Consider the following 176,972-nt stretch of genomic DNA (forward strand, 5'->3'; position numbering starts at 1 on the left):
TAGGATCATGCCGGTAATGGATAAAGCCATTTGTTTTGGGGTTAAACAATTCAAGCCCCTGGCCAAGTGTGCCAAACCATATTTTATGATCGGGAGCAGCAGCAACGGCATAAACATTGTTTCCGCTTAAACTGGTCGAGTCATTGGGATTGTTCCTGTACGATTTGAATTTATGGGTTTGAAGATCCATTACGCTTACCCCATCTCCCCAGGTGCCTATCCATAAATTGTTTCGGTCATCTTCTTTTAATGCCAAAACATAATTGCCGCCGATGGTTGTTTTGTCTTTATCACTATACCGGTAAGCTTTAAAACTGCCTGTTTGGGGATTAAATTGGTTCAGCCCGCCGCCATCGGTACCAAGCCATATATTGTTTTCTTTATCTTCAGCAATACTCAGCACAAAGTTGTTTGATAAGCTATTGGCCAACGAATTATGATTGTAGTGAATGAAATTTTCTTTTACTTTTTTGTATAAACTGATACCAGCGGCAAAGCCGCTTATCCACATATTACCTACTTTATCCTTCAAAATCACATCAACAGAATTGCTGGATATGCTGCTGTTATCCACCTCGTCCTGGGAATGGTTGCTAAATGTTGCTTTCTCGTAATTAAATATGCTAAGGCCTCCATTTTCTGTACCTATCCATAAATTATGATTGCTGTCTTCGCCAAGGCACTGTATGTTGTTATGTGATAGCGAATTGCTATTGTTGGGATTGTTTTTGAAATGCTTAAAAGTTAAAGTATTGGCATCGTAAAGGTTTAAGCCGCCCTCGGTAACACCAATCCACAAACGGTGGCTGCTATCTTCAAAAATGGAAGTTATTTTATTGGCAGATATTGTTTTGCCGTCTTTTTCATCGTGCTTAAAACTGGTGAAGCTTTTGGTTTTCGGATCAAAAAGATTAAGGCCGCCATTTGATGTTCCTATCCATACATTATTTTGAGTATCAACATATATTACCCTCGCGTTATCGTCACTTAAACTACGCGGATCATTCTTGTTGTACTTGTAGTGAATGAATTTGTTTTCATTGACGATGTATTCATCAACCCCATCCTTTAATGTGGCTATCCATAAATTACCATTCTTATCCAAAGCAATATTTACCGTGAAATTATTGGTAAGGCTGTTTTGTAATTTGTCGTTATGCAGGTAGTGGTAAAAGCGATTTTTTTTACGGTCGTATTTATTAACCCCTCCGCTTGTAGCTATCCACAGATCGCCGTTTTTATCTTCAATAATATGGTTTACATAATTGTTGCTGATGCTGGTGTTGTCATTAATGTCATTCCGGAAGATCTTGAATTTACTGCCATCGAACCTGTTAAGCCCGTCACGGGTACCTACCCATATAAATCCGCGGTGGTCTTGGATCAGGGAGTTGACATTAAGTTCGGAAAGGTTTTCCTTACTGCCAATACGCTGGAAATGTATGGGCCGGTCCTGGGCAATTACAAACAATGATATAGCTTGAAAAAGTAAGATCAGATAAAGCTTATAGCCATTCATTGATATCAGGATGTTATAAAATTGGATGTATTGTATAAATAACCCAGATCTTGGAAATTAAGTAATTAACTGGAACGCCGGGGTATACCTGTTTAAACGTGGAACAACCTGATTTAGTTATGCCTAAGCTAAAGTTAAATTAATAGATACCTTGTAATTTTGCACAATGTGCCGAATAAACGAACTTAAAAACTTCCCGTTTCCTTTGGCAGCTATACGCGTTGCCTTAAAAACAATATAGAGCTATTTTTTTACCTTTGCATATGCCTCAACAAGTAAATAACCCGCTACACGGTAAAACATTAGAGATGATATTGAACGAGCTGGTGGCCCGTTTCGGCTGGCCGGAGCTTGGCTACCAGATACGGATAAATTGCTTTTTGGAGGATCCAAGCATATCGTCAAGCCTTAAATTTTTGCGCAAAACGCCCTGGGCCCGCAAAAAGGTTGAGGACATGTATATTCATTACTTTACAAAAAAGAATTAGTGCTTGCGCTTATTGTTCATTTTGGCCTTTTGCCCCGAACTAAAGTTGTAAGTTTTTGAGTTGGCTGCTTTTTTTTCATGAAAGGCAGCACCTGCAACAGGAGCATCTGGATTTGGTTTAGTTGCTTTCTCCTCTTTTTTAACTTTCAGTTCTTTTTCAATAATTAGCTCTGCAGGCAATTCAGCAATTGATATTTTTTTGCCAATAGCCTGCTCAATCTTCTTAACCTGGCTAAGCTCAAGATCGGTAGCAAAGGTTAGGGCCATTGTTTCGTTTTCGCTATCGGGCAGGTGATTAGTGATACGCTCAATAAACATATCCTTTTCTGCTGGCAAATCAAAATGGATCAGGAAGGGGATATCTGTAAGGTTGATGGTTTCCTCGTTTTCATTGGCAACCAATAGTACTCTCGAACTTTCATCGGCCTTAAAATCTTCGATGCTTTTAAACCCTGGGCTATCAAAAAACTGTGGGTTTAAATAGGCAACTGCTGTACGTAAGCGTGTTTGAAGGCTTTTATATACTTTTTCGGCTGTAGCGCGGGTGTTTACAAACACAACGGTTTTGGTAAACAACTCCTCATCGTACATGAATAAATTAAGCAGGTTTAGTTTGGTGCCAAAGTTTGGTACATTATATAATAACTGCGGATAGGTTTCTATTGGTTTTTCTGCTAATGCTTCTACCTCGATGATAGTGGGCTCATGCATAAAAGGAGCTAACATTTTTTCCAACTTGCTGTGCATCACCTCGGTAAATACCAGTTTTTGACTTTTACCAATGCTGTTGGCCAGTTCAACTACAGGTAGTTGCATGCCTTTTTTAATCATCTCATCAGCATCATCAACCACAAACAGAACAACCTTGTTAAGGTTAAGAGCAAGTTTCAGGTAGATAGCTCTTGCCCTGTCAGGAGTGGCAACAACAATATCGGCACCATCAGCAAGTGCATCCATTTGTGCTTCTATACCTGGCGCTACATACAGGCCAACAATTTTAATGGATTTATTTTTATTAAGAAGATCAAATTGTTCAATTACACTTAATACATCTTCTTTCTCGGGTACCAGGATCAATACATGCGGAACGCCTTCCGGTGCATAATTAAAGCGGTTTAACACACCTAAAACGTAAGTGGTAGTTTTGCCGCTGCCTTCATGCCCTATGGCGATAATATCCTGGCCGCCAACTATTCTTGACAAGGTTTTTAGTTGCAGTTCTTTAGGGTTTGTAAAACCAGCTTCATTTACCGACCGAACAAGTTGCTTTTTTAGCTTTAATTTTTCAAACCACACCATCTGAGAACCTTATTAAATTATATTTAAGAGGGCGAATTTACCTAAAATACTGCTCATATCCATTATGAGAGTCAATAAATTAGAATCGGTAGACAAGATAGCCGTAATTTATCAGCATTAAAGTGATTGCCAAACCGTATCATCGTCCCTTTGCAGCAGGCCCGAAAATGTTGGCCTGGCCGGGATATCAAGGTAAGGATAAGTTATTTTTGAGAGGTATAAACCTTGCGGATAGGCGGGTATAATGATTTTTGGTGTTTGCCCGCTGATGAGGTGACCCTCAAATTCATCAACAGTCATCTGGCCGCGGCCAATCTCCAACAGGCGGCCAACAATTATCCTGATCATCTTACTTAAAAACCGGTTAGCAGAAATATGGAAACGCAGCCTGTCGCCGGTTTTATCAACGTATAGCGCAGCCGAGCTCACATGGCAAATGGTATGATCAATTCTGTTGGGCATTTTGCAGAAAGCACGGTAATCATTGTAAAGCGGTAACAGTGCAACCGCCTTTTTCATTTCATCGATGTGCAGGCTTGTTTCGGGATATAAAGCGCTGAAACCACTCAAAAAAGGATCCTTATAGGTGTGGATGAAATAATCATAGGAGCGCTGTATGGCATCGAAACGGGCGTGGGGCAGACCCTGCATTGGTATAATATCAAATACCGCGATATCATCAGGCAATATTTTATTCAGCCTAAAGAAGAGGTCGAAATTCCATTCCTGCTCAATATCAACATGGAAAAAAAATTGGCTGGCATGCACCTGGGCATCTGTACGACCACAACCGTTAACCGCAACCACGGTTTTTAAAAGCTGGCTTAATGCAGTTTCAAAAATATCCTGTACGCTTGCAACGCCTGCATGTTTTTGCCAGCCGCTGTACCGTGTGCCATGATAACCTATATGAAAAAAATACCGCATCTTCTTTTGCCAAAAATCCACAAAAAATGTGGTAAAAATATTCTAAAAGTAAAGGCCCGCGGTATTTAACTGCGGGCCTTTATAAATATGGTAATAAACCGTTATTTAAACTTTTTTAGGAGGAAGGTCAAATGCAATTGCATTATGCTCAAAATGACCTTTGTGCGATCCATCACAAAACGGTTTGTTTGCTGATAGGCCGCAACGACAAACAGAAAGCACAGTTCTGCCTTGTAAGCCGTAGTTATTACCCTGCATATCTACAATTTCAAAATCGCCTTCAATTTTTACAGATCCGTTGTTATTAATAGTAAGTTTAGTTGTTGCCATTCGTTAAAATTTTGGTGCAAAGGTAACCAATGAAAGGGCGTATATGAAGCCTATTTGCTATTTAGAAGTGTTCCTGATTGCGTATAAATATCCACTCACCGGCATAAATGACAAATAGATGATTAGTAAAAAACAACCTTAAAAACATTAAGTTTTAGCTTTGTTATGTACCTACATCATGTAATTACTTACATTAAAAAATACCACAATGGAATACAGACAATTAGGAGCATCGGGTTTGAGAGTGCCCGTGTTAAGTTTTGGCACTGCCACTTTTGGCGGTGGAAATGAGTTTTTTAAAGCCTGGGGTAATACGCAGGTTGATGAAGCTAAAAAGCTCATCAATTTATGCCTTGATGCCGGCGTTAACTTTTTTGATACCGCGAATGTGTACTCAAGGGGCACCTCTGAAGAAATATTGGGTAAAGCTTTAGATGGATTGCGCAAGGATGTGCTTATTAGTACCAAAGCAACCTTTAGCATGGGCGATGGCGCTAATGACTATGGCTCATCTCGTTTTCATTTGATCAGGCAAGCCGAGGATAGTTTACGCCGCCTGCAAACAGATCATATTGACATATACCATATGCACGGCTTTGATGCCACAACGCCGGTTCAGGAAACCCTGCGTGCGCTGGACGACCTGATAACCAGCGGCAAAGTAAGGTACATTGCCTGTTCCAATTTTTCGGGCTGGCATTTAATGAAGTCGCTGTCTGTATCTGAGCGTTATGGCTGGAGCAGGTACGTGGCTAACCAGGCCTATTATTCGCTGTTGAACCGCGAATTTGAATGGGAGCTGATGCCTTTAGCTATTGATCAAAATGTTAGTACCATAGTTTGGAGTCCTTTAGCATCTGGTCAGTTGAGCGGCAAGTTCAGGAGAGGTCAGCCGATACCTGAAAATTCAAGAACGGTACAAGGCGGTGCGCATGGCCCGGCCACCAACTTTGATCATTTATACAACATTGTTGATGCTTTGGACGAGGTAGCCGAGGAAACAGGTAAATCTGTTGCACAGGTGTCAATCAATTGGTTATTACAAAGGCCAACTGTTGCCAACATCATTATAGGCGCCCGCAACGAGGAGCAGCTTAAACAAAACCTTGATGCCGTTGGCTGGAATTTAACTATAGACCAGGTTAAAAAACTGGATGCTGCCAGTGAGGTTGCACCAGTTTATCCATATTGGCATCAGCGCCAGGACACCAAATTGGTACCGCTGCCAATACAATATTAAACCATATTAAGTGAAATACCTTAGCGATAGGTTTTAAATCTATCGCTAAGGTATCTATCGGGGTTCATTATTGTTTACGTAAAATTACGTCTCATCAATCCCCAAATTCCGTATTAATACTATTTTTTTGGTAGTGGAAATTAACTACTTTTATAATGAAAACGGTTAGTATTAAGGTCTGCTTAAATTCCTAAACCTTATCATTTTAAACAAGCCCACTTGCTGAGGCTTGTTTTTTAGAAATAAACATTCGCGATAATTATACTCCATAATTAAAGTAACAGTTAAATTACAATGGCTGTTAAAAAAAAACTCCCATTTTTTTTCAGGCTTTACAAAACTTAGCTAATTTGCCGCCCCTGCCCGCCGGGCAATGTGTTATAAACCAATTAACCCATTTTAGCTATGCTTAACCGTAGACAGTTCATTCAAACTACATCAGTTGCCGGAACCAGTTTCCTGCTTGGAACCCAGGTATCAAAGGCCGCCTCATTTTTTAAGGGATCGCCTAATGAAAAAGTAGTTTTAGGTATGATGGGAACCAATAGTCGTGGCCTTTACCTAGCCCAGAACTATGCTAAAATCCCCAATGTAGAGATAGGATATATTTGTGATGTAGATTCAAAGGTGGTGGATAAAACTATCGACGAGATCTTTAAAATAACAGGTAAAAGACCTAAAGGTATTACTGACATCCGCAAGATGCTCGAGATAAAAGCCATTGACGCCGTGGTTGTTGCCCCGCCCGATCACTGGCATGCGCCGGCAACTATTATGGCCTGCCAGGCCGGTAAGCATGTATATGTAGAAAAGCCCTGCAGTCATAATCCACATGAAGGCGAAATGGCTGTTGAAGCAGCAAAAAAGTATAATCGTTTGGTGCAAATGGGCAGTCAAAGACGCTCATTCTCAAACGTGCAGGCCATGGTTAAGGAACTGCATGATGGCGTTATCGGCAGAACTTATTATGCAAAAGGATGGTATACCAACCATCGTTTAAGCATTGGTCATGGCAAGCAGGTGCCTGTGCCCGCTAATCTTAATTATGATTTATGGCAGGGCCCGGCACCGAGAAAGCCATACCAGGATAACCTTATTCACTACAACTGGCACTGGTTCTGGAACTGGGGAACCGGCGAGGCCCTCAACAACGGTACCCATGAGCTCGACGTGATTCGTTGGGGTTTGGGTGTTGATTATCCTAATAAGGTAGTATCAACCGGTGGCCGCTTTCACTTTAATGATGACTGGCAAACGCCGGATACCCAAAATATCCTTTATAACTTCCCCAATAATACTGCCGCCGAATGGGAAAGTCGCAGCAGCAACGGCTTTAATATTGAACAATTGGGTCGTGGCGTAATATTTTATGGCGATAAAGGAACCTTATTTTATGGTAGCGGCAATGGTTACCAGGTTTATGACGGCGATAACAAATTGGTAAAGGAAATTAAAGATGATACCAAAGTGGATGCCACCAACAAAGTAAGCCCTACCGAAGCGCTGGATGGCTTCCATATGAAAAACTTTATTGATGGGGTTAGGGGAGTAGCACCACTGAATTGCCCTATCGAAATCGGCTTTAAATCAACCCTGCTGCCGCAATTAGGGAATATATCCTACCGCGTGGACAGGGTACTGCACATTGACCCTACCAATGGCCATATCCTGAATGATCCCGAAGCTGAAAAACTTTGGAGCAGGGAGTATGAAAAGGGCTGGGAAGTGAAGGTGTAAAGAATAAATTCTTTGTCATCCTGAGCGATAGCGAAGGATCTAATCGCAGACTTTACAGGGCGAAGAAGCATGGCGAATAATAGATCCTTCACTATGTTCAGGATGACAAAACGTTCCTCTACACCATGTGATTGCGAGGAACGAAGCAATCGCGAACTTGAAAGGTTCCCGATTTTCACGTTGCACACGCAATTACATAATTATGAATTTTGAACAATAAAACCATACTATGAAAAAATACATCTATCCAATAATTCTTTTATTAACCACAGCCTCTTTGACCCAGGCTCAAACAAAAATATTTGATGGTAAAACGCTTAAAGGCTGGAAACGCCTTGCCGGTACCGCCGACTATAATGTAGAAGATGGTGCCATTGTAGGTACCACAGTTTTAAACTCTGGCAACACCTTTTTAGTTACCGAAAAGGAATATGGCAATTTCATTTTAGAGCTTGACGCGAAAATTGAAAGCAAGCTAAGTAATTCGGGAGTGCAAACCCGCAGTCACTACAATCCTGCCGGGCATGATGGTAAAGGCCTGGTTTATGGCCGCCAGTTTGAAATTGATCCGTCTGATCGTAAATGGACGGGCGGTATTTATGATGAGGGCAGGCGTGACTGGTTATATCCACTGGATTTAAACGCAGCCGCAAAAGATGCCTTTAAAGTAGGAGAATACAATCATATCCGTATAGAATGTATTGGCAACGAAATGAAAACATGGGTAAACGGCATCCCAACAGCCGATGTGGTAGATACCATTGATACAAAAGGTTTTATTGCCTTACAGGTACATGCTGTTACTGATCAGAAACAGGCAGGCAAAAAAGTATACTTCAAAAACTTTAACCTGCAAACTGTCAATTTAAAATCAAAACCCTTCCCTAAAGATGTTTACGTGGTAAACCTGCAGCCAAACAGTATCACGCCCGCCGAGAAGGCCGCCGGTTGGAAGTTGCTTTACGATGGAAAAAACAATACAGGCTGGCATGGAGCAACCCTTAAAAGCTTTCCTGATCATGGTTGGGAGGTAGCTAATGGCACCATGCATGTGCTGCCTTCTGCAGGTAAGGAAGAATCTGGTGGTGGTGATATAGTTACCAATGATAATTACAGTGCTTTTGATCTGTCGTTTGAGTTTAAGCTGACACCTGGCGCCAACAGTGGTGTTAAATATTTTGTTACGCTTAGCGAAGTTACCACAGGATCGGCCATAGGTCTGGAATACCAGGTGCTGGATGATAAACTGCACCCCGATGCCAAACTTGGCCGGGATGGCGACAGAACTTTAGCCTCGCTATATGACCTCATAAAGGCCAACAAACAGGACCGTTTTGTTCATCCTATCGGTGCCTGGAATACCGGCAGGGTAGTTGTTTATCCAAACAACCATGTAGAACATTACCTGAATGGTGTTAAAGTACTGGAATATGAACGCGGCTCCAAAGCTTACAAAGACCTGGTAGCCATGAGTAAATATACCATCTGGAAAAACTTTGGCGAAGCCCCTCAAGGGCACCTGTTATTACAGGATCATGGTAACGAGGTGTTTTTTAGAAGTATAAAGGTTAAAGAGTTGAAATAGGAGCCACGCACAGTCCTTTCCAAGAGAGGTGGTGTGTGGATACATCTTTTAATAAAAAAAATTGCCATTTAGACAAACAGTGGGGTGGCACGAGCAATGGGGTGAGGAGAAATCTTATATAAGCGACAAGCGAACATGCAAGTCGTAGAAGATTTCTCCTCGTGCCTCGTTCGAAATAACGAAGTTTTTAATACAAGAGGGGGCTTCTACAATGAACTCCTCAGCGTTACATTAAATGGCACTGCAAAGTGCTCATGACAATTGCTTAATGCATACTCTGCGGTTTTGCTGCCCATGAGCTTAAAATCGGTAGATATGGTGGTGATACCATCAAGTATGATCTCCTTAAGTGCAGTTTCATTATAAGATATTACACCTACATCCCTGGCTACCTTGAGGTCAGCCGCAATGATCTTTTTGATCAGGACAACCAGGTCATCTTCCATTAAACTGATATAAACGGTATTTATTTTAATAGTTTCAGAAGCTAAAGAATCAACCACTTCATAATCAAAAGCATATTGCCGGCAAAAATTAAGAAAGCCTTTCAGGATCTCTTTGGAATGATATGTTTTGCCAGGGAATATGAGTTTAATGGTTTGGTACTTGGTAAGCTTATCCAGCAGTTTTTTTAGCGCTTCATAAACATCCGATGCGAAATTCTCATAAATGGCCGCGAATTTTCCGCCTACACCAGGTACCAGGTTATCAAGCAATATCAGTTTATCTTTTGGAATGGTATTGATAATTTCGTGAGCCTTGGTTTCATTATCCAAAAAGTGTGGTATAATGATGTATTTGGCATAGTCGCTTTGGAAACTCTCGGCAATTATCTTTTTAAAAAAGTAGAAGTCGTTGTTATAAATATAAAAATCAATTGTTGCCAGCTCACCGATGGTAGCAACAAAAGCATCGTATATTATCTTCTTGTGAGCGCTTAATTTATTGAAAAGTAAAAATATTTTTAACGGTTTCTGAAAATCGGTATTTGAGATAAAGAACCCTTTTCCCGGTACCGAGCTTACAATGCCCTTGTCTTTCAATTCCCTGTAAACCCGCTCAATGGTATTGCGTGAAGTATCCAGTGCAAAGCTGAGATCATTGATAGATGGCAGCATATCGTCTTTTACAATATCACCATTTTCAATTGCCCTGATAATAGCATTTGATAACTGAAGGTATTTTGGGGTAATGGAATACTCATCAATGGATAATATTTTAAGATAATTTTTCACACTTATATAATTGGGCCTGGCACAAATGTAATATTCCGCATTTATATTTTTAATTTAAAAAGATAGTAAAGGATGGTTGATGACGGCGTGTTTTTATGTTGAAGGAACCAATTATTTCTTTGCCTGGTTTTCTCTTCCGGTTCAAGCAATTTTACCTGTCCTTCCGCTGAAAACTGTAATATAAATACCCCAATGCAGGTAGTATAAACATACTCCCAATCAGCAAACCTATGGCAAGGTCATCAATAGTATTATTAGTGGCGTGATCGGCTAACAGCGACATGGAGCTGCCGCCTTTAAAGATCACAAAGCGGGGGAAACGGCTTGCCCCAACCGAGATCAGGATCATGCTTACCTGGAATGCTGCCAACACCCTGATCCATTGACGGTTCTTTTTGTCGGATATAATAAACCAAAGTAATATCAATGACAGGATAGCTGCTATTACAGCTGTCAGGCCTATGGGGTTGCCAAAAATCCATTTTGATAAGCCCACATGCTCAATATCCGAGGCTATGAAAACCAGTCCGCCGCAAATGGCAGCAACAATGTTTGATACTTTTGCCTTTTTGATATAGCGTTTAATGTCATCAACATTATCTGTTTCGCCTACTATATAAATAGCTGCAAGGAAACCGCAAAGTGCTACAGTAAAAAATCCAACGGCTACAGAAAACCAGTTAAACCAACTGAAAATATAAGCATGTACAAAATCTTTTGCTGTAGGATCAATTTGGCCTGATAGCGCGCTGCCGGCAATAATGCCCAAAAACAAGGGCGTAACAAAACTGGAATAAACAAACATGTGGTTATAAAAACCCTGTGTTTTCTCGTCCTTAATAGCATCGTAATTACGGAAGGTAAACGCGGTGCCGCGGGCAATGATCCCCAATAGCAAAATCAACAATGGAATATGCAGATAAGTGCACATTTCACTGTAAATATCCGGGAATCCCACAAAAAGAATCACCACGGTAATAATAAGCCACATATGATTAGCCTCCCATATGGGGCCAATGGCCTGGTACATGGTTTTACGGGTTCGGTGTTTATTATCGGTTGATGTAAAAAGCTCGATAATGCCCGCGCCAAAATCTGCTCCTCCTAACAGGAAGTACAGGGTAATTGAGGCAAATAAAAAAAGGATAACAACGTATAACATAATATCGGCGGGTTAACGGTCGTACAATTCAGGTACCATTTGGATCTGTCTTTTCAGTAGGAAAATAACAAATACGCTTAGGGTAAAGTAAATAAAGGTGAACAGGTAAAAAGTATACTGGATGCCCGGCATTTTGGTTATTGCATCACTGGTGCGCATTACACCCTGGATGATCCATGGCTGTCTGCCAACTTCTGTAACTGTCCATCCGGCCTCAAGTGCAATAAAACCCAATGGTGTAGCAACAATAAATAGTTTAAGGAACCAACCTTTGTTGAACCAATCTCTTTTTTTCCAAAGGGCAATAAAATATAGTATACCGATAAACATCATCAGCGTACCAATACCAACCATGATTTGAAAAGCATAATGCATAATGGCAACGGGAGGCTGATCTTTTACCGGGATCTTATCCAGCGCATTTACGGATGTTTTAAAATTATCATGAACCAAAAAGCTCAGCAAACCCGGAATCTCCAGGCCATAATTTACTTTTTTAGCTGCGGTATCGGGTATGCCGCCAATAACAAGGGGGGCATATTCCTGGGTATGAAAGTATGCCTCCATTGCGGCAAGTTTGGCGGGTTGCCTTTTTGCTGCCCCTTTTGCAGATATATCGCCGCTAAACGGTTGTAAAATAGCTGCTGCTGCGCCAAATATGATGGCTATCTTAAATGATTTGGTATGAAAAGCAACGTTTCTTTTCCTGTAGATCATCAGCGCGTGGATACCCGCTACCGCGAAACCAGTGGCCGAAAACGCGGCAATGGTCATGTGCAATGATTCAGAAAACCAGGCTTCGTTAAACATAGCCTTTAATGGATCAATGTTGAGGTATTTACCGTTCACATAATCAAAACCTGATGGACTGTTCATCCACGCGTTGGCCGATACCACTAAAATTCCCGATGCTATCCCGCTTATACCTACCACCACTCCGGTAACCCAATGGAACCAGGTGTTAAGTCTGTTCCACCCGTATAGGAAAAATCCAAGGGCAATTGCCTCAATAAAAAAAGCAGTCCCTTCCAAAGAAAATGGCATCCCAAAAATAGGACCTGCATGCTTCATAAACGAAGGCCACAGCAAACCAAGTTCAAATGAAAGCATAGTGCCGGATACTGCACCCGTAGCAAAAAATATGGCTACACCCTTACTCCAGGCAATGGTAACGTTTTTGTAAACAGGGTCTTTAGTTTTTATCCACTTGTAATGCGATATAGCCATAAAAACAGGCATAACCATACCAATGCAGGAGTAGATGATATGAAAACCTAATGATAAGGCCATTTGCGACCTTGCTGCGATAAAATCATCCATAGTCGTGATATAAATTATGGTTGAAAGTTAAAAGCTATATCGCACAAATGTAACAGAAATGTTAATTGATATTGAATATGAATTAGCGGTTTTTTATTGTAACGTCTTGTATTAGTGGATAGAATTTAGTAAAAGTGACAGAGGAAAGCGGGGCATTCTTCCCTTGAGGGGGCTGTGGAACTTGTTATTTGGCGGATATAGTGGAGAACATATCCCGCCATATGGCAATGCAATGCGCCCTTTCCCGGGCTATTGTGTGGACACCCAAAAAGTGCAGCTTGCACCGTTAGGTGCTACCTGTTATTTGGCGGATATAGTGGAGAACAGATCCCGCCGTATGGCAATGCAATGCGCCCTTTCCCGGGCTATTGTGTGGATACCAAAAAAGTGCAGCTTGCACCGTTAGGTGCTACCTGTTTGTAGAAAAATATGCCATAAACCTTTGCCTCGTAGAGGCTACCTTTTAAAAAGGTTATTTACTTTGTCGATTTAGGGTAGCACCTACGGCGCACGTTCTCCTTTGTTAATTATTTTCTACAAACAGGTAGCACCTAACGGTGCATATACACGGCGCACGTCCGTCTTTTTTTATTTATTTCTACAAAGAGGTAACTCTTGACGGAGTATATATACTTGTGTATACACGGTTCAAACTTGGCAAGAGAACAAAAATGCACTCAAATAGCCTAAACTTTAGCATTCCTCGCAGTTGATCCCCTAATGATCAATTCTGGTTTTATACTGATGATCTTTGGTTTAGCTGTGGTATCGGTATTGCCCTTTTCCTGGAAGTACAGGTTGGCAACGGTATTGCCCATATAAACGCTAAACTGATCTATGGTGGTAATGGACGGACTGGTGATCTCAGAAAAACTTTCATTGGCATAGCCGCAAACACCCAATTCAGCTGGTACTTTAATTTTCATATCATTAGCTACTTCCAACACACCCAGGGCCGAGAAATCAGATGTGGAGGCAAATATGGCATCAGGAGGCTGTGGGAGTGTCAATAGTTTGCGGGTTCCCTCGGCACCAAGTTCTTTTGTCCAGGCGTTTTCAACTATCAGCTCATCAATAACGGGGATATTATAATCTTTTAAGGCCCGTAAATAACCCACCTTACGTTGTTTAAAAATGCTCAGGTTTTGTGGGCCTTCCAGCAGCGCTATACGTTTATAGCCACTTTCAATCAGGTGTGATACAGCTTCGTACGATGCCTGCTCATTATCGTTGATGACCTTAAGCGTTTCCAGTTCTTCGGCCACACGGTCAAACTGGATAAGCTGGATACCGTGGTCTATTACATTTTGAAGGTGCTGGTAATCATTTCCATCGGCCGATACGGATATCACAATACAATCCACATCCTGGTTTATTAAAGTGTTTACGCATTGGATCTCCTTATCATGCAACTCGCCGGATTGGCAGATAATTAAGTTATAACCCTTTTGATAAGTAGCTTCTTCAATACCTGCTATCACATTCGCGAAAAAATTCTGATTAATTCGTGGTACCACTACACCAATGGTTTTGGAATGTCCTTTACGCAGGTTGGAGGCCAGTATATTGCGCTTGTAGTTTAACTCATCGGCAGTTTTGATGATGAGCTCTTTGGTTTTTTCGTTCACCTGGTTGCTGTTGTTCAGCGCTCTTGATACCGAAGAAGCAGTTATGCCCAGCTTGGCGGCAATGTCATAAATGGTGGTGCGTTTTACTTTTTTCATTATAAAGTGCAAGTTGGAAAAAAAAATTTACGCAATCGATTGCAATTTCAAATATTTCTTTAATTTCGTGGCGTTAAGTTACCAAAAAATAAACCTGTTTTAATGTTCATGTTAATAACCCAGAAAAAGCTATGTTGTTATTAGGGATCGATATAGGTACCTCGTCTGTTAAAGTTAGCGTTGTTGATGCTGCTACGCAACAAACTGTTGCCTCGGCACAATACCCGGATGAGGAATCGCCAATAAAAGCTGTACACCCCGGTTGGGCCGAGCAATCGCCGCTTATGTGGTGGGAGCAAGCTCAAAAAGCTTTGGAAATATGCCATGCTAAAAATACTTACCATTCGCAGGATATCGCCGCCATAGGTATTGCTTACCAAATGCACGGTTTGGTTTTGGTTGATAAAGACCAGAACGTTTTGCGCGATAGTATTATTTGGTGCGATAGCCGCGCCGTAGAAATTGGCGATAAAGCGTTTGCATCCATTGGCGAAGAAAAATGTTTGTCGCACCTGTTAAATTCTCCCGGGAACTTTACAGCCTCTAAACTGGCCTGGGTAAAGGAAAACGAGCCCGCTATTTATGAAAAAATAGATAAGATCATGCTGCCTGGTGATTATATAGCCATGAAACTAACCGGCGAGATCACTACGTCTGTTTCGGCATTGTCCGAAGGGGTTTTCTTTGATTTTGTAACCAACAGCATATCTAAAGATGTTATCAATTACTTTGGCTTTGATGAAAGTTTGTTCCCGGTAATAAACCCGGTATTTTCATCACACGGAACCTTACTTGCTTCGGTTGCCGAAAGCCTGAAATTAAAAGCGGGCATCCCGGTAACTTACAAATCGGGCGATCAACCCAATAATGCCCTTTCCTTAAACGTACTGAACCCCGGTGAAGTAGCAGCTACTGCTGGCACATCGGGAGTGATATATGGGGTGAGTGATCAATTGGCTTATGATCAGCAGTCGCGCATCAATACTTTTGCGCACGTAAATTACGCCGAAGAAGAAAAACGTTTGGGTGTATTATTATGTATCAATGGTACCGGCAGCCTATACCGTTGGGCAAAATATAATTTCGGTGCGGGCTTAAGCTATACCCAGTTAAACAACGAAGCTAAAAAAGCACCCTTAGGCAGCGATGGCTTGCGTGTGCTGCCTTTTGGTAATGGAGCCGAGCGAATGCTAAACAACAAGCAGGTGGGTGCCCATTTTCAAAATATCGACCTTAACCTGCATACCCAGGCTCATATTTTTAGGGCGGTACAGGAAGGCATTGCTTGCGCATTCCGTTATGGGTTTGATATTATGCGCAGTAACGGCATGAATCCTACAGTTATCCGTGCGGGTAAAAGCAATTTGTTTTTAAGCGAACTATTTACCGAAACTTTTGTAAACGCCACAGGTGTACCCGTTGAGTTATATAATAACGATGGCAGCGTAGGTGCGGCATTAGGCGCGGGAATAGGAGCAGGCATTTTTAAATCGCCGGCAGAGGCTTTCAGTAATACAAAAGCCATACAGTTAATAGAGCCCCATGCAACCCAGCAGTTTGAACCGGTTTACCAGGAATGGAAAGAACTTTTGGACGTTAGGTTAAAGGCGGTGAGAGGTTAAAGGGGCAAAGGCGAAAGGCAAAAGGTCAAAGGTTAGAGGTGAAAGGTCAAAGGCAAAAGGTTAGAGGCGAAAGGTCAAAGGCAAAAGGTTAGAGGTCAAAGGCAAAAGGTTAGAGGTCAAAGGCAAAAGGTTAGAGGTGAAAGGTCAAAGGCAAAAGATTAAAAAAGGGAAATTCTATAATTCATTAAATCAGTAAATCAATAATTAAAAATATGAGTATTATCACCGGAGAAAAGGAATTCTTTAAAGGAATAGGCGAGGTTAAATTTGAAGGCCTCGAATCAGACAATCCATTAGCGTTTCGTTGGTACGATGCTAACAGGGTAGTAGCAGGCAAAACTATGGCCGAGCATTTACGCTTTGCATGTTCTTACTGGCATTCATTTAACGGTAATGGTGCCGATCCGTTTGGCGGCCCCACCCACATTTTTGCATGGGACGAAAAAGCCGATGCTGTTGAACGTGCCAAAGACAAAATGGACGCGGCATTTGAGTTCATTACCAAAATGAACATGCCTTATTACTGTTTCCATGATGTGGATGTTGTTGATTATACCAATGATGTTAACGAAAACGACAGGCGTTTACAGGCATTGGTTGAATACGCTAAACAAAAACAAGCCGAAAGTGGCGTAAAATTGCTTTGGGGAACGTCAAATCTGTTCAGTCACCGCAGGTATATGAACGGTGCTGCTACCAATCCCGATTTTCATGTACTGGCCCATGCAGGTGCCCAGGTGAAAGCGGCTATTGATGCTACCATTGCTTTGGGTGGCGAAAACTATGTATTCTGGGGAGGCCGTGAGGGTTACATGAGCCTGCTGAATACCGATATGAAACGCGAGCAGGAGCATTTAGCAAAATTTTTACATACAGCTAAAGATTATGCCCGCAAACAAGGCTTTAAAGGTAATTTCTTCATCGAGCCAAAACCTTGCGAACCTACCAAGCACCAGTATGATTATGATGCAGCTACTGTATTTGGCTTTTTGCAGAAGTACGACCTGTTGAACGACTTTAAACTTAACCTGGAAGTGAACCACGCTACTTTAGCTGGCCATACTTTCCAGCATGAGTTGCAGGTTGCAGCCGATTCTGGTTTATTAGGTTCGATAGATGCCAACAGAGGCGATACGCAGAACGGCTGGGATACAGATCAGTTCCCGAATGATATAAATGAGATCACCGAATCGATGATGATCATATTGGAGGCAGGCGGCTTACAGGGTGGTGGTATTAATTTTGATGCCAAAATCCGTCGTAACTCAACCGATCCGGCCGACTTGTTCTACGCTCACGTTGGTGGTATGGATATTTTTGCCCGTGCTTTAGTTATTGCTGATAGCATCCTGCAGAAATCAGATTACAAAAAGATCCGTACTGACAGATATGCATCATTTGATGCCGGTTCTGGAAAAGATTTTGAAGAAGGTAAGCTTTCATTAGAAGATTTGCGTACCTATGCAATTACCAATGGCGAACCTAAAACGCTAAGTGGTAAACAAGAATATTTAGAAAATTTGATAAATCGCTATATATAGCTTATAATTGTCAATCTAACATTATTAAAACCAATTTAACCAACCAATGAACCTGAAAACCCTCTCAATCGGCGATTATGCTGTATTTTTAATCTACTTTGTTATAGTTTCCAGCTATGGCTGGTGGGTATACAAGCGTAAGCATAACGCAGACGCGACCTCCAAAGACTACTTTTTGGCCGAAGGGTCGCTTACGTGGTGGGCAATCGGTGCTTCATTGATCGCATCCAATATATCTGCAGAACAGTTTATTGGTACCAGCGGATCGGCATTTAAGATGGGCTTAGCCATATCAACTTACGAGTGGATGGCGGCCATTACATTGATCATTGTGGCTGTATTTTTTATCCCGGTGTATCTTAAAAACAAGATCTTCACCATGCCGCAATTTTTGCACCAGCGCTATAATGGCACGGTAGCTATGATCATGGCCATCTTTTGGCTGTTGTTGTACATTGTGGTTAATTTAATGTCAATCCTTTACCTTGGCGCATTGGCTATCAGCGGTATATCAGGATTGGATATTCACTTGTGTATCTGGTTATTGGCTGCATTCTCTGTTTTTATAACCCTGGGTGGGATGAAGGTAATCGGTTATACCGATGTTATACAGGTTGCTGTGCTTATATTAGGTGGTTTAATGGCGACTTACCTTGCATTAACGCTATTAAGTGAAAAAGAAGGCACTACAGGCTTATTGAATGGTTTCAAAATCCTGCATACCGAAGCTAAAGATCACTTCCACATGATATTCAAGAAAGATAATCCAAACTATATGGATCTTCCGGGTTTATCGGTACTAATAGGTGGTATGTGGATCACAAACCTTAACTACTGGGGTTGTAACCAGTACATTACGCAAAGGGCTTTGGGTGCAAACCTTAAAACTGCCCGTGGTGGTATCCTGTTCGCGGCTTTCCTTAAATTGCTGATGCCGGTTATTGTAGTACTTCCGGGTATTGCTGCATACTTGCTTTATCAAAAAGGTATGTTCCACCAGGAAATGATGAGTTCATCGGGTGTTATGGATCCTAATAAGGCCTATCCATCGTTATTGAACTTGTTGCCAACCGGGTTGAAAGGACTTTCATTTGCTGCTTTAACAGCTGCAATTGTAGCTTCACTGGCAGGTAAGGCAAATAGTATCGCTACTATTTTTACACTGGATATCTACAAAAAAGCCATTAACCCAGGTGCTACTGATAAAAAATTGGTGAATTTAGGTAAATGGTCTGTTGTGGTAGCTATGGTATTGGGTATCATTTTATCCGAGCTTATTGGCAAGGCATTAATGGGCGAGGGTAAGCAAGGTTTTCAATATATACAGGAATATACAGGTTTTGTATCTCCAGGTATATTTGCCATGTTCATCCTTGGTTTCTTCTGGAAAAAAGCAACTTCAAACGCGGCCATGTTTGCTACCATCGGTGGTTTCATCATGTCGTGCTTCTTTAAATTGTTACCTCGCTTTGCCGATCTAAGCTTCCTGTCGCCATATGGTTTCTCGAAACTGGCTTTACAGGATGATAAGGTAACCCAGCTTTATGAGATACCTTTCCTTGATCGTATGGGCTTTGTATTCATCATTTGCGTTGTTGGTATGTATATAATATCAAAAATTGACCAGGCAAGAGGTATTACCACTAACGGATTGGAAATTGATGCATCTATGTTTAAAACCTCAAAAGGATTTTTGGCTGGCGCGTTAATTATAACAGGAATAGTTGTAGCGCTTTATTCTGTTTTCTGGTAGCAGATAGGATTGTTTAAATATTAAAAGAGCGGCGGGTTAATTTCCTGCCGCTCTTTTTTTATGAATGAAAATTTCTCTGATGCTCGTTATGATATGTGCCGCCAGTTTATCACCGCTGCTACTTTCGCATTTCACGCAATCGTTATCGTAGATTGTTTCAAATAAGGCTTCCATCCTAAAATAATGATGTGTAATTTGCCCCTTACAAACTACAATACCATTAACCTATAGTGAATAATTTAGAACAAACATTTAGATGGTTTGGCCCAGCCGATCCGGTTACACTTACAGCAATCTCCCAATGCGGAGCTACAGGCATCGTTACTGCACTTTATCATATTCCGGTAGGTGAGGTGTGGGAATTGGATGAAATCATCCAACGCAAAAAATTGATTGAAGAGGCCGGACTGCGCTGGTCGGTTGTGGAGAGTGTAAACATCCATGAGAGCATTAAAACTGCCGGTGCAGACCGAGACAAGTACATTGAAAACTACATCAGTACGCTTCAAAATTTGGCAAAGGCTGGTATTGAAATCGTATGTTACAACTTTATGCCTGTTTTGGATTGGACCCGTACCGATCTTGATTACCTGCTACCTAACCAGGCAACTGCTTTAAGGTATGATGCAAAAGCACTTGCCGCCTTTGATCTGTACATATTGGAGCGCAATGGCGCCCGGGATGATTATAGCAGCGCACAGCAGCAGATTGCCAAACAGTACCTTGATAGCATTACAGCTGATGAAAAAGCACAGCTCATCAATAACCTGATGGCCGGCCTTCCGGGTACCAATAAAACATTATCCATTGCCGAATTTAAGGAGCATTTGCAACGTTATGCCAATGTTGATGCAGCGGGATTAAAGGAAAATCTCGCCTATTTTTTAAGAGGCATTATCCCGGCTGCAGAACAGGCTGGAGTTAAAATGTGTATCCATCCCGATGATCCTCCTTTCCCGATATTAGGTTTGCCGAGGGTGGTCTCTACCGAACAGGATCTGGCGGATGTTGTAAACTTTTGCCCATCACCAAGCAATGGTTTAACTTTTTGCAGCGGCTCGTTGGGAGCCCGGGCTGATAATGATTTGCCCGGTATTGTGGAAAGGTTAGGAGAACACATTCATTTTCTGCACCTGCGCAATGTACAGCGCGAGGCCGACGGTAGCTTTTATGAGGCTGAACATTTGGGAGGAAGCACTGATATGTATGCAGTAATGAAGAACATTGTTCTGGAGCAACAAAAAAGAGAAAAGGACGGTCGCCAGGATATTGCTATACCTATGCGCCCTGATCATGGGCATAAATTGCTGGATGATTTTAATTACAAAACCTACCACGGATATTCTGCCATAGGCAGGTTGAAGGGTTTGGCCGAATTACGAGGTTTGGAAATGGGTGTTAAACGGTCTTTATTTGATAAGGCATAAATTTATAGGATGAAAGGGTTTTTAGATCAGGACTTTTTGCTAAATACGAAAACGGCGCAGCGTTTATACCATGATTATGCTGCCGATTTGCCAATTATAGATTACCATAGCCATTTACCGGCCGATCAGATAGCGGCGGATATTAATTTTGAGAACATCACAAAGGTCTGGCTCAATGGCGATCATTATAAATGGCGTGCTATGCGTGCTAATGGTGTTAATGAGGCATACATAACCGGTAATAAATCAGACCAGGAGAAATTTGAACAATGGGCAGCAACCGTTCCGTATACTTTACGCAATCCACTTTTCCATTGGACACACCTGGAATTACAGCGATATTTCGATATAAACGAATTGCTTTCGCCGGCAACAGCTCTTGAAATATATACGGATTGCAACAACAAACTGCAATTGCCGCAATATAGCGTTCGTAATATCATCAGAAATAAAAATGTAGAGGTTATCTGTACAACTGATGATCCGTTGGATGATTTGTCATATCATCAACAGATTAAGGCCGATGGCTATGAGGTGCAGGTATTGCCAACTTTCAGGCCGGATAAAGCTATGAATGCCGATGATTTGGCTGTATTAAATAGCTACATTGATAAGCTGGAAGCCATAGCTAACAATCCAATGGATTCTATAGAGGCTTACTTAGCAGCTTTAAAAAGCCGTAATGATTATTTTGCCAAAAATGGTTGCCGTTTATCAGACCATGGTTTGGAACAGGTTTACGCGGAGGATTACACAGAAACAGAAATTGCCTCGATATATTTAAAAATAAGGGGCGGGCAGGAGTTATCGGCTGATGAGATCCTGAAGTTTAAATCGGCATTGCTACATCAGTTTGCCCTTTGGAATCATGAAAAAGGTTGGGTGATGCAGTTACATTTAGGCGCATTACGCAACAACAACGCACGCGGTTTAAGCGAACTCGGGCCTGATACAGGTTGGGATTCCATTGGTGATTTTTCGCAGGGTAGGGCATTATCTAAATTCCTGAACCGATTGGATACCACTAATCAATTGGCCAAAACCATATTGTATAATTTAAACCCTGCGGACAACGAGTTGATGGCTTCAATGACGGGCAACTTTAACGATGGCTCTGTTGCCGGTAAAGTGCAGTTTGGATCGGCATGGTGGTTTCTGGATCAAAAGGATGGTATGACTAAGCAGCTTAATGCGCTTTCCAATATTGGCCTTATCAGCCGGATGGTTGGTATGCTTACAGATTCGCGCAGTTTTCTGTCTTTCCCCCGGCACGAGTACTTCCGCAGGTTAGTTTGTAACCTGTTTGGTGATGATATTGAAAATGGCGAACTGCCAAATGACATCACATGGACAGGTAAGATCATCCAGGATATCTGTTACTATAACGCTAAGAATTACTTTAATTTCGATCAGTCAAAATGAGCCGGGCACTTGAAATAAAATCTCCGCAGGGCAAAATACTTTCTTTTGGTGAGCTGTTGTTAAGGATATGCCCGGATGCTGGTGGCGAATGGCTTAATGATAACCAATTACCATTTTTTATCGGCGGGGCCGAGCTGAATGTAGCTACCGCTTTAGCTTTATGGGATCTGCCATCTGCATATTTTACGGCCCTGCCCAGCAATGCGATGTCCAAACAAATAGCTGATTATCTTCAGCAAAAAAAGGTTGACGCATCTTCGGTTTTCACAACGGGTGATAGGATAGGCCTGTATTACTTAACCCGCGGCAAGGATATTAAGAACAATGCGCTGATATATGACCGGGCAGGTTCGGCATTTGCTACCCTGAAACCGGGACAGGTTGATTGGGATAAAGTTTTGGATGGTGTAAGCTGGTTTCATTTTAGCGCGATTTGCCCGGCTATTAGCCAGGATGCAGCAGATGTTTGTTTAGAAGTACTGGAAACTGCTTCTGCTAAAAACATCACCATCTCTATTGATCTCAATTACCGTTCAAAGCTATGGAAATACGGTAAGGAGCCCATTGATATTATGCCAAAATTGGCAGGATATGCCGACCTTATGATGGGCAATATCTGGGCTGCCGAAATGATGCTGGGTATACCTATCGCACCAGATATTCACGAATCGGGGCAAAAAAGCATCTACCTCAAAGAGGCCTTGCAAACATCAGAAAGTATCATGGCACAATATCCTAAATGCAAGGCTGTTGCCAATACTTTCCGCTTTGACGCAGGTAAGGGAATAGAATATTATACTGCCCTGTACACCGGAGACAAGCTATATAACTCCAACCAATACGATACTGATGAGGTAATTGACAAAGTAGGCAGCGGCGATTGTTTTATGGCAGGGTTGATATATGGGTTTTATAATAACCTGGATCCACGACAAACACTGGAATTTGCTACAGCAGCCGCATACACCAAACTATTTATTGAAGGCGACGCCACCAATAAAACAGTTGAAGAAATTATTAAAGCCATTAAATCATGAGCAAAAAAGAAATAGTACTTGATGCTATACTAACCCAGGGTACGTTGCCGCTGTTTTTTTATGAAGATGCAGATGTGAGCCTGGAAATTACCCGTACCCTATATAAAGCAGGAGTAAGGGTGTTTGAATATACCAACCGCGGCGCTGCCGCTTTGGCTAATTTCAAGGTTTTGAAAAAAGCGCAGCAGGATGAAATGCCCGATCTGTTTTTGGGTATAGGTACTATAAAAACCGGTGCAGAAGCTGCCGCGTTTATCAGCGCAGGAGCCGATTTTATTGTATCGCCAATTGTTAATCCCGAGGTGGAGAAAATAGCCAGCCAGCATAAGTTGTTGTGGATACCGGGCTGTATGACACCTACCGAGATCCATACCGCGCAGCAACATGGGGCGGCGCTGATCAAGATCTTTCCGGCCAATATTTTGGGGCCGGAGTTTGTTTCTTCAATCCGGGATCTGTTTTCGGGTCAATTGTTCATACCTACAGGTGGGGTAGATTTGAATATTGATAATATCAGCACCTGGTTTAGGGCAGGGGTTTGTGCTGTGGGCATGGGCAGTAAGCTAATTAGTAAAAATGTACTTGAAAATCGTTTGTATAACCAATTGTATAACGATACTATAAAGTTGCTGGAGATGGTACAAACCTGCAAATAACCAATTTAAACCAATTATAATGAGAGAAACCAAAGTTGGAAACTACAGATGGGTTGTAGTTTCACTTTTATTTTTTGCTACAACAATAAATTACCTCGATAGGCAGGTGATAGGCCTATTGAAGCCTGTACTTGAAATTCAGTTTAAATGGACAGAAACCGATTACGGTTATATCGTAATGGCATTTTCTACCGCATATGCTTTAGGGTTGTTACTTTTTGGTGGTTTTATTGATAAAATAGGTACCAAATTAGGTTACACGATATCATTGATTGTATGGAGCATTTCTGCCATGCTTCACGCCATTGTTACAAGTACATTAGGTTTTGGGGTGGTTAGGGCCGCCTTGGGCTTAGGCGAATCGGGTAATTTTCCGGCTGCAATTAAAGTAGTAGCAGAGTGGTTTCCAAAAAGGGAGCGGGCATTTGCAACGGGCATATTTAACTCAGGGGCTAATATTGGGGCAGTAGTTGCACCTATAATGGTGCCATGGATATTGGGTGTTTATGGGTGGCAGATGGCATTTTTAATAACCGGCGCTATTGGTTTTGTGTGGCTTATATTTTGGTGGATTTTTTATGAGATTCCGGCAAAGCATAAAAAGGTAACTCCGGAAGAGGTTGCATATATTAACAGTGATGCTGATGAAGCTTTATTAGCAGAAAATGAAAGCAAGATAAAATGGATACAGCTTTTTGGTATCAGACAAACCTGGACTTTTGTGATAGGTAAATTTTTAACTGATCCTATATGGTGGTTTTTCCTGTTTTGGTTGCCCTCGTATTTTTCAAGCACTTTTAATCTCGACCTTAAAAAACCAAGTCTTCCTTTAATCCTGGTTTATACTGCTACGTCAATAGGTAGTATTGGTGGTGGTTATTTATCATCGTATCTTATAAAAAAGGGATGGCCTGTATTTAAAGCGCGCAAAACGGCCATGTTTATATTTGCATTGTGTGTTGTGCCTATTATATCGGCCATGTACGCCACTAATGTATGGCAGGCCGTGGCTTTAATAAGTTTAGCTGCAGCGGCTCACCAGGCCTGGAGTGCTAATATTTTTACCACTGCATCAGATATGTTCCCTAAAAGGGCACTTAGTTCTGTAATAGGTATTGGTGGTATGGCGGGTTCGGTAGGTGGTATACTGTTCCCGTTTTTGGTTGGGCATATATTAGAATTTTATAAAGAGAGCGGGCACCTGGTAACGGGCTATAATATCATTTTCCTGATATGCGGTTGTGCTTACTTGCTGGCATGGTTTATCATGCATTTGCTTTCGCCTAAAATGAAACCTGTTAATTTATAATGGGGTTTAATTGCAATAATTCATTTGCTCGGGAGAGTTTAGCTCCCGAGCGAACGAATCAATTTATACCGGTTTATTTTAATGAACTTACCTGTTCTGCCAGTTCATCTATCCAGCTGGATAAGTAAGGCTCGGTACCTGTTAGCCTGATCCATTCGCCATCGTTATCTTTAGCTATAATCAGGTGTAATGTTCCGTCAATAGATTTAAATTCATATGCTTTTGTAAAGTTGCCATATGTAATAGATTGTAAGATGCCATCAATTTCACTATCGGTGCCACTTAATGTAGCTTCAATTTGCTGTTCCATAGTTTATAATTTTAAAGGTAACACATGGCAATGCTTTGTGTTTGCCCCTCTTTTGGATTGAAAAGATTTACAGTTAATTCCTGGTAATCAATTAAAACAAAAGCCTAAAATTCCTTTACCTTTGCTTCTGTGGAAAACTTACAGCCCGATCCTAAAGTACTGATAGATATTGTACAAACCCCTATGCCTTACGGTAAATATAAAGGCACTATTATAGCTGATATACCTATAAGTTACCTGGAATGGATGGCCGGCAAGGGTTTTACTAAAGATAAACTGGGGATGATGTTGTCAACTGTTTTCGAGATCAAAACAAACGGCCTGGGGGATATACTGTTTATGGTCAGAAAATCGCTTCAAAAAGGGTCAGGTATCAGCCCTAAACTCAAGTAGTCCAAGATTACCTTACGGTGACCATCCGGCTGTAAGGCTTGTTGCGTATATACGTCTAAGTAATTAAAAATATAATAATCATGAACAAGTTAATATTATATATCGCAGGTGTATTTTTATTTGTTGGCTGTGCAAACGGTCAACCAAAACAAGGTGGCAACGCAATGGCAACTCTCCCTAAACCGAAAACCGGCGAAGCCCTTGCTACTTTTGGTGGTGGCTGTTTTTGGAGCATGGGCGAGGCTATGTCTGAACTGAAAGGCGTTAACAAAGTGGTATCCGGATATGCAGGTGGTAACACCAAAAATCCAACTTATGAGGAAGTTAGCACGGCCACTACTAACCATGCCGAAACGGTGCAGATCTACTATGATCCAAAAGTAATCAGTTATGCTAAGCTGGCTGAGGCATTTTTCTTTGCCCATGATCCTACCACATTAAATCGCCAGGGACCTGATGAGGGTACCGATTACCGTTCAATTGCATTTTATAGGACACCTGAAGAAAAAAATATTTTGGAGGCCACCATTAAAAAAGTGAATGAGTCAAAGCATTACATCAACCCTGTAGTTACACAGGTTGTACCCTTCACTGTATTTTATGCTGCTGAAAATTATCACCAGGGATATTATAAAACCCATTTGGATCAGCCATACATCGCATCGGTTTCTACACCTAAAGTAATGAAATTCAGGAAAGCAATGGCTGCCGATTTAAAGCCGGAGTTTAAGAAATAACGATTTGGCGCTAATGAAAAAGCCGTTTCATTGATTTGAGACGGCTTTCTTGTGTTTTAAGCATAGCGGATGCTCAATTTGTGAATAACAGCAGGTAAATATGGGTGCCGCAAAATAACGTCGGGCTTTTGTGTAAACCCAAAAATTGAATTACAATTTATTAAACCACCCCTTTTTCCAAAATACAACAACCTGTACAATCGCTATTAAAAACATAAAGACAATAGCATATATGTAGCCATGATGCCAGTAAAGTTCGGGCATATTATCTGGTAAAACGTGGCCTTTGTCATCTTGCCTCGAAAAGTTCATCCCGTAAATACCCGCAATAAAGGTGAGCGGAATAAATATAACCGAGATGATAGTTAGTACCTTCATGATCTCATTCATCCGGTTACTCACCATGGATAGGTAAAGATCAATAATACTGGAAGTTACCTCCTTATAGTTTTCAATCAGGTCCATCGCCTGGATACAGTGGTCATAAGCATCGCGCAAAAAAAGTTTTACTTCGGGGGGGATCAGCACACTTTCCGAGCGGATCATATCATTGATCTTATCACGCTCGGGCCAGCTTGCACGGCGGATAATGATCAGGGTACGTTTAATTTGCTGAGAATTGAACATGATGCTTTTATCGGCATCGTTATAAACCTTATCTTCTATGCTATCCAGTTTGTCGCCTATTTGTGCAAGTAAAATAAAGTAAGTATCAATGATGGTATCAGTAAGCGCATAGCACATGTAGCTTGGTCCTGCAGTACGTATGGCTCCTTTACCTGCTTTTAGGCGGGCTTTAACTGCTTCAAAATACTCTTTGTGGTCTTCTTCAAAGCTAATAATGAGGTTATCCTTTACAATAGATGAAAACTGGTGATTTACCAGCTCGTCCTCACTGTTAAAATGTACAATGCGGCTGGTGCTAAACACGTAATCTTCGTACTCATCAAACTTTGGGCGCTGGTGAATGTTGGCAATATCTTCCAGCACTAAAGGGTTTATATTAAGATGAACACCTATCTGCTCTATCAGTTGGGCGTCTCCGAGGCCATTGATCTTTATCCAGTGTGTATGGTTATCACACTTTTTTAACTGGGAGAGGATTACTTTAATGTCTTTACCCTCAGATGTGATCAGCTCATCTTTATTATAACTAAAAACAGCTATATGAGGTGTAAGGGCACCTTCCGGTACTACAATCAGGCCCGGACTATCGCCTACATTACCGCTGCGCCTGCGGGCGTTATAGCGTACTCTTTTAATACGATTATCCATTTATAAATAATTTAAGCTTTGTGGCCCCTGGTTAAAAAGCAGATCAACAATACTCAGATTTTTCAGGAACCCTTTTCTGTCCTCAAAAACCTGGAAGTAAGGTTTTTGTTCCCACTCTGCATCTTTTTTAGGGTGGATTGATGCCCTGAAGTCTGGAAGGGATGGATACGCCGCATGGTATTCGTCGGTATATTTTATTTCCGTTTTTATCTTTATAAATTTAAGCAGCAGTTGCAAAAGCTGTTCATTGTAGTCAAATAAATAAGGGATCTGCTTTTTTTTATCATAAAACACGGCCAGGTCATCTTCATAATATTCAAAATAAGCCGACCGGCGATAACAGGCACCAAGGCTTTGCCAATGAAGGCGTTGCCAGTCAAAATCATAACTTATTTTAACGTCTTTAACTTTTGTGTGTTTTTTTGAACCTTTTACAACCGGCACCACCAATGTAAGGATACCCTCGGGCGAGTAAATATTGGCACGGTTACGGTAAGTTTGTTTAGGGAAATGTTCTTCTCTTTCTATCAGTATATCAGGCTTGTAAGTATTTAATTGTACAAAATACTCAACCGGCGGAAGATAAAACATTGGCAATACAGCACCTTTTTCAATCATATATTTTATGTTTGTGTTCAAAATTGGTTAAAATAATGGTAAAAAAAGGGCTTTTAAGATTAGGTATAGTATTTTTATACCTGATATCGTTATTGCCCTTTTGGTTTTTGTATCTCATATCTGATGTTTTGTTTGTAGTTATATTCTACATCGTACATTATCGCCGTAATGTTGTACAACAAAATCTGGCCAATGCTTTTCCAGAAAAGTCAGCAAAAGAACGCCAGGATATCGAGCGTAAATACTATCGCTACCTTGCTGATTTGATTGTTGAAACGGTTAAAATGATCACTGTATCTGAAAAACAAATCCAGAAGAGAGTAATAGCCACAAACGCCGAACTGGTGCATGAGTACTTTGCCAAAGGTAAAAGTATTATTGCAGTAGCCGGCCATTATTGCAATTGGGAAATGGCGGCGCTTAATTTTAATTTTGTTACCGATAAAAGGTTTATGATAGTTTATAAACCATTGTCGAATGCAATTTTTGATAAGTTTTTTATCCAGATCCGTTCGCGTTTTGGGGGGCAGCCGGTAGCTATGAAGCAAACGTTGCGTAAAATGGTAGAGTATAGGAAAGAGTTAACGGTAAGCGTGCTGGTTGGCGATCAAACGCCCGTAATGCACGAGGTTACTTATTTTGCCAAATTTTTAAACCAACCTACAGCAGTGTTTTTAGGTATCGAAAAAATAGCTAAAACAATTGATGCCGCTGTTGTTTTTTATGACATGAAACGCGTTAAACGCGGTTATTATACTTACACATTAGTTCCATTGACTGAAAATCCCAAACAAACTGCCGAGCATGAGATTACAGATATGCATGTGCAATACCTGGATGGTATGATCAGGAAGGAGCCACAATATTGGCTATGGTCGCACCGAAGGTGGAAATTCAGGCCGGAGGATTTACATAGATGATTAATAAACCAAAGGTTGCCGTAGTAATTTTAAACTGGAACGGTACTAAATACCTTAAGCAATTTCTTCCCTCAGTTATGGCATCCACCTGGCCAGGGCTTGAAGTTGTGATGGGCGATAATGCCTCTACGGATGATTCTGTAGCTTTCGTGAGCGAGAATTACCCAACTGTCAGCATTATTCAAAACGACAAAAATTACGGATTTACCGGTGGCTATAACAGAATTTTGGCCCAGGTTGATGCTGATTATTATATCCTGCTAAACTCAGATGTGGAAGTAGTACCCGGCTGGATAGAGCCTGTGATCAGCCTGATGGAAAGCGATGAGCTAATTGCCGCGGCAGCGCCAAAATTATTAGCTTATGCGCAGAAAGATACCTTTGAACATGCGGGTGCTGCGGGTGGTTTTATAGATGCCTACGGATACCCGTTTTGCAGGGGAAGGCTATTTAACGAAGTTGAAAAGGATCATGGGCAATATGAACTGTCGGGCGAGGTGTTTTGGGCATCGGGCGCTTCTTTGTTCATCAAAAAGAAATATTGGGATTTGGCAGGTGGCTTTGATGAACGCTTTTTTGCTCATATGGAAGAAATTGACCTATGCTGGCGCCTTAAAAATATGGGCTACAAAGTGATGTACTGTGCGCAATCAACGGTATATCACGTTGGGGGAGGCACATTAGATGCAGAAAACCCTTTTAAAACCTACCTTAATTTCAGGAATAATTTACTGTTGCTTAGCAATAACCTATCGTTTTGGAGAGCCTTTTGGGTGATTAGCCTGCGCATATGGATGGATCTGCTGGCTTTACTGCGATTTTTAGCAGAAGGCAAGCGCAGAGACGCCTGGGCGGTAAGCAGGGCACACCAGAGCTTTTTCGCAGGGTTATTTAAATCAAAAACCAAAAGTGAAAAGTCAAAAATTACTTTAGGCGATTCACCACTCACCGCTAACTTAAAAGGTACCTTCAGAGGTAGTATTGTATGGCAGTTTTTTGTTAAAAAGAAAATCAAGTTTACCGATCTTCCACAGGGCGACCTGGTTTAGTTTTGACAGTTTCGAATCTTTTAATTTTCAATCTGCATTTACCGTATTTTTCCTTCAATCCGAATAAAAAATACTATCCAATTAAATTTTCAATAGCCAGTCTATATGAATCCATGCCAAAACCTGCAATAACACCTTTGCAGCTTGCCGCGAGCATGGAGTGATGTCTGAATTCTTCTCGCTTGTAAACGTTTGAAATATGTACCTCGATAACGGGTGTATTGATGGCCGCGATAGCATCGGCAATTGCAATAGATGTGTGGGTGTAGGCACCGGCATTTATTACAATCCCATCGTATTCAAAACCAATTTCGTGGAGTTTGTTTATAATTTCGCCTTCAACATTACTTTGGTAATAATTAATGGTGATGTTTGCATAACGGGCACGCAGTTCCTCAAGATAACTTTCAAAGTTGGTGTTACCGTAGATGGATTTTTCGCGTACGCCAAGCAGGTTTAAATTGGGGCCGTTAATAATTTGTATCTTCATTGGTTCAAACTTAACTATAAAACATTAAAAGTAAAATCAATTGGATTGGCATTCGGCAATTAAAGGTTTCCAGGCGTATTTGAAATTAGAGAAATCGCTGGCAGATAATTCCGTTGAAGCTTATAGCCGGGATATAGAAAAGTTATACCAGTTTTCTGAAATACAGGTAGTTAAACTAAAGCCGGAAAGCGTTACACTTGGCGATCTGCGCCAGTTTATAAACTGGGTTAATGAGCTGGGCATGATCCCGTCTTCGCAAGCCAGGATATTATCGGGCATCAAAGCTTTTTATAAATATATGCTGATGGAGGATATTATAAAAAATGATCCATCGGAATTATTGGAATCGCCCAAAATTCAGCGTAAACTGCCTGATACGCTGAGTTACCAGGATATTAATAAGCTAATTGCAGCTATTGATCTTTCAAAGCCCGAAGGTCCCCGCAACAAAGCCATACTGGAGACTTTATATGGTAGCGGATTGCGGGTATCTGAACTTACAGAGCTTAAACTATCAAACCTGTATCTTGATATTGAATTTATAAAAGTTACAGGTAAAGGAAATAAAGAACGCTTAGTACCCATTGGAGCAGAAGCCATTAAGGCCCTCCAAATATATACCGGGAGTTTGCGTGTCCATATCCCCATCAAAAAAGGTGAGGAAGACATTGTTTTTTTAAACCGACGGGGAGCAAGGCTAAGTCGCCAGATGATATTTTTGATGATCCAAAGCCTGGCGCAAACGGTGGGATTGAAAAAAACGATCAGTCCGCACACTTTCCGCCATTCATTTGCCACCCATTTGGTTGAAGGCGGCGCCGACCTGCGCGCCGTGCAGGAAATGCTGGGCCATGAAAGTATCACCACTACCGAAATCTATACCCATTTGGATAGGGAGTATTTAAAGAGTACAATTAGCCAGTTTCATCCGCGGTCATAAGTTGGCGGTGAGCAGTTTGCGGTGGGCAGATAGCAGTTGGCAGTTTGCAGTTGAAAGATAGCATTGTGCTTGTAACAGTTGGCGCCTACCGCTTAAAACTGGCTACAATTATTAACTGCAAATTGCCCACTGTAAACTACACACTGCCCACCGCCAACTGCTATATGTCAACTGTCAACCGCGAGCTAATCATCCTGTCCCTACCGCTCATATCTTGCCTTAACTCAATTTTTTTGAATCCTTTTTGCTGTAAAAGTTTAACGGTTTCATTACCCAGATTTTCATTGATCTCGAAGAATAAATAGCCATCCGGTTTTAAATTAACTAAAGCAAAATCAGCTATAGCCCTGTAAAATATCAATGGGTCATTCTCGGGTACAAACAGCGCTGTATGCGGCTCGAAATCAGTAACGTTGTTATGCATCTGCTTTTTATCATCCTCGGTAACGTAGGGAGGGTTGCTGACGATGATGTCGGACTTTGGAATGGTGCTGTCTGGTAAAAAATTAAGGATATCCAGTTTTAGGAAATTAACTTCTGTTTCATTGAGTTCGGCATTGTCTTTGGCGGTACGTAACGCATCCTCCGATATGTCTATTGCAAAAACAACAGCGCCTGGTAAATTCTTTTTTAAGGTGACAGCGATACATCCGCTACCGGTACCTATGTCAATAATGCGTCCCGAAAAACCTTTGTTTTTCACCTTTTGCGTTTCGCTTAAAATCCATTCCACCAATTCTTCCGTTTCGGGGCGGGGGATCAGTACGCTGGGGTTTACTTTAAATGGTAATCCATAAAATTCGGTAACACCTAAAATATATTGAATAGGCTTGCCTGTTAGCAGTTCGGCTAAAATATTTTGCAGCCTTTCCAGCTGTTCGGCAGTAAGCACTTTTTCAGGAAAAGCTTTAATTGTTGCTTTTGATGTTTGTGTTATCTCGCTGATAGCCAACAAGCTGAGTGACTCAGTTTCATTGGAGCTATATATATTGTTCAGCTTTTTGTAATCTTCAAAAACTTCCTGGATAGTAATCATACAACAAAGTAACATAAAAGCTACTTTTGCAGCATGGTTCAACATGAAAAATTTATGCAGCGTTGCCTTGAACTTGCCGAATTGGGAGCAGGTCTGGTTAGTCCGAACCCGATGGTGGGGGCCGTTGTTGTTCATGATGGCAAAATAATAGGCGAGGGCTACCACCAAAAATATGGTGAAGCACATGCCGAAGTGAATGCTATTGCGCAGGTTACCAGTAAGTTTGATGACTCGGCTGAGCTATTAAAGCAATCTGTAATTTATGTTTCTTTAGAGCCATGCGCGCATTACGGTAAAACACCGCCCTGTGCCGATTTGATCATCAAGCATCAAATTCCTTTGGTAGTGGTTGGTACCCGCGATCCATTTGCGCAGGTTGATGGCAAGGGTATTGAAAAGCTTAAAGCTGCCGGTATTGAAGTGATTATCGGGGTGTTAGAGGCCGAATGCCAATGGCTTAACCGCCGTTTTTTTACCAAGGTGCAAAAGCACCGGCCGTATATTATTCTGAAATGGGCACAAACCAATGATGGTTATTTTGCGCCGGATGATGGTAGTCAGCTTTGGATAACCGGTGTGGAATCGCGCAAGCTGGTACACAAATGGCGTAGCGAAGAAGATGCCATACTGGTAGGCAAGAACACCGTTGCCATTGATAACCCACAGTTGAATGTACGCTATTGGGAGGGCCGGTCGCCCAAACGGGTAGTGATTGACAGGCGGCTGGAGTTAAATAAACAGTCAAATGTATTTGATCAATCGGTTGAAACATTCATTTTTAATGAAGTTGAGTTCAACGTAGATGGAAAAAACAGGTTCATTGCTTTGGAGGATTTTGATCGTTATGTACCGCAATATATTTTGTACCAGTTATACCTGCAGGATATTCAATCTGTAATAATTGAAGGGGGCGCGCATACGCTGCAAACATTTATTGAAGCCGGACTTTGGGATGAGGCCCGTATTTTTACCGGCAAAACTGTTTTAACAAAAGGTATAAAATCACCGCAAATAACCGGTATAATTGCGGATGAGTCTTTAATAGGAGAAGACCGCTTGCAGGTGCTCCATAATAAATAAAAATCAAGTCGGAAGAATCAAGAATTAAGAGTCAAGACGGAAGAAAACAGGTATACAGTAAATCAACTAAAAAGCCAGATTAGTTAAGATATTAGCTTAAGCAATCTGATTTTTAGTTTCTTATCTTGATTCTTGACTCTTAATTCTTGCCTCTTTCAATAAGCCAATTATATAAAATGCTATACGTTTTTTTAAGTATCTGTTGCAGTGTTATTGTGTCGGTTATGCTAAAGCTGGCCAAGCGTTATCATATCGATGTTTTCCAGGCAATCACCTGGAATTACTCCATGGCGATATTGCTTACCTGGATATTTTTTAGACCATCTTTATCAAACCTGCAGCAGGCGCCCATTTATAATTACCTGGCACTCGGGATATTATTTCCGTTACTTTTTGTAATTATGGCCTCCTCGGTGCGGAAGGCCGGTATAGTGCGTACGGATGTTGCACAACGTTTATCCTTATTCATTCCCATAATTGCAGCATTCCTTTTATTTGGCGAGGCAACAACCTCAGTTAAAATAATCGGTATTGCGTTGGCTTTCATCGCTATTATATGCTCAATCCCCTGGCAAAAAGGTGCCGGCAATAGAGCAGAGAAAGGCTCCTGGCTTTACCTGCTTATTGTGTTTTTAGGTTTCGGAGTTATTGATGTATTGTTAAAACAGATAACAAAGGTTAACAATGTACCGTTTACCACGGCTATCTTCGTCATATTTATCCTTGCGTTTGTACTGTCGTTGATAGGGTTGTTATACCAGGTTTTTACCAAAAAAATGCGTTTCTCCTGGCCTCATATCTTTATAGGCTGGGTATTGGGTATGTTTAATTTTGGTAACATACTATTTTACTTAAAAGCGCATAAAGTACTGGCAAATAATCCGTCATCAGTATTTTCAGCAATGAACATCGGTGTTATTGTTGTTGGCGCTTTGGTTGGCATGCTGGTATTTAAAGAAAAACTAAGTCTGCTTAATAAAATAGGTATTGTGATAGCCGTATTAGCTATTGTAATTATCTACTTTCCGCAAACGTTAGGATTTCTGCACATTTAATGATATACATTATGAAGGCAAATTATTGCTCTTGCTGTAAGCCTTCTGCCTTTAGTTTCTAAAATGCTTTTTGACGATACTTACCAAACTATAGAAAAACCAACTGAAAGCCTCTTTCGCGACAGGGGCAGTAAGTTCCTGGGCTTTGCATACCCTATCAGTTCAGAAAATGATATTAAAGGCATAGTTGCTAAACTAAAGGCCGAACATCCCAAAGCCAATCATCATTGCTGGGCTGTGCGCTTAAGTATCGATAGGTCGGTATTCAGGGTAAATGATGATGGAGAACCATCTGGCACGGCCGGCCGGCCAATTTTAAATACACTATTATCTAAGGATCTTACCAATATCCTGGTTGTAGTGGTGCGCTATTTTGGTGGTACTTTGTTAGGTGTTCCCGGTTTAATTAATGCTTATAAAGTTGCAACAGAGGAGGCCCTGAAGCAGGCTGTAATTATCCAGAAAACCGTGAATGACATTTATACCATCACATTTGATTACCTGCAAATGAATGATGTAATGAGGATAATTAAGGATGATAACCTGGTTGTGCTTGAGCAGCAATTTGATAATGATTCCAGCATCCAGCTTTCTATCCGTAAAACACAGGTTGAACAAACGCTGGGCAAATTGAGCAAGGTAAGCGGGATAAAATCGCGGTTTAACTTTAGTCTTTAATTGATATGTATACTGTTTCAGGAAACATGGAAAAGTGCAGATGGTAGAAGTACGTCAAGTAATGTCTTAGATGATTTTGAATTTAACTTTGTAAGTTTTTGATAGTTAGTTCATTGCGAGTTAAAAGTTAAAAATCAAAAAAAAACCACTAATTCCTCCCCATTTGTAAATGGAACACACACCAATACCTATTTGGCACCTATGTTCATGTTGTTACTAATTGGTTAGTGTCGTGTTTATTTTAACGCTCAATTAATACCTTTTTAATTCCTGTTTTGTGGCTTAAATGTTTATTTTAGTCGCATATGCAATCTTTTGAATTAGATAAAACCGATCTCCTCCGCATTAAAACCGCCCTTGAAGGCGATGATGCTGATTTAGAGGCTGTTTTGCAAGATTATCACGCTTCGGAGATTGCCTTGCTGTTTGAGCAACTTCCGCAGGAAGCAAAAGAACGCATTATCAATATCCTGCCAACCGACGTAGCCTCAGAAGTAATTTCGGAAATGGATGAGGAGCATCACCCCGAAGAACTACTCATTAACCTGCATCCCGAGAAAAGATCGGAGATTGTGGAGGAACTGGACTATGATGATGCCACCGATATTATTTCACAGCTTGATAAGGATCAGCAACACGAAATATTAAAGGATATTGACCAGGAAGATGCAAGCAGCATTCGCGCCTTGTTAAGTTATGACGAGGATACGGCTGGTGGTTTGATGAACTCCGATATTATTAAGGTGAACATCAACCTTGATAAAAAGGCAGCGTTGGACGAGATCATCCGTCAATCTGAAGAAATGGAAGAGTTTTACACCATTTACGTTGTCGATGATTTTGATATCCTGAAAGGAATATTATCCATAAAAGATGTAATTAAGGCTCACGCCGATGTAAAAGTAAAAGACCTGGTTAGGCGCGATCCTGTTTATGTAAAGGCTGATCTTGACCAGGAAGAAGTTGCCCGCTTAATATCCCAATATAACCTAACCACCATACCGGTTGTTGACGATAACATGAAACTGCTGGGGCGGGTTACGGTTGATGATATCATCGACGTAATGGAGCAGGAAAATACCGAGGATATTTTAAAGATCTCCGGTGTATCAGAAGATGAAGAACTGAGCGGTAACTGGAAAGATGCTGTTAAGAGCCGCTTGCCATGGCTGGTTATTAATTTAGCTACGGCCTATTTGGCGGCTTCGGTAATTCGTCATTTTGATGATACTGTATCGCAGGTAAAGGGTATTGCAGCTTATATGACTATTATTGCAGGTATGGGTGGCAATGCTGCCACACAGGCCCTCGCGGTAACCGTGAGGCGTATTTCATTAAGCAACCTTACAGATAGCCAGGCATATAATACTGTTATAAAAGAGTTTTTAGTAGGCATGCTCAACGGCGCGGCTAACGGACTTGTAGTTTTTTGCATTGCTTTGTTTTATGATGCTAACCCCATGCTGGGCCTGGTTTTGTTTTTAGCGATGACAGGGAACTTAATTATTGCAGGCATTACCGGCGCATCAATTCCGCTTGTGTTAAAAAGAGTAGGGATTGACCCAGCAGTTGCATCATCTATCATTATAACTACTTTTACAGATTGCGCGGGATTTTTGCTGCCGCTTTATCTTGCTACCAAGCTTTTGTTGAAGCATTGATATTTAAGAATTGATTTCGCGAAGAAACGAAGGGACGCATTGCAAATAATTTTTAATGCCCTGCATCTAAGCACCTTTGCGATAAAATAAAACAGAAATAACCAGAATAGTAAATAATCTTTGAATCTTTGCGTCTTAGTGCGAGCTAACAATAAGATTGAGATATTAAATTAAAACTTATGACTGAAGTAAGAAACGACTGGACAAAAGAACAAATAGCCGAAATATACCATACCCCGTTACTTGACCTTGTTTATAAAGCGGCAAGTATTCACCGTGAAAATACCGACTACGCCGAGGTGCAGATCAGTTCGCTGATCTCGATCAAAACCGGAGGGTGCTCTGAAGATTGTGCTTATTGCCCGCAGGCAGCTCGTTATAATACCGGTGTTGATGTTCATGCGATAATGCCAAAGGATGAAGTTATTGCGGCTGCAGAAAAGGCAAAAGCAGGCGGTGCTTCAAGATTGTGTATGGGCGCAGCATGGCGTGAAGTGCGGGATAATCGTGATTTTGACAAAGTGATTGATATGGTAAAGGCCGTTAATAGCCTTGATATGGAAGTTTGCTGTACACTGGGTATGCTTACAGAAAGCCAGGCTCAGCGTTTGGCAGATGCAGGCTTGTATGCTTACAACCATAACCTGGATACATCTGAGGAAGACTACAAACGTATTATAACCACCCGTACCTATGATGACCGCTTAGATACGTTGAAGCACGTTCGCAAAGCAAAGATCACTGTATGCAGTGGAGGTATTATTGGCTTAGGCGAAACGGTTGAAGACCGCATCTCAATGCTGAAAACTTTATCAAACTTGCCAAAGCACCCGGAGTCTGTGCCAATCAACGCTTTGGTACCAGTACAGGGAACACCACTGGCCGATCAGCCCAGGGTATCTGTTTGGGATATGGTTAGGATGATAGCTACTACCCGCATTATTATGCCTAAAACAGTAGTGCGTTTATCTGCCGGCCGTACAGAAATGAGCGTGGTTGAACAGGCGTTTTGTTTTATGGCTGGTGCTAATTCAATTTTTGCAGGCGAGAAGTTACTGACTACGCCAAACCCATCTTTTGATACCGATATGGCAATGTTTGAGCTGCTGGGCTTATCGCCGCGTAAGGCATTCAAGAATGGTCGTCCTAATGAAGTTAAAGAAATGGAAACAGCAGGTTAACACCTGCTGTTTTATATGGAGATATTATTAGAGAGGCGCATATTTGCGCCTCTTGTTGTTTTTAATCATTCGTCATTGCAACGACGGGAGGGGTGCACAATTAGAATTAATCCCTCATGTTAATAAATTGCAATGGCTGACCAAAGTTTTCGCCACGGCAAAGACTAATCACTGCCTGCAGGTCATCTATTTTTTTACCCTGCACGCGCACCTGGTCGTCCATGATAGATGCCTGAACTTTTAAGCCGCTGTCTTTTATTTTTTTAACCAATTTTTTGGAGGTTTCTTTATCAATACCTTCCTTAACTTTGATCTCTTTACGGATCATATTGCCCGATGCATATTGTTCTTTACCAAAATCAAGCGCATTAGGATCAAGATGTTGCTTTACCATACGGCCTATGATAGAATCCTGGATGGCTTTCAAACGCATATCGTTCTCGGTAACAATGGTTATATCGTTTGTTTTTTTATCCAGGTCGATAGTGCTTTTAGAGTCGTTAAAATCATAACGGTTTAATATCTCTTTTTTAGCGGTATTGATAGCGTTATCAAGGGTTTGGCCGTCTATCTTGCTTACTATATCAAATGTTGGCATAAGTTTGTGTTTATAAATGTTTACAAAACTAATGTATTGTAAACATTTACGCATGATGATTATTAATTTGTTTACATAACGTAATAAATAATAATGAATAAAAACCTTCAAAATGCAGATGAGTTAATATTAAGTTAACAAATAAATAAGCAGCTTTGTAAATGTGGCCCGGGGGCACAAATTTTTATGGATAAACAGGCACCATTAATAAACAGGGAAATAAGTTGGTTATATTTTAACGATAGGGTTTTGCAGGAAGCTGCTGATCCCACTGTTCCATTAATTGAACGGGTGCGTTTTTTAGCGATATTTTCATCCAATCTTGATGAGTTTTATAGGGTGAGGGTAGCAACCATGAGCCGCCTTGCCGCTTTGAACGAAAAATCGAAGGAGATTTTAGGATATAACCCCAAAAAACTCCTTAATCAGATAAAAAACATCGTTGTACGGCAGGAACGTAAGTTCAACAACCTGTATGAAAACATTATAGTTAAACAGCTTGCCGAGGAAAAGATCTTTATTCTGAATGATAAGCAGCTTAATGTATCCCGTGGGGCGTTTGTTAAAAACTATTTCAGAGAGAAATTACTGGCTACGCTGGTGCCAATTATGTTGGATGATAGCCTGCCGCTGCCCGAACTGCGCGACAGAGCCATTTACTTTTTTGTTAAGCTCACCAAAAATAAAAAATCAAGGTTCGCGCTTATTGAGTTTCCTGATACGCTATCAAGATTTGTGGTATTGCCCGAAACCAATAACCTGAAGTTTATCATCCTGTTGGATGATATCATCAGGTACAGTTTGGAGGATATATTTTTCATTTTTGATCATGACAGTATTGAGGCCTATTCATTGCAGCTTACCCGCGATGCAGAGCTTGATCTGGATAAAGAACTAAGCGGAAAATTTATTGACGCGCTATCCAAAAGCCTTCAAAAACGCAAGAAAGGGACACCTATGCGTTTGCTTTACGATACCGAAATGCCGATGGATATGTTAAAGTACCTGGTAACCAAAATGGGGCTGCATGGCGAGAGCCTGATCCCCGGTAACAGGTATCATAACTTTAAAAATTTTATATCATTTCCTAATGTTGGTTCGCCCGAACTGGAGTTTGTTAAATACCCTGCTCTGCCTGTTGAGGATCTTTCTTTTGGCAAAAGTTTGATTGAACTGATTGCTAAAAAGGATTATATGGTAAGCACACCTTACCAGTCATATGATTACATTATTCACTTTTTACGCGAGGCCGCTATTGATCCTAAGGTTAAAGAAATCAGTATAGCGGTTTACCGCCTTGCCGAGAATTCAAGGATTATTCACGCATTGGTAAACGCTGCCAAAAACGGTAAAAAAGTAAATTGCCTGGTAGAGCTTCGTGCACGGTTTGATGAGCAAAACAACATATTCTGGAGCAACAGATTAGAAGAAGAGGGTGTAAATGTGCTTTATGGAGTGCCAGGCTACAAAGTGCACTCAAAAATATGCCTGGTTAGCCGTTTGGAAAAACAAAAGGTGGTAAATTATGCCTGTTTATCAACAGGAAATTTTAATGAAAAAACTGCTAAGATCTATGCAGACCATACGCTTTTTACAGCTAACAAAAAGATAACTGATGATCTTGCTGATGTGTTTAAAGCCCTTAAAAGGAATGTGCTGCCGAAAGGACTAAAGACGCTGATTGTATCGCCCATTGATTCAAGGCCGGGCATTTACAAACTGATAGATAACGAAATAAAGAATGCTAAAGCAGGCAAAAAGGCCTACATGATATTAAAAATGAACAGCCTTGCCGATGAAAGCCTGATCAATAAATTATACCAGGCCAGCAATGCCGGTGTTAAAATAAAAATGATCATCCGTGGTATGTGCTGCCTTGTTCCCGGTGTAAAAGGTTTCAGTGAAAATATTGAGGTGATAAGCATTGTAGATAAATATCTGGAACATGCACGTGTACACATTTATTGCAACGGTGGTAGCGAGTTGATCTACCTTACATCGGCCGATTTTATGAGCCGGAATATTGATAACAGGGTAGAGGTTGGTTTCCCGATTTTAGATGAGCACTTGCGTAAGGAAGTGAAGGATATGATCAACATACAACTGCAGGATAATACCAAGGCACGCGAAATAAACAGCACCAACAGCAACAAATATCATAAAACTAATTCGGCCGATTCTCATCGTGCGCAGATAGAGATATATACTTACCTTAAAACTAAAAACAAACAAAATTGAGATACGCAGCTATAGATATTGGCTCCAACGCAGTAAGGCTGCTTATTGCCGATATTATTGAAAATCATGGTTCTTATTCTTTCAAGAAAAACACTTTAATCAGGGTGCCGTTGCGCCTCGGCGATGATGCCTTTATTCAGCAACACATCTCTGATAAAAAAGCCGGCGACCTGGTAAAATCAATGAGTGCATTCCGCAATCTTATGGATGTTTATAAGGTGACGGATTACCTGGCTTATGCTACATCGGCCATGCGTGAAGCTAAAAATGGCGATGATGTAGTTAAACTGATAAAACAGGACGCCAATATTGATCTGGAGATCATTCATGGTTCAAAAGAGGCTAAAGTGATATATGCCAGTCATGCCGAGCAAACTATTGACAAAAGCAAAAGCTATTTATATATAGATGTTGGTGGTGGCAGTACCGAACTTTCACTTTTTTCGGCAGGGGAACTGATGGCTTCCAAATCATTTAATATTGGTACTATCAGGATACTGGATAACCAGGACTCTGAAGAAACCTGGAACGAGATGAAAGATTTTATCCGGGAACATACACGTGGCTACAAACAATTGTTAGGCATAGGAACCGGTGGTAATATCAACAAAATACATAGACTGGCCGAAGAAGGTGACGATGCGCCAATGGCATTTGGTAAGCTAAAATCACTTTATACTTATCTCAATTCATTTTCACTAAAAGACCGCATAAACGTACTTGGTTTAAACCAGGATAGGGCCGATGTAATCATTCCTGCCTGTGAAATTTATATGACTGTGATGAAAAACGCCGGTATAAAGCAGATCTATGTTCCCCGGGTAGGTATGGTTGATGGAATTATACAGCTTCTAATAGAAAAGAATTTATCTTAATAGAAAAATAACGTAAAATTATTTTTACAAATTTGTTTTTTTATATAAAAACTGTTAGTACATTTGTATTGCCCTCTCAAGGGCATGTTTTTCATAGGTAGATGTAGGGTCGGGTACAAGTTATTCGACCCTTTTTTATGCCCGTAACTTTTATCTGTTTGGGTAGTTATTGATGAGTCATGAAGAAGAAGATTGTAGTTGCTATTACGGGTGCAAGCGGCGCTATTTATGCCGATCTGTTATTAAAGAAGTTAAGTCAGTTAGAAGATCAAATACAGGAAGTTGCAGTCGTAATGTCTGATAACGCGAAGGATGTTTGGCGTTTTGAGCTTGATAATGAGGACTACAGCAAATACAATTATAAGTTTTACGCCAAAAATGATTTCATGGCCCCTTTTGCGTCAGGGTCGGCTAAGTTTGATACTATGGTTATTGTTCCATGCTCCATGGGCACCCTTGGCCGGATAGCGGGAGGGATCTCTGATGACCTGATCAGTCGTGCTGCCGATGTGATCCTCAAAGAACGCCGGAAGCTTATCCTGGTGGCGCGCGATACGCCGTTTAATCTCATCCACATCCGTAATATGGCTACAGTTACGGAAGCCGGTGGTATTATTTGCCCGGCTATTCCCTCATACTACAGCAAACCGCAAACCATAGAAGAGCTGGCCATGACGGTTGTGAACCGGGTTATTGATCTGATAGGGCTGGAGAACAAGAGCTATGAGTGGAAAGGAATTTAGTTAATGAATTGGCGATTTAGCGAATTTGTGATTGGATTTACCTGGTTAATAATTAAGCCCAAAGTAAAAATAGCTAATTCATCAACTCACTAATTCACAAATTGCTTACCTTTGCAGCTTTGAAATGAATAAGAAAGTCGCTTTTTATACTTTAGGCTGTAAACTGAATTACTCAGAAACCTCATCTATCGGCAGGCTGTTTAGCAAGGCTGGTTATGATACGGTGGAGTTTTCCGATACTCCCGATGTTTTTGTTATAAATACCTGTTCGGTTACCGAAAACGCTGATAAAAAGTGTAAAAAGATAGTTAAAGAAGCGCTTAAGATTTCGCCTAACGCGTATGTAACTATTGTGGGATGTTATGCCCAATTAAAACCCCAGGAAATTGCCGAAATACCTGGTGTTGATATGGTGCTTGGTGCTGCAGAAAAATTCATGATCATTGATCATATTACCGATCTTACTAAAAAGCCCAAAGCTGTAGTTTATAACCAACCGGTAAGTGAGGCTAACCAATTTGTGCCGGCTTATTCTGTTGGTGGCGATCGTACCCGTACTTTCCTGAAAGTTCAGGATGGCTGCGATTATTCATGTACCTTTTGCACCATTCCCTTAGCTCGCGGCTCCAGCAGGAGTGATACTATCCAAAACGTAATTGAGCAGGCAAAGGAAATCGCTTTATCAGGAGTAAAGGAAATAGTGCTTACAGGTGTTAACCTGGGCGATTTCGGGATCAGAAACGGTCAGCGTGAAGATAAGTTCTTTGACTTGGTAAAGGCATTGGATGAGGTTGAAGGGATTGACCGTATCCGCATATCATCTATAGAGCCAAACCTGCTTACCGACGAGATTATTGCGTTTGTTGCTACTTCAAAACGGTTTGTTCCGCATTTTCATATCCCATTGCAATCAGGCTCAGATAAAATATTGGGTTTGATGCGCCGCCGTTATAAACGCGATTTGTATGTAAACCGCGTAGCCAAAATAAAAGAGCTGATGCCAGATTGCTGCATTGGTGTAGATGTGATCGTTGGTTTCCCGGGCGAAACCAGGGAAGATTTTATCGATACCTATAATTTTTTGAACGAACTAAACGTTTCATACCTGCATGTATTTACTTATTCTGAAAGGGAAAACACCCTGGCAGCCGAAATGAGTGGGGTAGTACCCGGCTCAACCCGTAACGACAGGAGTAAAATGCTGCATATTTTATCTGATAAAAAACGCAGGGCTTTTTACGAAACCCAACTCAATAAAAACGAAGAAGTTTTGTTTGAGCGCGATATAAAAGAGGGGTACATGCACGGGTTTACCCGTAACTACGTAAAGGTAAAAGTTAAGTATGATCCTATATTGGTTAATGAATTGAAAACGGTTTACTTAACAAATATTTCACCCGATGGTGACGTCGAAATAACAGAAGGCCAGGAAATATTAATGCATTAAAACATTATCTTCGCTTCAAAATTTAACCTATGTTTCCTACCATAACATCGCTTCTTCAATACCTTTTTGGCTTTAATTTACCATTACCTATTCAAACTTTTGGTTTTTTTGTGGCGATAGCTTTTATGGCAGCTTATTGGGCTTTTGCAAAGGAGTTTGATAGAAAAGAGAAACTTGGCGTAATTCATAGCTTTAAAAAAACTGTTACCATTGGCCAGCCGGCTACTGTTAATGAGTTGATAGGCAATGGGATATTCGGCTTTATTTTAGGTTACAAAATTATTGATGCTGTACTAAACTATCATCTGCTTTTAGATAATCCACAGGAGTTTCTTTTATCAACACGTGGCAATTGGCTGGGTGGTATCATAGGTGCGGCCGCTTTTGCTTACTGGGCCTATTATGAGAGCGATAAACAAAAGCTGGCTCAACCCAAAATAGAAGAAGTAACAGCTCATCCGCATGAATTAATGGGCAGTATTTTGCTGTGGGCTGCAGTGTTTGGCTTTGCAGGCGCTAAATTATTTAATGCCCTTGAAAACTGGGGCGATTTTATGAAAGACCCGGTTGGTATGCTGATTGGCTTTAGCGGATTAACCTTTTATGGGGGCCTTATTTGTGGCGGTGCTGCGGTACTTTACATAGCCAAGAAACATGGTATTAAACCACTGGATATGCTGGATATTGGTGGCCCTGGTATGATGCTGGCTTATGCTCTGGGGCGTGTTGGCTGCCAGATGTCTGGCGATGGCGATTGGGGTGTTGTTAACCTTAATCCAAAACCACAATGGTTAAGCTGGGCGCCAAATTGGATGTGGTCGTTCAAATTTCCGCATAACGTTAATGATGAGGGAGTGGCCATGGTTAATTGCGTTGGCAAGTTTTGCCATGAATTACAATATCCTGTATACCCTACTTCATTTTATGAGTGCATAATTGGCTTGTTGTTATTTGCTTTTTTGTGGAGCATCCGCAAGCGAATAAAAAGTTCAGGTGTGTTGTTTGGTATTTATATGATATTGGCCGGTGTTGAACGCTTTTTTATTGAGCTAATCCGTGTAAATACAAAATACCACGTAGCCGGCGTCAGTTTTACGCAAGCAGAAATGATTTCATTGATTATGGTAATTGGCGGTGCTGCTTTAATTATAAACGGGTTAAAAAACAAAAAAACAGCTACTTTGCAGCATGGCTAATACAAAGCAGGCATACAGGCTTTTGGATAACCAGGTGTTCAGGTTTGTACTTTCGGCAGGTGCCGGTTTTTTGGTTGATATATCTGCGTTCTATCTCTTTTATCATAATTTACTGGTTCGGCACACTTATCCTATAGGCTCAATTACAGTTCGTAATTCCACATTGTCATTAGCCATATCGTTTGCGTTGGGAGTGATCGTTAATTTTTTGGTTACCCGTTACCTAGTTTTCACGGAGTCAAAACTATCGGCATATAAACAGTTTTTCCGCTTTGCATCAGTGGCCTGCATTGGTTTTTTTGCAAATTTGTTTGTAATTAAGGTGTTGATACAGGTTTTCGGGATCTATCCGCCTTTAGCACGTATAGGTGCCGCATTAAGCTTGTTTTTTGCAAGCTTTTTTATACACAAGGTATTTTCATTTAGCTTATCATTAAGACATCATGGCACTCACGAACATAGCGAACCAGGTAATTGAAATTGCTAAACAGGCAGGCGATTTTATAAGGCAGGAACGTAAAACTTTTGATTCTGATAAAATTGAGTATAAAGGACTCAACGATATGGTATCATACGTTGATAAAACCGCCGAGCAAATAATAGTTGAAGGCCTAAGGAAAGTATTGCCCGAAGCGGGCTTTATTACCGAAGAAAAAACCACAACCACAATTGGAGAACGTTATAACTGGATAATAGATCCGTTGGATGGAACCACCAATTTTATACATGGTTTACCCGCGTTTTCGGTAAGTATTGCGTTGAAGGAGTACGACGAACTGGTGTTAGGGGTTGTATATGAAATAAACCAGGATGAATGTTTTTATGCCTGGAAAGATGCACCTGCTTATTTAAATGGTAAGGAGATAAGCGTAAGCAAAAACACAACAGTAGCCACCAGCTTATTGGCAACAGGTTTCCCTTATTATGATTTTGGGAAGCAGGCAGCATATATTGAACTATTTGCCGAGCTTATGAAAAGCAGCCATGGGTTAAGACGGATAGGCTCTGCAGCCGTTGATCTGGCTTATACCGCCTGCGGTAGGTTTGATGCTTTTTATGAATATAATTTGAACGCCTGGGACGTGGCGGCAGGTATAGTAATTGTAAAGCAAGCCGGAGGCCAGGTAGTAAATTTTAAAGGTGGAAGCGAAGTGCTGGAAACAAGAGAGTTGCTGGCAACTAACGGAAAGATAACCGAAGAACTGTTAACTTCTATTCAAAAGTACTTCAAGTAAAAGAGGAGTAGAAATCTTAATAAACACGAATTTCACGAATAAGAACGAATTTTAACAAGCACGAATTTCCCGAATAAGAGCGAATTTTCTCAAATGAAAAAGGCACAAATTTAATCGAACACAGATTAGTGTAATTCGATTAAGTTTGTGCCTTTCATGTATCTGATCAATTCGTGCAATTCGAATAAATCAGTATAATTTGTGTATATCTTATAATGCTTCTGATACCACTTCGGTAACTTCGGGCACCATACGTTTAAGCAGGTTTTCGATACCGGCCTTAAGAGTTATGGTTGATGACGGGCAGCCACTGCATGAACCACGCAGCTCAACAGTTACCACACCCTCGTTAAATGAGCGGTAAGAAATAGCGCCACCATCCTGCTCAACAGCCGGGCGAACGTAATCATGTAAAATCTGCTGGATTTTAACTTCAGTTTCAGAACCTTCAAAGTTTGTTTCTTCAGATTGCTCTTCTAATTGGATCTTTAGTTCTGATTCAACCGCGCCTTTTACAAATTCTTTCATAATAGGCTCAACATCTGCCCAGTCACTATCATCAGTTTTGGTGATAGTAACAAAGTTGCTGGCGAAAAAAACACCGTTTACAAAAGAAAACTTATATAATTCTTTAGCGAAAGGTGATTTTTCGGCACTCTCTTTTGTAGCATAGTCGGCACTGCCATTAATTAGCAACTTGTTCACTATGAACTTCATAGTTGCCGGGTTTGGCGTTGATTCTGTATATACGTTGATATTCATCGTGAATTCTATATTTAAAATGGAATTAACAAATTTAAGTAGCTTTTTTGTTTAAATGCAATAGTTAACGTGTTATGACGGGAAGATTGCAAATGTGCAGACATGTAAAAAAAGCGCGTCATTGCGAGGTACGAAGCAATCTCTATGCTGTACAGAGGAGAAATGGAAGTTCGATCTGCCTGTGTAGAGATTGCTTCGTACCTCGCAATGACGGGTTTTTAGAATTAAATCCCGGTATAATTTAATGGAGTTATTTGCTTTAATTCACTCTTAACTTCATCACTTATATTTAACGTATCAACAAACTCCGATATTGTTTGAGCATTTATCTGTTGGTTTGTACGGGTTAAGTCTTTCAGTGCTTCGTAAGGGTTAGGATATCCTTCACGTCTTAAAATAGTTTGAATGGCTTCGGCAACAACGGGCCAGTTAGCTTCAAGATCGGCAGTGATGGCGTCCTGGTTAAGTAATAATTTGTTTAAGCCTTTGATAGTTGATTTTATCGCAATCAATGTATGCGCGACAGGTACGCCTATATTACGCAGAACGGTTGAGTCGGTTAAATCGCGCTGAAGTCTTGATATTGGCAGTTTAGCAGCCAGGTGCTCAAATAAGGCGTTAGCGATACCTAAGTTACCTTCGGAGTTTTCAAAGTCAATTGGGTTTACCTTATGTGGCATGGCTGAAGAGCCAACCTCGCCGGCTTTAATTTTTTGCTTAAAGTAATTCATGGATATGTACGTCCACATATCACGGTCAAGATCAATCAATATATTATTAATCCTTTTCAGGGCATCACATTGGGCGGCAAAATTGTCATAATGCTCAATTTGAGTGGTGAATTGTGAGCGGCTTAATCCTAAAATGTTATTAACAAAATGGTTACCGAAAGCTTTCCAGTCTTTACCCGGATAAGCTATATGGTGTGCATTGAAGTTACCTGTAGCTCCGCCAAATTTTGCCGAATAGTTAACCGATTTTAACAAGGCCAATTGTCCTTCTATACGTTCAATAAACACTTCAATCTCTTTACCCAAACGTGTAGGCGATGCCGGTTGCCCGTGGGTGTGTGCAAGCAAGGGAATTTGCGCCCAATCGGCTGCGTAGCTTTTTAAGGTACTAACCAATTCGGTTATAGCCGGGTAGTAGGTATTGTTGATGGCCAGCTTAAAAGTATAAGGAATAGCTGTGTTGTTTATATCCTGCGAGGTTAATCCAAAGTGTATAAACTCTTTATAAGGGTCAAGACCACCTAATTTATCAAACTCATTTTTGATGAAATACTCCACCGCTTTAACATCGTGGTTGGTTGTTTTTTCAATCACTTTAATGCTTTCAGCATCCGCTTCAGTGAAATTTCTGTAAATGTCGCGTAACTTTTCTGTTAGATTACTATCAAATTGTTGTAGCTGAGGTAAAGGATATTCAACCAATGTGATGAAATATTCTATCTCAACAAATACACGATACTTGATGAGGGCAAATTCTGAAAAGTAACCGGCAAGTTCAGCAGTGGTGTTTCTATAGCGGCCATCAATTGGCGAAATTGCTGAAAGTGGAGTAAGGGTCATATAAAATATAAATTTTTGCAAAGATAAGAAAATAGATGTGCAGATATGCAGATGACAGATATGCAGATTTTAAATGAACAAATTAATTTGCGTTTGGCTGTCCAATTTACCGATGATCGATAGTTAATAGAATAAAATCGTGCGGCAATCATCTGTACATCTGGAATTTAAAATCTGCACATCTGTAACCTTTTGTCTGAGAAAAGTAATTTCGTTTGGAAACTTTGAAATCATAAAATGTTTCCTTAGTTTTGACCAAGAAAGTCAATGAGTCAAATAGAGAGAATAATACACGGGGGCGAGGAGCTGTTTTTAAAGGCAGGCATCAAAAGCGTAACCATGGATGATATAGCCAAACATTTGGGTATGTCGAAAAAAACCATTTACCAGTTTTTTAAAGATAAGAATGAGCTTGTAACAGCACTGGTAAAAAAGAAGCTAAAAGAGGATGAAGAGGAAATGGTTGAATACATCAGCAAATCTGCCAATGTGATTGAGGAGATGATTGCCATGACCAAATGCTCAGAAGAGATGTTTTCAAGGATCAACCCGATAGTGATCCATGATATGCAAAAATATCATCCGGAGGCCTGGGCCGAATTTCAGCGGTTTAAATCAGAAGTTTTAATAAGTACGCTGGAAGAATTGTTAACAAAAGGAATTAAGCAGGGCTACATCAGATCTGAAATTGACGTAAGGATAGTTGCCCGGATGAGGGTAAATACAGTTGAGCTGGGTTTTAATACCACCATTTTCCCTGTAGCCGAATTTAATACCTGGAAGGTGCAGGTGCAGTTTTTAGATCATTTTAACTATGGTATTTGTACACTTAAAGGTTACAAGCTTTTAAATCAATATAAAAATATAAAGGAAGAATAAAAGTCTGCTGACATACGGCTGTCACAAGTGGCCGGGATATTTGAGGCAGTAATATGTATTAAATAAAAAATCAACAACAACAATATATACAATGAAATATTTACTTTTTACGGCAACATTTTTTTGTGCCATAGCCATTAAAAGCTATGCCCAGGAAACGCCACCTAATAACCAAACTTTTAATTTTAGTGTACAGGACTGTATTAATTATGCTTATGAACATCAAAATACCGTAGTTAATGCAGGGCTTGATGTTAATAGTGCCGAATATAAAATTAAGGAAACCACAGGTACCGGCTTGCCGCAGTTAAGTGGCAGCGCATCATTTACTGATTACCTTAAAGTTCCGACGAGTTTATTACCTGGTGAGTTTTTTGGTGCCCCGGGTACCTTTGTCCCAGTGAAGTTTGGTGTAAAGTACAATTCAAATCTGGGCTTGAGTTTAACGCAAAAGATATTTGATGGCAGCTATTTTGTTGGTTTAAAAGCGTCAAAAACCTATAAAGAGTTATCTGAGCGTAGTTACACACGTACCAAAATTGCTGCTAACGTAGCTGTAACAAAGGCTTATTACCAGGTTTTGGTAAGCAATGAGCAAATAAAATTGTACGATGCAAATATTATCCAGTTAAAGCAACAGCTTGATCAAACAATAGCGCAAAACAAGCAGGGTGTTGTTGAATTGATTGACGTTGACCGCATAACTGTTCAATACAATAACCTGGTAACTAACCGCGAAAATGTGGTAAGATCGCTTGCCCTGAATTATCAGATGCTGAAATTTCAGATGGGTATGCCAATTGAGTATGGCTTAACCCTTAAAGATAAGTTGGTGGATATTAAGCTTGATAACAATATAGCAGAAATGGGCACTGACACAGCCTTTTATCATAAACGCATTGAGTATGCTTTGCAGGAAACTGATAAAAAGGTAAATGAACTGCTGCTACAAAATAAAAAGGCGGCGTATTTACCTACATTGAATTTTAACGGCAATTATGCTGCATCATATCAGGACAATAGTTTTGGAAATTTATATAAAAACTCTTTTCCATCAAGTTATATAGGCCTGTCATTAAACGTACCTATTTTTAGCAGTGGTCAGCGCAGCAATCAGGTAAAACAGGCGAAAATTTCGGTAATGCAGTCGCAAAACAACCTGGTGAATTTAAAGAACTCACTAAACTTGAATGCCAAAGTGGCCTCTGTTGCCTATATAAACGGTTTACAATCTTTAAATAATCAAAAAAGTAACCAAACGCTGGCCCAGGAAGTTTTAAGGGTATCCAAAGTAAAATATCAACAAGGTGTAGGCTCAAGTATTGAAGTTACACAAGCCCAAACGGCACTTGAAGATGCAGATAACAAGTATATACAGGGATTATATGATGCATTGGTTAGTAAAGTTGATCTTGACCAGGCATACGGACGTATTCAATAAAACAATATAACTAAACTCACTATTATAAAAAAGACATGAAAAAAATATTTTACATACCGGTCCTCGTTCTTTTAGCGGCAGCTTGCACCAACAAACCAAAAGACAAAAAAACGGAGCTTGCCGACCTGCAGAAACAACAGGCCGATATAAATTCAAAAGTAGCCAAACTGCAATCGGAGATTGGTTCGGCTGATTCGGGTAAAACTACTGATGTAAGTACTATTGTTATTAAACAAGTCACTTTTACTAACTATGTACAATTGCAGGGTAAAATTGATGCGCAGGATAACGTTACCGCGTATCCACAGGCTTCTGCAATTATTACTGGCCTGTTTGTTAAGCCCGGGCAGCATGTAACTAAAGGACAGGTACTTGCGCAATTAGATAACAGCGTAATGCAACAAAATGTAGCGCAGTCTGAAGCGCAGGTGGAGTTAAATCAGACTTTGTACAATCGTCAAAAAAATCTTTGGGATCAAAAAATAGGTACCGAAGTACAGTTTTTACAGGCCCAAACAACATTGCAAAGTAGCAAAAAGGCTTTGGCTGGTTTAAAGCAACAGGCTGGTTTATATCGTATTGTGTCACCAATAACCGGTACTGTTGACCAAATGGATCTTAAATTGGGCCAGGTAGCAAGCCCAGGTCAAACGGGTATCCGCGTTGTTAATGCTGATGTTTTAAAAATAAAGGCCGATGTGCCTGAATCTTATTCGGGAAGTGTAAATACTGGCAATGAAGTGAAAATTTTAGTACCCGATGCAAAGGATTCATTAATTACCAAGGTGACATTTGCCGCCAAGGTGATTGATCCAACATCAAGAAGCTTTGGTGTTGAAATTAAGTTGCCTGTGCGTAAAACCTTACGCCCTAATATGACAGCCATTATTCAAATAGCTAATTATGCCAAGGCAAATGCAATTGCCATACCTGTTAAAGCCATCCAAAAATCAGAAGATGGAGATTTTGTTTACATTAATGAAAACGGAATTGCTAAAAGGGTTAATGTTAAATCAGGAACTACTTATGGCGGGCAGACTGAAATACTTTCAGGCTTGAAAGCCGGCGATCAGCTGATAACAGAAGGGGCTTCAGATATTGAAAATGGCGATAAGATCAAAGTTTTACAGAGTGCTAATTAATTATATTAACAATTGATCTGTCAATTATGAAAGATTCAACTAAAGAATTCGGGCCCTCAAGCTGGGCCATTGATAATAAAACTGCCATATATGTGCTCATATTTTTGATCACAGTATTGGGGTTGATCAGCTATAACAATCTGCCAAAGGAGAACTTTCCGGATATAGCGCAATCTAAAGTGTTTGTTACCACAACTTTTGCAGGCCAATCTCCTCAAAACATCGAGAACCTGGTAACAAGGCAAATTGAAAAGCAGTTAAAATCATTAAAGGGCCTAAAAAAGGTTACTTCAAACTCGGTACAAAACGTATCTATAATAACAGCCGAATTTCAGGCCAATATTAAAATTAAAGATGCCAAAATTGATGTAAAAGATGCCGTGGATAAAGCCAAACAGGATCTGCCTCAAAATGATAATAACCTTAAGGAATCTGTTATATCTGATATAAACGTAGCCGATCTTCCAATCTTATATATCAATATATCCGGCGACTACGATCTTAAGAAATTAAAAGAGTATGCTGATCTTTTGAAGGATGAGATTGAAGGCTACAAGGAGATTTCAAAAGTTGATGAGGTTGGTGCTTTAACGCCCGAGATACAGGTGAATGTCGACCTGAATAAGATGGCCGCAGCACAGGTTAGTTTTAATGATATTACCCAGGCAATTGGTAACGAAAATATTTTAACAACGGCAGGTACAGTAAAAACTGATGGTATTCGCCGTAGTATTGATATCAAACAGGATTTTAAAGATGCCCAGGAGGTATCTGAAATGGCTATTCGTAACCCCAAGGGACAAGCAGTTTATCTGCGCGATATTGCCGAAATCAAAGACTCGTTTTTAGAACAGGAGAGTTATGCACGTTTAAAAACGCCAGAAAATCCTAAATTTAAAAATGTAATTACCCTTAACGTAAGTAAAAGGGCAGGAGAGAACCTGATCCAGGCATCTGATAAGATCAATGAGCTGATCAAACTAAAACAAAAAACAGTTTTCCCTAAAGGATTAAATATTACAGTAACAGGTGATCAGTCGGACAAGACACGTACCACTCTTAATGATCTTATTAACACCATTGTAATTGGTTTTATATTGGTTACAGTTATCCTGATGTTCTTCATGGGGACAACTAATGCTATTTTCGTGGCATTATCTGTACCGCTATCGTGCTTTATTGCATTTTTAATAATGCCGGCCATTGGGTTTACACTAAATATGATCGTGTTATTCTCGTTCCTGCTGGCTTTAGGTATTGTGGTGGATGATGCCATTGTAGTAATTGAAAACACGCACCGTATTTTTGATAACGGAAAAATACCCATTAAACAAGCGGCTAAAATGGCAGCAGGTGAGGTATTTCTCCCAGTGTTTTCAGGTACCATGACCACATTGGCTCCATTTGTCCCTTTGGCATTCTGGAATAGTTTGATTGGGCACTTTATGTTCTTCCTGCCGATAACACTTATTATTACCTTATTGGCATCGTTAGTGGTGGCTTATATTATGAACCCGGTTTTTGCGGTTGATTTTATGAAACCACACTTTAAAGGCGAACATGATAATCCTAAATTTGATAAGAAAACCTTACGTGTACTGCTCATTTTGGCCGTACTTGCCATACTAAGTTATGGATTGTTCTTCGCGGGTATTTGGACTATGGGTATGGGCAATTTACTCGCACTTGCTATTGTGCTTTACCTGTTAAACCACTTTGTGTTATTAAGGATAATAGACAAGTTTCAAAACAATGTATGGCCGCGTTTTCAAAAATGGTATGCCAAATGGTTGGAGCGTGCTGTTAAAAGGCCTGTAATAGTGCTGTTGGGTACATTTGCACTGTTTGTGTTTGCTATATTATTGATGGTGGTAAGAGGCAAAACGCCTGAGTTTTTCCCGTCTGGCGATCCAAACTTTGCATACGTTTACATTACTATGCCTATAGGTACTGACCAGGCTACTACCAACGAGGTAACTAAAAAGCTGGAACAGCGTGTTGCACAGGTTGTTGAACCTGATAAGGATATTGTATCATCCGTAATATCAAACGTTACCAAGGGCGTAACCGACCCAACGGATGAAGATCAGGGCGATTATCAAAATAAAGGTAAAGTAACCGTTGCATTTGTTGAATTTGGTAAACGTAATGGTAAGGATACCAAGGAGGTTTTGCGAAAGATCCGCGCAGCTGTTCAAGGCGTGCCGGGGGCTAAAATTGCTGTAGCACAGGAAAATAGTGGTCCGCCGGTACAGAAAGATATTAGTATCGAACTAATAGGTGATAACCTGGATTCGTTGGTAAACACCAGCAATCGTTTAAAGAGCTACCTGGCTAAGCAAAACATTGCTGGTATTGAAAACCTGGTTGCCGACGTTCAAAACGATAAGCCAGAAATTGTTTTTGATATTGACCGTGAAAGGGCTAACCGCGAAGGTATCAGTACATCGCAGATAAGTCAGGCGCTTGGTACGGCCATATTTGGCGCCAAAGCAGGCGACTTCAGGAACACCAAAGAAGATGATTACCAGATAAAGGTAAGGGCATTGGAACAACAGCGTGGTAATATAGATGAGTTACGCAACATGAAAATAACTTATCGTGACCTTGCCACCGGTGGTGCTATACGCCAGGTGCCCATATCGGCATTTACTGATATAAGGTATACCAATACCTATAGTAACATTAAGCGTAAACAACAGCGCAGGGTATTAACTTTAGGTTCAAGCGTAATAAAACCGTATAATGCCAACGAGGTAAATGCTAATATCTTAAAGGCTATAGCCAACTTTAAAAAATCTGATGATATCATCATCAGGCAGGGTGGTGGACAGGAAGATCAGCTGGAAGCGGTTACTTTCCTTGGTGGTGCACTTGCTACCTCTTTTGGATTGATCCTGATCATTTTAATGATCCAGTTTAATTCCATCGGTAAAACATTCATCATCATCAGTGAGATCTTCTTTAGTATCATTGGGGTGTTATTGGGTGTAAGTATCTTTGGCATGACCATGGCTATCGTTATGACCGGGGTAGGTATCATCGCTCTTGCCGGTGTGGTGGTCAGAAACGGGATCTTGCTTGTAGAGTTTACAGATATGTTGATAGAGCAGGGTGCAAACGTTCATGACGCCGTTGTTGAGGCAGGGCATACCCGTATGACACCGGTATTATTAACGGCCACTGCAGCCATATTAGGTTTAATACCATTAGCTGTAGGCTTTAATATCGATTTTGTGGAGATGTTCACACACTTTAAACCACATATCCACTTTGGTGGCGATAACGTTGCCTTCTGGGGACCGTTGGCCTGGACAATGATATTTGGTTTAGGTTTTGCAACCGTTATTACTTTAATTCTTGTGCCATGTATGTATCTTATCCGTCACAACCTTAAAGCAAGGCTTTTTGGTAAAAAAGAAAAGAAACATATAGAAGTATTAGAAGCCGAAACGGTTTAACTTAATAGGCAAAATCATAAACAAATAGCCGCATGCTGAAAAGTGTGCGGCTATTTTGCTTTAAAGGGCTCTGATTTATGTTTTTAATTAGAACATAATAAGATGTGTGTAGTTTTATATGTATAACAAACATCAAACGTCAATTATGGAACTCAAAATATCACATCCCTTTTGGCAGGTTATTGGTCTTGGAGCCCTGGCCGGTATGCGCTCAACATCGGCACCGGTTATTGTTAGTCATATATTAAGTCATCACCAGTCAAAAAAACTTGATCATTCACCTTTGCGGTTTATGCAATCAAAAAATGTGGCACTTGCATTGAAGGTTTTAGCCATAGGCGAAATAATAGGCGATAAATTACCTTCGGCACCCAATCGGATCAAGCCTGCCGTACTTGCCTTCAGGATGCTTTCAGGAGCATTTGCCGGGGCAAGTGTTTATAAAGCAACCGGAGGCAAAGTTGCCATGGGTGGGGCCGCTGCTTTTGCTTCCACATTTGGCAGTTATTTTCTGCGTAAGAATGCGGTTAAAACCAGTCATGTTATTGACCCGATTGTTGGCGCTATTGAAGATGCGCTTGTAATTGGCAGTGGAGTTGAATTATCAAATGCAGCTTAATTATCAGTTTTAGGCTGCAAGTATTTTTCAAGATTGCTAACCTCGGTACGAATTCTTGGCAAACTACCCGGGTAATTCTGTTGGATAAAGGTTACCAGGTTTTCCCTGATGTAGCATCTCAGGTCAAACGCATCGGATGAATTGTGTGCACTCATCAGTACGCGTACTTCAATATTGTTTTCTTTGGTATCGGTAACCTGAACCACTTTAACTTTCTTATCCCAAAGTGGTGATAGCTCAATCAACCGGTCAAACTCTTTACGGATAGCCTCAAGCGGAATGGTATAATCCACATATAAAAATACTGTTCCCAATATTTCGGACGAAGATCTTGTCCAGTTTTGAAAGGGTTTTGTAATGAAATAGTTAATGGGAAGAATCAGCCTGCGTTTATCCCATATATTCAGCACCACGTAAGTTAGGGTTATTTCCTCCACGCGCCCCCATTCGCCTTCAACCACTAAAACATCGTCAATCCTGATGGGTTGCGTAAACGCTATCTGGAAACCGGCCAGCAAATTTCCTAAAGAGTTTTGCGCCGCGAAACCTACAATAATACCACCTATTCCCACACCTGTTAATAAGCCCGTGCCAATTTTACGCATACTTTCAAAACTAAGCAGGATGATAGCTATGGTAACAAATACAATTACAACCACTAAAAACTTACGTATAAATTGAATTTGTGTGCGCACTTTGCGCTCCACCAGGTTATCGGCTTTATTAAGATCGTAGGTGTGATAGATGTAATCTTCTAAAATCCGGATAGAGCGTACAAGAATGCCTGCAAAAGATATTGTCAGTAAAATTTCAATTGTTTTATCAAGCGGAGTAACATAAATTTTATCCATCCTCATGATGGGGATAAAGAGATTTAGCAAAAACAATGGGATAAAATAAGTTATAGCAGGGCCTAAATTGATTATCACCGACCTGAAAAAGGAGTAGGATTCTTCCTTTTTAGCGTAAAATTTAAATAAGAGGGTAACAATATACTTTATAATCAGCCCTGCAAGGATAGCTATTACAGCTATCAGGAGATTCCATACTATGGCTGGAAGTTGTTGGGAAAAGTCAAGCAGATCAGGGGGTAACCTGTTTTCGATATTCATGTTATTTTATATTAATCAACATTAGTTAAATACTACGAATGTAAAATTGTTTTAACAACACGTAACGAAATGGGGGTTGCCATATTTATATGTAGATTTTTTGATAGATTTGTTTAAAAAGTCAGGAATTTAGGTTGCTGATTACAGATTGTATAATTTATATAACAAATGGCTGCAGTGAATGACCATCAGGATATAAAAAGGGAAAAGATATTAGAAGCCTCGTATGAGCGATTTTTACATTATGGTTATTCAAAAACCACGATGAATGAAATTGCCGGTGACCTCTCTATGTCGAAAGCTTTGCTGTACTATTATTTCCCTGATAAAAGCCAGTTATATATAGCTGTAATGCGTAAGCTGGCTAATGAATACTTAAAATTGCTTGAAGATAACATTGATACTTTTAATAATTTAAAAGAAGCCTTTGTTTTCCAGATCAATACACATCATGATTTTATTGTAAAGAATTATAATTTCTTCGATTTTTTCAGGCTTAATGAACAAAATTTACCGGATACCATTTGGGAAATTGTTGAGCAAGTGCACAAAGCGGAGCTTACTTTGTTGAGTAATGCCGTTAAAGTTGAAATTGAAAAGGGCACTATAAAACCTATTGAAAACTCCGAAGAGGTTGTTGACCTGCTTTTAGATGCTATGCATGGTATCAGGGTGGGGGCTGTGTCTCAAAAGAAATCCAGTTTCCCGCGTAAGGAACATCTCGAAGAAATTAGAAGCAAAAAGCTATTGCTTACTGATATATTCATAAAGGGTTTAATGTATTGCTAATACAATCGATTAAATTCAATTTGTGCTGTGTCAGTACCCCGTAAAAATGATGGGTGGTCGATAAAGTCCCAGTATATTATAGATACCTTTGTTTAAACATTTAATTAATAGGCTCTTGTAAAAGCATCTATATATTATTGTTATAACTTCCTATTTAATAAGAGGTGATTGTTTTAGAGTGATTTAGCCGGATGGAGATTTATTTCCATCCGGCTTTTTTTATAGTTTAATATTTTTAAGCAGGGCAAAGGGCACCTGGTCCAATATGGTGGTCATTTTGATAACCAAATTATGCTCTGATGCTTTGTCGCATAATAGATTATGCCATTTTAGTGGGGCCTTAACAGGCAATTCTATATGTGTATCTTCCCAATTGATGGAGCCTGGGTTGCGGTGGTCTGGGCTTATTTGAGCCAAATGAAGGGGTATAATCACTATGTACCAATCTTCGTGATATTGCCGGGCAAAGGCCATTATATTTTTCTCATATTTCCCTGTAACTGTCAAGGGTATATATAAGCCTTTTTCAAAAGTTATGGAGTTCTTTTTTCGTTCACCAAACAACAATTGAGTAAGCCAGAGTTTGATATTGGCATTTTGCCTTTTATTCCATAACTCATCAAAGGAGACATTATCTTTAGTTAGTTGGTTTAAATTATTGGCTCTTAATTCATAATCCACCGGGCGGCGGTTGTCAGGATCAACCATGCTCAGGTCCCAATATTCGCAACCCTGGTAAATATCTGGGGTGCCTGGGCAAGTGAATTTTAAAATAGTTTGCGCTAATGAGTTTATAATGCCGTAATCAGCGATTTTATTTAACAATGGTTGAAAGCTATAATTGAAATCGCTTTGTGGTTGCAGTATTGATTCAATGAATCTTTTACAACTTTCTTCATATTCTTCATTTGGCTCTGCCCATTGGGTGTGGCGTTTAGCTTCGCGCAAACCTTTAATCAGGTATTCTTGCAGGCGGTTCAAGAAGTCGTCATCTTCCCCTGGCATCGGGAAACTTCCGGTTATGCTTTGGTAAAGAAGATATTCGTCGTTGGCATCGGGTGCACCATCAGTTTTAAATTTGCTGTTAATATTTTGCCAGTGCGCGACCATTTTTAACCAATCCTCAGCAAGGTCAGTTAAAACATTTAATCTCGCCCTTACACCTTCACCTCGTTTAGTATCATGAGTTGATGTTGCATTAATAGCCAGGGGATATTGCTGCTGTCTTTGGATCATTGCACTGTGAAATTCATCTACCGATAGTCCGAAAGTTTGTGGCGTATCACCAACTTCGTTGTGGCCGATAAACCGGTCATAGGTATACATTAGGGTATCTTCTACTCCTTTGGCCATCAGCGGGCCTGTAAATTGCATACAGCGTTGATAAAACTGGAGTATATGCTGGCTCACACCATCATCATTTTCTTTAATCAATATGTTTTGCAACAGATCTGCGCCTTTTTCAAGTTCCGGCTTAGCATCACGGATACTTTTAAATATTTCTGTAACCGCTTTTTGTTCATCAAGTGGCAGGGGGAAACTATTGCCATAATATCTGTAAACCGGGCACCTGATCAAAAATTCGGCTATTACAGATTTGATGTCATTTGTTTTTATTGCATCCTGATCTGCAAGTTCCAGATCACAAAATAACTGGTACAGGTTTTCCAGTTCGCCGGCCATGTGCTCATGTAAAATGAGTGACTTCTTATTAAAAATCGCTTTGGTTATAGGTTGTTTTTCTTTAGTAAGCTCGCGGTAAAAATCTGCAAAAGCTTTTTTATTTTCTGTTTGGGTAAACAGGTTGTTTATTGCCGCCAGGAAATCATACCCAGTACTGCCTTGTACCGGCCAGCTATCCGGAAATTTTTCGCCGTCTTCCAATATCTTTTCTACTACAATATAGGTTTCGCTGCCGGTAAGTGCGCGCAGGCGTTCTAGGTATTCGGCGGGATCATACAATCCGTCGATATGATCTAAACGAAGGCCCTGTACAATGCCTTTATCCAGCAATGATTTAATCAGTTCATGGTATTTATCAAACACCTTTGGAAGTTGCATGTTGAGGCAGATAAGTCCATTCACCGTAAAAAATCTGCGAAAATTGATCTGCTTTTCCGTCTCCTGCCAAAAGCATAACTGATAGTATTGCTCGCTTGATATTTGCTGCAATAATGATGTATCCTTATTTATTTTATCAATAGATGCCTGGATGGATTTTTTTGTATCATCATGTTTATAAATGGAAGCCAGTTGTTCTTTCAATTCCGTAAACCGGATACCGAAAGAAATATTATCATCTGCTTGCTGTAGTTCCTTTGCCTCTGCAATTAACAGCGTAATCAATTTATTAGGTTCTGCGGCAATTTGCAGAATGGTTATATAGGCATGCAGATTCAACGGGTAATACTGTTCACCGTATGTAAAAGCAAAACTATTTTCTTTAAGAACTATTTTAATCTGCCCGTCTTTTAATGCATCTTCAAACGGTTCGCCTAAAAAAGGAACCATTAGTCGGCTATTATAGATGGGAGCCGACCAAATGATGTCAAAAAAATCAACGTATTCAGATCGTTTACCTTTCTCCAGCACATCCATCAGCCATTTGTTGTTTTGATGATAGGCCATATGATTAGGCACTATATCCTGCAGCCAGCTGATGTTGTGTTTTTTAAGTGTTTTGCTGATTGCTTCCAATTCCTGCAAGGTGCCAATCTCCGGGTTGATGACCAAGGGATTAACCACATCATAACCATGTGTGCTGCCCGGCACGGCTTCAAAAATAGGGGAGGCGTATAAGGTGCTGATCCCCAACTGTTGGAGGTAAGGAATAATGGCCTTTAAATGATTAAAGGTGAAGTTTTTATTGAACTGGATCCTATACGTTGCAACGGGGTTATGCATAATATTGAGTATATATGAGTATAGACTCTGGGGGTAGCTGCATATTGCCTGTACTTATAATCTCTGCAGAGGCTATTGGTCCGTTCCATTTAGGCTCGGCGGAATCAAACAGTTTTTGCCATTGATTTATCCCGTTGGGTATTTTTATATCCTGATATAGCCTGGAGAAGTTTAACAGACTAAGTGTTTTTTGCTCTTCGGTCCATCGTTCAATCATTAATGTTTGAGTTGTTTCATCAACCGTTACACTCATATTTTCACGATTGGTGCTTTTAATAGCTGGCTGTCGTTTTTTTAGTTTGATAAGGCTTTTGTAATACCGCAGCATTACATTGTGTAATCCCTTATCTAATAATCCCCAATTTAGTTTGGAGCTTTCAAAAGTGGATAATGCCTGCGGGTCTGGAGCTTGCCCTTGTGAATGAGAATCGGCAAATTCTTCTTTACGGCCTTTTCGCACAGCTTTAATCAATTTTTCATCGGTATGGCTTACAAAAAACTGGAATGGGTTAGGTTCGCTCCATTCCTCGCCCATAAATAGCATCGGTAAAAACGGGCTAATCATAACAGCGCCTGCCATTAGCTTTTGCATCTCGAAACTAAACAATTGGCTTGATCGCTCTCCAAGCATCCTATTTCCCACCTGGTCATGGTTCTGGGAAAACACCACAAATTGTTGCCCGTTGATACCTTTGGTTGGTGTGCCAAAGGTTTTTTGTCGTTGATGGGAATATTGTCCGTGATATACATATCCGTTTTGGTAAGCGGTTGCTAAATCGGATATGCCATTAAAATCTGTGTAATAACCATTACGTTCACCGCCAGCCGTTACGCGCAAGGCGTGGTGAAACTCATCTATCCACTGCGCGTTAAAGCCATAGCCGTCTTTTTGAATGGGATTAATATAACGGGTGTCGTTCAGGTCGCACTCGGCTATCAGGTAATGGGTTCTTCCCGATTCTTCCATTAGTTGGGCCACGTGCTGATTGATCTCCCGTAAAATATGGTTCGGACTAAAGTCTCGTATGGCGTGTACGGCATCCATGCGCAGGGCATCTACATGAAAATCCCGGAACCACATCAATACATTCTCAATAAAATATCGTCTTACTTCGTCGCAACCTGCATCATCAAAATTGATAGCACTGCCCCAGGGGGTATGATATTTATCTGTAAAATAGGGTCCGAAATTTGCAAAATAATTACCCTCCGGGCCCAGGTGATTGTAAACAACATCCAGAATAACAGCTAAACCTTTGCTATGGCACGTATTAATCAATTGCTGTAAACCCGCAGGGCCCCCGTAGCTATTTTGTACCGCGAAGGGAAAAACACCGTCATAACCCCAGTTTCTTTCTCCCGGAAACTGCGAAACAGGCATAATCTCAACTGCTGTAATGCCCAGTTCAATCAAATAGTTCAGTTTGTCCTCGATGCCTTTAAATGTGCTATTCTGGGTAAATGTGCCGGTATGCAACTCATAAATAATATAATCGGCAAGCGCGATGTTTTGCCATTGAGTACCAGTCCAGTCAAAAGCTTTTAAATCAAATGCTTCTGATGGGCCGTGTACACCCTGGGGTTGAAGTAACGAAGCCGGATCTGGTAATTGTTTGCCATCTACCTTAAACCAATAGTTATCACCGGGCTTAAGGTGATTGGTTTTCAATGTCCAATAGCCGTATTCTTCTTTAACTAAAGGATGCTCAAGCGCATCTAACTTTAGCAAAACCTCACCTGCATTTGGAGTCCAAACCCTTACTTCTGCAAATCCGGGATCATTAAAGTTAATACCTAATGTTCTGTTATTGGTGTTTTGTTTCGCCATTGTGAATCAGTTGATGCTGAAGTAATACAACGGATCGTCCTTCAACTTGTATGGTATCTTTTGCTTTAAATTTGCCTTTTACCTTTTCGTTAGGGTTTTTATGTGTGTCGATAATTAACTCCCAATCCTTGGCGTATTCCTTTGCTGGTAGCTTGTAGCTAAGTGGTTCGTCATGAGCGTTAAATATTACGTAAAAGCTATCGTCAATTACTTTATTTCCCTCGGCATTTACGCTATGTAGTCCTAAACCGTTTAAAAAAATGGCAACTGATTTGGCAAAATCATGATTCCAGTTGTCTTCACTCATTTCAGATCCATCTGGCAAAAACCAGGCAATATCAGCTACTCCGCTTTTTGTTTCAACCTCGCCGTTAAACCAGTTTTTCCTTGAAAATGCAGCATGCTCTTTTCTAAGTTTTATGAGTTTACGGGTAAATTGCATTAAATCTTTATCCATGGTTTCCCAGTTGATCCATGAAATTTCATTATCCTGGCAATAAGTATTGTTGTTTCCCTTTTGGGTGCGGCTCATTTCGTCGCCTGCCACCAGCATCGGCACCCCTTGCGATAGGAATAATGTTGTTAAAAAATTGCGCTTTTGTTTTTCGCGCAATTCATTGATATTTTCATCGTCGGTTGGGCCCTCAACGCCGCAGTTCCATGAGCGGTTGTGGCTTTCGCCATCATTATTATCCTCTCCGTTGGCTTCATTGTGCTTTTCATTGTATGATACAAGATCATTTAGGGTAAAGCCGTCATGGGCGGTTACAAAGTTGATACTTGCTGTCGGTCGGCGGTATAGTTTGTATAGATCAGAACTGCCTGTTATGCGGTCGCCAAATTCAGCCAGTGAACTTTCCGTACCGCTCCAGAAATCCCGGATGCTGTCCCTGTATTTGCCGTTCCATTCGCCCCATCCCGGCGGAAACTTGCCAACCTGGTAACCGCCTTCGCCAACATCCCAGGGCTCGGCAATTAGTTTTACTTGCGATATGCACGGATCCTGGTGAATAATATCAAAAAAAGCACTCAGGCGATTCACCTCATGCAATTCGCGGGCAAGTGTAGCGGCAAGGTCAAAGCGGAAACCATCAACATGCATTTCCAGGATCCAATAGCGCAGACTATCCATCATCAAGCGCAGCACATTGGGCAAATTGGCATTAAGTGTGTTGCCTGTACCGGTGTAGTCCATGTAAAATCGTTTGTCTTCGGTAAGGCGGTAATAAGAGGAGTTGTCAATGCCGCGGAAAGATAAGGTAGGGCCCATGTGGCTACCTTCGCCGGTATGATTGTAAACCACATCAAGTATCACTTCAATACCCGCCTTGTGTAATTCCTTTACCATAGTTTTAAACTCCCTTACCTGCTCACCCTGCACTCCGCAGGAAGAGTACCTGCAATCAGGAGCAAAAAAGCCCATTGTATTGTAGCCCCAGTAATTGGAAAGTCCGTTTTCAACAAGGTGCCTGTCACTTAAAAAATGATGCACCGGCATTAATTCAATGGCAGTTATACCCAGATCTTTTAAATATTTAATGGTTACCGGATGCCCGATAGCTGCGTACGTACCCCTGATGCTCTCAGGTATTTGAGGATTCATTTTGGTAAAGCCCTTTACATGAGCTTCATAAATAACCGAATTATAATATTCAATGTCAGGAGGTGTGTCGCCTTCCCAATCAAAATTATGATCAATAACTACTGATTTTGGTACATAGGCCGCATTGTCGGTTTCGCTAAAACTAAGGTCTTCATCCGGGCTGCCAATTTGGTATCCGAATAACGAATCGTCCCAATTAATAGTTCCGGAAATTGCCTTGGCATAAGGGTCAAGCAGCAGTTTATTAGGATTAAAGCGGTGCCCATTTTCGGGTTCATATGGGCCGCTCACCCTGTAGCCATAAAGCTGTCCTGGTTTTAAACCGGGTATATAAACATGCCATATCAGTTCAGAGTATTCGGTGATTTTTATTCTTTCTGTTTCAATTTCGTCATTAGGAGCGTTAAACAAACAAAGTTCAACGCCAGTAGCATTCTCGGAATATAGTGTGAAGTTGACGCCCTTACCATCCCATGTAGCGCCAAGCGGGAATGATTTACCGGGGTATGTTGTAATTTTCATATGCGATTAGGGGATATTAAATTTCATATTACACCAATTAAATTAAAATCAGGTTGATTTGTTTGGCGGTATACCATATTTTGTTTTTTCATGTTGATAATCAATGTGAAACCTGAATTTTATGGTTGCCTTTTGTGTAAATAAGTTAATTTGTAATTGATAGTTTTGCTGAGTAAATTTGTGTATCTACTTAAAACCAAACCTATGAGCAAAAAAATATTTGTTGTGGAAGACGATTCAGACTTGTCTGAAGCTATACAGATCGTCCTTAGAGAAGAGGGGTATTGCACCGTTGCATCTCTTGATAAAAACTCCATCAAAGGAGTGATTCTTCATATGCCAGATCTTGTTTTGGTTGATAATAAACTAAAGGACGGCTTTGGCAGCGAACTATGCCGGGCAATAAAACAGCATCCGTTAACCAGTCATATCCCGGTTATACTAATATCGGGATATCCTGATCTTGCAGATATCGCTAAAGCCTGTGGGGCTGATGCCTGGTTAAGCAAGCCATTTGAATTAACTGCACTAACCAACCTGGTCGGCCATTATGTAAAGCATGCGGCTTAATCGTTAAGCAACATCCAAACCATTTTTACAATAAAATGGTTTGGATAAATGCATTGAATGAGGCTTAAATTTGCTTAATCAATTCCACCAGCAAATGCTCAAGTTGATAATGGCAAATCAAAGCAACGCTTTTAAAGAGCATTAAGTTGTGATAAATTAACTCAAAGTAACTGTACTATCCGGTGATCCGGTAGCCTTTCTTCCCGACCTGATTTTTATAACCTGGTATAGCACGCCTACAATGTAAAGTACAACAAGGATGAGCAGTCCCATTTTTGCTACCGGGTCATTTGGGTCGGCGGCCAGCGGGTGGCTTATAGGTAGCCTGGTTAAAGTTTCAATAGTTGCAGGAATCATCGAGAAAAACAAGGTTGATGACATTACTATAGTTTGAATATAATCGGCACCCTTCCCCAAAAATTTGATTGATTTGGCATATACGCCAATGGGGAGCAATACTAAAACAATAACTGCCAGGCCGTGTCCGGCACTTAAATGCCCGGTTTTCATGATCAGCAATGCCGTAAGGCAGGCAATTGCTGTTAAAGTTATATATAACTTACCAACAGCAGTTGCGGGGTCTATTTTCCCATAACGGATTAAAGCGTATAATGCAATGAGAACAGCGAGGATACTAACAGCAGTATGGAAAATTCCGAGCGGGGATAGGTGATTAGGCATAACTGTGAATTTAAAAGTTTAAAGGATCTGGATAAAACTTATCAGTATTTACACCGATATCCTAAAGTTACATATAAGATAATGTAAATGCAAATAGCTGTGTTACAGTATTATTTAAAAGCCTTGGCAATTGCCTGCTCTGTAATGGTGGCCATAATTTGCTATCCGGCCGCATTAGGATGCACGCCATCAACAGTTTCTTTATTTAGGGCGCTTATCGGCAGGTTTTAAACAGGTGTAAATAATCTGTCAGTTAAATTCCTGTAACATTTAATTAATAGTTATCAAACTTTTAAAACAGGTGCTTGTTATCTGGTTATATCTGTTAATTATGAAAACCTTTAAAGAACATGAATCAGTGATTTATACCGATGCCGAAGGAAGGTTGATAGATACCTTTGTTGTATTTGATACGGATAAGGTAACCGGCTTAACGCATATCAACCATATGAATCTTAAAGTTCCCTCAGAAACCTTACAGCTTCATCCGGCTACTATAGCAAAATATAACTTGCCTATGCAGGATGCCTTTAGTTTTGAGATATTTAAGAAACTGAAAGAAAAACATATTGAACCGGTAACGCCGGTAGTAAAAAACACTTTAAAGGTTACACCCGGCTTTAAGTTGGCAAAAGCATCTTAAATCAGCAAAAAAATCTCACCATAAAAAACTCCATTTGTTTATCGCGAATGGAGTTTTTTTTATTAATACGCTGTCATTGAATGGCAAATGTTGAAATATCTACAATGTGGAACTTACATGCTGTTTCCTGAATAAAACAGGAGATAGCTGGGTATGTTTTTTAAAATAATTGCTAAAGTGTGTCGACTCGGTAAAGCCTAAACGGTAGGCAATTTCCTTAATAGATATGGCCGAGTTTTGTAACAGCGCCTTAGCCTCTGATATTGTTTTTTCGGCTATCCAGGTACCAATTGCCTTCCCGGTTTTTATTTTGATAACGTTGCTTAAATAATTAGGGTGCAAGCTTTGGGCATCGGCATAATCCTGTACACGGTAAGCTTTTTCAACAAGGCCATTACTCAGGTCCCGGTAATGTTTTTCAAGCGTGCGTTTAAACTCCTTTACTATCTGCGAGCTGCGGTTCCCTTCATAAATAGGGTTATAATCTTTCCAAAAATACTCCTTTACTTTTAACAGCAATACAACAAACAGGTTCCCGATAATGCGATTGCGATAAGCGCTTTGAGCCTGGTACTCCTTTGATATCTGCAGATAAAGCTGCTCAAATTCTGCAAAGGCGGCCGGAGCCAAAACCCGTGGCTGTACGGTTTCGGCAAGCAGGAACGGAAACTCCTCAAAAATATCCGGGTGAACATTCTCTTTCAGGAAGGATTCGCTAAGAGTAATCAAGTATACCTCTTCTATATTATACCAGTTATATGATTTGTAATGCCCCGGGTTTGTAAAATAAATGGTTCCAGGTACGGTATCAAACACCAGTTCATCGGTAGTATATTTCCCCGAGCCATTTTTAACAAAAACAAAAGAAAAGAAGTTTGGCCTGAACACCAGCGACTGATAAGGCAAATTCTTATGGATATCCTTCAAATTGTGAATTACAAAGTCGGTTTTATCATCAATGCAATCAGCAGGCAAACCAAAATGAATGTATTGTTCTTTGAGATTATTGAAGATCAGTTTTTCTTCTTCTTTCATAAGGATCGGTATCTAAGGTAAAATTAAATCAATCTGATACCATAACACATGCTACCATTAAATAAAAATTAAGTTAAGGTGCAAATATTGATAGCAATAGCTATTATTGGAAAATATGTATTGCTATTGATCTGCTTTTATGAAATTGAATTTTGAAGGGTTACCAACTATTGATCTGCACATTTTATTAGCACTTGCAAAGGAGGCAGGGAGGGGGATACTTACTGTTTATAACGGCGGTGATATAGTGGTAACTTTAAAGGACGACAGATCGCCTTTAACACTTGCCGACCAGATCTCGCATGAAATTATAATGCAAGGTCTTACCGTTTTAAATCCAGGCATACCTGTAATTTCCGAGGAAGGGAAAGATATCCCTTACGAGGTTAGAAAAAATTGGGAATACTTTTGGTGTGTTGACCCTTTAGATGGAACAAAAGAGTTTATTAAACGTAACGGTGAATTTACCGTTAACATAGCACTCATTCATAAAAACGCACCTGTTTTAGGTATTATATATGTTCCTGTTACCAGCGAACTTTATTATGGAGGTGAAGGTATTGGCAGTTGGAAGGAGAGTGCTACCGGTGAAACCCGGGAACTTCATGCCAATAAAAAAACAAAGAATTGGATAGCTGTAGGCAGCCGGTCGCATTCATCGGCAGAAGAAATCACTATGTTGAAACAATATCCTATTGCGGAGACGGTATCTGTTGGCAGCTCTATCAAGTTTGGTTTAATTGCCGAAGGTAAAGCCGATATATATTACAGGCATGGGCCAACAATGGAGTGGGATACAGCGGCAGGCCAGGCAATAGCAACTTATAGCGGCGCTGTAATGTGTAATTCGGCCGGCGAACCATTTGTATATAATAAGCCATCGTTACTCAATGGCGGTTTTTTGGTAAAAATCAGATAGAAAATAAATGATTGTGTTTTTAGGTTATAATGTAGGCCCTGATGCATCATTACAATTTGTACTCGAGTTGTTTTTTTAATACCACATTATCTGCAGCCTTAGCAATCATTACATCAAAAGTTCCCGGCTCTGTAACCAGTTTCATTTGCCTGTTCCAGATGGCCAGATCTTTACTGTTGATAGTGAAATTGATGGTTTTAATTTCGCCCGGTTCAAGAGCGATCTTGCTGAAACGTTTCAGGCTCATTTCGGGAGTACTTACAGAGTTTATTTTGTTACCTAAGTAAAGCTGTACAACCTCTTTACCAGCAATGCTTCCGGTATTTTTTATATCGACAGAAATAGTCACCTGCTCATTTTTAGTAAAAACGGTTTTGGACACTTTCAGGTTATCATACTGGAAAGATGTATAGCTTAAGCCGTAACCAAAAGCGAACAAAGGATCGGTTGATGAGTATACATAATCCTGCCCTGGTTTTTCTATACTACCATGCTGGCGGTTAATTCCTTTTGATGAGTTTACATAATTATAAAATACCGGGATGTGCCCGGTAGATTGCGGCACACTCATGTTTAACCTTCCGGAAGGATTTACTTTGCCGAAAAGGATGTTGGCTATTGCGGTACCACCTTTTTCGCCGGGATACCACGCTTCCAGTATAGCCGGGATGTTTTCCTTTTCCCAGCTGATACTCCATGGGCGGCCATGTACCATTACTAATATTACAGGTTTGCCGGTTTTATAAATTGCCTGTAATAACTCCCGTTGTACACCTTGCGGGTTAATATCTGTAACATCATATCCCTCACCACAGGTAAATGGATCTTTAGGTTCATTGCCGGGAGCATGTCCATTCCAGCCAATTCCAGAAAATACCACGCTGGTGGTTCCTAACACCACAACAACGGCGTCGCTGTTTGCTGCTGTTTTAACAGCTTCATCAAAACCGCTTTTATCTAAGCCGGAAAGTTCGCAGCCCTGTGCATAATTAACTTTAATGTTGTTACCCGCAAATTGTTTAATACCATCCAACACCGTAACGCCCGAAAGATTATCACGGGTAAAGCTGTAATCGCCATATTGCACCTTGTTGGCATTTGGGCCTATAACTGCTATTGATTTAAGCTTGCTGATATTCAAAGGCAATAAGCTTTTCTCGTTTTTTAACAGGATGATGGATTCTTCGGCTATTTGTTGCGATAGTTTGATATGATCGGGTGTATGCAACCTGCTGTTCAAAAGTGAAGTATCCGGCAATGGTTTTTCAAATAGTCCGGCTTTAAATTTGGCTGTCAGTATTCTTGATACTGCGCTATCAACCTGGCTTTCCTTTACTTTTCCGGTTTTTACCAGTTCAATTAAGTGGGCATACACATCGGGACGTGAAGCTTCCAGATCCACACCTGCTTTTATACCTAAGAGCGCAGCATCCGAAGCCGTTTTTGCTACTTTATGAAAATTGTATAATTGACTCAAGCCTCCATAGTCCGAAAAAACATATCCTTTAAAGCCCCATTCTCCTCTTAAAACCTGTTTCAGCAAAAACTCGTTACTATGGGCCGGGATACCATCAATTTCGTTGTATGATGGCATAATGGCGGCAATATTGGCATCTTGCACGGCATCTTTAAAAGGTGGCAAAAACATGGAGCGTAATTCTCGTTCACCAATTTCGGCAGGTGCAAGGTTAATGCCTGCTATGGGTTTACTGTAAGCGGCAAAGTGTTTGCCTGTACACATCACTTTATCAAAGGCAAAACTGGTACGGGTTTTCAATGGATCGCCCTGCATGCCTTTTACAAAAGCAGAGCCCAACTGGCCAACCAGGTAAGGGTCTTCTGCAAAGCATTCTTCTACACGGCCATACCGGGCATCCCTGATAAGATCAAACAATGGTGATAACGCTTCATCAATCCCTGAGGTTGAAGCCTCATAAGCAATTGCAGAACCCATTTGCTCAATCAAAGCCGGGTTCCAGGTACTTCCTTGCGCTATAGCTTGCGGAAATGTTGTTGCGCCGGCAGCCAACTGGCCGTGCAGGCATTCGCCAATCTGGATAGGAGGGATTCCCAGCCTGGTTTGTTCGCGGGCGTACTTTTTAGCTGCAATCGATTGTAGGGCAATGTCCTTAACATTGGTAAACGGGCTTTCTAAAACGCCGTATCCAATTTTGCTATTTTTTGCTTCGCCGAGGGATGACATGCTCATTTGACCAACCTTTTCTTCAAGCGTCATCCTTTTTAAAAGATCAGCAACGCGCTGTTGAACCGGAACTTTAGGGTTTTTGTATACTTGCGCATTTGCGGCGGTAGCAAAATATATGGCTATGCCTATGATAGTCAGCGTTTTTCTGTTAATCATTTATGTAGAATGTTTTAGCTATAGTGCAGGATTAAGGTAGCTAAAATCCGTATAATTTATACTCCCGCATTTAAATTAGTGTCCCGCCCAGATCTCCTGTACCTCTTCAAGCGATTTCCCTTTGGTTTCGGGTACCATTTTGTATACCACCCAGAAAGATAGGAGGCAACAAGCAGAGAAAAACCAGAAGGTAACAGCCGGTCCAACAGATCCTAAAAACATCGGCGTTAACTGCCCTACAATAGTATCCGCAATCCACATCACCATAATACTTAAAGCCAGTGCCCGGCCGCGTATTTTAGTGGGGAAGATTTCGGAAGCTATAACAAACTTAAGCGGGCCAATGGAAAAGGCGAAACAAGCAAGGAACAATATAATACTGATAACTAATGCGATATTGTTTGTAGCACCTGTGTAAAAACAAACACCCGTAAAAAACAAACAAACAGTAGCACCTAAGGCACCCACTATATACAAAGGCCTGCGCCCCATTTTATCCACCTTCCATATAGCGATCAGGGTGAACAGGAAGTTGGCAATTCCAAAAATGATCTGCCCCAATAAGGCATTTGTAATATTTATTCCCGCATCGCTCAAAATGCGCGGACCGTAATAAATAACCGCGTTGATACCACTAAATTGAGAGAATAAAGGCAGTAACAAACCAATAAGCAAAGGTTTGCGCATAGCCGGAGCAAAAATCTCTTTGTATGAACCTTTTTCCTGTGTTATGGTGCTTTTTATGATGAGGGCGTCGCTTTGGGCAGTAGCAAGGTTGGTGATCCTGGCTAAAATCGAGATACCTTCTTCAATTTGTCCTTTTTGGATTAGCCAGCGCGGGCTTTCAGGTACAAAACATAAGCCGGTGAAAAATAGCAAGGCCGGTATAGTACCCAAACCAAGCATACTGCGCCACACTTCTTTAACCAGGATGAGGTTTAAAATATGACCCATGCCCGTACCTTTATAATTTAAAGAGAAGCTTAGTAAACCCGCGTTGGTTAAGTAGGCAACCAATATGCCCGCGGTAATAGCCAGCTGGTAAAATGTAACCAGGCGCCCCCTTACATTGGCCGGTGCAATTTCTGAGATGTATAATGGAGCTACAATTGAGGCAACCCCAACTCCCATCCCCCCAAGCATACGCGCCAAGATGAGTAATGTAAAACCAGATGATAATGCCGAACCAACTGCCGATGCCAGGAATAATATGGCAGAGAGCATCAGCATTTTTTTTCGACCCAAACGGTCGCTCAGATCGCCCGAGAATGAAACCCCGATGATACAGCCAACCAATGCCGAAGATACAAACCAGCCTTCTGTTGCAGCCGAAAGCGAGAACTGGTTTTTAACAAAAGGCAGCACGCCGGAAATCACCGCCATATCGAAACCAAAAAGTAAACCACCCAGTGTAGCTACCAAAGTAATTGCCACCAAAAACACGGTGGATCCGCTATTTACCGACTTTAAATTTTCCTGACTCATAAAACAGTTTTAGGTGGCTTGGTTATTTTTTATTCTTACAATTTTAACTTTTTTTTGAATTGCTAAAACTGTTTAAAGTTGATTGCTTATTGGTTTGCTTAATCTTTTAATGAAGTTGCCAATAATTAGCAGCATTCATCTTTAACAAATGCCTTTATCACTTTTGCCCGGCTGTTGCCTTTGTTGGTGATGGTATAACTTATGGCGTCGGCAGGGATAATAAATGTTTCGGCATAGTTTATTACCTGTTCCATATTGTTGGTGGTAACGGTGATGCTTTCGCCTTCAACCAGGCTAAGTACATGGCATTGGTTGTGTGTAAATTCTTCAATAGTGGTATCAAATTCAATGCGCTCCACAGCATAAAAGTGATCCGGATGTGTGGTTAGATTGATGATTTGCCAATCATCACCTTGTTTAATTATGGTTTGCCGGGATATTAAGGTATCTGTAACTACTTTTCCTTTTCGCTCAAAATTCAGGTTTTCAAATGCCCGGTCTATATTTAATGTTCGTGGGTTTCCGCTCAGATCCGGGCGCAGCCAGTCATACATTTTGAAAGTAAAAATATAGGGGGTGGCACTTATTTCAAGCACCATATTGTTTTTACCAGAGCAATGTACCGTGCCATTGGGGATCAGGAACAAATCATGTTTCTTTGCCGGCAATATTTGCACATAATCTCCAACTTCAACAGGCTCATTGTTTTTGAAACTGTTCTCTAAAACAGCTTTAAATTCCTGCTTATTAATATTTTCCTGGAAACCAAGGTATACCTCGGCACCTGGTTCGGCGTCAAGGATATAATAGGTTTCATCCTGGGTGAAATTTTCGCCAAAATTCGCTTTGGTATAGGCAACAGTAGGATGGCATTGAAGAGAAAGATTGCCCCCGTTATAGGTATCCAGAAAATCAAAACGGATAGGGAAGGCATCGCCAAATCTTTCGGCGGCTTTACCTAAAACAGCTTTGTTATTATATAAAAACAGCGTATCTAAAGATACTTCCAGCATTTCGCTGCCGTTTTGTAAAATAATACCATTTTCGGGTGCTATCAGTTCAAATGACCATGCATAGTTTACAACGTCATTATTTAAACCCTTAATGTGATGTTTTATCCATTCACCGCCCCATACGCCGGGCTCAAACCATGGTCTGGCCCTGAACATATTTTGAGCCATTGTTTTTAAGGTATCTCTAAGCGTTTGTCCTGTTGTCCATGTTATCTCGTTGATTCTTTGTTCGTCAACAATTATATCAATTATGGGGATCAATTGCTTTTTGTGTTTATTTAATACGGGCCATTCAACAAAATAGAAGCGTTTGTATTGAACTTTTGGATCGGCAGGTTGATTATCGCCCAAATTGGTGATCTTGTTTGCCCTTGATCTGAATTGAATCTCGTTTTTAGGAACATCAATATATATAACCGGGGTTTCCCAACCGGCAAGTGTAGCGCCACAACCATAAATTATGTTTATGCCGCCTTCAATTGGTTTTAATGAGTTTAGTTTTCCGGCGTCGAAAAAATCGCTGATGTCACCTTCATATATCTTGCCGAAGAGTGGATCATCTCCACCCATTGCAGGGGCTATTATTTCGTTAATAACATTTTCGGGCTTAAGTGCTTCATTGATGTTTACCCAATTTACATGAATGCCCTTTTTTATAAATTCCGCATTAAGGCTATCTAAAAAAATGTCCCAGTAAACGCCGGAATAGCCATCTATGGTGATGTTTGTTTTTTGTGCTGCTATCCATACCGCCAAGCTTTCAAAACCGTTATAAATTTGTTGGTCGATTTTAAAAGTAGGATAAATATCGTATTGGTGACTTAAGGCGCTTTCTTTTTTTGCCGGGATCAGGAACTGTTTAGTCGACCTCAATTCCCGGTTGTCAATTTTGAAATCGCTTGGGGAAGCAGAATTCTTGCTCATACAAATGTTATATGTTATAATGTGCAAACATATTGTATTTACCTTATATTCCAAACACCGCTTATATATTTTTACATGAAATTAGCTGGTGCGCCTGCTTTCAACAGTATATATAAAGCTTTCGGCTTTATAGTAACCCAGGTTATACTCCATAGGGCGATCTCCCTGGTCAAAAACAAAACGTTTTCTGAAAAGCACCGGGCTGCCGGGGTCAATTTCCAGCTTGCCTGCAATTAGTTTATCGGCTGCTTTGGCACTAATTTCTTCTTTTGATAGATTGGCTACTACCGAGTGGTCAACTTCCAGCATTTCATATAATGGCTTTTTAAAATCCTCATCACCGGTTAGCCCTATCCTGGGGTGAAAGTAAGATACAAAGTAAACGAAGGCCTCTTCGGCATTGCCTCTCAGCCGCTCCAGTTTCATGATCTTTTTCTCGGCTTTTATATCAAAAAAATTAGCGATGAACTCGTCTGGGTATACCCAGCTAACATGTAATTCATAATTTTTAATAGGAATGCCGCGCGCCTGCATTTCTTGAGTGAAACTTAACCAATTCATTGATTTTGAGCTCATTTTGGGATGAGCTACCTTTGTTCCCAGCCTCTTTTTTCTGATCAGCAACTCCTCATAAACCAATTTATTAATGGCCTGGCGCAGGGTGGTCCTGGATATAGCCAATATTTTTGCGAGGTCTACTTCATTTGGCAATAATTTACCAGACTGATATTCAGGATCTTTAATCAGTTCCCTTAACAGGTTTTCGGCCTGTATATGAAGAGGTACGGCACTTTTGTGATCAATGGAAAGTTTCATATATCTCGGTATTTTTTTAGTTTTTACAAACTATATGTACTGCAAATTAAATCATTAATATATAAACATGATAATGTTTATATGTATATACTGATAATTTATATGCCGTTATACGGTTTCTATGTCAAAAGCCGGGGGGCTTAAAATTAGGCCGTTTTTTTTAAAAAAATATGTAACAAAAAATTTGCATTATATTTTTATGTTGCTATGTTTGTACATATAAACCAGATCTGATGCTATGTATCAGATGCTTAGTACCTAATTTACATCGTAATACCTAACGTTAACATTTATTCCTGCATGAAAGTACTTTTACCTGCTTTTTTTACTTTATCCATTTTTATCAATTTAAATGCCAGTGCACAGGTATCTGTCAATCCGGTATTAGCTAAATCGATTATTTCCGATCAGCGGCTGGATACTATCCAGGCCAGGGCTTTAAAATTGCTTTCGGGCTTTTCTGCAGGCACCTCCTATAACGAAGTGTGGATCCGTGATTTTAATACCTTTATTAAAGGGTCGCTTAAAGTGCATCCAAAAGAAGAAGTAAAAACCAATCTCCTGATGTTTTTTAAAATTCAGGGCGAGGACGGCAATATAGTTGATGGAGTAGTGGATAGTGCGAAAGCGAATGTTGGTTATAAATACCGCTATTCGCCATTGCTGCGTGGATGGGCGGCTCATAAAAATACGGTTGAAACAGACCAGGAATCATCTTTAGTTCAGGCTGTAAAAAAATATATTGATGTAACAGGCGATAAGGCTATCCTAAACGAAGTTATCGGCGATAAAACCGTGTTGCGGCGTATGGAAGATGCCTTTAGTTATATACAAAAGGACAGATGGTCGGCAAAATACGGTCTTGTTACAGGTGCAACTACTATAGATTGGGGCGATGTGCAATCAGAAACAGGCTGGGGTGTAGCTATCAATGATAAAACCAAGTGGGCAATTGATATTTATGACAACGCCATGTATGTAAAGGCCATTCATGATTTTTTGGCCATGAAACCCAAAAGTTATAAAACGCAAAAGGACTGGGCTTCAGTGGCAGCCGGTGTTACCAAAAATGTACGTAAATACCTATGGGATGCTAAAACCCAAAAGTATATCCCTCATATTTATTTAAATGGCAGCCCCTTTTCGCCAGATTTTAACGAGAAAGAGATATTATATACAGGTGGTTCTGTGTGCGCCATTTTAGCTGGTTTTAATACAGCTGCGGAGGTTAAGGAAATAAACAGGCAAATGGTAGCCGCCGCAGCTAAGGAAAAGCATGCCACTATAGGTATCACGGTCTATCCCCCATATCCGGCAAAACAGTACCCCAATATGCAACCTTATAATTATCAGAATGGTGGCGATTGGACCTGGTTTGGCGGCAGGATGATGGGCGCTTTAATAGACTATGGTTATGTTAACGACGCATATACCGAATTATCGCCCATGCTTGACAGGGCGCTTGCTAACAAAGGTTTTTTTGAATGGTATGATGTGCAAACCGGAGCCCCGAAGGGATCTGGCGATTTCAGGGGCGAGGCTGGTGTTTTGTATGATGCCATTACTGTTTTGAAGCAATGGGCCATTAAGAATAATTAGTTAATAAAAGTAAATACAACTACTAAAAACAACCTATAAACAATAATTCATGAAAAAAAATAATGCCATAAAGGTAGCTGGAATTTTTTTGTCATTTTTTTGGCCAAATACCAGTAAAACCCGGGGTGCTAAGCCACCTTGATAATGCAGGATGCATGTCGATCATCCCCAAAGAATTAATTCTCTAAAAAAACTAAAATCAATGTTATGAAGAAAAAAATTATCTATTCAATTTTGTTCACTTTGCTATCGCTACACGTTATGGCGCAGCTTAAAATCAGCGGAAAGGTTACCGATGCCAAAGATAACTCTGCCTTACCTGGTGTAAGTATAAAAATAAGAGGTACCCAGGGCGGTACCCAAACTGATCTGAAAGGAAATTTCAGTATACAATTAACAGAGGCTAACCCTATACTGGTATTTTCATATACCGGTTATGCCACGCAGGAAATAAATGCGATTGGTAAAAGCACTATTAACGTTCAGTTAAAAGAAATTGCAAGTGCCCTTAACGAGGTGGTTGTAATAGGTTACGGTACAGTAAAAAAATCAGATCTTACGGGGGCTGTTACCGGTATTAAAGGCGACCAGTTAAACGATAGGCCTGTTGCCAACCTTACACAAGCCTTGCAAGGCAAAGTTGCCGGTGTTGAGGTAAGTGTTAACAGCGCGGCTCCTGGTGCAGGTGCAAAGGTACGTATCAGGGGTATTGGATCAATTAACTCCAACCTTGATCCCTTATATGTGGTTGATGGTGTAGTTGGTGTTGACCCTAACACTATTAATCCACTTGACGTTGCTTCTGCCGAGGTATTGAAGGATGCTTCTTCAACTGCCATCTATGGATCACGCGGTGCAAACGGGGTTATCATGATTACTACCAAGCGTGGCCGTGCAGGTACTGCAACCATCACTTATGATGATAATTTTAATGAAAGCCAATTATACAGGCATTTGCGCACACTTAACTCTGCCGAATTTGTAAAGGTTTATAATGAATCATTTGCTAACGGGCAAAAATTTGATCCTACAGGGGCCGTATGGACACCTCCGGCTGCTTTAAATCATGCTAACTTCCCTAAGTTATTTGATGCCAGCAATAATCCTATTTATGATACTAACTGGGAAAAGGAAACCTATAAACCATCTTTTTCGCAGAGTCATCAATTAAGCATCCAGGGCGGAACCGAAAAATCGGTATACAGTTTATCATTCGGTTACTTTAATCAAAATGGATTAGCGCCTACATCGGCATTTAAAAGATATTCTGTAAAAATGACCATGGATAATGACGTTAAAGACTGGCTTAAAATGGGTGGTAGCATTAACCTGATAAGCAGCAGGCAACGTTTGGTTACCGACGGAAATGGTGGCTTAAACGTTCCCCGCGATGTATCTGAGGAAGTGCCTATTGTACCGGTAAAATATCCAGACGGTACCTGGGCTGGTAACTATGATATAGCTGGTCTTGAAGGAGCTCCAAACCCTGTGCAGGTTGCCAATGAGCGTTATACATTGAACAATAACCTGCAAATGCTTGGAAACGTTTATTCTTTATTCCACATAACAAAGGAACTGGATTTTAAAACAGACTTTGGTTATAATTTAAGCTCACAAAAAAATAATTTTTATTCTGCCGGAGATTTGCCTCACTTATCACAGGATCAGGGAGGTGTAGCCAACGTAAATGCTTACACCAACTATTATTGGCAAACAGAAAATTATTTAACCTGGAACAAAAAAATAAGTGACAGACAAAGGTTAACTGCTTTGGTGGGGGTATCTTTTCAACAAAAAGGATATGAAAGAGTACGTTCAGAAACACAGAACTTTATTGATGATATATTCCAATATCATTATGAGCAGGCTGGTTCTGTTAAAAGCGCCAACGAAACTCAGGACGAAAAATCTTCTTTGAGTTCATATTACGCCCGTTTAACTTATAATATTGATGATAAATACCTGTTTACAGCTACCGGCCGTTATGATGGATCATCAAGGTTTGGTAAGAACAATAAATACGCATTCTTCCCATCAGTAGGCGCAGCTTGGCGTGTATCTCAGGAAGATTTCCTTAAAAACAATCAAACCATATCAAACCTTAAGTTAAGGGCCAGCTATGGTGTATCAGGTAACCAGGAGATAGGTAATTACCGTTCATTGGCACAAATACAGCCAAGTACAACAGTTTTGAGCGGAGCTACTCAATCAACACTTTTACCAAGCTACATTGGCAACCCTAACCTTAAGTGGGAGCGTTCTGTACAGTTTGATGCCGGTGTTGAATTAGGCTTGCTTCATGATCGTGTTAGCCTTAATCTTGATTATTACAACCGTGTAACTAAGGATCTGTTGTTGCAGGCGCCTATTCCATGGTCGGCTGGTGAAACCAACGCCAACGTATACAAAAACGTGGGTTCGGTAAGAAATGCCGGTGTCGAGATCAGCCTGAATACTGTAAATATAAAATCAACTGATTTTGAATGGAGCACTAATTTTATATTTAATGCCAACAAAAACAAGGTATTAAAACTGAACGATAATGGTGCCGACATTTTCCCTGGCCCTAACTTCCTTGGTCAAAACTATGTGATTCGTGTAGGCCAGCCAATTGGTTCATTTTATGGAATGACCAGACTGGGCACATACAGCGATTCGCCTGCTGACGTTGCCGAAGCTGCTAAGCATAGCTTAAAAGCAGGTGACAGGAAATATATTTATAACCCGGATGGCAGTAACTATTACAGTATAATAGGGCAGGCTTATCCAAAATGGACTGGTACATTCAGTAGCAGTTTCAGGTATAAAAATGTTGATTTTTCTTTCGATATCCGTTTTGTTGAAGGTGTAAATACCGCTGCTAACTTTAAGCACTCTACAGAAGACAGGCAAACATTATCAAACAGTCTTGCAACTGTGCTTGACGGTTGGACACCTTCTCATCAAAATACTTACATATCGCAGGTGCGTAATTACAAATTTGCGCAGGATTCGCACTTTGATACCTGGTGGGTTGAAGATGGTTCATTCATACGTGGCCAAAACTTTACCCTGGGTTACAGCTTACCGCAATCGGTAACCCAAAAATTACACATTAACCGTTTTAGGGTTTACACCAGCGTTCAAAATTTGTTCATCATCACCAAGTATACCGGTTACGATCCTGAGGTTGATACATTTAACTCAGGTTACGGATCAAACGGTTCGTTCTCACAAAATTTAGATTTCTTCTCAAACCCACGTCCGCGTGTTTGGAACCTGGGTTTACAAGTAACCTTTTAAGTAATTGCGTAAGATAAAAGATTAGATAAAATAGCATAACGCAAAAAAGGAACGATTTATAAGTTTTACTTTAAATGATATTCAAATGAAAACAACAAGAAATATATTACTTGCAGCCACAATACTATTATCATGCTCCTGCAAGAAGTTTTTAGAAGAAAAACCCACCAGCTTTTTAACGCCCGAATCTAATGTTTCAAGCGTTAAAGTAGCCCGGGCATTCGCAAATTCAGGTTATCAGAATTTGCAGGGTTTCCTGGCAGGTCAATCCGGCTCATATGGTGGTAACACCTGGAATTTAATGGAATTTATGACCGGTAAATCAAATAGCGACCTGGGACAAACCGGATTTATTAATTATCAAAATTTGTCATACAGTCCTACGTCATTTTACTTTGATACCTGGTGGCAGCAAATGTACCTGGGTATTGGCGCTACCAATCTTGCTATCTCCAAAATACCTGCTATTAACGCAGCTGGTTTAACTGATGAAGCTAAAACAAATATGCTTGCCGAAGTACATACATTAAGGGCTCTGTACTATTTTCAACTGGTAAGGATGTATGGTGCTGTACCCATGGTTACAGAAACGCCTAAGGATCTGAATCTTAATATACCACGTACAGCTGCAAAAGATATTTATGATAAAGTAATTATCCCGGATTTACTGTTAGCAGAAAAATCAACCCTGCCGTGGAAAGATAATACAGGTAAAGTGTCTATGGGGGCTGTTAAGGCTTTACTTGCCGATGTATATCTTACCTATGCTGGCGCTGCCATAAACGGTGGTAAGCAATATTATGCTGAATCGGCAAAACGGTCGCTTGATGTGATCCAGAATGGTGGATACACCTTGTTTCCTGAGTATACCGATATGATAAAACCAGGCAACAAAAATACCGGAGAGTTTATTTTCCAGGTACAATATGCTGCGTCGGTACCTTCAACAAATCCGCTAACTCCGCTTACTATTCCAAACTTCTCGGGTATCTCAAAATACTCCGACGAATACGGATCAGTATATCCAACTGAGCAGTTTATTAATTCGTTCCCTGCTGGCGATAAAAGGGTACAGGAAAAACAATTCTTTTATACCAATTATCCTAACATTAAAACAGGTGTTACCGTTAATTTTAAAGGGCACTACATTTATAAATGGTTTGATGTAACCGCTGCAACAAGTACAGTAAAATCTGATTTGAACTATACACTGTACCGCCTGGCCGATGTGGAATTGATGTATGCAGAAGCATCAAATGAGGCAGAGAACGGCCCTAATGCTACTGCTATTCAAATGGTTAATAATATTCGGGCAAGAGCAAACCTGGTGCCAATTGTTGCATTATCACAAGCCGCATTTGAGCAGGAAGTTTGGCTACAACGCTATTATGAACTTTGCTTTGAAAATAAAATGTGGTTTGATATGATCAGGACCCGCAAAGTGCACAATGACGTTACGGGCAACTGGGATAATTTTGTTGGGCATAAAACTGTTTTTGGCGCCACTTTTGCCGAAAAGCAGTTATTGTTCCCTTTACCAAAACAAGAAACAGATGTAAACCCTAAATTATTGCCTAACAATACCGGGTTTTAAATATCGGTTAGTTAAACTAATAAAATAATTAGGTAACAAAAAAAGGAGGCTGTCGAAATGATAGCCTCCTTTTTTTGAATAAAAAGAAGCTGCATCATGATTTATGTGCAGCTTCATTAATAAACTACTTATGAAAATGACTGTTTAACAGCTGTTCCCAATCTTTTGCCTGAGCCTCCAGCTGTTTTAGCTTTTGTTCATTATCCATAAATTGTTGGTAAAACGGTATGCTGCAAACCAACCTGTTTGTAGGATCTGCTATTTGCAGGATGATGGATTTTACTGCTTTGCCGTTCATGCTTTTCAGCACGTAGCAGCGGTTAGCAGTACTCAAATCGTTGATCATCATTCCATCGCTTGCCCCAAACAATAGTGTTTTACCGGCCTGTGCCCAGCCGATGATCTTATTACCAATAAGTTCAGAGCGGGTTAGGCTAAGCTGTTGTTCATTTATAATGCTTTGCAGGTGCTTATTTAAGCTTGCAATTCTTTTTTGTTTAGATCGCCGGGTGATGATCACCACCGGTATGATAAATATAGATAATAGGATGCCCGCAACCAGGGCATTTTCCGTTATATGGTTCATGCTGATAATTAAAAAAATGATTAAATACGCTTTGTTAAAAAGCGGAGAAATTAAAATAGAATCAGTTGGATTTACCAGAAACCATGAAAAGGGAAGAGGATGAGCCGGTAAAACCGGGCCCCGGGAACACTTAATGGCGCACCTAAATAAAGGCCAATGCCATCTTTAGGTTCAACAAGATTACCCGTGGTTAAAAAAGCTGCCTGCTGCACAGTCAACTGCAATACCGGCAAATGGATAGTATCTCCAGTTTCGGCAATCAGCTGATCACGATGTGTGCTTTGCTTAATTCCGCTTTCGGGAGTTTTTGCGGCCTTCGATTTACCCGTAACAGCATATACCCTTGCAGCGCCGCTTATTTGCAAAGCGAAGAACAGGGTAATTACCACTACAGATCTGACGAATTTTGACAGCATTTTACAAAGATAGGATTTTTAAAATGGGAGAGGGGATTAGGGTTTCGCTTATAAGAAGGGGAATTGTATTTTATGGTAAAACGGAATGTCAAAATAAAAATGAAACATAACCGAACCAAAATATTGTATATGTTTATCCGATGAAATTTAGCGAGGCCGTTTTGCAGCATAAAGAACAAAATATTAACTGGATAAATAATTTAAGGCTGATAGCCATGTTTGCTGTTATTGTGCTACATACAGCCTCGCCGTTACTTTTTGCCTATAAAGGCACGCCTTTACACGATTGGCTTTTTGGCGATATCTATAACGCATTGGTGCGTTTTGCTGTGCCCGTTTTTGTGATGATAACGGGTGCATTATTGCTTCATCGTGAATATGAGTTGGGCGATTTTTTAAAAAAACGCATCGGTCGACTGATCCTCCCCTTTATCTTCTGGAGCCTGGTGTACATAGGCTACCAGTTATACAACGAAGAGATTGCTTTTACCAGCGATGTTTGGGCCGATCTTAAATTGGTATTACATCAGCTGCAAACCGGTAGTTTTTATCACCTGTGGTATGTATACCTGTTGATCGGTTTATACCTGTTTATCCCGGTTTTGAGTAAATTTGTGCGTAATGCTACCGAAAACGAGCTATTATATTTCCTTGCCATCTGGTTTTTGGCTATGCTGTTAAGCACACCCTATTTGGGCATTTTCAACACCGCTGTTGATCTTCATAATTTTACCGGGTATATTGGTTACCTGGTCTTAGGGCATTACTTAACCTACAAACGCTTTAAATTGCGTGCGTTGCCTGCTATTGCAGCTTTAGTATTTATTGGTCTTGTTGCTTTAATTACCTGGGGGACTTATTACCTGGAAATAAAGGATCATGCATTAAGCACATTTTTTTATGAACCCATAGGACCATTTATAGTGGTGCTTTCGGCAAGCGCGTTTTTAATAGCGAAATATACCATGGTAAAATTAAACCCTGCCATAAGGCGCGTTTTTGATAATGCCGGGAAATATACACTGGGCATTTACCTTAGCCATGCTTTAATATTAACTCTGCTCGATTTGGCTGGAATTAATTATACGCTTTTTACACCTATACTAAGCATTCCACTTATAGCGTTGCTGTGCTTTTTGCTGTCATGGTTATTAATTTATGCCATGAGTAAATTGCCTTTGGTTAAGCATGTTACCGGGTGATAGCCATTAAAACCACTTACCGGCAATCTTCTCAAAAGCTTCAACGTCAACCCTGGATTGGTATAGCTTTGTTCCAAGCTGCACATATTGGCGCTCCAATAGCTCGGTGGCAGTTATGATGCCTGCTCTTAGTGTAGACAAACCTTTGTACTCAGCTTTGATATCATTTTCCAGTTTGCGTTTTTTGATGTAGATCTCGTTGGCAATGAAATTGATCTCGCGGTCAATGGCCTCCGTATCTGGTGTATAGGTAAAACCAGATCCCATTTGCCTTTGCCAATCCAACAGCACCTGGATGTTTTTTGGGCCTATGCCACTTATCTTATGGGTTTTCAGTTTGTACATATCTGCCGCTGTGTGGATACCATTGGTATAGATCAATTGCTTTTTCGCGGCGCCAAAGGAGGGGATAGGGTAGTTACGGATATCAAATTGCAGAAGGTGAACCTGGTATTTAATGTTGTAGTATTTTTCCTCGATCAGTCTTTTTTTACTGGCGAAATCTGCGGGTAATGATCGGAAGGCAGTGATCAGGTCAGTAAGTTTTTTTGCCGATTGGTTATAGCGGTTCAGTTCGGTTGGCTGGTTGTGTTTTTTTACCAGCGCCTGGAACCTGTTTTGTAAAACTTCATGATCGGCTTTCCTGCTTTTAAGTTCAGCCTTAAGTTGTTTTTGGGCGGGTGCCAGCGTGTTATACAGCAAAAGGAACAATGCGCCTGCAAAAGCAAACCACCAGCTTTCCGTCATGCTTACACTTAAGGTAATTAATAAGGCAATGATCTGTACGGTGATGTTGATGTAAAAAAGTGTTTTAAATTTCTGTTCAACTGGCCTTGCCTTTATAGTACCGGAGGTGTAGGTATCTGCCAGTTTTCTTATTTCCAGGTTCTCCAGCTTAAAACCATTTACAAACTGTTCAATATCCTGTAGCTCGGGGATGTTTTTCAGATGGGCATCCTCCATAAAGTAAACTATACCAGCTCTGTCTCTGAAAGCACACCAGGGGCATTGCTGCATTCTCTTTGAATAATAATGCAGCCGGGAGCGGTTGCAATTCACCATCTCCTTATTTAGCTCTTCCAGATCGAGCACCCATTGCCTGGGCGTGGGCCTTGGTGTGCTGCCATCAAACGCAGCATGAAAAGAACTGATGAGACCCGGTGTAAAATCCTTTAGATTTAGGCTGTTGGGTGCCGGTGTAAGTTTTTTATTGGGCCGTTGCAAAGAGTATGCAAACTCTTTTAATTTAATTGCTTTGTCTTCGTCAAAATCCTCTTTACTGCGGTTAACCCCTGTAAAGGGAGCTCTCCCCATAAATAACAACTGGAAAATGAGGGTGGCAAGTGAAAAGCTATCAGTATTTATTGTACGCACAACGTTTTCAAAAGACCCCATCTGCAATAACTCCGGTGGAGTATACCGGGGAATACCCACCTCACAAAAATGGTAACGCTTACCGTTTTTTACCTGGAACGAATCGCAATCTATCAGTGCCACCATACCGGTTCCGTTCACCAATATATTAGCCTCGTTAATATCGCCAACCACTATACCCAGTTGGTGTATTTTATGGAAAGCCGTTGCCAGGTTACGGGCCACATGTACCAAAAAGTTGTAACCTTTATCAGGGAACAGCTTTTTACGATCCATAGGGCTAAATAGCATGTGCAGAGGCACAAAGCCAAGTAGTTTTTTCATCGCAAAGCCCGATACCCTGCCCGTACCATCACGGATCACATCCACGGGCCAGGCCGCAAATTTGGCCAGTTCGGGGTCGGTAATGGAGGTCATGTGCAGCAGCTTTTCTGCTTTATCACGATCAACAGCTTCTTTGTACACTTTAAGCACCAGTGCCGGGTTGCCCTGTACCTCGTGTATCGTTCCTTCGCCACCTTCGCCAATCTGGCGGCCTGCCAGGTAAGGGGTGTCTTTCGCTCCCTTATATGCCTGGTTTGCCATGAGTTAATCGGGTAGCCAGCAGCAACGTTTTATCGTCATCGGTGCGGCTGTTAATGGTATCGCCAGCTAAGTAGCCAGCTAATTTGTTGTTCAGGATCTCTATGTGCTCCGGATTTTCAACCATTCGCAGTACTTTAAACAAATCATTCAAAAAGGGCTGATGAACCGTTTCGGTTTCATTGTTCAGGGCCAGCATTTGCAGTCCATCAGTAAAAATGGCTACTTCGGCAATGCTTTCATGTATTACTTTGGTTTTCAGATTCCGCAGATTGGGATCATCTATCAAAAACGTAGTGGTGTTCTGGTATTCGCCATTATGCGGCCACCACAGGTGCGTAAAATAACCGCTGCCATCATCGCGTACTATAGCTCCGTCGCCTATCTGCATAAAGCAAGCCTTTTCGGGCAATATCACAAAACCCAGGAGGGTGCATGAAAACTCATTCAGCATCACTTCCCTTTCTGCTGCCAGTGCATCCAGGCCGTCATATATTATTTCGGCCAGTTCTATTAAAGCGGCGTCATCAATTTCTTTTTCAGCCAGGATCCAGTCGTGCATAATATCTGTACCCTGTTGTACCGCCGCAGCAGATGCTTCAGCGGCATAGGTGGCGCTACCCGCTCCGTCGCTTACAAAACAAATCAGGGCTTCACCACCTTGCGGCAATTCTGCCAAACAAAAATGTACCGCATCCTCGCAGGTTTTTCCTGCCGCGATGTGTGATGTACCGATAACGCTTTGTGCAATTACCTTCCAGATCATACTTCTCCCCAGCCCGATGGTGGCAGTAATTTGGTTGGAGTCCCCGGATTTTTACTGGATACCATTTTCATTGATGAGGATAACCACAGGAAAAACTCCCTAAACATCAGTCCCTTTAATTTGATGGGGCTGCGAACCGATAGTTTGGTTAAGGTATCCATGCTTGCGCCCTCTACACCAATAGCGAAAAAGGCAAAAGCGTTCTTTTCTTCCCCCTCTTTGATCAGCTGTGCTGCATGCGACCAGTTATCAGTGGGAGCACCATCTGTGATCAGGATAATCCAGGGTTTATAGTAGCCCACGCCGTTTTCTTTATACACTTGTTTACGTTTGGCTATCATATCAATACCCATAGTAATGGCTGCACCAATAGGGGTATCACCCTCGGCAGTTAAGGTCTGGGGAAAAAAGTTATCAACGGTAGTAAAGTCAGACTGCAGGTTAACCGGCCCGAAGGTAACAATAGCCACCTCCACTCTTTTAGATGCCAAAGAGTCCTGTATCAATTCGTTTTTCAGAGTTAATACACCTTCGTTAAGCTGCTGTATGGGCATCCCACCCATAGAACCAGAGGTATCCAACAGCAAAAGGCAAGGGCACCTCGATTCGGGGTTGTTGGCGAAATCATCCGAACCAAAAGGGATCTGTTCAAACGAAACATATTCATCCATACTCATATATATTCTGTTTTTTATAAAACGCTAAATTACGAAAAATTGGAAAGCAGCGCGGATCGGCTTTGGTTTTAGGACCAGGGCGCTAAGTTTGTTTAATTTGAAAATGTGACGGGGAGACCGATAGCTATATAGCTAACTTAATTGTTCAACAGGTAAGTCAACCACTGTTGTTGCCCGGTTATAAAAATCATTAATAATATCAGTTACCTTATTTTTAAGTTTTACAAGCTGTTTTTTCAATTTGTTAACCGTGACGTTACCTTTTTCTTCATCACTTGAAAGCAACTCTGCTGCCAGCACGGAATCATGCCAATCGCCTATAGCGGTTTGCACCTCATTTAAATAATCACCATTTATTCCTGTATGGAGTGCTGTGTGTACTATTTTATGATTGTGTACCAGGATTTTTATCTGTTTGCGGGATTCATGTAACTGATCATCAAATTCTGGTATGATAAGCGATCCTGCAATTGTATGTAACTGATGTAGATAATACTGATTGATATGCCAATCACTAATGGATTTTATTTTTCCGTTGAGCCTTTGGTGCGACTCTTTGAGTTGTTTTAAATATTTGTCGCCGTTAGATTTAAACTTTTTGTTTGCTTCTTCAAACAGCGCTTGCTGGGTGTTTAAAAAGTCCTGGTTATTTATTTGGTAAGCCTTCCCTAATTCCAGGTTTATGTACGCGTTCCTTATCTCGCCGGCCTGTTTAAAAATTTTCCGTACAGATAAAAAGTGTTTTGCTAATTGGGGATGATGTTTTGCACTATCAGAAAGGATTACAAAAGCACGTATTTTTTTTACCTGTACTCTGAAATGATGAAGATCTTCAGGGCGTTCATTAATTAAATACTGCTCAAGACTGGCTTTCATATCCTTCCACTCTTTATCAATGTACTTTAATTCTTCCTTTTTCTTCATAGCAAGGCGGCTTAAATTATTCGGCCAGATCACTAAAAATAACTCTGCCCGACGTATTGATATTTTTTTACCTAAAGCTACAATTTATATTTTAGATATTTATATATGCAATAACATGGAATAATCATTGCAATTAAACACTATTGGCCCATCTTTTCATAAAATAACCGGTGGTCTGTTGCTTTTTAATTTATACTAAATGGTAGATATAGCAGCAACGCAGTGGGAGGTAAACAGGTTGCCATTTTTATCAACAATTAAAAAGTTAATCTGGTAGGATGATTGGGTTTTGCCATTAATGGCCCTGCCAACCCAATAAGCGGGATTGGTTCCGCTTTGAGGAGCGCCTATATTTCCTCCAAAAACATTGCCGGTTAAAACAGTAAAACCAATAATAGATACCACGTCATCCCTTTCAGGATCTACAGGCATTACCAGCCAGGATATATTATCGCCTGTATAACAAACCGTATGCAGGTTTTGAGTGCCCTCCATAGTGCTGCCCATATTAATGCGGTTGTCCATTAAGTAAATACCCGTAATGGCTTGCTTGCCCGGCGGAACCCCTTCTAAATAAGCAGTATCAAGCGCTATATTAATAGTGGTTTGAGGAGTTTGAACAGCATAAAAAATATTGATCTGTGATTTGCCGGTCATGTTGATTGGTGTGTTTACCTACGGATAAAAAAACTGCCGGTTAAACTAACCGGCAGTTGAATATTGTTTATTAAAATGATCAGGAGCCTACAGTTTGAATAAACGGATCCCAGTTAATAACATATACATTATGGTTTTCGTCGGTTATTAAAACTTGTACCTGGTAGGTTTGCCTGCCACTGTTAATGGCCCGGCCAATCCAGTAAGCGGCATTATCTGTAGGCTGTGGGGCGCCTAAACTACCACCGAATACGTTACCATAAGAAACATTGATACCGATGATACTTACGCTATCACCACGCTGCGTGTCAATTGGCTGGGCGTAAAAAGAAACATTATCGCCGGGGTAGCAAAATGTATATAATTCCATTTGGCCTTCATTATAACTGCCGATATTAAGGCGGTTATCAATCATATAAATGCCGGTGCTTGGCTGTGTGCCGGGTGACAGGCTGGTTAAATAAGCGGTATCTAAAGCAATACCAATAGTAGTTTGAGGGGTTTGTGATGCTTTAATTAGCTGCACTTTTGGTGTATGTGACATGTTGATTTTCTTTAAAATTTTAACAGATTGATTAATAAATTAATTACCATTCATGCCCAGAGTGGTAGCTGGTTGCAATACGTTACCACCGCCTATTGCATTAATTTCAATTTGATAGCTGGCTTGTCCGCCGTTTTGAACCTGGCCGGTAAAGTAGCCGGCAGTAGCGCTCCCAGGCTGACCACCAGGTCCCCATGAGTTTGAGCTGCCAATGCTTTGTATGGAGTATAAAAAGCCATCGTTTGGATTTAAAGGGATAACACTCCACGCCACATTTGACATTTTTGAACAAACAGTTTGTAGCGCGGATGTACCCTCGTTGCTACTGCCTGCCGAGCTTCTGTTATCTACAAAGTACAAGCCCTGCCCGCTTCCGGTTTGTATAGAGCTTGAATCAACAAAAGCGATGATGAACACCTGGCATGAATTTACCGGGATCTTTGAAGCTGTTAATTCTGAATTTTTCATGTTGTTAAACTTTCCTGATTTTTACCTACTCTTTTAAGGCTTTTCGGTATCGGCCGTTTTGTCATTTGGTTAGATGCGCTTCTTTTTTGTTTTGACATTTCAAAGTAACGCCTATGCAACGGCCAATTTCAGCGTATTAACCCCTGTCATTTAAATCAGGTGTTTTTGCTTAAAAAGCAAGTGTTTTTACCTGTTTTTCCCTATGGTTAAATTCTAAAAAAGTGTATAAACCTTAAACGGCCTTAAAAGACATAAGCTGGATGAGGAAGTTCTTAATTGAAAATAGAGCGGTTAAAGGAAAGCAATTGGTATATTGCTTTGCCGCATGGGATGGTGTGTTACAATGGATGTAACTAAAACTGCACCTCAAAAACGCCGTATTTGATGGCAAATATGACAAGGCCTGCAGTATTTTTGCATCCAATTTTTCCAAGTAAATTGGTACGATGCCCGTCAACGGTGCGGCTGCTGATAAATAGCTTCTCCGCTATTTCGGCATTGGTTAATTCGTCGCAGATCATTTTTAGTATCAGCAACTCTCTTTCCGTTAATGATATGGGGATATTATTCAGATTTTGAATGCCTGCTTTACGATGATGCGCAGCGTTTCTCATGGCACTAACAGCATCCCTGTTAAAATAAAAACCCAATTGGTGGGTATTGATAATAGTTTGAAAGAGTTCATGTGTTTCGCAATTTTTTTTGAGATAGCCGCATGCTCCGGCTTCAATCATTTTACTCATATACCGCTCCTCACCATGCACCGATAATACAATAACTTTTATGGAAGGATATTCACGATGTAAAACCGCGTTTAGTTCAACTCCATTCATTATCGGCATATTCATATCTATCAGCGCTATATCCGGCAGTGTGGCCTGGCTTTTAAGATGTTCAAGCAATACACGCCCGTTTTCGGCCTGGCCCACCAATTCAAATTCGGGATTGGTGCTTAGTAAATTAACCAATCCTTCCAGGAACAGGGTTTGATCGTCAGCAACAACAATACGGATCTTTTTCATGTCAAATTAATTGGGGCCAATATCTTTTTGAGGGTCAAGGTAAATAAACATAGAAAAGCCTCTGCCGGCACTTGTTTTAACAGAATATCTTGCATTGATTAGCATGAGGCGGCTCTCTATATTTTGCATGCCCATACCTTTTTTGAATCTCTTATCTTCTGTATTATAACCTATGCCATTATCTGTATAATGAATAGATAGCAAATTGTTTTTCATAAAAAGCGATATGCCGATATAATTGGCCAGGGAATGTTTTAACGTATTGGTAACCAGTTCCTGCAATACTCTTATCAGGGCCAGCGCCACGTGTTTAGGTAACGTATCTGTTGACATGGTTGCATGGTTGGTTATAGAGATAAGGGAATCGTGCCCTTTACTTATAACATCCTTCATTTCTTCTAATGCTTCAGAAAATCCAAACAGCTCAAGCCCGGGAGGCGAAAGGTTGTGAGATATATTACGCACATTTTCAATGATCTTATCTATCAGCTGCTTGTAAAACTCGGCTGGCGGCACATCATTTTCAGCAACATTACTATTATTTAGCCGGTTAATGAGCATTCTGAGGTTTGATAACGAACCGCCAACTTCATCATGCAGATCCTGGCCAATGCGTTTTCTTTCCTCCTCCTGCGAGTGAATTACAGCGTGGAGCAGGTTTTTTTGATGGTCCATAGCAACCTGGTGCAAACTTTCCCGCTGTTGCAGCAGCTTGTTTTGATTGCGTATAAACAAAATAACAAATGATATCACCAATAAGGCAATACCTCCTGTACACATAATTACCAGTACATATATATTATCGCCTACGTCTTTCTGCATATATAAAACCCCCACGAAAACAAAAGATACATGGCCAGCAGTAAGGCGGCATGTATGTTCCATATAAACAAATTGAGTGAATAATATTTGGGGCTGATAATATAGGCAACGGTTAAATTAGAAAAGGAATATACAAATAATGCACCCGAAAAATAGAGAAGTACCCCGGTATTGATCCAGTTTAAAGGGTTGCTAACCCATCGTTTTTCATTGTCGGCCTCATTTATCTGGGCGAAATAAGCCAGGCTATAAGCCATCACAATCAATACCTCTAAGGGCCTTGTATAGGTATTAAAACGGAAAATGCTCTGGAAGAAAGTAAAATTTAGTATACAGACCAACGGAAATATCACCATTAATGCACCTATGACTTTACGAATCAATGCTTCCTTTAAAATCTTTATATAAAAATACGAAAGCAGCAAAAATTCAAATATGGTGAATATGTGTAATAAGGGAAGATTATTTATCTTCCTATCGGCGAGAGCTGCTGCCAGCAGATTAACCAAACCATCCAATAATAGATAATAAAAGATGAGCAAAAGCGCCCTATCAGCGCGCTTATATTTTGACACAGCGAAACTGATAGGGATTAAAACTGAAACCGGAACAATTAAGCCCACAAAAATTAATTTGGCTGAAGGCATAACAGGCTTATTAGTTTATATATAATTCTCTAAACTATTGGTACTATTAAATAGCGGACTTGAGGTATCGCACAAGGCCGGGCAAGGTTGTGTAAAATCGTAAATGGTTGAGGCACTTGCGCTGTTTACGATTTCACCCTCATTCATCAAACCTTCACTAACCGATTTTTTGGTTAACATATCGTGGTTGTTGGCATCAACCGGTACCAGCATACCGGTAATCTGGTAAGGGAAGGCGGGATCCTGCAAGCTTAAATACAGGCGGATTGATTTGGCTTGCGGATGATCTTGCATCAAATCTTTTACATCGGCAATGTTTATATTAATAGCTCTGAAAATGCGCTGCTTGGATACATCTGTGCCATTAGTTGCCCCCAAAACATTTGATGTACTTCCTGCGGGCATTTTAACAACCAGGTTACGCCAGTTTTCGGCTCTTGATACTGCCTCTGCCAACGGGATACGGGGTTTATTGGATAATGATGATCTGCTGCTGATAGCGCTTTGATCGGAAGTTGTACTTTCGACGTTATTCATGATAATTATGTTTTTTAGGTTTGTATTTTAAGTTAAATGTTTAAAGCATGATGGTATTTAATTCATTTAAATTGTCACAACTTCGGGCACGCCAACTGCTGCACAAAAGCTGTAAATAACAGCCTGGTTAATGGTACCATCAGGATTGTAGCCGGTACGGAATACGCCAAATGATGCTACCCAGCCTAAAACTTCATCAAGCGGGTTGTTTATATTTATTTGTCCATATGTTGTTGATGGTGTAAGGTCGCTATTATCAACCTGGCCTTGTATATGGGCCGCTAATAAAGCAACATCATCGCTGGGTATCTGGATGCCCCAGTTAATCAGGTCGACCATTATTTGCGTTGTTAAAGGCTGAATGTTTCCATTTACATTATAGCCCAATACAACGCCGGCATCCTGCGACGAAGAGGGCAGTGTAATAGTAGGATATATCGCATTAAAAATAAAAGTAGAATCGCTTTCGGCCGCCGAAATAGCTGCGGGTACTGCCAGCTCCAGATTGGTATATGTTGGTGGGGGAGCATCGGACGAACGGGGAGTGAGCCCCTGTACAATAATATTTAAATCAGAAAGTGCCAGTGTGATATCTTTAACTGATTGCGTAACCAGTGCCACAATCTCTGGCATGGTTAAATTAGTAACCGAAGCGAATTGTCCCATTTTTTAATGATTTTGAATGTTTAATACTTGCTGTAATTGGTTTTTAAACTTATAGTTTATTTTAATATTTATTAACTATTAGTACAAATTTATTTAATTAACTGCGCCGGATTACAAGTGAAAAATCCCTTTTTGTGAAACAGGTGTTTTTACCTGTTTTTATAAAATAAAAGTAGATTCCATGAGTTTTTTATATGCTGTTTATAGTGGAGGATTTAAAAATAGCCTAAACAACTTCAAATACAATAAGTAGCAAAAGGTGGACTTACATCATAACTTTGGTTTAGGTAAATGAATGATTTTTCTTAATTATTAAGAAACGATTATTTAGGAATCTATACGAAATGAGTAAATAAAAAGTTGCTATATTAAATAAGGTAATTTAATATAGCAACCTATAATATTAGCTCAAGGCCATTTGGTTATGAGTACTTGTTAACCACAGTGAAATCTAAAAAGATAAGTATGCAGACTACTGCGTAGTTACCCTCAAATTCAAGGTGTCTGTTTGCATGGCTGTAAAAATCCCCAAACCATTAGTAACGTTGGTGGGCTCATTAACAAGGGTTTGCGAATTTCGCGATATGTTGGTGGTGAGGATGTTAATATATTCCTTATTCACCCTCATCAATATCACTTTGTAGTGGCCATAATAGTTAAAGGATGATTGAAGCAGGTTGTAATAGGAGGCTTGTTCTGTATTGATCTGGAAGCTGGGCTTGTTATTACTGCGGACATAAGATATATAATATGGATCATTATCCAGATTTTTAAATACCAGCAAATGATACAACGAATCGGAGTTTGTCCAACTGATGGTTGCCCTTACTACATCGGCATACAACGGGTTGATGGCGCTGGGTACATGAAAAACACTATCAGATATAGCAAAGTTTTGTGGCTTGCCCGGCATTACTGTAGTGGCGCTCACAGTCACATTATCATAATTAAACTGCATGGTATAGGTTTTACCGCCGGTTACAAATGATGAACTGGCGTAAGTATAAGTGCCACTTGCCGACTCGGTAAGCTTAACGCTCTGACTGCCATCAGATACGCTGATGCTTAAGCCGGTTAGTGCAGCGCCATAAGTTGTAGTATCAGCAAGATCTTTTTGCTGGTAAACCTTCACGCTTAAGGCCTGGCCGGGTATAAGGTAGGCTTCAACCACCGGTTTGTTGGTTGCTAAAATATCCGACTGGTTTTTTTTGCAGGATGCCATAAGGAGCACGCCTGTTATTAAACATAATATGATATGGCGGGGGTATGTATTTATTTCCATCGTAAACTTAAAGTAAGGTTGGGGGTAAAGCCCAGGTAATTAACATTGGTGGTTATCACCTGGTTATTTTGCATCTGGTACTCGCGGTACCAGGTATTGGTATGGTTGTAAACATTAAAAAACGAAAGACCAATGGAGCCTACCTTATGTCCATCTATCTTTAGCAGGTCGTATGATACCGACATATCTAAACGGTGATAGGCTGGCAAACGCTCGCCGTTTTTATCGCTGATGTTGAGGTAGGTTGTGCTGTTACCATCGGCAGTTTTAATGGTGTAGGTAGATAGGGGAGCGGTATACGGCCTGCCGGTACTGAACAGGAATGTGGCTGCAAAGTTCCACCTATCATAATGGTACATGTTGATTGATTTAAACTCATGCCTTACATCCTGGTTGGCGGCATAGTAATCATTACCAAAGGCACTGAATTTGTTTTCGGCTTTGGCCAGGGTATAGCTAATCCAGCCGGTATAATTACCCATCTTTTTTTGTAGCAATACTTCAACGCCCTTGGCCCGGCCTGTGCCTTCGTAAAAATCTTGGGTCACGGTTTGCGTTTCTCCCACACCCGGCATCCTGAAACTGCCTCCGCCCGTTTGGGTTTGCCTTACGGTGTATTGGGTAAGTCCGCTCAGGGTTTTGTAGTAACCCTCAACGCTAATCAAAAGTTCGTCGGTTTCATAGCTTACGCCACCTATAAAATGCCTTGAACTGCCTACCGGGATATTGTTGTTATTGGATAACACCCAAAAGTTACGGTCGCCGGCGAGTATATCCTCACGAATCACCTGGTTTTCGAACTGGTAGAACTGACCGGTGGCACCCTTTATGGTAAATCTATTGGTGAGGTTATAACTGGCCGATAAGCGGGGTTCAAAATAAGGTTTCCCGGTAGGGCCGTAATAGCTGGTGCGTAAACCGGGTTGAATATGAAGTTTGTTATTTGGATCGATAGCCAGCTCGGCATACACACCTTCCAGTGTGGCGTTGTTATGCTGATTGATGAGCTTGCTGGTATCATTCTGGGTGTACTCATAATCTATTTTTTTGTAGGAAATAAACCCGCCGAACAGTAATTTATAGGTATTGCTGGCCTGCCATTCCCACTCAGATTTATAGCCAACATCCTTCAGGTTATTGTTTTCGATGGTGGTGTTGCTAAATGTATGTGCTATCCCGTTACTGTCCAATAATGATCCGCCGGAACTGCCGCGGTTGCGATCATTAAAATAAGAGGAGTAGGTGATGTAATTATTGGAGTAGAGTTTTTTATTCCACTGCCTAAACCATTTGATACTGCTGCCCAGGTTGCCGTACTTAGTATAATCGGTAATGCCTATGCCGCTGCCCGATGATGATAATCCCGGCGGCAGGCCCAGGTCTCGGCTATTGTCAGTTTTATCAGTGCCTGAGTAATAGCTCACAGATACTTTATCTTTTTGGCTGATGTTATAGGTGTATTTGGCATTAGCATCGTAAAAAAAAGAACTTGGTGTTACCTGGTTGGCAAAACCGCCGCCAGATCTGCCTCCAAAACCCCGGCCGCCTCCACCGCCACCCTGGAAAGTAGTAGTTTGATTAAATTGGTTAAATATTTTGTTATAAAATGGTCCCTGGTATGATCGCCTGATGGCCAATAGTAAGGATGATTTATCTGATAGCGGAGCTTCCAGGAAACCGCTCGCGCTCAGCAAGCTTAGGTCTACGCCCATGTTTGTTTCATTCCTATTACCCTCTTTGCCGTTAATTTCGGTAACGCTTGATAGTCTGCCACCGTATTTGGAGGTAAAGCCCCCTTTGTATAACTGCACATCCTTTACCGCGCTGGCATTAAAGGCACTAAAGAAACCGTACAGGTGATCTACCTGGTAAATGGTAAAGCCATCAAGTAGTACCAGGTTCTGATCAGGCGTGCCACCACGCACGTAGGCTCCCGACGACGATTCATTGGTGCCGCTTACACCAGGCATCAGCTGGAAAGCCCGAAGAATGTCCTTATCACCCATAGTTGGCAGTTTATCCAAATTGGCGGGCGAAAGCTGCAACACACCTACCTGCCGGCTATCGGTGTTCATTACCCCGCTTTTTTTGCCGGTGATGCTAACCTCATTTAAGGTGTTGAGCGATGAGTACATGCCGCATATAAGCGTGGTGTTGATTTTCTCACTGTTGAGCCTGAAAAAGTCTGATTGGTAGCCTGCATACGATACGTCCACGATACAGGTATCGGATGGTACCCGCAGAAAAGTAAAATAACCTTCGGCGTTGGTCATGGTATTAAGATCGGTGTTGCGCACCTTTACGGTGGCCGAGGGGAGTGATTCGCCGGTTAGCTGGTCAATAACACGCCCGTTAACACTTACCATAAAGTGCTTGGGCACCAATTTTGGCTCATCATCCTCATCGCGCTGGCGGCGTTTTACTTTGGCGTTGGCTGCCTGTAACGATAGCTGGTTAAGTTTTTTAAGACGGCTGAGGTCGTCGGTGTTTTGCAGAATGTAAATGGTGCCGGAAGATTCGATCCAGTATTTCAGATCGTTTTCTTTACATACTTTGGCAATAACATCTTTTAAAGGTTCTTCAAAAAAGTGTTCAACCACATCCATCGCGTTCAGCGGTTCGCGGTCAAAAACAATACGCACCTGGTAAGTCGTGCCCAGTGTATCAAACATCTGATCAAGCGGACACGCAAAAAAATGGTTGACAATGATATTTTTCAACTTTTTCTGCGTTTGCTGCGCCTGAACGGCCGAATGGCCTAAACCAATAATAGTAAATAACAATAAGGAAAATCTCTTCATTAGGGGGTACATTTTCTTTGAGCCGAAAATGCACCCTATTTTTAATGCCCTAAAATAAAAGCGACGTTAGCAGAGCTTGTGTAGATAAGGGAGGTTAATGTGTAGTGGGGCGAGTGGTGAATAGTGAGTGGTTGATTAAGTGAGTGGTGAATGGTAGTTTCACTTCTCAAATTGACTAACTGCGTACAATCAACCAAGTTTCTTAAACTGGTCAACCATTCACTTAATCAACCACTCACTATTGTACCTTCCCAATCATCCGGTTAATTACGTCTCTGTAGCTATCGCTTAAGGGGACTTCGGTATTGATGAGTTTAATGCGTGCCCTGCGTAGCTGGGATACATGCTGCAGGTTTACCAGGTATGATTTGTGAACCCTGAAAAACTGCTCGGCAGGTAATTGCAGCTCAACCGCTTTAAGACTGATGCGCGATAATACCGGCTTTTGCTGGTTGGCAAAGTGAACCTTTACATAATCCTTCAGCCCTTCAATATATTCCACATGGTCAAAACATATCTTAATGAGGTTATAATCGGCATGCAAAAAGAAATAGTTTTTAACTACAGGTTGCGGCACATAACTCCGGCGAAGCTCAAATAGGTCTATCGCCTTATGGCATGCCTTTAAAAATCTATCCAGCGGTACCGGTTTCACCAGGTAATCAATTACATCAAGCTCAAAACCCTCAATAGCAAATTTTTCATAAGCGGTTACAAATATCACCATTGGGCGGTTGGTAAGGCTCTTGATAAGCTGTAAACCATTAATTCCGGGCATGTATATGTCACAGAAAATAAGATCGATATGCTCCTTTTGCATGGCAAGGATAGCCTCGCCCGCATTGCGGCATCGCCCCGCTATTTGTATGGCATGTACATGTCTTAAGCTATCTTCCAGCAAATCAAGCGCCAGTGGCTCATCATCAATAATCAGGCATCGCATCATTTAAGTTCCAGTTGCAGCATTACAATGTAGTTTTGCTCGTTTTTATTGATATATAAATTATGTTTATCAGGGTATAACAGCTCAAGCCTCCTTTTAACATTTGTTAAGCCAATACCGCTGTCATTATCCTTTTGTATTTCGGTGGCATTGTAAACGTTTTGTACACTAAACCGCAGGTTTTTTTCATCAGTTATAAGAGTTACCGCAATATCGGGTTTGTCAATATCGCCGGTACCATGTTTAAAGGCATTCTCCACAAAGGGGATTAACAGCATAGGCTCAATGGTTTTATCAGGTGTCTTTATTTCCGAGTGGTAATATATTTTCACCTGATCGCCAAAGCGCAGTTGCTGCAGTTCGATGTAACTGCGCAGGTAATCGTCCTTTTTTTGTACCGTTACCATTTCGGCATCAGTAACATACAGCATGTAACGCAATAATTTGGATAATTGTATCAGCGTAGGCTCAACTGCCGAAGGATTTAAACGCGAAAGGGCAACCGCGCTGTTAATTACATTGAATATAAAGTGCGGACTGATCTGCGAACGCAAAAAAGCCAGCTCGGAAAGGAGTGAGGCATTGGCGATATCCTTCTTTTTGTTCATTGCCTTAAACTGATCGGCAAGGTAATGGTAGGCAAAGCTGCCGGCAGTAATGGACAATAATGGGAACAGGATCAAATTAGGTCCGCGGGGTGGCATGTGGCCGGCCATTCCTCTAAACTCCGGCATTGGGAAATGTGGCCTCAGGTACCAGAGCAATATATTAAAAACAGCAAAGGAGGTTAATAACGCTAAAAAATAAAGCCAAGCATTTTTTGTTAGCACCTTAGGGATCAATAAAAAAGCATTGAGGTAAAATTCTGCGGCCAATACCACGTTAAAAGTGATGATGCGCCCCGGCGAAAACATATGCTGGGGCATACCCCGCATATCTGGCCGGGAAATAATGGGAGTATATATAATAAGTGCCCAAAACAAAAGGTGGATACACACTTCAATAATAAGCGCCGGTTTTATACGGTTAAACATACGGGCTAAGGTAATAGCATTTAAGCCATGTGTTAAATAGAATAGACAAGAAGGCAAAATGTGCCGACGAAAACGGTTTAAAACAGGCAATTTGCAGCTTTGCAATTACTGTGGTGATTTGCGATTCCAAATGGTGGAAATATTTCCACAAAATATAAACGAAAATAAAAATTAAGTACCATTTTGTGTGTTTTAAGCTATAGTTAACAATTGGCACAGCATTTGAATTTAACTTAATGTCCTTCTCAAAAGGATTGTTTTTCATAGGTAGATGTAGGGCCGATTAAACTGCGAGAGTTTTTCGGCCTTTTTTTATTTCATGATGCGATCAGGTGATAGTAGCTTTTTAAGCTTCGTTTTTAGCCGCCCAAACTGCTGCTTGCCGCAATAATCTTAATTTTATCAATTAACGCCGTTCTTACTCCATTTCAAAAAATAGTTATACATTAGTATAACCAATTATAAACCATTTATATTCTCGTCTGTCATGAACAAAAAGCACTTTCAACAATGCCTGTTGGGCGGTATAACTTTATTTTTTTTAATTGCTGCAAACAATACTTATGCGCAAAGCAAGGATGGTTGGCGGCAGCTTTTTAATGGTAAAGATCTTAACGGTTGGAAACAGGTAGGGAAGGGTAGCCGGTACGTGAAGGATGGTGTAACCGGAAGTCACGGAGGGATGGGCTTATTATACTGGACTAAAGAGAAATTTAGCAATTGCACCATCCGGGTGGTTTACAAAATGCAAAAGTTTAACAGCAATGCCGGTGTGTTCATCCGTATTCCGCTGGAACCGCGGGAGGAGTGGATGCCGGTATTTTATGGCTACGAGGTACAGATTGATAATCACCCCGAAACATCCAAGGAGGATGATTACCATATTACCGGTACCTTGTATTCGTTAACCAAACCATTGGCCAAGCCCGGTAAGCCTGGGCCGGAATGGAATACCATGGAGATTACGCTGGACGGCCCGCGCACAATTGTTTTTGTAAACGGCCAAAAAGTTACCGATTATAAAGAAGGCGATCCAACCCCACAACGCAAGTTTGATTTTGAGCCTTTCCGCGGCATCCGCCCCAATGAAGGCTATATCGGCCTGCAAAATCATGGAAATGATGATGTCGTGTTTTTTAAAGAGGTATCTGTAAAGCCACTACATAAATAATATGATGGAAAAAGCAGAGGAAACTACCACCACCAATGGCATAAGCCGGGCCGATTTTATAAAAAAGGCAGCTATTGCTACTGCAGGATTTTATATTGTACCTCGTTTTGTGCTGGGTGGCAAAGGCTACACCGCACCAAGCGATAAGTTATATATTGCCGCCATTGGCTGTGGTGGCGAGGCCGAGAACGATATTCATCATTTTGCAACTGCCCCCAAAAAGAACGCAGTTATCGCCTTTTTGTGCGATGTTGACGACAGGCAGGCCGCCCCGCGCCGTAAGGAATTTCCAAAGGCACCCTTTTATCACGATTGGCGCGAACTGTTTGATAAGCAGCACAAAAACTTTGATGCCGTTACCGTGGCCATCCCCGATCATAACCACGCGCTGGTTGGTCTAAGCGCCATGCAGTTAAAAAAACACCTATACCTGCAAAAGCCCTTAACACATGATATTTACGAGGCCCGCATATTAACCCAGGCATCAGAAAAATACAAGGTGGTTACCCAAATGGGAGACCAGGGCGCATCGTGTGATGGTATGCGCACCATGCGCGAATGGTTTGAAGCTGGTTTGATAGGTGATATTGAAAAAGTATACTGTTGGACGGATCGCCCCGTGTGGCCGCAGGGTATAGCGTGGCCAAAGACTAAACCGCCCATACCCAAAGAACTGAAGTGGGACCTGTGGCTGGGTACCGCCAAACAAACCAATTATATTGATAATCTGGTACCCTTTAACTGGCGTGGCTGGTGGGAGTTTGGTACCGGTGCACTCGGCGATATGGGCTGCCACATCATGGGGCCGCCGTTTAAACTGTTGGGTTTAGGTTACCCAACCGAGGTCTCGGGCAGTGCCAGTACGGTTTACCAGGGAATATTTAAAGAAGGCATTTACCCAGAAAGCGGACCGGTATCAAGTTCTATCAAATTTAAATTTAAACAACAAAACGGTAATAACCTTGATCTGCACTGGATGGATGGCGGCATAACGCCCGAACGCCTTGCCGAGCTTGACCCCGCTTTAAATATGAATGAAGCTCTGGGCGATTTCCCCGGCGAAAATGATTTTGAGGGCTGTACGCTTTTCATCGGCACCAAAGGCAAAGTTTCCTGCGGATGGGGTGGAAGTCATCCCCGGTTGCTACCGCTGGCTTTAAATAAAGATATACACGTTCCGGAGAAATACGCGCGGGTACCCGGTGGTATGGATGGCCACTGGTGGCAATGGGTTGATGCCAGTATAGCCGGTTATGGGAAAATGGAAGTAGATTCGCCCTTTGTAGGTTATGCGGGCCCGCTTACGGAAACTGTGCTCATGGGCAACCTGTTGCTGCGTACTTTTAACCTGCGCGAGAAAATAAAACGTAACGACCCTGTTTACGGCAATATGGAAGGCTACAAATTTAGCGGCAGATACACCGGCTTAACCTGGGATGGTGAAAATATGAAGGTTACCAATTTTGAACCCGCCAACCAATACATTCGCCGTGCTTACAGGCAGGGTTGGGGTGAGTTAAAGTTGTAAAAGGAGCTAACTAAGGAAATGTATATTATCAATTAGGTGAATTCATTGGCTACATGGAAGAGTTGGTAAGTACATAATTATCCTTTTTTGTGGTTAAATATATTTTACTGCCTGCTTATTTTGGATAAACAAAGTTAGTTTGCTCTTCCTTTAATTTTATTGGCCTTACTTCGATTGTAGCCGAAGGTACGTACTCAAACTCGGGATTATTCTTTGCTATTTCAATTGCTTCATCCATGTCGCTTGCTGAAATATGATAATAACCAACCTGAACTTCTTTACTGGGGTTGATCGCTATTTGTGTCCATGCATTTTCATTTTTTGAAATAATATAACCTTCCCGTACAATTGGCTGGGCTGCTATTAATTTGTTTTCTGCTTTTAATAACTGGATATAAGTTTCGCATTTTTTTATAAACGCAAGATGTTGATCTGCTGATAACGCCGCTTTTGCATCACCTGCATTGCGGATATATAACATGAATTCTTGTTTCATCACTGTTTATTTTAATGATGTAAATATAAAATCATTTAAATTAAAGATACTTTATTTCGATAAGTTACAGCTAATGGCTTTATTAGTTTGATAAAGTAAATACCACTAATAATCTTGAAATTTCTTTGTTTGGCGCAAGTAGGAGACAAATGATCTTATTGGCTATTCCCATTGCTATCCTGTTTGTTAACATTACTTTAAATGGAAGATTGTTATTAAACGGGAGTGCTACTATCAACAACAAAAAAGCCACCTTGTTAGGCGGCTTTTCAAAGAGCGTTCGATGACTATTAAAATCCATCCGCTTTTGTAAATGGTTAATTGTTTTTATAATGCAACGGTAGTACTGTTGGTTATCTTCCAGATAGCGGCACCTGGCGTTGGGTAGCTGATGCCGTTTGTGTTGCCACGAGTTGCTGCATCCTGCCCAAAATGATACAATGGATGGCCTTTATAAACAAGTTGTGTTCTGCCAAAAACATCAATGGTAGTGAACTGGCTTTTATCAAACACGGATGGAATGCTGGCCACCGCGCTAACTGTGTAAATAGGCCAGGCCACATCATTGCTAAAATCGGGTTTGGTAAAGTTATTTTTATTGGCCGCATCTTTACTGAACATGTATAATGTGAGGCCGTTGCCATCTGTAATGTATTGTGATACTGCAGTTCCCGCCACACCCTGGTCGGTATATTGCACTTTATCTAAACCAATTAGCTGCGTGTTACCAAACATAATGGAATAATCAGCTTTAGCAATTGCCCATAGGTTGGCAACCTTATCGCCGTTTGTATCGCCTGCTTTAGTATCATTCATATAATAATATAATGGCCAGCCCTTGTAGGTGCTTTGTTTGCTGCCATCAGCCCTGTCTATCGTCCCAAAATCCGATGTAGTTAAACCTGTACCAATAGTTAAGTTTTCTTTGTAAAACACAGGCCATGTGGTGGCGCAGCCTCCCGCGCAATTTGATGTGCCACTTACATCTTTTGAGAAAAAGTACAACGAAAAGCCATTATTATCGGTAAGTATTTTACCAAAGGTGGTATTATCGGTAAGCTTAACACCGGTTAAAACAGGTGTTGGATCAATCTTGTGTGAACTTTTTTTGCAAGAGATGCTCAATAGAATAATACTCATTGATGCAGCTATAAAGAAATAGCTTAGTTTCTGATTTTTCATATTTTTTAATTTAGGAGTTTTTGATGTATCAGTAACTACTCTAAAAAGGTGTAGCGGGTTGCTTTTAAAGAAAAATAAAATTTAACTTTAAGTGAAGTTTGAATTGGAGCAGCGCATTATGAAGTGTATTTGTTGATAACAAATACATATGAGCATGAGAGCTCAGGCAGGAGGGCATTGGATTTTGCGTGTTAGTAATCAATAGCTTAAAAGGTGATTAAGCTATCATTATCTATTGAGGGGATTTATCGCTTAAACTTCTACTTTTTTAAAAACCTGGATTGTTCCGGCTGAGTAACCGGCAACATCCAGCACATCATGATTTGGTTTTAAATTAGGTACTACAACTTCAAGCGTTTTTTGTTGGAAATACAAATCGTTACCTGGTTGGTCGGCATTTAAAGAATTTTCCGTGCCCTTACTGTCCAGTATCATTTTTAACAGTTTGTTGCTTTTTGATAACTCCGCTACAGATTGGCCTGTAACGGGCTTTTTGCCCATGTTAAAGATTCTCCTGGCCTCCTCATTGATAAATAGAATTTCCTGTTTTTCGTTGAGGCCGATTACGGCATCCGGCATTTCTTCTATCAGCATTTTTATCCGCAATTCTGCCGCAATTATTTTGGTAAGGTCGGCATTTTGTTCTTCGTCGAGTTTGGTTGCCATGATATTAAACTCGTCGGCAAGTTGGATAAACTCATCACTTGTTTGGAAGTGCAGCCTGGCATTGTAATTTTTTTGACTGATCTGATGAAAGGCATTCGCCAGTTCCTGGAGTGGATTCAGTATAAAGCCCGGAAAATTGACAATTAAAACAAAAAGGATTAAAAAGGTGATAAATACCATGCCACCAAGAAAAAAGGTTGACCTATCGACAGTTGAATGGGTGTAATTATTTTTAAGCTCAATGGCATGCATGTTTAAGCCTTCGATATTTTTCAATTGCAGGCGTGCATCCCGTTCCGCCTGCTGTGTTTGATTTAAATTTGAAGAAGAGCCTGTTAGCAAACGGAAGGCTTTGCGCAAATTACTTGTTGCTATGCTTTCGCCTGGTTCTGTGATATTATTTTCCTGTTTTTTTAGCGCATTATCAAATGTGTTAATTGCCACTGAGTTTAACGGCAAATCATTTTCATCTAAAACGGAGCGCATTTCGCGGGTAAATTTTAACGTTGCATAATTATTTTTCAAGGTAATACTGGAGGTTTCAGATATTACTTTGATGTAGTATATAGAAACAATGCCAAAAATGAGCACTACAATAAACAATAGGCTAAACCCCAACAATAGTTTTTTTTTGATTTTCATGACTATCCAATGAGTTAAAACGTAATCGTACTTTTGGTCAGGAAAGGTTTATAAGTAAAGATAATTAAAAATCTGCCGGTTTTATAGAAGCATCTGCCTTATAGATCATTTCCTTTGCAATTAGTATATAAAATGCTGTTGAGAGCTAAAAACAGGCTCTATATTGTAACTTTACGTTGATGAATGGCATGAAAACCTTTTCGCTTTCAAGACACAGTCGGCTCTTCTCTGTACCCGATAATAACAAGGATTATCTTTTCGTGAGATCTGGTGAAACTCCGTATCAGGAAGAACCATACCGGGCGGAAAGTTATGCTATCGTTCATATAAAAGAGGGCGGCGTAAAATTAAATACAGGCTTGGTATCATGGGATGTTGAAGCGCCGTCAATTATTACCTTGGGGCCTTCGGTTATCAGGTATTTCACTAAAAGCAGCAACCTCCTAAAAATGGATGTGATATTTTTTAAGGACACATTTTTACTGGAACGACACGCGGACCTTTTTTTTCTCACCAGGTATGATTTTTTTGAAAATAGTGATCTTCATGTTTTACCGCTGAAAGAAACTAACGCTATTAAATTCAGCAAGATATTTGAGCTCATCCAGCTGACGCAAGCCACAGCAAATTATCACCAGGCCGATATTATTCGAAGCTACATTTTCGCCCTGGTTTACGAAATTGATGCGTATCACCGGCAGCATATCTCTGGTCCGACAAGCTTGCTAAAGGGACACCCTTTGTTCACAAAATTTAAGCAATTGGTGATTCGTAATTATATGCGCGAGCGCAGGCTCGATTTTTATGCGGGTCAGCTTCATGTAACGCCCAAGTCTCTTTCGGCGGCCATCAAAAAGAAAACGGGTAGGTCTGCCGGAAAATGGATCGATGATGCCATCATTCTTGAGGCCAAAGTTTTGCTGCAAAACAAGGCACTCACCGTATCGCAGGTCAGCGGGATGCTTAATTTCTCAGACCAGTCTGTTTTTGGCAAATTCTTCCGGGCAGGTACCGGGATATCACCGGTGGAATACCGAAAAAAATTCGATTGAATTTTATCTCTTCACTTAAGCTTATCTAAGCCATTTCGACGAACATTGACGTAGTTTCGCCTACTTTTCGCTGCCGTTTAACCGGAAATTTGTCCTATCAAAAATTTTAATAGGGTTTGACAAATGACAACCGCAACAAATTATGGCTTGCATGATCGCAAAGAAACGATACTGATGATCGCTGAAGAAGTGTTTGCTCAGTATAGTTTCGCTGGCGCCAGCATCAGGCTTATTGGCGAAAGATCGGGAGTGAATTCCGCCATGATCAGTTATTATTTTGGTTCAAAGGAAGCGCTTTACCTCGATATTTTTAAGTTACGACTGGACGAGATCGCTGAAGAAATCAACCAGTTTGAGAAGCTTGATCTTGATCCGGCGGAAAAGCTAAAAGCGTATGTATCGGCCTATATCAAGCGCGTATCTTCTAACCAGAGTTTTCATCGATTGTTATGCAATGAACTGATTGCCGAGCAGCATCCGCTTGTTATCGCCCAGTTAACAGAAGTAAGAAACCGTGTATATAATTTCCTGCTGAAAATCATTGGAAGCGGTGTATCTAAAGGATACTTTAAAAAAATAGACGAAGAGGTGTTTGTACTGAATATACTTGCTTTGGTACGATCGGTGTTTACTGATTATCTGACCTTGCGCATCCATTTGAATAAAACACCACAGGAAGATTTCGCCCGTCGAATAGTGGACTACGTTATGTCGATGCTAACCCTCGAAGATCATCATCAATTTGAACAAAAAAATCATGTATAATAATGCCTACTACGGCAGAAAGCTGTATTTGTCAGCTACTGTTTTATTAATAGCTATTTTAATGTTGAATACAACATTTGTAAGCGCCCAGGAGCGGGCTGGCAACAGCTATAAACTTACCCTCGCTGAGGCGGTACAATTTGCCAAAAATCAAAACAAATGGGTGCAGGCCGCTAATATCGGAGAAAATGCTGCTGGCGAAGACCGCAAAGACGCTTACAACGCTGCATTGCCGACGATTAACGTCGGTACCTCGTATCAGCGTTTTTCTCAACTCACGTTGTTTTCACAAGGACTTAGCCATTCCAACACTATACCGTTGCCACCAACGCAAAACGCTGCGGCAATAGGTGTTGATGCCTCATTTAATATTTATAGCGGCGGCCGGCAGCGGGCGTTGCAAAAAGAAAGTACTTCGCATTTTAAGCTGGCGAAGCTGAACACCCGGGATCAATCCGGTAATATTGCCTTACAAACTGCTAACCAATACCTTGATCTGGTTAAGCTTAATGATCTTCAGAAGTTTATCCTTGACCAGCTTAAAAGAGCGCAAACCCGGCTGAATAATATTAACTCGCTTTACAAAAATCAAAAAGTTACCAAAAGCGATGTGCTGCGGGCAGAGGTTACATTGGCAAACGTTGAACTTTCTTTGCAGCAAAATGAAAATGATATTAGTATCGCCAATCAAAAATTGGACGTTTTGATGGATGTTCCTGATTCCGTGCGGATATCACCTGTTGATTCCGCCGCGATGCCAAAGCCGGAGAGCAGTTCACTGCTACCGCTTATCGAGGCCGCTGGAGTTTCTTCCTATAGCGTGCAAAAAGCCGCTGAAAACGTTGAAGTACAGCGGGCGAGGCTTAGAGGAGTTCAAAGTAGTAATAAACCCAATTTGAGCTTTTATACCGCTTATGGGTTGAATTATCCAAATTATCTGGTCTTTCCGCCGGTTAACCAGGCTTATGCGATTGGTTTTGTGGGGCTGAAAGCGCAGTACAGCATCTCATCGCTGTACCACAATAAAAGTAAGGTGGCCGCAGGTAAACTGCGGGTAAAAGAACTTGAGGTACAGCAGGAGGCTTATAGTGATGAGGTTCGTACGGATATCAAATCCTATTATATCAAGTATGCAGAAGCGCTCATCCGGATTTCGGTTAATGAGCACTCCGTACAACAGGCTGAGGTAAATTACCGTATCGTAAATACCAAATATTTAAATCAGCTTTCCTTGTTAACAGATCTGCTGGATGCGGATAACCTGTATCAGGAGTCGAGGTTCAGTTTGGTTAAAGCGCAAACTGATGCACTGGCTATTTATTATCATATTCTTTATACCAGCGGTAACTTATAAACAAACAATAAAAAAAATGAAAAAAGAGAATCATAAAACACATCCTGGGAATATTGCCATCACGCTTATCGCGGTGGTTTTGATCCTTACGGGGCTCGTGTATTTTTTTCAATACTGGAAATATAGCGAGCATTACGAAGAAACCAATGACGCCCAGGTTGAATCATATATCAATCCGGTCTCCGCGAGAGCAGGGGGCTATATTCAACGAGTGCGCTTTAACGAGCATCAGCTGGTTAAGCAGGGCGATACGCTGGTTATGCTTGATGATAGGGAGTACCGTGCCCAGCTGGAGGCTGCGGAAGCGACTATAGAGGACGCCCGCGCTCAGCTAACTGTACTTACCGCAGGTATCCACTCGGCAGAAACAGGTACAAGCGTCAACCAGGATCAGATCAAGGGTGCCGAGGCTAGATTTGTGCAACAGCAACAGGATATCAGGCGGTACACCAATCTGGTGAAAGAAGAAGCCGCTACCGGTGCTGATTTGGAACAGGTAAAAGCACACTATGATGTAGCAGAAAGCGACTATAGTGCTGCAAAAAATGGCTTAAGAACTAACGAGGCGCGCATCGCGGAGCTTAAAACTCATTTCGCCCTCTTGCAGGCAGATATCAAGCGTAAACAGGCTGCACTGGAGCTTGCGAGGCTTAACTTATCTTATACCATTATCCGCGCGCCTTACTCAGGCAGGCTGGGCCGTAAAAATATTTTAGAGGGCCAGCAGATCCAGCCCGGACAGCCATTGGTAAGCATCATTAATGAAAAAGAAAAATGGATCAACGCGAACTATAAGGAAACACAGGTGGCTGGCATGTACGTGGGGCAGCCTGTAGAGATACGGGTAGATGCTATAGACGGCAAAGTATTTAAAGGTAGGATCATGGCTATAGCCGGTTCTACTGGCTCCCGTTTCTCGCTTTTGCCGCCAGATAATTCTACCGGAAACTTTGTTAAGATCATCCAGCGGGTGCCCGTGAAAATTGAGTTTGCAGATGAACAGGCTAGCAATGTGGTTGCCGGTATGAATGTGACTGTGGCCGTTAAAAAGAAATCGTAATCATGAAACCGGTATATTTTAAAGATTGGATAACAGGCTGGCATTGGGGAGTACGTATTGCGTTATTCATGATTTTACTTTCGGGCCTGGTGCAGTTGGGTATGTTCGTGCTCACGCAGAATTATATGGTTGCCTATCTTGGTGCACAGCCCGAGGATATTGGGTTTGCTGTATTGTCAACATATGCTGGTATTATTACTGTTTTACCGGTACAATTTCGTTTTTTCAAATACTTTCAAACCCGAAGCTACTTATTAGGCAGCATGATGGTGGCCATTATGCTGAATTTCGCCTGTTTGCACTGCCAGGATATTAATTTATTTCTTGTTATCCGGTTTCTGCAAGGGATTGTAACAGGCAATGTCATTGTATTTGGACTGTTGCTGGTGTTTTCACGTTTGCCTGCAGAGCGGGTGCAAACTATAGCTCCCGCTGTATTTTATGGAACGCTGCTTAGTAATACTGTATTGATCGGTTTGCTTGCCAGCGTGGTTGTAGAATCTGCAGATTGGAAGATAACATATTATTACCTGATCGTGTTCCAGCTGTTGACCCTGACCATTACCTTGCTGATGTTAAAGCGGAAAACGGTGCATAAGCGCTATCCCCTGTATCAGATTGATTGGAGTGGAATGGTCATATTCGCTTTCAGCGCTCTTTCGCTGGCTTACACCATTATTTATGGCTCCAAATATTATTGGTTTGCCGACTCACGCATACGGTATAGTGCTATTGCCACGGTGATTGGGGCCTCTTTGTTTTTATACAGGCAAAGCATCGTAAAACGGCCTGTGGTGCATCTTAGTGTTTTTAAAATACGAAATTTTGTAATGGGGGTTTGTTTGCTTGCTGTTTATTACGGCTGTAAAGACAGTGTGAACCTGATTTATGGCTATGCAGGCGGAGTACTTAAATGGAGTGCGCTTCAGGTTATTACATTAGGCCTGTGCAATATAGTGGGGATGGTAGGTTTATTGGTTTTCTCTATCCGACTGATGCTGGCCAAAAAAGTTACTATCAAAGTGCTTTTGGTAACAGGGTTTGTGCTGATGGGAGCATTCAATATCTGGATGAGCTTTTTATTAACACCTGATTTATCTTTCACGGATTTGCTCTTGCCGGTATTTATACAGGGGGCTGCTTCAGGCCTTTTGTTTGTTCCTATTATGATTTTTGTACTTTCATCAGCGCCCGCATATACGGGTACTACTGGCCTGGTAATAGCTGCTTGTACACGTTTTACCGCAACTGCAAATTCATTCGCCGGATTTTATAATCTGCAATTGTACTTTAATCAATATTTTAAAGAGGGATTTCTTGGTTACCTGACATCGGATAACCAAAATCTGATTGTACGTTTAACTACCTACCGGTCTGTATACGCTTCAAAGGGATTCACATCTGAACAGGCATCAAGTTTGGCGAATGGCGCTGTATGGCAAAACCTCACACAGCAAAGTCAATTGCTAACAAACCGGGCATTGTTTATGATCTTTGCAATTGTGTCACTGGTTGTTGCTGTCCTCATCTTCGTTATTCCTGCTATTGGCAAGACGGTTGTCCATTGGAATAAACGCCTGATGATACCTTTGAAAGATTTATAAGCTTCTGCTGTTCTCATAAAAATCGACGCTATTCTCCGGCGGATGCCCGGAAAATTAAAACTTTAAGCTACATGATTGAATGATCTACCCCAATGACAGGGTAGATACATTTCAATCATTATCCTCTAAACAATTATTTCGCTGGTTGCTACTTCATTTAAAAAGTCTTCAGGTATCATATCAATTAATGGATCTAACTTTTCAAATTGTTTTAATTTGCTATTAAAACCATCGCTATTTTTTATGATAGCTACCCTTGCACTCCGTACAAACTCAATCAAGCCGTAGGGTTGTAAAATTGTTATTAAATTATTGGTTTCCTCTCTGTGCCCGGTAACCTCAAATACTGTATAATCCTTTCGGATCACCACTACTCTTGCTCCATACATCCTCAATAACCTTTCAACGCTTAAATGTTCTTTAATAATATTTGTTGACATCTTATACAATGCCATTTCCTGCCAAATCACATCCTCATTGGAGTGATAGTATACTTTGATTACCTCTGTCAGTTTTTCCAGGTGGCGTACAAGTTTGCCGATAACATCCTCCGTTTCTGAAATCAGGATATGAAAGCGATGGATACCGGAAATCTCTGATGGCGATGTATTCAGGCTTTCGATATTTATTTTCCTTCGCGTAAACATTGTGGCTATTTGAGTTAATAATCCAACCTGGTTTTCTGAGTATACAGTGATATTGAATTCCTGCTTATTTGTTTCTTCGTTTTTCATTTGATTATTTAAGCCTGATTTCACTTAAGCTGCATCCCTGCGCTACCATCGGAAAAACATTGTTTTCTTTTGTCACCATTACTTCCAATAAAAATGAGCCTTTGCTATTTATCATCTCATTTAAGGCTTCTGGTAATTCCTGACGATCAGATACACGCTTTCCTGCAATTCGGTAAGAGGCTGCTAAAGTCACAAAATCCGGACTCTCGAGATTTGAAAACGAATATCTGCTATCGTTAAATAACTCCTGCCACTGGCGTATCATTCCTAAAAAGCGATTATTTAAAATGATGATTTTAACATCGATCTTGTTTTGCATGATGGTGCCTAATTCCTGCAACGTCATTTGAAAGCCCCCATCCCCGGCGATTGTTATTACAGTTCTTTCGGGTGCACCATATTTTGCCCCAATTGCGGCGGGCAAAGCAAACCCCATTGTGCCTAAACCACCACTGGTTACATTACTGCGGGTTTTGTTGAGTTTAGTATAACGACTGGCCACCATTTGATTCTGGCCAACATCCGTTACAATAACCGCTTCGCCTTTGGTAAGATCATTCAGATGCCGTATAACTTCACCCATGGTTATTTCGGCTGAGGTAGGGTTTAATTCGGGGTAGATAACTTCATTAAGTTCTTCCTGGTAGTATGCCTGGAACCTCGCCAGCCAGTCAGTATGGTCCTTTTGCTCAATTAAAGCAGTCAGCATTGGCAAAGTTTCCTTGCAATCGCCCCAAACGGGTACGGTTGATTTTACATTCTTATCAATTTCAGACGGATCAATGTCAAGGTGAACTACTTTTGCCTGTTTGGCATATTTGTCTAACCGGCCTGTAACCCTGTCGTCAAAGCGCATTCCAATGGCAATTAGCACGTCGCATTCGTTGGTTAACATATTTGGCGCATAGTTGCCATGCATGCCCAGCATTCCCACGTTAAGTGAATGATCGGATGGAATTGCACCGGCGCCTAAAACCGTCCATGCATAAGGAATACCAGACTTTTCGATGAAGTGTTTAAATTCTGCCTCGGCCTGGCCTAAAATTACACCCTGGCCTAACAACACCATTGGCCTTTTGGCCCGATTAATTAATTCGGCGGCTTGCTCAACGTATGAAATGCGCACGGTTGGCTTTGGCCGGTAACTACGTATGTGATTACATTTAGTGTAACCGTTATAATCAAACATTTGCAATTGCGCATTTTTGGTGATGTCAATCAACACAGGCCCCGGACGCCCGCTGCGTGCAATGTAAAAGGCTTTAGCTAAAACAGATGGAATTTCCTTAGCATCTGTTATCTGGTAATTCCACTTGGTTATCGGTGTAGACATATTGATAATATCAGTCTCCTGAAAAGCATCTGTGCCTAAAAGGTGAGCGTAAACCTGCCCGGTTATACAAACCACCGGAGTGCTATCAATCATGGCGTCGGCAATACCTGTTACCATGTTTGTTGCACCAGGGCCACTTGTTGCAATGGCTACTCCAACTTTTCCTGATGTGCGGGCATATCCCTGACTGGCATGAATTGCCCCCTGCTCGTGCCGAACTAAAATGTGTTCAAGCTTTTCGCTATAATCGAATAGCGCATCATATATCGCGATTGTTGCACCTCCCGGTACACCGAAAATAACGTCAACGCCTTCGGCAACCAAGGCTTCTAATACAGCGACTGATCCAGATACTTGCCTTGTTTCACTTGTTGATATTTCTGTTACTTCTTTTTGTTGTGCAGTTTCCATTTTGTATGATTCTTGTACTATTTGAGTACGTGTTTATAGTTTAATCCCTATTAGAAATAGGGGGCATTCATAAATTCCTGGTTTTGTTTTTATTTGAATTTGGGTGATGTGAAAACACAAGAAGCCGGCGTAAATGAGGCAGCTTGCTGATCATCGGTATTATTGAACTTGTTGAGACTAACGGCCCGTTTAAGTCTTATAATATCTTCATTATCAATTGTCAACACATCACCTTTTAGACTCGGTCACTGTGCAGTTGTCTTGAATGGGGAAGCCTGGCGCTGGATGTTGCCAATGCCCGGTAATTTTCCATGGATAAAATTTTTGCCGGGGCGATATTCCGGGAGTTCGCGACAATAGAAATGACAGAACTTTCATAAAGTTGCTTAAAACGTTTTGCTTTTTGGCTTTGTGAGTATACTATCATTTGAAACGGTCTGTTTATGGCTTAATTTCGCTGAATTGGCCTAATCTTATCTAAGTACTTCTTTGCTTTTCAACGTTAAATACAAATTTAGACTACCCAGTTTGGTATCTCATTTCAGAAATAGTCAAAGTTTTTATGATTCCAGCCACAAGTGCAATTAGAGGGGCATGCGGGTAGTGAATTGAAATAAATGAACAGTTGCTTTAATTGTTTTACAGCTATATGACCGGTAAATAGCGGATAATTCGGAAATTAGATGAAATAAATAAAATGAGTTTAGTAGCTTCTCTTGAGGAAATTGAATTATGCCATGATTCAATATTTGTGATGCATGAAAAATGTGAAAAGTATATTCCGTTTCATAAACATTCCAAAAATCAGTTAACGTATGTAGAAGGCGGTCTGGGATATATAAGATTCCGGGATAAACTTTTCGTTATACCTGCGCGGCATTATTTTTGGATCCCGGCCGGGGTGGAACATACCATGACGATAGGCCATTCGGCAACTAAGTGCAGAACATTGTTTTTTCATACCAACGGCGATTCGCAAAATGAATTTTATACCAAAGTGGGGATTTACCCTATAAGTGATCTTCTTTTTCAAATGATCAAATTCACTGAGCAATGGAATGAGCATGTTTTACCGGGTGACGAACGATTTGCTTTTTTACAAAGTATAAAAAACATCTTGCCGCAGGTAAGTAATCAAATTCTTTCGGTTGCTTTACCGTTTACAGAAAATGAACGGATGTTGAAAATAATGGCATATATGGAAGATAACCTTTCTGAAAGCCATACTTTGCGAAGCATAAGCATAAGGTTTGGAATTAGTGAAAGAACTTTGTCAAGATTCTTTCAATCAACCTTGAATGTTTCTTTTCTACAATATTTGAAACTACTAAGAATGGCGAAAGCGTTTCAACTTATTGTTGCAAATGAACACTCATTAGCTGATGTGGCCTTTTTATGCGGCTACCAAAGTTTATCATCATTTAGTAACACGTTCTACCAGGTTACCAAAACCCGTCCCTCAGATCATCTCGCAGTGACGAGTTCCCTGGTTTAGTTCAATTTAAATTTTCTCTTCCTGCTTTTTAATTACAGGTCAAGGTCAACGGGGCTTGTTGGAACAGAGCAACAAATCAGCACGTTTCCATCTGCCGGAAGGTCAAGAGGGTCTGGCGAATAAGTAACGTTTCCATCGATAATACCCGTTTCACAACGATGACAGACGCCCATGCGGCATGACCACTGCACAGGAATGTCACAAGCCTCTGCGACTTCCAGTAAACTGCCGAAGCGGGGATGCCACCGAAAAGAAATTTTACTTTTACTGAAAGTAACGAGCGGGCCTTGCCCGGTGTTATCTGACGGTGGGTGAGGGAGTTTTCCGCCTTCGGCCACAGGTTCTGAGGAACTTCCAAATAGCTCGAATTTGATTTTTTTGTCGGCTATTCCAATGTCTTTCAATGCGGCTGTGATATTATGGAGATATGTTGGCGGCCCGCACAAATAACACTCACTTTCCATTGGAAGTTGCATCGCTTGTAATTGCTGTAAATCAAGATGACCTTTGATGTCGTAGTGAATCCCGCAAGCTTCGCCATCAATAGGAGAACTGTATACTACCACGCGGTGAAATGCGGTTAACTGCTTTCCAAGGGACCTTACTTCTTCGCCGAACGCTTCATAAGCCCCATTGCGGCAAGAATGGATCCACCAAAGTTCGCGAGCTGAATCCCGATGGGCGACCTGGTGCAGGATACTTAATAATGGTGTAACACCTACTCCAGCGCTCAGGAGCACCAACGGCTCTTTACCTTCGGACAAGGTAAAGGTTCCGCGTGGTGCACTGATTTCCAAAATATCACCATCGTGCACCTGTTCATGCATATAAATACCGCCCGCGCCGTTAACTTCCCGCTTTACTGCAATGCGTAAACTGGGTGCATCCTGCGGTCCGCAAAGAGAATACATACGTATCAGCGGAACACCGTCTTCTGTGGGAGGTACCCGGACTGCGATGTGCTGCCCTGGTAAAAAAGCAGGCATTGGGGTGCCATCTTCTGCACTCAACTCAAAGGAGCGCACTCCTTCACATTCCATGCGCGTACGCTGTACAACAAAAGGCCGGAAACCTGTCCAGGCGAGCGGTTCAACGGCTTGCCCGCTCAATCCGGCATTTCCTTTAACCGAACCTTTCGAAGCAGCGTCCAGTAAATCTCGGAAAGATCCATTCCAGGCCTGGCTAAGTGCCGGAATTCTTAAAGCCTTTTGCAGTTTATCTTCCGGATGGTCCTTTAAATAAAGCAACCCGTCAATTTCAGCCACGCTCATTTTCTCATCCCCATCCGCAATCTTTTCTATCACATCCCCCGCACCAACTTCTCCTTCCTGGATCACCCGGAAATAAAACCCCGGCCGTTTGTGTTTAACAAGCAAAGCAGGCATTTCCGGTACTCCGGTACTTATGCCCACCCGCCAACAGGTAACACGGGGCTGGGTGACCTCGAAAATTGCTGAACCAATCCGAAAACGGTCGCCAATGCAGACCTCATTATCGGCCATATCCTCTACGGTAAGGTTTTCGCCAAATTGACCATAAACAAAATCTTTACGTTGAAGGGTGTCGCTCCAGTACTGATATGATTCGGCCTGATAAACCATAACGGCACGATGCTCGCCGCCATGTCCTATGAGATCCGCCTGAGCGTCCCCGTCAAAATTGAGTTTTCTTACGCGAACACGTCCGGCAACAGGCGTTTTATATACAGACGTTCTAACCATTTGGCCCCGCCACGGAATCTCTCGTGGCTGGCCTACATTTACGGATATGACTTTCATACTGCAGTTTATTACTCGTTTCTTCCAGTTAGTCAATATTTAAAAATTCGTTTCACACGATTACGGGGTATTAGCAACCTCCTGTTTGCGACCGAATACCAGAAATAGCTCCGCCGGAATTTATTTTGCTCGCCTATTTTCTAAATAGTTAAAAATACTTTATTAAAAGTGTAAGCGCAAAAAAAACCATTAAATCTCACAGCTCTTTTGTAATTGAAAATAAGATGTTTACCAATTCTATATCGGTAAACTGTAGCCCGCTTTTATTGAATAGCCAGGTATAATTCCCGGTAATGGATAATAAGGTCATTAAGGATAAATCCCCGATTTAAACCACTTGGGTTAGGTAGTACCCAAACTTTCGCCCCACAAAAATCTTCGGGTTGATGCCCCCATGAAATTTGCTTTTTCCCGGAAAAGGCTATGTAGGCCGGTTTGCCCAGGAACGCGATATATTTCGGCTGGAAATGCGCCATTTTGGTTTTGAATACTTCGATGGAGTTGTCAAACTCATCTCTTGAAAGCTCGTCAGCGCGGGCTGTTCCTCTTTCCACAGCAGTAGTGAGGCCATAACCGAAATCGAGGATAGTTGCGTCATTTACAGGTTCAATTTCGGTGGGTGTAAAACCGGCCTTGTGCAAAGTCTTCCAAAAACGGTTGCTTCGCCCGGAAAAGTGATGACCGTCCCACGCGGATTTTAAGCCAGGATTAATCCCGCAAAAAATAACCGTTAGGTCTTTGGCAATAAGATCAGTTAGCGTTGGTTGCATTGGATTGATATAAACATTCGTTGTGGAAATTCGCAGCAAAGTTAATGTGGTCTTTACATAAATTAATTACTAATCCAGTCAAAGTTTATTTGAAAGCAGACAAGTCGGATAAATAAAAAGTATCAAACATAAAAATACCGGATGGTTTATCTTTATTGCGAAAAATGATGGTGCCTTTATCTTTTTTGAATGAGGATGGGGTTCCAGGCTAAGAATGGATTCATTTAGCTGAAAGCCCTGAACAACGCAAACATATTGAAAACTAATCCTCACGGAGGAGCTATGATAACAGAAGAATCAACGATAATTTTTACGCTTCATTTTCAAGGTGAAGATCATATCATCCGCACCAAACGGAACGGCTACTACATCCTGATGGTCTTGATTTCAGATGTATTACAAGTGCCCGGCTTTGGGTTATGTTGTGGTATGGGGAGCTGCGGAACCTGTTTAGTTGAAATGACCAATAAAGAAAGAAATTATAAAAAGGCGGTATTGGCTTGCTGTGTCGCCATTGATGATCAGCTTGCTAACATGGTAGTTTTGGTGCCTGAACGCGGCTATTAATAATTTGATAAAAGGCCTTACAATATCATCTTAAAGTAAGAAACCCGGGTTGGCTGGAATCATCAAATATTTGGCGTTTTAGGTACGCTACCAGGAAACATATGCGCTTAACTTTGTATGAACAAAAAAGTAGAAACGGGCTGATAGCTGGAGTTAAAGACGATTGTATTTGCTTATATCTAGTTGATTTATAGTATATTACTTGTATTTTAACTGGACTTTACAGGCGTTAGATAAACTTTAATTTAAGCGAATCTTTCTTCGGGTGTGCAAGTAGAAGCAACTCGTCATCTACCTATTATTTTTATGAAAAATGCCAAATCTATGATCCCGCTGACAGACGTCGTTTTGATTGGCGCGGGTATTATGAGTGCTACTTTGGGTACGATGCTCAAAAATCTACAGCCTGGTTTTACAATTGATGTAATTGAACGTCTGGATGAAGTTGGTGCAGAAAGCTCTTTTGCCATGAATAATGCAGGCACGGGACATTCCGCGTTTTGCGAACTGAACTACACACCCCAACAAACAGACGGATCGGTGGATATAACAAAGGCAATCAAAATTGCCGAACAATTTGAAATCTCGAAACAATTCTGGTCGTTTCTGATAGAAAGTGGATTAATAAATTCACCTGAAGAGTTTATCAGGAAAGTGCCGCATATGAGTTTTGTTTGGGGTTCAAACAATGTAAATTTCTTGAAGGCCCGCTACGATGCCTTAACCGGGCATCATTTTTTTAATAAAATGAAGTATTGCGAAGATCCAACGCTTTTAAGGGAATGGATACCGCTTGTTATGGGCGGCCGTGATAATAATGAGAAAGTTGCTGCTACTAAGATGGATCTGGGAACGGATATAAATTTCGGCGCCCTGACCAACAACTTAATTGAATCTTTAACGGCACAAAACGGAGTTAAATTGAGTTTGAATAGCGAGGTTACAGAAATTGAACGCCGTAATGCTAATTGGCTCATCACCGTTAAGGATCGAAAGACCGGAGTTAATAAACTTTTCCTAAGTAAATTTGTTTTCATCGGTGCGGGAGGTGGTTCTCTGCCGCTGTTGCAAAAATCAGGCATTCCTGAAAGTAAGGGCTTCGGTGGATTTCCCGTTAGTGGTGAGTGGCTGGTTTGTTATAATCCTTCAGTAATTCAACAGCACACGGTTAAAGTATATGGGAAGGCTGAAGTAGGTTCCCCGCCGATGTCGGTGCCTCATTTGGATAGCAGGCTTATCAACGGCCAACGCAAATTGCTATTTGGTCCATACGCTGGATTCTCTACTAAGTTTCTCAAAAAAGGCTCATTCCTGGATTTATTTAAGTCGATAAAATGGAATAATATATATCCATTAGTGAGAGCAGGCCTGGATAATATTCCGCTGACAAGGTATCTCATCAATCAGGTAAAACTATCTCCTGATGACCGCCTTGCGGCGTTGAAAAGTTATTATCCGGAGGCGAAATTGACCGATTGGAAGCTTGAAGTTGCCGGTCAGCGTGTTCAGGTAATTAAAAAGCACCCTACGCACGGCGGTGTCCTGGAATTTGGGACAGAAGTCGTGGTGTCCCGGGATGGGAGTATCGCAGCTTTGTTGGGTGCTTCGCCTGGTGCTTCAACGTCGGTTTCCATTATGCTTGATCTTATTGAACGCTGTTTTACATCCCAGGTGCAAAGCGAAGCCTGGCAAATGAAATTGAAAAATATGATACCATCCTACGGAAAAAATTTGGCGAAGGATGCAGAGCTTGCAGGAAAAATACGATTATACACTACCGAAGTGTTAGGCATTGGTTAGGGTTATATGATGTTCGTCCGATGAGCGCTCTCGTCTGTTAAATAAAGAATCGGATAGAAGAGGCAGAAAGTAATGTTCCCGGAAAGATATATGGTATTCAGGCACAGAAGTCGAAAAGATTGACGGCTAAAAATCTGAAAAGTGTATTAATACCGGTTTAGTAGCGTTAGATATTACGTTACCTAACCGGATTAAAAACATCTAAATAAAATTAAAATGGCAACTAAAATTGTAACGAAATTCACAATCGGAACTGAAGAGGGCATTAATGCCTTATTTTTTCTGACTGCGGCAACCGCAAGAGAGCAGTTTGCCGGAAAGATTCCTGATCAGGAGCTTGAAGATTACATCGATGTAAATTTTAATAAAGATGCATTGATGGTGGAACTAAATAGTATGTCCAATCAGTACTTGATCGTTTACGCAGACGATGAACCTGCTGGGTATGCCAGGGTAACATCCAAAGGAGAAAGACCGCACTTTTTTGATAACAAAACTTTAGTAAGAATAGCTGATTTTGGGGTATTAGCTAAGTATAACGACCCTTTAATTAGTAAATCGCTATTTGAAAAATGTCTTTCGATATCAACTATGCAGCAAGTGATTTGGATGAGCGAATACGAAAATAATCCTTATTTGGATTTTTTCGAAAGCTATGGATTCAAACGAAACGTTGATATCACTGCTCCGCATGAATTGTCACTCCAGCCTGTTTATCTTGTTAAAGAGAAGGCTTGAATTTAAGCGTGCAATTCAGGGGACATTAATCTTGCGGCATAAAGCTTGATCCTTGCAATCAGAATGATTGGTCAATTGTAATAAATAATAGTATTATCTCACTCCCCTTATATTAAACCGCAAGGTTCATCTGGTTCCTTTTAGTATATGTTTGATATATAAATACCAGCACTACCAGTACCAGTATTATTGCTACTATTATCGCAATAAACATGAAAGAGGCCCGGTTGGTTAAGAGCTGGCTTTGGATGGTTAACGCTTTGGCTAATGATATATTAGCTGCAACAGCAGCCTGATCGGCGCTAAATCCTTTTGACAGGAATAGCTGTTTGAAAGCTGCCAGTCTTTCAGATACCTGCTGGTCAACGCCAGTCAAGTGGTTTAAAAAGCTTTCTTTATATAACTGGTTGTAGTAAAGCTGGATGTTATAAAAACCTGCACCTGCATTAAGCAAGGAAGCAAAACGGGTAAAAGCGGCAGCTGCAAGCCCGGTTACACCGGCGGTAACAGGTATTGAACTCAATGTAAATATCATAATGGGCACAAATAGCAATCCTGAAGCTGCGCCCTGGAAAAACATTGGCAACACCAGATCTAAAAATGATAAGTCGGGTGTAAATATAAAGTACATCCATAACTGGTATAATAGTAACATGCCAAAACCAGCCATTAAAAAATACATAGCCGTATTTTTATGACGCACCAGAATGACTGCCGAAATTACCATGAATATTATCAAGCCCGCGATATTACTTAAACCCAGTAAGGCCACTTCAATTGGACTCCATTGCAATACAGAAGCAGTATAACCAAAAATAATATTTATAGTTTCCTTTGATCCATAGTATATGGCAAGGAGTATTAACCCTATCCAAAAATTTCTATATTTAAAAACAGTGATATCGGCATGTGGCCTTTTTACTATGGATTCGCGTACTAGGTAAGCTATGGAGGCTATTACTGTAATAAAAGCAGCAAGATTAATTCGAGGGTCCGAAAACCAATAGTACTTTGACCCGTAAATAATGGTGTAAGCAAAAGCAACTGCACCGGTAATAAAAAACACCACACCTGTCCAGTCTATTTGATATAAAGGGTAAGGTTTGATATTTGATTTTGCGTTCAATACTACTCTTATCAAAATTAAAACAAACACCTGGAATATGATGAGGTAATTATATATGATTTTAAAATCGGCATTGAGTGATATATTGGCAGCCACAATGCCAATTAGCACACTGCTGCTTAACACTGTACCATAAAAAACGGTTGGCCCTACAGCCTGGCGATATTCTGGTTTTAAAAAGCTGGGGATTAAAACCAATATACTACCCGAGAGTATACAGATCATGACACCTTGCAAAAACCTGATGATAAAAAACAGGGTGATATTGGTAGTATACATACAAACAATGCTGAGTATGATACCAATAAATATATTTATAGTAAGATAATCCCTTATTTCAAAGAACCTTAAAAACCTGAACTGAACAGGCAGCGTTACTATAATGCCTATATAAGTTAATTGTATGGCAAAAATGATATCTTCTGGTTGTGCTCCTAAGTAAGCGATAACATAATTTTGGCTAAAGCCAAGTGCTGCAAACTGCACCACTCCTGAAAGCAGTATTATAAACAATACGATGATACCCCCAAGGTTCCAGCTGGCCAGCCAGGGCTTAAAATAGGTTGGCGTGTTCATATTGTTTTCTTTTTAACAGACACTAAAACGTTCATACCCGCTTTTATAGGTGTTACATTGGTATCTATAAATCTGATTTTTACGGGCACGCGCTGAACAATTTTTACAAAGTTGCCAGTAGCATTATCAGGAGGCAGTAGGGAGAATTTTGCGCCCGTTGATGCGGAGATGGCTTCAATTTCACCTTTATAAACTTTATCATCAATAGCATCAATCCTTATTTCAACCGGCTGCCCTACGTACATGCCGTATACTTGTGTTTCCTTAAAGTTGGCTGTAACCCATTTATCTTTTTCATTTACTATGGATACCAGCGGCTGTCCGGGCTGTATCTGCTGGCCTTCCAATATAGTTTTACGCCCTAAACGACCAGCATAAGGAGCAGTGATGATCGTATAATCTAAATTTATACGTGCAAGCTCCAGCTCAGCTGTCTTTCTTTTTAAGTCTGCAGCCAGCAGGGATTTACGCGATTGTAATTCGGTTATTTTAGCATAACTGGTTTTAAGGTTGTTTTGAGTGGCACTATAATCGCTTAAAGAAACGTCATAGCGTGATTGAACAGATTCCAGATCGGCGCCGGTAATGGCTTCTTCTTTCATCAGGGTTTTATAGCGTTTAATATCTTTTTGCTGCAATACAAGGCGAGCCATTGCGCCGGCTATCTGATCCTTATTCACCAATGTACTTGTTTGTGCCGATGCTATGCTTGCGGTTAGCACACCAAGTTGCGCATGAGCATCATCTACTGCGGCTTCGGCTTCTATTACACGCTGACGGTATTCCCTGGCGTCCAATACTACCAGGGTATCGCCTGCTTTAACTAACTGGTGTTCATTGAAGCGAACGCTTTTAATAAAGCCGCCTACTCTTGCAGATACCGGATTGATGTATGATTCTACCTGGGCATCATTCGTCTCGAGATACCTGCTCCCAGTTAAAAAATAATTGATAAAGTATACAACGGCTGCAATCACAACTAATAAAGCCAGTATGGATAAAATTAAATTTCCCGGATGACGCTTTTTATTTGCTGAAGTTTCCATGACATATAATTTTGTTGGGATTGGTGAGTTTTTACAAGTTTCCTGATGTATATAATAGCCTGTAATAAATAAACTGTGCGTTGGTTTGTGCCTGTACCAGGTTATAGCGTGTTTCTTCGTATAAATTGTCGGCATCAAGCAGGTCGGTAAGTAAGGCCAGCTGATTAAAATACTTGGCGCTTACTATTTTATAATTAACCCTTGCCTGTTCTATTGATTTTTCGGTTACGATAATGCGGTTAAGCGCTTCCTTGTATTTTATGAGCAAGCTCGCGGCCTCCTGGCGTACGTTATCGTTGATGTTCTGCTTAATATATTGCAGCTCTTGCAACCTGATACGGCTCGCGGCTTTTTTGTACTTGTTTTGGTAAGTGGATGATATATTGTACTGAACCCGCACTCCTACAAAACCAATTGAGTATGCCTGGTCAACAGGAGGGTAGAATATATTATTAGGATAATTGATGCCGTAAGCAGAATATAATGACAAGGTAGGAAAAAAGCCACTTTTTACCTCCCTGATCCTGGCATCCTGAATTTTGATATTCTCATTGGCTTTGAGTATGGCGTAGGCATCTTTTGAGGCGCCCAATACTATGGGTATTAAGCTTTCGGTAGCCGGCTTTGGCATAGCAGCCGAATCCAGGGGAACTACTTTAGTAGAGTCGGATAAACTGAGCAATACGTTTAATTTTTGATTGGCTATTTCCAAATCATTTTCAGCTTGTTCAAGGTTGAGCTTTACGGCCGATAAATTCAGTTCGGCACGCAACACGTCACTCCGGGTTACTTTTTGGTTGTTATATAAGGCTGTGATATTTCTTAAACGGGTTTCGGCGCGAACCACCTGTTCTTTGATAAATCTCTTCTGGTCATTTAACCTTACCATATCAAGGTATTGAGATACCACCTGCAAACCAACATTGCCGGTTTGTTCCTGTGTATTTACAGTCGCGAGGTCTTTTTTGCCACTTTGCTCAGCTTCGTAGGCTTTTTGACGGCCGCCAGCATAAAGATTAAAATTAGCGGATAAACTTGCATCGGCTCCATTGGAGGTTGGGTATTTGGGTACAGATTTAGCGGGGTTAAGTCCGTGATATAAAGTAAGACTTGTATAACGCTGATAATTAGCACCGGCAAAAATGGATGGAAACGCATTATTCTTCGCATCCTTCAGATCGGAATAACTGGCGCTTTCTTCACTTTGAGCGGCCTTAACCAAATTATTATTACTTTTTGAGATATTGATAGCCTGTTGTAATGAAAGCGGGTAAACATTACCAGAGTCGGTATTTACCTGGGCATTTGAAGCGAGTTGCAAAGCAAGAATCAGTAAAAAAGAAATTCCTGTTAGCTTCATAATAAGCTTAATAGTAATTATTCTCATGACGTTGTTATTAAATGGCATTGGCTGTTGTTTCCCGGTTTATAGATAAACAGCTTATTTCTTTAATATCTCGTACAATTAACGTCTGATCTGATTTAAGTCTGGGGGCGCTTTACCAGGGAGACGGTAACTGTTCCATTTTTGAGCTTACTACCACAATTGGGGGTCACAAGTCTTGATCCATTCCTTATACCCGGCACGTTTAACGCGGATTCTGAGCCATTCCTGTGGTGCAACGGACCTGGTTTATTTCTCACGTCTGCAAAAAAATTGGCACATTAGTTACATCGTATACTTATTGGTCCGCTTATATAAAATGAAATCTGTGTTTTAGTTTTTAGTATTGAACAATTTAAGGAAAAATTACTGTATCGCAGGCTTAAAGAAGAAAATTATTACGGGCAACAAGCTTTTTGATTTAAAATTGGCCCTGAAACTTTTTAACACATCGGCGATTTGTTAAAAGGTTTCAGGGTAATGAAGATCAAAAGTATCACTGTTAATATTTAAGGACTCTGGAAATTCCTGATAAATCGAAAACATTAGGTTTATGGAGAACTGGCTTTTTAATTTTATTTTCGACAAAAAATAATGCTAAATGAAAGAACAACTGCTTAATGTAATTAAAGCCCTGAAAGAAAATTCAATGATATTTAATGAAGTTATTGGATTTATAGATACCTACTATCAACATCAACCTACCGCATTTAATAATGGCGATGTCTATAATGAGGCGACGCAAAATCAAGGCAGCGCGAAGGTTTTCGCTTTCGCCCAACTTCATCACTTAAGTGCAGCAGATACCCTTTACTTATTTGCAGAACATTACCGGGCGGTATTGGCTCATCCCCAGGCAACGGATCATCAAAATATCAGGCAGTTTATGGCTCATGGATGGCCGGGGGTAGTTTTTGAAGGCGAGGCTTTGATTAGAAAATAATAAAACAGACTGATTTTCAAAAATACTGCCGGTTGGTGGTAAACTGACTTTGAAATACTACTAAATAGATCCTGAATCTATTTAGTAGTAAAGGAGATATTGCTAAATTAGCGGTAATGACAGACCTGAACGAATATGAGTGCGAAATGCTGGATACCCTGCTGGAGGCCTTTGGTATACCAGACAGCCTTACGCGCGTGCAATTGCTGGCACTTTTTGATCAGGATGAAGCCTCGGCTTTTGCCATGGTACAGGCGCTGACTAGGGAAGGACTAATTGCCGAATCAGGCAAACACGGGGATTATGAACTTCCTGAGAAACTCATTTTAAAGCCAAAGGGAGAAAAATTCCTCAAAGAAGGTGGCTTTACGCGGCGCTACCAGTTAGCGCAGCAAAAGCCGGTTGAAGTTGGTGGTACACTGGCCAAATTGCAGCAACAGAACCTTCGGCTGCAAAATGAAAAACTTGCTAACCAAACGGAAATCAGCAATCTTCAGAAAAAGATCAATGCACTGCAAATACGGCAATATATCTACTGGGCGCTGCTCCTTATCGTATTGATCATTGGGTACTTCATAGGTCACGCCGATAAAAACTAAAACCAGTCGTGCTGGTCATTGCCGGGCTGGCAAATCAAAGTGCTCAAACTTCTAAACGGCACAAGCCTAAACAGAACAAATATCTGTCGAGCTGTTTACTGATTTACCAGTAATCCTGACGTGAATTTTTAATTGTCAGTGGGTTATAGGCCATAGAAAGCACTAATCAGATAATTTTTTAGATAAAGAAAAATAAAAAAAGTACCTTTCAATCTGTCATTGCAAGTTTTACTATCCGGAGGACACTGGAAGGAAAATGACGTTTGAAAAGTTTGTCGTCCTGAGGAACGAAGGATCTATTCGCAGACTGTACAGGTCGAAGAAGCATAGCGGAGAGTAGATCCTTCACTGTCGTTCAGGATGACAAAAGCTTTTTTAGTAAACGAGTCATCGCAAGTGTATATGAGAGTTTGGAACAAAAAAATGTTAAAATAAAATATGAAAAACTTATCAATGTTCGGCAATAAGGCAATTTGCCGTTTTTTTCAGATTCAAATTGTCCTGTTCTTATTTGTTTTTTCTGTAGTTAAGGTGTCAGCTGGTGAAACAGAACCAACGAAAGACCCCGATGTGATTGGCCGGTGGGATCTCACTATCAGCAAAGCTGGTAAAAGTTTACCTTCCTGGTTAGAGGTGCAAAAATCAGGTACCCATACGCTGATTGGGCGTTTTGTGTATGCTTTTGGAAGCGCACGCCCTATTTCAGAAGTTAAGCCTAATGATGGTAAATATAGTTTTTCTATTCCTCCGCAATGGGAAGAAGGGAACAGGAACATGGATTTTCAATTTGAAGTTAGCGGCGATAAAATCAAAGGCACCATGGTTTATACTGATGGAGTGACCTATGAATTTACGGGCGTCCGTGCGCCACTACTTATCAGGTCTAAAAGCCCGGTTTGGGGTGCGCCAGTGAAATTGTTTAATGGAAAAGATGTTAAGGGGTGGCATACCGACGGCAAGAATCAATGGATTGCAGAGGGTGGGATTTTGAGAAGCCCTCATTCGGGCGCTAACCTGATAACAGATAGAAATTTTACTGATTTTAAATTACATATTGAATTTAGGTACCCGCAGGGAAGCAACAGCGGCGTTTACCTAAGGGGCCGGTATGAGTTACAGATCATCGATACAAAAAGTGGCGATCCTGAGCCTATCAATAACCAGTTCAGCTCAATCTATGGCTTCCTGCCGCCAAATAAAATGATGGCGAAAAATCCGGGTGAGTGGCAATATTATGATATCACATTGGTTGGCAGAATGATAACTATTATAGCTAACGGAAAAACTGTAATCTGCGATCAGGTAATCCCCGGCATAACCGGCGGGGCGATAAACAGCCAGGAAGGCGAGCCCGGCCCGATATTGATCCAGGGAGATCATGGGCCGATTGATTACAGGAATATTGTAATAACAACGGCGAAGTAACGAAATGATTGGAATAACGTTTGCATAGCTGGAATTATGGAAACGTTATTTCAAATTTCACTGCATGTCAAAAATGCCTCAGGATTTGAAACCTACGGTACTTTCTACATGCGCACCGTTACCAACACAAGGCCCCCAATAATGTATCCAAATCATTACAAAACATTTTAGCGCGATGGACTATTTTTGCATTAGTTAAATCACGCAACTAAAGTGAAAAGGTATAAGCAAACCATACAGCAATATATAGTACTATCGCTTTTAGTGATATACCAGGTTATTGGTTTGGTTCATATTGCTTACCTCCCGCGACAAAATGATGCGAGGGCCCCGCACTCGTCTTCTGCCATAGATTTTCTTCATAAAAACAGTAATAGCAACTTACCGCGGGTTCAGTTTCAAAGGAGCTTTTATTCTTTTGAAAGTAGAAAGGATTTAACAACCCCGACCAAGATCCTGGTCCTGTTTTTCGCGTTCCTGCTTATTGGGGGCGCAGCTTTGATCCCTGCAAAAAGGCCGGATGGCACTTTGGCTGCGGTATATTCACATACGCCCTCTTCTTATCTCAACCTGCGCACGCTCAGGATTTGAGTTTACTCGTCTTTTGAATTTGCTGATCGGTTACTTAACTGCGTCAGTAAATGTCGCGTCGATCTCATTGCCTTTTACCGGCCATTAGATTCTCGATGCTCTCAAATTTCATTTTCTTCTTAAAAATTTAATCAGAATGACTGTTAAACGTCATTCATCATAACATCAACCTGTTTTGCCATGACGCGCATACCAATAAATATTTATGGCTTAAGGCCGTTTTTATTTGCAGGCTTACTTTCTTTATCATTAACCGCTGCCGCGCAAAATAATAAGAAGAAGCAATTTCCTGTACCTGAAAATGTACCTGACACCAGTACCGTCGGTTTCCTCATAATGCCTAACGCTACCGATGCAGGAAAAAACGGCGGGGAGTATTTAACACTCAAACAATGTATTGATTACGCTTTGGTACATCAGCCGGCTTTAAACAAAGCCCTGATCAATGTAGATATTGCTCACACTACCAACAGCATCAATCTGGCAGCCTGGTTGCCGCAGGTTAACGCTAATGGAAATGTTGTACACTATATACAGCAGTCTAATGCAAATATTTCTACCAATACCGGCACAACCACGGGTACCGGCTCTACTAATACGGTTCGTAGCAGCTTCACCAATACTTTTATCCCGGAGCTGGCAGTATCGCAGGCCATTTTAAGTCCAGGCCTTTTATATGCGGCTAAAAGTGCACCCTTATTAGTAAAGCAGGCACAACAGGTTACCGATAGCACCAAAATATACCTGTTTTCGGCGGTAAGCAAATCCTTTTATAATGTGCTGCTCACCTTGCAACAGATCAATGTTTTAAAGGAAGATACCGCCCGGCTTGGCAAAAACCTGCGCGATACCTATCACCAATACAAAGGTGGTATTGTGGACGAAACCGATTACCTGCAGGCCACCATTACCCTTAATAATTCGGTAGCCCAGTTAAAGCAGGCCAATGAAAACATCATCCCACAATACGCGGCCTTAAAACAGCTAATGGGTTACGAACCAGAAAAGGATTTTAATGTGAGCATAGATACCGCCCAAATGATGGCCGATATTCAAATTGATACTACACGCCAGTTACAATACGAAAAGCGCATTGAGTACCGCCAGGTTGAAACCCGGAAGGATTTGCAGCAACAGCTTACCAATTATTACAAGTATGCTTACCTGCCAACGGTGTCTGGGTTTTTTAATTACAGCTTGCAATATGCTAATAACAATTTTTCAAACCTGCTATCAAAATCGTACCCCAGCTCCATTGTAGGTGTATCGCTTAGCATCCCCATATTTACTGGGTTGGCAAGGGTGCATAATGTACACAAATCGCAATTACAGGAGCAACTGATTCATTGGGATGAGGTCGACCTAAAATCGCAACTGTATAAGGAATATACAACGGGGCTGGCCGGTTACAAAAGTAACCTGTTCAGTTTTAATGTTCAACGCAAAAATGTGGCTATGGCCCGGCGTGTTTACTTCGTTGTAAACCTGCAATACAAACAGGGCATCGTAGCTTATCTTAACGTGATCACCGCGGAATCAAACCTGATAACGGCCGAAATCAATTACACTAACTCGCTTTTCCAACTGCTATCAAGCAAAATTGACCTGGAGAAAGCGATGGGAGATATCACCTATTAATACTAAAAACAAACTCCATGAAGCGCGTATTTTTAAATGCCATTTTTATAAGTATCGTAATTTTTGCCGCCTGCAAAAAAAAGCAACCGCCCGAAAATAACGAAGTACCCGTAAACCTGTATAAGGTGAAAGCACAACGGGTTTTGTATTATGATAAGTACCCATCTACAACGGCGGCCCTTAGCCAGGTAACCTTGCTGCCACAAGTACAAGGAGCTATTACAGGCATATTTTTTACCGAAGGAACCGAGGTGAAAAAAGGGCAAAAGTTATATGAAATTGACAGGCGGATTTACCAGGACAGTTATGATGCCGCTGTAGCCAATCGTAAAGTTAATGAAGGCACCCTTTTGCAAGCTCAGCAGGATGCCGACCGCTATGAGTATCTGAATAAATATAACGCTGTGGCCAAGCAGCTTTATGACCATGCCATCATCACCCTTGATAATGCTAAAAGCCAGGTAAAATCGGCCGATCAGGCTGTGAAAACTGCTAAGACCAATTTAAACTACGCGGAGGTATACGCCCCGTTTGATGGTACTATTGGCTTTAGCCAGGTAAAATTGGGTAATGTGGTTACAGCAGGAACTACCGTGCTAAATACCATATCAACTAACGATCCTATGGCTGTTGATTTTGTGATCAACGAAAAGCAGTTGCCCAAATTTGAGCGCCTGCAGCAAAGCAAGCATGAGCCAACCGATTCGCTTTTCACCATTTTACTGGCAGATAATTCGCTATACCCGGTGAACGGTAAAATAGCTGTTATTGACAGGGCAGTAAACTCACAAACGGGAGCGATTACCATAAGGCTGGTGTTCCCCAATCCTAAAGGGATGTTAAGGGTAGGCATGAGCTGCGTGGTACGGGTACACAACCAGGAGCCGGGGCCGCAAATAGTGGTGCCGGGCAAGGCGGTTGTTGAGCAAATGGGCGAATACTTTGTGTACACCGCCAAAGACAGCCTGATGAATAACCCTAAAGCAGGTGCCGATTCTGCCAAAAACAAGATCAAAAAACTGGTGGCATTTCAGAAAAAGGTACAGGTTGGCGAAACCATTGGCCCCAACATGATCATCAAAAGCGGTATCGACGATGGTGAACGTGTTATTGTTGACGGCGTGCAATTGCTGCATGATGGCTCAAAAATAACCACTGCCAATAAGGTAGGGCCATCTACCGGTGGTAAAGCCCGTTAGTGGTAACGTTAAAGCACAAACAAAAAATTTTAGACGAAGACATCCTATGATCGCTAATACTTTTATAAAAAGACCTGTAACGGCCATCGTGATATCTATTGTATTGATCATTACCGGTACCGTGAGTATCCTCATGTTACCGATAGATCAGTATCCCGATATTACGCCGCCTATTGTACAGGTTAACGGCCAGTTTACCGGTGCCGATGCGCAAACGGTTGAACAAACCGTAGCCACGCCCATTGAAGAGCAGGTGAACGGAACGCCGGGCATGGAATACATGCAAAGCAACAATACCAATAACGGGCAAATGAGCATGAACGTAACCTTTAAAATGGGTACGGATATAGATGTTGCCGCGCTTGATGTTCAAAACAGGGTTAGTATTGCAACCCCGTTGTTGCCTGCCGTAGTAAGCAGGCTTGGGCTAACTGTACGCGCTGTAAACCCAAGCATGCTGATGATGGTGGCTATTTACGCGCCCAAAGGCACACACAACATTACCTTTTTAGATAACTATACCAATATATTTATACAGGACGCGCTATTGCGTGTGCCGGGCGTAGGCAGCATTAACCGCTTTACGGATGATTTTAGTATGCGCATCTGGATGAACCCGGATAAAATGGCTGCTTACAGTTTAACCCCATCTGATGTAATTGCCGCGCTCAACGCCCAAAACGTGCAGGTAGCAGCGGGTACGGCAGGTGTGCCACCGCAGGCTTCCAGCCAAACCTATGAGCTGGGTATCCTGGTAAATGGGCGGTTGAGCAAAGTATCAGAATTTGAAAAGGTGATTGTAAAAACCATCCCGGCTACCGGGCAGCTGGTTTATTTGAAAGATGTTGCACGGGTTGAGTTGGGCAAGTTCACCTTCTCCAGTAACTCCTTTGTTGATGGGCATAAGGCATCCTACCTGCAAATTTACCAGGCACCGGGTAGCAACGCGCTTGAAACGGCCAATGGCGTATACGCTGCCCTTGCCAAATTAAAAACAAACTTTCCATCTGATGTGCAATACCGGGTTCCGTTTGAGTCGGTTACGGTGGTTAAGGTTTCTATGGAAGATGTGGTGGGGACTTTATTGAAAACGCTGGGCCTGGTTGCTGTGGTGGTATTTCTGTTCCTGCAAAACTGGCGGTCAACGCTCATTCCGGTTCTGGCTATCCCGGTATCTATTTTTGGTACGTTTTGCTTTTTTATACCGCTGGGCTTTACTATCAATACCCTAACCATGTTTGGTTTTGTGTTGGCGATAGGTATTGTGGTTGATGATGCCATTATTGTGGTGGAGGCGGTACAGCATTATATCGATCACGAAGGGATGTCGGCCAAAGAAGCTACCTACCAGGCCATGAAAGATATATCTGCACCGGTAATCGCTATCGCGCTGATATTGGCAGCGGTATTTGTGCCGGTAGGCTTTATCCCCGGCATTGTTGGGCGTTTATACCAGCAGTTTGCTATTACCATTGCTATCTCGGTGATCATATCAGCGTTTATCGCTTTATCATTAACACCTGCATTGTGTACGCTGTTATTAAAACCATCACATATTGATGCTGACGCAAAGGGTATCAACAAGTTGTTTTTCAAATTCAACAGCTGGTTTCAACGGGTAACTGACAGGTATACCGAGGGGGTTAAAAAAAGCATCAAAGCATCCCGTTTTATCGTGATCCTGCTGGTGTGTATTTGCGTAGCCACGTTCTTTTTGTTCCAGCATAAACCATCGGGCTTTATCCCTTCAGAGGATGACGGCAATCTATATGTCACCTTCCAGTTACCGCCTGCATCTTCCACAGCGCGGTCGGTTGAGGTGATGTCGAAACTGATGAAGGTTATCGGCTCAACACCGGGGGTGGCCCATTACGCGGCGCTATCGGGCTTAAATGTGGTAACCAACGCCAGCAACTCCAATAACGGCACCATCTATTGCCAGCTTGCCCCCTGGGATGAACGCAGTAAAACAACCGAACAGGTACCGGGCATCATAGGCGAACTGCAAAAACGGATTACCGATGCCTGGATACGGGATGCCAATGTAGAAGTTATCCAACCTTCGCCATTACCGGGTATTGGTACAACTGTGGGTTTTAGCTTACAGATAGAACAGCGCAGCTCGACAGATAATTTGCAGGACTTTCAAAAAGTGGTTGATAAATTTGTGACTGAGGCCAATAAAAACCCGGTAATATCAAAAGCCTTCACCTTTTATACTTCACACACCCCAAACTACAGTTTAACGGTTGATCGCGAGAAATGCGAAAAACTGGGCGTAAACGTGGCAGATGTGTTTACAACAATACAAGCCTACATGGGTAGCTTGTACATTAACGATTTTACCACTTATAACCGCACCTTCCACGTAGTAGTACAGGCAGATACGGCTTTCCGTAAAGTGGTTGCCAATATGGATAAATACTATGTGCGTAACCAGGCCGGCGATATGGTACCCCTGGGTACACTGATGAGTTATAAACCGGTTGATGCGCCACCACTTATTTCTCACTTTAATATTTTCCGTACTGCTGAGGTGGATGGATCAGCGGCTGAAGGTCATAGCAGCGGCGAGGCCATAGCAGCCATGCAGGAGTTAGCTAAGAGAGTTTTACCGGAGGGATATGATTATGAGTTTTCGGGCCTGAGCTATGAAGAGATTAAGGCTGGGTCAACAACCATTTACATCTTTATGTTCTCCATCACCTTCGTATTCTTGTTCCTCGCAGCATTGTATGAAAGCTGGTCGGTACCATTCTCGGTACTTTTAGCTGTACCGATAGGGGCCATGGGAGCTATATTGGCATTGGTGCTGGTACCAAGCTTAACCAATAACGTGTACGCGCAAATCGGGTTGATCACGCTCATCGGGCTTGCGGCCAAAAACGCCATCCTGATTGTAGAGTTTGCCAAAGTAAGGGTAGATATGGGCGAGGAGCTCATCAAATCAACCCTTGAAGCGGTAAGCCTCCGTCTAAGGCCCATCATCATGACCTCTCTTGCATTTGTTCTGGGCGTACTGCCGTTGGTGCTGGCAACAGGCGCAGGCGCGGTAGCCCGCAGGACTATAGGTTTCACTGTATTAGGCGGTATGATAGCGGCATCAACACTGGCTATTTTCATTGTGCCGGTATTGTTTGTACTAATCACCCGCTTTTCATACGGTAAAGAGAAACTGGAATATCTGCAGGCCCATAAAGAAGATCTGGCAGAGAAAGCTAAAAAGGTGGAAGCTCAAAACATCGATCCCGAACTGGAATATGAGATTGAAAAATCCCGTGCATTACATAAAGCTAACTAAGGATGATTTCAAATACATTTATAAAACGGCCCGTTACCGCCATTGTGATATCGCTGGTGCTGATGATAGCTGGGGTAATTTGCCTTGTTAACCTCGCGGTTGACCAGTACCCCAATATATCGCCGCCAAGCGTATCGGTAAACGGCTCATACACCGGTGCTGATGCCCAAACCGTGGAACAAAATATAGCCACACCTATTGAGGAGCAGGTAAACGGTACACCGGGTATGGAGTACATGACCAGCACCAGTACCAACAGCGGGAGCATGAGCATCAGGGTAACTTTTAAAATAGGCACCAACGTACACATCGCTGCGCTAAATGTTCAAAACCGCGTTGGGATAGCAGCACCCTTGCTGCCATCTGTGGTAAGTAAATTGGGGCTAACCGTACGTGCCAGTAACCCCGATCAGTTGATGCTGGTGGCTATTTATTCGCCAAAGCATAGCCATAACATTACCTTTTTGGATAACTACACCAGTACTTTTATCCAGGATGCTATACTGCGTGTTCCGGGTGTTGGTGATGTAAGTGCGCGGACAGATAATTTTAGTATGCGGATATGGATGAATCCCGATAAAATGGCATCCTATAGTTTAACCCCCGCCGATGTAACCGCTGCCTTAAACGCGCAAAACGTTTATGTTGCCGCGGGTTCAGTTGGCGCCCCTCCGCAGGATGCTTCACAAACTTATGAAACCGGAATTTTGGTTAATGGGATGCTCAACAAGGTAAAAGACTATGAAAACATAGTTGTGAAAAGCATCCCAGGCACCAGTCAGCTGGTGCACCTTAAAGATGTGGCAAGGGTAGAACTGGGTAAATTCACTTTTTCAAGTAATGCCTTTGTGGATGGCAACCGGGCTTCTACCATCCAAATCTATCAATCGCCGGGAAGTAATGCCCTGCAAACCGCCGAAAACGTGTATGCAGCCCTGGCCAAATTAAAAAAATCGTTCCCTAAAGATGTTGATTACGTGGTGCCTTTTGAATCGGTAACCATAATAAAGGTATCGATGCAGGAGGTGATAGGCACTCTGATTAAAGCACTCATTTTAGTGGCTATTGTGGTGTTCCTGTTCCTCCAAAACTGGCGCTCAACACTCATTCCTATTTTAGCCATACCGGTATCCATATTAGCTACATTCATCTTTTTTATCCCTTTAGGTTTTACCGTTAATACTTTAACCATGTTTGGTTTTGTACTGGCGATAGGGATTGTGGTTGATGATGCCATTATTGTGGTAGAGGCCGTTCAACATTATATTGATGAGCAACACATGTCTCCTAAAGAGGCTACCTATCATGCCATGAAGGAGATTTCGGCGCCGGTTATCGCGATAGCACTTATTCTGGCATCGGTATTTGTGCCGGTAGGTTTTATTCCGGGGATAGTAGGGCGTTTATACCAGCAATTTGCCATCACCATTGCTATTTCGGTTATCCTTTCGGCATTTATAGCTTTATCATTAACCCCGGCGCTTTGTACTTTATTATTAAAGCCTACCAAGCCTGTAACTGATAAATCAAACTGGCTCGATCGTTTTTTCAGGGGCTTTAACCAGGTATTTGAAAAGATAACCTTCAAATATACCAATGGCGTACATCGCAGCATCAAAGGCGCACGGTATATCGTTGTTCTGCTGGTTTGTATTTGTGTGGGGACCTATTTGCTGTTCATGGTAAAACCATCGGGCTTTGTGCCGGCAGAAGATGGTGGCCGTTTGTACGTAACCTACCAACTGCCCGAAGCTTCGTCAACCATTCAATCGGTTAATGTGATGAACAAGCTCATGAAAATTGTGGCTTCAACACCAGGTATCCTACATTATACAGCTATCTCGGGTTTTAATATCCTGAACGGTGGCGCCAATTCCAACAATGGTTCTATGTTTTGCATGCTTACGCCCTGGGACGATCGCACAACTCCGGATACCAGGGTGCCGGGGCTGATGAATGTGATTAAACAAAAAATTGCCAAAGCGGGTATCAAAAATGCCAACGTAGTGGTTGCGCAGCCGCCACCCATCAGGGGTATTGGGCAGGCTGCCGGCTTTAGCATGCAAATTGAGCAGGGCAACTCTACAGATGATATCTACACTTTTGAAAAGGTGGTTAAAAAGTTTGTGGCTGCCGCAAAAGCTACCCCCGCCACGGCTGGGGCCTACAGCTATTTTTCGGCGCATACACCAAGTTATCAGCTTAATGTGGATAGGGAAAAATGCGAGAAGCTGGGCATCAATATCTCAGATGTTTTCTCTACCATGCAAGCCTACATGGGTAGTTTATTTGTCAATAACTTCACTTTTTACAACAGAACCTACCACGTGGTGGTACAGGCAGATACTGCTTACCGGGCGCTCATCTCCAACATGAATAAATATTATGTACGCAACTCGGCCGGCCAAATGCTTCCTTTAAGCGCCGTGATCAGCTATAAGCCGATAGTGGCTGCCCCGTTGATTACCCACTTTAATATCTTTCGCTCGGCCGAAGTGGATGGTTCCATACCGCCAGGATACAGCAGCGGCCAGGCAATTGAAGCTTTGAAGCAATTAGCTGCCAAATCATTACCACGCGGATACACCTACGAGTTTTCGGGCCTGAGTTATGAGGAATTAAAGGCAGGGTCGACTACAGTGTACATTTTCATGTTCTCGATCATGTTTGTATTCCTGTTCCTGGCGGCATTGTATGAAAGCTGGTCGGTACCTTTTTCGGTGATGCTCGCTGTGCCGATAAGCGCTTTTGGCGCTATCCTGGCGCTTACAGTGGTGCCCACTATCACCAATAATGTTTACGCGCAGATAGGGCTTATCACGTTAATTGGTCTTTCGGCAAAAAATGCCATCCTCATTGTAGAGTTTGCCAAGATCAGGGTTGATAGGGGCGAAGAGCTGGTAAAATCGACGTTAGAAGCCGTACGTCTGAGACTCAGGCCTATCATCATGACCTCGCTGGCTTTCATTTTAGGTGTATTGCCGCTGGTATTAGCAACCGGTGCCGGTGCCGAATCCCGCAATACGATCGGGGTTACTGTTTTAGGCGGAATGATAGCCTCATCAACCATTTCCATATTTATTGTGCCGGTGCTTTTTGTTTTGTTTACCCGTTTCTCCTATGGAAAAAAACAGCTTGCCTATTTACAGGCACACCATGAAGAACTGATGGAAAAGGCGCGGAAAGTAGAAGCACAAAATATTGATCCTGAGCTGGAATATGATATTGCCGAAGCACATGCTCAGCATAATGAATACAAGGCATCGGTAAAACAAAATAACAAGTAGCAAATGATGAAGAATACAGAACTGCTATCGCAAAACTTAAGGCTGATCAATTACTTTTACACCCGGAACCTAAGCCGGGAGCTCTCTTCCATTAAAGTGAATCATCATTTTGAGGTATTGCTTACGCTGGCCAACCAGAAAAAGCCCATCACCCAAAATCAATTAGCAGAACTATTGCACATCGATAAGTCGAGGGTTGCTCATATCATTTTTTCGATGGAAGAAAGCGAAATAATTATGGTGAAAACTAACCCGGCCGATAGGAGACAGCATCTTATTTCGCTGTCTCCAAACGCCCTTAATACAATTCCATACATCGAAAAGAAAGTTAGGGAAGTAAATGAAATGGCGAACAGCGGCATCAGCGAAGAAAAATTGATGGTTTTTATAGAAGTGGCCGAAGCAATGATGCAAAACCTGACAAAGAAAAAGCAAGGAAAAATTTCTCCCGGGATGGACCAATCGTCTGAGTCTGTAGAAATTTGAACCTTGCATATTTAATAGTTGGCGCATAGGTTGCTTTTACCCATGGCCTTTTGCGCAATGAGCCGTCTGTTGTATAAATAAAGATATCACTATAAAGATACGCTCGGCTCATGTGAGTTTGATCAATAAGAAATGGTCTATCTAACTCACCCAAATAGTTTGGTCCTGCGCTGAATGTATTTTAATTTGTCAATTTCTTTGATAAAATCAAGCTGCCTGATCAAATTGTTTGTAACCATAATCTTGTTAAATTCTGAAATGGAAATATCCAAGTAAAGAAGCCAAAGGTAATTGAGATTCTTTGCCAGGACTTGGAATTGTATCATTTAAATCAGAGAATCAACATTCTAATTAAATGATTGTCTGAACGCCAGTGGCGTCAGGTCTGTTTTAATTTTGAACAACTTACTAAACGATTGCGGGTGTCCGAACCCTAAATAGTACGCAATTTCTGTTACCGAAAGGGAAGATCCGCTCAGCAAATCTTTCGATATGTCAATCACATAATGCTGGACATATTGCTGTGTATTTTGTCCGGTGAGCGAACGTAAGAGGTCACTCAGATATCGCTGTGAGATTTGCAGTTCAGAACTGATATAATGCACGGAGGGGATGCCGTCTTTCAGACCCCGCCCGTTTTCAAAGTACCGGTTCAGTAACTTATCCAAAGACACAGTCACCTCGTGATTGACCGCCTTCCGGGTGATGAACTGGCGGTTATAAAAACGATTGCTGTAGTTGAGTAAAAGTTCAATATGCGAAACGAGGATGTCCTGACTGAAATGATCAATATTGTTCTTCAGTTCATCGCCTATCTGGCCAAAAAGACGGGTAATGGTCTCTTTTTCACCAGCAGACAAAAACAATGCCTCTGACACATCATATGAAAAGAACCCGTACTGATTTATGGCTGTACCTAAAGCATAGTTTCGGATAAAATCAGGATGGAAATATAGCACGAACCCCTCATAGCTGCTTTTATCAGTGGGCGCGATCACCAGTTGCCCTGGCTTGAGAAAAGCCATTCCTCCCTGATCAAAATCGTAATGTCCCTGTCCGTACTTCACCTGGCCGGTAAAGCTATTTTTAAAGGATATTTTATAAAAATCAAGGCTAACCTTAAACTCAGTTTCAAACAGGCTTTTAGAAATATTTGCATAGTCAACAAGCGCAACCAGGGGATGGGCGGGTACCGGAAGCCCCAGTTCTCGTGTTAACTGCGAAATGCTGCTGTAATGCTTGATGTCTGATTTGTCCTTCATTCCGATAATCTTTTGTCTAATTTAATTTTGTGCCGCTGGGCGGATGACAATATCGCCCACCTCTACATCTGTGGGCTGGCTTAACGCGTAGATGACCGCATTTGCAACGGCCTCCGGGCTGATACCTAATTTCTCCATGTTCTTTGCCCCCGCAGCTCTGATCTCCTCATTCTTAACGTTATTGATCAGATTTGTTTTAACATACCCCGGAGAAATGCCGGTAATTCGGATAGAACCGTCTGACTCCTGCCTGAATGCTTCCGTAATAGTACGGATTGCATTTTTTGTTCCCGCATATACACCCTGAGTAGGAACAATTTTTATGCCTGAAGTGGAAATAATATTGATGATGTGACCCGATTGCTGCTGTTTGAATATGGGTATTGCTGCTGCCATGCCATACAATACGCCTTTGATGTTGATGTCGATCATGTCTTCCCATCCTTCTATGTCCAGCTCGTCAATCCGATTGATCTGTGTGACGCCCGCATTATTAACGATAGCATCCAGTTTGTCGTAGTTTTTAATAGCCAACTGCACCAATGTTTCCAAATCGTTTTTTTTTCTAACATCAATCGCTGCACTTATGGCCTCTCCGCCATCGCCCACAATATCCCGGACAATAATTTCCAGCTGCGTTTCATTTCGCGCTCCCAGGATGACTTTTGCTCCGCTTTTTGCCAATGCAAATGCTGTGGCTTTGCCGATTCCGCTGCTGGCGCCTGTTATGGCAACAACTTTACCTTTGATTCCGTTTTCCATATAATTCAATAGTTAGGAAGCAAAGATCAGCCCCATTTCTAAATAAAAAGTAACCAGGCTGGTAATTGTTGTAGTCAGATTTGCAGGCCGACAGGGATCCATTTATTGGCATAGTGAAGTTGGCCCGTGCTTTTAAAGCGCAAACTGAAAAATGTAATTTTTAAGAAAGCAGATGCTGATACGTGAATTTTAAAAGCAACTCTGCAATGCGTAAATTTTTACCGGGCTTTTGTTGATAAAGCAGATTTTACTGACTCAAATTTAGAAAGCACCGGCTTTACTATAAAAAACTGCAAGACTCTCAAATGAAAGGCGCCAAAGTAAAAAATATGAAATTTCCAACTACTTTGGATGCTTACACCTGTCGCATTCTACATTAAATTATCGTGCGTCCTATTCACAATATTTATATTTAGAATTAAAAAACTACATTTACTTTTAATGAACAGGTCATTTTTAATTAAGATCAATTTTATCCTTTTTTTTCTTTTTTCCGGGGCAGGCTTGAGAGCCCAGGATGTCCCAATAAAACAAGTACTGGAGTTTCCGACTAAGGAGATATATGACCTCCATGTTGATAAACATGGTTTTTTATGGATAGCCAGTGATTTCGGCGTAAGCCGTTACGATGGTGTTAGCTTTGTTCATTTCAGTCATCCCCGGCAAATTTCGTTAGGTTGTACCAATCTTTTGGAAGACAATTTCGGCCGCATCTGGTTCAATAATTTCAATGGGCAAATTTTTTATATTGATCGTGAAACGGTTACCCTGGTAGAAGGCTATGATCATACAAAAGAGCGTAATTTTCCCCGAATGGCCTTATTTAAAAATGAGCTTCTGGCAACATCAGACCATGGACTTTTTGTGTTGGATACTAAAACCTTAACGGGGAAATACGTCAATAGTAATACCTATACAGCCAGCCTGGCAGTATTAAAAAAGCAGGTATTGGTTCGTGGTGACAAAGCCTGGTATTCATATACTGAAGCGGCAGGCTTAAAAAAGCTAACTTATAAAGGCGATAACGAAATTAGCAGTAATGTTTACCTGCTCACCAAGGATACGTATCGTGATACCGTATATATGATGGTTAACCCCACAGGTATTGTTAAAAAGCTGCTGCTGCAACACGATACCGTAAAACAGTGCGCGCAAATTGTGTTTAACAATTTTATAAACACCCTATCCATCACGCCAGATGATCAGTTTGTAAACACAAACTACAGTAGTTACTCCTTAAAAAATGGCGGGCAAATAAAAGGGCAAAACATATCTGCCATTGCAACCGATCACGAAGGCAATAATTGGTTTGGCAGTTTATACTATGGGTTATTGATACAATACAAAAAGGATATAGCCAACAAAACAAGAATACCGGACTTGAATAGTGATGATCTTATAGTGAGCGTGAAGAACTATCACGACAACTTACTGTTGGGCACACAAAAGGGTTTCCTGTTGCTTTATGACCCGGTTACAAAAAAAACAAGTTTTAAGATAAAGGTGGCGCCTAACGTGGGGTCAATAAATTACCTTGCTGCCATTGGCAGGGATGAGTATATTGTGGCATCTTCGCTTGCTACCTACAAAATTAATATACCTACGAAAAAGATCACAGAGCTATCTGCTATTAAAACGGTAAAGCAGCTCTGTTATGATGAAAAAGCTATTTACATCGCATCAACAAGCGGCTTGTTTGTGATACCGCAAGAACGATCAGAGCAGTTGAACAACCAAATAATAAATGCATTTGGCCATGTGTTTAAATATGACGCTACTGAAAACTATTTTTACCTGAGGCTACGAAGCCGCTCCATAGCCTATTTTCCAGACCAGGCCTCTTTGTTTGTTGCTTTCAAAAACAGCTTATTCAAAATTGATAAAAAGGGCATGAAGCCATTTTTATTTAACAATGAGCAAGTTTACGCGGCCTCTCTATCTTACATTGATCACCGGCTTTTTATCGGAACAATCAGCAATGGCATGTTGGTAGTGGAAAAAAGCGATGTAAAACATATTTCCGTCCAAAATGGCCTGTCTTCAAAGTCAATATTTAAGATCAAACCTGTCGATAAAAATTTATGGATATTAGGTTCGGGTCCGCTTCAAATATTTAACACACAAAAAAACGCATTAGTTGATAACTATGAGTTTCCAGACCGTAGCGCATCAGAGGTGTTGGATATTGACGGAGTAAAACAAACAATCTATTTAGCTACGTCATCTGGACTGGATAACTTCCCGCTTGTGAAAACTGCAAGTGAGAAAAAATTGAAGAACTATTTATTATATGTTAAGGTAAATAATCAGGTATCAACAGGAAATGCCGGGCACAAATTATCCTACTCCGAAAATAATGTAATATTTAATATTGGTATCCCCGCTTATTCTAAAGCAAGGGAAATTTATATAAAATATTGCCTGGTAACCAAAACAGATAGTACCTGGTTAACTACCGAGCCCGGTGAACGAACTATTCATTTCTCGTCATTAATGCCAGGTGAGTATACATTAAAAGCCACCGCAGTTGACCCCCGCCTGGGAATGGCGGACGCCATGATAAAATATGATTTTACAATAGAAGAGCCATGGTGGCGTGGAACAGGCCTTAAAATAATTTTATTTATGGCCTTTGTTCTCTTTGTCTTCTACGGTTATGTAATCATGCTTCGTAAAAGACTCTCATTGAAAAAGGCATTTGAGACGCAGCAGCAGTTGATCTCGTCCGAAAGACAAAGGATAAGCTCAGAGATGCATGACGATATCGGATCAGGGGTGTTTGCCATTCAGTCATTAGCCAATAAAGCCAGTAAAAATGGAAATGGAAGCCCCGAGATAGATCAGATCAAACAGATGGTGAACGAGCTGTCGGAAAAAATTCGTGATGTTATCTGGAGCACTAATGTGGGTAATGATAATCTGGAAAATTTGATTTACTATACTTATGTTCAAATTAATAAGCTATTTGAACACTCTGATATAGATTTTGTGTCGGAGGTGCCTGATGATATTCCTGATGTGAAAATTAGCATTCAAAGCCGCAGAAACGTTTATCTGTTGGTTAAAGAAGTTGTGCACAACGCCATTAAACATTCAAAGGCAAGCACTATAGAATTAAAAATGCTTACTGACGAGCAAAATCTTTATTTCGCCATTAATGATAACGGCGTGGGCATACACTCTGATGGTGTAAAACAAGCCGGGCACGGTATGGGGCTTGGAAATATCGCATCGAGAGTTGAAAAATTCAAGGGACAACTTTCCATAGAAAATAAAGGGGGGGCGCAGATAAAAATTAAAATACCACTTAATGAATTGAAGGTAGTTGAATTTGATAAAAAGTTGAACAAATGGCAGCTGTCGATCATCCGTCTTTTAAACCTCCCGTTGGATTAAGATCGCATTATTATTAGCAGTTCAACATACAATGTTGTATTGTCAAAATAAAGATAATTAATTCCATATCTCCAACAGAGCTATATTGTTAAGTGCGAATATTGATTAATGGGACCATTTTAAAAACAAATCTTCCAACATCTGCTTCTTGAACGGTTTACTTATAAATGATTTAACGAATGAATATTTTTTTGATTTTAATATGTCTCTCGGATCAATCGAAGACGACACTATATGAACCTCTATTTCTTTGTTAAAGCCAGGAATTAAGTTGTTAAAATGTTTAAGAAATTCCCACCCGCTAAACTCCGGCATATTCAGATCTAAAAATATAACGTCGGGAATTTGATCAGATTGATTGATGTTTTCTTTAAGCAATTGAATTGTTGACTTGCCATCCAAACTGTGCACAGCATTTGGGAATAATTTATAGGTATCAAGCATCCTTTGCACAATAAAATGTTCAATAGGGTTGTCATCAATCATTAAAAGCCGGCACATCATAAACTTGTTAAATTTATAAACTGTATACAAATCCAATGCCGTTTGGTGTTTTAAGCCAAAGCATTGTGTTTACCTGGTTTTTCTTCTTAAATAGTGTACATCCATTGTACGTCTTTCATTGATCTTAAGGATATCTTAGAAATTAATGGCACGGCGATTGAGTTGGAAGGATACTATACCTAAAAAACAGAAATTAATTATTGATGGATCCCTTTAACGCTGCATTTATACGCCAGGAAAAACGATGGAAATGGATTGATTATGACAAAGGCATCAGTATAATACTGGTTGGTTATGGTCATTGTTACGAAACCTTGAAAGAACATGGTTTGGCATTAGATAAATATCCTTTTTTTAATTACATAGGTGTCTTCTTATATGGCTTCAGGATGCCCTTATTTTTCATCATCTCGGGCTTGCTTATTGCTAAAAGTTTAAATAAAAAGGGCTTGGCCACCTACATAGGTAACCGAAGCAACAATATATTATGGCCATTATTTGTTTGGGGCGTTATCCAGGTTACCTTACAGATTATTATGAACCATTTTACCCATAATGGTTTTACGCCGGTAGATTATTTCAATTTAATTATCAACCCGAGACGAACAGGTATTTTCTGGTATTTAAATGCGCTATATTGTATAGGCGTAATTTATGCTTTCTTACATGTTAAACTTAAAGTTCCGGCCCTTGCACAGGTCGCCATTGGTGCACTTTTATATTCATTGTTCCCGCTGATGTATAGTTTAAAAGCGGGATTATTTACAGACATTTTTGAATACTATCTTTTTTTTGCTTTGGGCGATTTGTTGTCAAAAGTGATGTTAGATAGCAGAAAAATTGAAATTTATACGTCGTGGAGGTTTTTTGTTCCACTGCTGATATCGTTCGTTGTTATACAATATTATTGTACCCCAACAAACCTTCAAGCTTCTGATTTAGGTATCAGAAACATAGAGATAAATAAGCCCTATTTATTCTTTTTACAAGCTGCTATTGGTTGCGCGCTCTCTATTAATTGTTCTTTCTTCTTGCAAAAACTAAATATCCTGTCCTTTCTTAGGATCGTAGGTTACCATTCGCTTTATATTTACTGCGCACAAATAATTGTAATGACAGTAATGCGCATTATTTGTTTGAGTCTTCTTCACATTACCTATGTACCCGCTTTGATATTGGTGATTTGGGTATCTGGTATCGTATTACCGATATTCTTTTATAACTTTTGTTTAAGATATGGATTCTGGTGGTTGTTTAGCTATAAAAAGCCTGTAAAACAAATAGACTATATCAAGAGCGCAGCTCTCTTTGGGTTTGCAAACAATAAGAAACTGGCCCGGACGTAACAAAGATCCGGAAAAATTTTGCGTTCAGTCCCCCTGATTAAATCCGGCTATATACCCGTGATATTGTTGCGTAATGCCGCTTTTCTTGAGGTGAAATCCATTTGTATTTTTTTACCGCCAAATGCTATTAGCAGTGTAATGATCCAGGTTACTGAAAAAAGCAGGTAGGGGTTAATTAATCTGCTGAAGAAAATGTAAGCCGAAACGAAAATGGTGGTAATAACATAATATTGCATTACCGACCGTATTGTCACCATTTTACGCCTTAGTAACAATATATCCTGCGAGATATGAAAAATCAGGAAGGACGCGAAAATCGAATAATTTACAACACTTAATGATTTAATGTACAAGAAGCCAACAACGCACATGGTGAGGTTAACCACCAATGCTATAATGTTAAACAACATATCCTGTTTTTCCATTTTCATGGCAATTAAAATATTGGCCTGCAATAATGCTGTTGGAAAAACCAATATGGTTAAAAACATTTGCCGTGTATAATAGGGATTACTTAGGTAGGTATTGCCAAAAGCTATAGGAATTAATTTATCTGAAAAAGAGTATATGAATGTATAGGCCAGCCAACCAAATAAAAGGTAATAAACATGCATTTTTTTGTAAAACGTAAAAAAATCTGCCTTATCTGGCTTTGAATAATGCTTTACCAACAGCGGAAAAACTGAGGTGGAAATAACCACAGGCAATATTTGGGCTATGGAGAAAATCTTGAAAGATATTTCATAGTTCGCAACATCAAAAGCTGTTAATACTTTTGAAATTATGATGTTGCACATTCGCCAATTAATGATTGATACTCCTCCTATTATTACAAATGCCCAGTTAAGGATCACTAACATTTTCATATCAAGATAAGTAACCTTACATCGCCAAAGTGTTTTTGCAGTTACAAGATTAGATGAGCCAAAGGATAGAAATAAATTAAGCGTTAAAAACCGGATACCAATTAAAATAACAGATAAAGTTATAATAGATAAAGGGTAAACAAAAAGTAGGCAAGCGGCAACAAATTTCAGTATTGACTCGATAGTTAGGATTATAAAGGTTTTCTTTTGCTCAAAATTGGCAATGTTTAATGATTTTATGCCATTTATAAGGTTGTCAAATATCACGTTAACACCTAATAAGATAATCAGAATACGGGTAAATTGATCATCGTATATTAAAAATGCCAACCCAAAGTTGACAACGTAAAATGCCATTCCAAAATAGATCTGCATTTTTATAAACTTGCTTATCAGGGTTTCTTTATCCTCGGTATGAATAAATTCCCTTATAAACCATTGGCTTAAACCCATGGTTGAAAACGCCGTAACTAATTGATAAATGGCATTGGCAACAATGTACTTAGCAAAAATTGCTGTAGGGTACTTTCGGGCCAGGATCACAAAAAATAAGCTCAGAAACAACGTTTGCGACATTTGTGATATGATGCCCCAACTACTGTTTTTAAATAGCGAACTTTGAATTAAACCTGAAATTTTTGTCGTAAGTGTATTATAAGCAATCTTCATTCTATACGTAGCTGAGTCAATTGTGGGGTTAATATCATTCGTTGTTTTCGGCTTTTTAAAATGGCATCGAATGATAGTGTTATAAAGAGTTAATGAGCCGTGTATAGTTTTCAATCATGACATCATAGGTAAACATTTTTTCGTAATGCTGTCTGCTGTTTCTGCTCATTTGCTGATAATCCAGTTGTGATAAATTAACTATACTATTTATCTGACTGGCCAAAGTATCCCAGTTTTCAGTTAGTTCAATACAATTTAAGCCGGGTACACCTATTTCTAAATTTCCGCCTACATCATTAACCAGCAACGGTTTTCCAAGCATAATACCTTCAATTAAAGATATTGGCAGGCCTTCCTGGGTAGAAAAAAGCATTAAAAAATCAACTTCCTTCACCAAATTATTCACGTTCTCAACAAAACCGAGGGCTTTAAAGTTTGTGGTGTTGTTGCATTTTTCTTCTAATTGTGTATAATCCGGGCCTTTGCCGGCAAACAAAATTTCAATATCCTCGTGCAATTTGCCTTTTAAACAATCGACAATCATCAACTGCCTTTTAACATCAATTACTCTTGCTGAATATAATATTTTTATTTTCCTGTTTTTTTTGAATGAAGGCACCTCTTGATTCGTACCCTCATCTATAATGCCATTATAAATCAGGGTTATTTTTCGATTTTTTAAATTAAAATAACCGAGTAGATTTTCGGTAACCTTTTTTGAAATAGATACGATGTCATTTGGGAAAAATGAAAACCGGCTATGCGTGCTATACACATTATGTGCTACATATATGATCCTGGTATTTAAAAAGAAAACCCATTTAATTACCATAATTAACGCCATGATGTTCCTGGCGTGAACAATAAGTACTTTATTGTTTAAATAAAATGGATTAGTAAACTTTACGTATTCGCATTTTTCAATTCTGTATTTAGGATGTAATTGTTCAAATGGTGTAAAACCTAATATTTTACAATTGTATTTACCTTTTATTCCATTGTGCAGATCTAAAAGGACTTTTTGGGCGCCACCATATTCGTTAAGATCAGATGTGGTGGACAATATTTCTAAAGCCATTGTTATTTATTAATTACAATAAGCTCTTAATTCAAGAAGATTCTTGTAATATTTCATGTATTTTTTCGTTAGAACAACCTATTGTTTAAAATGTTTTCTAATTTTTACATTTTAATTCTATTTATTTAATTGTTTTATTTACTAATTAAATTTAAACCCCCGCTTATGACGAAACTATTGGTTTTTGTAGCATCATTATGTTTATTCTCATGCAAAAAGGAGGCCACTTCTTCCAAAGCTTTTCAATCAGAGTCATTTAGCAATTCATTAACAATTAATTCATCTATTTCAGCGGCGGCATCTCCCTCTGTAAATGTTAAAGATCATGGGGCAAAAGGTGATGGCGTAACAGACGATACCGAAGCCATTAAAAATTCCCTGGTGTTTGCGAAAGCCAACGGTATCCCCAATATTTACTTCCCCGATGGAAGTTATATGGTAGGCGCCACAGGAAACGGAGGCGGCATAATTCAATTGGTTGATGGGGTTGGGATGATAGGTACAGGGGTGGCAACCTGCCATATTAAACTTACCGGCGGAAGGCACAATCCCAATCCGTTATTTTATCAATATTATGTAGGCACCCCATCTATTAGTAACCTGGTGATACAGGGTATTGATTTCAACGGAAATTTGGCCAGTCAAACTTTTGATGCCGACTACCAGTTTTGTACTGCATTAAGTATAAACAACGGCAAAAACATTGAAGTGAAAAATTGCAAATTTCAGAGTTTCAGGGGGGATGGCTTGCTTTTCGGCGATGTCTTTGAACCAAGCCTGAATGCCAGAATTGTAACAGGCATAAAGGTACATGATTGTGAATTTTTTAATATATACCGTGAAGGCACGATGTTTTGTTGCGTTAACGGTGCCTCATTTTACAATAATAACGTTCATGGCGATGGCTACCTTGTAGGCGGTGTGGACATTGAAAGGCATAGTGTTAATGAAGCTGTATTAAACGTTTCAGTTTATAATAATGTATTTAATTTTGGCGATGGCTATGGCCCCGTTGAGCGTGGCGGCCCCAAAGTGAGGTATCGCCGGGCAGTAACCATGGGTTTCTTTTATAACGGCTACAATAACGGAATAGCTGATTCTTTAAGTGGACATCATAAAATCTACAATAACAAAATTTACCAGGGGCAAATTGATTGCTGGAACATCATTAATGTAAGCATATCCGGCAATAGTTTTAACAATAGCTATGAAAATATAGCAGGAGTTAGTTTTTTAACAGCGCCGGCAATTAAAATATCAGATAATACAACAATTAGCGGTCTTGTAAATGTATATGCAGATAATAACGTCATTAACTCTGCCATGGGCAATGGAATAGCTTTCAAAAACTATTCAAAGGTTACCGCAAATAAAAATACAATAACCGGAACACCTGCAGATGGAATCAACGTGCTTGGTACCAGTGGTTGCTTTTATGGCAACCTGATAACTGATGCAGGAACAGCAGCAACACCGTGTTCGGGAATTTTGATTAACGGAAATTCGTCCGGTTTATTCGTGTCGACTAATCAAGCAACAAACAGCGAAGCCGGTAGTAATCAGACTATGGACTATGTAGTAAAAATAGCGAGCGCAAATAACGGGCAAGTGCCACCCCGAATAATTGGCAATAGGGGGAAAAAAATGCTGAAGGGAGTTGTTAGCGAATATTACTATCAGCAAAACTACGTACAAGATATTGACAATTTAACGGTTAATTGAGATCGTTTTCACGCTCTGAAAAAATCAGGGAATCCTAATCTTCTTTTTATTGAGGCGGTATTTTTTTAAGTAAATACTACTTTACATGTGTATTTCTGATTCCAAATCTCCAGCATAAAATTTTTGCTACAGATAACTTAGTTAATTGTTTGTAACAAATTAATTACGATAACGTACAAAGGGGCATATTGATTAAAAATACACCCTGATGAAGAAGATTTTAGTAATCGCTGCTATTTTCATAAATTTTGGATGCAAAAAGGAAAGTGTAATTTTAAACACCCCAACATCAAGCAGTTTAACTCCGGTTAACAGTACACAAAGTTTTTCAACGTCCACAATTTATGTTAGCGTAAAAACTCAGGGCGCAAAAGGCGACGGAATAACCGACGATACAAAAGCCATCAGAAGTGCCCTGCTGTATGCAAAAGCCAATGGGATTGCCAATATCTATTTTCCAGATGGCACATACATGATTGGTGAAACAGGTGATGGTGGTGGCACAATCAAGCTGGTCGATGGCGTAGGTATGATGGGTACGGGAGTTGCAACGTGTCATATCAAGTTAACTGGCGGCAGGTACAACCCCAATCCTGTTTTTTACCAGGACTATATCGGTAGTCCTTCTGTCGGCAACATGGTGGTACAAGGAATTGATTTTGATGGTAATATTGCTAACCAGCGATATGATGCCGCATATCAGTTTTGCCACGCATTTAAAATTAACAACGGCAAAAATATCGAAGTAAAAAATTGCAAATTTCAAGGCTGGAGAGGCGACGGGCTATTATTTGGCGACACTTTTGAACCAACCTTGAATGCCAGGATAGTTACTAATGTGAATGTGCATGACAGTGAATTTTTTAACATTTACCGAGAAGGCATTATGTTTTGCTGCGTAAACGGAGCTTCGTTTTATAATAATAATATACATGGAGATGGCTACCTGGTAGGTGGTGTCGATATTGAAAGACACAGTATAAATGAAAGTGTGCTAAATGTTTCTGTATACAATAACACATTTAACTTTACTGATGGATATGGCCCGGTTGAGCGCGGAGGTCCAAAGGTTCGGTATCGCCGGGCGGTAACCATGGGTTTTTTTTATAATGGTTACGCCAACGCCACCGCCGATTCATTGAGCGGTCACCATAAAATTTACAATAATAAAATTTGCCAGGGACAAATTGATTGTTTCAGAATTATTAACGTAAGTATATCTGGCAATACCATAACCAATGCATACGAAAACATTGCGGGTGTTAACTTTACAACTGCCCCATCTATCAACGTGGCAGACCCAGGCGCAACCAAAGGGTTAATTAATGTAAATGTTGATAATAATATCATTACCTCGGCTATGGGTAATGGTATATCGTTTTACAACTACTCAAAAGTTACGGCTAATGCAAATACAATTACAGGCACACCACTTGATGGCATAAATATTTTAGGAACAAGCGGTTGCTTTTACGGCAATAACATCACAAATGCAGGCACAGTTGCTACACCTGCATCCGGCATTCTTATCAATGGTAATTCTTCTGGCCTGTATGTGGCATCAAATATAGCTGTGAATACAACAAGCGGCACCAGCCGTACCACAGATTATGTTGTTAAAATAGGTAGCTCCAATAACGGCGCCGTGCCACCCCAAATAGTTAATAACACTGCTAAGAATGCCCTTAAAGGGGTAATTTCACAGTATTACTACCAGCTAAATTATATAACCAGCTTAAATAATGTTGCTATATAATGATGGCTTAGGCTATTAGCTACTTAAATTGTCGCAATAATAAAACGAGGTCTTAAAAATTTTATTTTTTACTTTTATTTTTTTGCAGACATTACTTAAAGAGGTAATGTTCATTTGGCTTTTAAATTTCCTGTGATCGAAACGGGATCTCCAAAAAAAGTAATATCCACTTCAATTTACAGATTGAAAAATAGCGAAGTTTCATAACATGAAAATATATTAATTGTTTGTAACAAAAATATCTAATTGGCGTAAAAAGGGACGTATTGATTTAACCCTCCCTAATGAAACAGTTTTTACTAATTATTGCGGTTTTTTTTATTTGCTCATGTAAAAAAGAAGATCAGCTTACGCCTTCGCAGCCTGAAAACATGGTGGCAATAAGTACCAATGCAAACAGCCTGGCTGTTGCATCTTTAGCTGTTATCAATGTAAAAGATCAGGGGGCAAAAGGAAATGGCATAACAGACGATACCAAGGCGATTAGAAATGCCCTTATTTACGCAAAATCACATAATATAGCCAATATTTATTTCCCCGATGGCGAATACATGATAGGTGAAACCGGAAACGGTGGAGGTATTATTAAACTTGTTGATGGTGTGGGTATGATTGGTAACGGACCAACAACTTGCCATATAAAATTAACGGGAGGACGATACAACCCTAATTCTATTTTTTATCAGGAATATATAGGTACACCCTTTGTTGGTAACCTGGTAATACAGGGTATAGATTTTAATGGCAATCTCGCTCTGCAAAAATATGATGCATATTACCAGTTTTGCCACGCCTTAAGTATAAACAATGGTAAAAATATTGAAGTTAAAAACTGCAAGTTTCAAAACTTCAGGGGGGATGGCTTATTATTTGGCGATTGTTTTGAAACAAAGTTAAATTTAAGGACGGTTGCCAACGTAAGTGTTCATGATTCGGAATTTTTTAATATTTATCGTGAAGGCACCATGTTTTGCGCAGTAAATGGGGCTGCATTTTATAATAATAACGTACATGGCGATGGTTACCTGGTGGCTGGCGTGGATATTGAAAGACATAGCGTTAATGAAAGTGTGTTAAATGTTTCTGTATACAATAACACTTTTAATTTTAGTGATGGCTATGGCCCGGTTGAGCGTGGGGGTTCAAAAGTGCGCTATCGGCGGGCAGTGAGCATGGGGTTTTTCTATGGCGGATATAAAAATGGGATCGCTGACTCATTAAGCGGCCATCATAAAATTTATAATAATAAAATATATCAAGGGCAAATTGACTGTTGGGGGATGATAAACGTGAGCATAACAGGCAACGCTATCAAAAACACTTACGAAAACATAAGTGGTGTAAATTTTTTAACCGCCCCGGCCATTAATATTTCTGATGCTGCTAAAACAACAGGACTTATAAACGTAGTGGTTAATAATAACACCATAAGTTCTGCAATGATGGGCAATGGGATTTTGTTTAATAATTATTCGCAAATACAAGGTAACGCAAATATTATTACTGGAACTTTGGCAGATGCTATTAATCTGTTGGGCAGTTCCGGTAACGTCAGTAATAATACCATCAGTGATGTTGGTGCAATTAACAAACCGGCCGCTGGTATAATTATTAGCGGCAATTCATCAGGATTGATCATTTCTGGTAACCAGGGCATTAACACAACATCGGGAAAAAACCGAACTATGGATTATGTGGTAAAAATTGTAAGTGCAAATAATGGTAAAGTGGTCCCAAAAATCATGAATAACAAAGGTCGCAATATGTTATCTGGTGTAATTTCTATGTATTGGCTTCAACCTACATTTGCGCAATTACTTAATAACCTTGCAAATTAAATATAACATTCCAGATTGAAAAAGGGGAGGTGCGAAAGCAGCTCCCTTTCGGGCTTAAGCAGATTGTGAATTACTCGTTGTTTAAAAGAAAGCAAAAAAAGCAAAACTTTTTGACGAATAAAAGATTATACCATGGGTTAACAGGAAAGCCTCTTAAAAGAAAGCGTCTAAAAATAATATCCTGCTGTTTCCTTAACTATGCTTTTAAAAATTCTAATTTTTTTTGCCCTCGTTATTGTTTATTTAATTTGGTACTCAACACTTTTAATTAAACAAAAAGATACGTCGCATCTTTTTTTTAGTTTTATTGTTACCTGCATTCCTTTCCAGATGTCTTTTCCTTTGTTTACGCCGCAATACGTGTCAACCGATGGTATTGGATCTTTTACAGGTAAAATATTCCTGATGCTGCCATTAATTGCTTCGGTTATTTTGTTGCTGATACAGAAAAATAAAAACTTATTTTACATATATAAAAATGAGAGATGGATACTATGGGTGGGGATTTTAATCTTTATTTCTTTTATAAATCCCTTTAACGTAGCAAGATGGGGAACCGTAGCTTTTGCAGTGGCCATGTTTTCATACATTTTTTACTTTCGCCTGGTTTACAACAGTCTCAATCCGCTTCAAATTCTTCGAGGAATTTTTACAAGTTTTTTGATCCTTTGCGTCCTTAATTTTGTGTTGGCTATTTTGTATCCCGTATTGGGTGTTACTTTTGTTACTACAATTTTTCAGGCAGGCGGAGATATATGGGCTACCAGGAATGGTACCAGAGCCGGAGCGATCGGCATTTTTGTAACTCCTGCTAATCTTGGGTTATTTTCAGTAATAGCATCAGGTTTCTTTTTTGCCAGTTATTTAAATGGTTTCGAAAAAAAAATCAGTCTGTTAACCCTAATATTAACAGCGATAACAATTATTCTTACCTATTCCAGAACGTCATATATCACATTGGTAGTAATACTATTCGCCATGTTTTATATATACAAAAATGCCAATAAACCTCTGCTCTCATTAAAAAGCTTTTTTTTGGGGATGGTACCAGCTTTGTTGGTTTTATATTGGCTGGTGTTTCTTTCGCCGTTCAGCGCTACCTTTCTTAAAACCGATGCCGATGATATGTATCAGGCACGCCTCGATCACTGGACAATGGGTTTAGAAATTTTTCATACTTCGCCCATAATTGGTGTCGGTATAAATAGTCATCTGGAATTTGTAAACAGATCCCCAGGTTTGAGCAGGATTGTCCATAATGACTTTTTAACGTCAAATCCTATCCATAACACACACTTAATTATCCTTGCAGAAACCGGCATAGTGGGCTTTTCATTATGGATTATTTTTATAATCTCAGGGTTTAGGAAAGCCAAGATCAATTTGTCTCAAAATATTAATACCATATTGTCATTAACTCAAATATCATTGATCATGACTTATATTATTTATGGTTTTACAGATTGGGCACCGGTTTCACATTCAACATTTCCAATCTTTTTACTATTCACATTTTTCTTCAATAAATATAGCCCGGAAAGCCAAGTCCCGACTGTATAAAATAAATCGCATTATTAACGCAGCTTAATCTATATTAAAGTTCAAATAGCTTAAATATTTTAGGGTGTCGACTTGATTTTTTTTGGTAGAGAAACTATCCGTTAATTACCGTCGGCAATAAAGTTATTGCACCTACAAAAGGAGTGGTTTAATTGCTTATATTCAGGCTTTTATAGTAAATTGTATTTCTACTGGTAATAAACCTACATTAAATATAACGTAAACGTAAACCTTATCGTGAGCAATCCGTATACAGGTGTATTGGAGTAACAGATTTATAATATGGATAATAAAAAGTTTGGTATATTGCTTACTTTGATTAACTTCTTTAGTACTATCACATTAGAAAAATTTTGGAAAAACGGCGTTAAACTCGTTTTCAAAAAAAAAAAGAGTGAATCTTACTCTTCAGAATTCAAGCCTGTTGTTAAAACATCTTTAAATCCAGTTAGTTAAAGCAAATTATGTTGGAGCTACTCATCCGGTATTTGTTGGTTTATTAATAAACCGTTTTACCAGAGCCCGCTCTTGCTTTATTTTGAGTTAGTACAGAAATCACTATCAAAACTTGCCAAATCGTCGTTTTTTGAAACTACTTTTATGTTCTTTCGCGCCGCAGCAATTTTTAAATCGTCGTTAATATAAACCTCGTCTGATTGTTTTTCTACATTAAACAATTGTGTTAAAATTAAATAGCAAAACATAGGGTATGTTTTTATTGATCTTTTCAAAAAGCCTTTCTCTCTAAACATCCTATAAAAAAACCTTAAATTTAATTTATCAATAAATTGCGGGTAAAAATTAATTTCGAGTTTTGATTGGTGTAAAAATCCACCGCAAGTATAAACTGCACCATTATAACCGGCCTTTCTTAAATCCAGCACCATGCTTTCCTGCAAAATTGTTCCCATTCCTACAAAAATCATATCAGGGTTTAATTTTACAATGTGATCTATAGCTTCATCCCGATCAACTTTACTGCTAAAATAACCCTTTCTGAATCCAGCAATATTCAGCGCAGGGAAATTGTTTCTGAAAACGTTAACAGACCCTTCAATCCCGCTTTCGTCAGTTCCTAAGAAAAACACACTTAAATTATCCGCTATAGCAATATTAAAAACATAGGGAACTACAGATGTCATGTCACAAGAAAATCTTTTTATCTTAAATGTAACGGCTTTAAATAAATTAAGCACATGCACAATCAATATTCCATCGGGTGCTATAAAATCAAAGTCCTCAAACAATTCGGCTCTTTTAAATGCAAGTGTATAGGAATGTGGATTTAAAAAAGTGATCAGCTTCTTATTACGTGGATCGAAATCTTCTATCGTGCGAGGGATTTTTGAGGTAAAAATGTTATAAATATCCATTAAAGTGGCGATACTGAGTTAAATTATTATACTGATGAATTGTAGCATTGATAATTATGCCTACTCAAACCAAGAGCCAACTTATTGATTATCCTATTTGCTGCTTATGATTTTGATTACTGATTGCAGACGCCACAACCATCAGGAATAAATAAAGTCTCTTATAATAGAACATTTTTTCCCACAACGAGCTTTTTTCTACTATTTAGAAATTTTTTAGCCCATTTTTTCTCAAATTGCGGACACAATGATATAAATACAGTACATTTTTGTATGGAAATGAATAATAATAATCGCGAGGAAATTACTTTTTTAATAAACGAACATTTATTTTATTGTTGGATCGTTTATTTTTTCATTGTTACAGGTGGTGGGGATGTTCATTAAAGTAAGTGTGATAAAGAATCCCGTTTTCGCCCGTAAAGAGCATCTTTTTCCTCATGAATGGCAATTAACAACAACTACCGTCTATTGTCGCATTAATTATTGGTTTTAAAACAAACGCCAAAGTTGAATGTAAAGGCTTTCATTTAATTGCGACTTTAAGAATGAATATCTTAACGAAAAAATAAATCTAATGGGCGATTTATAATTTCATTATTAAATTAAAAACATTTCCTGCTTTTTTTTATTATCTGGGAGGTAATTACATCATAATAATTAATAAAATTAATTGTAAAAAGATACCACGCACATAATAACTATAAAATAAAATCTAACATGTCCCTTCTACCTTCTGCGGAAACTGAACCACTAAACATTAATTCTATCCTTAAAACAAGCGTTTCTAATCTAAAAGTCTCGTCAACCATTCAATCTTCTTTGTCCGAAATGGGGGCACTTGATTATGAATTAAACGAATTTGAAATTAACCAGAACCTGGTTGATTCGCTTATGGGGCTTAAAGAGCGCAACCAGATAGAATTAAGTTCGATTTTAGTCGCTGCGGTCAACATCATATTGCAAAGGTATTCGGGACAGGAATGTGTATTATATAAGCAGGCCTTCCTGAAAATAGGGCATAACAGGATCGATGACCCCAACGACTTTAAAATAGCAGAAATAGTAACTGAATTTAATGGTGCTGATTTTTTTAGGGATGTGTTAAATGGTATTAATACAAAAATTGTTACTACCGCCGGATTTAATGCGCTTAATAACAAAGAAGTGCAAGGGAATTTGCCGGATGCATTATTAATTGATGAGCCATTTAAGTTTTTATTTATTTCTGAAAAGCGGAATGATGCCGATCTGTTGGAAACTACAAAAAACAATAGCCAACACATCGGCCGCTTATTTACGCAAATTAATAACCTACACTTAAGCCTGTGCATAACTGAAACGGAAAGCAACATTCAAGTTCGCTTATTTTCTAATAAAAGTCAATTAAGCGAAGTTCTTTTATCGTTATTCAATAAAAGTTTAATTAACTTATTAGAGGCTATTTGCGATGACGATAATTGTCAATTGGGCGCTTACGATATACTCGACCAGTCAGATCTGGACATGCTGATAAATGTATTTAATGATACCGTTACATTCTATCCCAAAGAAAAAACATTGTTTGAGCTTTTTGAACAGCAAGTTGCAAAATCGCCAGGCGCTTGTGCCTTAATACAAGGCGAAAAGCAATTGACTTACGACGAATTAAACAGGCAGGCAAATCGTTTAGCCTGGTATTTAATTAAAGAAGGAGTAAAACCTGGCGACAATGTAGGCATATTAACAAACCGCAATTTTTATATGATAATTGGTATGCTGGGCATACTTAAGGCAGGAGGTGCATATGTGCCAATTGACCCTGATTATCCGCTTGAAAGACAGGAATATATTTTCAATCAATCTTTAATAAAAGTTGTTGTTGCTGATGATCGTTATCCGTTAAAATCCATTATTACCGATGACAATTTTAAATTGATCAATAAGGAAACGCTGGCCGGATTTGATGATACAAACCCATCTCTGAAAATTGACAGCAAACAGCTTGCCTATACCATATATACATCAGGATCAACCGGCAGGCCAAAAGGTGTTATGATAGAACATCACTCGGCAGTGAACCTCATTTTATGGGTAAATAATAAATTTAACATTGGCCATGATGACCGATTGCTTTTTATTACTTCGATGTGTTTTGATCTTTCGGTGTATGATATTTTTGGTATGCTGGCCTCAGGCGGAGCACTGGTTATAGCAGAAAAAGAAGAAATTCAGAATGTGCAAACTTTATCTGCGATGATGGTTAAGCACCAAATAACGTTTTGGGATTCGGTGCCAACAACTCTCGATTACCTGGTTACGACTTTAGAAATGGACAAAACTGAATATCGTTACGAGGGATTGAAAACGGTATTCATGAGTGGCGACTGGATTCCGGTTAATTTGCCCGATAGAATTAAAGTATTTTTTCCGAAAACACAGGTTGTAAGCTTAGGTGGAGCAACGGAAGCTACAGTTTGGTCAAACTATCTTATTGTTGAAAAAACAGATGAATTATGGAGCAGTATTCCTTACGGTAAGCCAATTGCCAATAACTTTTTTTACATCTTAAATGAGCGTTTGCAACCTGTACCGGTTGGCACCATCGGTGATTTGTATATTGGTGGAGTAGGGGTTGCCAGGGGGTATGCAAATGATATTGAAAAAACGCGATATTCATTTATTCCCGACCCTTTTCATGCAAATAGTGGAGGGATGATGTATCGCACCGGGGACCTTGGCAGAATGATGCCCGATTATAACATGGAGTTTATAGGGCGGAAAGACAATCAGGTTAAGATACAAGGTTTCAGGGTTGAGCTGGGCGAAATTGAAAGCGTTCTTAACAATAGCGTTTTAGTTAGTAATGCTGTGGTTTTGGCTAAAAAAGATAAGGAAGGCACCAAGCGGCTTGTTGGATATATAGTTACCGCCGGCCCGGAATTAGATCAGGAATTGTTGATTTTATACGTAAAAAAAACCCTTCCCGATTACATGGTCCCATCCGTATGGATCAAGCTTGACAGGTTGCCGCTGACGTCTAACGGAAAAATAGATAGAAATTCGTTACCCGACATTATTCACTTTGAATCTCCCGATGAGGTTGCCGTAGAAGCTGAAACCGAAACTGAAAAACTGTTGATTAATATTTGGCGCGAATACTTCAAAAAAACAGATATTAAAGCGAGTAGCAATTTTTTCGAAATTGGCGGCCACTCGCTCATGGCTGTTCAAATCCTTTCCAGGTTAAAAAAAATATCAGGTAAAAACTTTCAAATTTCCATACTATATAAATTTCCAACAATCAAGCTCCTGGCTGAATTTATTGACAAGGAAGTTAGCGACTACAATTTCAAATCGTTAGTGCCGATAAAACCGTCCGGTTCATACCCCCCGTTATATATTATTCATGGCGATGGCCTTAATGTGCTTAATTTCAGCGAGCTGGCTAAACACGTTAGTCCCGAACAGCCTGTATATGGCCTTCAAGCCTTAGGGCTTAACGGAAAGGACGAGCCTATTGATAATTTACTGGTAATAGCATACCACTATATGCAGGAAATAATTCAACATAACCCCGAGGGACCATATCTTTTAGCGGGATATTCATCCGGGGGGTATGTTGCTATGGAAATACGGAAACAGATGATTGCAATGAAAAAAGAAGTTAAGATGTTAATTATTTTTGATACAGACGCGGAAAAAACTGAATATAAAGATTGGTATTCTTTATTACCAAAGAAAGCCAAAAGGCATTTCCCAAGAATAATACAAGCTTTAAAATTCTCTTTAAATCAGCTTTTGAAAGGAAAAAACGTTGCCGATACAATTCATAATGAACAAAAAAGAGACACTAAAGACTTTTATAAATTAGTTCAGAAAATTAAAAGTAAACATATCACTGCTTTCCGAAATTATCATTTAGAGCCATTTGACGGCAAAATTTATTTATATAAAGCCAAAATCAGCGTCCATTATGTTGAGTACGGTAAGTTTCTGGGATGGGAAAAATATGCTAACAAAGGTGTTGAACTATTTGAAATCCCCGGAGATCATTTTTCCATGCTTCAACCACCTTACGTAACAAATTTTGGCACAGTATTACAAAACAACATCGATGATTTAGCTGCAAGTTAATATGATTCTAACCTTTTCCGGTAATGAATTAATAAAATAGCGTGGTGCCTGATATATCTGCACACCGCGCCTCTGGCTATTTACTCAAAGTCTATTTGTTATTCTTGGTTCTATCCTTGGGTTGTTAGGTTAAATATATCCATGGCATAGATATTGTGTAGGGTGATTTGTAGCATTAGGTTTAACGATTTTCAAGCTGTAACTTCTTGAAAGCTAAAAAATACCACATTTAATAATTATATCTATGAAAAAAAGTTTTCTTATCATCATGGCGTTTGCGCTAATATTTGCAGGATGTAAAAAAGGCCTATCAGCAAATGCACCTGCAAATTTTGATGCGAATTATGATACGCATAATAGCATCTTTAGGGTAAAAGCGAGTTCAACTGCACCCTTTACATTACAAATTGTAGAATATGATAAGGATGGAACCACTCCATACAATACACAAAACGCAGATCAAACCGGTCCCTTTGATTATGGTTTTACGCCTGTTGTTGGCCATAGAATATCGGTAACCATACAAAGCCCCAAGGGTTTAATTTCATCAAATGTGATGTATAAGGGGGTTTACCTTGATGCAGTTGTTATAAAAAAAACTGACAGCGGTTCCACAGGAAGTTTTAGTTATACTGTGCCCAACTAATTATTCAGCTCAGTTTGATCAAATATCTTTTAAACAGGTTTTACTTACCTGCTTTTTCTATGGTTAATGATGCATGCCAGTCATTTGCCGCTTTTGTTATCCACTTGGTTTATGACTAATATCCTATTATTTAAGATAATGCTTTTTTCGATGATAGCGGCAAAAATGGAGTTTGCTGCCCCTGGTAATCAGATTTCATTAGCTTATACAATGCCGCCAAAAAGATTTGTTAGTGTTAAAGACATGGGGGCAATAGGTAATGGAATTGACGATGATACTAAAGCGATAACTAATGCTATTTGTGAGGCTAAATCAAAAGGTATATCCACAGTTTTTTTTCCCAGCGGCAATTATTTAATAAAACAGATTGGGGAAAAGCCCGGGATCATAAAATTGTTAACAGGAATTAACTTAGTTGGAACGGGTCCAAAAAAATGCCACATTATTTTATCGGGCGGGCGAATAAACCCTAATTCTATTTTTTACCAGGCCTGGTGGGAAGAGCCGTCTATAGATAATATTGTTATAGATGGCATTGATTTCAATGGGAACATCAGGAAACAAAAATTTGACCCGGGATATCAATTTTGCCATGCACTGAGTATTAATAATGGTAAAAACATTGAAGTAAAGAACTGCCGTTTTCAAAACTTCCGGGGTGACGGCCTGCTATTTGGCGATACGTTTGAACCAACACTTAATGCAAGGATAGTTTCAAATGTATCGGTACATAATTGCTTTTTTTTAAACATATACCGCGAGGGAGTTATGTTTTGTTGTGTTAACGGTGCATCGTTTTACAATAACAAAGTTTATGGGAGTGGATATTTGGTAGGAGGGGTGGACATTGAACGTCACAGTGCCAATGAATCCGTATTAAATGTTTCGGTGCATGATAATATATTCAACTTTAGATATGGTTATGGTCCGGTTGAAAGAGGGAAAATTATAAAATACCGCAGGGCAATAACCATTGGATACTTTTACTCCGGATACAAAAATGGCGCGGCCGATTCACTTAGTGGCCATCACAGCATTTATAATAACAAAATATACCAGGGACAGATAGATTGTTTTGGGCACGTGAATGTTAAAATTACTGGCAATACAATAATTAATGCCTTTGAAAACATTAAAGGGGTACTTTATGTTACAACTCCGGCTATAAATGTATCAGAAGCACGAGTTACCACCGGGCTCGAAAATGTTATAGTTAGTAATAATTATATAAAATCCTCCATTCCGGGTAACGGAATTGTTTTTTACAAATACCAAAATATTTATTCTATAAATAATGTATTGAAAGGGAAAGATCTGGGCGGTGTTGCATTAATAGAGTCTAAAGGCGAGGTACGGTCTAACTCCGAATTATTCTAAAGGCCATCTTTTCACAATCATTAAAATAAAAAATAACTTTATGTTGAAATTTAAAACTAACCTTCCATATCTTTTAGTTCTGCTTACCGTTTTTACCCTTGCTTCCTGCCAATCGTACAAAAATGTACCATACTACCAGGATATAAATAAAAAGGAGGTTACTACCGAAAAAATTAATAACACCGTTTCGTACTTGATCCACGCTGGTGACATATTAGGGATTAACATAACCAGCAGAAACCCCGAATCGGCGGCTGTTTTTAATTATAACCTGGCCAGGGTAAATGGCAATAATTACAACACATCTCCTGATAATCCTGTAATTGGGTACCCGGTTGACGAACATGGTAATATACACTTACCGCTTGTTGGCAAAGTAAATGTGGCCGGTTTTACTACCGCACAGGTTACCGAAAAGCTGGACACAACCCTACTTACTTACTTAAAAGATCCGGTGGTGAATGTTAGGATAGTAAATTTCAAGGTATATGTATATGGCGATGTTGCCCGTCCAAACTCTTATAATATTACCGATGAACATCCAACTGTTACACAGGTGCTTACAATGGCCGGTGACTTGAACGTAACCGCTTTGAGAAAAAAAGTGTTACTAATCAGGAACGAGAATGGAGAGAGAAAATATATTAATCTCGATCTGACTTCTAAAAAAATATTTGATTCACCTTACTTCTATCTTAAAAACAACGATGAAATATATGTAACTCCCGGCCGATCAAAGGTGGCCGCAAATGTGATACCTATTATGGGTATAGTTATATCTGCTTTGTCTGTTGTTGCAATTGTTTTAACCCGTTAATTAAATGAGTACAAATTCCCCGCAATTTTTAGCTTTTGCGACTGAAAAGGAGAAGAATTCTTCAGTAAGTTTTAAGTCGTTATTTGCTAAGTATATTTATAACTGGCCAGTTATGGTAGCAACTATCATAATAATGCTGATTTTGGCTTTTTTTTATATCCAGATTACAGATCCGGTTTATCAAATTAAAGCAACCCTCCTGGTTAATACGGATAAAGTGGCCGATAAACCGCAGCAAAGCCAATCAGTACTTGATAAGATAGACTTACCAAATACTTCGGATGTTGTTGAAAATGAACTTGCCAAGTTGAAATCGGCAAAATTAATCAACCAGGTTATAAATGATCTGCAGCTTAGCGTAAGCTATAAAAAAAAAGAAGGGCTGTTTTATAAAGATCTGTATTCCAGTTTACCATTTAAAATAGCGGTCATTAAGTCAAACCAGGATTTTAAAACTAAAATTAACATCCGGGTAAAGGACAATAAAACCTTTTTAATGCAAACAGATGGCGAATATAAGGAGTACTCTTTCACCGATATTATGCATACAACTATCGGTACCTGGAAGTTAACACCTACCGATGATCTATCAGCGTTTAAAGGCTCAACTATAAGTATAATGCAGCTTGATCCTGATAAATTAACCGATTATTACCAAAAAAGTATCGACGCGAGTTTAGAAGATAAACTGGCAACTGCTGTTGATCTTTCTTTTAGTACTACCGACAAGCAAAAAGGGAAAGATATTATTAATCGCCTTATTGAAGTATATAATGCCGACGAAATAGAAGATAAAAACAAGGAAACACAAAATACTATTAATTTTATCGACCAGCGATTATCATCATTAACCGGGGAACTTAACAGCGTAGAAAAAAACATTGCAAACTTTAAAAGTTCAAACAGGCTAACTGATATGACGTCGGATGCTAAATTTGAACTTGATAAGTTGCAAACCAACGATAGCCGTTTAAATGAAATTAATGTTCAGCTGAGTGTAATTAATGGCATTGAGCAATACGTTAACTCGGCAGGAAACGGCGACAAGGCTCCGGCCATTATTGGCATCAATGACCCTTCCCTGGTTAGCTCGGTTGAGAAACTTTCCCAGTTACAATTACGGCACGATCAGTTGCTGGCTACTACACCAGAAACAAATCCTGACTTTGAAGAAATAAATTCCCAGATAAAAACAACTAAAGCCGCAATAAAAGATAATGTCAAAAATATAAAATCTTCATTATTGAATGCCCACACAAAACTCCAATCATTAAGTTCAAACTCCGAGTCCTCTATATCAAATTTACCCGGACAAGAAAGGCAGTTCATTAGCATTAAAAGGCAGCAGTCTATAAAAGAGAATTTGTATGTATACCTACTTCAGAAGCGTGAAGAAGTTTCATTGAGTTATGCCTCAACAGTATCAAATTACCGGGTGCTTGACGGCGCCCATGCACTGCCCTCAAAATGGCCAAATAATAAAGTTATCTATTTGGTGGCATTTATATTAGGTATTTTATTGCCTGCAATTGGCATTTACATAGTACATGTATTAAAAGGAATAGTTTTAGACCCGCAAGATGTTGAAACCGTGCTTAATGCTCCTGTTTTTGGCGAAATAGCTTTTGATGGTAATGCTAAAGGCATAAAGTCACAAAATGGTTTGTTAATTGAACAGTTCAGAAGTCTAAGGACTCAGTTACATAGTATATTTTTACCTACCAACTCATCGAATGTAACCCTTGTAACGTCAAGCGTATCAAATGAAGGTAAAAGCTTTATCGCCAGTAATATCGCGTTGGCGTTGGCCAGCGCAGGAAAAAAAACGGTGATATTGGAATTGGATTTAAGGAGGGCTACTATCAAAGACGTTTTTAATTTATCAAAAAAACACCCTGGCATTTCAGATTATTTAAATGAGAAAACAACTTTCGGAAAAACTATTCAGCCATCTGGGGCTAACCCATTATTAGACGTTATAGGTAGTGGCTCCTATGTATCCAATCCAATTGAATTGTTAGAGAATGGCAAACTGGCTGTGCTAATTGCCGAACTGAAGAAAAACTATGATAATATAGTTATCGACAGTCCGCCCGTTCACCTGGTTGCCGATGCTTATGTGATAGCCCGGGAGTGTGATGTAACCCTGTATGTAGTAAGGCAGGGAATAACGCGGAAAAGTGAGTTGAAATTTATTAAAGGCCTTGTAAAGGAAAACAAATTACCCAATTTACAGGTGGTATTTAACGGCGTAAATGTGAAGAAATTTGGATATGGCTATGAGTACGAGACTTCTTATTATAAGACAATCCTACCGTCTGAATAAAATTAATAATAGCTGGAAACCCGACGCCGAACCATTGAGCCAACAGCCATTGACTATTATAAAATGAAAAAATTATTTGTTTGTTCGGAATTTTACGCCGGATTATTACCTTTTGCAGTAAACATTGTAAATGCCCTGCGCGACAATGATAGCTATGGCATATTTATTTGTACTGCAAAATGCGATTATAGAAAGGCCATTATCCCTAACGGGGATAACTATGTTTTTTTAGATTTTCCCGAAGGCAAGATTAACGGTTTATTACATAATATATACCCCAGGCAATTACTAAAAGCAATTGATGAGGTGTGTAAAGCCAACAAAATTGATGTTATTCACCTTTTAACCGAAGATTCTTCACTGGCTTTACATGTAAAAAAACTAAAAAGATTGGCTAAGGTCTATTATACCGTTCACGACCTTTTTTTTCATGAAAAGGTTTATAAAAATGCCCTTAGCTGGTTATTGAGAACGGTACTTGTAAAGATGAGGGTCACCCATTTAATAAAGCACACTGATAATCTGGTAACATGCAGTGTATCCCAATATGAGTGGATGTTGAAATCGTTCAAAAAAAAGCAATTATACTATCATAACTTTCCAACGCTTGTTACAGATAGTATAAAATCTGGCGAAGCTACCGTCCCCGAATTAGCCGGCGTAAATAATTACATTTTATTTTTTGGGCAGATAGAACAATATAAAGGGATAGCATTTTTATATAATGCTTATATTAACAATACTCGTGATGGGTTAATACAGCCATTGGTAATTGCTGGAAAAGGTCATATCTATTTCGAAAGGGACTTAACAAAGGAACAAAATGTATTTTTTGTTAACAGGTATATAGATGACGAAGAAATTAGGAATTTATTTATCAACGCCTTTTGCGTGGTTTTTCCATACATTTCAGGTACACAATCTGGGATTTTATCAATACCATATTATTTCAAGGTTCCATCCCTGGTTTCTGATATTGCTTTTTTTAAAGAATTTATAGTAGATAATATAACAAGCATTAGTTTCAGCAATAATGACCCGGAAGCCCTTATACAAATTATTTTGGACCTGGAAAAAAGAGATATTGAAAAGATTAAAGCTGAGGGGACGTCATACTACCTGCAAGTTTACGATCAGGATGTGCTTAAGCAGCAACTCTTAACAGCTTATACAGGTAGCACAATACCGCAGAAGAAATTATTCAATTAAAATTTATTGATCTATTATGGAAAGCTTTTTTATTACAGGAAAACATTTGGATGATTGTGTGGGCGTTTTTGTGAGCGCTTACAACGCTCCCCCGTGGAACTGCCATTGGACTATAGAGAAAGCAAATCAATATTTGTCTGAACTTGTTACCAATGCCGATTTCGTTGGCCTTATAGTATATGAAAATAACAACGCCGTTGGAGCCATTTTAGGACATAAAAAAACATGGTGGACTAATCAGCAATTAGTTGTTGATGAATTATTTGTTTCAACAGCGTTTCAGAAAAGCGGGTACGGAAAGCAGTTATTAACGTTGTTTGAAGACTACGCCATCAAAAATCAGATTGAATTGCTGGGTTTAATGACTAACAAGTACCTGCCGGTATTCGATTTTTACGAACGTATGGATTATGTTGCGGCAGATCAATACGTTTTTATGTTTAAACAGCTATCTGTTTAATTAAAAAAGATGATTAATTAATCTTTAACAATTGTAGCACTGTTTTTGCATTTGTTTGACGAAATTAATATATGGAGCAAACTCGTACTAACTTAATCAGATCACTAAATCCTCTTGTCGATTATTTGCTTCTGAATTTTTCGTTAATAACAGTCTATAACCTATTTCATAACGGTTATTTAAATTGGGCAGGCGATAAAAGTTATGTACATGTTATCCTTATTTTTAATCTTGTTTGGTTACTGGCTACCAACATTATTCGTTTATACAGTATAACAGCATTCGGTTATATTTATAAAAAATCATTTAAAGCATATTTCCTATATGTTTTTCTGGTATCCTACATTGTCATGTACTTGAACAATATCGCTTCATACAATACAAACAGTCAGTATTTGTTAGCGTCAATGTGTTTATATGGAGTATTGTTAGGACTGTGGAAAATCAGTTTGGTAAAAACCGTAGCCCATTTAAATGTTTTTCGTCAGCCATTAAGAACTGCAATAATAGTTGGCGGTAGCCACACCGGAATTGAACTTTACAATCGTTTTAAAAACGATTCTAGTTTAGGCTACCAAATATTGGGAATTTTTCATGACAGTCCCTTAGAAGAAACAGTAAAAGAGTTACATCTTGGCCGTATTGCAGATTGCATAAATTTTTCGCGTAAGAATAGCGTTGCAGAAATTTTTTGCACGCTTCCCTTTTCCCAGAAACATATTATCGAAAAATTGATTAAAGAATCGGACAAAAATATGATTAGGTTTAAATTAGTGCCGGAGCATTACGCATTTTTACAGGGTACCTTATTAGAACAAAGTTTAAACAGAACTAATGCATATGCTATAAGGGTTGAACCGCTTGAAAATTTAGTAAACCGGCTGGTGAAACGTGTGTTTGACATCGCATTTTCATTATTCGTAATTATATTTATTCTAAGCTGGCTATATCCTATCATTTATTTACTGATAAAACTGGAGTCAGAAGGTTCGGCCATTTTTGTACAACCCAGGTCAGGCAGAGATAATGTTCCTTTTAATTGTTATAAGTTTAGAAGTATGCGGATCAACAATGATGCAAATTCGTCACAAGCCACCAAAGGAGATGCAAGGGTAACTAAAATTGGTGCGTTCCTGAGAAAGTCGAGCTTAGATGAAATGCCGCAATTTTTTAATGTATTAATTGGGAATATGTCGGTGGTGGGGCCGAGGCCACACATGTTAAACCATACAGAACAATACTCTAATTTGATAGATCAATTTATGGTGCGCCACTTTATAAAACCGGGCATTACTGGGTGGGCCCAGATCAATGGGCATCGCGGCGAAACAAAATTGGTGGAAGATATGAAGGCACGTGTTGAAGCTGACGTGTGGTATATGGAGAACTGGCGCTTTAACCTTGATATAAAAATCATCTTTTCTACATTTCTTAAAACAATAGGGGGAGATAAATATGCCTATTAGTACAATTTCTACATAGTTTCAATAACGTGTTTTTATTGCGCTATCGAATTATTGTTTAATAAGTAGGTTGTCGATAACAGAGATCAATTTATCGACGTCAAACGGCTTAGGGACGTAAGCATCATAACTGAAATTCCCCAGTGATATCGCCATTTTATGATAGGCTGATATCAATATTACCGGTAGTTGGCGGGTAGCTTCCTGGCTTTTGAGGAGGTTGCAAATCTGGCCGCCATTTAATCCCGGCATCATATAATCTGTTATCACCAGGTCGGGCTTATATTTCTCAACGGTTTTAAAAATATCATGTGTTTCGGAAACTCCGCTTACTGTAAAATTGCTGAAGCGTAATGCAAGTTCGAGTACGTTTAAAATATCGGCATCGTCTTCAATAATTAAAATATGTTTTGGCATAAATATCGCGAAAATTAGGTAGTAAAAATAGATTTGAGCTTGTCTAGTCCGATTGGTTTGGACAAAAAATCAGAAACAAGTGGGTTCTCAATGGAATCCTGGATTTCATTCTTATCAATTGTGGAGGATAGTACAAACAGCTTACTTCTTTTTTCAGGCGTAATCGCTAATTCCGCGAATTCCTTTAGGAATTGCCAACCATCCATAACCGGCATCCTTAAGTCGAGAAAAATATAATCAGGCATCAATGAAGATGAATTATCCGTAAGTAATCTTAGTTTTTCAATCGCCCTTTGGCCATTAGCACATGTGTCAATGGTGGGGTTTGGAAGTAAGCGCTGAAGCACCATTTTAAAGATTATGTTATCAAGTTCAACATCATCGATAAGCATGATCGTGGGCTGTGGTTCGTTCAAATTCATTAACTTTTAAACACTTAAATTACTTTATTGTTTAATATATCGCACGATAGTAAATGGTGGATGCTTTGATAGATCGGGGGAGAGGACTCCTCTTTACAGGCCCGGACACATTGAAGAAGCTTTAGGTATTCCAGGATATTGAACTATAAATCGTAGCTAACAATCAATAAACTAATTGTTAGATATTTTATTGACTGTTAGGATGGAAAATAACTTAAAATTTGAAAATGCCTGACTACCTCCATTATGGGGACAGTACCACTTTCTTTTTAACCCTGAGCTTTTTAGCCAACCGGTTCTGTTTAAAATCTTCATCACCAAGGATAATTCCCCAGGATTTCAGACTTTCTACACGGTCGAAGATGATCTTAAGGACAGCTATTACCGGAATAGACAGGAACATACCGGGTATCCCCCAAACCATTTCGCCAATAATCACACCTAATACTGTGATTAGGGCATTGATCCTGACTTTAGATCCAACAACTACCGGTAATAAAATATTGCTGTCGATAAGATGGGTTACAACCAGGGTGATCATTACATAGATCACGGTGCTTTGGGGTCCGGTAGCGAGTGTTACGGCAGCACTGATCACCAGCGCTGTGAAAATACCGATATACGGAATGATATTGAATAAGGCAGTAATGAGGCCGAGCAAAATGGCATATTTTACACCCAGCAGCATAAAAGCCCCACTGACTACGATGGCGATAATAGCCATTTCGATCAGCAGGCCGATAATATATTTGCGGATAATATACTGGACGTTTTCGATGATGTCATGCACCAACTTTTTATTGTCCTCCTGAAAAACGGACTCAAAGAACCGCATAATAAGTTTGCGGTACAGTAAAAAGAAGAATGTATAAATAAAGGTAAAGACCAGAAACAGCAAGATTGACGATAAGGATAGGAGGGTGGCGCCCACCACCGATCCGCCGGAAGCGACCACTTTGTTAGTGGTATTGGCTACAAAGGTCAGTTGCTTGTGCTTGGTTACATGGAAGCTGGAACGAATCCAACCCATAATGTCATCTTGTGATTTGTGCAACTGATCCTGGAACTGTGGCCAATCGCTGGCTAAATTAGATATTTGTGAACCGATCACATATACCAACCCACCGATACAAGCCAAAAGACAAAGCACTGCTAACATCGAAGCTGCACTTCGCGGCAGATGCAGTTTATTTTCCAGCCAGGCAGCATACGGCAATAACAGGATCGAGAATAAGCAGGAAAAAATGATGGGAGACAGGATCTCTTTGGCAACGATTACGATATAAACTATCGCGATCAGGCTAAACAAAACCGAAGCCAGTTTCAGGTAAAACGGCAGTCCCTTAAATTGTTGAATATCCATAAGCGTGATAGGGGATTATTGGTTTTTACCCCGAAACATGGAGATGATCCAGATAATGATAGCAATTACAACAACTACGGCGATCACGCCAACAACGGCGCCTGCTTTGAATATGCCGCCAATTATTGTGCAGCTATTGAGACAGGTTAGTAATAACAGCAATAAGAATGATGGGTAAGTTTTTTTCATTTTAATTATTTCTTAAAGGTAATGTAATCAGATTATCCGAAGGCGACCTGGTTACTTTAGTTAGGTAACTATAAACACTAAGCAGGCACTTTATCCTTCTTTTGCCTTTCCCAAAAACGGTGCTGGGCAATAGCATGTATGAAATCTTTAGGTGTTTTGCCCATGATGACGCCCGAAGGGTTCTGTAAAAATCCTGCTTTAGTATATTTTGCCATCGATTCATAAACCTGGAATACACCGTATGCTTCTGAACCACGAGCGTGTACAATCCTTTCCGGAATACGTTCGTGGTAAAAGTGGGTGATTTTTTCTCTAAGAATAAAATCTTCCAGTAAGGTTGCGCCGCGTTTTCCGGCTTTTAAAGAATTATTATCGTCGTTAATCTTTAGTCCTTGGTCGGTAGTCATGAACTCGCCGTTACTGGTCTCTTTGTCACTGTTCAAGTCTTCGAGTTTTCTGTTTGAATTTTCGAGAGGAGCCGGTGTTTTTGCCATTTTGGTTCTATTGGTGAGAATACAAATAACCTTTGGCAATCCCCTTTGTTTCATTATATGGAAATAATTTAACTAATGCGCTTTTAAATTAATAAGTTAATTGCATCTAAGTTACCTTGTTGGATAGGCAGGTCAAGCACCGATAGCCCACCTTTATCCAGCAAGTGTTTGTCAGCACCATTGTTTGTTGAATAAATTTTATCTCCTAAGAAGCAGCTGATAGTGTTTTTGTTTTTTTTGTTAGGTTAAATAGTTTTCAAATATTTATTGCTTCCGCTCCTTTGCTTGCAAACAAAACCCTTAAAAATGGTACAGAAAAAACATTTGAGCGTTTCTCCAATTGAACAAACGCGACTACAGGAAGCTTGGTCGTATTTGTAAACCAACCCATCATGTCCCAACGATTCAAAAGACTGATCCGCTTCACTACACAGAAAAATACGCTCAAAAAGTAAATAGAAGGCTATCAACGGGCCTGCTGGATTATGAGGAAAGGTTTTTCATGTATCCTTCGAAATGCAATCAAGCCTTTAACGCTTGATTGATAAGATTCAATGCTTTTTGGCACCGCCACTTTAAATCAGAATCAGGTGTTCGACAGCGATTTATACTATAAAGATGGCATCTATTGAACACACACAATGATGAATGTGTTCGAACGTAATGAATTGATAATAAGGAAAAAAGGCTTATTAATATATGAAAAAAAAGGGGATAATCAAATGATTATCCCCTTAAGTGGAGTAGGTGGGGGGCAGGTCGAACACTTAATTCCTCTTTTACTGTTGATTAGTGAATTGAAAATCAATTAGTTATATTTTATATTTAGTGAGATTTGTATACTTATCTAACTATTTTCTTTACTAATTAATCGTTACCATTTGTAATTTTATAAAAAACTGCACCGCAAAAATGTTCGATTGTCGAACACCTGTTGATTTACAATTAGTTAGGTTTTTAAGATAGGTAAATTGTTGATTTTCAATAGTATATATTGATCCTAATTTGAACCTGGCATGTTGCAAATAAAGACATCAAATCCAATTCAGAATTAATTTATCATCTCGGATAAGTATATTTAGATATTACCCTTAGCAATAAGGGTATTCTTATTTGCTTGATCTGCGCAAATAGGTTGCGCAGGATGAATATTATTTTGTATCATGTCAGCTACAATTAACAATAAGCATATACCTTTATCAATGACCTTATCACAAAAAAATAATGGTTTTTTAGACAAAGGAGATTTTGCATGGGCCAGAAACGCTGTAAAATCAGAACTCACTAAACTGGATAACTTAGCAGGCAATTTAAAGATCACAAAGCAAACTTTATGGCCATCTTATAGATATCGGCAGCAGTTTCTATTATAACATCCTTAGCATTTTTATCTGTTCGCATGCCCTTAAACGAGGCCTGGCGAATACGCCTTCACTGGTCACCTCAGCAAATTCTACTTCGCAGACAAGTTCTGGTTTTAACCAGGTTGGTTTAACACCCATTCTTTTTGGACGAAAGCGTGTGGGCTTGTCAACATCAACTTCATAGTCAAACGGGCTTTCATCCGTAATGAGCGACTTAAATTGTACCATCATTTCTTTTTGCAGTTTGTCTGAAAAGACGGTGCCGACCCTGCTCACAAATTGCAATTCTTTGCCTTTGTAAACGCCGAGCACCAAGGCGCTGAATGATTTGCTGCTTCCTTCATTTTTGGTAAAGCCCGCAATGACAACTTCCTGCCTGCGCTGTACTTTAACTTTGAGCCATTTTTTACTGCGCAGGTCGGAGGTATAAACGCTGTCCGCTTTTTTCACGATAATGCCTTCCAGCCCCATTTTCTCAGCAGCCGCGAAAAAGTCAATACTGTTCGCATCAAACACTTTGCTTTGGCGAATATGATCGTTATCGGTTGGAATTATATCTTTCAGGATCGCTTGCCGTTCAATCAGGGGGAGGCCCATCAGGTTTTTCGCCTCATACCACAAAATATCAAAGATGTAGTACACGAGGTTACCGTCAACTTCGCTGCGCCAGTTCTGCATCGCCCCGAAATCGGAAATACCTTTTCCGTTTAACACGAGAAGCTCTCCGTCGAGTACGGCGTTTATGCCCCATTTCTTCATTGCATCATTGATCGGATAATATTTTTCAAAAGGGAGGTTATTGCGGGAGATCAGCTGTGCGCCTTCGTTTTTATCGAGAACGGCTACCGCCCGGTAACCATCCCATTTTACTTCAAACAACCAGCCCGGTTCATCAAACGGTTCATCCACTAAGGTGGCCTTCATCGGTTTGATGTTTGCCGGCACTTTAGATTTGGGCGCGGCTTTCAGGATAGCTTTTACATCGATATCCGGTGCATCTTCCGTTTCTATATCTTCCGCCAATTCTTCATCGGGCAACACATCTTCTTCATGTCCGTTCTGCCATACTTTTTCACTGGTTTTTTCCATCGTTTCAATGGTCTTCCCGGAAAGCACGGATTTATCCATTTTGGTAACGTCGTCACTGGTGGCAAACTCATCCATATGTTTGATCATGAGCCAGCCATTTTCTCCCATGCCATGTGTTTTAACCATGGCAAATTCACCATTGAGTTTTTCACCGTACAGTTTGATCTTTAGCTGTCCGGAAGCAAGTTGTTTAAGCAAGTGTTTTTCCTGGGCTTTTTTACCCTTGATTGGCTCTATCGGTTCATAGGTGCCTTCGTCCCAAACGATGACCGTCCCTGCACCATATTCTCCTTTCGGAATTATGCCTTCAAAGTTTAAGTAATCGAAGGGATGATCTTCTACCATCATCGCCAAATGCTTGACTTTAGGATCAAGGGTAGGGCCTTTAGGCACCGCCCAGCTTTTTAATACGCCATTCATTTCCAGACGGAAATCATAATGCAGCCTGGAGACATCATGCTTTTGCACGACAAAAATCAGATGATCCTTGTCTTTGCTCTTCCCAGCTTTCGGCTCGGCGGTCTTTTTAAAATCCCGCTTTTTGGCGTATTCGGTCAGGCCCATAATGTTATTTTTTTAACTCACGCCTTACGTCCGGCGCGGCATTTCCGACAATCAATACAGCCGCTTTTACTTTATCCTGGGAAACATTGAATTCACTCGCCCAAAGTTCCAGTGCATAGACATCATCGATGTCAATCGTTCGGGTATCCTGTATATTAGCCTTGATTTTTCTGTTCATATGCTGAGTTAATTTCAGGGACATTAAAATCCCTCGCAGGGCTTTTGCTATTTCTTTCCTTCGAGTTTCTTTTCAAGCGCAGCTCGTTTATTACTACCAGTAGCCTTTTTAGCCTCTTCTACTGTTTTAGGTGAAGTTCCTTCTTTCTTAGCTTCGTGTTTTAATTCATGTGGCTGTTCCTATACGGAAGCTTTTTCCACCTTTGCGCCTTTTGTTGCCATAGGATATGTTTTTAGATGAACCTGATTAACAATGTGTTTTAAGGATAGTTTTAATCAATGGGTAAACAATTATCATTTTAAAATAATTACAACCAATTGTACTGGGGGGGGCTGAAATTAAAATATTCCTTTAAAGAATTAATATTTTCTTTATAAATTAAATATTCTCTTTTAAGATTTGATAATCTGATATTTATAATCTAAATTTATAGAACCATAGCCCGGGTCTATAAATTTAATCTCGGTATATATGGCGGCAAATTTCTACCCGGATGGCGATTACAACTACAGTTGCAAATTAAACTGAGGGAACAGACACATAAAAGGCTAAAAAGAATATGAATACCTTTTGTGTATTTACAAATGGCTCTGGTGTTAATGTGACCCCAAAAGTACAAATTCCGAATTCTTTTATTGAAGATGCAAAGAAGATTGTAGCATTGAAATATAAGTACATGAGCATCAATCCCTAATGATGTTTAAAATCAAATATATTGGACTTTTTTTCGATCAAAGCCATTCTGGCCACTAATTACTAATACTATCTATTAGCTACCACATCATTGACAGTTGGATACAATTTACGCAGCAATAAGCATGTAAATAACTCTTACGAAAATAAAAACAAATTCTTTCACCTTTAAAACTTTCAAAATGGAAAATTCAACTAAGCTCACATCCACCAGCTGGATATTGCTTGCGGGCATTTGCCTTTTTTTTCTGTCTGGTTGTAAAAAAGAAAAAGGACCAAAAGATTACCCCGGCCATCTCAATCAAACCAATAC

At 40.3% G+C, this 176,972-nt stretch carries 144 protein-coding genes (1 of these 144 cut by a window edge); 77 read left to right on the forward strand and 67 right to left on the reverse strand.

Annotated elements, in window-relative coordinates:
- Nucleotides 1-1,519, reverse strand: partial view of a two-component regulator propeller domain-containing protein gene (locus AC1DYB_RS03290; protein WP_477432409.1) — the 5' portion only. Its footprint begins 2,780 nt before the window's first position; the window shows 1,519 of its 4,299 coding nt (coding positions 1-1,519); it begins with the start codon at nucleotides 1,517-1,519; its stop codon lies beyond the left edge, outside the window.
- Between the two features lie 263 nt (nucleotides 1,520-1,782).
- Between AC1DYB_RS03290 and AC1DYB_RS03295 the strand changes: the two genes are divergently transcribed.
- Complete coding sequence (locus AC1DYB_RS03295; protein ID WP_295711666.1) at nucleotides 1,783-2,007, forward strand: VF530 family protein; 225 nt, start codon at nucleotides 1,783-1,785, stop codon at nucleotides 2,005-2,007.
- Here AC1DYB_RS03295 and AC1DYB_RS03300 read toward each other — a convergent pair.
- The 3 genes from AC1DYB_RS03300 to AC1DYB_RS03310 all read right to left on the reverse strand — a co-directional run bounded on the left by AC1DYB_RS03300 (nucleotide 2,004) and on the right by AC1DYB_RS03310 (nucleotide 4,562).
- Nucleotides 2,004-3,305, reverse strand: coding sequence for a DEAD/DEAH box helicase (locus tag AC1DYB_RS03300; RefSeq protein ID WP_477432411.1), 1,302 nt, complete (start codon nucleotides 3,303-3,305; stop codon nucleotides 2,004-2,006). The two genes, AC1DYB_RS03295 and AC1DYB_RS03300, sit on opposite strands and share 4 nt — an antisense overlap.
- A gap of 117 nt (nucleotides 3,306-3,422) precedes the next feature.
- Nucleotides 3,423-4,232 carry a tRNA pseudouridine synthase A gene (locus AC1DYB_RS03305; RefSeq protein WP_477432413.1) on the reverse strand — a complete coding sequence of 270 codons (810 nt, stop codon included), beginning with the start codon at nucleotides 4,230-4,232 and terminating at the stop codon, nucleotides 3,423-3,425.
- Nucleotides 4,233-4,337: 105 nt separating this feature from the next.
- Entirely contained in the window at nucleotides 4,338-4,562 is a 225-nt protein-coding gene (locus tag AC1DYB_RS03310; RefSeq protein ID WP_091142315.1) for a CDGSH iron-sulfur domain-containing protein, read from the reverse strand.
- Between the two features lie 208 nt (nucleotides 4,563-4,770).
- Here AC1DYB_RS03310 and AC1DYB_RS03315 point away from each other — a divergent pair, with 208 nt between their 5' ends.
- The 3 genes from AC1DYB_RS03315 (at nucleotide 4,771) to AC1DYB_RS03325 (ending at nucleotide 9,124) form a co-directional block, all read left to right on the forward strand.
- Complete coding sequence (locus AC1DYB_RS03315; RefSeq protein ID WP_477432415.1) at nucleotides 4,771-5,802, forward strand: aldo/keto reductase; 1,032 nt, start codon at nucleotides 4,771-4,773, stop codon at nucleotides 5,800-5,802.
- A gap of 405 nt (nucleotides 5,803-6,207) precedes the next feature.
- Nucleotides 6,208-7,539 carry a Gfo/Idh/MocA family protein gene (locus tag AC1DYB_RS03320; protein ID WP_295711670.1) on the forward strand — a complete coding sequence of 444 codons (1,332 nt, stop codon included), beginning with the start codon at nucleotides 6,208-6,210 and terminating at the stop codon, nucleotides 7,537-7,539.
- A gap of 229 nt (nucleotides 7,540-7,768) precedes the next feature.
- Nucleotides 7,769-9,124: a 3-keto-disaccharide hydrolase gene (locus tag AC1DYB_RS03325; protein ID WP_477432417.1), complete on the forward strand. Its 1,356-nt coding sequence runs from the start codon at nucleotides 7,769-7,771 to the stop codon at nucleotides 9,122-9,124.
- A 206-nt stretch (nucleotides 9,125-9,330) separates the two neighbouring features.
- On the opposite strand, the gene AC1DYB_RS03330 is transcribed toward AC1DYB_RS03325, so the two are convergent.
- The 4 genes from AC1DYB_RS03330 to AC1DYB_RS03345 all read right to left on the reverse strand — a co-directional run bounded on the left by AC1DYB_RS03330 (nucleotide 9,331) and on the right by AC1DYB_RS03345 (nucleotide 14,565).
- A complete protein-coding gene (locus AC1DYB_RS03330; RefSeq protein ID WP_477432419.1) occupies nucleotides 9,331-10,359 on the reverse strand; it encodes a GntR family transcriptional regulator in 1,029 nt (342 codons plus the stop codon).
- A 151-nt stretch (nucleotides 10,360-10,510) separates the two neighbouring features.
- Nucleotides 10,511-11,521: a cytochrome d ubiquinol oxidase subunit II gene (locus AC1DYB_RS03335; protein ID WP_477432422.1), complete on the reverse strand. Its 1,011-nt coding sequence runs from the start codon at nucleotides 11,519-11,521 to the stop codon at nucleotides 10,511-10,513.
- A gap of 12 nt (nucleotides 11,522-11,533) precedes the next feature.
- Nucleotides 11,534-12,841, reverse strand: a complete 1,308-nt coding sequence (locus AC1DYB_RS03340) for a cytochrome ubiquinol oxidase subunit I (protein WP_477432424.1) — start codon at nucleotides 12,839-12,841, stop codon at nucleotides 11,534-11,536.
- A gap of 686 nt (nucleotides 12,842-13,527) precedes the next feature.
- Complete coding sequence (locus tag AC1DYB_RS03345; protein WP_295711676.1) at nucleotides 13,528-14,565, reverse strand: LacI family DNA-binding transcriptional regulator; 1,038 nt, start codon at nucleotides 14,563-14,565, stop codon at nucleotides 13,528-13,530.
- A 131-nt stretch (nucleotides 14,566-14,696) separates the two neighbouring features.
- Here AC1DYB_RS03345 and AC1DYB_RS03350 point away from each other — a divergent pair, with 131 nt between their 5' ends.
- The 8 genes from AC1DYB_RS03350 to AC1DYB_RS03385 all read left to right on the forward strand — a co-directional run bounded on the left by AC1DYB_RS03350 (nucleotide 14,697) and on the right by AC1DYB_RS03385 (nucleotide 25,332).
- Nucleotides 14,697-16,187, forward strand: coding sequence for a xylulokinase (locus AC1DYB_RS03350; RefSeq protein ID WP_477432426.1), 1,491 nt, complete (start codon nucleotides 14,697-14,699; stop codon nucleotides 16,185-16,187).
- 212 nt (nucleotides 16,188-16,399) lie between these two features.
- On the forward strand, nucleotides 16,400-17,728 hold the full coding sequence (xylA, locus tag AC1DYB_RS03355; protein ID WP_295711680.1) for a xylose isomerase: 1,329 nt from the start codon (nucleotides 16,400-16,402) through the stop codon (nucleotides 17,726-17,728).
- Nucleotides 17,729-17,780: 52 nt separating this feature from the next.
- Nucleotides 17,781-19,481 carry a sodium/sugar symporter gene (locus AC1DYB_RS03360; protein ID WP_477397023.1) on the forward strand — a complete coding sequence of 567 codons (1,701 nt, stop codon included), beginning with the start codon at nucleotides 17,781-17,783 and terminating at the stop codon, nucleotides 19,479-19,481.
- Between the two features lie 227 nt (nucleotides 19,482-19,708).
- A complete protein-coding gene (gene uxuA, locus AC1DYB_RS03365; protein WP_477432634.1) occupies nucleotides 19,709-20,908 on the forward strand; it encodes a mannonate dehydratase in 1,200 nt (399 codons plus the stop codon).
- Nucleotides 20,909-20,917: 9 nt separating this feature from the next.
- Entirely contained in the window at nucleotides 20,918-22,330 is a 1,413-nt protein-coding gene (uxaC, locus tag AC1DYB_RS03370; protein ID WP_477432429.1) for a glucuronate isomerase, read from the forward strand.
- On the forward strand, nucleotides 22,327-23,367 hold the full coding sequence (locus tag AC1DYB_RS03375) for a PfkB family carbohydrate kinase (RefSeq protein ID WP_477432431.1): 1,041 nt from the start codon (nucleotides 22,327-22,329) through the stop codon (nucleotides 23,365-23,367). Before uxaC ends, AC1DYB_RS03375 begins: the two co-directional genes overlap by 4 nt.
- The gene (locus tag AC1DYB_RS03380; RefSeq protein WP_477432433.1) at nucleotides 23,364-24,023 is read left to right on the forward strand and encodes a beta/alpha barrel domain-containing protein; all 660 of its coding nucleotides are present in this window, start codon (nucleotides 23,364-23,366) and stop codon (nucleotides 24,021-24,023) included. Before AC1DYB_RS03375 ends, AC1DYB_RS03380 begins: the two co-directional genes overlap by 4 nt.
- Before the next feature lie 19 nt (nucleotides 24,024-24,042).
- Nucleotides 24,043-25,332 carry an MFS transporter gene (locus tag AC1DYB_RS03385; RefSeq protein ID WP_477432435.1) on the forward strand — a complete coding sequence of 430 codons (1,290 nt, stop codon included), beginning with the start codon at nucleotides 24,043-24,045 and terminating at the stop codon, nucleotides 25,330-25,332.
- 73 nt (nucleotides 25,333-25,405) lie between these two features.
- Here AC1DYB_RS03385 and AC1DYB_RS03390 read toward each other — a convergent pair whose 3' ends face one another.
- Nucleotides 25,406-25,642: a hypothetical protein gene (locus tag AC1DYB_RS03390; RefSeq protein WP_295711690.1), complete on the reverse strand. Its 237-nt coding sequence runs from the start codon at nucleotides 25,640-25,642 to the stop codon at nucleotides 25,406-25,408.
- A gap of 129 nt (nucleotides 25,643-25,771) precedes the next feature.
- Between AC1DYB_RS03390 and AC1DYB_RS03395 the strand changes: the two genes are divergently transcribed.
- Nucleotides 25,772-26,035 carry a DUF3820 family protein gene (locus tag AC1DYB_RS03395; protein ID WP_295711692.1) on the forward strand — a complete coding sequence of 88 codons (264 nt, stop codon included), beginning with the start codon at nucleotides 25,772-25,774 and terminating at the stop codon, nucleotides 26,033-26,035.
- 80 nt (nucleotides 26,036-26,115) lie between these two features.
- Complete coding sequence (msrA, locus tag AC1DYB_RS03400; RefSeq protein WP_477432438.1) at nucleotides 26,116-26,772, forward strand: peptide-methionine (S)-S-oxide reductase MsrA; 657 nt, start codon at nucleotides 26,116-26,118, stop codon at nucleotides 26,770-26,772.
- Between the two features lie 150 nt (nucleotides 26,773-26,922).
- Here the strand turns inward: msrA and corA are convergent, their stop codons facing one another.
- Both corA and AC1DYB_RS03410 read right to left on the reverse strand, forming a co-directional pair.
- Nucleotides 26,923-28,047, reverse strand: a complete 1,125-nt coding sequence (gene corA, locus AC1DYB_RS03405; protein ID WP_295711694.1) for a magnesium/cobalt transporter CorA — start codon at nucleotides 28,045-28,047, stop codon at nucleotides 26,923-26,925.
- Complete coding sequence (locus AC1DYB_RS03410) at nucleotides 28,048-28,686, reverse strand: WbqC family protein (protein WP_477432440.1); 639 nt, start codon at nucleotides 28,684-28,686, stop codon at nucleotides 28,048-28,050. It lies immediately after the preceding gene.
- A 14-nt stretch (nucleotides 28,687-28,700) separates the two neighbouring features.
- On the opposite strand from AC1DYB_RS03410, the gene AC1DYB_RS03415 reads away from it, so the two are divergent.
- On the forward strand, nucleotides 28,701-29,585 hold the full coding sequence (locus AC1DYB_RS03415; protein WP_477391591.1) for a lysophospholipid acyltransferase family protein: 885 nt from the start codon (nucleotides 28,701-28,703) through the stop codon (nucleotides 29,583-29,585).
- Nucleotides 29,582-30,634: a glycosyltransferase family 2 protein gene (locus AC1DYB_RS03420; protein ID WP_477432442.1), complete on the forward strand. Its 1,053-nt coding sequence runs from the start codon at nucleotides 29,582-29,584 to the stop codon at nucleotides 30,632-30,634. The genes AC1DYB_RS03415 and AC1DYB_RS03420 overlap by 4 nt, the downstream gene beginning before the upstream one ends.
- A 73-nt stretch (nucleotides 30,635-30,707) precedes the next feature.
- Here AC1DYB_RS03420 and aroQ read toward each other — a convergent pair whose 3' ends face one another.
- Nucleotides 30,708-31,124: a type II 3-dehydroquinate dehydratase gene (aroQ, locus tag AC1DYB_RS03425; protein ID WP_295711699.1), complete on the reverse strand. Its 417-nt coding sequence runs from the start codon at nucleotides 31,122-31,124 to the stop codon at nucleotides 30,708-30,710.
- A gap of 40 nt (nucleotides 31,125-31,164) precedes the next feature.
- On the opposite strand from aroQ, the gene xerD reads away from it, so the two are divergent.
- The gene (gene xerD, locus AC1DYB_RS03430) at nucleotides 31,165-32,064 is read left to right on the forward strand and encodes a site-specific tyrosine recombinase XerD (protein WP_477432445.1); all 900 of its coding nucleotides are present in this window, start codon (nucleotides 31,165-31,167) and stop codon (nucleotides 32,062-32,064) included.
- A gap of 160 nt (nucleotides 32,065-32,224) precedes the next feature.
- Here xerD and prmC read toward each other — a convergent pair whose 3' ends face one another.
- Complete coding sequence (gene prmC, locus AC1DYB_RS03435; protein ID WP_477432447.1) at nucleotides 32,225-33,100, reverse strand: peptide chain release factor N(5)-glutamine methyltransferase; 876 nt, start codon at nucleotides 33,098-33,100, stop codon at nucleotides 32,225-32,227.
- Nucleotides 33,101-33,133: 33 nt separating this feature from the next.
- Between prmC and ribD the strand changes: the two genes are divergently transcribed.
- From ribD to bioB, 5 genes are all read left to right on the forward strand, one after another.
- A complete protein-coding gene (ribD, locus tag AC1DYB_RS03440; protein ID WP_477432449.1) occupies nucleotides 33,134-34,180 on the forward strand; it encodes a bifunctional diaminohydroxyphosphoribosylaminopyrimidine deaminase/5-amino-6-(5-phosphoribosylamino)uracil reductase RibD in 1,047 nt (348 codons plus the stop codon).
- A gap of 176 nt (nucleotides 34,181-34,356) precedes the next feature.
- Nucleotides 34,357-35,235 carry an EamA family transporter gene (locus AC1DYB_RS03445; protein ID WP_477432451.1) on the forward strand — a complete coding sequence of 293 codons (879 nt, stop codon included), beginning with the start codon at nucleotides 34,357-34,359 and terminating at the stop codon, nucleotides 35,233-35,235.
- 63 nt (nucleotides 35,236-35,298) lie between these two features.
- Nucleotides 35,299-35,913, forward strand: coding sequence for an IMPACT family protein (locus AC1DYB_RS03450; RefSeq protein ID WP_477432453.1), 615 nt, complete (start codon nucleotides 35,299-35,301; stop codon nucleotides 35,911-35,913).
- Nucleotides 35,914-36,218: 305 nt separating this feature from the next.
- Nucleotides 36,219-37,574: a magnesium transporter gene (gene mgtE, locus AC1DYB_RS03455; RefSeq protein ID WP_295711711.1), complete on the forward strand. Its 1,356-nt coding sequence runs from the start codon at nucleotides 36,219-36,221 to the stop codon at nucleotides 37,572-37,574.
- A gap of 179 nt (nucleotides 37,575-37,753) precedes the next feature.
- On the forward strand, nucleotides 37,754-38,755 hold the full coding sequence (gene bioB, locus AC1DYB_RS03460; protein ID WP_477432455.1) for a biotin synthase BioB: 1,002 nt from the start codon (nucleotides 37,754-37,756) through the stop codon (nucleotides 38,753-38,755).
- Nucleotides 38,756-38,861: 106 nt separating this feature from the next.
- Here bioB and AC1DYB_RS03465 read toward each other — a convergent pair whose 3' ends face one another.
- Complete coding sequence (locus tag AC1DYB_RS03465) at nucleotides 38,862-39,353, reverse strand: YajQ family cyclic di-GMP-binding protein (protein WP_295711715.1); 492 nt, start codon at nucleotides 39,351-39,353, stop codon at nucleotides 38,862-38,864.
- A gap of 186 nt (nucleotides 39,354-39,539) precedes the next feature.
- On the opposite strand from AC1DYB_RS03465, the gene ppk1 reads away from it, so the two are divergent.
- The 7 genes from ppk1 (at nucleotide 39,540) to AC1DYB_RS03500 (ending at nucleotide 47,087) form a co-directional block, all read left to right on the forward strand.
- Nucleotides 39,540-41,591 (forward strand): polyphosphate kinase 1, encoded by a 2,052-nt coding sequence (gene ppk1, locus AC1DYB_RS03470; protein WP_295711716.1) that lies wholly within the window; start codon nucleotides 39,540-39,542, stop codon nucleotides 41,589-41,591.
- Nucleotides 41,588-42,466, forward strand: coding sequence for a Ppx/GppA phosphatase family protein (locus AC1DYB_RS03475; RefSeq protein ID WP_477391601.1), 879 nt, complete (start codon nucleotides 41,588-41,590; stop codon nucleotides 42,464-42,466). Before ppk1 ends, AC1DYB_RS03475 begins: the two co-directional genes overlap by 4 nt.
- A 179-nt stretch (nucleotides 42,467-42,645) precedes the next feature.
- Nucleotides 42,646-43,209, forward strand: a complete 564-nt coding sequence (locus AC1DYB_RS03480) for a UbiX family flavin prenyltransferase (RefSeq protein WP_295711718.1) — start codon at nucleotides 42,646-42,648, stop codon at nucleotides 43,207-43,209.
- A gap of 124 nt (nucleotides 43,210-43,333) precedes the next feature.
- Nucleotides 43,334-44,656, forward strand: coding sequence for a tRNA (N(6)-L-threonylcarbamoyladenosine(37)-C(2))-methylthiotransferase MtaB (mtaB, locus tag AC1DYB_RS03485; protein WP_477391602.1), 1,323 nt, complete (start codon nucleotides 43,334-43,336; stop codon nucleotides 44,654-44,656).
- A 29-nt stretch (nucleotides 44,657-44,685) separates the two neighbouring features.
- Nucleotides 44,686-45,852, forward strand: coding sequence for a prolipoprotein diacylglyceryl transferase (locus tag AC1DYB_RS03490; protein WP_477432458.1), 1,167 nt, complete (start codon nucleotides 44,686-44,688; stop codon nucleotides 45,850-45,852).
- Nucleotides 45,845-46,330 (forward strand): GtrA family protein, encoded by a 486-nt coding sequence (locus AC1DYB_RS03495; RefSeq protein WP_477432460.1) that lies wholly within the window; start codon nucleotides 45,845-45,847, stop codon nucleotides 46,328-46,330. The genes AC1DYB_RS03490 and AC1DYB_RS03495 overlap by 8 nt, the downstream gene beginning before the upstream one ends.
- Nucleotides 46,296-47,087, forward strand: a complete 792-nt coding sequence (locus AC1DYB_RS03500; RefSeq protein WP_477432462.1) for an inositol monophosphatase family protein — start codon at nucleotides 46,296-46,298, stop codon at nucleotides 47,085-47,087. Before AC1DYB_RS03495 ends, AC1DYB_RS03500 begins: the two co-directional genes overlap by 35 nt.
- Nucleotides 47,088-47,297: 210 nt before the next feature.
- Here AC1DYB_RS03500 and AC1DYB_RS03505 read toward each other — a convergent pair whose 3' ends face one another.
- A complete protein-coding gene (locus AC1DYB_RS03505) occupies nucleotides 47,298-47,849 on the reverse strand; it encodes a NifU family protein (protein ID WP_295711730.1) in 552 nt (183 codons plus the stop codon).
- Between the two features lie 224 nt (nucleotides 47,850-48,073).
- Entirely contained in the window at nucleotides 48,074-49,420 is a 1,347-nt protein-coding gene (gene purB / locus AC1DYB_RS03510; RefSeq protein WP_477432464.1) for an adenylosuccinate lyase, read from the reverse strand.
- 267 nt (nucleotides 49,421-49,687) lie between these two features.
- Here purB and AC1DYB_RS03515 point away from each other — a divergent pair, with 267 nt between their 5' ends.
- The 5 genes from AC1DYB_RS03515 (at nucleotide 49,688) to AC1DYB_RS03535 (ending at nucleotide 56,962) form a co-directional block, all read left to right on the forward strand.
- Nucleotides 49,688-50,299, forward strand: a complete 612-nt coding sequence (locus tag AC1DYB_RS03515) for a TetR/AcrR family transcriptional regulator (RefSeq protein WP_295711734.1) — start codon at nucleotides 49,688-49,690, stop codon at nucleotides 50,297-50,299.
- 91 nt (nucleotides 50,300-50,390) lie between these two features.
- The gene (locus AC1DYB_RS03520; protein WP_477432467.1) at nucleotides 50,391-51,740 is read left to right on the forward strand and encodes a TolC family protein; all 1,350 of its coding nucleotides are present in this window, start codon (nucleotides 50,391-50,393) and stop codon (nucleotides 51,738-51,740) included.
- Between the two features lie 35 nt (nucleotides 51,741-51,775).
- A complete protein-coding gene (locus AC1DYB_RS03525) occupies nucleotides 51,776-52,882 on the forward strand; it encodes an efflux RND transporter periplasmic adaptor subunit (RefSeq protein WP_477432469.1) in 1,107 nt (368 codons plus the stop codon).
- 26 nt (nucleotides 52,883-52,908) lie between these two features.
- Nucleotides 52,909-56,343 (forward strand): efflux RND transporter permease subunit, encoded by a 3,435-nt coding sequence (locus AC1DYB_RS03530; RefSeq protein ID WP_295711739.1) that lies wholly within the window; start codon nucleotides 52,909-52,911, stop codon nucleotides 56,341-56,343.
- A gap of 145 nt (nucleotides 56,344-56,488) precedes the next feature.
- The gene (locus AC1DYB_RS03535; RefSeq protein ID WP_477432472.1) at nucleotides 56,489-56,962 is read left to right on the forward strand and encodes a DUF4126 family protein; all 474 of its coding nucleotides are present in this window, start codon (nucleotides 56,489-56,491) and stop codon (nucleotides 56,960-56,962) included.
- Here AC1DYB_RS03535 and AC1DYB_RS03540 read toward each other — a convergent pair.
- Complete coding sequence (locus tag AC1DYB_RS03540; protein WP_295711742.1) at nucleotides 56,959-58,074, reverse strand: mechanosensitive ion channel family protein; 1,116 nt, start codon at nucleotides 58,072-58,074, stop codon at nucleotides 56,959-56,961. The two genes, AC1DYB_RS03535 and AC1DYB_RS03540, sit on opposite strands and share 4 nt — an antisense overlap.
- A gap of 168 nt (nucleotides 58,075-58,242) precedes the next feature.
- Here AC1DYB_RS03540 and AC1DYB_RS03545 point away from each other — a divergent pair, with 168 nt between their 5' ends.
- On the forward strand, nucleotides 58,243-58,863 hold the full coding sequence (locus tag AC1DYB_RS03545) for a TetR/AcrR family transcriptional regulator (protein WP_295711744.1): 621 nt from the start codon (nucleotides 58,243-58,245) through the stop codon (nucleotides 58,861-58,863).
- 219 nt (nucleotides 58,864-59,082) lie between these two features.
- Here AC1DYB_RS03545 and treY read toward each other — a convergent pair whose 3' ends face one another.
- Genes treY through glgX form a run of 3 tightly spaced genes read right to left on the reverse strand, consistent with a single transcriptional unit; the run spans nucleotide 59,083 to nucleotide 65,720 of the window.
- The gene (gene treY, locus AC1DYB_RS03550) at nucleotides 59,083-61,767 is read right to left on the reverse strand and encodes a malto-oligosyltrehalose synthase (protein WP_477432475.1); all 2,685 of its coding nucleotides are present in this window, start codon (nucleotides 61,765-61,767) and stop codon (nucleotides 59,083-59,085) included.
- Nucleotides 61,760-63,595: a malto-oligosyltrehalose trehalohydrolase gene (treZ, locus tag AC1DYB_RS03555; protein ID WP_477432476.1), complete on the reverse strand. Its 1,836-nt coding sequence runs from the start codon at nucleotides 63,593-63,595 to the stop codon at nucleotides 61,760-61,762. Before treZ ends, treY begins: the two co-directional genes overlap by 8 nt.
- On the reverse strand, nucleotides 63,573-65,720 hold the full coding sequence (gene glgX, locus AC1DYB_RS03560; protein ID WP_477432478.1) for a glycogen debranching protein GlgX: 2,148 nt from the start codon (nucleotides 65,718-65,720) through the stop codon (nucleotides 63,573-63,575). The genes treZ and glgX overlap by 23 nt, the downstream gene beginning before the upstream one ends.
- A 204-nt stretch (nucleotides 65,721-65,924) precedes the next feature.
- Between glgX and AC1DYB_RS03565 the strand changes: the two genes are divergently transcribed.
- Entirely contained in the window at nucleotides 65,925-66,290 is a 366-nt protein-coding gene (locus tag AC1DYB_RS03565; protein ID WP_295711752.1) for a response regulator, read from the forward strand.
- Between the two features lie 156 nt (nucleotides 66,291-66,446).
- On the opposite strand, the gene AC1DYB_RS03570 is transcribed toward AC1DYB_RS03565, so the two are convergent.
- The gene (locus tag AC1DYB_RS03570; protein ID WP_477432480.1) at nucleotides 66,447-66,971 is read right to left on the reverse strand and encodes a hypothetical protein; all 525 of its coding nucleotides are present in this window, start codon (nucleotides 66,969-66,971) and stop codon (nucleotides 66,447-66,449) included.
- Between the two features lie 331 nt (nucleotides 66,972-67,302).
- On the opposite strand from AC1DYB_RS03570, the gene AC1DYB_RS03575 reads away from it, so the two are divergent.
- Nucleotides 67,303-67,614 carry a hypothetical protein gene (locus tag AC1DYB_RS03575; RefSeq protein ID WP_477432482.1) on the forward strand — a complete coding sequence of 104 codons (312 nt, stop codon included), beginning with the start codon at nucleotides 67,303-67,305 and terminating at the stop codon, nucleotides 67,612-67,614.
- A gap of 99 nt (nucleotides 67,615-67,713) precedes the next feature.
- On the opposite strand, the gene AC1DYB_RS03580 is transcribed toward AC1DYB_RS03575, so the two are convergent.
- Nucleotides 67,714-68,649: a helix-turn-helix domain-containing protein gene (locus AC1DYB_RS03580; protein WP_477432484.1), complete on the reverse strand. Its 936-nt coding sequence runs from the start codon at nucleotides 68,647-68,649 to the stop codon at nucleotides 67,714-67,716.
- 139 nt (nucleotides 68,650-68,788) lie between these two features.
- Between AC1DYB_RS03580 and cysQ the strand changes: the two genes are divergently transcribed.
- On the forward strand, nucleotides 68,789-69,568 hold the full coding sequence (gene cysQ, locus AC1DYB_RS03585) for a 3'(2'),5'-bisphosphate nucleotidase CysQ (protein WP_477432486.1): 780 nt from the start codon (nucleotides 68,789-68,791) through the stop codon (nucleotides 69,566-69,568).
- A gap of 49 nt (nucleotides 69,569-69,617) precedes the next feature.
- Here cysQ and AC1DYB_RS03590 read toward each other — a convergent pair whose 3' ends face one another.
- From AC1DYB_RS03590 to AC1DYB_RS03605, 4 genes are all read right to left on the reverse strand, one after another.
- A complete protein-coding gene (locus AC1DYB_RS03590; protein WP_477432488.1) occupies nucleotides 69,618-71,930 on the reverse strand; it encodes a glycoside hydrolase family 3 N-terminal domain-containing protein in 2,313 nt (770 codons plus the stop codon).
- A gap of 75 nt (nucleotides 71,931-72,005) precedes the next feature.
- Nucleotides 72,006-73,415, reverse strand: coding sequence for a sugar porter family MFS transporter (locus AC1DYB_RS03595; protein ID WP_477432490.1), 1,410 nt, complete (start codon nucleotides 73,413-73,415; stop codon nucleotides 72,006-72,008).
- A 125-nt stretch (nucleotides 73,416-73,540) separates the two neighbouring features.
- Nucleotides 73,541-75,352: a class I mannose-6-phosphate isomerase gene (locus AC1DYB_RS03600; RefSeq protein WP_477432492.1), complete on the reverse strand. Its 1,812-nt coding sequence runs from the start codon at nucleotides 75,350-75,352 to the stop codon at nucleotides 73,541-73,543.
- Nucleotides 75,353-75,433: 81 nt separating this feature from the next.
- The gene (locus tag AC1DYB_RS03605) at nucleotides 75,434-76,168 is read right to left on the reverse strand and encodes a GntR family transcriptional regulator (protein ID WP_477391621.1); all 735 of its coding nucleotides are present in this window, start codon (nucleotides 76,166-76,168) and stop codon (nucleotides 75,434-75,436) included.
- A 300-nt stretch (nucleotides 76,169-76,468) separates the two neighbouring features.
- On the opposite strand from AC1DYB_RS03605, the gene AC1DYB_RS03610 reads away from it, so the two are divergent.
- From AC1DYB_RS03610 to AC1DYB_RS03620, 3 genes are all read left to right on the forward strand, one after another.
- Complete coding sequence (locus tag AC1DYB_RS03610; RefSeq protein WP_477432494.1) at nucleotides 76,469-77,767, forward strand: MGH1-like glycoside hydrolase domain-containing protein; 1,299 nt, start codon at nucleotides 76,469-76,471, stop codon at nucleotides 77,765-77,767.
- 207 nt (nucleotides 77,768-77,974) lie between these two features.
- Nucleotides 77,975-81,049 carry a SusC/RagA family TonB-linked outer membrane protein gene (locus AC1DYB_RS03615; protein ID WP_295711770.1) on the forward strand — a complete coding sequence of 1,025 codons (3,075 nt, stop codon included), beginning with the start codon at nucleotides 77,975-77,977 and terminating at the stop codon, nucleotides 81,047-81,049.
- Nucleotides 81,050-81,134: 85 nt separating this feature from the next.
- Nucleotides 81,135-82,643 (forward strand): RagB/SusD family nutrient uptake outer membrane protein, encoded by a 1,509-nt coding sequence (locus AC1DYB_RS03620; protein ID WP_295711772.1) that lies wholly within the window; start codon nucleotides 81,135-81,137, stop codon nucleotides 82,641-82,643.
- A gap of 124 nt (nucleotides 82,644-82,767) precedes the next feature.
- Here AC1DYB_RS03620 and AC1DYB_RS03625 read toward each other — a convergent pair whose 3' ends face one another.
- A complete protein-coding gene (locus tag AC1DYB_RS03625; RefSeq protein ID WP_477432497.1) occupies nucleotides 82,768-83,229 on the reverse strand; it encodes a hypothetical protein in 462 nt (153 codons plus the stop codon).
- A 71-nt stretch (nucleotides 83,230-83,300) separates the two neighbouring features.
- Entirely contained in the window at nucleotides 83,301-83,645 is a 345-nt protein-coding gene (locus AC1DYB_RS03630; protein WP_477432499.1) for a hypothetical protein, read from the reverse strand.
- 140 nt (nucleotides 83,646-83,785) lie between these two features.
- Between AC1DYB_RS03630 and AC1DYB_RS03635 the strand changes: the two genes are divergently transcribed.
- Nucleotides 83,786-84,847: an acyltransferase gene (locus tag AC1DYB_RS03635; RefSeq protein ID WP_477432501.1), complete on the forward strand. Its 1,062-nt coding sequence runs from the start codon at nucleotides 83,786-83,788 to the stop codon at nucleotides 84,845-84,847.
- Nucleotides 84,848-84,853: 6 nt separating this feature from the next.
- Here AC1DYB_RS03635 and AC1DYB_RS03640 read toward each other — a convergent pair whose 3' ends face one another.
- The 16 genes from AC1DYB_RS03640 to AC1DYB_RS03715 all read right to left on the reverse strand — a co-directional run bounded on the left by AC1DYB_RS03640 (nucleotide 84,854) and on the right by AC1DYB_RS03715 (nucleotide 100,593).
- Entirely contained in the window at nucleotides 84,854-86,806 is a 1,953-nt protein-coding gene (locus AC1DYB_RS03640; protein WP_477432503.1) for a protein kinase domain-containing protein, read from the reverse strand.
- Nucleotides 86,787-87,569, reverse strand: a complete 783-nt coding sequence (locus tag AC1DYB_RS03645; protein WP_477432505.1) for a PP2C family serine/threonine-protein phosphatase — start codon at nucleotides 87,567-87,569, stop codon at nucleotides 86,787-86,789. The genes AC1DYB_RS03640 and AC1DYB_RS03645 overlap by 20 nt, the downstream gene beginning before the upstream one ends.
- Nucleotides 87,566-88,246, reverse strand: a complete 681-nt coding sequence (locus AC1DYB_RS03650; RefSeq protein WP_477432507.1) for a vWA domain-containing protein — start codon at nucleotides 88,244-88,246, stop codon at nucleotides 87,566-87,568. Before AC1DYB_RS03650 ends, AC1DYB_RS03645 begins: the two co-directional genes overlap by 4 nt.
- A 132-nt stretch (nucleotides 88,247-88,378) precedes the next feature.
- On the reverse strand, nucleotides 88,379-89,170 hold the full coding sequence (locus AC1DYB_RS03655; RefSeq protein ID WP_477432509.1) for a CHAD domain-containing protein: 792 nt from the start codon (nucleotides 89,168-89,170) through the stop codon (nucleotides 88,379-88,381).
- Between the two features lie 195 nt (nucleotides 89,171-89,365).
- Nucleotides 89,366-89,827 carry a hypothetical protein gene (locus AC1DYB_RS03660; protein WP_477391631.1) on the reverse strand — a complete coding sequence of 154 codons (462 nt, stop codon included), beginning with the start codon at nucleotides 89,825-89,827 and terminating at the stop codon, nucleotides 89,366-89,368.
- Between the two features lie 79 nt (nucleotides 89,828-89,906).
- Nucleotides 89,907-90,371, reverse strand: coding sequence for a hypothetical protein (locus AC1DYB_RS03665; protein ID WP_477432511.1), 465 nt, complete (start codon nucleotides 90,369-90,371; stop codon nucleotides 89,907-89,909).
- 39 nt (nucleotides 90,372-90,410) lie between these two features.
- Nucleotides 90,411-90,839, reverse strand: coding sequence for a hypothetical protein (locus AC1DYB_RS03670; protein ID WP_295711790.1), 429 nt, complete (start codon nucleotides 90,837-90,839; stop codon nucleotides 90,411-90,413).
- A gap of 353 nt (nucleotides 90,840-91,192) precedes the next feature.
- Nucleotides 91,193-91,861 carry a response regulator gene (locus AC1DYB_RS03675; protein WP_295711792.1) on the reverse strand — a complete coding sequence of 223 codons (669 nt, stop codon included), beginning with the start codon at nucleotides 91,859-91,861 and terminating at the stop codon, nucleotides 91,193-91,195.
- Between the two features lie 6 nt (nucleotides 91,862-91,867).
- The gene (locus AC1DYB_RS03680; protein ID WP_477391633.1) at nucleotides 91,868-92,683 is read right to left on the reverse strand and encodes a sensor histidine kinase; all 816 of its coding nucleotides are present in this window, start codon (nucleotides 92,681-92,683) and stop codon (nucleotides 91,868-91,870) included.
- Nucleotides 92,668-93,258 (reverse strand): hypothetical protein, encoded by a 591-nt coding sequence (locus AC1DYB_RS03685; RefSeq protein WP_477391634.1) that lies wholly within the window; start codon nucleotides 93,256-93,258, stop codon nucleotides 92,668-92,670. Before AC1DYB_RS03685 ends, AC1DYB_RS03680 begins: the two co-directional genes overlap by 16 nt.
- Before the next feature lie 87 nt (nucleotides 93,259-93,345).
- Nucleotides 93,346-93,867: a hypothetical protein gene (locus AC1DYB_RS03690; protein ID WP_295711796.1), complete on the reverse strand. Its 522-nt coding sequence runs from the start codon at nucleotides 93,865-93,867 to the stop codon at nucleotides 93,346-93,348.
- Between the two features lie 66 nt (nucleotides 93,868-93,933).
- Nucleotides 93,934-94,533 carry a hypothetical protein gene (locus AC1DYB_RS03695; protein ID WP_477432514.1) on the reverse strand — a complete coding sequence of 200 codons (600 nt, stop codon included), beginning with the start codon at nucleotides 94,531-94,533 and terminating at the stop codon, nucleotides 93,934-93,936.
- Between the two features lie 472 nt (nucleotides 94,534-95,005).
- Nucleotides 95,006-95,755, reverse strand: coding sequence for a DUF4249 domain-containing protein (locus AC1DYB_RS03700; RefSeq protein ID WP_477432516.1), 750 nt, complete (start codon nucleotides 95,753-95,755; stop codon nucleotides 95,006-95,008).
- Between the two features lie 50 nt (nucleotides 95,756-95,805).
- Nucleotides 95,806-98,616 carry a TonB-dependent receptor gene (locus AC1DYB_RS03705; protein ID WP_477432518.1) on the reverse strand — a complete coding sequence of 937 codons (2,811 nt, stop codon included), beginning with the start codon at nucleotides 98,614-98,616 and terminating at the stop codon, nucleotides 95,806-95,808.
- 238 nt (nucleotides 98,617-98,854) lie between these two features.
- Nucleotides 98,855-99,562 carry a LytR/AlgR family response regulator transcription factor gene (locus AC1DYB_RS03710; protein ID WP_477432520.1) on the reverse strand — a complete coding sequence of 236 codons (708 nt, stop codon included), beginning with the start codon at nucleotides 99,560-99,562 and terminating at the stop codon, nucleotides 98,855-98,857.
- Nucleotides 99,559-100,593, reverse strand: coding sequence for a sensor histidine kinase (locus AC1DYB_RS03715; protein WP_477432522.1), 1,035 nt, complete (start codon nucleotides 100,591-100,593; stop codon nucleotides 99,559-99,561). The genes AC1DYB_RS03710 and AC1DYB_RS03715 overlap by 4 nt, the downstream gene beginning before the upstream one ends.
- Nucleotides 100,594-101,080: 487 nt before the next feature.
- On the opposite strand from AC1DYB_RS03715, the gene AC1DYB_RS03720 reads away from it, so the two are divergent.
- Both AC1DYB_RS03720 and AC1DYB_RS03725 read left to right on the forward strand, forming a co-directional pair.
- Nucleotides 101,081-101,764 carry a 3-keto-disaccharide hydrolase gene (locus AC1DYB_RS03720; RefSeq protein ID WP_477432524.1) on the forward strand — a complete coding sequence of 228 codons (684 nt, stop codon included), beginning with the start codon at nucleotides 101,081-101,083 and terminating at the stop codon, nucleotides 101,762-101,764.
- A gap of 1 nt (nucleotide 101,765) precedes the next feature.
- The gene (locus AC1DYB_RS03725) at nucleotides 101,766-103,292 is read left to right on the forward strand and encodes a Gfo/Idh/MocA family protein (protein ID WP_477432526.1); all 1,527 of its coding nucleotides are present in this window, start codon (nucleotides 101,766-101,768) and stop codon (nucleotides 103,290-103,292) included.
- Nucleotides 103,293-103,407: 115 nt separating this feature from the next.
- Here AC1DYB_RS03725 and AC1DYB_RS03730 read toward each other — a convergent pair whose 3' ends face one another.
- The 3 genes from AC1DYB_RS03730 to AC1DYB_RS03740 form a co-directional block, all read right to left on the reverse strand.
- Nucleotides 103,408-103,788 (reverse strand): YciI family protein, encoded by a 381-nt coding sequence (locus tag AC1DYB_RS03730; protein ID WP_477432528.1) that lies wholly within the window; start codon nucleotides 103,786-103,788, stop codon nucleotides 103,408-103,410.
- Nucleotides 103,789-104,115: 327 nt separating this feature from the next.
- Nucleotides 104,116-104,970, reverse strand: a complete 855-nt coding sequence (locus AC1DYB_RS03735) for a hypothetical protein (protein WP_477432530.1) — start codon at nucleotides 104,968-104,970, stop codon at nucleotides 104,116-104,118.
- 252 nt (nucleotides 104,971-105,222) lie between these two features.
- The gene (locus AC1DYB_RS03740) at nucleotides 105,223-106,278 is read right to left on the reverse strand and encodes a HAMP domain-containing protein (RefSeq protein ID WP_295711810.1); all 1,056 of its coding nucleotides are present in this window, start codon (nucleotides 106,276-106,278) and stop codon (nucleotides 105,223-105,225) included.
- A 188-nt stretch (nucleotides 106,279-106,466) separates the two neighbouring features.
- On the opposite strand from AC1DYB_RS03740, the gene AC1DYB_RS03745 reads away from it, so the two are divergent.
- The 5 genes from AC1DYB_RS03745 (at nucleotide 106,467) to AC1DYB_RS03765 (ending at nucleotide 112,113) form a co-directional block, all read left to right on the forward strand.
- Nucleotides 106,467-107,330 carry a helix-turn-helix domain-containing protein gene (locus AC1DYB_RS03745; RefSeq protein ID WP_477432533.1) on the forward strand — a complete coding sequence of 288 codons (864 nt, stop codon included), beginning with the start codon at nucleotides 106,467-106,469 and terminating at the stop codon, nucleotides 107,328-107,330.
- A gap of 123 nt (nucleotides 107,331-107,453) precedes the next feature.
- Entirely contained in the window at nucleotides 107,454-108,095 is a 642-nt protein-coding gene (locus tag AC1DYB_RS03750; protein ID WP_477432535.1) for a TetR/AcrR family transcriptional regulator, read from the forward strand.
- Nucleotides 108,088-109,449 carry a TolC family protein gene (locus AC1DYB_RS03755; protein ID WP_477432537.1) on the forward strand — a complete coding sequence of 454 codons (1,362 nt, stop codon included), beginning with the start codon at nucleotides 108,088-108,090 and terminating at the stop codon, nucleotides 109,447-109,449. Before AC1DYB_RS03750 ends, AC1DYB_RS03755 begins: the two co-directional genes overlap by 8 nt.
- A 16-nt stretch (nucleotides 109,450-109,465) precedes the next feature.
- On the forward strand, nucleotides 109,466-110,509 hold the full coding sequence (locus AC1DYB_RS03760) for an HlyD family secretion protein (RefSeq protein WP_477432539.1): 1,044 nt from the start codon (nucleotides 109,466-109,468) through the stop codon (nucleotides 110,507-110,509).
- Nucleotides 110,510-110,511: 2 nt separating this feature from the next.
- Entirely contained in the window at nucleotides 110,512-112,113 is a 1,602-nt protein-coding gene (locus AC1DYB_RS03765) for an MFS transporter (protein ID WP_477432541.1), read from the forward strand.
- A gap of 125 nt (nucleotides 112,114-112,238) precedes the next feature.
- On the opposite strand, the gene ilvN is transcribed toward AC1DYB_RS03765, so the two are convergent.
- On the reverse strand, nucleotides 112,239-112,847 hold the full coding sequence (ilvN, locus tag AC1DYB_RS03770; protein WP_477432543.1) for an acetolactate synthase small subunit: 609 nt from the start codon (nucleotides 112,845-112,847) through the stop codon (nucleotides 112,239-112,241).
- A 4-nt stretch (nucleotides 112,848-112,851) separates the two neighbouring features.
- Nucleotides 112,852-114,591 carry a biosynthetic-type acetolactate synthase large subunit gene (gene ilvB, locus AC1DYB_RS03775; protein ID WP_477432545.1) on the reverse strand — a complete coding sequence of 580 codons (1,740 nt, stop codon included), beginning with the start codon at nucleotides 114,589-114,591 and terminating at the stop codon, nucleotides 112,852-112,854.
- Between the two features lie 697 nt (nucleotides 114,592-115,288).
- Here ilvB and AC1DYB_RS03780 point away from each other — a divergent pair.
- Entirely contained in the window at nucleotides 115,289-116,086 is a 798-nt protein-coding gene (locus AC1DYB_RS03780) for a helix-turn-helix domain-containing protein (protein ID WP_477432547.1), read from the forward strand.
- A 32-nt stretch (nucleotides 116,087-116,118) separates the two neighbouring features.
- Here the strand turns inward: AC1DYB_RS03780 and AC1DYB_RS03785 are convergent, their stop codons facing one another.
- Together AC1DYB_RS03785 and mug are read right to left on the reverse strand one after the other, a co-directional pair.
- Entirely contained in the window at nucleotides 116,119-117,864 is a 1,746-nt protein-coding gene (locus AC1DYB_RS03785) for an MOSC domain-containing protein (protein ID WP_477432549.1), read from the reverse strand.
- 263 nt (nucleotides 117,865-118,127) lie between these two features.
- Nucleotides 118,128-118,634 carry a G/U mismatch-specific DNA glycosylase gene (gene mug, locus AC1DYB_RS03790; RefSeq protein ID WP_477432551.1) on the reverse strand — a complete coding sequence of 169 codons (507 nt, stop codon included), beginning with the start codon at nucleotides 118,632-118,634 and terminating at the stop codon, nucleotides 118,128-118,130.
- 282 nt (nucleotides 118,635-118,916) lie between these two features.
- On the opposite strand from mug, the gene AC1DYB_RS03795 reads away from it, so the two are divergent.
- The 3 genes from AC1DYB_RS03795 (at nucleotide 118,917) to AC1DYB_RS03805 (ending at nucleotide 121,739) form a co-directional block, all read left to right on the forward strand.
- Nucleotides 118,917-119,201: a 2Fe-2S iron-sulfur cluster-binding protein gene (locus AC1DYB_RS03795; protein WP_477432553.1), complete on the forward strand. Its 285-nt coding sequence runs from the start codon at nucleotides 118,917-118,919 to the stop codon at nucleotides 119,199-119,201.
- Between the two features lie 306 nt (nucleotides 119,202-119,507).
- Nucleotides 119,508-121,001: a malate dehydrogenase (quinone) gene (mqo, locus tag AC1DYB_RS03800; protein WP_477432555.1), complete on the forward strand. Its 1,494-nt coding sequence runs from the start codon at nucleotides 119,508-119,510 to the stop codon at nucleotides 120,999-121,001.
- Between the two features lie 216 nt (nucleotides 121,002-121,217).
- A complete protein-coding gene (locus tag AC1DYB_RS03805; protein WP_477432557.1) occupies nucleotides 121,218-121,739 on the forward strand; it encodes an N-acetyltransferase in 522 nt (173 codons plus the stop codon).
- A 112-nt stretch (nucleotides 121,740-121,851) separates the two neighbouring features.
- Here AC1DYB_RS03805 and AC1DYB_RS03810 read toward each other — a convergent pair whose 3' ends face one another.
- Genes AC1DYB_RS03810 through AC1DYB_RS03820 form a run of 3 tightly spaced genes read right to left on the reverse strand, consistent with a single transcriptional unit; the run spans nucleotide 121,852 to nucleotide 125,874 of the window.
- Complete coding sequence (locus AC1DYB_RS03810) at nucleotides 121,852-123,441, reverse strand: efflux MFS transporter permease (protein WP_477432559.1); 1,590 nt, start codon at nucleotides 123,439-123,441, stop codon at nucleotides 121,852-121,854.
- Nucleotides 123,438-124,487 carry an HlyD family secretion protein gene (locus tag AC1DYB_RS03815; RefSeq protein WP_295711839.1) on the reverse strand — a complete coding sequence of 350 codons (1,050 nt, stop codon included), beginning with the start codon at nucleotides 124,485-124,487 and terminating at the stop codon, nucleotides 123,438-123,440. Before AC1DYB_RS03815 ends, AC1DYB_RS03810 begins: the two co-directional genes overlap by 4 nt.
- Nucleotides 124,488-124,518: 31 nt before the next feature.
- A complete protein-coding gene (locus AC1DYB_RS03820) occupies nucleotides 124,519-125,874 on the reverse strand; it encodes a TolC family protein (RefSeq protein WP_477432562.1) in 1,356 nt (451 codons plus the stop codon).
- A gap of 598 nt (nucleotides 125,875-126,472) precedes the next feature.
- Here AC1DYB_RS03820 and AC1DYB_RS03825 point away from each other — a divergent pair.
- The 9 genes from AC1DYB_RS03825 to AC1DYB_RS03865 all read left to right on the forward strand — a co-directional run bounded on the left by AC1DYB_RS03825 (nucleotide 126,473) and on the right by AC1DYB_RS03865 (nucleotide 139,340).
- Nucleotides 126,473-126,814 (forward strand): HopJ type III effector protein, encoded by a 342-nt coding sequence (locus AC1DYB_RS03825; RefSeq protein WP_477432564.1) that lies wholly within the window; start codon nucleotides 126,473-126,475, stop codon nucleotides 126,812-126,814.
- 116 nt (nucleotides 126,815-126,930) lie between these two features.
- Complete coding sequence (locus AC1DYB_RS03830; protein WP_477432566.1) at nucleotides 126,931-127,413, forward strand: hypothetical protein; 483 nt, start codon at nucleotides 126,931-126,933, stop codon at nucleotides 127,411-127,413.
- A gap of 438 nt (nucleotides 127,414-127,851) precedes the next feature.
- A complete protein-coding gene (locus AC1DYB_RS03835; protein ID WP_477432568.1) occupies nucleotides 127,852-128,838 on the forward strand; it encodes a 3-keto-disaccharide hydrolase in 987 nt (328 codons plus the stop codon).
- A gap of 213 nt (nucleotides 128,839-129,051) precedes the next feature.
- Entirely contained in the window at nucleotides 129,052-129,429 is a 378-nt protein-coding gene (locus AC1DYB_RS03840) for a hypothetical protein (protein ID WP_295711847.1), read from the forward strand.
- Nucleotides 129,430-129,609: 180 nt separating this feature from the next.
- The gene (locus AC1DYB_RS03845) at nucleotides 129,610-131,067 is read left to right on the forward strand and encodes a TolC family protein (protein WP_477432570.1); all 1,458 of its coding nucleotides are present in this window, start codon (nucleotides 129,610-129,612) and stop codon (nucleotides 131,065-131,067) included.
- Nucleotides 131,068-131,084: 17 nt separating this feature from the next.
- Complete coding sequence (locus AC1DYB_RS03850) at nucleotides 131,085-132,266, forward strand: efflux RND transporter periplasmic adaptor subunit (RefSeq protein ID WP_477432572.1); 1,182 nt, start codon at nucleotides 131,085-131,087, stop codon at nucleotides 132,264-132,266.
- A 46-nt stretch (nucleotides 132,267-132,312) separates the two neighbouring features.
- Nucleotides 132,313-135,567, forward strand: coding sequence for an efflux RND transporter permease subunit (locus AC1DYB_RS03855; RefSeq protein ID WP_477432574.1), 3,255 nt, complete (start codon nucleotides 132,313-132,315; stop codon nucleotides 135,565-135,567).
- A gap of 2 nt (nucleotides 135,568-135,569) precedes the next feature.
- On the forward strand, nucleotides 135,570-138,854 hold the full coding sequence (locus AC1DYB_RS03860; protein ID WP_477432576.1) for an efflux RND transporter permease subunit: 3,285 nt from the start codon (nucleotides 135,570-135,572) through the stop codon (nucleotides 138,852-138,854).
- 3 nt (nucleotides 138,855-138,857) lie between these two features.
- Nucleotides 138,858-139,340, forward strand: a complete 483-nt coding sequence (locus tag AC1DYB_RS03865; protein WP_477432578.1) for a MarR family winged helix-turn-helix transcriptional regulator — start codon at nucleotides 138,858-138,860, stop codon at nucleotides 139,338-139,340.
- A 347-nt stretch (nucleotides 139,341-139,687) separates the two neighbouring features.
- Here the strand turns inward: AC1DYB_RS03865 and AC1DYB_RS03870 are convergent, their stop codons facing one another.
- Nucleotides 139,688-140,602, reverse strand: coding sequence for an AraC family transcriptional regulator (locus AC1DYB_RS03870; RefSeq protein WP_477432580.1), 915 nt, complete (start codon nucleotides 140,600-140,602; stop codon nucleotides 139,688-139,690).
- A 21-nt stretch (nucleotides 140,603-140,623) separates the two neighbouring features.
- Nucleotides 140,624-141,364, reverse strand: coding sequence for an SDR family oxidoreductase (locus AC1DYB_RS03875; protein WP_477432582.1), 741 nt, complete (start codon nucleotides 141,362-141,364; stop codon nucleotides 140,624-140,626).
- 441 nt (nucleotides 141,365-141,805) lie between these two features.
- Here AC1DYB_RS03875 and AC1DYB_RS03880 point away from each other — a divergent pair, with 441 nt between their 5' ends.
- Complete coding sequence (locus AC1DYB_RS03880; protein ID WP_477432584.1) at nucleotides 141,806-144,760, forward strand: sensor histidine kinase; 2,955 nt, start codon at nucleotides 141,806-141,808, stop codon at nucleotides 144,758-144,760.
- A gap of 105 nt (nucleotides 144,761-144,865) precedes the next feature.
- Here AC1DYB_RS03880 and AC1DYB_RS03885 read toward each other — a convergent pair whose 3' ends face one another.
- Nucleotides 144,866-145,264: a response regulator gene (locus AC1DYB_RS03885; RefSeq protein ID WP_477432586.1), complete on the reverse strand. Its 399-nt coding sequence runs from the start codon at nucleotides 145,262-145,264 to the stop codon at nucleotides 144,866-144,868.
- 203 nt (nucleotides 145,265-145,467) lie between these two features.
- Between AC1DYB_RS03885 and AC1DYB_RS03890 the strand changes: the two genes are divergently transcribed.
- Complete coding sequence (locus tag AC1DYB_RS03890) at nucleotides 145,468-146,610, forward strand: acyltransferase family protein (protein WP_477432588.1); 1,143 nt, start codon at nucleotides 145,468-145,470, stop codon at nucleotides 146,608-146,610.
- 47 nt (nucleotides 146,611-146,657) lie between these two features.
- Here the strand turns inward: AC1DYB_RS03890 and AC1DYB_RS03895 are convergent, their stop codons facing one another.
- Nucleotides 146,658-148,145, reverse strand: coding sequence for an MATE family efflux transporter (locus tag AC1DYB_RS03895; protein ID WP_477432590.1), 1,488 nt, complete (start codon nucleotides 148,143-148,145; stop codon nucleotides 146,658-146,660).
- A gap of 79 nt (nucleotides 148,146-148,224) precedes the next feature.
- Nucleotides 148,225-149,223 (reverse strand): glycosyltransferase family 4 protein, encoded by a 999-nt coding sequence (locus AC1DYB_RS03900; RefSeq protein WP_477432592.1) that lies wholly within the window; start codon nucleotides 149,221-149,223, stop codon nucleotides 148,225-148,227.
- A gap of 165 nt (nucleotides 149,224-149,388) precedes the next feature.
- On the opposite strand from AC1DYB_RS03900, the gene AC1DYB_RS03905 reads away from it, so the two are divergent.
- The 4 genes from AC1DYB_RS03905 to AC1DYB_RS03920 all read left to right on the forward strand — a co-directional run bounded on the left by AC1DYB_RS03905 (nucleotide 149,389) and on the right by AC1DYB_RS03920 (nucleotide 156,099).
- Complete coding sequence (locus AC1DYB_RS03905) at nucleotides 149,389-150,945, forward strand: glycosyl hydrolase family 28-related protein (protein WP_477432594.1); 1,557 nt, start codon at nucleotides 149,389-149,391, stop codon at nucleotides 150,943-150,945.
- A gap of 208 nt (nucleotides 150,946-151,153) precedes the next feature.
- Nucleotides 151,154-152,701, forward strand: coding sequence for a glycosyl hydrolase family 28-related protein (locus AC1DYB_RS03910; protein ID WP_477432596.1), 1,548 nt, complete (start codon nucleotides 151,154-151,156; stop codon nucleotides 152,699-152,701).
- 284 nt (nucleotides 152,702-152,985) lie between these two features.
- On the forward strand, nucleotides 152,986-154,539 hold the full coding sequence (locus AC1DYB_RS03915) for a glycosyl hydrolase family 28-related protein (RefSeq protein WP_477432598.1): 1,554 nt from the start codon (nucleotides 152,986-152,988) through the stop codon (nucleotides 154,537-154,539).
- A gap of 330 nt (nucleotides 154,540-154,869) precedes the next feature.
- Complete coding sequence (locus tag AC1DYB_RS03920; RefSeq protein ID WP_477432600.1) at nucleotides 154,870-156,099, forward strand: O-antigen ligase family protein; 1,230 nt, start codon at nucleotides 154,870-154,872, stop codon at nucleotides 156,097-156,099.
- Between the two features lie 533 nt (nucleotides 156,100-156,632).
- Here the strand turns inward: AC1DYB_RS03920 and AC1DYB_RS03925 are convergent.
- The gene (locus AC1DYB_RS03925; protein WP_477432602.1) at nucleotides 156,633-157,346 is read right to left on the reverse strand and encodes a WecB/TagA/CpsF family glycosyltransferase; all 714 of its coding nucleotides are present in this window, start codon (nucleotides 157,344-157,346) and stop codon (nucleotides 156,633-156,635) included.
- Nucleotides 157,347-158,192: 846 nt separating this feature from the next.
- On the opposite strand from AC1DYB_RS03925, the gene AC1DYB_RS03930 reads away from it, so the two are divergent.
- The 8 genes from AC1DYB_RS03930 to AC1DYB_RS03965 all read left to right on the forward strand — a co-directional run bounded on the left by AC1DYB_RS03930 (nucleotide 158,193) and on the right by AC1DYB_RS03965 (nucleotide 169,889).
- On the forward strand, nucleotides 158,193-161,588 hold the full coding sequence (locus tag AC1DYB_RS03930) for a non-ribosomal peptide synthetase (RefSeq protein ID WP_477432604.1): 3,396 nt from the start codon (nucleotides 158,193-158,195) through the stop codon (nucleotides 161,586-161,588).
- A 244-nt stretch (nucleotides 161,589-161,832) separates the two neighbouring features.
- The gene (locus tag AC1DYB_RS03935) at nucleotides 161,833-162,234 is read left to right on the forward strand and encodes a hypothetical protein (RefSeq protein ID WP_295711883.1); all 402 of its coding nucleotides are present in this window, start codon (nucleotides 161,833-161,835) and stop codon (nucleotides 162,232-162,234) included.
- Nucleotides 162,235-162,345: 111 nt separating this feature from the next.
- Nucleotides 162,346-163,611, forward strand: a complete 1,266-nt coding sequence (locus tag AC1DYB_RS03940) for a glycosyl hydrolase family 28-related protein (RefSeq protein ID WP_477432606.1) — start codon at nucleotides 162,346-162,348, stop codon at nucleotides 163,609-163,611.
- 40 nt (nucleotides 163,612-163,651) lie between these two features.
- Nucleotides 163,652-164,428 carry a polysaccharide biosynthesis/export family protein gene (locus AC1DYB_RS03945; RefSeq protein WP_295711888.1) on the forward strand — a complete coding sequence of 259 codons (777 nt, stop codon included), beginning with the start codon at nucleotides 163,652-163,654 and terminating at the stop codon, nucleotides 164,426-164,428.
- A 4-nt stretch (nucleotides 164,429-164,432) separates the two neighbouring features.
- Nucleotides 164,433-166,754 (forward strand): GumC family protein, encoded by a 2,322-nt coding sequence (locus tag AC1DYB_RS03950; RefSeq protein WP_477432609.1) that lies wholly within the window; start codon nucleotides 164,433-164,435, stop codon nucleotides 166,752-166,754.
- Nucleotides 166,755-166,817: 63 nt separating this feature from the next.
- A complete protein-coding gene (locus AC1DYB_RS03955) occupies nucleotides 166,818-167,963 on the forward strand; it encodes a glycosyltransferase (RefSeq protein WP_477432611.1) in 1,146 nt (381 codons plus the stop codon).
- Between the two features lie 16 nt (nucleotides 167,964-167,979).
- A complete protein-coding gene (locus AC1DYB_RS03960; protein ID WP_477432613.1) occupies nucleotides 167,980-168,423 on the forward strand; it encodes a GNAT family N-acetyltransferase in 444 nt (147 codons plus the stop codon).
- 71 nt (nucleotides 168,424-168,494) lie between these two features.
- On the forward strand, nucleotides 168,495-169,889 hold the full coding sequence (locus tag AC1DYB_RS03965) for an undecaprenyl-phosphate glucose phosphotransferase (protein WP_477432615.1): 1,395 nt from the start codon (nucleotides 168,495-168,497) through the stop codon (nucleotides 169,887-169,889).
- 48 nt (nucleotides 169,890-169,937) lie between these two features.
- On the opposite strand, the gene AC1DYB_RS03970 is transcribed toward AC1DYB_RS03965, so the two are convergent.
- From AC1DYB_RS03970 to AC1DYB_RS03990, 5 genes are all read right to left on the reverse strand, one after another.
- Nucleotides 169,938-170,303 carry a response regulator gene (locus AC1DYB_RS03970; RefSeq protein ID WP_477432617.1) on the reverse strand — a complete coding sequence of 122 codons (366 nt, stop codon included), beginning with the start codon at nucleotides 170,301-170,303 and terminating at the stop codon, nucleotides 169,938-169,940.
- Nucleotides 170,304-170,317: 14 nt separating this feature from the next.
- A complete protein-coding gene (locus tag AC1DYB_RS03975; protein WP_295711900.1) occupies nucleotides 170,318-170,725 on the reverse strand; it encodes a response regulator in 408 nt (135 codons plus the stop codon).
- 244 nt (nucleotides 170,726-170,969) lie between these two features.
- Nucleotides 170,970-172,088 (reverse strand): AI-2E family transporter, encoded by a 1,119-nt coding sequence (locus AC1DYB_RS03980; protein ID WP_477432620.1) that lies wholly within the window; start codon nucleotides 172,086-172,088, stop codon nucleotides 170,970-170,972.
- A 15-nt stretch (nucleotides 172,089-172,103) separates the two neighbouring features.
- On the reverse strand, nucleotides 172,104-172,277 hold the full coding sequence (locus AC1DYB_RS03985) for a hypothetical protein (RefSeq protein ID WP_295711903.1): 174 nt from the start codon (nucleotides 172,275-172,277) through the stop codon (nucleotides 172,104-172,106).
- A 77-nt stretch (nucleotides 172,278-172,354) separates the two neighbouring features.
- Complete coding sequence (locus AC1DYB_RS03990; protein WP_477432622.1) at nucleotides 172,355-172,771, reverse strand: catalase; 417 nt, start codon at nucleotides 172,769-172,771, stop codon at nucleotides 172,355-172,357.
- 1,163 nt (nucleotides 172,772-173,934) lie between these two features.
- On the opposite strand from AC1DYB_RS03990, the gene AC1DYB_RS03995 reads away from it, so the two are divergent.
- Nucleotides 173,935-174,144 carry a hypothetical protein gene (locus AC1DYB_RS03995; protein ID WP_477432624.1) on the forward strand — a complete coding sequence of 70 codons (210 nt, stop codon included), beginning with the start codon at nucleotides 173,935-173,937 and terminating at the stop codon, nucleotides 174,142-174,144.
- Here AC1DYB_RS03995 and ligD read toward each other — a convergent pair.
- Nucleotides 174,139-175,788 (reverse strand): non-homologous end-joining DNA ligase, encoded by a 1,650-nt coding sequence (gene ligD / locus AC1DYB_RS04000; RefSeq protein WP_477432626.1) that lies wholly within the window; start codon nucleotides 175,786-175,788, stop codon nucleotides 174,139-174,141. The two genes, AC1DYB_RS03995 and ligD, sit on opposite strands and share 6 nt — an antisense overlap.
- Before the next feature lie 4 nt (nucleotides 175,789-175,792).
- Entirely contained in the window at nucleotides 175,793-175,966 is a 174-nt protein-coding gene (locus AC1DYB_RS04005; protein ID WP_477432628.1) for a DUF3606 domain-containing protein, read from the reverse strand.
- Between the last annotated feature and the right edge of the window lie 1,006 nt (nucleotides 175,967-176,972).

The organism is Mucilaginibacter sp. P2_A4 (assembly GCF_056405015.1).

Coding starts and splice junctions, on each gene's coding strand:
- AC1DYB_RS03295 (WP_295711666.1), top strand. CDS start 1,783: ATGCCTCAACAAGTAAATAACCCGCTACACGGTAAAACATTAGAGATG.
- AC1DYB_RS03300 (WP_477432411.1), bottom strand. CDS start 3,305: ATGGTGTGGTTTGAAAAATTAAAGCTAAAAAAGCAACTTGTTCGGTCG.
- AC1DYB_RS03305 (WP_477432413.1), bottom strand. CDS start 4,232: ATGCGGTATTTTTTTCATATAGGTTATCATGGCACACGGTACAGCGGC.
- AC1DYB_RS03310 (WP_091142315.1), bottom strand. CDS start 4,562: ATGGCAACAACTAAACTTACTATTAATAACAACGGATCTGTAAAAATT.
- AC1DYB_RS03315 (WP_477432415.1), top strand. CDS start 4,771: ATGGAATACAGACAATTAGGAGCATCGGGTTTGAGAGTGCCCGTGTTA.
- AC1DYB_RS03320 (WP_295711670.1), top strand. CDS start 6,208: ATGCTTAACCGTAGACAGTTCATTCAAACTACATCAGTTGCCGGAACC.
- AC1DYB_RS03325 (WP_477432417.1), top strand. CDS start 7,769: ATGAAAAAATACATCTATCCAATAATTCTTTTATTAACCACAGCCTCT.
- AC1DYB_RS03335 (WP_477432422.1), bottom strand. CDS start 11,521: ATGTTATACGTTGTTATCCTTTTTTTATTTGCCTCAATTACCCTGTAC.
- AC1DYB_RS03340 (WP_477432424.1), bottom strand. CDS start 12,841: ATGGATGATTTTATCGCAGCAAGGTCGCAAATGGCCTTATCATTAGGT.
- AC1DYB_RS03345 (WP_295711676.1), bottom strand. CDS start 14,565: ATGAAAAAAGTAAAACGCACCACCATTTATGACATTGCCGCCAAGCTG.
- AC1DYB_RS03350 (WP_477432426.1), top strand. CDS start 14,697: ATGTTGTTATTAGGGATCGATATAGGTACCTCGTCTGTTAAAGTTAGC.
- xylA (WP_295711680.1), top strand. CDS start 16,400: ATGAGTATTATCACCGGAGAAAAGGAATTCTTTAAAGGAATAGGCGAG.
- uxaC (WP_477432429.1), top strand. CDS start 20,918: ATGAAAGGGTTTTTAGATCAGGACTTTTTGCTAAATACGAAAACGGCG.
- AC1DYB_RS03375 (WP_477432431.1), top strand. CDS start 22,327: ATGAGCCGGGCACTTGAAATAAAATCTCCGCAGGGCAAAATACTTTCT.
- AC1DYB_RS03380 (WP_477432433.1), top strand. CDS start 23,364: ATGAGCAAAAAAGAAATAGTACTTGATGCTATACTAACCCAGGGTACG.
- AC1DYB_RS03385 (WP_477432435.1), top strand. CDS start 24,043: ATGAGAGAAACCAAAGTTGGAAACTACAGATGGGTTGTAGTTTCACTT.
- AC1DYB_RS03390 (WP_295711690.1), bottom strand. CDS start 25,642: ATGGAACAGCAAATTGAAGCTACATTAAGTGGCACCGATAGTGAAATT.
- msrA (WP_477432438.1), top strand. CDS start 26,116: ATGAACAAGTTAATATTATATATCGCAGGTGTATTTTTATTTGTTGGC.
- corA (WP_295711694.1), bottom strand. CDS start 28,047: ATGGATAATCGTATTAAAAGAGTACGCTATAACGCCCGCAGGCGCAGC.
- AC1DYB_RS03415 (WP_477391591.1), top strand. CDS start 28,701: ATGGTAAAAAAAGGGCTTTTAAGATTAGGTATAGTATTTTTATACCTG.
- AC1DYB_RS03420 (WP_477432442.1), top strand. CDS start 29,582: ATGATTAATAAACCAAAGGTTGCCGTAGTAATTTTAAACTGGAACGGT.
- aroQ (WP_295711699.1), bottom strand. CDS start 31,124: ATGAAGATACAAATTATTAACGGCCCCAATTTAAACCTGCTTGGCGTA.
- prmC (WP_477432447.1), bottom strand. CDS start 33,100: ATGATTACTATCCAGGAAGTTTTTGAAGATTACAAAAAGCTGAACAAT.
- ribD (WP_477432449.1), top strand. CDS start 33,134: ATGGTTCAACATGAAAAATTTATGCAGCGTTGCCTTGAACTTGCCGAA.
- AC1DYB_RS03445 (WP_477432451.1), top strand. CDS start 34,357: ATGCTATACGTTTTTTTAAGTATCTGTTGCAGTGTTATTGTGTCGGTT.
- AC1DYB_RS03450 (WP_477432453.1), top strand. CDS start 35,299: ATGCTTTTTGACGATACTTACCAAACTATAGAAAAACCAACTGAAAGC.
- mgtE (WP_295711711.1), top strand. CDS start 36,219: ATGCAATCTTTTGAATTAGATAAAACCGATCTCCTCCGCATTAAAACC.
- bioB (WP_477432455.1), top strand. CDS start 37,754: ATGACTGAAGTAAGAAACGACTGGACAAAAGAACAAATAGCCGAAATA.
- AC1DYB_RS03465 (WP_295711715.1), bottom strand. CDS start 39,353: ATGCCAACATTTGATATAGTAAGCAAGATAGACGGCCAAACCCTTGAT.
- ppk1 (WP_295711716.1), top strand. CDS start 39,540: ATGGATAAACAGGCACCATTAATAAACAGGGAAATAAGTTGGTTATAT.
- AC1DYB_RS03480 (WP_295711718.1), top strand. CDS start 42,646: ATGAAGAAGAAGATTGTAGTTGCTATTACGGGTGCAAGCGGCGCTATT.
- mtaB (WP_477391602.1), top strand. CDS start 43,334: ATGAATAAGAAAGTCGCTTTTTATACTTTAGGCTGTAAACTGAATTAC.
- AC1DYB_RS03490 (WP_477432458.1), top strand. CDS start 44,686: ATGTTTCCTACCATAACATCGCTTCTTCAATACCTTTTTGGCTTTAAT.
- AC1DYB_RS03495 (WP_477432460.1), top strand. CDS start 45,845: ATGGCTAATACAAAGCAGGCATACAGGCTTTTGGATAACCAGGTGTTC.
- AC1DYB_RS03500 (WP_477432462.1), top strand. CDS start 46,296: ATGGCACTCACGAACATAGCGAACCAGGTAATTGAAATTGCTAAACAG.
- AC1DYB_RS03505 (WP_295711730.1), bottom strand. CDS start 47,849: ATGAATATCAACGTATATACAGAATCAACGCCAAACCCGGCAACTATG.
- purB (WP_477432464.1), bottom strand. CDS start 49,420: ATGACCCTTACTCCACTTTCAGCAATTTCGCCAATTGATGGCCGCTAT.
- AC1DYB_RS03515 (WP_295711734.1), top strand. CDS start 49,688: ATGAGTCAAATAGAGAGAATAATACACGGGGGCGAGGAGCTGTTTTTA.
- AC1DYB_RS03520 (WP_477432467.1), top strand. CDS start 50,391: ATGAAATATTTACTTTTTACGGCAACATTTTTTTGTGCCATAGCCATT.
- AC1DYB_RS03525 (WP_477432469.1), top strand. CDS start 51,776: ATGAAAAAAATATTTTACATACCGGTCCTCGTTCTTTTAGCGGCAGCT.
- AC1DYB_RS03530 (WP_295711739.1), top strand. CDS start 52,909: ATGAAAGATTCAACTAAAGAATTCGGGCCCTCAAGCTGGGCCATTGAT.
- AC1DYB_RS03535 (WP_477432472.1), top strand. CDS start 56,489: ATGGAACTCAAAATATCACATCCCTTTTGGCAGGTTATTGGTCTTGGA.
- AC1DYB_RS03540 (WP_295711742.1), bottom strand. CDS start 58,074: ATGAATATCGAAAACAGGTTACCCCCTGATCTGCTTGACTTTTCCCAA.
- AC1DYB_RS03545 (WP_295711744.1), top strand. CDS start 58,243: ATGGCTGCAGTGAATGACCATCAGGATATAAAAAGGGAAAAGATATTA.
- treY (WP_477432475.1), bottom strand. CDS start 61,767: ATGCATAACCCCGTTGCAACGTATAGGATCCAGTTCAATAAAAACTTC.
- treZ (WP_477432476.1), bottom strand. CDS start 63,595: ATGGCGAAACAAAACACCAATAACAGAACATTAGGTATTAACTTTAAT.
- glgX (WP_477432478.1), bottom strand. CDS start 65,720: ATGAAAATTACAACATACCCCGGTAAATCATTCCCGCTTGGCGCTACA.
- AC1DYB_RS03565 (WP_295711752.1), top strand. CDS start 65,925: ATGAGCAAAAAAATATTTGTTGTGGAAGACGATTCAGACTTGTCTGAA.
- AC1DYB_RS03570 (WP_477432480.1), bottom strand. CDS start 66,971: ATGCCTAATCACCTATCCCCGCTCGGAATTTTCCATACTGCTGTTAGT.
- AC1DYB_RS03575 (WP_477432482.1), top strand. CDS start 67,303: ATGAAAACCTTTAAAGAACATGAATCAGTGATTTATACCGATGCCGAA.
- AC1DYB_RS03580 (WP_477432484.1), bottom strand. CDS start 68,649: ATGAAAGAAGAAGAAAAACTGATCTTCAATAATCTCAAAGAACAATAC.
- cysQ (WP_477432486.1), top strand. CDS start 68,789: ATGAAATTGAATTTTGAAGGGTTACCAACTATTGATCTGCACATTTTA.
- AC1DYB_RS03590 (WP_477432488.1), bottom strand. CDS start 71,930: ATGATTAACAGAAAAACGCTGACTATCATAGGCATAGCCATATATTTT.
- AC1DYB_RS03595 (WP_477432490.1), bottom strand. CDS start 73,415: ATGAGTCAGGAAAATTTAAAGTCGGTAAATAGCGGATCCACCGTGTTT.
- AC1DYB_RS03600 (WP_477432492.1), bottom strand. CDS start 75,352: ATGAGCAAGAATTCTGCTTCCCCAAGCGATTTCAAAATTGACAACCGG.
- AC1DYB_RS03605 (WP_477391621.1), bottom strand. CDS start 76,168: ATGAAACTTTCCATTGATCACAAAAGTGCCGTACCTCTTCATATACAG.
- AC1DYB_RS03610 (WP_477432494.1), top strand. CDS start 76,469: ATGAAAGTACTTTTACCTGCTTTTTTTACTTTATCCATTTTTATCAAT.
- AC1DYB_RS03615 (WP_295711770.1), top strand. CDS start 77,975: ATGAAGAAAAAAATTATCTATTCAATTTTGTTCACTTTGCTATCGCTA.
- AC1DYB_RS03620 (WP_295711772.1), top strand. CDS start 81,135: ATGAAAACAACAAGAAATATATTACTTGCAGCCACAATACTATTATCA.
- AC1DYB_RS03625 (WP_477432497.1), bottom strand. CDS start 83,229: ATGAACCATATAACGGAAAATGCCCTGGTTGCGGGCATCCTATTATCT.
- AC1DYB_RS03630 (WP_477432499.1), bottom strand. CDS start 83,645: ATGCTGTCAAAATTCGTCAGATCTGTAGTGGTAATTACCCTGTTCTTC.
- AC1DYB_RS03635 (WP_477432501.1), top strand. CDS start 83,786: ATGAAATTTAGCGAGGCCGTTTTGCAGCATAAAGAACAAAATATTAAC.
- AC1DYB_RS03640 (WP_477432503.1), bottom strand. CDS start 86,806: ATGGCAAACCAGGCATATAAGGGAGCGAAAGACACCCCTTACCTGGCA.
- AC1DYB_RS03645 (WP_477432505.1), bottom strand. CDS start 87,569: ATGATCTGGAAGGTAATTGCACAAAGCGTTATCGGTACATCACACATC.
- AC1DYB_RS03650 (WP_477432507.1), bottom strand. CDS start 88,246: ATGAGTATGGATGAATATGTTTCGTTTGAACAGATCCCTTTTGGTTCG.
- AC1DYB_RS03655 (WP_477432509.1), bottom strand. CDS start 89,170: ATGAAGAAAAAGGAAGAATTAAAGTACATTGATAAAGAGTGGAAGGAT.
- AC1DYB_RS03660 (WP_477391631.1), bottom strand. CDS start 89,827: ATGACCGGCAAATCACAGATCAATATTTTTTATGCTGTTCAAACTCCT.
- AC1DYB_RS03665 (WP_477432511.1), bottom strand. CDS start 90,371: ATGTCACATACACCAAAAGTGCAGCTAATTAAAGCATCACAAACCCCT.
- AC1DYB_RS03670 (WP_295711790.1), bottom strand. CDS start 90,839: ATGAAAAATTCAGAATTAACAGCTTCAAAGATCCCGGTAAATTCATGC.
- AC1DYB_RS03675 (WP_295711792.1), bottom strand. CDS start 91,861: ATGAAAAAGATCCGTATTGTTGTTGCTGACGATCAAACCCTGTTCCTG.
- AC1DYB_RS03680 (WP_477391633.1), bottom strand. CDS start 92,683: ATGCAGAAAGACGTAGGCGATAATATATATGTACTGGTAATTATGTGT.
- AC1DYB_RS03690 (WP_295711796.1), bottom strand. CDS start 93,867: ATGAATAACGTCGAAAGTACAACTTCCGATCAAAGCGCTATCAGCAGC.
- AC1DYB_RS03695 (WP_477432514.1), bottom strand. CDS start 94,533: ATGGGACAATTCGCTTCGGTTACTAATTTAACCATGCCAGAGATTGTG.
- AC1DYB_RS03700 (WP_477432516.1), bottom strand. CDS start 95,755: ATGGCATCCTGCAAAAAAAACCAGTCGGATATTTTAGCAACCAACAAA.
- AC1DYB_RS03705 (WP_477432518.1), bottom strand. CDS start 98,616: ATGAAGAGATTTTCCTTATTGTTATTTACTATTATTGGTTTAGGCCAT.
- AC1DYB_RS03710 (WP_477432520.1), bottom strand. CDS start 99,562: ATGATGCGATGCCTGATTATTGATGATGAGCCACTGGCGCTTGATTTG.
- AC1DYB_RS03715 (WP_477432522.1), bottom strand. CDS start 100,593: ATGTTTAACCGTATAAAACCGGCGCTTATTATTGAAGTGTGTATCCAC.
- AC1DYB_RS03720 (WP_477432524.1), top strand. CDS start 101,081: ATGAACAAAAAGCACTTTCAACAATGCCTGTTGGGCGGTATAACTTTA.
- AC1DYB_RS03725 (WP_477432526.1), top strand. CDS start 101,766: ATGATGGAAAAAGCAGAGGAAACTACCACCACCAATGGCATAAGCCGG.
- AC1DYB_RS03730 (WP_477432528.1), bottom strand. CDS start 103,788: ATGAAACAAGAATTCATGTTATATATCCGCAATGCAGGTGATGCAAAA.
- AC1DYB_RS03735 (WP_477432530.1), bottom strand. CDS start 104,970: ATGAAAAATCAGAAACTAAGCTATTTCTTTATAGCTGCATCAATGAGT.
- AC1DYB_RS03740 (WP_295711810.1), bottom strand. CDS start 106,278: ATGAAAATCAAAAAAAAACTATTGTTGGGGTTTAGCCTATTGTTTATT.
- AC1DYB_RS03745 (WP_477432533.1), top strand. CDS start 106,467: ATGAAAACCTTTTCGCTTTCAAGACACAGTCGGCTCTTCTCTGTACCC.
- AC1DYB_RS03750 (WP_477432535.1), top strand. CDS start 107,454: ATGACAACCGCAACAAATTATGGCTTGCATGATCGCAAAGAAACGATA.
- AC1DYB_RS03755 (WP_477432537.1), top strand. CDS start 108,088: ATGTATAATAATGCCTACTACGGCAGAAAGCTGTATTTGTCAGCTACT.
- AC1DYB_RS03760 (WP_477432539.1), top strand. CDS start 109,466: ATGAAAAAAGAGAATCATAAAACACATCCTGGGAATATTGCCATCACG.
- AC1DYB_RS03765 (WP_477432541.1), top strand. CDS start 110,512: ATGAAACCGGTATATTTTAAAGATTGGATAACAGGCTGGCATTGGGGA.
- ilvN (WP_477432543.1), bottom strand. CDS start 112,847: ATGAAAAACGAAGAAACAAATAAGCAGGAATTCAATATCACTGTATAC.
- ilvB (WP_477432545.1), bottom strand. CDS start 114,591: ATGGAAACTGCACAACAAAAAGAAGTAACAGAAATATCAACAAGTGAA.
- AC1DYB_RS03780 (WP_477432547.1), top strand. CDS start 115,289: ATGAGTTTAGTAGCTTCTCTTGAGGAAATTGAATTATGCCATGATTCA.
- AC1DYB_RS03785 (WP_477432549.1), bottom strand. CDS start 117,864: ATGAAAGTCATATCCGTAAATGTAGGCCAGCCACGAGAGATTCCGTGG.
- mug (WP_477432551.1), bottom strand. CDS start 118,634: ATGCAACCAACGCTAACTGATCTTATTGCCAAAGACCTAACGGTTATT.
- AC1DYB_RS03795 (WP_477432553.1), top strand. CDS start 118,917: ATGATAACAGAAGAATCAACGATAATTTTTACGCTTCATTTTCAAGGT.
- mqo (WP_477432555.1), top strand. CDS start 119,508: ATGAAAAATGCCAAATCTATGATCCCGCTGACAGACGTCGTTTTGATT.
- AC1DYB_RS03805 (WP_477432557.1), top strand. CDS start 121,218: ATGGCAACTAAAATTGTAACGAAATTCACAATCGGAACTGAAGAGGGC.
- AC1DYB_RS03810 (WP_477432559.1), bottom strand. CDS start 123,441: ATGAACACGCCAACCTATTTTAAGCCCTGGCTGGCCAGCTGGAACCTT.
- AC1DYB_RS03815 (WP_295711839.1), bottom strand. CDS start 124,487: ATGGAAACTTCAGCAAATAAAAAGCGTCATCCGGGAAATTTAATTTTA.
- AC1DYB_RS03820 (WP_477432562.1), bottom strand. CDS start 125,874: ATGAGAATAATTACTATTAAGCTTATTATGAAGCTAACAGGAATTTCT.
- AC1DYB_RS03825 (WP_477432564.1), top strand. CDS start 126,473: ATGAAAGAACAACTGCTTAATGTAATTAAAGCCCTGAAAGAAAATTCA.
- AC1DYB_RS03830 (WP_477432566.1), top strand. CDS start 126,931: ATGACAGACCTGAACGAATATGAGTGCGAAATGCTGGATACCCTGCTG.
- AC1DYB_RS03835 (WP_477432568.1), top strand. CDS start 127,852: ATGAAAAACTTATCAATGTTCGGCAATAAGGCAATTTGCCGTTTTTTT.
- AC1DYB_RS03845 (WP_477432570.1), top strand. CDS start 129,610: ATGACGCGCATACCAATAAATATTTATGGCTTAAGGCCGTTTTTATTT.
- AC1DYB_RS03850 (WP_477432572.1), top strand. CDS start 131,085: ATGAAGCGCGTATTTTTAAATGCCATTTTTATAAGTATCGTAATTTTT.
- AC1DYB_RS03855 (WP_477432574.1), top strand. CDS start 132,313: ATGATCGCTAATACTTTTATAAAAAGACCTGTAACGGCCATCGTGATA.
- AC1DYB_RS03860 (WP_477432576.1), top strand. CDS start 135,570: ATGATTTCAAATACATTTATAAAACGGCCCGTTACCGCCATTGTGATA.
- AC1DYB_RS03865 (WP_477432578.1), top strand. CDS start 138,858: ATGATGAAGAATACAGAACTGCTATCGCAAAACTTAAGGCTGATCAAT.
- AC1DYB_RS03870 (WP_477432580.1), bottom strand. CDS start 140,602: ATGAAGGACAAATCAGACATCAAGCATTACAGCAGCATTTCGCAGTTA.
- AC1DYB_RS03875 (WP_477432582.1), bottom strand. CDS start 141,364: ATGGAAAACGGAATCAAAGGTAAAGTTGTTGCCATAACAGGCGCCAGC.
- AC1DYB_RS03880 (WP_477432584.1), top strand. CDS start 141,806: ATGAACAGGTCATTTTTAATTAAGATCAATTTTATCCTTTTTTTTCTT.
- AC1DYB_RS03885 (WP_477432586.1), bottom strand. CDS start 145,264: ATGATGTGCCGGCTTTTAATGATTGATGACAACCCTATTGAACATTTT.
- AC1DYB_RS03890 (WP_477432588.1), top strand. CDS start 145,468: ATGGATCCCTTTAACGCTGCATTTATACGCCAGGAAAAACGATGGAAA.
- AC1DYB_RS03895 (WP_477432590.1), bottom strand. CDS start 148,145: ATGAAGATTGCTTATAATACACTTACGACAAAAATTTCAGGTTTAATT.
- AC1DYB_RS03900 (WP_477432592.1), bottom strand. CDS start 149,223: ATGGCTTTAGAAATATTGTCCACCACATCTGATCTTAACGAATATGGT.
- AC1DYB_RS03905 (WP_477432594.1), top strand. CDS start 149,389: ATGACGAAACTATTGGTTTTTGTAGCATCATTATGTTTATTCTCATGC.
- AC1DYB_RS03910 (WP_477432596.1), top strand. CDS start 151,154: ATGAAGAAGATTTTAGTAATCGCTGCTATTTTCATAAATTTTGGATGC.
- AC1DYB_RS03915 (WP_477432598.1), top strand. CDS start 152,986: ATGAAACAGTTTTTACTAATTATTGCGGTTTTTTTTATTTGCTCATGT.
- AC1DYB_RS03920 (WP_477432600.1), top strand. CDS start 154,870: ATGTCTTTTCCTTTGTTTACGCCGCAATACGTGTCAACCGATGGTATT.
- AC1DYB_RS03930 (WP_477432604.1), top strand. CDS start 158,193: ATGTCCCTTCTACCTTCTGCGGAAACTGAACCACTAAACATTAATTCT.
- AC1DYB_RS03935 (WP_295711883.1), top strand. CDS start 161,833: ATGAAAAAAAGTTTTCTTATCATCATGGCGTTTGCGCTAATATTTGCA.
- AC1DYB_RS03940 (WP_477432606.1), top strand. CDS start 162,346: ATGACTAATATCCTATTATTTAAGATAATGCTTTTTTCGATGATAGCG.
- AC1DYB_RS03945 (WP_295711888.1), top strand. CDS start 163,652: ATGTTGAAATTTAAAACTAACCTTCCATATCTTTTAGTTCTGCTTACC.
- AC1DYB_RS03950 (WP_477432609.1), top strand. CDS start 164,433: ATGAGTACAAATTCCCCGCAATTTTTAGCTTTTGCGACTGAAAAGGAG.
- AC1DYB_RS03955 (WP_477432611.1), top strand. CDS start 166,818: ATGAAAAAATTATTTGTTTGTTCGGAATTTTACGCCGGATTATTACCT.
- AC1DYB_RS03960 (WP_477432613.1), top strand. CDS start 167,980: ATGGAAAGCTTTTTTATTACAGGAAAACATTTGGATGATTGTGTGGGC.
- AC1DYB_RS03965 (WP_477432615.1), top strand. CDS start 168,495: ATGGAGCAAACTCGTACTAACTTAATCAGATCACTAAATCCTCTTGTC.
- AC1DYB_RS03970 (WP_477432617.1), bottom strand. CDS start 170,303: ATGCCAAAACATATTTTAATTATTGAAGACGATGCCGATATTTTAAAC.
- AC1DYB_RS03975 (WP_295711900.1), bottom strand. CDS start 170,725: ATGAATTTGAACGAACCACAGCCCACGATCATGCTTATCGATGATGTT.
- AC1DYB_RS03980 (WP_477432620.1), bottom strand. CDS start 172,088: ATGGATATTCAACAATTTAAGGGACTGCCGTTTTACCTGAAACTGGCT.
- AC1DYB_RS03985 (WP_295711903.1), bottom strand. CDS start 172,277: ATGAAAAAAACTTACCCATCATTCTTATTGCTGTTATTACTAACCTGT.
- AC1DYB_RS03990 (WP_477432622.1), bottom strand. CDS start 172,771: ATGGCAAAAACACCGGCTCCTCTCGAAAATTCAAACAGAAAACTCGAA.
- AC1DYB_RS03995 (WP_477432624.1), top strand. CDS start 173,935: ATGTCAGCTACAATTAACAATAAGCATATACCTTTATCAATGACCTTA.
- ligD (WP_477432626.1), bottom strand. CDS start 175,788: ATGGGCCTGACCGAATACGCCAAAAAGCGGGATTTTAAAAAGACCGCC.
- AC1DYB_RS04005 (WP_477432628.1), bottom strand. CDS start 175,966: ATGAACAGAAAAATCAAGGCTAATATACAGGATACCCGAACGATTGAC.